Source organism: Pseudomonas sp. FP2335 (assembly GCF_030687535.1).
Lineage (GTDB): Bacteria > Pseudomonadota > Gammaproteobacteria > Pseudomonadales > Pseudomonadaceae > Aquipseudomonas.
In genome coordinates this window covers 2,482,550-2,713,235 of sequence record NZ_CP117437.1, presented here as the reverse complement: position 1 = coordinate 2,713,235, position 230,686 = coordinate 2,482,550, and the positions used below count along the sequence as shown (strand labels likewise).

General features: G+C 60.9%; 192 protein-coding genes, 3 pseudogenes and 2 riboswitches (1 of these 197 only partly in view). Of the genes and pseudogenes, 97 read left to right on the top strand and 98 right to left on the bottom strand.

What is annotated here, in order from left to right:
• Positions 1-1,123, bottom strand: partial view of a PLP-dependent aminotransferase family protein gene (locus tag PSH81_RS12030; protein ID WP_305392768.1) — the 5' portion only. The gene continues 260 nt to the left of window position 1, outside the view; the window shows 1,123 of its 1,383 coding nt (coding positions 1-1,123); the start codon lies at positions 1,121-1,123; its stop codon lies beyond the left edge, outside the window.
• Positions 1,124-1,257: 134 nt separating this feature from the next.
• Between PSH81_RS12030 and PSH81_RS12025 the strand changes: the two genes are divergently transcribed.
• From PSH81_RS12025 to PSH81_RS12010, 4 genes are read left to right on the top strand one after another with little or no spacing between them, the layout of a single operon-like run.
• A complete protein-coding gene (locus PSH81_RS12025; RefSeq protein ID WP_192301198.1) occupies positions 1,258-1,734 on the top strand; it encodes a carboxymuconolactone decarboxylase family protein in 477 nt (158 codons plus the stop codon).
• Positions 1,727-2,167: a GNAT family N-acetyltransferase gene (locus PSH81_RS12020; RefSeq protein ID WP_305392601.1), complete on the top strand. Its 441-nt coding sequence runs from the start codon at positions 1,727-1,729 to the stop codon at positions 2,165-2,167. Before PSH81_RS12025 ends, PSH81_RS12020 begins: the two co-directional genes overlap by 8 nt.
• Entirely contained in the window at positions 2,164-2,757 is a 594-nt protein-coding gene (locus tag PSH81_RS12015) for an FMN-dependent NADH-azoreductase (protein WP_305392600.1), read from the top strand. Before PSH81_RS12020 ends, PSH81_RS12015 begins: the two co-directional genes overlap by 4 nt.
• A gap of 60 nt (positions 2,758-2,817) precedes the next feature.
• The gene (locus PSH81_RS12010) at positions 2,818-3,963 is read left to right on the top strand and encodes a MalY/PatB family protein (protein ID WP_305392599.1); all 1,146 of its coding nucleotides are present in this window, start codon (positions 2,818-2,820) and stop codon (positions 3,961-3,963) included.
• A gap of 42 nt (positions 3,964-4,005) precedes the next feature.
• Here the strand turns inward: PSH81_RS12010 and PSH81_RS12005 are convergent, their stop codons facing one another.
• From PSH81_RS12005 to PSH81_RS11990, 4 genes are all read right to left on the bottom strand, one after another.
• Positions 4,006-4,221 carry a molybdopterin-binding protein gene (locus tag PSH81_RS12005; RefSeq protein ID WP_003173733.1) on the bottom strand — a complete coding sequence of 72 codons (216 nt, stop codon included), beginning with the start codon at positions 4,219-4,221 and terminating at the stop codon, positions 4,006-4,008.
• Positions 4,222-4,353: 132 nt separating this feature from the next.
• Positions 4,354-5,256: a FecR domain-containing protein gene (locus PSH81_RS12000; protein WP_305392598.1), complete on the bottom strand. Its 903-nt coding sequence runs from the start codon at positions 5,254-5,256 to the stop codon at positions 4,354-4,356.
• A complete protein-coding gene (locus PSH81_RS11995) occupies positions 5,253-5,759 on the bottom strand; it encodes a sigma-70 family RNA polymerase sigma factor (RefSeq protein ID WP_305392597.1) in 507 nt (168 codons plus the stop codon). Before PSH81_RS11995 ends, PSH81_RS12000 begins: the two co-directional genes overlap by 4 nt.
• Before the next feature lie 145 nt (positions 5,760-5,904).
• Positions 5,905-6,546, bottom strand: a complete 642-nt coding sequence (locus PSH81_RS11990) for a hypothetical protein (RefSeq protein WP_226456976.1) — start codon at positions 6,544-6,546, stop codon at positions 5,905-5,907.
• A 332-nt stretch (positions 6,547-6,878) separates the two neighbouring features.
• Between PSH81_RS11990 and PSH81_RS11985 the strand changes: the two genes are divergently transcribed.
• Together PSH81_RS11985 and PSH81_RS11980 are read left to right on the top strand one after the other, a co-directional pair.
• The gene (locus PSH81_RS11985; RefSeq protein WP_305392596.1) at positions 6,879-8,129 is read left to right on the top strand and encodes a ribonucleotide-diphosphate reductase subunit beta; all 1,251 of its coding nucleotides are present in this window, start codon (positions 6,879-6,881) and stop codon (positions 8,127-8,129) included.
• 85 nt (positions 8,130-8,214) lie between these two features.
• A complete protein-coding gene (locus tag PSH81_RS11980) occupies positions 8,215-8,703 on the top strand; it encodes a DUF1289 domain-containing protein (protein ID WP_226457092.1) in 489 nt (162 codons plus the stop codon).
• Between the two features lie 124 nt (positions 8,704-8,827).
• Here the strand turns inward: PSH81_RS11980 and mdeB are convergent, their stop codons facing one another.
• On the bottom strand, positions 8,828-11,488 hold the full coding sequence (gene mdeB / locus PSH81_RS11975) for an alpha-ketoglutarate dehydrogenase (protein WP_305392595.1): 2,661 nt from the start codon (positions 11,486-11,488) through the stop codon (positions 8,828-8,830).
• Positions 11,489-11,680: 192 nt separating this feature from the next.
• On the opposite strand from mdeB, the gene PSH81_RS11970 reads away from it, so the two are divergent.
• The 3 genes from PSH81_RS11970 (at position 11,681) to PSH81_RS11960 (ending at position 14,420) form a co-directional block, all read left to right on the top strand.
• On the top strand, positions 11,681-12,595 hold the full coding sequence (locus PSH81_RS11970; protein WP_226457166.1) for a class I SAM-dependent methyltransferase: 915 nt from the start codon (positions 11,681-11,683) through the stop codon (positions 12,593-12,595).
• Positions 12,596-12,745: 150 nt separating this feature from the next.
• Positions 12,746-13,465: a phosphatidylcholine synthase gene (pcsA, locus tag PSH81_RS11965; RefSeq protein WP_192299583.1), complete on the top strand. Its 720-nt coding sequence runs from the start codon at positions 12,746-12,748 to the stop codon at positions 13,463-13,465.
• 175 nt (positions 13,466-13,640) lie between these two features.
• Entirely contained in the window at positions 13,641-14,420 is a 780-nt protein-coding gene (locus PSH81_RS11960; protein ID WP_305392594.1) for a TSUP family transporter, read from the top strand.
• Here PSH81_RS11960 and nudC read toward each other — a convergent pair.
• Positions 14,388-15,221, bottom strand: a complete 834-nt coding sequence (nudC, locus tag PSH81_RS11955; protein WP_226457095.1) for an NAD(+) diphosphatase — start codon at positions 15,219-15,221, stop codon at positions 14,388-14,390. The two genes, PSH81_RS11960 and nudC, sit on opposite strands and share 33 nt — an antisense overlap.
• Before the next feature lie 5 nt (positions 15,222-15,226).
• On the bottom strand, positions 15,227-16,039 hold the full coding sequence (locus PSH81_RS11950; RefSeq protein ID WP_226457096.1) for a crotonase/enoyl-CoA hydratase family protein: 813 nt from the start codon (positions 16,037-16,039) through the stop codon (positions 15,227-15,229).
• A 172-nt stretch (positions 16,040-16,211) separates the two neighbouring features.
• Between PSH81_RS11950 and PSH81_RS11945 the strand changes: the two genes are divergently transcribed.
• The 3 genes from PSH81_RS11945 to PSH81_RS11935 all read left to right on the top strand — a co-directional run bounded on the left by PSH81_RS11945 (position 16,212) and on the right by PSH81_RS11935 (position 18,536).
• Positions 16,212-16,766 carry a UPF0149 family protein gene (locus PSH81_RS11945; protein ID WP_305392593.1) on the top strand — a complete coding sequence of 185 codons (555 nt, stop codon included), beginning with the start codon at positions 16,212-16,214 and terminating at the stop codon, positions 16,764-16,766.
• Between the two features lie 91 nt (positions 16,767-16,857).
• The gene (gene aroA, locus PSH81_RS11940; protein ID WP_305392592.1) at positions 16,858-18,114 is read left to right on the top strand and encodes a 3-phosphoshikimate 1-carboxyvinyltransferase; all 1,257 of its coding nucleotides are present in this window, start codon (positions 16,858-16,860) and stop codon (positions 18,112-18,114) included.
• 32 nt (positions 18,115-18,146) lie between these two features.
• The gene (locus PSH81_RS11935) at positions 18,147-18,536 is read left to right on the top strand and encodes a hypothetical protein (RefSeq protein WP_192299589.1); all 390 of its coding nucleotides are present in this window, start codon (positions 18,147-18,149) and stop codon (positions 18,534-18,536) included.
• Position 18,537: 1 nt separating this feature from the next.
• On the opposite strand, the gene PSH81_RS11930 is transcribed toward PSH81_RS11935, so the two are convergent.
• On the bottom strand, positions 18,538-19,137 hold the full coding sequence (locus tag PSH81_RS11930; protein WP_305392591.1) for an NAD(P)H-dependent oxidoreductase: 600 nt from the start codon (positions 19,135-19,137) through the stop codon (positions 18,538-18,540).
• 69 nt (positions 19,138-19,206) lie between these two features.
• On the opposite strand from PSH81_RS11930, the gene PSH81_RS11925 reads away from it, so the two are divergent.
• A complete protein-coding gene (locus tag PSH81_RS11925; protein WP_226457099.1) occupies positions 19,207-19,839 on the top strand; it encodes a TetR/AcrR family transcriptional regulator in 633 nt (210 codons plus the stop codon).
• Between the two features lie 148 nt (positions 19,840-19,987).
• Here the strand turns inward: PSH81_RS11925 and PSH81_RS11920 are convergent, their stop codons facing one another.
• Together PSH81_RS11920 and PSH81_RS11915 are read right to left on the bottom strand one after the other, a co-directional pair.
• Positions 19,988-20,665: a GNAT family N-acetyltransferase gene (locus tag PSH81_RS11920; RefSeq protein WP_226457100.1), complete on the bottom strand. Its 678-nt coding sequence runs from the start codon at positions 20,663-20,665 to the stop codon at positions 19,988-19,990.
• Between the two features lie 28 nt (positions 20,666-20,693).
• Complete coding sequence (locus PSH81_RS11915) at positions 20,694-21,587, bottom strand: LysR family transcriptional regulator (RefSeq protein ID WP_226457101.1); 894 nt, start codon at positions 21,585-21,587, stop codon at positions 20,694-20,696.
• Between the two features lie 113 nt (positions 21,588-21,700).
• On the opposite strand from PSH81_RS11915, the gene PSH81_RS11910 reads away from it, so the two are divergent.
• From PSH81_RS11910 to PSH81_RS11885, 6 genes are all read left to right on the top strand, one after another.
• A complete protein-coding gene (locus PSH81_RS11910; RefSeq protein WP_305392590.1) occupies positions 21,701-22,873 on the top strand; it encodes an MFS transporter in 1,173 nt (390 codons plus the stop codon).
• A 54-nt stretch (positions 22,874-22,927) separates the two neighbouring features.
• Positions 22,928-23,638, top strand: a complete 711-nt coding sequence (locus tag PSH81_RS11905) for a FadR/GntR family transcriptional regulator (protein WP_192299595.1) — start codon at positions 22,928-22,930, stop codon at positions 23,636-23,638.
• Positions 23,639-23,741: 103 nt separating this feature from the next.
• A complete protein-coding gene (gene lhgO / locus PSH81_RS11900; RefSeq protein WP_226457103.1) occupies positions 23,742-24,935 on the top strand; it encodes an L-2-hydroxyglutarate oxidase in 1,194 nt (397 codons plus the stop codon).
• Positions 24,936-24,993: 58 nt separating this feature from the next.
• On the top strand, positions 24,994-26,319 hold the full coding sequence (locus PSH81_RS11895) for an MFS transporter (RefSeq protein ID WP_305392589.1): 1,326 nt from the start codon (positions 24,994-24,996) through the stop codon (positions 26,317-26,319).
• An 82-nt stretch (positions 26,320-26,401) separates the two neighbouring features.
• On the top strand, positions 26,402-27,253 hold the full coding sequence (locus PSH81_RS11890; RefSeq protein ID WP_226457104.1) for a CAP domain-containing protein: 852 nt from the start codon (positions 26,402-26,404) through the stop codon (positions 27,251-27,253).
• 139 nt (positions 27,254-27,392) lie between these two features.
• Positions 27,393-29,579, top strand: coding sequence for an ATP-binding protein (locus PSH81_RS11885; protein WP_226457105.1), 2,187 nt, complete (start codon positions 27,393-27,395; stop codon positions 29,577-29,579).
• Between the two features lie 4 nt (positions 29,580-29,583).
• On the opposite strand, the gene PSH81_RS11880 is transcribed toward PSH81_RS11885, so the two are convergent.
• The 5 genes from PSH81_RS11880 to PSH81_RS11860 form a co-directional block, all read right to left on the bottom strand.
• The gene (locus tag PSH81_RS11880; RefSeq protein ID WP_226457106.1) at positions 29,584-30,750 is read right to left on the bottom strand and encodes a diguanylate cyclase; all 1,167 of its coding nucleotides are present in this window, start codon (positions 30,748-30,750) and stop codon (positions 29,584-29,586) included.
• 119 nt (positions 30,751-30,869) lie between these two features.
• Positions 30,870-34,865, bottom strand: a complete 3,996-nt coding sequence (locus PSH81_RS11875) for a hypothetical protein (RefSeq protein ID WP_305392588.1) — start codon at positions 34,863-34,865, stop codon at positions 30,870-30,872.
• Positions 34,866-35,262: 397 nt separating this feature from the next.
• Complete coding sequence (gene glgB / locus PSH81_RS11870; RefSeq protein ID WP_226457108.1) at positions 35,263-37,494, bottom strand: 1,4-alpha-glucan branching protein GlgB; 2,232 nt, start codon at positions 37,492-37,494, stop codon at positions 35,263-35,265.
• Complete coding sequence (gene treS / locus PSH81_RS11865) at positions 37,491-40,832, bottom strand: maltose alpha-D-glucosyltransferase (protein WP_305392587.1); 3,342 nt, start codon at positions 40,830-40,832, stop codon at positions 37,491-37,493. Before treS ends, glgB begins: the two co-directional genes overlap by 4 nt.
• Positions 40,833-40,929: 97 nt before the next feature.
• Entirely contained in the window at positions 40,930-42,906 is a 1,977-nt protein-coding gene (locus PSH81_RS11860) for an alpha-1,4-glucan--maltose-1-phosphate maltosyltransferase (protein WP_226457110.1), read from the bottom strand.
• 203 nt (positions 42,907-43,109) lie between these two features.
• Between PSH81_RS11860 and PSH81_RS11855 the strand changes: the two genes are divergently transcribed.
• Positions 43,110-43,286, top strand: coding sequence for a hypothetical protein (locus tag PSH81_RS11855; protein WP_305392586.1), 177 nt, complete (start codon positions 43,110-43,112; stop codon positions 43,284-43,286).
• On the opposite strand, the gene PSH81_RS11850 is transcribed toward PSH81_RS11855, so the two are convergent.
• On the bottom strand, positions 43,264-43,755 hold the full coding sequence (locus tag PSH81_RS11850; protein WP_192299605.1) for an MgtC/SapB family protein: 492 nt from the start codon (positions 43,753-43,755) through the stop codon (positions 43,264-43,266). The genes PSH81_RS11855 and PSH81_RS11850 overlap by 23 nt on opposite strands.
• Before the next feature lie 121 nt (positions 43,756-43,876).
• Between PSH81_RS11850 and PSH81_RS11845 the strand changes: the two genes are divergently transcribed.
• The 4 genes from PSH81_RS11845 (at position 43,877) to PSH81_RS11830 (ending at position 47,596) form a co-directional block, all read left to right on the top strand.
• Entirely contained in the window at positions 43,877-44,116 is a 240-nt protein-coding gene (locus tag PSH81_RS11845; RefSeq protein WP_192299606.1) for a DUF3203 family protein, read from the top strand.
• Positions 44,117-44,301: 185 nt separating this feature from the next.
• Positions 44,302-45,717, top strand: coding sequence for a cytochrome c oxidase accessory protein CcoG (gene ccoG, locus PSH81_RS11840; RefSeq protein WP_226457111.1), 1,416 nt, complete (start codon positions 44,302-44,304; stop codon positions 45,715-45,717).
• A 160-nt stretch (positions 45,718-45,877) separates the two neighbouring features.
• Positions 45,878-47,287 carry a GntR family transcriptional regulator MpaR gene (mapR, locus tag PSH81_RS11835; RefSeq protein ID WP_226457112.1) on the top strand — a complete coding sequence of 470 codons (1,410 nt, stop codon included), beginning with the start codon at positions 45,878-45,880 and terminating at the stop codon, positions 47,285-47,287.
• A 66-nt stretch (positions 47,288-47,353) separates the two neighbouring features.
• Entirely contained in the window at positions 47,354-47,596 is a 243-nt protein-coding gene (locus PSH81_RS11830; RefSeq protein WP_305392585.1) for a hypothetical protein, read from the top strand.
• Between the two features lie 7 nt (positions 47,597-47,603).
• Here PSH81_RS11830 and PSH81_RS11825 read toward each other — a convergent pair whose 3' ends face one another.
• From PSH81_RS11825 to tpx, 7 genes are all read right to left on the bottom strand, one after another.
• Positions 47,604-48,350, bottom strand: coding sequence for an SDR family oxidoreductase (locus tag PSH81_RS11825; RefSeq protein WP_192299610.1), 747 nt, complete (start codon positions 48,348-48,350; stop codon positions 47,604-47,606).
• A gap of 54 nt (positions 48,351-48,404) precedes the next feature.
• Positions 48,405-50,501 carry a bifunctional diguanylate cyclase/phosphodiesterase gene (locus tag PSH81_RS11820; protein WP_305392584.1) on the bottom strand — a complete coding sequence of 699 codons (2,097 nt, stop codon included), beginning with the start codon at positions 50,499-50,501 and terminating at the stop codon, positions 48,405-48,407.
• 408 nt (positions 50,502-50,909) lie between these two features.
• The gene (locus PSH81_RS11815) at positions 50,910-52,379 is read right to left on the bottom strand and encodes an efflux transporter outer membrane subunit (RefSeq protein ID WP_192299612.1); all 1,470 of its coding nucleotides are present in this window, start codon (positions 52,377-52,379) and stop codon (positions 50,910-50,912) included.
• On the bottom strand, positions 52,376-55,483 hold the full coding sequence (locus tag PSH81_RS11810) for an efflux RND transporter permease subunit (protein WP_226457115.1): 3,108 nt from the start codon (positions 55,481-55,483) through the stop codon (positions 52,376-52,378). Before PSH81_RS11810 ends, PSH81_RS11815 begins: the two co-directional genes overlap by 4 nt.
• Positions 55,480-58,581 (bottom strand): MdtB/MuxB family multidrug efflux RND transporter permease subunit, encoded by a 3,102-nt coding sequence (locus PSH81_RS11805; protein WP_192299614.1) that lies wholly within the window; start codon positions 58,579-58,581, stop codon positions 55,480-55,482. The genes PSH81_RS11810 and PSH81_RS11805 overlap by 4 nt, the downstream gene beginning before the upstream one ends.
• Positions 58,578-59,882, bottom strand: coding sequence for an MdtA/MuxA family multidrug efflux RND transporter periplasmic adaptor subunit (locus PSH81_RS11800; protein WP_305392583.1), 1,305 nt, complete (start codon positions 59,880-59,882; stop codon positions 58,578-58,580). The genes PSH81_RS11805 and PSH81_RS11800 overlap by 4 nt, the downstream gene beginning before the upstream one ends.
• Before the next feature lie 232 nt (positions 59,883-60,114).
• Positions 60,115-60,615, bottom strand: a complete 501-nt coding sequence (gene tpx / locus PSH81_RS11795) for a thiol peroxidase (RefSeq protein WP_305392582.1) — start codon at positions 60,613-60,615, stop codon at positions 60,115-60,117.
• Between the two features lie 156 nt (positions 60,616-60,771).
• Between tpx and PSH81_RS11790 the strand changes: the two genes are divergently transcribed.
• From PSH81_RS11790 to PSH81_RS11735, 12 genes are all read left to right on the top strand, one after another.
• On the top strand, positions 60,772-62,061 hold the full coding sequence (locus PSH81_RS11790) for a glycosyltransferase (RefSeq protein ID WP_305392581.1): 1,290 nt from the start codon (positions 60,772-60,774) through the stop codon (positions 62,059-62,061).
• A 72-nt stretch (positions 62,062-62,133) separates the two neighbouring features.
• Positions 62,134-63,039: an AraC family transcriptional regulator gene (locus PSH81_RS11785; RefSeq protein WP_305392580.1), complete on the top strand. Its 906-nt coding sequence runs from the start codon at positions 62,134-62,136 to the stop codon at positions 63,037-63,039.
• A gap of 139 nt (positions 63,040-63,178) precedes the next feature.
• Positions 63,179-69,580, top strand: a complete 6,402-nt coding sequence (locus tag PSH81_RS11780; RefSeq protein ID WP_305392579.1) for a hypothetical protein — start codon at positions 63,179-63,181, stop codon at positions 69,578-69,580.
• A 255-nt stretch (positions 69,581-69,835) separates the two neighbouring features.
• Positions 69,836-71,146 (top strand): sugar ABC transporter substrate-binding protein, encoded by a 1,311-nt coding sequence (locus PSH81_RS11775; RefSeq protein ID WP_305392578.1) that lies wholly within the window; start codon positions 69,836-69,838, stop codon positions 71,144-71,146.
• Positions 71,147-71,306: 160 nt separating this feature from the next.
• The gene (locus PSH81_RS11770; RefSeq protein WP_135288205.1) at positions 71,307-72,233 is read left to right on the top strand and encodes a carbohydrate ABC transporter permease; all 927 of its coding nucleotides are present in this window, start codon (positions 71,307-71,309) and stop codon (positions 72,231-72,233) included.
• 10 nt (positions 72,234-72,243) lie between these two features.
• Positions 72,244-73,074, top strand: a complete 831-nt coding sequence (locus PSH81_RS11765) for a carbohydrate ABC transporter permease (RefSeq protein WP_003173672.1) — start codon at positions 72,244-72,246, stop codon at positions 73,072-73,074.
• A gap of 22 nt (positions 73,075-73,096) precedes the next feature.
• Positions 73,097-74,200: an ABC transporter ATP-binding protein gene (locus PSH81_RS11760; protein WP_305392577.1), complete on the top strand. Its 1,104-nt coding sequence runs from the start codon at positions 73,097-73,099 to the stop codon at positions 74,198-74,200.
• A 16-nt stretch (positions 74,201-74,216) separates the two neighbouring features.
• Positions 74,217-75,692, top strand: a complete 1,476-nt coding sequence (locus PSH81_RS11755) for a mannitol dehydrogenase family protein (protein ID WP_305392576.1) — start codon at positions 74,217-74,219, stop codon at positions 75,690-75,692.
• 54 nt (positions 75,693-75,746) lie between these two features.
• Entirely contained in the window at positions 75,747-77,228 is a 1,482-nt protein-coding gene (gene xylB / locus PSH81_RS11750; protein ID WP_305392575.1) for a xylulokinase, read from the top strand.
• 12 nt (positions 77,229-77,240) lie between these two features.
• On the top strand, positions 77,241-78,179 hold the full coding sequence (locus PSH81_RS11745) for a carbohydrate kinase (RefSeq protein WP_305392574.1): 939 nt from the start codon (positions 77,241-77,243) through the stop codon (positions 78,177-78,179).
• Between the two features lie 171 nt (positions 78,180-78,350).
• Complete coding sequence (locus PSH81_RS11740) at positions 78,351-78,605, top strand: DUF2790 domain-containing protein (protein WP_192299624.1); 255 nt, start codon at positions 78,351-78,353, stop codon at positions 78,603-78,605.
• Positions 78,606-78,686: 81 nt separating this feature from the next.
• Positions 78,687-79,085, top strand: a complete 399-nt coding sequence (locus PSH81_RS11735) for a hypothetical protein (protein ID WP_226457125.1) — start codon at positions 78,687-78,689, stop codon at positions 79,083-79,085.
• Here the strand turns inward: PSH81_RS11735 and PSH81_RS11730 are convergent, their stop codons facing one another.
• Both PSH81_RS11730 and ilvA read right to left on the bottom strand, forming a co-directional pair.
• The gene (locus PSH81_RS11730; RefSeq protein WP_305392573.1) at positions 79,086-79,352 is read right to left on the bottom strand and encodes a DUF1652 domain-containing protein; all 267 of its coding nucleotides are present in this window, start codon (positions 79,350-79,352) and stop codon (positions 79,086-79,088) included. It lies immediately after the preceding gene.
• A gap of 258 nt (positions 79,353-79,610) precedes the next feature.
• Positions 79,611-80,579: pseudogene (gene ilvA / locus PSH81_RS11725) on the bottom strand (threonine ammonia-lyase, biosynthetic); the annotation flags it as partial.
• Between the two features lie 254 nt (positions 80,580-80,833).
• On the opposite strand from ilvA, the gene PSH81_RS11720 reads away from it, so the two are divergent.
• Together PSH81_RS11720 and map are read left to right on the top strand one after the other, a co-directional pair.
• Positions 80,834-81,034 carry a ParD-like family protein gene (locus PSH81_RS11720; RefSeq protein WP_305392572.1) on the top strand — a complete coding sequence of 67 codons (201 nt, stop codon included), beginning with the start codon at positions 80,834-80,836 and terminating at the stop codon, positions 81,032-81,034.
• Positions 81,034-81,795: a type I methionyl aminopeptidase gene (gene map, locus PSH81_RS11715; protein WP_192299629.1), complete on the top strand. Its 762-nt coding sequence runs from the start codon at positions 81,034-81,036 to the stop codon at positions 81,793-81,795. Before PSH81_RS11720 ends, map begins: the two co-directional genes overlap by 1 nt.
• Here map and sfnG read toward each other — a convergent pair.
• Positions 81,767-82,864, bottom strand: coding sequence for a dimethylsulfone monooxygenase SfnG (gene sfnG, locus PSH81_RS11710; RefSeq protein ID WP_305392571.1), 1,098 nt, complete (start codon positions 82,862-82,864; stop codon positions 81,767-81,769). The two genes, map and sfnG, sit on opposite strands and share 29 nt — an antisense overlap.
• 255 nt (positions 82,865-83,119) lie before the next feature.
• On the opposite strand from sfnG, the gene PSH81_RS11705 reads away from it, so the two are divergent.
• Positions 83,120-84,358: an acyl-CoA dehydrogenase family protein gene (locus PSH81_RS11705; protein WP_192299631.1), complete on the top strand. Its 1,239-nt coding sequence runs from the start codon at positions 83,120-83,122 to the stop codon at positions 84,356-84,358.
• 73 nt (positions 84,359-84,431) lie between these two features.
• On the opposite strand, the gene PSH81_RS11700 is transcribed toward PSH81_RS11705, so the two are convergent.
• The 3 genes from PSH81_RS11700 to PSH81_RS11690 all read right to left on the bottom strand — a co-directional run bounded on the left by PSH81_RS11700 (position 84,432) and on the right by PSH81_RS11690 (position 87,377).
• Positions 84,432-85,217, bottom strand: coding sequence for a sulfite exporter TauE/SafE family protein (locus tag PSH81_RS11700; protein WP_226457130.1), 786 nt, complete (start codon positions 85,215-85,217; stop codon positions 84,432-84,434).
• Between the two features lie 153 nt (positions 85,218-85,370).
• Positions 85,371-86,672 (bottom strand): ATP-binding protein, encoded by a 1,302-nt coding sequence (locus PSH81_RS11695; RefSeq protein ID WP_226457131.1) that lies wholly within the window; start codon positions 86,670-86,672, stop codon positions 85,371-85,373.
• A gap of 3 nt (positions 86,673-86,675) precedes the next feature.
• Complete coding sequence (locus PSH81_RS11690) at positions 86,676-87,377, bottom strand: response regulator transcription factor (RefSeq protein WP_192299634.1); 702 nt, start codon at positions 87,375-87,377, stop codon at positions 86,676-86,678.
• Between the two features lie 290 nt (positions 87,378-87,667).
• Here PSH81_RS11690 and PSH81_RS11685 point away from each other — a divergent pair, with 290 nt between their 5' ends.
• The 4 genes from PSH81_RS11685 (at position 87,668) to PSH81_RS11670 (ending at position 93,541) form a co-directional block, all read left to right on the top strand.
• Positions 87,668-88,822 (top strand): efflux RND transporter periplasmic adaptor subunit, encoded by a 1,155-nt coding sequence (locus tag PSH81_RS11685; RefSeq protein WP_305392570.1) that lies wholly within the window; start codon positions 87,668-87,670, stop codon positions 88,820-88,822.
• Positions 88,823-88,828: 6 nt separating this feature from the next.
• The gene (locus PSH81_RS11680; RefSeq protein WP_226457133.1) at positions 88,829-91,921 is read left to right on the top strand and encodes an efflux RND transporter permease subunit; all 3,093 of its coding nucleotides are present in this window, start codon (positions 88,829-88,831) and stop codon (positions 91,919-91,921) included.
• 192 nt (positions 91,922-92,113) lie between these two features.
• Positions 92,114-92,755 carry a DUF1345 domain-containing protein gene (locus tag PSH81_RS11675; protein ID WP_226457134.1) on the top strand — a complete coding sequence of 214 codons (642 nt, stop codon included), beginning with the start codon at positions 92,114-92,116 and terminating at the stop codon, positions 92,753-92,755.
• Between the two features lie 324 nt (positions 92,756-93,079).
• Entirely contained in the window at positions 93,080-93,541 is a 462-nt protein-coding gene (locus PSH81_RS11670; protein WP_226457135.1) for a hypothetical protein, read from the top strand.
• A gap of 64 nt (positions 93,542-93,605) precedes the next feature.
• Here the strand turns inward: PSH81_RS11670 and PSH81_RS11665 are convergent, their stop codons facing one another.
• The 3 genes from PSH81_RS11665 to PSH81_RS11655 all read right to left on the bottom strand — a co-directional run bounded on the left by PSH81_RS11665 (position 93,606) and on the right by PSH81_RS11655 (position 99,579).
• Entirely contained in the window at positions 93,606-95,870 is a 2,265-nt protein-coding gene (locus tag PSH81_RS11665) for an autotransporter outer membrane beta-barrel domain-containing protein (RefSeq protein ID WP_226457136.1), read from the bottom strand.
• Between the two features lie 245 nt (positions 95,871-96,115).
• Entirely contained in the window at positions 96,116-98,110 is a 1,995-nt protein-coding gene (locus PSH81_RS11660) for a hypothetical protein (RefSeq protein ID WP_305392569.1), read from the bottom strand.
• A gap of 221 nt (positions 98,111-98,331) precedes the next feature.
• Positions 98,332-99,579: a hypothetical protein gene (locus PSH81_RS11655; RefSeq protein ID WP_305392568.1), complete on the bottom strand. Its 1,248-nt coding sequence runs from the start codon at positions 99,577-99,579 to the stop codon at positions 98,332-98,334.
• A gap of 248 nt (positions 99,580-99,827) precedes the next feature.
• Here PSH81_RS11655 and PSH81_RS11650 point away from each other — a divergent pair.
• The 5 genes and pseudogenes from PSH81_RS11650 to PSH81_RS11630 form a co-directional block, all read left to right on the top strand.
• Positions 99,828-100,867 (top strand): annotated as a pseudogene (locus PSH81_RS11650) (LacI family DNA-binding transcriptional regulator); the annotation flags it as partial.
• A 44-nt stretch (positions 100,868-100,911) separates the two neighbouring features.
• The gene (locus PSH81_RS11645; protein WP_226457139.1) at positions 100,912-101,694 is read left to right on the top strand and encodes a sugar phosphate isomerase/epimerase; all 783 of its coding nucleotides are present in this window, start codon (positions 100,912-100,914) and stop codon (positions 101,692-101,694) included.
• Entirely contained in the window at positions 101,687-102,628 is a 942-nt protein-coding gene (locus PSH81_RS11640; protein ID WP_226457140.1) for a sugar kinase, read from the top strand. Before PSH81_RS11645 ends, PSH81_RS11640 begins: the two co-directional genes overlap by 8 nt.
• Before the next feature lie 45 nt (positions 102,629-102,673).
• Complete coding sequence (locus tag PSH81_RS11635) at positions 102,674-103,966, top strand: MFS transporter (protein WP_226457141.1); 1,293 nt, start codon at positions 102,674-102,676, stop codon at positions 103,964-103,966.
• Positions 103,963-104,940, top strand: a complete 978-nt coding sequence (locus PSH81_RS11630) for a D-glycerate dehydrogenase (protein WP_305392567.1) — start codon at positions 103,963-103,965, stop codon at positions 104,938-104,940. Before PSH81_RS11635 ends, PSH81_RS11630 begins: the two co-directional genes overlap by 4 nt.
• Before the next feature lie 83 nt (positions 104,941-105,023).
• Here PSH81_RS11630 and PSH81_RS11625 read toward each other — a convergent pair whose 3' ends face one another.
• Entirely contained in the window at positions 105,024-106,649 is a 1,626-nt protein-coding gene (locus PSH81_RS11625; protein WP_226457143.1) for a methyl-accepting chemotaxis protein, read from the bottom strand.
• Between the two features lie 234 nt (positions 106,650-106,883).
• On the opposite strand from PSH81_RS11625, the gene PSH81_RS11620 reads away from it, so the two are divergent.
• Both PSH81_RS11620 and PSH81_RS11615 read left to right on the top strand, forming a co-directional pair.
• A complete protein-coding gene (locus tag PSH81_RS11620; protein WP_305392566.1) occupies positions 106,884-108,311 on the top strand; it encodes a nucleobase:cation symporter-2 family protein in 1,428 nt (475 codons plus the stop codon).
• Positions 108,312-108,323: 12 nt separating this feature from the next.
• Complete coding sequence (locus PSH81_RS11615; RefSeq protein ID WP_192299650.1) at positions 108,324-108,767, top strand: LEA type 2 family protein; 444 nt, start codon at positions 108,324-108,326, stop codon at positions 108,765-108,767.
• Positions 108,768-108,914: 147 nt separating this feature from the next.
• Here the strand turns inward: PSH81_RS11615 and PSH81_RS11610 are convergent, their stop codons facing one another.
• On the bottom strand, positions 108,915-109,841 hold the full coding sequence (locus tag PSH81_RS11610) for a carbon-nitrogen hydrolase family protein (protein WP_192299651.1): 927 nt from the start codon (positions 109,839-109,841) through the stop codon (positions 108,915-108,917).
• 81 nt (positions 109,842-109,922) lie between these two features.
• On the opposite strand from PSH81_RS11610, the gene PSH81_RS11605 reads away from it, so the two are divergent.
• Entirely contained in the window at positions 109,923-110,816 is an 894-nt protein-coding gene (locus PSH81_RS11605; protein WP_192299652.1) for a LysR family transcriptional regulator, read from the top strand.
• Here PSH81_RS11605 and PSH81_RS11600 read toward each other — a convergent pair.
• Complete coding sequence (locus PSH81_RS11600; protein ID WP_003190904.1) at positions 110,809-111,063, bottom strand: hypothetical protein; 255 nt, start codon at positions 111,061-111,063, stop codon at positions 110,809-110,811. The two genes, PSH81_RS11605 and PSH81_RS11600, sit on opposite strands and share 8 nt — an antisense overlap.
• 163 nt (positions 111,064-111,226) lie before the next feature.
• Between PSH81_RS11600 and PSH81_RS11595 the strand changes: the two genes are divergently transcribed.
• Complete coding sequence (locus PSH81_RS11595; RefSeq protein WP_095015928.1) at positions 111,227-111,547, top strand: YqjD family protein; 321 nt, start codon at positions 111,227-111,229, stop codon at positions 111,545-111,547.
• Between the two features lie 34 nt (positions 111,548-111,581).
• Here PSH81_RS11595 and PSH81_RS11590 read toward each other — a convergent pair whose 3' ends face one another.
• Positions 111,582-112,619 carry an Ldh family oxidoreductase gene (locus PSH81_RS11590; RefSeq protein ID WP_192299653.1) on the bottom strand — a complete coding sequence of 346 codons (1,038 nt, stop codon included), beginning with the start codon at positions 112,617-112,619 and terminating at the stop codon, positions 111,582-111,584.
• A gap of 194 nt (positions 112,620-112,813) precedes the next feature.
• Between PSH81_RS11590 and PSH81_RS11585 the strand changes: the two genes are divergently transcribed.
• Entirely contained in the window at positions 112,814-117,958 is a 5,145-nt protein-coding gene (locus PSH81_RS11585) for a dermonecrotic toxin domain-containing protein (RefSeq protein WP_305392565.1), read from the top strand.
• A 19-nt stretch (positions 117,959-117,977) separates the two neighbouring features.
• Here the strand turns inward: PSH81_RS11585 and PSH81_RS11580 are convergent, their stop codons facing one another.
• Positions 117,978-118,247, bottom strand: a complete 270-nt coding sequence (locus tag PSH81_RS11580; protein ID WP_192299655.1) for a PepSY domain-containing protein — start codon at positions 118,245-118,247, stop codon at positions 117,978-117,980.
• 141 nt (positions 118,248-118,388) lie between these two features.
• Here PSH81_RS11580 and PSH81_RS11575 point away from each other — a divergent pair, with 141 nt between their 5' ends.
• From PSH81_RS11575 to PSH81_RS11545, 7 genes are all read left to right on the top strand, one after another.
• The gene (locus PSH81_RS11575) at positions 118,389-119,384 is read left to right on the top strand and encodes a FecR family protein (protein ID WP_305392564.1); all 996 of its coding nucleotides are present in this window, start codon (positions 118,389-118,391) and stop codon (positions 119,382-119,384) included.
• Positions 119,385-119,735: 351 nt separating this feature from the next.
• Complete coding sequence (locus PSH81_RS11570) at positions 119,736-120,170, top strand: hypothetical protein (RefSeq protein ID WP_192299770.1); 435 nt, start codon at positions 119,736-119,738, stop codon at positions 120,168-120,170.
• On the top strand, positions 120,167-120,718 hold the full coding sequence (locus tag PSH81_RS11565) for an adhesin (RefSeq protein ID WP_226457148.1): 552 nt from the start codon (positions 120,167-120,169) through the stop codon (positions 120,716-120,718). Before PSH81_RS11570 ends, PSH81_RS11565 begins: the two co-directional genes overlap by 4 nt.
• A 67-nt stretch (positions 120,719-120,785) precedes the next feature.
• The gene (locus tag PSH81_RS11560; protein ID WP_305392563.1) at positions 120,786-121,535 is read left to right on the top strand and encodes a hypothetical protein; all 750 of its coding nucleotides are present in this window, start codon (positions 120,786-120,788) and stop codon (positions 121,533-121,535) included.
• 61 nt (positions 121,536-121,596) lie between these two features.
• Positions 121,597-122,277 (top strand): C39 family peptidase, encoded by a 681-nt coding sequence (locus tag PSH81_RS11555; protein WP_226457150.1) that lies wholly within the window; start codon positions 121,597-121,599, stop codon positions 122,275-122,277.
• A 39-nt stretch (positions 122,278-122,316) separates the two neighbouring features.
• Complete coding sequence (locus PSH81_RS11550; protein ID WP_226457151.1) at positions 122,317-123,063, top strand: hypothetical protein; 747 nt, start codon at positions 122,317-122,319, stop codon at positions 123,061-123,063.
• A gap of 49 nt (positions 123,064-123,112) precedes the next feature.
• Complete coding sequence (locus PSH81_RS11545) at positions 123,113-124,417, top strand: autotransporter outer membrane beta-barrel domain-containing protein (protein ID WP_192299661.1); 1,305 nt, start codon at positions 123,113-123,115, stop codon at positions 124,415-124,417.
• Between the two features lie 64 nt (positions 124,418-124,481).
• On the opposite strand, the gene PSH81_RS11540 is transcribed toward PSH81_RS11545, so the two are convergent.
• On the bottom strand, positions 124,482-125,807 hold the full coding sequence (locus tag PSH81_RS11540; protein ID WP_305392562.1) for a sigma-54 dependent transcriptional regulator: 1,326 nt from the start codon (positions 125,805-125,807) through the stop codon (positions 124,482-124,484).
• Between the two features lie 345 nt (positions 125,808-126,152).
• On the opposite strand from PSH81_RS11540, the gene PSH81_RS11535 reads away from it, so the two are divergent.
• A complete protein-coding gene (locus tag PSH81_RS11535) occupies positions 126,153-126,413 on the top strand; it encodes a hypothetical protein (RefSeq protein ID WP_305392561.1) in 261 nt (86 codons plus the stop codon).
• Here the strand turns inward: PSH81_RS11535 and PSH81_RS11530 are convergent, their stop codons facing one another.
• The 5 genes from PSH81_RS11530 to gnd all read right to left on the bottom strand — a co-directional run bounded on the left by PSH81_RS11530 (position 126,414) and on the right by gnd (position 131,159).
• Positions 126,414-127,220, bottom strand: coding sequence for a hypothetical protein (locus PSH81_RS11530; protein WP_305392560.1), 807 nt, complete (start codon positions 127,218-127,220; stop codon positions 126,414-126,416).
• A gap of 1 nt (position 127,221) precedes the next feature.
• A complete protein-coding gene (locus tag PSH81_RS11525) occupies positions 127,222-127,635 on the bottom strand; it encodes a hypothetical protein (RefSeq protein ID WP_305392559.1) in 414 nt (137 codons plus the stop codon).
• A 193-nt stretch (positions 127,636-127,828) separates the two neighbouring features.
• Complete coding sequence (locus PSH81_RS11520; RefSeq protein WP_305392558.1) at positions 127,829-128,659, bottom strand: HAD family hydrolase; 831 nt, start codon at positions 128,657-128,659, stop codon at positions 127,829-127,831.
• Positions 128,656-130,179, bottom strand: coding sequence for a glucose-6-phosphate dehydrogenase (gene zwf / locus PSH81_RS11515; protein WP_192299665.1), 1,524 nt, complete (start codon positions 130,177-130,179; stop codon positions 128,656-128,658). The genes PSH81_RS11520 and zwf overlap by 4 nt, the downstream gene beginning before the upstream one ends.
• Positions 130,176-131,159 (bottom strand): phosphogluconate dehydrogenase (NAD(+)-dependent, decarboxylating), encoded by a 984-nt coding sequence (gene gnd, locus PSH81_RS11510; RefSeq protein ID WP_192299666.1) that lies wholly within the window; start codon positions 131,157-131,159, stop codon positions 130,176-130,178. The genes zwf and gnd overlap by 4 nt, the downstream gene beginning before the upstream one ends.
• A gap of 285 nt (positions 131,160-131,444) precedes the next feature.
• Between gnd and PSH81_RS11505 the strand changes: the two genes are divergently transcribed.
• The 4 genes from PSH81_RS11505 (at position 131,445) to PSH81_RS11490 (ending at position 136,231) form a co-directional block, all read left to right on the top strand.
• Positions 131,445-131,606 carry a DUF6026 family protein gene (locus tag PSH81_RS11505; protein WP_226457155.1) on the top strand — a complete coding sequence of 54 codons (162 nt, stop codon included), beginning with the start codon at positions 131,445-131,447 and terminating at the stop codon, positions 131,604-131,606.
• Positions 131,607-131,746: 140 nt separating this feature from the next.
• Positions 131,747-133,489 carry a phosphoethanolamine transferase CptA gene (locus tag PSH81_RS11500; protein WP_226457156.1) on the top strand — a complete coding sequence of 581 codons (1,743 nt, stop codon included), beginning with the start codon at positions 131,747-131,749 and terminating at the stop codon, positions 133,487-133,489.
• Positions 133,490-133,617: 128 nt separating this feature from the next.
• Positions 133,618-135,855, top strand: coding sequence for a TonB-dependent siderophore receptor (locus PSH81_RS11495; RefSeq protein WP_305392557.1), 2,238 nt, complete (start codon positions 133,618-133,620; stop codon positions 135,853-135,855).
• A 154-nt stretch (positions 135,856-136,009) separates the two neighbouring features.
• The gene (locus tag PSH81_RS11490) at positions 136,010-136,231 is read left to right on the top strand and encodes a hypothetical protein (RefSeq protein WP_226457158.1); all 222 of its coding nucleotides are present in this window, start codon (positions 136,010-136,012) and stop codon (positions 136,229-136,231) included.
• A 98-nt stretch (positions 136,232-136,329) separates the two neighbouring features.
• On the opposite strand, the gene PSH81_RS11485 is transcribed toward PSH81_RS11490, so the two are convergent.
• The 8 genes from PSH81_RS11485 to PSH81_RS11450 all read right to left on the bottom strand — a co-directional run bounded on the left by PSH81_RS11485 (position 136,330) and on the right by PSH81_RS11450 (position 144,598).
• Positions 136,330-136,821 (bottom strand): GNAT family N-acetyltransferase, encoded by a 492-nt coding sequence (locus PSH81_RS11485; RefSeq protein WP_226457159.1) that lies wholly within the window; start codon positions 136,819-136,821, stop codon positions 136,330-136,332.
• Positions 136,822-136,986: 165 nt separating this feature from the next.
• Positions 136,987-138,093 carry a cell division protein ZapE gene (gene zapE / locus PSH81_RS11480; protein ID WP_226457160.1) on the bottom strand — a complete coding sequence of 369 codons (1,107 nt, stop codon included), beginning with the start codon at positions 138,091-138,093 and terminating at the stop codon, positions 136,987-136,989.
• 5 nt (positions 138,094-138,098) lie between these two features.
• Positions 138,099-140,756 (bottom strand): aminopeptidase N, encoded by a 2,658-nt coding sequence (pepN, locus tag PSH81_RS11475; protein WP_226457161.1) that lies wholly within the window; start codon positions 140,754-140,756, stop codon positions 138,099-138,101.
• A gap of 13 nt (positions 140,757-140,769) precedes the next feature.
• Complete coding sequence (locus PSH81_RS11470) at positions 140,770-141,600, bottom strand: DUF2797 domain-containing protein (protein ID WP_192299674.1); 831 nt, start codon at positions 141,598-141,600, stop codon at positions 140,770-140,772.
• On the bottom strand, positions 141,597-141,857 hold the full coding sequence (locus PSH81_RS11465) for a YeaC family protein (RefSeq protein WP_065927897.1): 261 nt from the start codon (positions 141,855-141,857) through the stop codon (positions 141,597-141,599). Before PSH81_RS11465 ends, PSH81_RS11470 begins: the two co-directional genes overlap by 4 nt.
• Positions 141,858-141,870: 13 nt before the next feature.
• Positions 141,871-142,740 (bottom strand): rhomboid family intramembrane serine protease, encoded by an 870-nt coding sequence (locus PSH81_RS11460; RefSeq protein ID WP_226457163.1) that lies wholly within the window; start codon positions 142,738-142,740, stop codon positions 141,871-141,873.
• Positions 142,737-143,708 (bottom strand): metallophosphoesterase, encoded by a 972-nt coding sequence (locus PSH81_RS11455; protein ID WP_226457164.1) that lies wholly within the window; start codon positions 143,706-143,708, stop codon positions 142,737-142,739. Before PSH81_RS11455 ends, PSH81_RS11460 begins: the two co-directional genes overlap by 4 nt.
• Positions 143,708-144,598: an NAD(+) kinase gene (locus PSH81_RS11450; RefSeq protein WP_003217892.1), complete on the bottom strand. Its 891-nt coding sequence runs from the start codon at positions 144,596-144,598 to the stop codon at positions 143,708-143,710. Before PSH81_RS11450 ends, PSH81_RS11455 begins: the two co-directional genes overlap by 1 nt.
• Before the next feature lie 145 nt (positions 144,599-144,743).
• Here PSH81_RS11450 and PSH81_RS11445 point away from each other — a divergent pair, with 145 nt between their 5' ends.
• Positions 144,744-145,691 carry a DUF1853 family protein gene (locus PSH81_RS11445; protein ID WP_305392556.1) on the top strand — a complete coding sequence of 316 codons (948 nt, stop codon included), beginning with the start codon at positions 144,744-144,746 and terminating at the stop codon, positions 145,689-145,691.
• A 442-nt stretch (positions 145,692-146,133) separates the two neighbouring features.
• Here the strand turns inward: PSH81_RS11445 and PSH81_RS11440 are convergent, their stop codons facing one another.
• The 6 genes from PSH81_RS11440 to cobW form a co-directional block, all read right to left on the bottom strand.
• Positions 146,134-146,841, bottom strand: a complete 708-nt coding sequence (locus PSH81_RS11440; RefSeq protein ID WP_305392555.1) for a hypothetical protein — start codon at positions 146,839-146,841, stop codon at positions 146,134-146,136.
• Between the two features lies 1 nt (position 146,842).
• Positions 146,843-149,500, bottom strand: coding sequence for a hypothetical protein (locus PSH81_RS11435; protein WP_305392554.1), 2,658 nt, complete (start codon positions 149,498-149,500; stop codon positions 146,843-146,845).
• 287 nt (positions 149,501-149,787) lie between these two features.
• Positions 149,788-150,390, bottom strand: a complete 603-nt coding sequence (locus PSH81_RS11430) for a VWA domain-containing protein (protein ID WP_305392553.1) — start codon at positions 150,388-150,390, stop codon at positions 149,788-149,790.
• Positions 150,391-150,443: 53 nt separating this feature from the next.
• Positions 150,444-151,442 (bottom strand): ATP-binding protein, encoded by a 999-nt coding sequence (locus PSH81_RS11425; protein WP_305392552.1) that lies wholly within the window; start codon positions 151,440-151,442, stop codon positions 150,444-150,446.
• Complete coding sequence (gene cobN, locus PSH81_RS11420) at positions 151,442-155,203, bottom strand: cobaltochelatase subunit CobN (RefSeq protein ID WP_305392551.1); 3,762 nt, start codon at positions 155,201-155,203, stop codon at positions 151,442-151,444. The genes PSH81_RS11425 and cobN overlap by 1 nt, the downstream gene beginning before the upstream one ends.
• A 3-nt stretch (positions 155,204-155,206) precedes the next feature.
• Entirely contained in the window at positions 155,207-156,268 is a 1,062-nt protein-coding gene (cobW, locus tag PSH81_RS11415; RefSeq protein WP_305392550.1) for a cobalamin biosynthesis protein CobW, read from the bottom strand.
• Between the two features lie 92 nt (positions 156,269-156,360).
• Positions 156,361-156,561: riboswitch (cobalamin riboswitch) on the bottom strand.
• Between the two features lie 703 nt (positions 156,562-157,264).
• Positions 157,265-157,466: riboswitch (cobalamin riboswitch) on the top strand.
• Between the two features lie 96 nt (positions 157,467-157,562).
• On the opposite strand from cobW, the gene PSH81_RS11410 reads away from it, so the two are divergent.
• The 4 genes from PSH81_RS11410 to cobM all read left to right on the top strand — a co-directional run bounded on the left by PSH81_RS11410 (position 157,563) and on the right by cobM (position 159,667).
• Positions 157,563-157,751 carry a CbtB domain-containing protein gene (locus tag PSH81_RS11410; protein ID WP_192299684.1) on the top strand — a complete coding sequence of 63 codons (189 nt, stop codon included), beginning with the start codon at positions 157,563-157,565 and terminating at the stop codon, positions 157,749-157,751.
• Positions 157,752-157,762: 11 nt separating this feature from the next.
• Entirely contained in the window at positions 157,763-158,461 is a 699-nt protein-coding gene (locus PSH81_RS11405) for a CbtA family protein (RefSeq protein ID WP_305392549.1), read from the top strand.
• Positions 158,458-158,850, top strand: coding sequence for a cobalamin biosynthesis protein (locus PSH81_RS11400; protein WP_305392548.1), 393 nt, complete (start codon positions 158,458-158,460; stop codon positions 158,848-158,850). Before PSH81_RS11405 ends, PSH81_RS11400 begins: the two co-directional genes overlap by 4 nt.
• Positions 158,851-158,920: 70 nt before the next feature.
• A complete protein-coding gene (gene cobM / locus PSH81_RS11395) occupies positions 158,921-159,667 on the top strand; it encodes a precorrin-4 C(11)-methyltransferase (RefSeq protein ID WP_192299687.1) in 747 nt (248 codons plus the stop codon).
• A 129-nt stretch (positions 159,668-159,796) separates the two neighbouring features.
• Here the strand turns inward: cobM and nfuA are convergent, their stop codons facing one another.
• The 3 genes from nfuA to PSH81_RS11380 all read right to left on the bottom strand — a co-directional run bounded on the left by nfuA (position 159,797) and on the right by PSH81_RS11380 (position 163,844).
• The gene (gene nfuA / locus PSH81_RS11390; RefSeq protein ID WP_003190728.1) at positions 159,797-160,381 is read right to left on the bottom strand and encodes a Fe-S biogenesis protein NfuA; all 585 of its coding nucleotides are present in this window, start codon (positions 160,379-160,381) and stop codon (positions 159,797-159,799) included.
• A gap of 59 nt (positions 160,382-160,440) precedes the next feature.
• Positions 160,441-161,466 (bottom strand): acyltransferase, encoded by a 1,026-nt coding sequence (locus PSH81_RS11385; RefSeq protein WP_305392547.1) that lies wholly within the window; start codon positions 161,464-161,466, stop codon positions 160,441-160,443.
• 86 nt (positions 161,467-161,552) lie between these two features.
• Entirely contained in the window at positions 161,553-163,844 is a 2,292-nt protein-coding gene (locus PSH81_RS11380; protein ID WP_305392546.1) for a fatty acid cis/trans isomerase, read from the bottom strand.
• 167 nt (positions 163,845-164,011) lie between these two features.
• Here PSH81_RS11380 and metH point away from each other — a divergent pair, with 167 nt between their 5' ends.
• Both metH and PSH81_RS11370 read left to right on the top strand, forming a co-directional pair.
• On the top strand, positions 164,012-167,722 hold the full coding sequence (metH, locus tag PSH81_RS11375) for a methionine synthase (RefSeq protein ID WP_305392545.1): 3,711 nt from the start codon (positions 164,012-164,014) through the stop codon (positions 167,720-167,722).
• Positions 167,723-167,937: 215 nt separating this feature from the next.
• Positions 167,938-168,156: a DUF2970 domain-containing protein gene (locus PSH81_RS11370; RefSeq protein WP_192299691.1), complete on the top strand. Its 219-nt coding sequence runs from the start codon at positions 167,938-167,940 to the stop codon at positions 168,154-168,156.
• Here PSH81_RS11370 and PSH81_RS11365 read toward each other — a convergent pair.
• A complete protein-coding gene (locus PSH81_RS11365) occupies positions 168,153-169,220 on the bottom strand; it encodes an ABC transporter substrate-binding protein (RefSeq protein WP_226457225.1) in 1,068 nt (355 codons plus the stop codon). The genes PSH81_RS11370 and PSH81_RS11365 overlap by 4 nt on opposite strands.
• Before the next feature lie 423 nt (positions 169,221-169,643).
• Between PSH81_RS11365 and PSH81_RS11360 the strand changes: the two genes are divergently transcribed.
• Positions 169,644-171,302 carry a nitrite/sulfite reductase gene (locus PSH81_RS11360; RefSeq protein WP_305392544.1) on the top strand — a complete coding sequence of 553 codons (1,659 nt, stop codon included), beginning with the start codon at positions 169,644-169,646 and terminating at the stop codon, positions 171,300-171,302.
• Positions 171,286-171,780: a DUF934 domain-containing protein gene (locus PSH81_RS11355; protein WP_192299694.1), complete on the top strand. Its 495-nt coding sequence runs from the start codon at positions 171,286-171,288 to the stop codon at positions 171,778-171,780. Before PSH81_RS11360 ends, PSH81_RS11355 begins: the two co-directional genes overlap by 17 nt.
• A 41-nt stretch (positions 171,781-171,821) precedes the next feature.
• On the opposite strand, the gene PSH81_RS11350 is transcribed toward PSH81_RS11355, so the two are convergent.
• On the bottom strand, positions 171,822-172,226 hold the full coding sequence (locus PSH81_RS11350; RefSeq protein ID WP_305392543.1) for a MerR family transcriptional regulator: 405 nt from the start codon (positions 172,224-172,226) through the stop codon (positions 171,822-171,824).
• A 72-nt stretch (positions 172,227-172,298) separates the two neighbouring features.
• On the opposite strand from PSH81_RS11350, the gene PSH81_RS11345 reads away from it, so the two are divergent.
• Complete coding sequence (locus PSH81_RS11345) at positions 172,299-173,531, top strand: NADH:flavin oxidoreductase/NADH oxidase family protein (RefSeq protein WP_305392542.1); 1,233 nt, start codon at positions 172,299-172,301, stop codon at positions 173,529-173,531.
• Positions 173,532-173,608: 77 nt separating this feature from the next.
• The gene (gene poxB / locus PSH81_RS11340) at positions 173,609-175,333 is read left to right on the top strand and encodes a ubiquinone-dependent pyruvate dehydrogenase (RefSeq protein ID WP_305392541.1); all 1,725 of its coding nucleotides are present in this window, start codon (positions 173,609-173,611) and stop codon (positions 175,331-175,333) included.
• Positions 175,334-175,447: 114 nt separating this feature from the next.
• Here the strand turns inward: poxB and PSH81_RS11335 are convergent, their stop codons facing one another.
• Positions 175,448-176,005, bottom strand: a complete 558-nt coding sequence (locus tag PSH81_RS11335) for an NADPH-dependent FMN reductase (protein WP_226457222.1) — start codon at positions 176,003-176,005, stop codon at positions 175,448-175,450.
• 218 nt (positions 176,006-176,223) lie between these two features.
• On the opposite strand from PSH81_RS11335, the gene PSH81_RS11330 reads away from it, so the two are divergent.
• Complete coding sequence (locus PSH81_RS11330; protein WP_122310093.1) at positions 176,224-176,460, top strand: hypothetical protein; 237 nt, start codon at positions 176,224-176,226, stop codon at positions 176,458-176,460.
• Between the two features lie 61 nt (positions 176,461-176,521).
• Here the strand turns inward: PSH81_RS11330 and PSH81_RS11325 are convergent, their stop codons facing one another.
• Positions 176,522-176,866 carry a hypothetical protein gene (locus PSH81_RS11325; protein WP_305392540.1) on the bottom strand — a complete coding sequence of 115 codons (345 nt, stop codon included), beginning with the start codon at positions 176,864-176,866 and terminating at the stop codon, positions 176,522-176,524.
• 109 nt (positions 176,867-176,975) lie between these two features.
• On the opposite strand from PSH81_RS11325, the gene PSH81_RS11320 reads away from it, so the two are divergent.
• The gene (locus PSH81_RS11320; RefSeq protein ID WP_305392539.1) at positions 176,976-177,869 is read left to right on the top strand and encodes a LysR substrate-binding domain-containing protein; all 894 of its coding nucleotides are present in this window, start codon (positions 176,976-176,978) and stop codon (positions 177,867-177,869) included.
• Here PSH81_RS11320 and PSH81_RS11315 read toward each other — a convergent pair.
• The 5 genes from PSH81_RS11315 to PSH81_RS11295 form a co-directional block, all read right to left on the bottom strand.
• Positions 177,866-178,447, bottom strand: a complete 582-nt coding sequence (locus PSH81_RS11315) for a GNAT family N-acetyltransferase (protein WP_192299702.1) — start codon at positions 178,445-178,447, stop codon at positions 177,866-177,868. The two genes, PSH81_RS11320 and PSH81_RS11315, sit on opposite strands and share 4 nt — an antisense overlap.
• Before the next feature lie 8 nt (positions 178,448-178,455).
• Positions 178,456-180,711 (bottom strand): Orn/Lys/Arg decarboxylase N-terminal domain-containing protein, encoded by a 2,256-nt coding sequence (locus PSH81_RS11310; protein WP_305392538.1) that lies wholly within the window; start codon positions 180,709-180,711, stop codon positions 178,456-178,458.
• A gap of 220 nt (positions 180,712-180,931) precedes the next feature.
• A complete protein-coding gene (dnaQ, locus tag PSH81_RS11305; RefSeq protein WP_226457239.1) occupies positions 180,932-181,672 on the bottom strand; it encodes a DNA polymerase III subunit epsilon in 741 nt (246 codons plus the stop codon).
• A 70-nt stretch (positions 181,673-181,742) separates the two neighbouring features.
• On the bottom strand, positions 181,743-182,195 hold the full coding sequence (gene rnhA, locus PSH81_RS11300; RefSeq protein ID WP_192299704.1) for a ribonuclease HI: 453 nt from the start codon (positions 182,193-182,195) through the stop codon (positions 181,743-181,745).
• Positions 182,196-182,224: 29 nt separating this feature from the next.
• On the bottom strand, positions 182,225-182,983 hold the full coding sequence (locus PSH81_RS11295; RefSeq protein ID WP_192299705.1) for a class I SAM-dependent methyltransferase: 759 nt from the start codon (positions 182,981-182,983) through the stop codon (positions 182,225-182,227).
• A 65-nt stretch (positions 182,984-183,048) separates the two neighbouring features.
• On the opposite strand from PSH81_RS11295, the gene gloB reads away from it, so the two are divergent.
• From gloB to PSH81_RS11255, 8 genes are all read left to right on the top strand, one after another.
• Positions 183,049-183,816: a hydroxyacylglutathione hydrolase gene (gene gloB / locus PSH81_RS11290; protein ID WP_226457217.1), complete on the top strand. Its 768-nt coding sequence runs from the start codon at positions 183,049-183,051 to the stop codon at positions 183,814-183,816.
• Between the two features lie 98 nt (positions 183,817-183,914).
• The gene (locus PSH81_RS11285; protein ID WP_192299707.1) at positions 183,915-185,330 is read left to right on the top strand and encodes a lytic transglycosylase domain-containing protein; all 1,416 of its coding nucleotides are present in this window, start codon (positions 183,915-183,917) and stop codon (positions 185,328-185,330) included.
• 236 nt (positions 185,331-185,566) lie between these two features.
• On the top strand, positions 185,567-187,396 hold the full coding sequence (locus PSH81_RS11280; RefSeq protein ID WP_226457215.1) for an extracellular solute-binding protein: 1,830 nt from the start codon (positions 185,567-185,569) through the stop codon (positions 187,394-187,396).
• A complete protein-coding gene (locus tag PSH81_RS11275) occupies positions 187,393-189,225 on the top strand; it encodes an extracellular solute-binding protein (RefSeq protein WP_226457214.1) in 1,833 nt (610 codons plus the stop codon). Before PSH81_RS11280 ends, PSH81_RS11275 begins: the two co-directional genes overlap by 4 nt.
• Entirely contained in the window at positions 189,226-190,299 is a 1,074-nt protein-coding gene (locus tag PSH81_RS11270; protein WP_226457213.1) for a microcin C ABC transporter permease YejB, read from the top strand.
• 1 nt (position 190,300) lies between these two features.
• Complete coding sequence (locus tag PSH81_RS11265) at positions 190,301-191,320, top strand: ABC transporter permease (protein ID WP_192299711.1); 1,020 nt, start codon at positions 190,301-190,303, stop codon at positions 191,318-191,320.
• Position 191,321: 1 nt separating this feature from the next.
• Entirely contained in the window at positions 191,322-192,923 is a 1,602-nt protein-coding gene (locus PSH81_RS11260; protein ID WP_192299712.1) for an ABC transporter ATP-binding protein, read from the top strand.
• A gap of 359 nt (positions 192,924-193,282) precedes the next feature.
• Positions 193,283-194,158 (top strand): AraC family transcriptional regulator, encoded by an 876-nt coding sequence (locus tag PSH81_RS11255; protein ID WP_192299713.1) that lies wholly within the window; start codon positions 193,283-193,285, stop codon positions 194,156-194,158.
• Here PSH81_RS11255 and PSH81_RS11250 read toward each other — a convergent pair.
• On the bottom strand, positions 194,100-194,687 hold the full coding sequence (locus PSH81_RS11250) for a LysE family translocator (RefSeq protein WP_192299714.1): 588 nt from the start codon (positions 194,685-194,687) through the stop codon (positions 194,100-194,102). The two genes, PSH81_RS11255 and PSH81_RS11250, sit on opposite strands and share 59 nt — an antisense overlap.
• Positions 194,688-194,775: 88 nt before the next feature.
• Positions 194,776-195,210 carry a helix-turn-helix domain-containing protein gene (locus PSH81_RS11245; RefSeq protein ID WP_226457212.1) on the bottom strand — a complete coding sequence of 145 codons (435 nt, stop codon included), beginning with the start codon at positions 195,208-195,210 and terminating at the stop codon, positions 194,776-194,778.
• A 106-nt stretch (positions 195,211-195,316) separates the two neighbouring features.
• Here PSH81_RS11245 and PSH81_RS11240 point away from each other — a divergent pair, with 106 nt between their 5' ends.
• Entirely contained in the window at positions 195,317-196,015 is a 699-nt protein-coding gene (locus PSH81_RS11240; protein WP_305392537.1) for an SDR family oxidoreductase, read from the top strand.
• Positions 196,016-196,037: 22 nt separating this feature from the next.
• Here the strand turns inward: PSH81_RS11240 and PSH81_RS11235 are convergent, their stop codons facing one another.
• Together PSH81_RS11235 and PSH81_RS11230 are read right to left on the bottom strand one after the other, a co-directional pair.
• On the bottom strand, positions 196,038-196,667 hold the full coding sequence (locus PSH81_RS11235; protein ID WP_305392536.1) for a ribonuclease T2: 630 nt from the start codon (positions 196,665-196,667) through the stop codon (positions 196,038-196,040).
• A 36-nt stretch (positions 196,668-196,703) separates the two neighbouring features.
• The gene (locus PSH81_RS11230) at positions 196,704-197,684 is read right to left on the bottom strand and encodes a Gfo/Idh/MocA family protein (RefSeq protein ID WP_305392535.1); all 981 of its coding nucleotides are present in this window, start codon (positions 197,682-197,684) and stop codon (positions 196,704-196,706) included.
• Positions 197,685-197,811: 127 nt separating this feature from the next.
• Here PSH81_RS11230 and PSH81_RS11225 point away from each other — a divergent pair, with 127 nt between their 5' ends.
• The gene (locus PSH81_RS11225) at positions 197,812-198,174 is read left to right on the top strand and encodes an NUDIX hydrolase (protein ID WP_305392534.1); all 363 of its coding nucleotides are present in this window, start codon (positions 197,812-197,814) and stop codon (positions 198,172-198,174) included.
• Positions 198,175-198,177: 3 nt separating this feature from the next.
• Here PSH81_RS11225 and PSH81_RS11220 read toward each other — a convergent pair whose 3' ends face one another.
• The 4 genes from PSH81_RS11220 to PSH81_RS11205 are packed head-to-tail and all read right to left on the bottom strand — an operon-like array spanning position 198,178 to position 199,991.
• On the bottom strand, positions 198,178-198,639 hold the full coding sequence (locus tag PSH81_RS11220; RefSeq protein ID WP_192299718.1) for a periplasmic heavy metal sensor: 462 nt from the start codon (positions 198,637-198,639) through the stop codon (positions 198,178-198,180).
• A complete protein-coding gene (locus PSH81_RS11215; protein ID WP_192299719.1) occupies positions 198,636-199,067 on the bottom strand; it encodes a hypothetical protein in 432 nt (143 codons plus the stop codon). Before PSH81_RS11215 ends, PSH81_RS11220 begins: the two co-directional genes overlap by 4 nt.
• Positions 199,064-199,642 (bottom strand): RNA polymerase sigma factor, encoded by a 579-nt coding sequence (locus PSH81_RS11210; protein ID WP_226457206.1) that lies wholly within the window; start codon positions 199,640-199,642, stop codon positions 199,064-199,066. The genes PSH81_RS11215 and PSH81_RS11210 overlap by 4 nt, the downstream gene beginning before the upstream one ends.
• A 37-nt stretch (positions 199,643-199,679) precedes the next feature.
• The gene (locus PSH81_RS11205) at positions 199,680-199,991 is read right to left on the bottom strand and encodes a YXWGXW repeat-containing protein (protein ID WP_226457205.1); all 312 of its coding nucleotides are present in this window, start codon (positions 199,989-199,991) and stop codon (positions 199,680-199,682) included.
• 225 nt (positions 199,992-200,216) lie between these two features.
• On the opposite strand from PSH81_RS11205, the gene PSH81_RS11200 reads away from it, so the two are divergent.
• Positions 200,217-200,357 carry a hypothetical protein gene (locus PSH81_RS11200; RefSeq protein ID WP_226457204.1) on the top strand — a complete coding sequence of 47 codons (141 nt, stop codon included), beginning with the start codon at positions 200,217-200,219 and terminating at the stop codon, positions 200,355-200,357.
• Here PSH81_RS11200 and PSH81_RS11195 read toward each other — a convergent pair.
• Entirely contained in the window at positions 200,354-200,602 is a 249-nt protein-coding gene (locus PSH81_RS11195) for a DUF1652 domain-containing protein (protein WP_226457203.1), read from the bottom strand. The genes PSH81_RS11200 and PSH81_RS11195 overlap by 4 nt on opposite strands.
• 243 nt (positions 200,603-200,845) lie before the next feature.
• Between PSH81_RS11195 and PSH81_RS11190 the strand changes: the two genes are divergently transcribed.
• Positions 200,846-201,790, top strand: coding sequence for a sensor domain-containing diguanylate cyclase (locus PSH81_RS11190; RefSeq protein ID WP_192299723.1), 945 nt, complete (start codon positions 200,846-200,848; stop codon positions 201,788-201,790).
• Positions 201,791-202,067: 277 nt separating this feature from the next.
• On the opposite strand, the gene PSH81_RS11185 is transcribed toward PSH81_RS11190, so the two are convergent.
• Positions 202,068-202,328, bottom strand: coding sequence for a hypothetical protein (locus tag PSH81_RS11185; protein ID WP_305392533.1), 261 nt, complete (start codon positions 202,326-202,328; stop codon positions 202,068-202,070).
• A gap of 93 nt (positions 202,329-202,421) precedes the next feature.
• Positions 202,422-203,471: an AbrB family transcriptional regulator gene (locus PSH81_RS11180; protein WP_226457201.1), complete on the bottom strand. Its 1,050-nt coding sequence runs from the start codon at positions 203,469-203,471 to the stop codon at positions 202,422-202,424.
• A gap of 107 nt (positions 203,472-203,578) precedes the next feature.
• Between PSH81_RS11180 and PSH81_RS11175 the strand changes: the two genes are divergently transcribed.
• On the top strand, positions 203,579-204,478 hold the full coding sequence (locus PSH81_RS11175; protein WP_226457200.1) for a LysR family transcriptional regulator: 900 nt from the start codon (positions 203,579-203,581) through the stop codon (positions 204,476-204,478).
• Positions 204,479-204,483: 5 nt separating this feature from the next.
• Here the strand turns inward: PSH81_RS11175 and PSH81_RS11170 are convergent, their stop codons facing one another.
• The 3 genes from PSH81_RS11170 to PSH81_RS11160 form a co-directional block, all read right to left on the bottom strand.
• On the bottom strand, positions 204,484-204,813 hold the full coding sequence (locus tag PSH81_RS11170; protein ID WP_192299727.1) for a hypothetical protein: 330 nt from the start codon (positions 204,811-204,813) through the stop codon (positions 204,484-204,486).
• 80 nt (positions 204,814-204,893) lie between these two features.
• A complete protein-coding gene (locus PSH81_RS11165) occupies positions 204,894-207,392 on the bottom strand; it encodes a TonB-dependent siderophore receptor (RefSeq protein ID WP_305392532.1) in 2,499 nt (832 codons plus the stop codon).
• Between the two features lie 147 nt (positions 207,393-207,539).
• A complete protein-coding gene (locus PSH81_RS11160) occupies positions 207,540-207,977 on the bottom strand; it encodes a DUF3995 domain-containing protein (RefSeq protein ID WP_305392531.1) in 438 nt (145 codons plus the stop codon).
• Between the two features lie 93 nt (positions 207,978-208,070).
• On the opposite strand from PSH81_RS11160, the gene PSH81_RS11155 reads away from it, so the two are divergent.
• Positions 208,071-208,460 (top strand): DUF2946 domain-containing protein, encoded by a 390-nt coding sequence (locus PSH81_RS11155; protein ID WP_226457198.1) that lies wholly within the window; start codon positions 208,071-208,073, stop codon positions 208,458-208,460.
• A 95-nt stretch (positions 208,461-208,555) separates the two neighbouring features.
• The gene (locus PSH81_RS11150) at positions 208,556-210,682 is read left to right on the top strand and encodes a TonB-dependent siderophore receptor (protein WP_305392530.1); all 2,127 of its coding nucleotides are present in this window, start codon (positions 208,556-208,558) and stop codon (positions 210,680-210,682) included.
• Between the two features lie 46 nt (positions 210,683-210,728).
• Here the strand turns inward: PSH81_RS11150 and PSH81_RS11145 are convergent, their stop codons facing one another.
• Positions 210,729-211,745, bottom strand: coding sequence for an ABC transporter substrate-binding protein (locus tag PSH81_RS11145; protein WP_305392529.1), 1,017 nt, complete (start codon positions 211,743-211,745; stop codon positions 210,729-210,731).
• A gap of 131 nt (positions 211,746-211,876) precedes the next feature.
• Positions 211,877-212,326 (bottom strand): hypothetical protein, encoded by a 450-nt coding sequence (locus tag PSH81_RS11140; RefSeq protein WP_064452050.1) that lies wholly within the window; start codon positions 212,324-212,326, stop codon positions 211,877-211,879.
• 416 nt (positions 212,327-212,742) lie between these two features.
• On the opposite strand from PSH81_RS11140, the gene PSH81_RS11135 reads away from it, so the two are divergent.
• Entirely contained in the window at positions 212,743-213,012 is a 270-nt protein-coding gene (locus tag PSH81_RS11135; protein ID WP_226457195.1) for a hypothetical protein, read from the top strand.
• Between the two features lie 111 nt (positions 213,013-213,123).
• Positions 213,124-213,354 (top strand): hypothetical protein, encoded by a 231-nt coding sequence (locus PSH81_RS11130; protein WP_226457194.1) that lies wholly within the window; start codon positions 213,124-213,126, stop codon positions 213,352-213,354.
• Between the two features lie 28 nt (positions 213,355-213,382).
• Here the strand turns inward: PSH81_RS11130 and PSH81_RS11125 are convergent, their stop codons facing one another.
• The 11 genes from PSH81_RS11125 to iolC all read right to left on the bottom strand — a co-directional run bounded on the left by PSH81_RS11125 (position 213,383) and on the right by iolC (position 227,852).
• Entirely contained in the window at positions 213,383-214,603 is a 1,221-nt protein-coding gene (locus PSH81_RS11125) for a methyl-accepting chemotaxis protein (protein ID WP_370694911.1), read from the bottom strand.
• Positions 214,604-215,147: 544 nt separating this feature from the next.
• Entirely contained in the window at positions 215,148-215,552 is a 405-nt protein-coding gene (locus PSH81_RS11120) for a TraR/DksA C4-type zinc finger protein (protein ID WP_010564800.1), read from the bottom strand.
• A gap of 412 nt (positions 215,553-215,964) precedes the next feature.
• A complete protein-coding gene (locus PSH81_RS11115) occupies positions 215,965-216,987 on the bottom strand; it encodes an ABC transporter permease (RefSeq protein WP_192299736.1) in 1,023 nt (340 codons plus the stop codon).
• A 27-nt stretch (positions 216,988-217,014) separates the two neighbouring features.
• Positions 217,015-218,568 carry a sugar ABC transporter ATP-binding protein gene (locus PSH81_RS11110; protein WP_226457192.1) on the bottom strand — a complete coding sequence of 518 codons (1,554 nt, stop codon included), beginning with the start codon at positions 218,566-218,568 and terminating at the stop codon, positions 217,015-217,017.
• 56 nt (positions 218,569-218,624) lie between these two features.
• On the bottom strand, positions 218,625-219,554 hold the full coding sequence (locus tag PSH81_RS11105; protein WP_226457191.1) for a sugar ABC transporter substrate-binding protein: 930 nt from the start codon (positions 219,552-219,554) through the stop codon (positions 218,625-218,627).
• 353 nt (positions 219,555-219,907) lie between these two features.
• Entirely contained in the window at positions 219,908-220,936 is a 1,029-nt protein-coding gene (locus tag PSH81_RS11100) for a Gfo/Idh/MocA family protein (RefSeq protein WP_226457189.1), read from the bottom strand.
• 158 nt (positions 220,937-221,094) lie between these two features.
• Positions 221,095-222,105, bottom strand: a complete 1,011-nt coding sequence (locus tag PSH81_RS11095; RefSeq protein WP_192299740.1) for a Gfo/Idh/MocA family protein — start codon at positions 222,103-222,105, stop codon at positions 221,095-221,097.
• Between the two features lie 19 nt (positions 222,106-222,124).
• Positions 222,125-224,056, bottom strand: coding sequence for a 3D-(3,5/4)-trihydroxycyclohexane-1,2-dione acylhydrolase (decyclizing) (iolD, locus tag PSH81_RS11090; protein WP_305392527.1), 1,932 nt, complete (start codon positions 224,054-224,056; stop codon positions 222,125-222,127).
• A 10-nt stretch (positions 224,057-224,066) separates the two neighbouring features.
• Positions 224,067-224,855 carry a 5-deoxy-glucuronate isomerase gene (gene iolB / locus PSH81_RS11085; protein ID WP_192299742.1) on the bottom strand — a complete coding sequence of 263 codons (789 nt, stop codon included), beginning with the start codon at positions 224,853-224,855 and terminating at the stop codon, positions 224,067-224,069.
• Positions 224,852-225,745 carry a myo-inosose-2 dehydratase gene (iolE, locus tag PSH81_RS11080; RefSeq protein WP_305392526.1) on the bottom strand — a complete coding sequence of 298 codons (894 nt, stop codon included), beginning with the start codon at positions 225,743-225,745 and terminating at the stop codon, positions 224,852-224,854. Before iolE ends, iolB begins: the two co-directional genes overlap by 4 nt.
• 169 nt (positions 225,746-225,914) lie before the next feature.
• Positions 225,915-227,852 (bottom strand): 5-dehydro-2-deoxygluconokinase, encoded by a 1,938-nt coding sequence (gene iolC / locus PSH81_RS11075; protein WP_226457186.1) that lies wholly within the window; start codon positions 227,850-227,852, stop codon positions 225,915-225,917.
• Positions 227,853-228,136: 284 nt separating this feature from the next.
• Between iolC and PSH81_RS11070 the strand changes: the two genes are divergently transcribed.
• On the top strand, positions 228,137-229,033 hold the full coding sequence (locus PSH81_RS11070; RefSeq protein ID WP_192299745.1) for a MurR/RpiR family transcriptional regulator: 897 nt from the start codon (positions 228,137-228,139) through the stop codon (positions 229,031-229,033).
• A gap of 65 nt (positions 229,034-229,098) precedes the next feature.
• On the opposite strand, the gene PSH81_RS11065 is transcribed toward PSH81_RS11070, so the two are convergent.
• On the bottom strand, positions 229,099-230,013 hold the full coding sequence (locus tag PSH81_RS11065; RefSeq protein WP_305392525.1) for a hypothetical protein: 915 nt from the start codon (positions 230,011-230,013) through the stop codon (positions 229,099-229,101).
• Between the two features lie 91 nt (positions 230,014-230,104).
• Here PSH81_RS11065 and PSH81_RS11060 point away from each other — a divergent pair.
• Positions 230,105-230,404, top strand: a pseudogene (locus PSH81_RS11060) (hypothetical protein); the annotation flags it as partial.
• Between the last annotated feature and the right edge of the window lie 282 nt (positions 230,405-230,686).

Genomic DNA, 230,686 nt, shown 5'->3' with positions numbered 1-230,686 from the left:
GGACATCCGCGCAATGGGCCTGCAACGCCTGCACCAACAGCCCGCGTCGCTGCGCATACAACTGACGCATTTTCTTCAGGTGCCGGGTGAAATGCCCCTGCTCGAGAAAATCCGCCGCGGTCAGTTGCAACAGTTGCGCACAGCGTTGCTGCAACAACTGCGCACTGCGCTCAAACGCCGCCACCAAGGCGTTCGGCACCACCAGGTAACCCAGGCGCAAACCGGGGAACAACATCTTGCTGAAGCTACCGGCGTAGATCACCCGGTCGTCGTGATCCTGGCTCTTGAGCGCGGCCAGCGGTTTGCCGTGATAGCGGAATTCACTGTCGTAATCGTCCTCGACCACCCAACTGCCCTGCGCCGCTGCCCAGCCCAGCAAGGCCTTGCGCCGCGCCGGGCTCAGCGCCACGCCGAGCGGGCTCTGGTGCGCCGGCGTGACCAGCGCCAGCCGCGCCTGTGGGCTGCGCAGGATGCCCTGGCCCACATCCAGCCCATCGCGGTCCACCGGCACCGGCACCAGGTGCAAGCCTTGATGGCTCAACAACTGCCGTGCATGCACGTAACCCGGGTCTTCGAACCAGCAGCGTTGCCCGGGCATATCCAGGGCATCACAGACCAGGGTCAGGCCCGACGCATAACCGGCGCAGACAAACACCTGATCCGGCGAACACTCCACGCCCCGGTACAACGCGAGGTAGCCGGCGATGGCCACGCGCAGGGCTTGTACGCCGCGCACGTCGCCCATGGCCAGGCTGTCGGCATCGGTGCGGCGCACTTGCTGGGTGACCAGCCGGGCCCACAACTTGCGCGGGAACGCGTCCAGTGCCGGCACGCCCATTTGCAGCGGCAACGGTCCGCTGGCGACAGGCGCCGGCACGGGCGCGGGCTTTACCGCGATCTGGGGCAGCGTCGTCGCAATCACCGTACCGGCCTGCCCGCGCGCCTCAAAAAAACCTTCGCTGACCAGCAACTGATACGCCGTCTCCACCGTGCCCCGCGCCACCTTGAGTTCCTGGGCCAGCGCCCGCACCGACGGCACCCGCTCGCCGGGGCGCAATTGACCCTGGTCGATGGCCTGGCGAAAACGCCGGTAGATTTCCTGGTATTTGGGCAGTGACGACATCGCGGGCGGGCTCGGCGGGTAAACAGGGCCAAGTCTGATCATGTCCCAACCCACTTGTCCAATCATGCCCCTGTCGACTGGCCGGGCGAGCCGCGAAAATGGCGCATCTGTTCAATCACCCAAGGAACCTTCCCATGAAAGACCGTCTCGATTACGCCCAGGCCGCCCCCGCCGGTTACAAAGCCCTAGGCTCGGTGCACAGCTACGTGCATGGCTGCGGCCTGGAAAAGGAATTGATCGAACTGGTGTACCTGCGCATCTCCCAGCTCAATGGCTGCGCCTATTGCCTGGACTCCCATTCCCGCGACCTGCTCAAGCAAGGCGTGAGCCTGGAAAAAATCATGCTGGTGGCCGCCTGGCACGAAGCCTCGCCGCTGTTCAGCCCGCGTGAACGTGCCGCATTGGCCTGGGCCGAATCGGTTACTCAAGTGGCCCAGACCCACGCGCCGGACGCCGATTACGCCGCCGTCGCCGCCGTCTTCAATGACAAGGAAGTCGCCGACCTGACCCTGGCCATTGCCCTGATGAACGCGCTGAACCGCGTCGGTATCAGCTTTCGCAAGGTGCCGGCAGCGGTCAAGGCCCATCTGGAGAACCTCAGCTATGCATGAGCACGTCAACTTCGTGCCTGTGGAAAGCGACGCCGACTGCCTCGCCAGCTTTCAGGTGATGCAGCAACTGCGCCCGCACCTGACGGACGCCACCGCGTTCGTCGCGCAGATCCAGCGGCAACGGCAGAACGGCTACCATCTGCTGGCCGCCCGTGAAGACGCCAAGGTGATCGGCCTGGCCGGCTACCGGCTCAGCGAGAACACCCTCTACGGACGCTTCATCTATGTCGATGACCTGGTGGTAGATGCCAGCCTGCAGCGGCGGCGTCTGGGTGAGCAACTGCTCGAGCGGGTCCGCGAGCAAACCCGCGCCTTGGGCTATCGCTACCTGGTGCTGGACACCGGCATGCACATGGCCCTGGCCCAACGTTTCTACTTCCGCCAAGGCCTGTTGCCGCGCGGCATGCATTTTTCCCAGGATTTAAGCCAATGACCCGCGCCCTGCTGCTCAGTTTCAGCCCCCACGGCAAGTCGGCCCAGAACTTCCAACTGGCCCGCAACCTGCTCAGCGACTGGCTGCCCGACGCGCAGGTCACCGAGCGCGATTACGGCGGCCAGGCCCTGCCGCCGCTGACCCGCGAATACGCCTGCGCCCTCACTGGCGCTGACGACGGTAGTGAGGACGCGACGGCGCTGTCGGAACAATTGATCGTCGAGTTGGAAGCCTGCGACCTGCTGGTCATCTGCACCCCGGTGCACAACTTCACGGTGCCGGCGGCGCTCAAGGGCTGGATCGACCATGTGGTGCGCATCCACCGCAGCTTCACGGTGAACGAGCGGTTTGAAAAAATCGGCCTGCTCGACGACCGGCGCACCTTTGTACTGGTCAGCTCGGGCAACGCCCGCAAGGGGCATGAGCCAGACTTTTTGACGCCGTATCTGAGCGCCATCCTGTCTATCGTGGGCATCCGCAGCGTGGAGTTCGCCTACCTGGGCGCCATGGTGCGCGGTGAAGAAGCGGTCAGCCAGACCGTGGCACAGGCACATCGGCAACTGTCCGAGGCAATCAGCTCTGGTCTATAAAATTAATGGCGCTAGAATCAGCGCCATTCTTTGCGCCAGCCCCCCTGATACGAGCCGCCCATGAGCTTTGATTTCGACACGATCCACCCCCGCCACAACACCGGCAGCACCAAATGGAGCCGCTACCCGGCGGATGTGCTGCCGATGTGGATCGCCGATATGGACATCGCCGCGCCGCCCGCCGTGCTGCAAGCCCTGCGCGAACGCCTCGACCAGCAGATCCTCGGCTACAGCGTAGCCGGCCCGGATGTGCGCGAGGCCATCGTCGCCGACTTGTGGCACAAGTACGCCTGGCGCGTGCAGCCCGAAGACCTGCTGTTCCTGCCCGGCGTCGAGCCCGGCTTCAACATGGCGCTGCACGCATTCGTGCAACCGGGCCAGCCGGTGGTGCTGCAAACCCCCAACTACCGGCCGATCCGCCTGGCGCCAGGGCACTGGAACCTGCCGAAAATCGAAGTGCCATTCGAACTCGTCAACGGTGAATACCTCACGCCCCTGCCCGCCCTGCGCGATGCCTTGAGCGGCGCCGGTGCGCTGCTGCTGAGCAACCCGCACAACCCCATGGGCAAGGTGTTTCCCCGCGAAGAACTGCTGGCCGTGGCCAATGCCTGCCTGGAACAGGGCGCACTGATCATCAGTGACGAAATCCACGCCGAACTGTGCTTCGACGGCCGCCGCCACATCCCCACCGCCAGCCTCAGCCCGCAGATCGCCGAGCGCACCATCACGCTGATGTCGGCGAGCAAGGCCTACAACGTCGCGGGCCTCAAGACCTGCTTTGCGGTGATCCAGAACGCCGAGATCCGCGAGCGCTTCAACAATGCCCGCTGCGGCATGGTCGACAGCGTCAGCCCCCTGGGCCTGGAAGCCACCCGTGCCGCCTACAGCCAATGTGGCGAGTGGCTCGACGCACTCAAAGGCTACCTGCAAGCCAACCGCGACTACCTGCTCGACGCCGTGAACAGCCGCCTGCCGGGCGTAGTCATGCACGCGCCGCAAGGCACTTTCCTGGCCTGGCTTGATTGCAGCGCCCTGGGCCTGGACGACCCGCAGCGGTTTTTCCTGGAACAGGCCAAGGTCGGGTTGAGCGCCGGGATCGAGTTCGGCGATGACAGCCAGCAATTCGTGCGCCTGAACTTCGGCTGCCCACGGGCCTTGCTGGAAGAAGGTTTGCAGCGAATGGAGCATGCCCTGCGCAGTCGGTAAGCCATGTGGGAGGGGCTCGCCCCTCCCACATTTGAGTGGGATCTACAGTTTGGCGATGGACACTTCGGTGGACTTCACAAAGGCAATCACTTCACTGCCCACTTTCAATTCCAGGTCACGCACCGAGCGGGTGGTGATCACCGAAGTGACGATGCCGGACGCAGTCTGTACGTCGATTTCGGACACCACTTCGCCCAGCAGGATCTCCTTGATCACGCCCTTGAACTGGTTGCGCACGTTGATCGCTTTAATGGTCATGTCGGCTTTCCTTTTGGCTGTTGGGTCAATCCGCACGAATGCGCAGGCCCTCAAGATGCCGCAGGCGGCAAAAACCTAAAAGGAATATATAAATCTTTATTTATTCCATATGGAAATATAAGACAGTGTTTCTCAGGTGAGAGTGACCCAGTAACGCGTTCGCGCCTGCACCTTGAAGCCCAGGGTCGAGGCCAGCAGGTTGAGGATGCGGTCAGTGTCGTCCAACTGAAAACTGCCGGTGACGCGCAACCCCTCCAAACGCGGGTCCCAACGCAAGACCCCCGGGCGGTAGCGCTGCAACTCGCGCAAGAAATCCCCCAGCGCCTGATCCTGCGCAGTCAGCACACCATCACGCCAACCCAGTTGCAGCACATCAAACGCCACCCACGCGCCAAGGCCCGTGGCTTGAAGCGACGCTTGCTGGCCACCGTGCAACGTCGTCGAGTTCCCATTGAGGTCGCGCACCTGCACCGCGCCCTTGAGCACCGAGACCCGGCAGCCCGACGCCAATTGCCGCACACACACCTCGGCCTGGCTGACCGTCAGTTCGCCATACCGGGTCTGGAGCGTCATTGCACTCACGCCCGGCACGTTCAACGCCAACTCGCCTTCCACCAGCCGGATGTGCCGTGGCGCCACGTCTACGGCAGTGGCGGTATTGAGTTGCAGGCTGGCGCCGTCGCCCAGGGCCATGCGCGTGCGCTCACCCGTGGCGGTGTGCAGGTCGGAGCGCCACACGTCGATGGGCAACTGGCGGCTGATCAACCACGCGGTCGGTACCAGGGCCGCCACGCCCAAGGCACGCTTGAGCACGGCGCGCCGCCCCGGTTGCGGGCGGTCGAGGCTGGCCAGCGCCAACGCCTGGGGCAACCCGCCAAACCGCTGGCGCAGGGTCTGGGCTTTTTGCCAGGTCTGTTCGTGCTGCGGATGGCTGTCGCGCCAGTGCTGCAGGGCGAGGTGATCACGCTCGGTGGCCGCGCCGGACTCCAGCAGCGCCAACCATTGCGCGGCGGCACGGGCGACGTCGCGGTTCACAGGTCCACCAGCAAACAGTGTTCATAGGCCTGGGCCATATAGCGTTTGACCGTGCGTTCGGACACCTCCAGGCGTGCGGCGATCTCGCGATAACCCAGGCCTTCCAGCTGGCTCCAGAGAAACGCGCGGCGCACCAGCACTGGCAAGCCATCAAGCAATTCATCCAGTGCTTGCAGGGTTTCCAGCAACATCCAGCGCTGTTCCGGGGACGGCACGCAGGCTTCGGGCAAGCTGGCAAGCGCATTCAGATAGGCCTGCTCCAGGCTACGGCGCTGATGAAAATTGACCAGCAGGCGCTTGCCGACTGTCACCAGGTACGCCCGTGGCTCCTGCATCTGCGCAAGCGGCTGGGCACTGGCCAGCACGCGCAAAAACGTATCCTGGCTCAGGTCCGCCGCATCCCAGGCATTGCCCAGGCGCCGGCGCAGCCAGCTTTCCAGCCAACTGCGGTGGTCGCGGTAGAGGCTGGATAACGTCAGTTCGGGGGCGACAGCATCATTCATGGCAAGCAACCTGCAAGGCGCGATTATGTCTCAAATGAGATTCATTCTATTTAATATCGCTACTGCATACCATGATCTTTTCAACATGCCGTTTAGAGCATCGCCGCCTTCTGCCGCAGCAGGTCGATAAACAACCCCAGTCGGCTCACGCCCCGCCGACTTCCTTGATCACAAATGTCGTCGGCATGATCTTGAGCACCGAAAGCTTGAACTGGCGATTGTGTTTCCTGAATGTCCACACCGGCAGGTCTTCTCGGGTGTCGAGCGTTTCTACGTGCTCCTCGGAGTCGGGCAGCGTCAAGAAAAAATCCACCGAGGAATTCAATGGCCCCAAGGAATAGCCCCCCATCCTGATACTGACCCCGAGGCGCTCATCGGACCAGTTCCCACCTTTTGTCATGACGATATTCATCGGTGGTAACGGGCTGGGGATTGCGCTGACCTTGGCCGTCAGATCGGCCAGTTGTTGCTGTAGCTGCTGATAGTCAGCTTTCGGCACGTAGAGGCTGTTGATCCTGTCGATGGCGACGTAGTTTTTTTCAACATCGACCTTGCTCAAATAGTCCGACGATACCTTGGCAAGTGGGAGGTATGACTCGGCAAGCACGGTCCGCGAAACGTAGTTTTCCATCAGTTCCGCGGACGGGATAAAGTTGTCTGCCGCGCCGAATTTAAGGCCGAACAGTGACGCCACAGCGGTAAATCCCGCCCACAGGCCGGCCGCGACGATAATGATCAGCGGCCAGGAATAGGTGGTGGGCGTGGGTGTAGGTGCACCTTGAGTCATACGTACTGACGTCCTTTTCTAGAAACTGAGCCTTGCGTGTCACGATTGACAACGACCGCTCTGGTTCAACGGTTTGAGCGCCAATAATATCACTAGGCCACCACCCCTGGCAGGGGAATGCCCCTGCGACGATCAATACACTCTCGTTCGTTGACCCATCCCCGCACACACCATATAGTGTGCCCACAAACAGAACAGACCACTACATAGTGTGCAGCATCGGTATTTACCGACCACACTACGCGCAGTATTTCAATGCCTAGTAGCCTGCAAATCGAATATTTTTGGACGGGTTCACACGCCGTCAGAACAGACCAGGAAGGAGTATTTCAATGCTGAGTTGGGATGAAGTCGACAACGAAGACACCGGTGCAGCGGTGATCAAGGGCGCCAACGCCGGCCACGCCAGCGAAGCCAACATGGACCGCCTCGACGGTGCAGGTGCTGCCGCGGCGCTGGAAGCCCGTAACGTGACCGCCAACGACTCCGCTGCCATCGTGCGCGCCAAAGCTGCGCTGGACAAACTCGACATCGCCGAAGGCCTCGCCGAACTCGAAGGCGCCTCCGCCCGCGTCGCCGTTGACGAAAAGCGCATGATCAACTGCCGCGCCGACCTCAACCAACTCGTACCCTTCAAGTACGACTGGGCCTGGCAGAAGTACCTCGACGGCTGCGCCAACCACTGGATGCCGCAAGAGGTCAACATGACCGCCGACATCGCGCTGTGGAAAAACCCCGAAGGCCTGACCGACGACGAACGTCGCATCGTCATGCGCAACCTGGGTTTCTTCTCCACCGCCGACTCCCTGGTCGCCAACAACCTGGTGCTGGCCGTGTACCGCCTGATCACCAACCCGGAGTGCCGCCAGTACATCCTGCGCCAGGCCTTCGAAGAGGCGATCCACACCCACGCCTACCAGTACTGCATCGAATCGCTGGCCATGGATGAAGGCGAGATCTTCAACATGTACCACGAGATTCCATCGGTCGCGAAGAAAGCCGCCTGGGGCCTGAAGTACACCCGTTCAATCTCCGATCCCAAGTTCGAAACCGGCACCGTCGACACCGACAAGGAACTGCTGCGCAACCTGGTCGCGTACTACTGCGTGCTGGAAGGCATCTTCTTCTACTGCGGCTTCACCCAGATCCTGTCCATGGGCCGCCGCAACAAAATGACCGGCGTGGCCGAGCAGTTCCAGTACATCCTGCGCGACGAGTCGATGCACCTGAACTTCGGCATCGACGTGATCAACCAGATCAAAATCGAAAACCCACACCTGTGGGATGCCGAGATGAAGGAAGAAGCGACCCAGATGATCCTGCAAGGGACCCAACTGGAGATCGAATACGCCCGCGACACCATGCCCCGCGGTGTGTTGGGCATGAACGCCGCGATGATGGAGGACTACCTCAAGTTCATCGCCAACCGTCGTCTGTCGCAGATCGGCTTGAAGGAAGAATACCCAGGCACCACCAACCCGTTCCCGTGGATGAGCGAGATCATGGACTTGAAGAAAGAGAAGAACTTCTTTGAGACCCGTGTGATCGAGTACCAAACAGGCGGTGCGTTGAGCTGGGACTAAAAATGTGGGAGCGGGTTTGCTGTGGCGAGCCCGCGTCTACATTATTGGTTTTCGGTGTTCTCTGGATTTTGCAAGCAAGCGACTTATGCCCAACCAAACCATCAAGACCCCGTGCATCGGCCTGTGCTCCACCGTCTACGGGGACCTCGTCTGCCGGGGCTGCAAGCGTTATCACCACGAAGTGATCCAGTGGAACGGTTACAACGCCGAGGAAAAACAGGCGGTGTGGCTGCGTCTGGAACAGCTGCTGGTGCAGGTGATGGCCAGCAAGCTGGAAGTGTTTGATCCGCACCTGCTGCGCCAGCAACTGGAAAGCCGCAAGATCCGCTTTGTGCCGCATCAGTCGCCGTATTGCTGGGCGTACCAGTTGATTGCCCGGGGGGCGCGGGTGATTTCCCGGCTGGATGCGTATGGGCTGGTCCTGCAACCGGAGTTTCGCGAGCGCCAGCTGGCGGATCTGCGTGATGCGATTGATCGGGAGTTTTTCCTGCTGTCCGAAGCGCACTACGAGCGCTATATCGCCCCAGGGTTTCTGAAGGAAGCATTTGGGCCGGCCCTGATAGCTACCCTCTAAAGACCAGCACAAAACCCATGTGGGAGCGGGCTTGCTCGCGAAGGCGGTGCATCAGTCAGCACATGCATTGCCTGACACAGCGCTTTCGCGAGCAAGCCCGCTCCCACATTTTAATTTGCGCCTGTCAGGAGATCCAGGACGCCGCACGTTCCGTCTGCAAACCGTATTTCTCAATCGCCTGCTGACCCATCTGCGCGTCCAATGCCGTCAACGCCGCCAGCACGATGTGATATCGATCCACCTCAAAAAAGTCGCGCAACGCCGCCCGCGTATCACTGCGCCCAAATCCGTCGGTACCCAGCACGGTGTAGCGACTGTCCAGGTACGAAGCGATCATCTGCGGCACCGCCCGCACATAGTCAGAAACCGCGATGACCGGCGCGCCGTGGGGCAAGCAGGCATTCACATGGCTTACCCGCGCTGTCGCCTGGGGATGCAACCGATTCCAGCGTTCCACCTCCCGCGCGTCCCGCGCCAGTTCGCTGTAACTGGTGACGCTGAACACCTCGCTCGTCACTTGCCAATCATCGGCCAATAGCTGCGCCGCCGCCTGGGCTTCGCGCACCAGCGTGCCCGAACCCAGTAACCGCACCTGGGCGCCAACCGTGCCTTCCAGACGGTACATGCCCTTGATGATCGCTGCTTCAACCCCTTGCGGCAGGCTCGGCTGCGGGTAGTTTTCGTTCATCAGCGTCACGTAGTAGAACTCGTCCACCTCGTGCTCCAGCATCTGGCGCATGCCGTGGTCGAGGATCACCGCGAATTCCCCGGCGAACGCCGGATCGTAGGCGCGGCAATTGGGCACGGTGGCCGCCATGAGATGGCTGCTGCCGTCCTGATGCTGCAAGCCTTCACCCCCCAAGGTAGTGCGCCCGGCCGTCGCGCCGAGCAGGAAGCCACGGGCACGCTGGTCGGCGGCGGCCCAGATCAGGTCGCCGACGCGCTGGAAGCCGAACATCGAGTAATAGATGTAGAACGGCAGCATGCGCAGGCCATGCACCGAATAGCTGGTGGCCGCCGCGACCCAGGAGCTGATGGCGCTGGCTTCGCTGATGCCCTCTTCGAGGATCTGCCCGTCGGTGGCTTCGCGGTAGCTGAGGATCGAGCCGATGTCTTCCGGCTCATAACGCTGGCCGACGCTGGAGTAGATGCCGATTTGCTTGAACAGGTTGGCCATGCCGAAGGTGCGCGCCTCATCGGCGACAATCGGCACAATGCGCGGCCCCAGGGCCTTGTCCTTGAGCAGGTTGGTCAGCATGCGTACGCAGGCCATGGTGGTGGACATTTCCTTGCCGTCGGCCGCCGTGGCAAACCCGGCGTAGCCCGCCAGCGGCGGCACGCTGAGCGGCGCGGCAAGCGGGCTGCGGCTCGGCACATAACCGCCGAGCGCCTGGCGGCGCTGGTGCAGGTAGCGCATTTCCGGGCTGTCGTCGGCGGGCTTGAAGAAGCTCAGGGATTCGGTCTGCGCATCGCTCAGGGGCAGTTGAAAGCGATTGCGGAAAGCAAGCAACGCGTCGCGATCCAGCTTCTTCTGCTGGTGGGTGGTCATCTTGCCCTGCCCTGCTTCACCCATGCCAAAGCCCTTCTTGGTCTGGGCGAGGATCACCGTGGGCTTGCCTTTGACCCGGCGCGCGGCATGGTAGGCCGCATGGATCTTGACCATGTCATGGCCGCCGCGCTTGAGGCGGTCGATCTGTTCGTCGCTCATGCCTTCCACGAGTTTGGCCAGGGCTTCACTCTGACCGAAGAAGTGCTCGCGATTGAAGGCGCCGTCCTTGGCGGCGAAGGTCTGCAATTGACCGTCGACGGTTTGCGCCAAGGTGTTCACCAGCGCGCCGTCGTGGTCCTTGGCCAGCAAGGGGTCCCAATCCGAGCCCCACACCAGCTTGATCACGTTCCACCCGGCGCCGGCGAACAACGCCTCCAGTTCGTCGATGATCCGCCCGTTGCCGCGCACCGGGCCGTCAAGGCGCTGCAGGTTGCAGTTGACCACCCAGGTCAGGTTGTCCAGGCCTTCGCGCGCGGCCAGGGTCAGGGCCGACATGCTTTCCGGTTCGTCCATCTCACCGTCGCCGAACACCCCCCAGACGTGGCGGTCAGTGGTGTCCAGCAGGTTACGGTGTTGCAGGTAACTCATGAAACGCGCCTGGAAAATCGAGCTGATCGGGCCGATCCCCATGGAACCAGTGGGGAACTGCCAGAAGTCAGGCATCAGCCACGGGTGCGGGTAGCTGGACAGGCCACGTGCGCCAGCCTTGGGCCCACCGATTTCCTGGCGATAGTGGGCCAGGTCTTGCTCGCTGAGGCGCCCTTCAAGGAAGGCGCGGGCGTAGATACCGGGCGCGGAATGGGGTTGATAGAACACCAGGTCGCCGCCAAACCCGTCACGGCGAGCGCGAAAGAAATGGTTGAATCCCACTTCGAACAAATCCGCCGCACTGGCATAGCTGGCGATATGCCCGCCCAACTCGCCATACGCCTGGTTGGCGCGGACCACCATGGCCAGGGCGTTCCAGCGGACCAGCGAGGCCAGGCGTTCTTCGGTGGCCAGGTCGCCGGGAAACGCCGGCTGCTGTTCGACGCTGATGCTGTTGACGTAGGGCGTGCCGTGGCGCGGTTTCCAGTCGATGTGCGCAGCGCTGGCGTCCTGGGCCAGTTGGTCGAGGATCTGCCGGGCCCGCGCAGGACCGGCGTTGGCCACCAACGACGCCAGGGCGTCGCGCCACTCGTCCAACTCTTGCTGATCCAGGGCGGTGTGATTGACTGCGCTCGCGAAACCGTTCATGGGCATCTCCAGGCCTTTTTTTCCAGTTTATGTCGACGCCCAAGGATTTTTTGTCTGTTCTCAGGCGTAAAAATCTGAATCTTGAGCATGAATCACTGGTATTGCGATTTTCCCCAGCACGATGTGCTCAACCACCCCGGAACCTCGCCATTGTGTTTAAAATGCCGCCCGCTCAATGACTGACGTTTAATGATGAACCCAGACGCACTCGCTACCCTGCACGCCCACCTGCTCGACGCCTTGGCGACCCCACCAGACGAAACCCGGCGCCTGTTCCACGGCCGCGGGCGCTGCTGGCCGGGCCTGGAGCAACTGACGGTGGACTGGCTGCAAGGCGTGATACTGGTCGCATTGTTCAAGGAGCCGGAACCGGCCCAGTTGGAAGCCCTGAAACAGTTGCTGCGAACGCAGTTGAGTGCCTACACCGTGGCGCTGCAACACCGCTACCTGCCGCAAAGCACCACCGAATGGCTGGTGGGCAGCCCCATCGACGAGTTGACCATCACCGAAGGCGGCCTGCGTTATTTGATCGACCTGGGTAAAAAGCAGAACAGCGGGCTGTTCCTCGACATGCGCTACGGCCGCAATTGGGTGCGCGAACACGCCAAGGGCCAGCGCATCCTCAACCTGTTTGCCTACACCTGCGGCTTCTCCGTGGCCGCCATCGAAGGCGGCGCCGACCATGTGGTGAACCTGGACATGGCCCGTGGCGCCCTCAGCCGTGGCCGTGACAACCATCGCCTGAACGGTCATGACCTGAGCCAGGTCACGTTCCTGGGCCACGATCTGTTCAAGTCCTGGGCCAAGGTCACCAACAGTGGCCCCTATGACTTGGTGATCATCGATCCGCCGTCGTTCCAGAAAGGCAGTTTCCTGCTGACCAAGGACTACCAACGCGTGCTGCGCCGCCTGCCGGACTTGCTCACAGCCCAGGGTACGGTGCTGGCGTGCATGAACGACCCGGCCTTCGGCGAAGACTTCCTGATCGACGGTGTGACCCGTGAGGCACCGGGGCTGCGATTTGTCGAACGCCTGGAAAACCCGCCGGAATTTCCGGATATTGACGCGCAAAGTGGTCTCAAGGCGCTGGTGTTCCGCCAGGGTTGATGCCGAAACGGCCAGCGCTTGCTACGCTTAACTCTAACGCCGGGGTGGTGAACCTTATCCCCCCCTTCCCGGTCGATACCTGCATTCCCTGGCCAGACTCGACCGCGCTTCGCTGTCGGCTGCCCCGTTTCACCTTTTGGAGAACCGCCCGTGATAACGACCCTGCATGTAGCCAGACTCAAAGCCTGGGGCGCCCACGGCTTTACCGCCACCGGCGTGGTACTGGCTTTTCTGGCCACCCTGGCGCTGCTGGAAAATTCCCCCAAGGCCTGCCTGCTGTGGCTGGGCCTGGCGCTGGTGGTCGATGGCGTCGACGGTTCCCTGGCGCGCAGGGTCAATGTCAGCACGGTGTTGCCGAGCTTTGACGGCTCGGTGCTGGACCTGGTGATCGATTACCTCACCTACGTGTTCATCCCCGCGCTGTTTATCTACCGCTATATCGACCTGCCGGACTTTACCCACCTGTTCACCGTGTCGGTGATCCTGGTGTCGTCGTTGTTCTGCTTCTGCAACGTCAACATGAAGAGCAAGGACAACTACTTCGTCGGCTTCCCCGCCGCCTGGAACGTGGTGGCGCTGTGTGTGTACATCATCCAGCCGGATGCCTGGGTCACCTTGCTCACCGTGATCGGCCTGGCCCTGCTGACCGTGACGCCGATGAAGTTCTTGCACCCGTTCCGCGTGAAGCGGTTCATGCCGATCAATATCGCAGTGACCACCATCTGGTTGCTGTGCAGCTTCTTGATGGTGGTGGATTATCCGAACACCAACCCGTGGACGTTTGGGTTGTGGTCGCTGATGTCGGCGTACTTTCTGGGGATTTGTATCTGGCGCACGGCCTTGGAATGGTTGGATAAACGTCACGGCTGATCGCTGTTAAACATGTGGGAGCGGGCTTGCTCGCGAATGCGGTAGTTCAGTCAAAAACTTAGTGACTGACACACCGCCTTCGCGAGCAAGCCCGCTCCCACATTTGGTTCTGTGTACATCTGGCAGTAAGATGGCGGCCTTCCGCATAGCGCCTTGCCAACCATAAGCCCTGTCCATGCCCTTCGAACTCAGCGTTGACCTCACCACCCTCGCCATTCTCGCCGCCGTGGCCTTCGTCGCCGGTTTTATCGACGCCATCGCTGGCGGCGGCGGCCTGCTCACTACCCCGGCCCTGCTCACCGCGGGCATGCCACCGCATCTGGTACTGGGCACCAACAAGCTCAGTTCCACCTTCGGCTCGGCTACCGCCAGCTTTACCTTCTACCGCCGTAAGCTGTTTCACCCGCGCCAGTGGGTACACGCCATTGTCGGCACCTTCATCGGCGCACTGACCGGCGCGGTGGTCGCCCACTACCTGCCAGCCGAAACCCTGAACAAGATGCTGCCGGTGATCGTCTTCGGTTGTGGCCTGTACCTATTGTTCGGCGGCACGCCCAAGGCGCCGCTGGAAGCCGACGCACCGATAAAGAAGAAGTGGCAATCCACCCAGGGTTTCGGCCTGGGCTTCTACGACGGCGTGGCCGGCCCCGGCACCGGCGCGTTCTGGACCGTCAGCACCCTGCTGATGTACCCCGTCGACCTGGTGAAGGCCAGCGGCGTGGCGCGCAGCATGAACTTCGTCAGCAACGCGGCGGCACTCTCGGTGTTTATCTTCAACGGCACGGTGGACTGGATCGTCGGCCTGACCATGGGCATCTGCGTGATGTTCGGCGCATTCTTTGGCGCTCGCAGCGCGATCAGCGGCGGCGCCAAATTCATTCGCCCGGTGTTTATCACCGTGGTCCTGGGCCTGACCGTGCGCCTAGCCTGGCAGCACTGGTTCAGCGTGGCCTAAGCGCCGCGCCAGGTAGAGGTCGATCAGGTAGCGCGCAATCGAACGTGACGCCGGCAACGGCGGCAGGTTATGGATATTGAACCATTGCGCATCTTCGATCTCGTCGGCTTGGGGCACGATGTCGCCACCGGCGTATTCGGCATGAAAGCCCAGCATCATCGAATGGGGGAACGGCCAGCATTGGCTGCCCATGTACTGGATGTTCTTGACCTCCACCTGCACTTCCTCGCGCACCTCGCGGATCAGGCAGTCTTCGGCCGACTCACCCGGCTCGGCAAAGCCCGCCAGGGTGCTGTAGACACCACTGACGAAGCGCGGCGAGCGCGCCAGCAGGATCTCGTCGCCACGGGTCACCAGCACGATCATGCTCGGCGAAATCCGTGGGTAGCTGCGCAGGTCGCAAGCCTGGCAGAACATCGCCCGCTCCCGTGGCACCTGGGCCATGGCCTGGCCGCAACTCCCGCAAAACCGGTGTTCCCGCGCCCAGGTGCCGATCTGCGCGGCGTAGCCCAGCACTTTGTACAGCCTGTGATCACCTTGCAGCATAAAGCCGCGCAGGCCCTGCCAACTGCACCCCGGCACGTCGACGGGGGCGTTGAGTTCCAGCAGGTACACCGGCTCGCCGTCGAGGTGGCCGATGCCGTGTTCGGCAAACACCGACACATCCTGGCGCTTGAGCCATTCCCGGGGGAACAGCGGGCCATTGCTGTCATGCAAAAAGCCCTCGCGGCTGCGGGCGACGGCCCAGCCGCCAGGGGTGTCGTTGTCCAGCAGTGTGGTGGTAATCCAGCCTGGGGTCATGTCAGTCAATCCACGAATTCGGGTTTCTGCTTGCTCATATGGGCCGCGATGGCCACGCGCAGGTCGTTGGATTGCAACATAGCCGCGTTCCAGGTGGCAACGTATTCCAAGCCATCATTGACTGTATGGTCACGCATGTAGCTGATCATGGCTTTGGTGCCGGTCACCGCAATCGGCGACTTAGCGGCGATTTCACGGGCGATCTCCATCACACCGGCCAGCAGGCTTTCCTGATCGGCGTAAACGCGGTTGACCAGGCCGATGCTGCGCGCCTCTTCGGCGCCGAACTGGCGCCCAGTGTAGGCCAGCTCACGCAACATGCCGTCGCCGATAATGCGCGGCAAGCGTTGCAGGGTGCCGACGTCGGCGGCCATGCCGATGTCGATTTCCTTGATCGAAAATTGCGCGCCCTCGGCGGCGTAGCGCATGTCGCAGGCGCTGATCAGGTCGATGGCGCCGCCGATGCAGTAACCCTGGATCGCCGCCAGCACGGGTTTGCGGCAGTTGTCGACGGCGTTGAACGAGGCTTGCAGTTCGAGGATCTTGCGCCGCAGCAGACGCGCATTGCGGCCCACGTCCTTACCGAACTCGTTGGCCACCGAGGCCAGCATCATCAAGTCGATCCCCGAGGAGAAATGCTTGCCGGCACCGCTCAGTACCACGGCGCGTACCGCGTCGGTGTCTTCGATCCACTGGAAGATGTCGATGATCTCGGTCCAGAACACCGCGTTCATCGCGTTGATCTTTTCCGGGCGGTTGATCTGCACATGGGCAACATTGCCGCTGAGTTCGACAACGAAAGCTTGATATTCGGACATGGCAGTGATCCCTGACTGGCGAGTGATAAGGGCCGAACTATAACAAGGGTGCACAACGGCGCATCGGCCAAAAGCGGGACTGGGAAAACGCTGGATAAAACCCCGCACACACGCCATCCTTCGCGTTTTAAGCCGCCCCGTCCGCGGCGCTCGACGTTTGAAGGATATGCCCATGCACGCCCAACCCCTCTCCCCGGCCGAATTCGACTTTATCGAAGACACCCTGCAAAAGTACGGCGACGACCATTCGGTGCTAAACCTCGCCGAACTGGACGGTTACTTCACGGCACTGGTGTCGAGCCCGACCCAGGTGGACGTGGCCGAGTGGTTCCCGGCGATCTGGGGCGGCCAGAATCCCGCGTGGGACAACATGGACGAGGCGCAACGCTTCCTTGAACTGTGCGTCCGCCACATCAACACCCTGGCCGGGCAACTGGCGACCGATGCGACGGGCTTCAAGGCCCGCTTTGACGACACCGAACACCAAGGGCAAACGGTGACCCTCGCCGAGGAATGGTGCTTTGGTTATATCCGTGGCGCCGCCATCGGCAACTGGCCCGCGCTGCCAGCACCACAGGCCGCCGAACTGGAAAAAATCTCCTGGTGCGCCGAACAGGACAATTTCGAACTGCCAGCCGACCTGGATGTGGCAGCGCACCAGCAGCGCGTCAGCCAGATCGAACCGGCGGCGCGGGCGCTGCACGATTACTGGCTCAGCCAGCGCTAAGCCTCGACAAGCACTGCGGGTTTGGCCGATTATTCGGGTCCGCCCGTCGGCCACTCCGTACCACCTTGCCTTGCATCAGGAGCCTTGTACCTTGAGTTCGCAGAAAACCGTGACCGTTACACCGCCCAATTTCCCCCTCAATGGCAAGGTCGCGCCCCCCGGCTCCAAATCCATTACCAACCGCGCCCTGTTGCTGGCGGCCCTGGCCAAGGGCACCAGCCGCCTGAGCGGCGCGCTGAAGAGCGATGACACCCGCCATATGTCGGTGGCCCTGCGCCAGATGGGCGTGAGCATCGACGAGCCGGACGACACCACCTTTGTCGTCACCAGCTCCGGCAAGCTGCAACTGCCGACGCAACCGCTGTTCCTCGGCAATGCCGGCACCGCGATGCGCTTTCTGAGCGCCGCCGTCGCCACCGTGGAAGGCACCGTGGTGCTGACCGGCGACGACTACATGCAAAAACGCCCGATCGGCCCGCTGCTGGCGACCCTTCGCGCAAACGGCATCGCGGTCGACAGCCCGACCGGCTGCCCGCCAGTGACCGTGCACGGCGTGGGCAAGGTGCAGGCCAAGCGCTTCGAGATCGACGGCGGCCTGTCCAGCCAGTACGTCTCGGCCCTGCTGATGCTCGCCGCCTGCGGCGACGCCCCGATTGAAGTGGCGTTGACCGGCAAGGACATCGGTGCCCGTGGCTACGTCGACCTGACCCTCGATTGCATGCGGGCCTTCGGCGCCCGGATCGAAGAAGTCAACGACACCACCTGGCGCGTGGCTGCGACCGGCTACTGCGCCCACGATTACCTGATCGAACCGGACGCGTCCGCCGCCACCTACCTGTGGGCCGCCGAAGTGCTGACTGGCGGGCGCATCGACATCGGCGTCGCCGCCCAGGACTTCACCCAACCGGACGCCAAGGCCCAGGCCGTGATCGCCCAGTTCCCAAACATGCAGGCCACGGTGGTCGGCTCGCAGATGCAGGACGCGATCCCGACCCTCGCGGTACTCGCAGCGTTCAACAACACCCCGGTGCGCTTCACCGAGCTGGCCAACCTGCGCGTCAAGGAATGTGACCGCGTGCAAGCCCTGCATGACGGCCTCAATGAGATCCGCCCGGGCCTGGCGACCATCGAAGGCGACGACCTGCTCGTAGCCAGCGATCCGGCACTGGCCGGTACCTCGTGCGATGCGTTGATCGACACCCACGCCGACCACCGCATCGCCATGTGTTTTGCCCTGGCCGGGTTGAAAGTCGCGGGCATCCGCATTCAGGACCCCGACTGCGTGGCCAAGACCTATCCTGACTACTGGAAGGCCCTGGGCAGTCTTGGGGTCCAGCTCAGCGACTGAGCCGGCAGCGTCGGAATGGGGAGGCCAAGCACATGAATATTCGCCAACCCTGCCCACCCGGCGCTTGCGACTGCGACCGCGAACAACTGCTGCAAAGCCCTGGCGCCGATGTGCGCATCCTCAACCTCACGCGCCAGGAAGAGAAGAAACTAGTCGAGCGCCTTGAAGACCTCAAGAGCCTGCAAGACCTGGAGCGCATGCAGCAGCTGATGTACCAGCAATTGGGCATCCGCGTGCAGGTCGCGCCGGGGCACACCGAAGTCAGGAGCATGCGCGGGATTCAGATCGAGATCGACGCCTTGCCGGGCCTGTGCCGCAAGACCCGGCAAGCGATTCCGGCAGCGATTCGCCGGGGCCTGGAGAAGCGCCCGGAGATTGCCTACCGCCTGCTCGACGCCCACGACCTGTTTCGCGAAGGTTGAATCAACCCACCACGGTTTCCCCTTGGAACAGCCGCTGCCCGATCGCCCGGGCGGTGTTCAGGTGCGCCTGCGCGGTGCCGCTTTCCGACTCCAGCATCAGCTCAGAGGTCAGCACCTTCGCCCCGCAGTAATCAAAAATCCCATGGTCGATCTGCGTGCGCATGGCCTTGGCGTAACCGTGGCGCTCAAATGCGCTTTCATCCGCCGCACCGACGGCCAGCAAGTGCACGTGCAAGTGCCGCAGCTTTTTCACCACTGGTTTATCCGGACCGTAATCAATCGCCCAGCCGTTGACGAACACGCGGTCGATCCAGCCTTTGAGCAAGCCCGGCAGCGACCACCAGTAGATCGGAAACGCCAGTATCAGCGCATCGGCACGGTCGATACGCGCCTGTTCGGCCAGCACATCGGCAGGCGGCTCGGCGCGGCTGCGATGCACGCGCTGGTCGGCAGCGCCGTAACGTGGGTCGAAACCCTCGGCGGCGAGGTCGGCGATCTCATGGGTGTGACCGGCGGCGGTCAGCCCCGCTGCGGCTTGCACAGCGATGCTATGGGTGAGGGATTGCGGGTCGTGATGGGCAACAACGATCAGAGCGTGCATGACATTGACTCCATTTCGGTTTAGGCTGGGCTTAAGTTACCTTTGGTAAGTTACTTTTGGTATATAAGCATGTCAAGCCATGAATCCCCTGCCCCACGTCGCCGCCTGTCGCGCGAAGATCGCCTGCGCCAGCTGTTGGATGTGGCCTGGCAACTGGTGCGCGATGAAGGTACCGACGCCCTGACCCTGGGCCGCCTCGCGGAACTCGCGGGGGTGACCAAGCCGGTGGTCTACGACCACTTTGTCACCCGCGCCGGGTTGCTCGCCGCGCTGTATGAAGACTTTGATGGGCGCCAGAATCAGCTGTTTGCCGAGGCTATCGAGGCGAGCAACGCGACACTGGAGGACCGCGCGTGGGTGATTGCCTCGTCCTACGTCGATTGCGTGTTATTGCAGGGCCGCGAAATTCCAGGGGTGATCGCCGCGCTGAGCAGTTCACCCGAGCTGGAAAGCCTCAAGCGCCAGTACGAGGCGATTTTTCTGGATAAATGCCGCGACGCGCTGTCGCCGTTTGCGCCCGGCGGGTGTGTGTCCCAGGCCGGATTGCGCGCCATGCTGGGGGCGGCGGAAGCGCTGTCCCAGGCGGCGGCCAGTGCTGAAATCAGCCGGGAAGAGGCGCAGCAGGAGCTGTTGGCGACGATCATGGCGATGGTGAATCGGCGATCTGTATCGCCAGTGCCGCCGCTTTCGAAGCCTCGCTGAAGCTCGACATCTCCCACAGGGGATTGGCAGTGCCTGGACGATCTCCAGCCGAACACTCACTCTTCATCAACCGCGATCAAATGTGGGAGCGGGCTTGCCCGCGAAAGCGTTGGCTCGGGCAACACATCTCACACAGCGGCGCGCTATTTCAGCCCCGCCCCCGCAAAAACACCTGCACCTTGCGCGCCAGTTGATCAAGGTGACGGTCGCGCTGCTTCTCGGCATCGACCATCGCGCGCTTGCCGTGTTTTTGCAGCAGGTAGGTGTGAATCTGCCGCACCTCAAGCGAGCTGTAGATAGGCGCCACTTCCACCACGCCCATCAGCCCGTCGGTCGCGTAATCGCGGGTATTCATCAGCACCTGGGTGTCGCGTGCGCCGCGCACCTGGAAGCCCATGGCTTCGAAGGCCGGCACCTTTTCCACCGCGCAGGCCAGCTCGGCGTGGGGATAGCGCGCAAGCACCTCGCCCACCATGCCGCGCGCCACGCCCTGGCGTCGGCAACCCTGCCGCACTGCCATGAACGCAATGCCGCACGCCTCGGGGTCGTCCTTGACCGGCAAATACAACACAAAGCCGATCACCTTTTCCGGGTCCTGGGCATCGGTGGCCACGACCAGTTCAACCGCAATCCCCTTCGCACCGTTCAAGGCTTCCAGGTACAGGTGCACCTCAAAGCCGATGGCGTACTGGTAGATGTTGTAGAGCAAGTTGCTCGGTGGCAGTGCCACGCTGCTGATGTCGGTGAGGTTGTCCACCACCAGTTGCAGGATCTGGCCATTGATGGACTCCGGGCACGGTGTGGTGTAGCGGGTAAGGCTGAACATGCAAATTCCTGGGGTTAGGGTGCGGCGATTATACCTGTTGCTGTCCGCACACCTCACGCAAACATCCACGCAACCAGCGATGGGCCAGGTCGGCGTCCAGGCGCGGGTGCCAGAGCATGGCCACGGTAAACGTCGGCAGGCTCAATGGCAGCGCAAAGCTGTGCAAGCCTTGGCGTTGGTGCAGGGTGTAGCGCTCGGGCACGCTGGCGATCAGATCGGTGCTGCGGGCCAGGGCGATGGCGGTGGCGAAACCGGCAACGATGGTGCTGATCTGCCGGGCCAGGCCCAGGCCTTCGAGGGCAGCGTCGATCTGCCCACGGTCCTGTCCGCGACGGGAGACGTAAACATGTTGGCCTTCGGCGTAACGCTGCACGCTGACGTCGCCCTGGCTCAGTGGATGCCCACTGCGCACCACGCCAATCAAACGGTCGCGGAACAACGCCTGGGTCAGCACTTCCGGGCTGCCGGCGGGGTCGACCACGCCGGTTTCCAGGTCGACGCTGCCTTCGCGCAGCAACGCACTGTCCTTGTCGGTCTTGTTGACGAAACGCAGGCGCACGCCGGGAGCCTCGCGGGCAATCCGTGCGAGCAGCGCCGGGCCGACGTTTTCGACGAACTCCTCGCTGGTGCGCAAGGTAAAGGTGCGCTCGACAGAGGCCAAGTCCAGGCTTTGCAAGGGCCGCAGTACGGCATGGGCGTCCTGCACCAGTTGGCTGACCTGTTCGCGCAACTGCAGCGCACGCGGCGTCGGCACCAGGCCACGCCCGGCGCGCACCAGCAACGGGTCGCCGGTGGTTTCCCGCAGGCGCGCCAATGCACGGCTCATGGCGGAGGGGCTCAGGCGCAGGCGCTTGGCTGCACCGGCAACGCTGCCTTCAGCGAGCAACACGTCCAGGGTGATCAACAGATTCAGATCGGGCATCGGCGCTCCTTATCAGGCGTTAGACGCAGGTATTCAGTGCAACCCATGCGTCTTCCGCCATGTTAGGCGACGCCGTAGATTTGTAACAGTTGCGATCACTCAAGGAATTCCGGATGCAGACCTCTTCACGCGGCGCACTGTTCAGCCTGTCACTGTCCATGTTGCTGGCCTCCCTTGGCACCAGCATCGCCAATGTCGGCCTGCCCAGCCTGGCGCTGGCGTTCGAGGCGTCGTTCCAGGCAGTGCAGTGGGTTGTCATCGCGTATCTGCTGGCGATCACGGCGGTGATTGTCAGCGCCGGGCGCCTGGGGGATCGACTTGGGCGCGGGCGGCTGTTGCTGGCTGGCTTGCTGGTGTTCGCGGCGGCCTGCGGGCTTTGCGGCATGGCGCCCACCCTGCCCTGGCTGATCGCCGCGCGGGTGCTGCAAGGCTTGGGCGCCGCGGTCATGATGGCGATGACCCTGGGTATGGTCGGTGACACCGTCAGCAAGGAACGCACCGGCCGGGTGATGGGTTTGCTCGGCACGCTCTCGGCCGTCGGCACCGCCATGGGCCCCAGCCTCGGCGGTGTGTTGTTGAGCCTGTGGAACTGGCGCGCGCTGTTTGTGCTTGGCGTGCCATTGGGCCTGTTGGCGGCCGCGCTCGCCTGGCGGTATCTACCGATGAAGAAAGGGGTACGTCCAGGCGGGCCATTCTGGTCGGCACTCGGAACCCCCGGCCTGCGTTCGGGCCTGGCGCGGAGCACGCTGGTATCGGCGGTGATGATGGCGACGTTTGTGGTCGGTCCGTTCTACTTGTCCCGTGGCCTGGGGCTCGCGCCGGGCTGGATGGGCCTGGTGATGGCGGTCGGGCCGTGTGTCGCCGCCGTCACCGGCGTACCGGCGGGCCACCTCACCGACCGTTTCGGCAGCCCGCCCATGACCCTCGCCGGGCTCGGCATCATGGCCGTGGGGGCGCTGTCACTCGCGCTGGCCGCCGGGCTGCCGGCCTACTTGGGCGCGCTGGTCTTGCTAACGACGGGTTACAGCCTGTTCCAGGCCGCCAATAACACCGCAGTGATGCGCGATGTGGACGGCGCGCGCCGGGGCACGGTATCGGGGCTGCTGAACCTGTCGCGCAATATCGGCTTGATTGTCGGCGCCTCGGGCCTGGGTGCGGTGTTCGCCTGGGCCACGCCGGATGTGATCCGCGCCACCCCGCAGGCCGTGGCTTTTGGCCTGCACAGCACCTTTGGCGTGGCGGTGGGCCTGATCCTGCTGGCGGCAGGAATACGACACAAATATTGACAAGGTAAAATCGTAACGACTATTGTCTGACAACCTGATTACCAAGGTTGTCCCATGCTTGAGCTCCAGCGCCCCGACTCGCTTGTCGTGCGGGTTGTCAGCGCGATTCGCGCAGAAATCGATTCCGGCCAATTGCCGCCGGAATCGCGCATGCCTACCGAACAGCAACTGGCCGAACAACTCAACGTCAGCCGCTCGGTGGTGCGCGAAGCCATCGCCCAGCTCAAGGCCGACGGCATCATCACCGCCCGCCGGGGCCTGGGCTCGTTTATCTCGCAGACGCCTGCCGGCACGGTGTTCCGGTTCCCGCAGCCCAATGGCCGCAGCCCGGACCTGGCGCAGATGTTCGAAGTGCGCCTGTGGATCGAAACCCAAGCCGCTTCGATTGCCGCAAAGCGCCGTGACGAGGCCGACCTGCACCGCATGAAAAGTGCTTTGCAAGCCATGCAGGACAACCGCGACAACTTCGAAGCCGCCGCCATCGCCGACGTGGAATTCCACCGCGCCATCGCCGACGCCAGCAAAAACGAATACTTCGTCGCCTTCCACGACTTTCTCAGGAGCCAATTGGCCAGCGCGCGCAAAACCGCCTGGGAAAACTCCGCATCACGCTTCGCCACCGGCTCTGCCGACGCCACCCAAGAGCACCAGCAGCTCTTTCAGGCGATTGCCGATGGCGACGCCCAACGCGCCGCCGCCAGCGCTGAAGCCCACCTGCGCGCAGCGGCACGGCGTCTGAGCCTGGAGCTGCCCGAGACAAACTGATCCTTTAAGTAGCGTGTCCTGGACACGCCATTTTTTTAACAAAAACATTAGTCTGACAACCTGATAAGCAGACCGAAATGTGCAACTTTAGGTAGCCCACCCCATGATTCACGACTATTGCATTATCGGCGGCGGCATCGTCGGCCTGGCCACGGCGATGGAACTGCTCAAGCGCCAGCCCGGTGCCTCGCTGGTGATCCTGGAAAAAGAGCCCGTGCTGGCCAAACACCAGACCGGCCACAACAGCGGCGTGATCCACGCCGGCATCTACTATGCGCCGGGCAGCCTCAAGGCGGACCTGTGCAAGCGCGGCGCCGAGCAGACCAAACAGTTCTGCACTGAACACGGGATCAAGTTCGAGGTATGCGGCAAATTACTGGTGGCCTCCAGCCCCCTGGAAATGCAGCGCATGGAAGCCTTGTACGCACGCTCCCAGCTCAATGGCATGAAGGTTGAGCGCCTCGACGCCGACCAGTTGCGCCAGCGTGAACCGAACATCGTCGGCCTCGGCGGGCTGTTCCTCGACGCCACCGGCATCGTCGACTATCGCCAGGTCTGCGACACCATGGCCCGGGTGATCCGCAGCAACGGTGGCGAGATCTGCCTGGAGCGTACCGTCACCGCGATCCATGAAGACACCGACAAAGTCACCGTCAACACCCGTGGCGAAAGCTGGCAGGCCCGCCGCCTGGTGGTGTGCGCGGGCTTGCAGTCGGACCGCCTGGCGACGCTGGCCGGCATACCGATCGACCACCAGATCATCCCGTTTCGCGGTGAGTACTTCCGCCTGCCAGCGACGAAAAACAACATCGTCAACCACCTGATCTACCCGATTCCCGACCCGGAGCTGCCGTTTCTCGGCGTACACCTCACGCGCATGATCGACGGCAGCGTCACCGTCGGCCCAAATGCCGTGCTTGGCCTGGGCCGCGAGAACTACCGCAAGTTCTCGGTGAACTGGCGCGACGTGGCGCAGTACGCCAGCTTCCCCGGCTTCTGGAAAACCATCTGGCAAAACCTCGGCTCTGGCACTACCGAGATGAAGAACTCGCTGTTCAAGTCCGGCTACCTGGAGCAGTGCCGCAAGTACTGCCCATCGCTGACCCTCGACGACCTGCTGCCCTACGAGGCGGGTATCCGCGCCCAGGCGGTGATGCGCGACGGCAGCCTGGTACACGACTTCCTGTTCGCCCAGACCCCACGAATGCTCCACGTGTGCAACGCGCCTTCACCCGCCGCGACGTCCGCCATGCCCATCGGCGCGATGATCGCCGACCGCCTGTTCAAGCCCGAGTAACACCCCGTACCACGCGTCCATTTGACAATAACTACAAAGACCCAGAAGGAAGTACAGCATGACGGTAACTGCCCCGATTCCCGGCACCGAAACCCCCGAGCAAACCCGCAAGCGCCTGCGCAAGGTGGCCGCCGCGACCATCTTCGGTTCGATGCTGGAGTGGTACGACTTTTACCTGTACGCCACCATGGCGGCCATCGTGTTCTCGAAGATCTTCTTTGATAACAGCGACCCCAAGACCGCCACACTGATGGCCTTTTCCACCTTTGCCATCGGTTTTATCGCGCGCCCCTTCGGCGGGATTCTGTTCGGCTACCTCGGTGACAAGTTCGGCCGCAAGCAAGTGCTGGTGCTGACCTTCTGCCTGATGGGGGTGTGCACCACCCTGATCGGGCTGATCCCCAGCTACGCCTCCATCGGCATCTGGGCGCCGATCCTGCTGGTGTTTATCCGCATCATCCAGGGCCTGGGCGCCGGTGCCGAGCTGTCGGGCGCGGCGGTGACGTCCTACGAGCACGCCTCCCAAGGCAAACGCGGCAGCCAGGGCGCCTGGCCGGCACTGGGCCTCAACCTGGGCCTGTTGCTGTCGTCGCTGACCGTGTACCTGCTGACCATCAACGGCAACGAGTTCCTGCTGGCGGGTGGCTGGCGCATCCCGTTCGTGTGCAGCATCGTGCTGGTAGGCGTCGGCCTGTGGGTGCGCAACAGCATTCCGGAAACCCCGCAGTTCAACCAACTGAGCAAAGAAGCGACCAAGGCCAAGGCCTCGCCACTCAAGGCGCTGTTCAAGAATGACCTCAAGGGCCTGGCCGTGGTGTTTTTCGTGGCGATTGGCTACAACGCCCTGAGCTACATCTTCAAGACCTTCTCCCTGGCCTACCTGACCCAGTTCAAAGGGGTGGATGTGCACGTCACCTCGCTGTCGGTGACCATCGCCAGCCTGATCGCGATTGTCGCCGTACCCTGCTTTGGCTGGCTGTGCGACAAGTGGAGCAGCAAGACCGTGTTGATGCTCGGCGGGCTGTGCTCGCTGCTGTTCGCCTACCCGTTCCTGGCCCTGCTCAACACCGGCGAAAGCCTGATGATCTACATCGCCATCGGCGTTGGCACCGGCATTCTTGCACCCATGATGTTTGCCCCGCAGGGTTCGTTCCTGAGCCGCCAGTTCCCGACCCAGACCCGCTCCTCGGGTTTTGGCACCGGGCGCGAAATCGGTACCGCCATCGCCGGCGGGCTGGCACCACTGGGCGCGTTGTCGATGGTGGCGGCATCAGCCACCCACTCCACCGATGGCGTGGTGATCATCCTGGCGATTTCCGCGCTGCTGGTGGTGATATTCGCCCTGTGTGACCAGGGTCGCAAGCACTCCACATTCAAGAACTGAAGGAAAAAGTTCAGACCAACGGGTGCATGGACGCACCCACATCGCGCATCATGGGCACTTTACAAGCTCAAGGGTAATGTCCATGCGCGTTCTGTCATTGATGATGGGTCTCACGACGCTGGCCGCCAGTTCGGTGTTCTGCGCCAGCGCGATGGCGAATGAAGAAAGTCAGTTGATACAACAGATCAACGTCTACCGCAGCCAGCTCCAGCGCTGCGGTGACCAGGGTTCCCAGGAACTGCCACCGCTGACCAGCGATACGCGGCTGGTGTTGCCGGCCAGCAACGTCGGCGACCTGCAACAGGCCCTGGCGCGGGCGGCGTATCCGATGGTCAACGTGCAGGCCATCAGCCTGTCCGGTCCCAAGGATGCAACGTCGGCGATGAAGGCCGTGCGCGAAAGCTTCTGCCGCGTGGTGCTGGACCCGCAATTTGTCGACATCGGCGTAAGCAACAGCGGCCAGGACTGGCGCATCGTGCTCGCCCGCCCGCTGCTGTCCAGCGGCCTTGGCGACTGGCAGACCGAAGGCAAGCAACTGCTCAACCTGATCAACACCGCCCGATCCCAGGCCCGCCAATGCGGCACCCAAGCGTTTACCGCCACCACGCCGCTGAGCTGGAACGACGACCTGGCCGGCGCTGCCAACAGCCACACGCGCAACATGGCCAACGGCAACTTCTTCGACCACCTCGACCATGACGGCCGCACACCGGGCGATCGTGCCGAGTTGGCTGGGTACATTGCAAAGAACATCGGTGAAAACATCGCCGCCGGTCTCGACACCCCGCGCAAAGTGGTAGACGGCTGGCTCGCCAGCCCCGGGCATTGCGCCAACCTGATGAACCCGCAATTTCGCGAACTGGGCGCGGCGTACGCCATGGACCCGAAGAGTGATGCAGGCATCTATTGGACGGGGTTATTCGGCAGCCAATAGGGGCAATCATTTGGACCGAGCATCGAATTGCCATCACGTGGATAATAGCGCTGAACTGCCAACGGCGATTCCGGTCTGTAGCTTGTTGGCCTGACCCTCCAGGCCACTAAAAGGTTGCGGCAAACAAGGTGTTCTCCCAATGATGAATTGGCTGCAAAGCAGCAGCGACATGGCCGAGCAGGTGCGCGTGTATGACTGGGCCAGTACGCCGCTGGGCCCGCTTGAGCTATGGCCGGACGTACTCAAGACCACCGTCGCACTGTGCTTTGCCTCAAGCTTCCCCCAAGCCATCGTATGGGGGCCGTCGCTGACCATGCTCTATAACGATGCGTTTATCCCGATCCTGGGTGACAAGCCCTACGCCCTGGGTCGCCCATTCAGTGAAGTATGGAGCGAAGTCTGGCGTGATATCAGCCCCATCGCCCAGGCGGCCTTTGAAGGGCATGCGACCTACATTGAAAACTACCCGCTGGTGATCGAACGCGGCGCCGGGCCCGAGCAGGCGTATTTCACCTTTTGCTACAGCCCGATTCGTGACCCTCGCGGCGCCGTGGTCGGCATGCTCGACACCGTCACCGAAACCACCGCGACCGTGTTTCTCACCCGTCGCCTGGCCATGCTCGATGCCATCGGCAACGCCGTGGCCAATGCCACCGATGCCGAAGCCATCATGACCAGCACCACGCGCTTGCTGGCGCAGCACCTGCAAGTCACCAATTGCGCGTATGCCGACATGGACGCTGACGAGGATGGCTTCACCATTCGCGGCAATTGGGCGGCTCCAGGCTCGCCGAGCATCGTCGGGCGCTACAGCCTGGCGTCGTTCGGCGAACTGGCGGTACGCCGCCTGCGGGCCGGTGAACCGTTGGTGATCCGCGACAACCGGGTCGAATTCCCGCCAGAGGAGTCGGCCAGCTACCAAGCCCTGGGGGCTACCGCGACGGTATGTTTCCCACTGATCAAGGAAGGCCGGCTGACAGCACTGATGGCCGCCCACCACAAATCCCCGCGCACCTGGTCGCCCTACGATCTGGCGCTGGTGGGCGAAGTCACCGAGCGCTCGTGGGCGCATATCGAGCGCGTACGCGCCGATGCGGCCGTACGCGAGGGGCTGGCGGCATTTTCAGAACTCAATGCCACGCTCGAGCAACGGGTCGCCGAGCGCACCCTCGCCCTGACCCAGGCCGAAGCCGCACTGCACCAATCGCAAAAACTCGAAGCCATCGGCCAATTGACCGGCGGCGTGGCCCACGACTTCAACAACTTGCTGACCATCATTCGCTCCTCGGTGGACTTCCTGCGCCAACCGGGGCTGTCCGAAGAGCGCCGCCAGCGCTACATGGCGGCAGTGTCGGACACCGTCGAGCGCGCCAGCAAGCTCACCAGCCAACTGCTCGCCTTCGCCAGGCGCCAACCGCTGAACCCGCAGGTGTTCGACGCGTGCCAGCGGGTGGCAAACATCGGTGAGATGCTCGAAAGTCTCACGGGTGCGCGCATCCACGTGCAGGTGGAACTGCCCGCACAGCCGTGCCATGTGCGCGTCGACTCCAGCCAGTTCGAAACCGCGCTGATCAACATGGCCCTCAACGCCCGCGACGCCATGGACGGCCAAGGCACCCTGACCCTGCGCGTGTCGACTGTCAGCGCGCTACCGCGCATTCGTGGCGATGCCGGGTTGCATCAGCCGTTCGTGACGGTTTCACTGAGCGACACCGGCGCCGGTATTGGCTCGGACGTCTTCGAACGTATCTTCGAGCCGTTCTTCACCACCAAGGCCGTCGGCAAAGGCACCGGGTTGGGCCTGTCGCAAGTGTTCGGCTTCGCCAAACAATCGGGCGGCAACGTCGATGTGACCAGCACCCAGGGCCAGGGCACGCGCTTTACCCTGTACTTGCCCGCCGTGGCCGCAGAGGCGGACTCGCCTGCCCCGTCCCCCCACGAACAGGCCCCGGTCACCGACACGAGGCAGCGCCATATCCTGATCGTGGAGGACAACCTGGAAGTCGGCCGTTTCGCCAACCAGATCCTGCAAGACCTGGGCTACCAGACCACCTGGGCCACCCATGCCGAACAGGCACTCACCTTGGCAGGCCCGAATGCGATGGCGTTCGACGGGGTGTTCTCGGATGTGGTGATGCCCGGCATGACTGGCGTGGTAATGGCCAAAGTTCTGCGCCAACGGCGGCCGGACCTGCCGGTGGTGCTCACCTCCGGCTACAGTGAAGAGCTGGCCGACAGCGGCTACGAAGGCTTTGAGTTCCTCGCCAAGCCCTATTCCGCCGACCAGGTGGCACGGGTCCTGGCCAAGGCCATGCAGCGCGACTGACGCCCTACTCCGCCACTGCGACTCGGTTGCGACCCTCGGCCTTGGCGCGGTACAGCGCCTTGTCGGCCGTGTTCATCAGGCTGTGCAAGTCCTGGTCAAGGTTGCGGCTCGAGGCCACGCCCAGGCTGGCGGTCAAGCCATGCACCGGCTCGGCGGCCAGCCCGGAGATGGACTTGACCAGCTGTTCGGCGATGTCACGCGCGGTGTCCAATGAAGTGTTGGGCAGCAATACGCCAAACTCTTCGCCGCCCAACCGACCGTACACATCCGACTGGCGAAATGACGCGCTGATCACCCCGCCGATCTGGCGCAACACCTCGTCACCGGCCTGATGGCCGTAGGTGTCGTTGATGTCCTTGAAGTGGTCCATGTCCATCATCAGCGCACACAAGGGTTGCCGGTTGCGCCGGCATTGCGCGTACAGCAACTGGGCGTGCTCAAAGAAGGCGCGGCGGTTCATCAGGCCCGTGAGCTCATCGGTCTGTGCGGCGCGGGCGGAAATATTGTGGGCACGCTCCATCTGCCGGGTCAGGCGAAAGGCTTTTTCCAGGGCGTCCGAGAGTTTGCGCGTGGCGCTGACCACAAAGGTCGAAAACACCAACACCGCCGCCGCCACCCCGACTTGCATCGGTGACGGCTGGAACAGCAGCCACAAGGTACACGGCAACAACACCAGGGACATGGACATCAAGGTCATGTAGCGATATGCCGAGTAACACGACACCGCACTGACCGACATGCCCACGGTAAACAGCATCACCAGCACCTGGGACACGCGGTCATCGGTGGGCATCACTGCAAACGCGCCCAACCCCCAGATTCCGGCGGACAGCATCAGTGTCAGCCAGTAGCGCCGTTCCCAGCGATCCGGCGTGCGTTCGGCACGGGGACAGCGAAACCAGCCCATGAACAAGTGGATACGCAGCAGCGAGGACGCACTCAGCGCGACCAGCCAGATCAGGATGACCTGATGATCAAACCGATCCCAGCACAGCCAGCACAGCATGATCGCGGCGAAGAAACTGCCGAAAATCGCGGCAAATGACTGGCGAAACAGCTGGTGCAAACGATCGGTTCGCACCTGCTCTTCGATAAAGCAATCCTGGTCCTGCTCACGCTCAAGGCCATTCATGAAATCCGCCTGCTTTGACTGCCACGACAAAGGCGCCATTGTGGCATCCTGCCACCAATCTGAACAACTGAATCCAGCCAGACAGAGCCGTTGTTTGGTCCTAGACGCATGAGACATTCATCGGCGCCAAATCATTGGTTGTGATTGTCGGCCCGCCGTCAAAAAACCTGGGCCTCGCCGTTAACGGTTGCATTTATCCAACGCGGCTCCATGGGGTCACTCCACACCGAGCTAGGCGGTAGCTGGCCATCGCTGATCAGGATTCGCCGGCCTTCCTGGCTCCACTCCTGCATGCGCGCCTTGAATCGGGCGGGATAGTCCGAGGCCTTGCAGGTAATGCCTGCCCACGGATCAACAACCCAGGCATCGGCCCATTCCGGCCCGGTAAAGCCCTTGCTCCTGGAATAGCCTGGCGGGCCGCCGACAATGCCGAAAGTGTGCCCTTTGACTTGCGCGATACGCGCACTGCCACCACTGGCGTTGATGGTATCAACGGCAACCTTGGCCATCTGGTCGCAGTTCCCGGCCCCGGTCTTCAACACGATTTCGGAATAATTTGGCGCATTTGTGCGCGTGTAAAGCCAACCTACCGTCTCGGCGGCAGAGTCTGCACGAATCTTCTCACCGGGTTGTCCCGGCACTTGTTGATTGGCGGACCTGATACCCGTGGCCTGGAACTGATCGTCAACGGCCTTACTCCCCCCTTCAGCATAGAGCTGGTTTTGATCCGCTGGCTGCCGTTGGGAAAAATCTGCCGGCTTCTTGATGGGTTCGAGTCGAACCGGTTTTGCCGCCACCACCACCTTTCCTGGGTTGGGTCCAGACGCGTAAACGCTCATCAGTACTTCGCGCTGCTTCTCGGGAGTAAGACCTTTCAATACCTTGGCAAAGTGTTCGATATCCGCGTTGGACAGGGTATTCTCAGCCACAATTTTCTTGACCAGGGTTTCCATGGTAGGCAGGACAATCAACTGATTGTTTGGACTTTTCTGCGCAGCATAACCATGAAAGTCCCTGTATTGATCATGGGTTTCAATAAAATGCCGGCTGACGGGGTCACTGCTATTCAAGCGGTAAAAGTCGAGCTTGCCTGTTGGGTTGAGCTCGGCGTAGTAATGAACGCCGATATCGCCCTCGACCACCACATATTGCTGCCCGTTGTGGTCGATTTTTTGGCCTCTGACGACTCGTTGATCATTGCTCAAGTCGCTGATCGCATCCACTTTCACCACCACCGTGTCGTTGTTGAGCGAGCGCGATACACCGAAATCATCAAAACCGAAATCTGGCTCGTTGATCACCGTGCCCGACGTTTGTGGCTTGTAGGTCACAGGCTGCGTAGTCACAACCGGCAACAACTCTTGCTTACCCGCTTCATTGACTCGGTATAAACGATGCTCGTGCACCACTGTGCGCGGCCCGTTAGCCTGCGCAGGGCCAGGAATCAGCCGACGGTGGTCAAGGGCTTGGGCGTCCTGGAAGATGGGGGTTCCACCCGGTTCGATCTCCTTGGTGTAACAGAGGTCATTGAGGTCACGCTTGGACCTGCGCCCCCCGCCGCCACACGTCGTTGCGAACCCCTCCAACGGGCCGCCATGATCGGGGCCACCCAGTTTAGTCAGGCTGTCCGGTTTGCCAGGGTCATACCGAAAGACATCATCACCCACGACCACATCGGTGTGATTCTTCCTATTCAGCATCCGTACCTCATCACTGGAGATGCCCTCGGGCACTCGTACGCTTCCACCTTCTGGTAGGTTTCTGGAGGTCAAGGGTATTTTCGGGGTAACGTCATAACTCCCTTTTCCAGGCAGTTGTTTGAAGGGCGATGACCGCCGGAACTGCGCAATGCCTGCCTGGATATTGTCGATGTCCCCTTTCAGGAACTTCAGGCCTTTCCCTCCCTTGATGTTGAAGCCCGCCATTACCGGTTCAAGCGGGTTCAGGTTCTGTACCACAGAAACACCAAATTGCTTTATCAAGGGCAAGAATTTTGGCAGCAGCGCGCGCATGCTGAGCTTGCCAGCATTGGCCATCACTCGCACCGAGCCGGCGGCCAGCTTGCCGGCCGGCCCTGCGAACGTAAACAGACCGTCGACGATAAGACTGATAATGCCATCTTTGGTACGGCCCTTGACGAGGTCCTCGATCCCGCTCCAGAAAGGAATAAAGAACTGGGCCACGCCTTTTATACGCTCCCAGAAACTCTCGTCATTTTTCTTCGCTGAGCTCTCCCTGTTAGGGTCCGCGGTGGCCCACTCCCGCAGTTGGTCTTCATCGACATAAAACAATTTATCGGAAATGGACTTGGCAATGGCTGCCGAGCGTTCTGATTCCAGGGTGTTTGGCACTGCAGCCTTACCGACGCGGTCAGTGGCGGGAAAATGATCGAGCTGTTGCGGGACAACTATCGAAAAGCTCTTGGGCCGCGGGCCTTTGCCAGCCTTGTATTCGCCCCACTGCTTCTTGAACGCCTCCTTGCCGGTGTGGCTATTGCGCACAACCAGCTCTTCGGACGGTACGCCATCATTGGTGTGTTCGATGGAAATAAAGTCTTTGTCATAACTTTTTTCAGCCGGATCGTAGGCCTCCAGGACCGGCTTCAAGTCGTCGCGTCGCCGGGCTATGCCCTTGACCGGGTTGATTTCATAGTAGCTTGTTTGCCCCTCGTGTTCTGCCTTGAGAATGAACCCCGGGCGGGTCTTGGCGGCCTTTTTCTGCTCTTCTGTCTCCTTGTTTGTATCGGGCTTGACCCGCAGTGCATAGACCGTGGTTGCACCCTGTTCAATCGCGACCCGGTCCTGGGTCGGCAACTGCGATAACAGGTTGCGCAGTACTTTGTCATAACCCGACTTGGCATTAGCCAAATACCCATCAAACGCAGACTTGAAACGATCTTCGTCATAAACAGGGTACTGATAGAGGGCATCGGAGGGCTTGATCTTCTCGCCATTGAGGTGCCGGTACAACGCAAAAAACGGGCTTATCAACGACAAGAGTTCGGTCCGAGAGGTGCCCTTTTCCATTTTCTCAAAGTAGTTTTTACGCATTGGCACATCGACTGCAAGTTGCGCCGTCGCCTCTACGATACCGCTGACATGCCCATCAAAAGCTGACACTGCCTTGGCGATCTCTGCCTGCGAATACTCATCTTTTTGTTCAATCACGCCCTGCAAAGCCGCCCATTCCAGCATCGCCGGAATACGGGTCGCCGCGATAAGCGACCACTGCTGGCTTGTCGTCGCCTGTTCGCTGAGCTTGCCGGGCAGGTCCACCAACTCCTGAAAGCTCATGCTTCGCGACGAACCGGGTTCAATCGCCTCCGCCAGCGCCACACCATGCTTGAAATTGACCCACACAGCGGTTCCTTGATAGCGCATCTCCGTCGGGATATCGCGCACGGCAAAGTCTGCCGGGAACTGCGGGCGGAAAAGATAGGCGGCCAGGTTCGCGTCGGTGGAAGATATTTTATTTGCGTCGACCAGGTGTTGCCTGAACTGCGTATCGATTTCTGCGTAGCCCTTGTTGCCATGCTCGCTGGACGCCAGGTGAAACCCTGCAACATGCCCGGGTTTACGCGACTGCACAGGGTCAAGGCTCAAGGTGATGGCCTTGATCAACAACTGAACTTTCACTTGCGGGGAAGTCAGCTGCGTCAAAGGAAAGTCACTGCCGCCAAGCTTTTTCAGTAGCGCTTGAACCAGCGCTTCAGCCTTAGGTGATTTTGCGATCAGCTCCAATAGGGTAGCCGGCGAGCGCTGGGCTTTTTCGAGTGCGGACTCCGAGATGCCCTCGGTCAAATAACTCAACAAAGGCTTTTTGTGCTTGTGTTGCAGCTCACCCACTAGTGCGGATATTGAATCGTCGTTGCTGTCCTGCAACAACGCATCAGCTTTGCTTGACTCATTCCCTATGCCCAGGACAATTTCGCTGCGGGTATTTTCCAGCGCATCAATCGCCGCTTGTACTTGCGTTTGCGTGCTGGGGTTGGCCGGAACAATGCCGTAGTACTTGAGCATATTGTCAAGCCGGTTGGTGCCCGGCTGAGTCGAGCCGTTTTGCGGAATAAGCGGTGAATTCTTGTTGAGGAACAAGCTTTTCTTCTGGGCATTTGGGGGGGCTGGCTGAGCCTGAAGCTCGCGTAAAGCGCTCAACATTTCATCCAGGTCAAGCAGCTTTCCCTGTACCTGCGTAGCTGGCGAGTCGGGTGCGCGTACGGGGGCCTTCACGAGCGCAGGAGCTGACTTGACGACGGGGGCGGTTGCGAGAGTGGAGATTGGCGCCCTGAGCGCTGTCACAGGAGCGTGCACGTTGTTGGTTGAGAATGGCGTCATGGCAGAAGTTTCATTTCCGGGAGTGTTATACACAGACCGAGCGAAGAAATGAGATGTGTTGGAAGACCTACGCTCAATCGCTGACGTCCATGTGTGGACACCCCGTAGGAAATTGTTCCTACGCAATACATGACAATTTGCGTCCAGCTCCTACGGACGTGTCGCCACCGCACGCCCGCAGGTTTTTAGAAACGCCAGCCCTTCTTGGAGACGGCCGTTATTCAGGACGCAGGATCAGCACGCCAAGCGGTGGCAGGTTCAGCGTCAACGACACCGGTTGCCCATGGCGCGGCTCATCCTGAGTAAACACTTCACCACCATTGCCATAGTTCGAACCGGCATAGGTGTCGGCATCCGTGTTGATCACCTCGCTCCAGCGCCCGGCAAATGGCACACCCACCGCGTACGCTTCACGGGGTACCGGCGTGAAGTTGGCCACCACCAGCACCGGCCGGCCGTCCTTGCTCCAGCGCAGCCAGGCATAGACGCTGTTGATTGCATCGTCGCCGATCAGCCACTGGAAGCCCTGAGGCGCGTCATCCTGTTCGTGCAGCGCCGGCTCCTCGCGGTATAGGCGGTTCAAGTCGCCCACCAGTTTCTGCACGCCCTTGTGTTCGGCGTATTGCAGCAGATACCAGTCCAGTTGCTGGTCGTGGTTCCACTCGCGCCACTGGCCGAATTCACAGCCCATGAACAGCAATTTCTTACCGGGGTGCATCCACATGAATGCCAGGTAGGCGCGCAAGTTGGCAAACTTCTGCCAGCGGTCGCCGGGCATCTTGTCGATCAGCGAATGTTTGCCGTGCACCACCTCATCGTGGGAAATCGGCAGGATGAAGCGCTCGGACCAGGCATACACCAGGCCGAAACTCAGCTCGTTGTGATGATGGGCGCGGTACACCGGGTCTTGCTGGATGTAATGCAGCGAATCGTGCATCCAGCCCATGTTCCACTTGTAGTTGAAGCCCAGGCCGCCCTGTTGGGTCGGTTGGCTGACGCCGGGCCACGCGGTGGACTCCTCGGCGATCACCAGCGCGCCGGGGGCTTCCAGGGCGACAACGTCGTTCAGGTGGCGCAGGAAGTCGATGGCTTCGAGGTTCTCCCGACCACCGTGGCGGTTGGGCACCCATTCCCCGGCCTTGCGCGAATAATCGCGGTACAGCATCGAAGCCACCGCATCGACGCGCAGACCGTCCACATGGAAGTGTTTCAGCCAGTGCAGCGCCGAGGCCAGCATAAAGCCATGCACTTCGGTGCGACCAAGGTTGTAGATCAGCGTGTCCCAATCCTGGTGAAAGCCTTCCAGCGGGTTGGCGTATTCGTACAGCGCAGTGCCGTCGAATTGTGCCAGGCCGTGGCTATCCGTAGGAAAATGCGCCGGGACCCAATCCAGAATCACGCCAATATCTGCCTGGTGCAGCGCGTTGACGAAGTAGGCGAAATCTTCGGGTGAACCAAAACGTGCGCTCGGTGCAAATTGTGACAACGCCTGGTAACCCCACGAGCCGCCGAACGGGTGTTCCATGATCGGCATCAGTTCGACGTGGGTGAAGCCCAGTTGCTGCACATAGGGCACCAGGCGCTCGGCCAGTTCCCGCCAGCCATATTGGCGCGCGACTTCGCCGGCTTCGTCCAGTTCGCACTGCCAGGAGCCCACGTGCAGCTCGTAGATCGAGAGCGGCGCGGTGGTTTTGTGTTTGTCGGCCCGCGCCTGCATCCACCCATGGTCCTGCCAGTCGACCTGCAACGGCGGGGCGACTTTGGAGGCGGTGTCGGGCGGCAGCTGGGTCGCCAGCGCCATGGGGTCGGCCTTGAGCGGCAAGATCCCATGGGCACCAAGAATCTCGTATTTATAGGCCGCGCCCGGTTGCAGGCGTGGGATAAAGATCTCCCACACGCCAGACGGGTGCCGCAAACGCATCGGATGGCGCCGACCGTCCCAAATATTGAAATCTCCCACCACTGACACGCGCCGCGCATTCGGTGCCCACACGGCAAAGCGCACACCCTGCACGCCATCCACCGTGGTCACCTGGGCGCCGAGGCAACTGCCGAGGTCGCGGTGGTTGCCTTCGGCAAACAGGTACAGGTCCATTTCACCCAGCAACAATTGGGCGAAGCTGTAGGGGTCCTCGGTAATCTGCTCGCCACCGGCCCACTGGATTTTCAGCAGGTACGCCTGGCGATGCTTGAAGTGCCCGACAAACAGGCCGGGCACCTGGGTCGCGTCCAGGCTGCCGATCAGTTCGCCGCTGTCGCGCTCCAGCACTTGAACGCTCAAGGCTTCTGGCAGAAAGGCGCGGATAAACTGGCCACCGTGTTCATCATCGTGCGGGCCCAGAATCGAGAACGGGTCCGGATGTTCGGCGCGTACCAGCGCGTCGACGTCGTGGGACGCCGGCAGTGCTGTCAACTTAGGCTGCAGCGGTTCTTTATTCGTAAAGCTCATGACCTCTCCCCACCGCGTGCGGTTTTCGATACAAGCCCGCTGAGCAGACCGTGCAACCCCTGCAGGGGCACCGGCAGCCAGCTTGGGCGATTTTCCGCTTCGTAAGCCACTTCATACGCGGCCTTCTCCAGGCTGAACAACGTCAGCGCGGCGTCCTGGCCTTTGGCGTCCTGCCAGTCATGCGCCAGTGTAGACGTAGCTGACTGATAAGCCTGGATAAATGCCTGACGTGCATCAGTCAGGTAACGCTCGGTCACGCGTCGGCGCGCCAACTGCGCGGCAGGCGATTGATCCAGGCCTTGGTCATTGCGCGCCATCGCAGCCGCGTAATCAAACGAGCGCAGCACGCCGCTCACATCCTTATAGGGGCTGTGCTTGCCACGTCGTTCATGCAATGGTCGCGCCGGTTCGCCTTCAAAGTCGATCAGGTACGCATCGCCCTTCACCACCAGCACCTGGCCCAGGTGCAAATCGCCGTGGACGCGTATCCGCAGGCCACCCAGCGTGGCTTTCGCCAATGCCTGGACGTGGCTGGTGATGGCTTTTTTCTGCGCCAGCAAATCACTGACCAACGCCTGATCCGCGGGGTTCAATTGATTTTGATGCAGGTCAAGCAGGTGCAAGGCGCGCTCGATCTGCGCAGCCACATCCTTGGCCCAGGCCTGGGCCTGCCTGGCCGTGGTGAGCTCGGGGCGGAAGTCCTTGTCGCTGGTTTTGGCCCCCAACACCCCATGCATCTCGCCCAGGCGGCGGCCGAGCAACCCAGCAAACTCCTTGAGTTCGTCAAGGGCGTTGTAATGCTGTTCCTGCTCAGAGATGGCTTGGGCCAGCTCATCGCGAATCGCCCGTTCCAGGTTGTTCTGGGTCCAGGCCCACGCATCGCCCTGATTGCTCAGGTAACCCTGGGCGATCATCAACAGGTTGTCCTGCCCTGCCCCGTCACGGCGAATCACCGAGCCCAGCAGCGGCGAGATATTCGGGTAACCGGCAGCGGTCAAGTAGGCGCTCATTTCCAGTTCAGGGTGTACCCCAGAGGCAACTTTGCGAATCAGCTTGAGCACCAGGCTTTCACCCACCACCACCGAGCTGTTGGATTGCTCGGCCGACAGGTAGCGCACTGGCGCGTCGTCGCCCAATGGCAGCTTGGCCAGGTGTGGTGTGGCTTCAAAGCGCAGTTCGCCCTCGCTCGAGTTCAATAGCGTACCGGCTTGCAGCCCATGGATAACGGCACGGATAAACGGCTCAAGGCTGAACGCGTCGGTCACCAACCCCACCTGACGCGCCCGTCGCACACGGGCCAGGGCCAATTGCTGGGGCAAGGCGCTGGTGAACTGGTCCTCACCCAGAAAACCGAACGGCAACTGATAACGGCTGACCTGCCCGCCGCTGCTCACGTCAATTTCGCTGAGCAACACCGGGTGCTGCGGGTCGCCAAAGCGCACACCGTAGGCGATATGCACGCTGTCGATGCTCGCATCCTTGCCCGCGAACCAGCGGCGTTTGGGCAGCCAGGCGGGTAGCGAAGTCTGCTCCAGGGTGGCGCGGCACGCGGGTTCAAGCAGTTCTTCCAGGCGCTGTTTAAGCACCAGGGTGGTGAAGTCCGGCATGCTTTGCGCCGGTTCCACGTGCCAACTGGGCATCTGGTTTTCCGCGGCCAGCACGAACCAGTAGAAACCATAGGGCGCCAGGGTCAGCAGGAAATTCAGCTGGCCAATGGGCGGGAAGGCATTACCGCCAAGCATCTCTACCGGGACCATGCCGGCGTAGGCCGACAGATCCAACTCGGCGGCCTGGGCGCTGCGCGACACGTTGGCCACGCACAGGATGATTTCGCTGCGACCATCCTCGCCGGTGAACTCGCGGGTATAGGCGAGGATGCGGCGGTTGCTCGGCGAGAGCATCTTCAAGCTGCCCCGGCCAAACGCCTTGGACTGTTTGCGCACCGCGAGCATGCGCCGGGTCCAATTCAACAGTGAATGGGGATCTTGGGCCTGGGTTTCGACATTGACCGACTGATAACCGTATTGCGCATCCATGATCGGCGGCAGCACCAGGCTGGCCGGGTCGGCGCGGGAGAAGCCGCCATTGCGGTCGATGGACCACTGCATCGGCGTACGCACGCCGTCGCGGTCACCGAGGTAGATGTTGTCACCCATGCCGATTTCATCGCCGTAATACAGGGTCGGCGTGCCAGGCATCGACAGCAGCAGGCTGTTGAGCAGCTCGATGCGGCGGCGGTCGCGCTCCATCAGTGGCGCGAGGCGCCGACGAATGCCCAGGTTGATGCGCGCACGGCGATCGGCGGCGTAGTAGTTCCACAGGTAGTCGCGTTCCTTGTCGGTGACCATCTCCAGGGTCAGCTCATCGTGGTTGCGCAGGAAGATCGCCCACTGGCAATTGGCGGGAATCTCCGGGGTCTGGCGCAAAATATCGGTGATGGGGAAGCGATCTTCCTGGGCCAGCGCCATATACATGCGCGGCATCAGCGGAAAGTGGAAGGCCATGTGGCATTCGTCGCCGTCGTCGCCTTTTTGGTCACCGAAGTAGAGTTGTGTGTCCTCCGGCCATTGGTTGGCTTCGGCCAGCAGCATGCGGTCCGGATAATGGGCGTCGATCTCGGCGCGGATCTGTTTGAGCACCTCGTGGGTTTGCGGCAGGTTTTCGTTATTCGTGCCGTCGCGCTCGATCAAGTAGGGGATGGCGTCCAGGCGCAGGCCGTCGATGCCCAGGTCGAGCCAGAAGCGCATCACTGCGAGCACGGCCTGCATGACTTGCGGGTTGTCGAAGTTGAGGTCGGGCTGATGGGAGTAGAAGCGGTGCCAGAAGTACTGGCCGGCGACCGGGTCCCAGGTCCAGTTGGAGGTCTCGGTGTCGAGGAAGATGATGCGGGTGCCGGCGTATTTCTGGTCGTCATCGGACCACACATAGAAATCCCGCGCGGCCGAACCCGGCTTGGCCTTGCGCGCCCGCTGGAACCATGGGTGCTGGTCGGAGGTGTGGTTGATCACCAACTCGGTAATCACCCGCAGCCCGCGCTTGTGGGCCTCGGCGATAAAGCGCTTGGCGTCGGCCAGGGTGCCGTAGTCCCTGTGCACACCACGGTATTCGGCGATGTCGTAGCCGTCATCACGGCGAGGCGAAGGGTAGAACGGCAACAGCCAGAGGGTGTTGACGCCGAGGTCGGCGATGTAATCGAGTTTGGCGATCAGGCCGGCAAAATCGCCGATACCATCGTTGTTGGCGTCGAAAAACGATTTGACGTGAACTTGATAGATCACCGCATCCTTATACCAGAGCGGGTCTTGGGTAAAGGTGTTCGGGGCGGGCTTCTTCGCCATTGGAAACTCCTGAGAATACGTTCAAAACCACCTGGGGACACTCGCTCAATGTGGGAGCCGGCGTGCCTGCGCCCACATTTTTGGATCTCCAACAGGTTCAAGGGAGGGTGATACGCCAGATACCGAACGGCATCTGCGGCTCCAGCCGCATCCACTGGGTCTTGCCGTACCATGTCCAGCGGTGACCATTCATCAGGTCTTCCCCCCCAGTCTGGGCATCGTCCGGCAAGCCCAATTCCCACAGAGGCAACTCAAAATTCGCCTCCTGGGCGTTGTAGGGGTCAAGGTTCACCGCCACGAGGATAAAGTTGCTGCCATCCTCACTGCGCTTGCCGAAATACAGGATGTTGTCGTTCCACGCGTTGTAGAGCTTCAGCCCCAGGTGCGTGTGCAACGCCGGGTTTTGCCGGCGGATGCGGTTGAGCTGGGCGATCTCGGCGATGATGTTGCCGGGCGCGCTGAAGTCTCGTACGCGGATCTGGTACTTCTCCGAATCCAGGTATTCCTCTTTGCCCGGCACCGGCGCGGCTTCGCACAGTTCATAGCCCGAATACATGCCCCACAGGCCCGAGCCCATGGTGGCCAGTGCGGCGCGGATCAAAAAGCCCGGGCGCCCGGATTCGTGCAGGAACGCCGGGTTGATGTCCGGCGTATTCACAAAGAAATTCGGCCGGAAACACTCGCGCCACGGCGACTGGTTCAGTTCGGTGAAGTACTCGCTCAGTTCGGCCTTGGTGTTGCGCCAGGTGAAATAGGTGTAGCTCTGGGAGTAACCGACCTTGCCCAGGCGCGCCATCATCGCCGGGGTGGTGAAGGCTTCGGCGAGAAAGATCACCTCGGGGTGCTTGGCGCGCACATCGCTGATCAGCCATTGCCAGAACGGCAGCGGCTTGGTGTGGGGGTTGTCGACGCGAAAGGTCTTCACGCCCTCTTCCACCCACCCGACCACGATGTCGCGCAGCTCGGTCCACAGACTGGGGATCGCATCCGCCGCATAAAAGTCGACGTTGACGATGTCTTGGTATTTCTTCGGCGGGTTTTCCGCGTATTTGATCGTGCCGTCCGGGCGCCAGTTGAACCAACCCGGATGCTGCTTGAGCCACGGGTGGTCCTGGGAACACTGGATAGCGAAATCCAGGGCGATTTCCAGGCCATGCTCGGCGGCGGCCTTGACCAGCCGGCGGAAATCTTCGCGGCTGCCCAGCTGCGGGTGAATCGCCTCGTGGCCACCTTCCTCGCTGCCGATGGCGTAGGGGCTGCCGGGATCATCGGGGCCAGCCGTCAGGGCGTTGTTGCGGCCCTTGCGATGGCTGCGGCCGATGGGGTGGATCGGCGGGAAGTACAGCACGTCGAAGCCCATATCGTGGATCGTCGACAAGCGCGAGTGCACATCATTGAATGTGCCGTGACGCGCCGGGTCGTCGGTGATCGAGCGCGGGAACAGCTCGTACCAACTGGCAAACTGCGCGGCGCTGCGTTCCACATCGATCGGGTACACGGTGCTGATGCTCAAGTAGGCGCGGTGGTCGGCCTGGGTCATCAGGTGTGCACTGTCTTCGTGCAGGAACAGCGCAACCTGCTCGGTTTCCAGCAGGCCGGAGAGTTCGTGGTGCAGCAACATCAGGCGGTCGCGCAGCTCGTTGTCGCTGCGCTCGGCAGCTTGCAGCACCAGGCTGCGGCCTTCCTGCAACTCCAGGCTGACCGGCACGCCGGCCTCATGTTTCTTGCGCAGTTCGTAGCAGAAGCTGGCGAAGGTATCGATCCAGGCTTCGATGCAGTATTCGTGGGGGCCCTGGTCAACCACGGTAAACGCGCCCGCCCAGCCGTTGTTACCCACATCCGTCATCACCACGCTGTGCCAGCTTTCTTCATGCAGCGCGCGCCAGCGAATCAGCACGGCGAGTTTGTCGTGGCCGTCGGCGAACACCTTGCTGCTGACATTGACGCGCTGCCCAACCACGGCCTTGACGGCAAATTCGCCGCCGTCGATGACGGGTGTGGTGCTTTCGATTGCGATCCTGGGCAACAGCAGCGCCTGGGACAGTGGTAACAAAGCCTCTGTTTCAGCAGTCATCGAGCATCTTCCCCTTACGCCCTGTGGACGCTCTTTGCTTGATCCGGATTCCGATACGGCGGCGCTTCCCTGAGCCAGACCGACTTAGGTCCGAGCCCGGGCCCGCGGGAAAAGTTCAGATGGATGTGCCGCCATTGGGCGGGGAATCAAATCCCCCTGGCGGCTGTCCACCGATAGAGCAAAGCACAAAGGAGGCCACACCGATGAATATCCCGATCCCGGCAGAAACCCCAGACCCGAATATCGATAACCAGACCCTGCCGCCCAGTGAACCGGAGCCGATTCCTGAGCAGGAACCACCGCAGCACCAGCCGCCACCGGTCGAAGAGCCGCCGACGAGCATGCCACCGGTGATCGTCAGTCCTTGTCGAAACGTTTGACGATTTTCGGCATCACGCTGAACACCGCCAGCGCCAGCAACGTACTCAACACCGCTGTCGATTCCCGGCCCAATCCGGCCGAGACCCCGATCGCAGCGGTCATCCACAGGCCCGCCGCGGTGGTCAGCCCCTTCACGTGACCCTCTTCATCATCCTTGCCCTTGATGATCGTACCGGCGCCAAGAAAGCCGATGCCGGCTATCACGCCCTGCACCACCCGGCTCATTGCGTCCGCCTGGTTGCCGGACATCTGCGGCACCATCACAAACAGCGCCGCGCCCAACGCCACCAACATATGGGTGCGCACGCCGGCGGCCTTGCCCTTGCTCTCGCGCTCGAAGCCAAGAATGCCGCCGAGCACGGCGGCGATCAGCAAGCGCACGGTGATCTGGGTCAACTGTTTCGCATCACCGATATCGGCGAACTCGGTTTGTAAGGTTTGCCACACTTGATGCCACCAGGCGTCCATGAACAGCTTCCTTTGTCGGGATGGGTAAAGGATGGACAGCAGCGACCGCCAGTCAGTTGCCGGGAACGCTTGGCAATGCACCGGACCCTAACCTTCACCAGCCTTTGTGAAGGAGATCACCATGCCCGTGCGCATTGAAAACCAGACGTGCTATTTCAAGCTCAACACTGATGGCCAGGAACAAAGCCTGCCTGCCAGCGCGGTGACGGTCAGTACCGACATCCCCAAGGCCATGTCCTACGTGGAATTGGCCACAGGCCGGGTGTACATCACCGAACAGGAAGCCGACGCCCTGACTGTTGCCGGCGCAACCGATGGGCGTCAGCACAAGAAGGTCACCGAGCCTGGTTCGGCGATTTGATTGATCTGTATCAGCACAGCAAAAAAACCAGCTGCACCCCAGGCGGGACGGGGTGCAGCAGATTGACGCAGGGTTGCCTGCAGAGCGCATCTGATCCGCTTTTTATCGCCATACCTGAGTCTGTTATGCAAACAGTCCCACGCGCATAGTTCATCGGCCTGATGGAGGCTGATGAGCGAACGACCATGAGCGAAAGAATCCCCGTCCGAACCGTGGAAACCTTTGAGCCACTTCACCCAAAGAAGGTGAAGGCCAAATCCAGCGACAACCTGATCCACACCCGTAGTTTCACCGGCCTGTTCCGCACCTTGCGCTTGAGCGGTGCAGGCTTTCTGTTCCTGGCCTTTTTCGGCACCGTGTGGCTGAACTGGGGTGGGCGCCAGGCCGTGCTATGGGACTTGGCTGAAAGTAAATTCCATATCTTTGGCGCCACGTTCTGGCCGCAGGATTTCATCCTGTTGTCGGCGTTGCTGATCATCTGTGCCTTTGGCCTGTTTGCGATCACGGTGTTCGCCGGCCGTGTGTGGTGCGGCTACACCTGCCCGCAAAGCTCGTTCACCTGGCTGTTCATGTGGTGTGAAAAGGTCACCGAGGGCGAACGCAACCAGCGCATCAAGCTGCAAGCCGCGCCGTGGAGCCTGAACAAACTGGCGCGGCGCTCGGCCAAACACACCTTGTGGCTGGGCATCAGCGTGCTGACCGGGCTGACGTTTGTCGGTTACTTCACGCCGATCCGGCCACTGGCGGCCGAGTTGCTGACCTGGCAGATGGGCGGTGTGAGCCTGTTCTGGGTCCTGTTTTTTACCGGCGCCACCTACATCAACGCCGGCTGGCTGCGCGAAGCGGTGTGCATGCACATGTGCCCCTATGCGCGGTTCCAGAGCGTGATGTTCGACAAGGACACCCTGACCATTTCCTACGACGCCGCCCGCGGCGAGCAGCGTGGCCCACGCAAACGCGAGGTGAACCCCGCCGACGTCGGCCTCGGGGATTGCATCGACTGCCAGCTGTGCGTACAGGTCTGCCCCACCGGCATCGACATCCGCGACGGCTTGCAAATGGAATGCATCGGCTGCGCGGCGTGCATCGATGCCTGCGATTCGATCATGGAAAAAATGGGCTATGCCCCAGGACTGGTCAGCTATACCAGCGAGCATCAGTTGCAAGGTGGCAAGACCCACCTGCTGCGCCCGCGCCTGATCGGCTACAGTGCAGTGCTGCTGGTGATGATCGCGGCGTTGGTGGTGGCGTTGGTCGAACGGCCGATGGTGTCGCTGGATGTGACCAAGGACCGTGGCATGTTCCGCGAGAACGCCCAGGGCTTGATCGAAAACATCTACAGCCTCAAGGTCATCAACAAGACCCAGCAGCGTCAGGATTACCGCCTGGAGCTGGTGGACGCCGACGGCTTCCAGTTGCAGGGCAAGACCGAGATCAGCCTGGCGCCAGGGGAAATCGTCGATGTGCCGGTGTCGGTGGCGTTACTGGCAGATAAACCGGCAAGCAGCTCGCAGACCTTGCGCTTCAAGGTCACGGATGTGGATGAACCGTGGGTCTACAGTGCTGCCGACAGCCGCTTCGTAGCACCGCTGAACCGCTGAGACCTGTCCGAATAGATGCAGATCCAAATGTAGGAGCGGGCTTGCTCGCGAAGGCGGTGTATCAGTCACCTCATTGATGAACTGACCCAGCGCCTTCGCGAGCAAGCCCGCTCCCACAGTGTGTTCCGTTTACATTCTGAAGAATTTGTTTAAGGCCAAAATGAAACGCTACGAAAAATTCGCCGACGACATCGCAGAACTGATCCGCTCCGGCGTCCTCGGCCCCGGCCAGCGCGTGCCCTCGGTGCGCTATGCCAGCCAGACCTACGGCGTCAGCCCGTCCACGGTGTTCCAGGCCTATTACCTGCTGGAGCGTCGCGGCCTGATCCGCGCACGCCCGCGCTCCGGCTACTTCGTCAACACCCACGCACCCAGCCCGTTTTCCGAGCCGGTGGTGAGCGAGCAAGTGCACGAATCCACCGAGGTCGACGTGAGCGAGCTGGTGTTCTCGGTCCTCGACTCGATCAAGGACCCGAACACCGTGCCCTTCGGCTCGGCGTTCCCCAGCCCCATGCTGTTCCCGCTACCGCGCCTGGCGCGCTCCCTGGCCAGTGCCAGCCGTGAGATGGACCCGCGCTTGGTGGTCACCGACATGTCGCCGGGCAACCCGCAACTGCGCCGCCAGATTGCCCTGCGCTACATGGTCGGCGGCCTGATGCTGCCCATGGAAGAGTTGCTGATCACCAACGGCGCGCTGGAAGCCCTGAACCTGTGCCTGCAAGCCGTGACCGAACCCGGCGACCTGGTAGCCATCGAAGCCCCGGCCTTCTACGCGTGCCTGCAAGTGCTGGAGCGTCTAAAGCTCAAGGCCGTGGAAATCCCGGTGCACCCGCGGGACGGCATCGACCTCAACGCCCTGGCGCAAACCTTGGCGCGCTACCCGATCAAGGCCTGCTGGACCATGACCAGCTTCCAGAACCCCATGGGCGCCACCGTGCCCGAAGCCAAGAAACAGGCGCTGGTGGAACTGCTGCGCACTCACCAAGTGCCGCTGATCGAAGACGATGTCTACGCCGAACTGTATTACGGCCAGCACGCCCCGAAACCGGCCAAGGCCTTCGATACCGAAGGGTTGGTGATGCATTGCGGCTCGTTCGCCAAGAGCCTGGCCCCGGGTTACCGCGTTGGCTGGGTCGCAGCCGGGCGTTTCGCGCAAAAGGTCGAACGCTTGAAGCTGATGACCTCGCTGTGCCCGTCGATGCCGGCCCAGGCGGCGATTGCCGATTACCTGCAACACGGCGGGTACGACCGGCACCTGCGCAAATTGCGCTATGCCCTGGAAGAACAGCAAAGCGCCATGCTCGCCGCCATCGCCCGTTATTTCCCGGCACAGACGCGGGTCAGCCAGCCGGCCGGTGGGTATTTCCTATGGTTGGAATTGCCGGAACAGACCGACTCGTTGAAGTTGTTCCAAATGGCCCTGGCCCAAGGCATCAGCATCGCACCGGGGCCGATTTTCTCGGCGACCCAGCGCTTCAGGAACTGCATTCGCTTGAACTATGGCAGCCCATGGACGGAGGCGTCGGAGCAGGCCATGGAGACCTTGGGAAGGATCGTGCGGTCGTTTTGAATGGGAACCGAATCTGCCAGAAAGCCACAGAGGCCAAGACTTTTCCTCACGGCAATGATCGATGACTTGAGACGACAGGTGGGCGATTGGAGCGGCGCCAACCCGAACCCGCAGACCCGGGCGGACGCGGCCCATGACCTGGACAAAGTCTTGCGCTTTATCGACAACCTCGACGACCGCCAACTGAACGCCAGTCACAGCCGCAACGGCAAAATCGACGGCTACGACACGCTGGAAAACTCCGAAGCCAGCGTACTCAAGGAATTTTCCGACAAGGGTTATCCAGTGCTGCGCGAGTTTCTCACCTGACCGCTGTCTAGCGACCGCCCCCCAGATCCAGGAACGTCCCGGTCGTGTAGGAAGCCTTATCCGACAACAACCAGATAATCGCTTCCGCCACTTCGTCCGGACGCCCGCCCCGGGCCATGGGGATACCCGACTCCAACTTGCTGACCCGATCCGGGTCGCCGCTGAGCGCATGAAAATCGGTAAAGATATAACCGGGGCGCACGGCGTTGACCCGGATACCCTCCCCCGCAACTTCCTTCGACAGCCCGATGGTGAAGGTATCCAGCGCGCCCTTGGACGCGGCGTAGTCCACGTATTCTCCCGGCGCGCCCAACCGCGCCGCCACCGACGACACGTTGACGATACTGCCCCCCTGCCCGCCATGCTTGGGCGACATGCGCAGCAGCGCATGCTTGGCACACAGGATCGGCCCCAGCACGTTGGTTTTCATGACCTTGAGGATACGGAACTCGGACATCTCATCGACCCGCGACTTGTGCCCCACGGTGCCGGCGTTGTTGACCAACGCTGTAACGCGCCCCAATTCGGCATCGACGCGATTGAACAGCATGATCACTTCATCTTCGATGCTGACATCTGCCCGCACCGCGATGGCCTGTGCACCCAACGCGCGGACCTGCTCAAGCACGCGGTGGGCAGCGTCCTCGTCGGACTGGAAATTGATGCAGATGCGATAGCCCTGGCGCGCCGCCAGCAAGGCCGTCTGCGCGCCAATCCCCCGACTGCCCCCGGTGATAATGACGACTTTGTCCATGGGAGTGATCTCCTGTTTCAACCGAATGTTTAGGGTTGGGCCCAAGAATACCCGTCACACACGGTTTTTGTCAGGCGCAACGGCCGCTTCCGCGCTTTGGATATCGGCCATGAACCGCTCCGCCGGCAACGGATGGCCCAACAGGTAGCCCTGCAACGAGTTACAGCCCAGCCGCGTGAGGAAGGTTTGCTGCGCATCGGTCTCCACCCCTTCGGCGACGATGCGCAAGCCCAGAGCCTGGCCGAGGGCAACGATGGCCGAGACAATGGCGGCGTCGTCGCCGTCGTGCTCAAGGTCGCGCACAAAACCGCGGTCGATCTTCAGCTCGTTGGCCGGCAGGCGCTTGAGGTACATCAGGCTGGAATAGCCGGTGCCGAAATCATCGATGGACAGGTCCACGCCCATGTCCGAGAGCTGCTGCAACACGGTCATGCTCGCGTCCGCATCACTCATGGCGGTGGTTTCGGTGATCTCCAGGGTCAGGCTGTTGGCCGGCAACTGGTGACGTTCAAGTGCCGTGGCCACGCTGTTGACCAGCCCGGCGTGGCAGAACTGCAGCGCCGACAGGTTCACGGCGATACGCCAATCTTCATAACCCTGCACGTACCACAGGCGCATCTGGCGACAGGCTTCGTTGAGCACCCATTCGCCGATAGGAATGATCAGCCCGGTTTTTTCCGCCAGCTCGATAAACGTCGCCGGTAGCAACAGGCCTTGTTGCGGGTGTTCCCAGCGCAACAACGCTTCGGCGCCGACCGGGATGCCAGTCACCGCGTCGAACTTGGGCTGGTAATACAGACGGAACTGTTGCTGCTCGACGGCGTTGCGCAAGTCCTGCAACAACTGCAATTGCTTGCGCGCGTTGGTGTTCATCGACACGTCGAAGAAGCTGTAGCCGTTCTTGCCCATGCCTTTGGCGTGGTACATCGCGGCGTCGGCGTTCATCAGCAGTTCCTGGGGGTTGCTGCCGTTGCCGGGGTAGATTGCAATGCCCACGCTGGCGGAAATCTTCAGCTCATGCTCGGCGACCTTGAAGGCGCGGTTGACCAGGCCCACCTGGCGCTCGGCCAGGCGCAGCGCATCGTCGGGCTGGCTCAGGCGCACCAGCAATACAAATTCATCACCGCCGATGCGCGCCAGGGTGTCCTGGCTGCGCAGGTCTTCGCGCAGGCGCAGGCCGACTTCGTACAGCAATTGGTCGCCCATATGGTGGCCGAACGCATCGTTGACCGGCTTGAACCCATCCAGGTCGATAAACATCAGGGCAAAGCAGCCGCCCCTTTCGTTGACCACCTGCATCGCTTGTTGGATACGGTCGGCGAGCAACGTGCGATTGGGCAGCCCGGTCAGGGGGTCGTGCAGGGCCAAGTGGGTCAGTTCCCGGTTGGCCAGGCTCAGGGAGTCGGCCAGTACCGAGGTACGCGCTTCCAGGCGGGCATCCAGCACCGAGGTGAGCAAGGCAATCACCAGGACCGCCAGGCTGGTGACCACGACCAGGTTGTCCAGGCCCTTGCCACTGAGGCCCGACACCGCGGCGCCGCAGTAACTCTCGTCGGCAAATTGCGCCGCCGCCATGCCGGTGTAATGCATACCGACGATGGCCAGCCCCATGATCACGGCAGCGCCACCGCGCATCAGACGCACGTAAGGCGTATCGCGGCGCAGGTGGAAGGCGATCCACAACGCTGCGCCGGAGGCCACCACCGCGATCAGCAACGAGGCGCTGAAGAGTGTGGGGTCGTAGTCGATGCCGGGGGTCATGCGCATCGCGGCCATGCCGGTGTAGTGCATGCTGCTGATGCCCGCGCCCATGACCAGCGCACCCAATGTCAGTTGCCAGGCGGGCAAGCGTGACTGGTTGACCAGCCACAACGCAAAGCCGCAGGACAACACCGCGATCAGCAGCGACAGCGCAGTGATACCCACGTCGAAACCCAGGGCGAACGGCATGCGCAGCGCCAACATGCCAATAAAATGCATGGACCACACGCCCACGCCCATTGCCACGGCCCCACCGCTCATCCAATACAAGACCGCACGGCCCTTGGCGGTCGCAATGCGCCCGGCCAGGTCCAGCGCGGTATAGGACGCGAGGATCGCAACGAGCAGAGAAATCACGACCAGCGAGGGGGAATAGCTACCGATAAGCATGGGACTTCTCAAGACTGACGGGCCTTAAAAAACCCGTGCCAGGTGGCAAAGGCGGCGATTGTAGCGAGATTGATTATTGTAGAGTTGAAATATTAGCGCATGGCCATCATGGACTTTTTGACGCCAAACTACTGGCTCAAATACCCCAGAATCCGCAGACTGATCGAAACCAGATGTGGGAGATTCCATGGCTGAGGGGCAACCCCTCAACCACAGCGCCGCCTTCGTCGCCTCGCTCAGAAGACTAGCAGTGTCTGGGCGATCCAGCAGAGCACTGACGCCCCATCAACACCCATCAACTGTGGGAGCGGGCTTGCCCGCGAAGGCGCTGGATCAGCCAATGAATCCGTTGACTGACACACCGCATTCGCGAGCAAGCCCGCTCCCACACTTAGTCCATGTTTGCCGTTAGTCCTTTGCGTCAAACGCGGTTTTCCCGTCCCAACCGCCGCCCAACGCCGCAATCAATTGCACACTCGCCACCAGTTGCGTCTGCAACAGGGTCAGCACGGTGCGCTCATTGCTCAGGGCCGTCGCTTGCACCTGCACCACATCCAGGTAGGCAATCAACCCGGCCTTGTACTGGTTCTGGGTCAGGCGCAGCGACTCACGCGCGGCCTCCAGCGCCTCGTTGCTGACCACCGCCTCGTCCTCCAGCACCTTGAGCTGGACCATGTAGTTTTCCACTTCGCGGAAACCATCCAGCACGGTCTGGCGGTACTTGGCCACGGTCTCGTCATAGCTGGCGACGGTGCGGTCGACTTCCGCCGAGCGCTGGCCGCCGTCGAACAGGGTCATGGCGAGTTTGGGCCCCACCGACCAGAAGCGGTTTGGCAGGCTGATCCAGTCGGCGTAGGTGCTGCTGGAGTAACCACCGGCCAGGCTCAGGGTCAGGTCCGGATAATAGGCGGCCTTGGCCACGCCGATATTGGCGTTGGCGGCGATCACCGCGCGTTCGGCCGAGGCGATGTCCGGGCGCCGTTCCAGCAGCTGCGACGGCAGGCTCACCGGGATCTGCGGCAGCGCGGGAATATCATTGCTCACCGCCAGCTTGAAGTTGGCCGGAGCCTCGCCGATCAACACCGCGATGGCGTTTTCCAGCTGGGCGCGCTGCCAGATCAGGTCGATCAGGCTGGCCTGTGTCGACTTGAGCTGGGTTTGCGCCTGAGCCACTGCGTCCTTGCCGGACACACCGGCGCGGTATTGGTTTTCGGTCATTTGCAGGGAGCGTTGATAGGTCTCCAGGGTCGCTTGCAGCAGGCGCGTCTGTTCGTCCATGACGCGCAACTGCAGGTAGCTTTGTACCAGTTCCGACTGCTGGCTCAGGCGCATCGCCGCCAGGTCCGCCGAGCTGGCTTCGGCGCTGGCCTCGTTGGCCTCCAGGCCACGGCGCAATTTACCCCAGATGTCCGCCTCCCAACTCACACCCAATTGAGCATTGAGGGTGTCACGGATACCGCTGCTGGAACTGCTCAGGCTGGCGCTGCTGCTGCCGGTACCCTGGCTGGCGCGGGTTTTCCCGGCGCTCAGGTCAACCGTGGGGTAAAACGCGCCACGGGAACTGCGCACCAGCGCCTGGGCCTGACGAAAGCGCGCTTCGGCCTGGGCCACAGTCTGGTTGGCACTGTTCAGGCGCAGCACCAGCTCATTGAGCTGGCGGTCGCCGTACAACTCCCACCAGGCGCCACGGGCCAAGGAGTCGCTTGGGGTCGCCTGGCGCCAACCCTGGGCTTCCTTGAATTGTGCCGGCTCGACCACGTCCGGGCGTTTGTAGTCGGGACCGACGGCGCAGGCACTGAGCAACGCGCCGCAGAGCACCAGGCTCGCCACGCGGGAGCCCCGCAACAGGGCCAATCGGGCAAAGGTTGAATCGGTCATAGCGCAGTGTCCAGGGCAGCATCGGTACGCACGCCGCGCCAGGCGTTGAAGCGGTGGCGCGCGCGGTCGAGATAGAGGTAAACCACCGGGGTGGTGTAAAGGGTCAGGATCTGGCTGAACACCAGGCCGCCGATAATGGTCAGGCCCAGGGGACGGCGCATTTCCGCGCCATCGCCGGCACCCAGCAGCAGCGGCAAGGCGCCGAGGATGGCGGCCAGGGTGGTCATCAGGATCGGCCGCAAACGCAGCAGGCAGGCACTGCGAATCGATTCGAGCGGCCCCATGCGGTCATTGCGCTCCAGCTGCAACGCCAGGTCGATCATCAGGATCGCGTTCTTCTTCACCACCCCAATCAACAGGAACAGGCCCAACAGGGAGATCAGGCTGAACTCGCCTCCCGTCAGGTAGATGGCGAGCATGGCGCCGACACCTGCCGACGGCAAGGTCGAAAGAATCGTCAACGGGTGAATGTAGCTTTCATACAGAATCCCCAGCACCAGGTACACCGCCACCAGCGCGCCGAGGATCATGAACGGCTGGCCCTTCTGGGTCGCCGCAAACGCATCGGCGGTACCGGCCATCTTGGCGATCACATCTTCCGGCAAACCGACCTTGGCGATCGCCCGCTCAATGGCCGCCGTGCCCTGCTCGACCGTGACCCCGGGTGCCATGTCGAAGGCAATGTTTTCGGAAGCGAATTGGCCTTCGTGGCTGACACGGTCGTCGGCCAGGCTGTTCTCATAATGCGCGATGGTCGACAACGGCACCCGCGCCCCGCTGGAGGTGATCACCTGCATCTGGTTGAGGGTGATCGGGTCCTGGGCGTATTTCGGGTTGACCTCCATCACCACCTGATACTGGTTCAGGCTGTCGTAGATGGTGGAAATCTGCCGCTGGCTGTAGGCGTTGTTCAGCACCGCGGTGACCATATTCATATCGATACCCAGGCGCTTGGCCTGGTCGCGGTCGACCACCAGCGTGACCTGCGCCGCGCCACGCCCCTCGCGGGCGTCGATGGCGGTAAGTTCCGGCAGCTCGCGCAAGGCGCTGACCACTTTCGGATACCACAGGCGCAACGCGGCCAGGTCGCCGCTTTGCAGGATGTAGGAATACTGCGCGCTGGTCTGGTCGCGGCTGCCGCCGAACTGCAGGTCCTGGTCAGCCATCAGGAACAGGCGCCCGCCCGGCACCAACGGGACGTTCTTGCGCAGACGCTCGATCACCGCCTGGGCCGAGACCTTGCGTTCACTGATCGGCTTGAGGCGCACCAGCATCACCGCGTTATTGGTGCCGTTGTTGCCGCCGATAAAGCCCGCCACGCTGAGCACCGCCGGGTCCTTGAGCACCGCTACGCGGAAGGTCTCCATCTTCGGCTGCATCACGTTGAACGACAGCCCGTCATCGCCGCGCACAAAACCGATCAACTGCCCAGTGTCCTGTTGCGGCATGAAGGTCTTCGGCACCACCACGTACAGCGCAATGTTCACCCCCACGGTGATCAACAGGCTGAGCAGCGTCAGGCGGCGATGGCGCAACGCCCAGTCGAGGCTGGTAGCGTAGCCGGCGACCATGCGGTCATTGACCTTCTGGCTCCAGCGCTGCAACCCACTCAGCTGGCCTTTGACATGTGGCTTGAGCCAGCGCGCGCAGAGCATCGGGGTCAGGGTCAGCGACACCACCAGCGAAACGATGATCGCCGCCGACAAGGTGATGGAAAACTCGCGGAACAGGTTGGTGACGATCCCGCCCATGAACAGGATGGACAGGAACACCGCCACCAGCGACACGTTCATCGACAGCAAGGTAAAGCCGACCTCCTTGGCACCCAGGTACGCCGCCTTCATCGGCGGCACCCCCTCGTCGATATGCCGGGAAATGTTCTCCAGCACCACGATGGCATCGTCCACCACCAGCCCGGTGGCGAGGATCAGCGCCATCAGCGAGAAGTTGTTCAGCGAGAAACCGAACAGGTACATCACCGCAAAGGTGCCCACCAGCGACACCGGCACCGCCAGGGTTGGAATCAGCGAGGCGCGGAAATTGCCGAGGAACAGGTACACCACCAGGATCACCAGGGCCACGGCAATCAGCAGGGTCATTTCGGCTTCATGCAGGGTTGCGGTGATCACCGGCGAACGATCCATGGCCAGGTTCAATTTAACGCTGGACGGCAGCACCGCCTGCAACGCCGGCAACTGCGCCTTGATCTGCCTGACGGTCTCGATGATGTTGGCGCCGGACTGGCGGTTGATCACCAGCAGCACCGCCGCATCGTTGTTGAAGAAACCGCTGTTGTAGCGGTCCTCCACGCCGTCGCTGATCCTGGCCACATCGCCCAGGCGCAAGGCCGCGCCATTCTGGTAGCGGATCAGCAGCGGCTCGTAGTCCTTGGCTTTTTCCAACTGGTCGTTGGCCTGGATCTGCCAGTTGCGCTCGCTGTCTTCCAGCGAGCCCTTGGGCCGCCGCTGGTTGGCGTTGGCGATGGTGTTGCGCACATCGTCAAGGGCCACACCGTATTGATCCAGAGCCTTGGGTTCGAGTTCGATACGCACCGCGGGCAAGGAACTGCCGCCGATCTGCACTTCACCCACGCCCGGCACCTGGGACAGGCTTTGCGACAGGATGGTCGAGGCCAGGTCGTACAACTGGCCCTTCTGCAACACGTCCGAGGTCAGCGACAGCACCATGATCGGCGCCTGGGACGGGTTGATCTTCTTGTAGGTCGGCATGCTGCGCATACCGCTGGGCAGCAGGTTGCGCGAGGCGTTGATCGCGGCCTGCACTTCCCGCGCCGCGCCGTTGATGTCGCGGTCGGAGTCGAACGCGAGGATCACCCGCGTCGAACCCTGGCTGGAGCTGCTGCTCATGGTGGTGATGCCGGCAATTGCGCCGAACGAGCGCTCCAGCGGCGTCGCCACAGTGGAGGCCATCACCTCGGGACTGGCCCCGGGCAAGCTGGCCGAGACCACGATCACCGGGAAGTCGATCTGCGGCAGCGGTGACACCGGCAACAGGTTGAAGCTCACACCGCCCAGCAGCATGATCGCCAGGCTCAACAGCATGGTGGCGACGGGGCGGCGGATGAAAGGTCCGGACAGGTTCATGACTCAACCGGCTCCAGGCTTTGCGGCTCTTTGCGCCAGCGACGGCCAAGGCGGTCGAAATACAGGTAGATCACTGGTGTGGTGAACAGGGTCAATACCTGGCTCACCAACAAGCCGCCGACCATCACCAGGCCCAATGGCTGACGCAACTCTGCGCCGGAACCGGTGGCCAGCATCAACGGCACCGCGCCAAACAAGGCCGCCAGGGTGGTCATCAGGATCGGCCGGAAACGCAGCAGCGCGGCCTGATAGATCGCGGTCTGCGGGTCCAGGCCTTGATTGCGCTCAGCGTCGAGGGCGAAGTCGATCATCATGATCGCGTTCTTCTTCACGATACCGATCAGCAAAATGATGCCGATGATCGCGATCATGCCCAGGTCATTGCCACTGAGCAGCAAAGCGAGTAAAGCGCCCACCGCCGCCGACGGCAAGGTGGAAAGAATGGTGATCGGGTGGATATAGCTCTCGTAGAGCACGCCAAGCACGATGTACATGGTCACCACCGCCGCCAGGATCAGCAGCAAGGTGCTCGACAACGACGCCTCGAACGCCTGGGCCGCGCCCTGGAACTGGGTCTGCACGCCCACCGGCATGCCGATGTCCTTCTGCGTCTGGTTGATCAGTTCCACGCCTTTGCCCAGCGCGACGCCGGGGGCCAGGTTGAACGACATCATCACCGCCGGGAACTGGCCGATATGGGCAATCGCCAACTGCGCCTGGCGCTGCTCGACCCGGGCCAGGCTGGACAGGCGCACCTGGCCGCCATCGGTGGTCTTCACGTGGATCTGGTTCAGCGCGTCCGGGCCGAGGGTTTCGCCGGACTGGGCCTGCAACACCACCCGGTACTGGCTGGCCTGGGTGTAGATGGTGGAAATCTGCCGCTGGCCGAAGGCGTCATACAGCGCGTCGGTGATGGTAGAGACCGTCACGCCCAGGCGCGAGGCCGCATCGCGGTCGATCACCAGAAACACCTGCAAGCCTTTGTCCTGCAAGTCGCTGGCGACGTCAGTGAGTTCCGGCAACTGGCTCAAGGCATGCACCAGCTTGTCACTCCACAGCGCCAGCAAATCGGCGTCTGGCGACGACATGCTGAACTGGTACTGGGTACGGCTCACGCGGTCTTCGATGGTCAGGTCCTGCACCGGCTGCATGTACAGGCGGATGCCCACCAGCTTGTCGATTTGCGGTTGCAGGCGGGTGATCACCTCGGCCGCACTCAAGTCGCGCTGGCCGTGGGGCTTGAGGTTGATCAGCAGGCGACCGCTGTTGAGGGTCGCGTTGTCGCCATCCACGCCGATATAGGAAGACAGGCTTTGCACCGCCGGGTCGGCCAGGATGACCTTGGCCAACGCCTGCTGGCGCTGGCTCATGGCCGCAAAGGAAATCGACTGCGGCGCTTCGGAAATGCCCTGGATCACACCGGTGTCCTGCACCGGGAAAAAGCCCTTGGGCACCACCAGGTACAGAAACACGGTCAGGCCCAGGGTGGCGATGGCCACCAGCAGGGTCAGCGGCTGGTGCTTGAGCACCCACTGCAACTTGCGGCCGTAGGCTTCGATCATCCAATCGATCCATGCTCCGCTGGCCTTGTAGAAGCGGCCCTGTTCCTCTTCCTTGGGTTCACGCTTGAGCAGGCGCGCGCACATCATCGGCGTCAGGGTCAGGGACACCACCAGGGAAATCAGGATCGCCACCGCCAGGGTGATGGCAAATTCGCGGAACAAGCGCCCCACTACGTCGGCCATGAACAGCAACGGGATCAATACCGCGATCAGCGACAGGGTCAGGGAGATCAGGGTGAAGCCAATCTGCTTGGCGCCCTTGAGTGCCGCCGCCAGCGGGGTCTCGCCCTCTTCGATATAGCGCGAGATGTTCTCCAGCATCACGATGGCATCGTCCACCACAAACCCGGTGGCGATGGTCAGGGCCATCAACGTCAGGTTGTTGATGGAGAAACCGGCCAGGTACATCACCCCAAACGTGCCCACCAGCGACAGCGGCACGGCGATGGACGGGATGATCGTCGCGCTGAACCGACGCAGGAACAGGAAGGTCACCATCACCACCAGGGCGATGGCGATGAGCAATTCGTGTTGTACGTCAGTGACCGAGGCGCGGATGGTCTGGGTGCGGTCGGTCAGCACGAGCACATCGAGGCCGGCCGGCAGGTTGTCAGTGATGCTTGGCAGCAGCGCCTTGATGCGGTCGACCACTTCAATCACGTTGGCGCCAGGCTGGCGCTGGATATTGAGCAGCACGGCCTGGTTTTCGTTGGCCCAGGCAGCGAGGCGTTCGTTTTCGGCGCCGTCGACGATCTGTGCGACGTCCTTCAGACGCAACGGCGCGCCATTGTTGTACGCCAGGATCAACTCGGCGTATTGCTGGGGCGAGACCAACTGGTCGTTGGCGTCAAGCATCGACACGCGGGTCGGGCCGTCGAAGTTGCCCTTGGGCTGGTTGACGTTGGAGGCAGCGATCAGGGTGCGCACGTCCGACAGGTTCAAGCCGTTGGCCGCCAGGGCCTCGGGGTTGACCTTGATACGCACGGCCTGGCGCTGGCCGCCGGCAATACTGACCATGCCGACGCCACTGATCTGCGCGATTTTCTGCGCCATCCGGGTGTCGACCAGGTCGTTGAGCTTGGGCAGCAGCATGGTCTTGGAGGTGACGGCCAGGGTCAGCACCGGGGTATCCGCCGGGTTGACCTTGTTGTACACCGGCGGCGCGGGCAAGTCCTTGGGCAACAGGTTGGTAGCGGCGTTGATCGCGGCCTGCACCTGTTGCTCGGCGACGTCCATGTTGACGTCGAGGTTGAAGCGCAGAGTCAGCACCGACGCGCCACCGGAACTGGTGGACGCCATCTGCGTGAGGCCGGGCATCTGGCCGAACTGGCGCTCCAAAGGCGCGGTGACGGCACTGGTCATCACGTCCGGACTGGCGCCGGGGTACAAGGTCATCACGCGGATGGTCGGGTAATCCACCTGGGGCAGCGCCGAAACCGGCAGCAGGCGATACGCAATGATGCCGGCCAACACAATGGCCAGCATGCTCAGCGTGGTGGCGACCGGGCGAAGAATAAACAGCCGCGACAGGTTCATGAACCGACCTTTTGCGCCTTGCCGGCGGTGGTGCCGGTCTCCCCTTTCGCCGCAGGCTTGCCTTGCAGGTGTTCGGTCGCAGTGGTCAACACTTCGCTGCTGTCGTTGACCACTTCGATTTCACTGCCGTCCTTCAAGCGGTCGGTGCCTTCCAGTACCACGCGGTCACCCGCCACCAGGCCTTGCTTGATCACGGTGTTGTCGCCATCGGTGTCACCGACCACCAGCGGCTGGATCTTGACCTTCTTGTCGCCATCGAGCTTGTAGACAAAGGTGCCGTTGTTGCCGAACTGGATCGCCGCGGACGGCGCCAGCACAACGTTGTGCAGGGTGTCAGCGAGCAAGTGCACATTGACGAACTGGTTGGGAAACAGCACCTGGTCCTTGTTATCGAAACGGCCCTTGAACTTCAGGGTTCCGGTGGTGACGTCGATCTGGTTGTCGAGGCTTTGCAGCACGCCGACCGCCTGCTTCTTGACGTCGCCACGGTCCCAGGCTTCCACCGGCAGCTTGTTACCGGCGTGATAGCGGGCAAGCACCGTGTCGAGGGTGTTTTCCGGCAGGGTGAAGGCCACGTTGATCGGCTGGGTCTGGGTGATCACCGCCAGCGACGTGGTGTCGTTGGCCGCCACCAGGTTGCCCACATCCACCTGGCGCAGGCCTACACGACCACCGATAGGCGCACGGATCTTGGTGAATTCAAGGTTGAGCTTGGCGTCGTCCACCGCGCCCTGGTTGGTCTTGACCGTGCCCTGGTATTGCAGGACCAGTGCTTCGGCGGTGTCCAGGGTCTGCTTGGCGATACTGTCCTGGGCATACAGGCCGCGATAACGCTCCACATCCACCTGGGCGTTCTTCAACTGCGCCTGGTTTTGCAGCAGCGTGCCCTGGGCCTGGAGCAAGGCGTTCTGGTAGCTGCGCGGGTCGATCTCTGCCAGCAGGTCGCCGGCCTTGACCATCTGCCCTTCTTCAAAGGCGATCTTGATCAGCTCGCCGCCCACCCGGCTGCGCACATTGATGGTGTTGAGCGCCGTCACGGTCCCCAGCGCCTTGTAATACACCGGGAAATCACCGACTACCGCAGGCGCGACACGCACCGGGATAGGCCCCGTGGAACCACCAAAGCCCGGGCGCATCATCCCCGACTTGCCAGCACGCCCGGCCGGCGCCTGTGCGGCGGCGTCCTTGTGGCTGGCGGGCCAGAATTTCCAGCACAGGCCGGCGATGACCAGCAGCACGAGCAGGCCGAACAGCCAGCGGCGGGATTTACGGGGGGAGGATTGCATGGATTGATCAACCATTGGGCGCGAGAGCTTCTTCTTCGGGAGGCTGAAAGATAAGCACTGGAGCGCGTTTAGAGAAGCGCCTTTACCGGCTATTTACCTTGGGCTTACAACTTTTAACTTCTGACTTTAGTCCATCCGCTAATTCAGCTAAGCGGTTGACCCTTAAATGAAAACGGCCTGGACTAGGCCAGGCCGCAATCATGTAGCACGCGTGTTACTGCCAAGCGACAGCAATGCGCCGAAACAGTTACTTCAACACAGCCAGGGCTGCATCGTAGTTTGGCTCTTGGCCGATTTCGGCGACCAGTTCGCTGTGCAGGACGTTATCGTTTTCGTCCAGTACCACGACAGCGCGAGCGGTCAGGCCTTTCAGCGGGCCATCAGCAATCGCGACACCGTAGTCAACGGCGAACGCCGCGTCACGGAAGTCAGACAGGTTCTTCACGTTTTCCAGGCCTTCGGAACCGCAGAAGCGCGCCTGGGCGAACGGCAGGTCGGTGGAGATGCACAGGACAACGGCGTTGTTCAGCTCGTTGGCCTGGGCGTTGAACTTGCGCACCGAGGTCGCGCAGGTCGGGGTGTCGACGCTTGGGAAGATGTTCAGCACTTTGCGCTTGCCGGCAAAGGTCGCCAGGGTTGCATCCGACAGATCGCCGGCAGTCAGGTTGAAATCGGGCGCCGGGGTGCCAACTTGCGGCAATTGGCCTTCAACCTGGACAGGGTTACCACGGAGGGTGACTTGAGCCATGAACGGAATCCTTATGCTATTTGGGTTAAACGAATTCGAGAGGCCGAAGTTAACCACAAAGCGCGGTGGCTACCTACCGCCAGACACAAATTCTCATCGGTGGGGTTGTGGTTTAATTGCGCGCTTTTCGCCTGCCCTTCAAGAGAGTCGTTGTTGATGAATCAGCCCGCCACCAAAGTCCTGGTCATTGGTTATGTCTGGCCGGAGCCGCGCTCCTCGGCCGCTGGCGGACACATGATGCAAATATTGCAGAGTTTCCTTACGCAAGGCTGGGATATCACCTTCAGCAGCCCTGCCGCGCTTGGCGAACACAAGGCCGACCTGCAAATACTCGGCATCAGCGAATGCGCCATCGAACTCAATAACAGCAGCTTCGACGATTTTATCCGCGAACTGGCCCCGGACATCGTGCTGTTCGACCGCTTCATGATGGAAGAGCAATTCGGCTGGCGCGTTGAAAAACACTGCCCCGACGCCCTGCGCGTGCTGGAAACCAGCGACCTGCAAAGCCTGCGCGACGCGCGCCAGCAGCGCCTCAAGGACCACCTCAAGGCCCATCCCGACAGCGACGACTTCAGCGCCCTGTTCGCCCCGGCGCTGGAGGAAGAATTCCAGCTGATGGCCGACACCGATATCGCCAAGCGCGAGATCGCGGCGATTTACCGCTGCGACATCAGCCTGATGATCTCCGACGCGGAAATCCGCCTGCTCACCGAACACTTCAAGGTGCCGGCGGCCCTGCTGCACTGGTGCCCGTTGATGCTTGACGCACCGGCCGCGCCCTTCACCCCGTTTGAAGACCGCGCGCATTTCCTCAGCATCGGCAACTTCCGCCACGCGCCCAACTGGGACGCGGTGCTGTGGATGAAGAACAGCCTGTGGCCGCTGATCCGCCAGCAGCTGCCGGGCGCCCAACTGCACATCTACGGCGCCTACACGCCGCCCAAGGCCACCGCGCTGCACAACCCGGCGCAGGGTTTCCATGTAATGAACTGGGCCGAAGACGCGCTGCAAGTAATGGGCGCAGCACGCATCTGCCTGGCGCCGCTGCGCTTTGGCGCGGGTATCAAGGGCAAGCTGGCGGATGCAATGCTCTGCGGCACGCCGAACATCACCACGCCGATTGGCGCCGAGGCCATGGGCGACAGGCACCCCTGGCCAGGCGTGATCGCCCACAGCGCACCTGCCCTGGCCGCTGCTGCCGTGGCGCTGTATCAGGACCGCGCGCGGTGGACCGAGGCCCAGGAACAGGGGCGTCGATTGCTGGCAAGTCGCTACGACACCGCCCTCCACGCCCCGGCACTGGTGGCCTGCCTGGCGCAGTGCCGCAGCCGCCTCCAAGCCCATCGCCGCGACAACTTCACCGGCGGCATGCTGCGCCATCACGCCCATAAAAGTACCCAGTACATGTCCCAGTGGATCGAGGCGAAAAACCGCACCGTATAAACATCGGCGCTGGCAGGCTTACACGCATAGGGGCATTATTCGGGTCGCAACCAACAATAAAGCGACGGCAGCATGACCCGAGCAACGCGCATCACCGACCCTTCCTACGAGCTGATGGACGATCACAACGGTCTGTCCATCATCTATCGTCAGCACGGCTTCCCCTGCCCGCTGGTGCGCTGGCATTTCCACAAGGAATACGAGCTGCACCTGATCGTCGCCAGCTCCGGCAAGGTGTTTATCGGCGACTATATCGGCAATTTCTATCCGGAAAGCCTGTTCCTCACCGGCCCCAACCTGCCCCACAACTGGATCAGCCAGGTTGAAGAAGACGAAGTGGTGCCCAAGCGCGACATGCTGGTGAACTTCACCGATGAATTGCTGGAAAACGGCAGCCAGATCTTCGCCGAGCTCAAGAGCCTGGCGCCGCTGCTGGAACGTGCCCAATACGGCATCGAGTTCCGCTGCAAAAAGACCATCGCCCAGGCCATGGCCTTGATGCAGCGCATCGAGGCTGCCCAGGGCATGGCACGGTTGGGGCACTTTTTTATCCTGTTGGAAGTGCTCAGTGCTTGTGAGGATTACCAGTTGCTGTCTGGCGTGACCACGCCGCAACTGGCTGACGAACACAGCATCGACCGTACCAACCGCGCGGTGGACTACATCTTTGCCCACTACGCGCGCGAGTTGCCGCTGGAGGAAGTGGCGGATTACCTGGGGATGAAACCCACGTATTTCTCGCGGGTGTTCAAACAGGCCACGGGCCGCACGTTTATCGAGTTTGTCAATCGCCTGCGCATCAGCAAATCCTGCGAATTGCTGGCCGATGGCGATAAAGCCGTCACGGATGTGTGCTTTGAGTCGGGCTTCAACAACATCTCCAATTTCAACCGACGCTTCCAACAGCTCAAGGGCATGACGCCGTCCCACTACCGACGCCTGGCGGTGCAGCGGCTCACTGAGCAAAACCTGGCCTGAAACCGCAACACCGCAGCCATAGCCTTTCGGGGGTACAAAAAAGGAACTCATACACGGCCCGCCGCCACGCAATGAGGGAAGTTTCCAATACCGGTTTACGGGAAGTTCTTTCTCATATTCGCAGCTATCCAGGCCCTCTATGATCAGACTTTCGCAGTCCACTCCCGCAGTGACCACTCCACATCTTGACACGCAGCGCCCACCCGTCGAGCGCGCAACCCCCTCTGTCACCTCCAGCGTCATCGGACTTTTCAATCGGCGCACCGAACAAGATCCAACACCCTCCACCCCGTCCGTTGACGTGCCGGCCAGCACGCGTCTACATATTGAATACCTGCTCAGATTTGCCGTGGCAAAAGGGCAACCCAGCCTGGCCGAGCAGATCAAACAACGCGTAATGAGCACCCCTGACCCGCTGAGCGCCTCTGCAGTACGGGCCGACGTAGAGAAACTTCTTGACCAGCCAAGTGCGCTCAATCCGCAAAAAAGCTACGCCCAGTTGATTAAAGAAATACTGGGGGGCACAGCGCACAGTGCGCCGAACATTCGTCCTATTTCATCGCGCTCACGTCGAGACCTGCAAAACACGCCCCCCACCCAAGACTCAGGCAAAGCCCTGTTGCGCAAATTCGCCGACACCCTGGTTAACAAGAGTGATGGGGAGATGGCGATCAATACAGCCTACACCCTGATCAACGCATTGCTTAACGCTGAACAACTTGCCTCAAAAAACCAGATGTATGTGGTGCCCGTCGAGCCCGACTCCACCTTTGGCATGGCCCTGGCCGAGCTGGATGATGCGCTGCGCTCGGAACCCTTCAAGTCGTTTGCCCAAACCCATGACATCGATATTGAATCTTTGGTGTTTGACCCCGCCGGGAGCATCTATATACAGCGGGAGGACGAGGACATCGACATCCGCCATTACGATGAAAACAGTTTTATAAAAGCCACATCAGCGGTGTTCAAAGCCGTCACAAAGCTGGCGGGCCCAGGGGGTGAACGCTTCGGATTTCACGGGCGTGATCAGGCACTTCCCGAGCAGGTTGCCAACTTCTATGGCATGCAACTGCCCAGTGATTATTCCCGCGACTTCAACGGCGATACGTTGTTCAGGATTGGGCAGTTGATTCATGAAGGAACATTCCCTTCGCTGAGTAATACCAATCCGCTCTACGAGAGCCAATTTGCCCCCGTCAAGCAACGTCAACGGGACGCCAAGCAACACATCGTCGATCTGCCAGCGCAACAACTGGATCAACCTCTCGCTCGCCATGCTCCATTGACAGCGGCCCAGACAGTGCAGAGCGCAGACAAGGCGCTCGCGTGGCAGTGCAGCAAGATGCTGCTAAAACAAGTGCCAGAACTGAATGGTGGACGTGATAGAACACCGCCTATCCTCGATACCATTCCAGAATATTCAACCTTCAATCAGGTCCGCCAACAGCTCCTGAATGCACTCACAGGCCCGGCTTTCAGCGATTTTGCGCAGAAGCATGGCGTTGACCCCATGACTGCGCGCATCAACCCCAATGATGGAAGCCTGACTGCCAGCGTGAACCGGGTGCAAACCACCTTCACCGTCAACGATGTGTCGGAAGATTGGAGCAATGTCTGGGACGCGATAAAGGATGCGGTGCAACAGATGGCTGCGGGCTCCAATGCGGATGTGCACTACCCCACTGCGTCTACCGCCACACTGGAAGAGGTGATGCGTTTCTACAATGAAGAAATGCCCGCTCAACCAGACACAGAACCACAAGAAGGGAACACCCCCCGACTCACGACGTTACTAAGCCACGGTTTGGAGTTGGTTCGAAAAAGCAGTTTCAAAGCACTGGTCGACACATCATTGAACGATCCCAGGTCTGTTGCCGTACGCAAACACCAGGACACCGTGACGAAAATGCTGGCCTCTGCGCCGCTGACTCTCTCGCCGATTCAAAACCTGGCCGCCGCCATCACCGCCAACCGCCCTACGCCAGTGGAAACTGCAAATAACCGCGAAGAACTTTTGGCGCGCGCCGAAGTTGAACTCGCAACCACTGTTCATCGCGCAATGCTTGAGCTCAAAGCCAAGCCGGAGCAAGCCGCGTCAAAAATCATCCAACCGATACCGGCCAACAGCCTGTTCGGTGAATGGCAGGCCTACCTGAATAAAGCCCTGCAGGGCCGCGGTTTCCAGGAATGGGCACGTAATCAAGGGGTTGACCTCGCGACCCTGCGCTATGACCCCACCGACAACGCGCTGGTTGGCAAAGTGCAGGGAGTGGACCAGCGCTTCACTACCCGCGACTTCGCGAAACAGTATCCCGAACACTTTGATGTGCTCGAGCCCGTGCTGAGCGCGGCAAAGGCATTCGCGAACGATACGCCCCCTATCGCACTGTTTAACGCCGAATCCAGCGGCGCACCTTACCAATGGGTGGCCAACTTTTATAACCTCAGCGACCTTCCAGGCAGCCCGAAATTCGAACAACAGGTTGCGCTGATGGGCCGTACCCAACAGTTCCCCGACCACCCTGATGATCCACAAAGCGTAGTGGCCTTTGTGGGCCGGCAAAAAACCGCACTGGGTGATAGCAACAACCGGTATGGGCTGATCAACGAACTGAAAAACTGGACGCCGGACAGCGGCTCCAAGGACTTTGTGGTCGACCCGGACTCTTCTTACCCGCCTGACGGTACGACGTCGGTTGCAACCTTCATCTCGCAAAACGACTGGTACCCAGTGCGTTCAAGGTCAGACGCTGACCATTTGCTGGCCGCCTTGCAGACGCCGATGCCACAGTCCCCACCCCTGGGCAATCGCTGGGGGTTCCTGTCAACACAACTGCCGTTGAGTACCGAACAACGCAACGTACTGGTCAACGAGGTGAAAGAGGCGATAGGCCCCGACACCCTCCTCAATTACCTCGGCAACCAGGTGACCACACTCGACACCAACCCTGAACGCGCCTTGGAGCAACTGCTCACCAGCGACAAGGCACTTGATCTTGCCGAGCACCTGCAAACCCAGATGAAAGGCGCCTTGACCCCATCCAGCGCTAAACAATGGCTTTTGACCGCCTTGGTACTGGAGCTTGATCCAACGGCCGGCACTCAACACAAGACCGTTGCAGGTGCGGATTTAACGGACCCTGATAACGTCGGGCGCGGCGTTTCATCTATCCGCGACCGATTTGACCAATACCTGACCGCCCAGAAAGATATACCTGCCCACCTTGCACCCATAGCGTCATACGTGTTGCTGTCAGGGGCTGCGCCGCAGTTGTTGGTCAACGAGGTACCGAAACAAATAACGCTTGGCTCCCCAGAGTATTTCAACTTTACGGCAGCGGTAAACCTGGTCGAGTGGACTGCACCCGGCGCTAGCGCAAACATGACCTACCCGCAGGTCATGAGGCATTACAACATCCAGCCTGTTTCAGCACTGGAAACGCAGATACAAAGTTACGCACAGATGGCTCCCTTACTGGAATGGGCCTCCATCCATAACAAGATCGACAAGAACAACTACACCCTGGAACAGTTGAAAGACAGCCAGCAAAAACTCCAGACACAGATCAATAACACCACCGAAGCGGTGCGCTGGCTAAGCACGACTGAAGCGCCCAATAGACGGGATATGGCGCTTAAGGTACTAAGAGAACAGTTCGGTGCCGATATTGATTATGAAAAACGCTTTATGGTGGAAAATGAATTCGCCGGCATAATCACCGGTAATCATTACAGCCTCGTAGAGATCTATGAAGCAGGCAGGCTGGATGAAAGCTGGATACAGGAAGGCAATCATGTGGACTTCAACAGCCTGCGTGAAAAAGCCAGAGAGCCTGGCTTTCCGATTATCAACGATGAATTCGACAAGGCCATAAAAGAAGATTTCAACCTGCGCAGACAGCACACCACGACGTTGTTCGAAAACATGCTCAAAAAAATGCCTGTCGAGGAGCAAAAGAGCCTGCTCTATGGCGACGTAGAGTTTTTGAATGTTGAAGGCACCCACAGTGGCAGTGGCAGTGGCATGTTGATAACGTCGAATTACAACGGGGTCAGAAGAGATTTCGCGGTTTATCCGACATGGGGCCAGATCGTAAGAATTGCAGACATTGATCCGAATACACCACTGGGCCAAAAAGTCAGCCTCGACATTGATGCCCAGGCGTTCAAAAGCGGCGAGGAACCCAAGCAAGGGGTTAAATCAGAGGTTGTATTGCGCGTCACTGATCAACACCTGCTGAATGACAATAATGAACCTTGGCCGTTGGAAGTGACCCTTCCAGCCCACAACGAAAATGACGCGTTCTCTCCAAACTATGTGGCCGGCAGAATTTCCAAATTGGCCAAGGTCATGATCGACTCGACTTACCTGAATAAAAGCGAGTTTGTAAACCTTCACCGCAATTGGTCCAGCAATACACTCGAAACGGCCACCGAGCCCAGTGACTTCTTCAAAGCGCTGTGGCACTCCTTGCCCGGGGCCAGCACGCTCGAGGATCTCTATCATGGCCAGTTCCTCAAAGCAGCCGTAGACCTTGCCATTGATGTCGCGATCGCGATGGCCACAGAGGGCGCAGGCAATCTGTGGAGCTTGGCAAAATCTGCGGCGTCCTGGGCGGCTGCCAAGGTATCTGCGGGGTTTATCGAGAAGTTTGGCGTTAAAGAAACGGAAGCGATTGCCCTCAAGGACTTCACGGCTGCCACGACCACGCAATCGACTCGCTCCCTGAGCCGGCTACAGAATGGCCAGCTCACTGAGCAGACGGCGGATATGGCAAATGGCAGCGTGTCACTTTCCGGGGCTCAGGGCAGGGTCGAACTCACAGCCATACGCCAGGGCGGCCAGTGGTATGCCTACGACGCGAAGACCGCGGCCGCTTACGGTCCTGCGCTTGAGGGTTTTGTGTCTGACACCTCATCGATCGTGAAACAGGAAACCTTTTCCGACGGCACCCAAGCCCTGGTTACCGAAAAACCTTTGGCCGCAGACGCGTACACCATCACGCGCACCCATGGCTTCGACTTGATCAATGAGGGCAAGGTTTATCGCTACGACTCCCGCAATCCAGGCTTGCTACGCGATCTGGAGTCGGCCGATCACTACCAGCCACTGGAAGGCTTCGAAGCTTTCTGCCCGGCCCCCAGTATCGGCGGCCGCATCAAGCGCGGCGCCAACGACACGTGTTTTACCAAGGTCACCGAGGACGTATCCGGCGAGTTGAAACAGGAACTTCAGGCGCTTGAGCACGTGCGCTTGTTTCCCTCGGCACCGAAGTTCCTGCGAAAGAACCAGTTTGTGGTTTTCGAACGCCGCCGCTGGAAAATGCTCGACGCAGACACGGGGCCAAAATTGATTCCGGTGCCTGAGACCACGCCCATCACCTACAAACCAACGATCACCGGCACGCTCAAAAACGAACCCCAATTCGGCTTTTTCAGCGCACAAAGCAGTGAGGGGCTGGAGCGCGAAACACGTGTGGTCAAGCTCAACCGCATCACTGATGCCGTCGACGATAAACGTGAACTGCGTGGCGTGATCGTTAACGGCCCGGCACGCGGCAGTACCGCCAAATACCTGGTGATCGAGGCGGATACCGCCGAGTTCTACTACGCACAATTGGAGAAGGAACCCGGCAGCCAGCTGACGTTCTACAAATGCACACCTAACGAGCTGCCGATGGTGACTGCTTACCGGAATAAATTCAGCATTCGTCAAGGTGCTGCCACTTTACCGTTTGATGCCAATTTCATTGCGCTGCCGAAATTGAAATCTGCCTTTGAAGAACTGGAGCGCGCGGGCTACTTGAAAGAAGATATAGATGACTTAAAAGCACAGTGCAAAACGCTGACCGAGGAACAGCAACGCGAGGTTGTCTATCAGCTGCAGCGGGCCAAAGCGATCGATAAAGCGAATATCGCCTTGAAACCCAACCAGGTTTCCGCGCTGGCCAAACCCGCCGACTTCACCTCGTGGACCGCTGAGCAGCAAAACAAATTCTACGCACAACAAACGCAAGACAGCGTGAACCGTTCCATGAAAGCCACCGGCCTGGGACCTGCTAACCAAATGCGCTCTAGAGCGGACGAGGCCCGCACTGACGCGGCGAATATGACGATTGGCTGGTTGCGCAGGACCGTACCGCCTGGGGCGTTGAACCATTCAAACCTGATTTTGAAGTCCGGGGCTGGAAACTGTGGGGAAATGGCATTGCTATCCGGAGACATCATCGAAAAAAGCGGAGGAAAAGCACAGCAATGGTATGTGGCAGGAGGCGACCACGTGTTCACAGTTGTCGGCGGACCGGCTTCAGCAGGTAAAGCCACCGTTGATTTTTCACAGGCCGAATGGAAAGACGCCTGGATCGTCGACCCCTGGGCCGACATTTCATGCAAGGCATCCGAGTACACCGAGCTAGTGAAGAATAAAATGGCTGAGTGGGACGCAAAAGGCCTGCAAATTTACACCCGTGGTGAATGGCGTAAGCCGATGGACCCACAGTGGATCAAAGAGCTGACCACGCTTGAAAAAAAATCCTATTAAACCGTAGCGTCTCAACCTCCAAAGACCTGGCGCTGCCGCGCTATTGACGGCGCCAGGTTTTCGGTTGCAAGCCAGCTTCAAGCAGTCACCTGAACTGAAGTGCAAAAAAGTATCAGTCCCAGTGCGCCCAAGGATTTGTCACATCGCCATTTCAAGGCTGTAATCGACGCACACTCTTCCTGACTCCCTGTAGGAAGACACAACAACAATAACTGTCCTTCTGTAGCCCCCCCGGGCGCGGAAAAGGAGTGCGCGATGAAGTTCACAGCAAAAGTTCTGCTTGCCTCTACCTGCTTGACTATCAGCGCCGTCAGCCTTGGCGCGCAGACCCTGACCATTGCCACCGTCAACAACAGCGACATGATCCGCATGCAAAAGCTCTCGAAAACCTTCGAGGCCGAGCACCCGCAGATCAAGTTGAACTGGGTGGTACTCGAAGAAAACGTGCTGCGCCAACGCCTGACCACGGACATCGCCACCCAGGGCGGGCAGTTCGACGTACTGACCATCGGCATGTACGAAGCAGCACTGTGGGGCGCCAAGGGTTGGCTGGAACCGATGAAGGATCTGCCTGCATCCTACGACCTCGACGATGTGTTCCCTTCAGTGCGTGACGGTTTGTCGGTCAAGGGTTCGCTGTACGCCCTGCCGTTCTATGCCGAAAGCTCGATCACCTACTACCGCACCGACCTGTTCAAGGACGCCGGGCTGACCATGCCCGAGCATCCGACCTGGACGCAGATCGGCGACTTCGCCAGCAAACTCACCGACAAGACCAAAGAACAATATGGTTTGTGCCTGCGCGGCAAAGCCGGCTGGGGCGAGAACATGGCGCTGATCACCACCCTGGCCAACGGCTACGGCGCGCGCTGGTTCGATGAGAAATGGCAGCCGCAATTCAACGGCCCCGAGTGGAAAGACGCGCTGAACTTCTACGTCGACAACATGAAGAAATCCGGCCCGCCGGGTGCGTCCAGCAACGGTTTCAACGAAAACCTTGCACTGTTCAACAGTGGCAAGTGCGCCATCTGGGTCGACGCCAGCGTGGCCGGCTCGTTTGTTACCGACAAGACCCAGAGCAAGGTGGCTGACCACGTCGGCTTCACCTTTGCTCCCCACGAAAAAACCGATAAAGGCACCTCGTGGCTGTACTCCTGGAGCCTGGCGATTCCCACCAGCTCCAAGGCCAAGGACGCCGCCAAGGTGTTCACCAGCTGGGCGACCTCCAAGGAATATGGCGAGTTGGTGGCCAAGACCGACGGTGTGGCCAACGTACCGCCAGGCACCCGTAAATCCACCTACAGCGATGAATACATGAAGGCGGCGCCGTTTGCCAAGGTGACCCTGGAATCGCTGAAAGTTGCAGACCCAACCCAACCGACGCTCAAGCCAGTGCCCTATATCGGCATCCAGTTGGTGACCATTCCTGAGTTCCAGGCGATTGGCACCCAGGTGGGCAAGTTCTTCTCGGGGGCGTTGACCGGTCAGCAGACGGTGGATGCGGCCTTGACCGCCGCGCAGACCACCACCGAGCGCGAAATGAAGCGGGCCGGGTATCCCAAATAAAGTGGGTACACCGCGGTAAATGTGGGAGCGGGCTTGCTCGCGAATGCGTTCTTCCAGTGAATACTTCAGTGACTGACACTCCGTATTCGCGAGCAAGCCCGCTCCCACACTGACCGCGCTTCGATTCTAGTTCTGCATGTACCTGACTGGTTCTGATCCTATGAATACCAACACTGCCCAAGTGCAAACCGCCGTGCCGGACAAGCCGCGCAAAAACCGCCTGGCCAACCCCGGCTGGTTCCTTGTCAGCCCCTCGGTAGCCCTGCTGCTGCTGTGGATGATCGTGCCGCTGGGCATGACCCTGTACTTTTCGCTGATCCGCTACAACCTGCTCTACCCCGGCGAAAATCAGTTCGTCGGGCTGGAAAACTTTACCTACTTCATCACCGATTCGGGCTTCTTGCCCGGCGCCACCAACACCCTGTTGCTGGTGGGCAGCGTGCTGCTGATCAGCGTGGTGTTCGGCGTGTTGATCAGCGCCCTGCTGGAGGCCAGTGAGTTCCTCGGTCGCGGCCTGGTGCGGGTGTTGCTGATCTCGCCCTTCTTCATCATGCCCACCGTCGGTGCGCTGATCTGGAAGAACCTGATTTTCCACCCGGTGTCGGGGATTCTCGCCGCCGTGTGGAAGTTCTTCGGCGCCGAGCCGGTGGACTGGCTGGCGCACTACCCGTTGCTGTCGATCATCATCATCGTGTCGTGGCAATGGCTGCCCTTCGCCATCCTGCTGCTGATGACCGCCATGCAATCCCTCGACCAGGAACAAAAGGAAGCCGCGCGCCTGGACGGTGCCGGCGCCATCGCGATCTTCTGGCACCTGACCCTGCCCCACCTGGCCCGCCCGATTGCCGTGGTGGTGATGATCGAGACGATCTTTTTGCTCTCGGTTTTCGCCGAAATCTTCACCACCACCAACGGTGGCCCCGGCTATGCGTCAACCAACCTCGCCTACCTGATCTACAACCAGGCGCTGGTGCAGTTCGACGTGGGCATGGCCTCGGCCGGCGGCCTGATTGCCGTGGTCATCGCCAATATCGCGGCGATCATCCTGGTGCGGATGATCGGCAAAAACCTGACTGACAAGCCTTGAGGGCCGCGCCATGACGCTTCAACAATCCCGTCGCCTGCAAAGCCTGTTGCTTGGCACCCTGGCCTGGGCCATCGCAATCCTGATTTTCTTCCCGATCTTCTGGATGGTGCTGACCAGCTTCAAGACCGAAATCGACGCGTTCGCCACGCCGCCGCAGTTCATCTTCACACCGACGCTGGAGAACTACCTGCACATCAACGAGCGCAGCAATTACTTCAGCTACGCGTGGAACTCGGTGCTGATTTCCTTCAGCGCTACGGCCTTGTGCCTGCTGATCTCGGTGCCGGCGGCCTACTCCATGGCGTTCTACGAAACCCAGCGCACCAAGGGCACGCTGCTGTGGATGCTGTCCACCAAGATGCTGCCACCCGTGGGCGTGCTGATGCCGATCTACCTGTTGGCCAAGAGCTTTGGCCTGCTGGATACGCGCATTGCGCTGATCATCATCTACACCCTGATCAACCTGCCGATCGTGGTGTGGATGGTTTACACCTACTTCAAGGACATCCCCAAGGACATCCTCGAAGCCGCCCGCCTCGACGGCGCCACCCTGTGGCAGGAAATGGTCCGCGTGCTGCTGCCGATTGCCAAGGGTGGCCTGGCATCCACGGTACTGCTGTCGCTGATCCTGTGCTGGAACGAGGCGTTCTGGTCGCTGAACCTGACGTCGTCCGCGGCCGCGCCGCTGACTGCGTTGATCGCCTCCTACTCCAGCCCCGAAGGCTTGTTCTGGGCCAAATTGTCTGCCGTCTCGACCCTGGCCTGTGCGCCGATCCTGATCTTTGGCTGGATCAGCCAGAAGCAATTGGTGCGCGGCCTGTCCTTCGGCGCCGTCAAATAACAATTCCTAGCGGAGGCCCCTCATGGCCAACCTGAAAATCAAGAATCTGCAAAAAGGCTTCGAAGGTTTCTCGATCATCAAAGGCATCGACCTGGAAGTGAGCAACAAGGAATTCGTGGTCTTCGTCGGCCCCTCGGGCTGCGGCAAATCCACCCTGCTACGCCTGATCGCCGGGCTGGAAGAAGTCAGCGATGGCACCATCGAACTGGACGGGCGCGACATCACCGAAGTGACCCCGGCCAAGCGTGACCTGGCGATGGTGTTCCAGACCTATGCGCTGTACCCGCACATGAGCGTGCGCAAAAACATGTCGTTTGCCCTGGACCTGGCCGGCGTCGACAAGCAGCTGGTGGAGAGCAAGGTCAGCGAAGCCGCACGCATCCTGGAACTGGGGCCGTTGCTGGAGCGCAAGCCCAAGCAATTGTCCGGCGGCCAACGCCAGCGTGTCGCCATCGGCCGTGCGATCGTACGCAACCCGAAGATCTTCCTGTTCGATGAACCGCTGTCCAACCTCGACGCCGCGCTGCGCGTACAGATGCGCCTGGAACTGGCGCGCCTGCATAAAGAGCTGCAAGCGACGATGATCTACGTGACCCACGACCAGGTCGAAGCCATGACCCTGGCCGACAAAGTGGTGGTGCTCAACAGCGGCCGCATCGAACAGGTCGGCTCGCCACTGGAGCTCTATCACCAACCGGCCAACCTGTTTGTCGCGGGGTTCCTGGGCACGCCGAAGATGGGCTTCCTCAAGGGCAAGGTCACCCGCGTCGACAGCCAGAGTTGCGAAGTGCAACTGGACGCCGGCACCATCATCAGCCTGCCACTCAGTGCTGCCAGCCTGAGCGTCGGCAGCGCCGTGACCCTGGGTATCCGCCCGGAACACCTGGAAATCGCCACTCCCGGCCAGACCACCCTGACCGTCACCGCCGACGTCGGCGAACGCCTGGGCAGCGACACCTTCTGCCACGTCAATACGGCCAACGGCGAGCCGTTGACCATGCGGATTCGCGGGGACATGGCCAGCCAATACGGCGAAACCCTGCACCTGCACCTCGACCCGGCGCACTGTCACCTGTTCGACTCCGATGGCGTGGCCGTGGCACGTCCACTGCGCGCTGCCGCCTGATTTCGCGAGATTTGTGATGAAACTGAATAAGCAAAACCTCACCCGCTTGGCGCCAGACGTACAACTGCCGACTTACACCCATACCTCCCAGGGCATTGCCCACATCGGCGTCGGCGGTTTCCACCGGGCGCATCAGGCGTATTACACCGATGCGCTGATGAATACCGGCGAAGGCCTGGACTGGAGCATCTGCGGCGTCGGCCTGCGTGCCGAGGACCGCAAGGCCCGCGACGACCTCGCCGGCCAGGACTACCTGTTCACCCTGTATGAGCTGGGCGACAGCGACGACACCCAAGTGCGCGTGATCGGCTCCCTCAGCCACATGCTGCTGGCCGAAGACGGCGCCCAGGCGCTGATCGACAAGCTCGCCAGCCCCGAGATCCGCATCGTCTCGTTGACCATCACCGAAGGCGGCTACTGCATCGATGACAGCAACGGCGAGTTCATGGCCCACCTGCCGCAGATCAGACATGACCTGGCGCATCCCAAGGCGCCGACGACCGTGTTCGGCTTTCTCTGCGCGGCCCTGACCCAACGCCGCGCCGCCGGCATCCCGGCATTTACCGTGATGTCCTGCGATAACCTGCCGCACAACGGCGCCGTCACGCGCAAGGCGCTGCTGGCGTTCGCCGCATTGCACAACGCCGAGCTGCGTGACTGGATCGCCGCCAATGTGAGCTTCCCCAATGCCATGGTCGACCGCATCACGCCGATGACCAGCACCACCCACCGCCTGCAATTGCACGATAAACATGGCATCGACGATGCCTGGCCGGTGGTGTGCGAGCCGTTTGTGCAGTGGGTGCTGGAAGACAAGTTCGTCAACGGCCGCCCGGCCTGGGAAAAGGTCGGCGTGCAGTTCACCCATGACGTCACGCCCTACGAAGAGATGAAGATCGGCCTGCTCAACGGCAGCCACCTGGCCCTCACGTACCTGGGGTTTCTCAAGGGTTACCGGTTTGTGCACGAGACCATGAATGACCCGCTGTTTGTCGCCTACATGCGCGCCTACATGGACCTGGACGTCACGCCCAACCTGGCGCCGGTGCCCGGCATCGACCTTACGCAGTACAAGCAGACCCTGGTGGACCGCTTCTCCAACCAGGCGATTGCCGACCAGCTGGAACGCGTGTGTTCCGATGGGTCGTCGAAGTTTCCCAAGTTCACCGTGCCGACCATCAACCGCTTGATCGCCGATGGCCGCGAGACGGAACGTGCGGCGCTGGTGGTTGCCGCGTGGGCCTTGTATTTGAAGGGCGTGGATGAAAATGGCGTGAGCTACAAGATCCCGGACCCGCGTGCGCAGTTTTGCCAGGGGCTGGTGCGTGACGAGGCCTTGATCAGCCAACGGTTGTTGGGCGTGGAGGAGATTTTCGGTACGGCTATTCCCAACTCGCCTGAGTTTGTGGCAGCGTTCGAGAAGTGTTATGCGAGCCTGCGCGACAATGGCGTGACTGCAACACTGAAGCAACTCCAGAAGAAACCGAATTAAAAAATGTGGCAGCGGGTTAACACTCCAAACAATAAAACTGCTGAGCAAATCATCATGACCCAGCAAAACCTGTTCCTCGGCATCGACTGCGGCACCCAAGGCACCAAGGCCATCGTCCTCGACGCCACCAGCGGCAAAGTGCTGGGCCTCGGCGCGGCGGCCCACACCCTGATCAGCGGCGCCAATGGTCGCCGTGAACAGCACACCCAGGAGTGGCTCGACGCCTTTACCGAGGCTACCCACCGTGCCTTGCAACAGGCCGGCGTGGACGGCCAGGCCATCCTCGGCATCGGCGTTTCCGGGCAACAGCACGGCCTGGTGTTGCTCGACGAGCAGGGCCAGGTCCTGCGCCCGGCCAAGCTGTGGTGCGACACCGAAACCAGCGCGCAAAACGACCACCTGTTGCAGCACCTGGGCGGTGAAAGCGGCTCGCTGGAACGGCTCGGCGTGGCGATCGCGCCGGGCTACACCGTGTCCAAACTGCTCTGGACCCGCGAGCAACACCCCGACCTGTTCGCGCGCATCGCCCACATCCTGCTGCCCCACGACTACCTCAACTACTGGCTCACCGGGCGCGCCGTCGCGGAATATGGCGATGCATCGGGCACCGGTTATTTCAACGTGCGCAGCCGCGCATGGGATGTGGCGCTGCTCCAGCATATCGACCCCAGCGGGCGCCTGGTCAACGCGTTGCCGCAACTGATCGAGGCCGACCAGAGCGTCGGTACGATCCTGCCGCACATCGCCGAACGCCTGGGTATCAACCCCAGCGCCATCGTGTCCAGCGGCGGCGGCGACAACATGATGGGCGCCATCGGCACCGGCAATATCGCCCCTGGCGTAATCACCATGAGCCTCGGTTCTTCGGGCACGGTCTACGCCTTTGCCGATCAGCCCAACGTGAGCCCCCAGGCCTCGGTCGCGACCTTCTGTTCCTCCAGCGGCGGCTGGCTGCCGCTGATCTGCACGATGAACCTAACCAATGCCACCGGGGCGATCCGCGAGCTGTTCGAGCTTGACCTCGCCGCCTTCAACGCTCAGGTAGCCGAGGCACCGATTGGTGCCGATGGCGTGAGCATGCTGCCGTTCCTCAACGGCGAGCGCGTGCCCGCCCTGCCCCATGCCAGCGGCAGCCTGCACGGCTTGACCATGAGTAACCTGAGCCGCGCCAACCTGTGCCGCGCGGTGATCGAGGGCACCACGTTCGGCCTGCGCTACGGCCTCGACCTGCTGCGCCAGACCGGCCTGCAAAGCCAGAGCATCCGCTTGATCGGCGGTGGTTCGAAAAGCCCGTTGTGGCGGCAGATGGTCGCCGACATCATGCACACCGAGGTGATCTGTACCGAACAAAGCGAAGCCGCCGCCCTGGGCGCGGCGATCCAGGCGGCCTGGTGCCAGTCTGGCGAATCCCTGGCCAGCCTGTGCGACAGATGCGTCAGTATCGACCCGGCCAGCCGTACCGTGCCGGTAGCGGCCAATGTGAGCGCCTATCAACAGGCTTACGAGCGCTACCAGCAGCTCGTGGCAACCCTTTAAGAGCGAACGACTATGTATCTGGTGTGTGGTGAAGCGCTGTTCGATTTTTTCAGCGAGGAAGATGCCAGTGGGCAGGCGTCCAAGGTCAATTACAAGGCGATTGCCGGCGGATCACCGTTCAACGTGGCGGTGGGTTTGCGTCGGCTGGGGGTCGAGTCGGGATTGTTGGGCGGCGTGTCGAGCGACTTCCTCGGCAGGCGCCTGGTGCAGGTGCTCAGGGATGAAGGTGTGAGCGAGCAGTTCCTGGTGCAGTTTGCCGCGCCGACCACGTTGTCGATGGTCGCGGTGGGCACCGATGGTTCGCCGCAGTACAACTTCCGTGGCGAGGGCTGCGCCGACCGCCTGCTGGAGGCCCACCATCTACCGCCACTCGGCGCTGACATCCGTGGCCTGCATATCGGCTCCTACTCCCTGGTGGTGCAGCCGGTTGGTGACACTTTGCTCAGCCTGGTCCGCCGCGAAAGCGGCAAGCGCCTGATCAGCCTCGACCCCAACGTACGCCTCAACCCGCAGCCGGACATCCAGCTGTGGCGCGCACGCATCGCCGAGCTGGTGCAGCATGCGGACCTGATCAAGGTCAGCGACGAAGACCTGCACCTGCTTTACCCAGACCAGTCGCCGGAGAGCGTCCTGCAAGGCTGGCTGCAACACCGTTGCCAACTGGTATTCCTGACCCGCGGTGGCGACGGCGCCAGCGTGTTCAGCCGCCAGCACGGCCATTGGTCCGCCCCTGCGGTCAAGGTGGTGATGGCCGACACCGTCGGGGCCGGGGATACTTTCCAGGCGGCGCTGATCACTTGGCTGACCGAGCATGGGATGGACTCGGTAGAGGGCCTGCAACAGCTGTCCCGCGAGCAGATCGATAGCATGATGGGCTTTGCCATCCGGGCTGCGGCGATGACCTGCACCAAGACCGGTCCGGACCTGCCTTACCGTCATCAACTGGGCTAAATACCACGAAGATGTAGGACAAAGTCGGCGATCATGTAGGTAATCGCTTTTTAAACATGAAGCTTTTGTCAGCAACCCCCGGCATTAATCCATGGTTAATGCTTGGGGCCAACAGTGAGCTCGTCCGCCCATCAGCTCGATGGGCCAATGAACTGCTGTTGGAGAACTGTCATGAAAAGCCAATCCCTGCTGATCGCCCTTAGCCTCACGCTGGCCGCCGTGTCGGGCGTGGCACACGCCGATGCCGAACCCGTGCCGTATCGCTACGGCATGCCCATGGATGTGCAGAAAGTCATTTCGATGAACGAACCGCAGACCAGCGAATGCAAGGTGATCAAGGCCAATATCAAGTTCCTGGACAAGGCCGGCACAGAGCAATATGTGAGCTACAAAAAACTCTCCGATGCCTGCATGTCCCAGAATTGAACAGCGTGCTGACAAAGGGCGGCGTTAGCTGTGCCGACAGGTTATCCTTGCGCGCTGACCCCACGGCCGAAAGGACTCATCATGCCGCTGCGCTTTCATACGCTCGCCCTGTTTACCGCCCTGCTCTGCTTCGCCCTCGCATTGACGTGGGGCCTGCGCCCCGACTGGCTGCTGTGGTTGTGGAACGTCGAGTATTCAAGTGCCACGGGGCTGGTCTGCCGGCGTAACGCCGCGCTGTTCCTGGCCCTTGGCATCATGTTTTACCGCGTTCGTCACGCACCTGCGTCCGACACACGCCGCGCCATCACCACCGGTTTTATCTGCGGCTGCTTTGTGCTGGCCGCCTTGGGCCTGAGTGAGTGGATCAATGGCAATGCCGGCCCGGGTATCCTGCTGGCAGTGGTGACAGAAATCGTGCTGGGCCTGGCGTTTATCCAGGCCCATAGATCCTCGGTGATTCACCCTCAAACCACAGCCTGATCAGTAGCCGCGCGCTGCCACCCGTTGCAGGGTGGGTGCGTGGCTGTGCTTGAGGTCTTCGCGCAACCCGGTGATCAGGCTGCAAATGGCGCGACTGCTGTCGAGCTTGTCGGCGTTGATGCCTTTGACTTCCAAATCCACCCGGTCACGGTCGCGGTCGTCATAGACCTTGATCGTCAGCGAAGCATCTTCGGCTTTGGTGCATTCGCACCGTTTGGGCAGGAAACTCGTTTCAATGATGCTGCGAAGTTCCAATTCCGAAAGCATGGTCAACCTCTCCTTTCATGAGACTGCCAATCGATTGTTGTGAGTCCGGCAGGCACTGGCCTGCCGCGTCTTGCCGACCCTGGCAGACGTTTACAGTCAATAAGCCTACTCGGCAAAATCCGACCTTGTTGTAACCTTTCCTCATAAGCGCGCAGCACGGTTATATAAGTTGGACGGTGCCGTTTAAAACATCGTCGAACCGCCGCGATTAAACGTTTAACCCGGCGCCCCGATTCAAGCCACAGCTTGCGCAGCCACTCTTTCTGCAACATGTCGCAAACTATCGAAGTTGATATTCGCCCCGGAATTCACCGCCACCAAGGTCTGCCCACGGACGCCGCTGCGCGCGACGTACTGGCAAATGCCTGCCACGGCCAATGCCCCCGACGGTTCGGTGATCGAGCGCGTGTCGTCGTAGATCAGCTTGATGGCGCTGCACAGTTGGTCATTGCTGACGGTGATGACCTCGTCCACCCAGTCCCAGCAGATTTCAAAACCATAGGCGCCGACCTGCGCCACCGCCGTGCCGTCGGCAAAACCGTCGACACCGGGCAACACCACCCGCTCACCCGCGCGCAGGGCCGCCAGCAGGCAACTGGAACCTTCGGGCTCAACGCCGATGATGCGCACCTCGGGGCGCAGGTATTTGACGTAGGCCGCGATCCCGGCGATCAGGCCGCCACCGCCCACCGGCACGAAGATCGCGTCCAACGGACCTTGCTGCTGGCGCAGGATTTCCATGGCGACCGTGCCCTGGCCGGCAATCACATCCGGATCATCGAACGGCGAAACAAAGGTGCACCCCGACGCTTCGGCCAGTTGCAACGCATGGGCCAGGGCCAACGGGAAACTCGTGCCGTGCAGCACCGCTTCGGCCCCCCGGGAGCGTACGCCGAGCACCTTCAGTTCCGGCGTGGTGGCCGGCATCACGATACGCGCCGCGATCCCCAACTCCCGCGCCGCCAGGGCCACGCCCTGGGCATGGTTGCCCGCCGACGCAGTCACCACGCCCCGGGCCTTTTGCTCGTCACTGAGCTGCACCAGTTTGTTGTAGGCGCCGCGGATCTTGAAGGAAAACGTCGGCTGCAGGTCTTCGCGCTTGAGCAGCAGGGTATTGCCGAGCAACGCCGACAAGGCCGGCGCCGCTTGCAGGGGCGTGCGCACCGCCAGGTCGTACACCGGGGCGGCGAGGATCTTTTTCACATAGTGCTCAAGCAAGGTGCTCATGGGTGTCTCCTGGCGTTGTGTCGAAGGCCCTGGAGACGGATAAACAAAACCCGCCTCTAGGGCGGGTTTGGGTACAGCCGTGCGCTATCCCGCCAAATGAGGAATGGCGGTAATAATCATGCTCGGCTGGGTACGGAAGGCTTGATAGGTCATGCCCTGAAATTAACCGCCGACGCCGGATGAGTCAACAAAAGGTTTACTCGCAACATACGAAACGTATACGCTTTGTATATTACTCAATCACAGTGAACCCCATGGGCATCGTCAAGATCACCGACCAACTGCACGAACAACTGCGCGTGGCCAGCGCCGCGATGGGTCGCTCCATCAACGCCCAGGCCGAGTTCTGGATCAAGATCGGCCTGCTCGCCGAACTCAATCCCGACCTGCCCTACAACGCGCTGATCAACAAGTTGCTGCTGGATAAACCCGACCTGATCCGGGGGCGCAGTTGATGATCAAGACCGCCGCACAACTGGCTGTGATGCGTGAATCCGGGCGCCTGCTGGCGCAAGTGTTCGACATGCTCGACGGTTTTGTCGCCGCTGGCCGCTCCACCCTGGAGCTGGACGCCGCCGTCGAAGCCTTCATCCGCAACGACCTGCAGGCCCGCCCGGCCAGCCTCGGCCAATATGACTATCCGTTCTCGATCAACACCTCGATCAACGAAGTGGTGTGCCACGGCATGCCCAGCGCCAAAGCCGTGTTGAAGGACGGCGACATCATTAATATCGACATCACCCTGGAAAAAGGCGGCTACATCGCCGATTCCAGCAAGATGTACATGATTGGCAGCGTCGCCCCCAAGGCCCGGCGCCTGGTCGAGCAGACCTTCGAAGCGATGTGGGCCGGCATCCGCCAGGTCAAGCCTGGCGCGCGCCTGGGCGACATCGGCCACGCTATCCAGAGCCACGCCCAGGCCAATGGCTACAGCGTGGTGCGCGAATACTGCGGGCACGGCATCGGCCGGCAGATGCATGAAGAACCGCAGGTTCTGCACTTCGGCCGCCCCGGCACCGGGCTGGAACTGCGCGAAGGCATGGTGTTTACCGTGGAGCCGATGCTCAACCAGGGCGGCGCCAAGACACGCAGCCTCAAGGATGGCTGGACGGTGGTGACCAAGGACAACAGCCTGTCGGCGCAATGGGAACACACCGTGGCCGTCACGGCGGACGGCTTCGAAGTCCTTACCCTGCAAGCTCGCTCACTACATTGATCGCGGCGTTGGCTTCCAGCTCACGCACAAGCGGCAACACGCGCTTGCCGAAGTATTCGACCTCTTCCTGGAAGTGCAGGAACCCGGCGAGCACCAAATCCACCCCCACGGCCTTGAGCGCGACGATGCGTTCGGCAATCTGCTGCGGGGTGCCGATCAGGTTTGTCTTGAAGCCGTCGTTGTACTGCACCAGGTCCTCAAAGCTGGACTTGGCCCAATTGCCCTCGCCTTCCGGCGACGCCTTGCCCGCCTGCCTGGCCGCGTCGCCAAAGGCATTCACCGCTTCCGGGTCGGCCTTGTCGATGATCTCGGCGAGCACGGCGCGGGCTTCTTCTTCGGTGTCGCGGGCGATCACAAAGGCGTTCACGCCGATTTTGACCGAATGGTTATTCGCCGCCGCCTTGGCGCGGATGTCATCGACCTGGGCCTTGATGCCCTGCGGGGTGTTGCCATTGGTGAAATACCAGTCCGACACCCGCGCCGCCATGTCCCGCGCAGCCCGTGAGCTGCCGCCCTGGAACACTTCCGGCTGGCCCAATGGCTTTGGTTTGAGCGTGTAGTTGTTGAAACGGTAGAAATCGCCTTTAAAGGTGAAATCGTCCTTGGTCCAGATGCCTTTGAGCGCGCGGATAAATTCTTCGGAGCGGCGATAACGCTCATCGTGCTCCAGCCAGTGTTCGCCAATAGCCTGGAACTCGCCCTTGAACCAGCCGCTGACGATATTGACCGCGATACGGCCGTTGGTGAGCTGGTCGATGGTCGCCAGTTGCTTGGCCGCCAACGCCGGTTGCCACGGGCCGGGCAGGATCGCGGCGATCACTTTGAGGGTGGTGGTCGCGGCCAGCAGCGCATGGCTGAACGCCACGGATTCATGCTGGTTCTCCGCACCGTAGCCGGCGGTAAAGCGGATCTGGGTCAAGCCATATTCAAAGCCGGCCGCTTCCGCCAGCTGCGCCAGTTTGCGGTTGTAGTCGATGCCCCAGTGGGTGCGTTGCTCGATCTTGCTGACCACCAACCCGCCGCTGACGTTGGGCACCCAGTAGGCAAATTTCACAGGCTTCTGACTCATCGAACACTACCTCGTACAAATGGGATGTACCCAAGGCTTGAGCAGCAAGCGTGCCAGCCAGGGCAAACGCCCGTGGCAAGGGGGTTGCGGCGCTTGGCGGGCAAAACCGTCACTGCACTGGATTACGCCGGTTTGTCGATTCGCTGTTGCCAGGGCAACAGTCACGGCGGCCTTGCCCCCGCAAACACGGGCCCGCACACCCGGCACGGACTGTGCAATCGCCCTTGCATTGATCACAGCCCAGGAACCCTTGCCATGACCGAACACCACGTCATCAACCCGCTGTCCACCGGCGTCGATTACCCCACGCTGGCCGCCCGCTTCCGGCCGATCTTCGCGCGTATCGCCGCAGGCGCCGTGCAGCGCGAACAGGCCCGCACCCTGCCCCATGAGCCGATCCAATGGCTCAAGGAGGCGGGTTTCGGCGCAGTACGCGTGCCAGTGGAATACGGCGGCGGCGGCGCGTCCCTGCCGCAGCTGTTTGAACTGTTGATCGAACTGGCCGCCGCCGATTCCAACGTGCCCCAGGCCCTGCGCGGGCACTTCGCATTTGCCGAAGACCGCCTCAACGCGCCGCCGAGTGCCGGTCGCGACCTATGGTTCAAGCGTTTTGTCGACGGCGATATCGTTGGCTGCGCCTGGACCGAAATCGGCAACGTCGCCATTGGTGATGTGGTGACCCAGGTCAGCCCTGACGGCGACCAGTGGAAACTCAACGGTGAAAAGTTCTACAGCACCGGCAGCATTTTCGCCGACTGGATCGACGTGTATGCCCAGCGCAGCGACACCGGTGGCGATGTGATCGCCGCCACCCGCGCACGCCAGCCCGGCGTGGAGCACAGCGATGACTGGGACGGCTTTGGTCAGCGCACCACCGGCAGCGGCACCTCGCGGTTTACCGATGCGGTGGTAGAGGCTGAAAACGTCATCGACTTTGCCACGCGCTTCAAATACCAGACCGCGTTCTATCAGCTTGTCCTCTTAGCCAGCCTGGCCGGGATCGGCCGTGCCGCGCTGGTTGACGTGGCCGAGCAGGTGCGCAGCCGCAAGCGCATCTACAGCCATGGCAACGCGCCCCATGTCAGCGGGGATGCGCAGATCCAACAAGTGGTGGGCGAAGTCGCAGCACTGGTCTACGCCGCCGAGGCCAGCGCGTTGAAGGCCACGCTACCGGCACAACGGGCCTATGTGGCGCGGTTTGGCGGGGATGCTGCGGTGGAGCGCGAAGCCAATGTGGCGGCCGAGATTGAATCGGCGACCGCGCAGGTGGTGGTGTCGGACTTGATCCAGCGCGCCACCAGCCAATTATTCAATGCACTGGGGGCATCGGATGTCCGCCAGGGCAAGGCCCTGGATCGGCATTGGCGCAATGCGCGCACAGTGTCGTCGCACAATCCGGTGATCTACAAGGCGCGGATTGTCGGGGATTGGCAGATCAATGGAACTGAGCCGCCGTTTGTGTGGCAGATCGGCAACGGGCCGGCGAGAGCCTGAGGCCAGCCTCGGTGAAACCTGTGGGAGCCCGCTCCCACACAAGCCCGCCCCACAGGTTCAATGGCGTACGGTCTTAGAAGGCGAGTTTGTAGCCGATAGCCATCAGCATCACCGCCAGGCACGGGCGCAGTACGCCGTCCGGGAGTTTGCCGGTCATATGGCTGCCGATGTAGATCCCCGGCAGCGAACCCATCAACAGGAAGCCCAGTAAGTGCCAATCCATGTTGCCCATGCTGGCGTGGCCCAGGCCCGCGACCAGCGTCAGCGGCACGGCGTGGGCGATCTCGGTGCCGACCAGGCGCCGCGTGGCAAGGAACGGATAGAGGATAAACAACGCCACGGTGCCGAGGGCGCCAGCGCCGATGGACGTCAGTGCGACCATGGTGCCCAGGATAGCCCCGGTAACCACCGTCAACAGGTTCAGGTTGCGCGGGCTCATGTGGTAGCTGTCGCCGGCATGGCGCTGGGCGAAGGCCAACAGCTGCCTCTTGAACAGGATCGCCAGGGCGGTCAGCAGCAGCACCACGCCGAGGGCCTGCTTGATCACCGCGTTCATCGAACTGGGGTCGGTGTGCAGGCTGGCGAGGAACCACAGGGTCAGCAACACCGCGGGCACGCTGCCCAGGGTCAGCCAGCCGGTGATGGTCCAGTCGATGTTCTTGTTCTTGCCATGCACCAGCACGCCACCGGACTTGGTGATTGCCGCGTACAACAGGTCGGTGCCCACGGCAGTGGCCGGGTTGATGCCGAACCACAACAGGATCGGGGTCATCAACGAGCCCCCGCCCACACCGGTCATGCCCACGATAAAACCCACGATCAGGCCGGCAACGACGAAACCAAAATTACCCACATCCATTACAGCTACCTGCGGCCATATAAATTTCTGGCGGCAGGATAGCGATTTTTCTTATAACGACTTATATCAATATGATCTGACTTTAGATCATTTTGTGTTTTTACCCCCTGCATCCCACCGCCCTGCTGGTTCAGCCCTTGGGGGATCGTAGGGTCAAGGCACGCTGGGCAACCACAGGCGAAAGCGCGCGCCGCCCAGCGGCGAGGCCTGGGCGATCAATGTACCGCCTTGGGCCTCCATGGCGCGTCGGCTGATCGCCAACCCCAGGCCGAAACCGCCGGTGGCGCGGTCGCGGCTGCGGTCGAGGCGGTAGAACGGCTCGAAGATACGCTCACGCTGGTCCAGCGGGATGCCGATGCCATCGTCGTCGACCCAGATCTCGCAGCCGTCGGCCCCGACCTTGACCCCCACTTGAATGCGTCCATCGCAGTAGCGCGTGGCGTTGCGCAGCAGGTTTTGCAGCACGCGGGCGGTGAGACGCGGGTCGAGGTTGAAGCGTTCGACGGCGCAGTCCAGGGCCACATCGATGACGATGTCGGGATTCTCCAGTTCGTCATCGACGCTGCCGAGCACGCTGTCGATAAACTCATCGAGCACCACGTCGACCCGCTCCGGCAACTGCGCCGGGTTTTGCAGGCGGCTGTAGGAAAGCAGTTCCAGCACCAGTTCATCCAGCTCGCGGATATGCGCCACCAGGCTTTGCAGGCGTGCGCGGCTGGCCTCGGGCAAGTCATCGGACAGCGCCAGGGCCAGGCCGAAATCCAGGCGCGTGAGCGGTGTGCGCAGTTCATGGGAGACGGCGTTGAGCAAATCGCGTTGCTGGTTGAGCAGGTGCTCGATGTCATCGGCCATGGTGTCGAACACCGCCGCGAGGCTGCCGATGTTGGAGCTTGATGGAATCCGCGTACGCTCCGCCAAATTGCCCCGCCCCAGTTGTGCGGCAGTGCTTTTCAGGCGCTCCAGGTCTCGCCAGTGCGGGCGCAGCCAGACCAGCAGGCACGCCAGCAGCGCGGCGCCGATCAGCACGTTCATCGACCAATACAGCAGGTTCATGTCCAGTGGGTCGGGCGGGATGGTCAGCTTGACCACGAACTGTTGGTTGATCGGCGAACTGATGTCCTCCATCCAACCCCATTCGCCCAGGCGGATCACCGGTTTGCCGGCCGCCAGTTGTTGCTCTTCTTCTGGTGTGTAGCTGGCGTCCTGGCGCAACAGCAATTGCACTTTGAGCGGCGCGAAATCGGCGTTGAGGTGTTCAGTGACCTGGGACCAGCGCTCCACCGGCGCGCGCAGGTATTGCTTGACGATCAGCTTCTGCATGCCCCGCGACTGCTCGACGTTGTAGTCCATGTAGCGGTGTTCGAACAGTTGGATCACCAGCTTGGGAATCAGGAACGTCGCTGCGCTGTAGGTGACGATGATGATCAGGTACAGCCTGAGGAGTACACGAAACATCGCTTAGCATTCCCACTCGGAACGGCTGAACAGGTAGCCCTTGCCCCACACCGTCTTGATCTTGCGGGCTTCGCCGGCGTGGTCGTCGAACTTGCGGCGCAGCTTGGAGATAGCCACGTCCACCGAGCGGTCGGTGCCGTTGAACTCGATGCCGCGCAGGCGTTGCAGGATCTGGTCGCGGCTGAGCACTTCACCGGCATGCCGGGCCAGCACCACCAGCAGGTTGTATTCGCCGCTGGACAGCTCCACCACCTGTTCGCGCCAGGTCACGGTGCGCTCCGACAGATCGATGCACAGGTTGCCCATGATGATCTGGTCGTTGGCCACCTGCGGCTCGGACAGGCTGCTGCGGCGCAGCAAGGTGCGCACGCGGGCCAGCAGCACGCGAGGTTCGCAGGGTTTGGTGACGTAGTCGTCGGCGCCCATTTCCAGGCCCAGCACCTGATCGTGGCTGTCGTCGCGGGCGGTCAGCATCAGGATCGGCAGGCCCGCCGAGTCGGCGCGCAGCAGGCGGCACACTTGCAGGCCGTCGAGGCCGGGCAGCATCAGGTCGAGGATCACCAGGTCCGGCGGGTTCAGGCGTGCGCGTTCACGGACATGATCGCCACGGCTGAGCACACTGACGTGGTAGCCATTGCGTTCCAGGTAGCTGGCAATCAGCTCGGAAAGTGCGGCGTCGTCTTCCACCAGGAGGATGTTGGGCATGGTGTTTCCAGTAGATACGGTTAAAAGTCATACACAAATCCAATGTGGGAGCGGGCTTGCTCGCGAATGCGGTGGGCCAGCCAACTCATCAGGTGACTGACCCACCGCATTCGCGAGCAAGCCCGCTCCCACATTATTCGATCTTTGGTGTTTGCAGGATTGTGCAAGGATATACGTCCTCTGCCGACTATGGGCGGCACCTTACATTTCTTCACACACCCCCTACATAGCTTCACAGCACTCCCCCACCCGTGACCTTAGGATGCACCTCTCATTATTGGGATAAGAGCATGTCGAAGAATCTGTTTGCGCCATTTTGCCTGCTGGCCCTCACCCTGGCCCTGAGCGCGTGTGGCGACTCTGGCGCCCAAGCGCCGCAAATGCCCCTGGCCAAAGTGCGCATCGAAACCCTGGAAGCCAAGCCCCTGTCGATCAGCAGCGAGCTGAGCGGGCGCATTGCCGCGCCGCGCATCGCTGAAGTGCGCGCACGGGTCGCCGGCGTGGTGATGCAGCGGGTGTTCAAGGAAGGCCATGACGTCAAACAGGGCGACGTGCTGTTCCGTATCGACCCGGCCCCGTTCAAGGCCGACCTCGACAGTGCCCTGGCCAACTTGAGCAAGGCCGAGGCAGACGCCTTCAAGGCGCGCCTGCAGGAGCAGCGCTACAGCCAATTGGTGGAAGGCAACGCCATCAGCGGCCAGGACTACGACAACGCCCGCGCCGCCGTGCGCCAGACCAACGCCGAAGTCGCCGCCAACAAGGCCGCCGTCGAGCGCGCCAGGTTGAACCTGGGCTACGCCACCGTGACCGCGCCGATTTCCGGGCGTATCGGCCGGGCGCTGGTCACCGAAGGCGCCCTGGTGGGCCAGAACGAAGCCACGCCGCTGGCGATCATCCAGCAGTTGGACCCGATCCACGCCGACCTGACCCAATCCACCCGTGAGCTGAATGATCTGCGCCGCGCCTTCCGTGCCGGCAGCTTGAAGCAGGTTGGCCAGGACCAGGCCAAGGCCACGCTGATCCAGGACGATGGCAGCCTCTACCCGTTGCCAGGCAAGTTGCTGTTCGCCGAGATCAGCGTCGACCCCGGCACCGGCCAGATCATCCTGCGCAGCGAGTTCCCCAACCCGGACCTCGACCTGTTGCCCGGCAGCTTTGTGCGGGTGCGCCTGGAGCAGGCCGTCGACAGCCAAGGCATCAGCGTTCCGCAACGCGCCATCACCCGTGACAGCGCAGGCATCCCCATGGTGTTGCTATTGGACGCCGAGCAGACCGTCAGCCAGCAACCCGTGGAGCTGGGTGCGGTGATCAACGATCGCTGGGTGGTCAGCCACGGCCTCAAGCCCGGTGACCGCATCATCGTCGAAGGCCTGCAACACGCCCGCCCCGGGGAAAAAGTCGAGGTGGACGACAGCCCAACCTCCGGCCAGCTCGCAAAGGAATAATCCGACATGCCGCAGTTCTTTATTGACCGCCCGATCTTCGCCTGGGTGGTCGCCCTGTTCATCCTGCTCGCCGGTTTGCTGGCGATCCCGCAGTTGCCGGTGGCGCAGTACCCCAACGTCGCGCCGCCCAAGGTGGAAATCTACGCGGTGTACCCCGGCGCCTCGGCGCAGACCCTGGATCAAAGCGTGGTCAGCCTGATCGAGCAGGAGCTCAACGGCGCCGATCACCTGCTGTATTTCGAGTCCCAGAGCAGCCTCGGTTCGGCCACCATCACCGCCACCTTCCAGCCGGGCACCAACCCGGAAATGGCTCAGGTCGATGTGCAAAACCGCCTCAAAGCGGTAGAGCCGCGCTTGCCGCAAGCCGTGACCCAGCAGGGTTTGCAGGTGGAGAAAGTCTCCGCCGGCTTCCTGCTGTTGGTGACCCTCACGTCTAACGACGGCAAGCTTGATGACGTGGCGCTCAGCGATTACCTGGCGCGCAACGTGATGAACGAGCTCAAGCGCCTGGACGGTGTGGGCAAGGCCCAGCTGTACGGCGCCGAACGCGCGATGCGTATCTGGGTCGACCCGCAGAAGCTGATCGGTTTCAACCTCACGCCCGCCGATGTGAATGCGGCGATCAGCGCGCAGAACGCCCAGGTTTCAGCGGGCAGCATCGGTGATCTGCCGGGTACAAACACCCAGGAAATCACGGCTGCGATCCTGGTCAAGGGCCAGCTGTCGACACCGGCAGAATTCGCCGACATCGTGCTCAAGGCCAACCCCGACGGTTCTACCGTGCGCATCGGCGATGTGGCACGGGTGGAAATCGGCAGCCAGGAATACCAGTTCTCCACGCGCCTGAACGGCAAGCCGTCCACCGCCGTCAGCGTGCAACTGGCGCCGGGCGCCAACGCGTTGAACACCGCGACCCTGGTGCGGGCAAAGATGGATGAGCTGTCGCGCTACTTCCCGGCGAACGTGGAGTACAAGATTCCGTACGACACCTCGCCGTTCGTCAAAGTCTCGATCACCAAGGTGGTCTACACCTTGCTCGAGGCCATGGCGCTGGTGTTTGCGGTGATGTTCCTGTTCTTGCAGAACGTGCGCTACACGCTGATCCCGACACTGGTGGTGCCGATTGCGTTGATGGGCACCTTTGCCACCATGTTGCTGCTGGGGTTCTCGATCAACGTGCTGACCATGTTTGGCATGGTGCTAGCGATCGGCATCCTGGTGGACGATGCAATCGTGGTGGTGGAGAACGTCGAGCGGATCATGGTCACCGAAGGCCTGTCGCCCAAGGAAGCCACGCGTAAAGCCATGGGCCAGATCACCGGGGCCATTGTCGGCATCACCCTGGTGCTGGTGGCGGTGTTCCTGCCGATGGCGTTCATGGCCGGTTCGGTGGGGGTGATCTATCAGCAGTTCTCGCTGTCGATGGCCACCTCGATCCTGTTCTCGGCGTTCCTCGCCCTGACCTTGACGCCGGCGCTGTGCGCCACCTTGCTCAAACCGATTGCCAAGGATGAACACCACGCCAAGGGCGGCTTTTTCGGCTGGTTCAACCGGCGTTTTGAACAGCTCACCGACCGCTACGAAGGCTGGGTGGCCTATGCCCTCAAACGCAGCGGCCGCTACCTGTTGATCTATGCCGTACTACTGGTGGGCCTGGGGCTGATGTTTATGCGCCTGCCCTCCTCGTTCCTGCCGGTGGAGGACCAGGGCTACACCATCACCGACATCCAGCTGCCGCCCGGCGCGAGCAAGAACCGCACGGTGCAGGTGGCCGAGCAGATCGAAGCGCATAACACCGGCGAGCCTGGGGTGGGCGATACCACCATGATCATGGGCTTCAGTTTCTCCGGTTCGGGGCAGAACGCGGCGCTGGCGTTTACCACGCTCAAGGATTGGTCCGAGCGCGGCAGCGACGACTCCGCGGCGTCGATTGCCGACCGCGCCAACATGGCCTTCAGCGAACTTAAGGATGCGATTGCCTACGCGATCCTGCCGCCGCCGGTGGATGGGCTGGGTACGTCGAGCGGGTTCGAATTCCGCTTGCAGGACCGTGGCGGCGTCGGCCATGCGGCCTTGATGGCGGCGCGTACCGAGTTGCTGGCGGCCGCCGAGAAAAGCCCGATCCTCGCCAACGTGCGCGAAAGCGCCCTGGCCGAGGCGCCGCAGGTGCAACTGGTGGTGGACCGCAAGCAAGCCAATGCGTTGGGCGTGTCCTTTGCGGACGTGGGCAATGTGTTGTCGTCGGCGATCGGCTCGGCCTATATCAACGACTTCCCCAACCAGGGCCGCATGCAGCGCGTGGTGGTGCAGGCCGAAGGCGACCAGCGCAGCCAGGTGGCAGACGTGATGAAGATCCACGTGCGCAACAACGCCGGCAAGATGGTACCGCTGTCGGCATTTGTCGAAGCCAAGTGGACCCAAGGCCCGGCGCAGTTGACCCGGTATAACGGCTACCCGGCAATTGCGATCAGCGGTGAAGCGGCGCCAGGGCACAGTACGGGCGAAGCGATGGATGAAATCCAGCGACTGGTCAGCCAGTTACCCGCTGGCCTGGGTCAGGAATGGACCGGGCTGTCGTTGCAGGAACGTTTGTCCGGCGCCCAGGCACCGTTGCTGTTGGGCCTGTCGTTGTTGATCGTGTTCTTGTGCCTGGCGGCGCTGTATGAAAGCTGGTCGATTCCAACGTCGGTACTGCTGGTGGTGCCGCTGGGCGTGCTTGGCGCGGTGTTGGCAGTGACCTTGCGCGGCATGCCCAACGATGTGTTTTTCAAAGTGGGCTTGATCACCATCATCGGCCTGTCGGCGAAGAACGCGATTTTGATCATCGAGTTTGCCAAGGACTTGTACGACCAAGGTGAAGACTTGATCAGCGCGACATTGAAGGCCGCGCGCCTGCGTTTGCGGCCGATCATCATGACCTCGCTGGCGTTCATCCTTGGCGTGGTGCCGCTGGCGATTGCCACCGGGGCCAGCTCCGCGAGCCAGCAGGCGATTGGTACGGGGGTGATTGGCGGGATGATCACGGCGACGCTGGCGGTGGTGTTTGTGCCGGTGTTCTTTGTGGTGGTCATGAAACTCGTGAAGAAAAAGCCTCGATAGCCCCAACACCGCAGTTCCCCTTGTGGGAGCGGGCTTGTGTGGGAGCGGGCTTGCTCGCGAAGGCGGTGGGTCAGCCAATGAATGAGTTGACTGACACACCTCCTTCGCGAGCAAGCCCGCTCCCACAGGGGGTTAGTTACCGCATTCTCGTTCCTGTACAGTCTGCTCACACGCCGTCAGCTGTGAGTCCCTATGCCCTTCCTCGCCCGCACCCACCCTCGCCTCTCCGCCGCCGCCCTGCTCGGCCTTGCCGTCGGCATCCTGGTCCCCGCCGGCAGCCTCATCAGCAAAACCCTCATCGGCTGGAACGCCGGTGTCTGGACCTACCTGATACTGATGCTGTGGCTGACCATCCGCGCCAAGGCCCCGGACGTCAAACGCATCGCCGAAATCGAAGATGAAAACGCCGGGCTGGTGCTGTTCACGGTGTGCATTGCCGCTATCGCTAGCCTGGCGACCATCACTTTCGAACTGGTCGGCAGCAAGGACCTGGCCACCACCGAACGTCTGCTGCATTACGGTTTTACTGGCTTGACGGTCATGGGTTCGTGGTTGCTGATCGGGGTGATTTTCAGCGTGCATTACGCCCGCCTGTATTACACCTGGGACGGCAAGGAACCGGCGCTACGTTTTGCCGAAGGCCTGACGACGCCCAATTACTGGGACTTCCTGTACTTCTCGTTCACCATCGGCGTGGCGGTGCAAACTTCGGATGTGGGTGTGGCCACGCGGGGCATGCGCAAGGTAGTGCTGGGGCAGTCCTTGATCGGGTTTCTGTTCAACACCGCGATCCTCGGTTTCTCGATCAATATCGCGGCGGGGCTGTTTGGCTGAGTCGCACAGCGTCCCTAGCCATTAATGCACATTCGCCGCAAAAGCGGCTCGGTCTGGTTCAGCGCTGTCACTTGACACACAGTCCATTAGTACAAAAGCTGATTAAAACGTCACCACTTAGATGTATCCCTTAACAGCAGGCAGCCGCTAACACGTACTTCTGTAGCAAAGAGTCGTTGAACTCTCAGGCGCTCATACACTGTTGCATTCGTATACTGTTAGTGTTGACAGTTTACAGCGCCTACACTCTCCTATCTCATGCTTCATGACAGAGCCGCTGACACCTCTGTTACACGCACATTCATCAGCGATGGAGAAGCTATCATGTCCGCACAACAGCAAGCTTTAACGCCCGCACAACAAAAGCTGTTACGTCCAAAGCGCCTTATGGCCACCGGGCAATTCGATGCAAAGATCAATTTGTCACCCGTTATTTTTCAGACACTGACACTAAAACATGACTTCGAGCGGGCAACCTACAGCATTGACGCACGACATGCGGACAACTCCGTAACCATTAAGGAAATACATATCCAACTGCCCGACAATGTTCGCACAGGCAGCGTTATCGACTTGTCCAAGCAGGAGTTTACCGAGGTCAAAGTATGGTATGCAGTCAAGTCGCCCACGGAACATTACACGGTAACTTGCATCGCCGGAACATTGACCATCCTGAGCTTGAGTGCAGGCATCATTAAAATCAGTGGCCAGTTGAGAGGTACCACTGACACCAACCCCAGCGGTAACGCTTTCGTTTTGGATGTAGATTTCGATCTGAGCAGTTGACCCTTCTGCGGGCACAAAAAAACGCCCGTATCTTGCGATACGGGCGTTTTTCATTGACCGGCGCTTACCACATATAACGTACGCCTACGTTGGCACCCCAAGGCTGCTCGACCTTGCCGCCGCTGCTGTGTTCAAGATCGGCATGCAGTTGCAGGTTCTTCGACAGCTTCACCGCAACACCCGCACCGAACTCAGCACGCGAACCTGACAGGTCGTTGTTGAACACATTATTGTTCACCGACACCTTATTGTTGTTGGCAAACTCGTGCACCATCGCCGCGCGCAAGTAAGGCTGGACCACGCTGCCACTGTCGAGTTGAATATCACGCCCAACCGTTGCACCGGCCTTGGCCATGATTGAGCGAGTACGCTCGCCCTCGGCTTTGAGGCCATTATCCAAGTTGTAGTTGGCGCCCTGGATCACCACGGTCGACACTTGGGCATACGGCTCGACAAAGAAGCCATCATCCAGCTTGATGTTGCGACCGAACTCGGCCGACAAACCACCACCGGTGTTGTTGTACTTGCCCTTGGACGAGGTGCCGTCGCTCAAACCGACCTTGGACTCGTTGTGGAAGCGGTTGACCTTGGCAACTGCGTCGAAATACAGGCCGCTTTCATCATCCAGCCAGGTGGCATATGCCCCCAGGTAGTAGCTCTTCACGTTACCGGAAGTGCCGCGTTTGAGGTTCAGGTCGGACGAACTGTGGCCAGCCATCACACCTACCAACCACTGGCTATCGGCCAGCGGCGTGTCGGCACCCAGAGTAAAGCCCTGCTGGGTTTGGTCGTAGCCCACGCCCGTGCTCTCGGCCACTTTGTATTTATTGCCATAACCACGAATCCAAACACCCGCCTGACCTGGCTCAAATCGCAATTCACCCATACGCGTACGCAGTGAAGTGGCCTCGCCATACCACACGGTCGGTGCGGTGTTGAACAGCGCCAGCACCGAGCGAGTACCAGGGCTGATCACACGATTATTTGGGTCAAGGAACCAATCGGTGCCTTCCTTCTTCAGCCCGTAGGAATAAGCACCTACGTCGACCACGTCGCCCACCAGGGAGAAGTTGGCGTCACCACCTCCGGTGTGTACCACGCGGATCTCTTCAGGCTTCACCGGTTCTGCACCGCTGGCTGCGAGCAACAGGCTGTGGTTGCCCTTGGCCTCGCCTTCGATGTTCAGGAAATCCGTAACGCCACGGGCAAAATCAGTGCCCATGACAAAGGTGCCATTGCCTTCCAGGCTGTCCAGGTCCAATTGATAGAAGGCGTTGGTGTCGCCAAATTTCACCGTACCACCCGCCAGGCTCAAGGCGCCGACCTGGCTGTCGCCGGTCAACTCCCAGAACGACGCGTCGCCAACGTTCAGGCTGGTGACATTCTTCAGTTGGCCAGTGAGACCCGCATTGTTCTGCAGGTTCAAGTGCGCAGTGCTGCCATTCTCGACAATCACGTTGCCGTTCAAGCGACTGTGATCGACGTTCATGCTGGCCGTTGCACCACCGTTGACTTCCAGCAACGTACCGTTGCCACCGGTCAGGGTCGAGCCGTTGCGCACGTCGATCTCAACGTTCATAGCCTCGCCAGGATAACCATTGACGACAAGGGCAGAACCCGTACGACCTTCGACATGGGAGTTGTCCAGCGCCAGTTTGCCGATATCACCTTTACCGAAATCATTGCTGAATACCACGCCATTCTTGCCACCCACGATGGTACTTTGGCTGGCCGTGGCCGTCGCGCCGTCAAGCAATACGCCGTAGCTGTCGGCGCCCGTACCTTCCACCAACGTGTTCTGCTTGAAGTGCAATTCACTGTTCCCATACGCCATGGCGCCGCCAAGAAGACCACGGATGGTACTGTTATAGACCTCAGCAACACCGCCTTTTTCCGAGTTGAAATTCTGGAAAGCTTGCAGGCCAACAGTTGTGTTACTGGTGATGGTGCTGCCTTGAATAAGAGCAGAACTGTCATCCAGGCGAACGGCGCCAAACGTCGAGTGGTTGGATTCAACCGTAGCGTCATTGATCCTGACGGTGGAGCCTTGGGTTGCACGAATGTCATCGACCTGGCTGCCCGCATTGACAGTAAGTTCTGAATCGTTGACCAGGATATTACCGGCCCGTGCGCCGTTAAGCGTCAGATCGGATTTCTTATCCAATTGCCAATCATTCTTCAATTCACTGGAATCAATAACTTTTGACTCACCGACCAATTGACCGGCTTCAACAGTTGTTTGAGAGGCGGCAAACATTAAAAAAGCAACCGCAGGAAGTTTCATCATCTTGTTCAGTGGCTTGAGTTCAAAATTAACTAACGTAGACATGGTGGTTCACTCTCTGGGATAGAGCCTCTAAAACGGTATGACTCGTTCCCTAGGAATGGAGCCTTACCTGTGCGGCGCAGAGATTACGTAGTGAACGTACCCTTTGATGTAGGATTAATCTGAACAGTCAGCGCTACATATCAATTGAGCGATAGCGAAACGAGCAAAGAGCCTGAAACAGCAACGGAAAGATGCACAAAAGGGAAGCCGGGCTTCCCTTTTGTGCTATCAGTTTTCAACGCATTTCAAGGTGTGGGTACAAAGGGCTCCCGATCGCAGAAAGAGTCAGGGTTGGAGAAGCCGGTGTACACATCGGCCAATTCACCGTGACCGGTTGCTCCCGTCGATGTGATCGTGGAGTAAGTCACCTCACAAGGCCCGAACGGCACCTGTGCCAGGAAGGGTCGGTACGTCACTTCAACGTTAAAACCACTGGTCACCTGTGCGGGAGTCAATGGTGGCGTCGTAATCGAAAGCATGAATGGCCCTGCTGGCAACCCTGGGAAATCGTTAGTGATCGTGATCGTGACATCCACGGTATTGCCTGCCACCAGCCTCGGGTCCCCTGGAATGAACAACTCCCCATAGAGAACCGGTGGCGAACCGGGCATACGGGTCAGCAACGACGCACAAGACCATTCGCCCAGACCATCAAGGCGCAAGAACTGTGCAGGCGGCAATACCACCGTTACGGCGTCAATCACGTTGACTGTGGTGACACCCGATGGGTTCTCATTGGTGGTACCGGGGCCGGTAACAACGTAGCTGACAGGTTGCGGGCCGTTGCCGTGTCGGGCGACTACATCCCATGGAATGGTGAATTCAAAGTCGGTGCCGGGGGCAGTTGCTCCGATATTGAAAGGACCCACGCGTTCTTTGGTGACACCCCATAACAGATAAATGTCATTCAATGGATGAGGCAGAGCGGGAATATTCCAGAGCTCAATCCTGATGGTTACAGGCTGATCAGCGTCGGCAATCCGCAAAGTATTCAGCTCGGTGGCCGTGACCGCGCCAAACACCCGAGCCAGCTCAAGCCCCGGATTTTCGCTGCCTGGCGGAAGCGTAATCGGCAACACTGGCCCCTCTACTGACAAATCGAGGCGCACTTGTTTATCTGGAGATGGAAAAAACAGGCCATTGCGTTCGATCCGATAACGCACGCTCACCGTCTGCGGCCCCAGGGCCGCAGTGTAGGCGGCCCGGATCGCATCATTCATGTTGTCGAAGATTACGTCAAAGTCAACGAGCGGAGGGGATTGCGGGCCAAAGGGTTGCGCCTGCCATTGCCATTCGAACTGGTCCAGCCCGGTGGCAAAATTCAGGTACTCCTCAATATGCAGCTCAATGCCTGCCAGAAAATCTGGAATATCGAGCAAATCATCCGCACCGCCAATATCGTCAGGCGCAAGCGGAAGTACAGGCGCCAACGGCACGGGGTCGGCCAACAAGGAAACGGTCCGAAAATCAACAAAAGATGGACGACTGACATTCCCCGCCCGATCCGTGATGGTGTAGAAAATATAGTACAAACCGCTTAACACTATTTGCGCGGCTGACAGGAAGAAGGTGCCGCCGGTTGGCAACATCGGCACGCCGGGACCGCTTACTAAATACTCTGGTCGGGGGTCCATGACCGGGCTGAAATAAACGTTAATCATATCTCCCGCTTCATAGCGTCCTGGCTGCGGACCAAAGGTATTCGCAGGGATACCAATTTCCACACCGCCTTCACGGATCAGAAACGCATTATCGATAACCTCCCCCGGCGCCACATTGTTGAACGTCGGGACTGTCGGTTGTTCGCGCGAGGTCGCTACGGCATACGGCGCAATGGTATCGACTCCGAATGCGCCGGGGTTGGATTCGTCAAAGGCAGGTCCAGGGATCCCCCCCGCCGCGTTACGGTACTGAGTGTTTTTGAGTTCATAAAAGCCGTGTCGAAATTCAGGCACTGGCGCAGCAACAAACCGGTTGATGATGGCTGGAACTGGATTGGTGTTGATCTGGAAGGGCGCCACCAGCGTGCTCCAGGTGGGCGGCGTCGCCGTGACATCGCGAATTTCGATGCTCATCCAATCGGTTGGCCGTGAGATCCCCCCAGTGCTCAGTTCCACGGTTATCCCGACCGGCGCAACGATCGCCGGAATAAGACCAGTGGCATCATCCAGTGCTTCGGCGATCGTGGGTGCATTGATGACGAGCGGCGCAGGTGCAGAGGTATTCGGATTGCTGCTCATTTCAAACTCTCCTTGCTGTTGATGTAGATACCGCATATCTCCGCCTAAGCCGTCAGAACAGGTCCGCGCCCCGCCAGAGCATTACAACCGGCAGACCAAAACCCGGGCACGCCCCTTCCGTCCGACTGACTTTCGGCCAAACAACGCTGGTGAAAAATTCGTTACACACTCCCCCCTCGAGCGCCCAGTGCTTAAGCGCTCAAGGGGGAGAACAGCAGAGCCTAGGGTTCAGGACCATTACCGCCAAGCCAGCAGTAGATAGGATCTGGTGGTATTGGCGAGGTCGGCACAACCCGATCGAACTGCACGAACCGGGAAGCAGAACGACCCATCGGCACGCCCAATCTGGACACCGTATAGCTTGCCTCGCCGCCCGCATTTTTCTTCAAGGGTCGGATCACCCGCTCGACGTCTGTAATCCTGAAGTTGTACCCCAAGGCATCCGCAACACCGTCCCAAAAATGCGTCAAGGTCTCAACGACAGAAGGGTCCGGGTTGACATCAGGGTATTGGCCATAACCCTGGAACCGCAACGTAACCAGGTCCCCATCCTGCAGGTTTGGATCAGGTGGAATGAACACTTCGACATAAAACCAAATCGCAGGCGTAGTACTGCAGGTCATATATCGATTTGGATGCGACTCAGATTGAGGGAAACTGGGCCGCGTGTAGATTGGCGCAGGAAGATCCGTCTCTAGCCTTACTCGGGCCACCTGCGAGAACAACGGATTGACATTGCCCGCGCGGTCCATCAGACGATAGAAACAGAAGAGGAACAAAGCCCCTGGAAAACTGCGGAAAACCTCGCGGGGCACATCAACGAATATCCGGCCAGTGGCACTGCTAAGCGGGGGGGAGACAAGCGTCGGAGCACCGGTTGGCAGCAGATTCATATCAGAAAAATAAAGTAGCACTACGTCGCCCACCTCACGGTCCAGATACCCATCTGGAATTTCCATGGGCACCAGGGGATTGGCGTCCAGATAGGAGGTGGTAATCGGGTCTCTAGGATAAATGGCCGGAGGTAGCAACGCTCCGCTACCTGGTGCATCACGATCGATTCGGATGGTTACGATGCTGGAAATATCAAAACTCGGGCCGTCCGGCGTACGGTTATGCACGCGATACCGAACATCAACAATTGCGCTGCTCAACAAAAAAGCCTGCGGTATTTGCACACGCAGAGGAAAATCCGCAGGGGTCAGCGGATTTGGCAACAAAATAGGCGGTGCATCAGTAGGTCGGGCACCTCGCACAGCCCACTCGAACACCACATACTGGTCGCGGCCCGGAGTCGGTAAAAACGCCCAGGGTGTTGGAAGATCGACCTCAAGGTCCGCGAAGTAAAATCGGGCGGGTATCAAGCCATCCGACTCCGCGTCGACGAAATCCGCTGCGTCCAGAATGAGCGGCCCAGCCGGCCCCGAGGGTCCACTCGCACTTGACTGCCCAGAACCTACAGTGTTCATAAAGGCCTCCCAGAATACAAACACGCCTGACTCTCAGGCGATTCGAATAAACGTTTTACGAGGTCGATTGAACTCCATTCACCTGTCTGCAACTACTGTCAGAACTAACAGGTTCACACTCCGTTCGTCGTTTTCACCCGCCACTTCATTGGCGGGCTGGGCGAATATTTGCTTGACGATGCCTGCGGACTGGTGTTTTCTGAAACCGGTTTCAGTCGTATCCCAAATCGAATAAGAAAGGCGCAACCGTGACTTCATTTTCCGCCGCTCAGCGCAGCCGCGTGACCATGCTAGATGTGGCCCAACACGCCGGCGTTTCCAAAGCCAGTGTCTCGCGCTTCATCGGCGACGACCGCGCCCTGCTCTCCGACGCTATCGCGTTGCGTATCGAACAAGCCATCGAGCAACTCGGCTACCGCCCCAACCAGATGGCCCGTGGCCTCAAACGTGGGCGCACACGCCTGATCGGCATGCTCGTCGCCGACATCCGCAACCCCTATTCCATTGCCGTGATGCATGGCGTCGAAACCGCCTGCCGCCAGCACGGCTACAGCCTGGTGGTGTGCAACACCGACCGCGATGACGAGCAGGAGCGCCAACACCTGGCCGCGCTGCGTTCGTACAACATCGAAGGGCTGATCGTGAACACCCTCGGCCATCACCTTGACCAATTGCTGGAACTGCAACGGGAAATGCCCCTGGTGCTGGTAGACCGCAAGGTCGCGCCGTTGCACAGCGACCTGGTCGGGTTGGACAACCCGGCGGCGGTGCGCATGGCCATTGAGCACCTGCAACAACAGGGTTACCGCGATCTGTTGCTGGTGAGTGAAGCCACCGACGGCACCAGCTCGCGGCTGGAGCGACTGGAAAGCTTCAAGGCCGAGATCGCGGCCCGTCCCGACTTGAACGGCGCGGTGCTGGAACTGGACGAAAAACTGCACGCCAACCTGCAAACCTTCCTCGCCAAGCCCGGCCCCAAAGCGCTGTTTTGTGCCAACGGTGTTGCCGCGCTGGCCTGCACCCGTGCGCTCAAGCAACTAGGTTGTGACCTGTTCGGCGACGTCGGCCTGATCGCCCTGGATGACCTGGACTGGTATCCCTTGGTCGGCAACGGCATCACTGCCCTCGCCCAACCCACCGAGGCCATCGGCGCCAGCGCATTCGACTGCTTGCTCAAGCGCCTGCGCGGCGATACCGATCCCACGCGCACCCTGGGTTTCCTGCCCCAACTCATCATTCGAGGCTCGACCCGCCCCTCGTAGGAGCCGGCTTGCCGGCTCCTGCAGTTTGTTTTGTGAATAAAAATGAAACCGGTTTCAGAGGTAAACAACAATGCATAAATACCCCGTTTCCATCAGCCTCTCCAGCTACGGCGCCGACCGGGTCCGTGAGCAAGGCCAATTGAGTTTCGTCGAATTGCTCGCCTCTGCCGGTGCGCAACGCATCGAATGGCGTGAGGAATTACTGACGCACGAACACCCCGCCGAGTTGGCTCAAGCCGCGGCGCAACACGATTTGCAATCGGTGTTTTCATCGCCGCTGGAGCTGTGGGTCGCCGGCCGCGCCCAGCCCAACGCCGAACTCGCCGCCACCCTCGACCGTGCCCAGGCCTTCGGTGCGCGCTGGCTGAAAGTCTCCCTCGGCTACTTCACCGACACCAACGACCTCGAAAGCCTGCACGCCCTGCTCAGCCGCCACCCGGTGCAGTTGCTGGTGGAAAACGACCAGACCCTGCACGGCGGGCGTATCGAGCCGATGCAACGCTTTTTCACCGAAGTCGAACGCCTCGGCCTGCCGGTCAAGATGACCTTCGATATCGGCAACTGGCAGTGGCAGGACCAATCTGCCCTGACTGCCGCGCGCCTGCTCGGGCGACATGTGGATTACCTGCACTGCAAAGCGGTGGCGCGCCGCCCGGACGGCAAACTCGTGGCCCTGCCACCCGGCGCCACCGACCTGCAACTGTGGGAACAACTGCTCAAGCACATGACCCAAGGAATTGCCCGGGCAGTGGAATTCCCGCTGCAAGGCGACGACCTGATCGCGGTTACCGCACACCAGGTCGCCACCCTCGCCCTGCTGGGCCAACCTCGCGTGGAGAACGCCCATGTCTGAGATCGATATTCTGTCTTTTGGCGAAACCATGGCGATGTTTGTCGCCGAGCAGACCGGCGACCTGGCCCAAGTGGCGCAGTTTCATAAACGCATCGCCGGGGCCGACAGCAACGTCGCCATCGGTCTGTCGCGCCTGGGTTTCAAGGTGGCGTGGCTGAGTCGGGTGGGCAACGATTGCCTTGGCCGCTTTGTGGTCGATACGTTGAAACACGAAGGGCTGGATTGCCGGCACGTGGCCGTCGATCCCCTGCATCCGACCGGCTTTCAGTTCAAGTCCCGCGAAGAAGCCGGTGCCGATCCCCAGGTGGAGTATTTCCGCAAAGGCTCGGCGGCCAGTCACCTGTCGCTCGCGGCGATGAGCCCTGGCTTGCTCAACGCCCGCCATCTGCACGCCACGGGAATTCCGCCGGCGTTGTCCGAGGCCACCCGCGAGTTGTCCGTCGAGTTGATGACACAGATGCGCAAAGCCGGGCGCAGCGTGTCGTTCGACCCCAACCTGCGCCCGTCGCTGTGGCCCAACCAGCAGACGATGATCCGTGAAATCAATGCCCTCGCCGGCCTGGCCGACTGGGTCTTGCCGGGCCTGGGCGAAGGCCGCCTGCTCAGCGGTTTCGACGACCCGGCCGACATCGCCGCGTTCTACCTCGACCGGGGTGCCGAAGCCGTGGCGATCAAGCTCGGTGCGGACGGCGCCTACTACCGCACCCACCTGGACCAGGGCTTTGTCGCCGCCGTACCCGTGGAAAAAGTGGTCGACACCGTCGGCGCCGGCGATGGTTTTGCCGTCGGCATGATCAGCGCCCTGCTGGAAAACCTCAGCTTCCCCGAGGCGGTGCAGCGCGGCAACTGGATCGGCAGCCGGGCCGTACAGAGTCGCGGTGACATGGAGGGTTTGCCCACCCGTGAAGAGTTAACCGTCAAATCCGTTGCTTGACCCACAACCTGTTGCCACAACTACAACAAGCTCAGGAGCAACCCCATGGAAACCGTGAAACTCGCCACCCGCCGTTGGTGGTACATCATGCCCATCGTTTTTATCACCTACAGCCTGGCCTACCTGGACCGCGCCAACTACGGCTTCGCCGCTGCCTCCGGGATGGCCGAAGACCTGATGATCACGCCGGGCATGTCCTCGCTGCTGGGTGCATTGTTTTTCCTCGGCTACTTTTTCTTCCAGGTGCCAGGGGCGATCTATGCGCAAAAACGCAGCGTCAAAAAACTGATTTTTGTCAGCCTGATCCTCTGGGGCGGCCTGGCCACCCTGACCGGCGTGGTGTCCAACGCCTACATGCTGATCGTGATCCGCTTCACCCTCGGCGTGGTCGAAGCGGCAGTGATGCCGGCGATGCTGGTGTACCTGTGCCACTGGTTTACCCGTGCCGAACGCTCGCGGGCCAACACCTTCCTGATCCTTGGCAACCCGGTGACCATGCTGTGGATGTCGGTGGTGTCGGGCTACCTGGTGCAGCATTTCAGCTGGCGCTGGATGTTTATCATCGAAGGCCTGCCCGCCGTGTTGTGGGCATTTATCTGGTGGCGCCTGGCCGATGAGCGACCAAACGATGCGAAATGGCTGAGCGACAGCGAAAAACACAGCCTGCAAAGCGCCCTCGCCGCCGAACAGGTGGGCATCAAGGCGGTGAAGAATTACGCCGAGGCGTTCCGCTCGCCGAAGGTGATCATCCTCGCGCTGCAGTTCTTTTGCTGGAGCATTGGCGTGTACGGTTTTGTGCTGTGGCTGCCGTCAATCCTCAAAGCCGGTTTGCAGATGGACATGGTCGAGGCCGGCTGGCTGTCGGCGCTGCCTTATCTGGCAGCGGTGATTGGCATGCTCGTGGTGTCCTGGGGCTCGGACAAGCTGCAAAAACGCAAACGCTTCGTCTGGCCGCCGCTGCTGATCGCGTCCATCGCGTTCTACGCGTCCTACGTGCTCGGCGCCGAACATTTCTGGTGGTCCTACACCTTGCTAGTGATCGCCGGGGCCTGCATGTACGCGCCGTATGGGCCGTTTTTCGCCATCGTTCCGGAGATCCTGCCGGCCAACGTCGCCGGGGGCGCCATGGCGCTGATCAACAGCATGGGCGCCCTTGGTTCGTTCGGCGGTTCGTACCTGGTGGGTTACCTCAATAGCAGCACCGGCTCGCCCGGTGCCTCGTACCTGCTGATGAGCGGTGCGTTGCTGCTGTCGGTGGTGCTGACGATTTTCCTCAAGCCCGGCGCCAGCGATCGCGTGCCGGCGCCAACCCTGGATTTGAAGGTAAAGACCGCATGAAAAAGTCCGTTGTGCTGTACAAAAAACTCTCCGCACCGCTGATGGCGCGCCTGCATGAACAGGCCGAGGTCACGTTGATCGACGCCCTCGACGAACCGGGCTTGGCCAAGCTGCGCGACGCCCTGCCGACCGCCCACGGCCTGCTCGGTGCCAGCCTGCGCCTGGACGCGCAACTGCTGGACCTCGCGCCGCAACTGGAAGCGGTGGCGAGCGTGTCCGTGGGGGTCGACAACTACGACATCGACTACCTGACCGCGCGCGGCATCCTGCTCAGCAACACCCCCGACGTGCTCACCGAAACCACCGCCGACACCGGCTTCGCGCTGATCCTCGCCACCGCCCGGCGCGTGGTCGAACTGGCCGACATGGTGCGCGCCGGGCAGTGGCACAAGAACATCGGCCCGGCGCACTTTGGCAGCGACGTGCACGGCAAGACCCTGGGCATCATTGGCATGGGTCGCATCGGTGAAGCCTTGGCCCAGCGCGGGCACTTCGGCTTTGGCATGCCAGTGCTCTATCACAGCCATTCGCCCAAGCCGCTGGTGGAAGCACGGTTTGGCGCGCAGTACCGCAGCTTGCAGGACCTGTTGCAGCAAGCCGACTTTGTCTGCCTGACATTGCCGCTCACCGCTGAAACCGAAAAGCTGATCGGCGCCGAGGAGTTCGCCTTGATGGGCCCGGACACGATCTTTATCAACATCTCGCGGGGCAAGGTGGTGGACGAAGCGGCGCTGGTGCAGGCGTTGCAACAACGCACGATTCGCGCGGCGGGGTTGGATGTGTTTGAGCGTGAGCCGCTGAGTCACGACTCACCGTTGCTGCGCCTGAACAATGTGGTGGCAACCCCGCATATCGGCTCGGCGACCCATGAGACGCGGGAGGCGATGGCCAGGTGTGCAGTGGACAATCTGCTGCAGGCATTGGCGGGTGAAAAGCCAAAAAATCTGGTGAACTCAGCCGCCTGGAGACAGTAACCCCTCGCACCCTACAAAACCCATGTGGGAGCCCGCTCCCACACAAGCCCACTCCCACCTTATTGATCTCATTTCACGCCAAGTCAGATAACGAACCTGGCCACCATCCCATTCAAATCCACTGCCAGGCGCGACAGCTCATGGCTGGCCGCGCTGGTCTGGTTGGCGCCCGCTGCCGACTGGGTTGCTAGGTCGCGGATGTTCACCAGGTTGCGGTCCACCTCACGGGACACCTGCGCCTGTTCTTCCGAAGCGCTGGCGATCACCAGGTTGCGTTCGTTGATCAGGCTGATGGACTGGGTAATCTGCTCCAGCGCCACACCGGCGGCGCGGGCCATTTCCAGGGTGTTTTGCGTACGCTGGTTACTTTGCTGCATCGATTGCACCGCTTCACCTGTGCCGTTCTGGATGCCGGCGACCATCTTCTCAATTTCCTGGGTCGACTGCGCAGTGCGATGGGCCAGGGCGCGCACTTCGTCCGCCACTACGGCAAAACCGCGTCCGGCCTCACCGGCACGGGCGGCCTCGATGGCGGCATTGAGCGCCAGCAGGTTGGTCTGCTCGGCAATGGCGCGGATCACGTCGAGCACTTTGCCGATGTCCCGGCCCTGGGTCGCCAGGCCTTCGATCAATACGGCCGTGTTTTGCACGTCGTGGGTCATGGTCTGGATCGCCTCGACGGTTTCCACCACACGGTCGCGGCCTGCCCGCGCCGCCTGGTTGGACTGGCCGGATGCTTCGGACGTGGACACCGCATTACGCGCCACCTCCTCCACGGCCGCCGTCATCTCGTTGACCGCCGTAGCGGCCTGATCGATTTCGTTGTTTTGTTGTTGCAGGCCTTTGGAGGCTTCTTCGGTGACCGCGCTCAGCTCTTCAGCGGCAGACGCCAACTGCGTGGCCGAACCGGCGATGTGCTGGATGGTCTGGCGCAGGTTGGCCTGCATCGTCGCCAGGGCGCTGAGCAGCCGGGCCGGTTCGTCCTTGCCATCGTCCTCGATGGTTTTGCTGAGATTGCCGGCGGCGATGGTCTCGGCCACTTCCACAGCCTTGCGCAGCGGCGTGACGATGCTACGGGTCAATAGCCAGGCCAGCAGTACAGTGAGCAGCGCGGCGGCGACCGCGACCACAATCACCCCCATGATTGCGCCTTGGTAACTCTGCCCGGCATCCGCGTCGGCTTGCTTGGCATTCGCCGCGTTCATCGCGATGAGCTTGTTCAACTGCTCGCCCATCTGGTCGGTGCCTTCCTTGATCCGCGTGTTGATCAGGGCGCGCATTTCCTCGACCTGGCCCTGTCGCGACAAGGCCAGCATGTCGGCCTGGGCCTTGCTGTAGTTGTCCAGGGTGGTCACAAAGGTCTTGTACAGCGCGGCCTCATCTGCGCTGGCAGGCAGCGCCGCATAACCCGCCTGGGCGGTTTTTACCTTGTCGGCCAGTGCCGCCATGCGGGTTTCCGCTTCCTGCAGGCTGGCCGGCTCGCGGTTGACCAATACGCGAAATGACAGGATGCGCAAACGCAACACGTTTTCGGTGATGTTGCCCAGGTACGTCACGCTGGGCAGTTGGTTGGCGCTCATGTCCACCGAGGACTGGCGGATCTGCGTCATGCGGTTGACCGCGAACACCCCCAATAGGATCACTAACAACGCAATAAAGGCGAAACCGAGAAACGCGCGAGGGGCAATGTTCAGTTGGCGAAGTGACATAGAGGATGCTCTCAGATGGAATGTTTGCGCGCGTCCCTGCCGCGAAACGATCCGTCAGCGACAACGCGCTGCTCAGACCTTGGTCACCACTGTTGTAATTGATAGGTGGGCCTATCCACGTTATCGGCAAGCAACCGCGTTTTATGCAGGGTCTTTATAAATATTTTTTTACACTTCTGGCGTTGGGCAGTTTCTGGCATCCTGCGCCTCCATTTTCTGACCCGAGCCATCATTTTGTCTGACGCTCAAGCCCCGCGCCCCCGCTATAAATCCGACCTGATCTACGGCCTCGAAGACCGTCCGCACTTCACTGCCGCGATTTTTGCCGCACTGCAGCACGTGTTGGCGAGTTTTGTCGGGATCATCACGCCCACCCTGATTGTCGGCGGCGTACTGGGCCTGGAAAGCGAAGTGCCCTATCTCGTGAGCATGGCGTTGTTCGTGTCGGGCCTCGGCACCTTTGTGCAGGCGCGCAAGTTCGGCCCCATCGGCTCTGGCTTACTGTGCCTGCAAGGCACCAGTTTCTCGTTTATCAGCGTGATCCTCAGTGCGGGGTTCATGGTCAAGGCCCGGGGCGGCGGCACCGATGAGATTCTGTCGACAATCTTCGGCATCTGCTTTTTTGCGGCGTTTATCGAAGTGGTGCTCAGCCAGTTCATCGGCAAACTGCGCAAATTGATCACCCCGGTGGTCACCGGCACCATCATTACCTTGATGGGGTTGTCGCTGATCAAGGTGGCGGTCACCGACATGGCCGGCGGTTTTGGCGCCCCGGACCTGGGCGCCGCCGGCAACATGGGCCTGGCGGCACTGGTGCTGCTGACCATTGTGGTCCTCAACCGCTTCAGCAATCCGTTCCTGCGCCTGGGTTCCATCGTCATCGGCCTGACCCTGGGCTTCGTGGTGGCCTGGATGATGGGCCGCGTGGACCTGGCGGCGCTGCCCCAGGTGCCGTTGATCAGCGTGCCGGTGCCGTTCAAATACGGCTTCTCGTTCGACTGGGTGGCGTTTATCCCGGTGGCGGTGATCTTCCTGATTTCGCCGTTGGAAGCGGCCGGCGACCTGACGGCCAACTCGATGATTTCCCAACAGCCGGTCAAGGGCCCGCTGTACATCAAGCGCATCAAATCGGGCCTGCTGGCCGACGGTCTCAACTCGGCGATGGCCGCGACCTTCAACAGCCTGCCAATGGTGACCTTTGCCCAGAACAACGGCGTGATCCAGTTGACCGGCGTGGCCAGCCGCTACGTGGCGTACTTTATCGCCGGCCTGCTGGTGCTGTTGGGGCTGTTCCCGATGATCGGCGCGGTGCTGCAGCTGATGCCCAAGCCGGTTCTGGGCGGCGCCACCCTGATCATGTTTGGCACTGTGGCCGTGGCCGGCATCAAGATCCTCGCCGAAGCCGGGCTGCACCGCCGCAACGTGCTGATCGTGGCGATCTCCCTCGGCATGGGCCTGGGCGTCGCCGCCGTACCGGAAGTGCTGCGCGACCTGCCCAAGGCGCTGCACAACATCTTCGAATCGCCGATTACCGTGGGTGCGTTCTGTGCAATCGTGCTGAACATTTTCTTGCCGGAAGAGTTCATAGAGCTGGAAGAAGATGAATTTGATCCGGAGTCCTCTACCCTCAAGGTGATGCAAGACCCGGACGTCACTAAATAGGAGCACCTTTGTATGCGCAAGCTCATGGTTGTAACGCTAATGCTGCTGACCTTGAGCGCCTGCGCGCTGTTCCCGCACCGTGACCCGGTGACCATCAACGTGGTGGGCATCGAACCGCTGCAAAGCCAGGAGCTGGAAGTGCGGTTCTTGGTGAAGCTGCGGGTGCAGAACCCCAATGAAACGGCGATCGACTACAACGGCGTGGCCCTGGACCTGGAAGTCAATGGCCACCCGTTGGCATCGGGAGTGAGCGATCAGGCCGGAAGCATCCCACGCTTTTCCGAGACGGTGCTGAAGGTGCCGGTGAGTGTTTCGGCGTTCTCGGTGTTGCGCCAGACCCTGGGCCTGAGCCAGACCCAGAGTTTGAACAACCTGCCCTACGTGCTGCGGGGCAAGCTGGCGGGCGGGCTGTTTGGCACCATGCGCTTCGTTGACCGCGGAACCCTGGACCTGTAGTGAGCGGGCTTGCCCCGCGCTGGGCGGCGAAGCCGCCCCAAACGGTCCGCCGCGGTGTATCAGAAAGACCGAGGCGTCTGGATTTGGGGCGGCTTCGCCCCCCAGCGAGGGCAAGCCCGCTCACTACAGGTTTTCAGCGGGTGCATGTCAGTCAGTGATAAAGCGCACCCCCGGCCTGGCCCGTTCATCCACGACCAACTCGAACACGTCCGGGCGGGCATAGTGCCCCACCACGTCGTAGTCATACCGCGCACGCACCAGCTCATCGGTATCGATCTGCGCCGTGAGCAACCCCGCCTCGCCCAGCAATGGCCCTGCCAGCACATCCCCCATCGGCCCGACAATCACGCTGCCACCGGCAATCAACGGCCGCTGCGCCGGCCAGTTGGCGATCTGCACACCTAACGCCTCGGGCGATGCCTGCACCTGACACGCACTGACCACAAAGCAGCGTCCCTCATGGGCGACATGACGCATGCTGACCTGCCACATCTCACGCTCGTCCACCGTCGGTGCGCACCACACCTCCACGCCCTTGGCGTACATCGCCGTGCGCAGCAGCGGCATCATGTTTTCCCAGCACACCGCACCGCCAACACGTCCGACCGCCGTGTCGATCACGGGTAACGTCGAGCCATCGCCCTTGCCCCAGATCAGCCGCTCGGTGCCGGTGGGCATCAGCTTGCGGTGCTTGGCCACCAGACCGCCTGCCGGTTCGAAGTACAACACGGTGCAATACAGGGTATTGCCACTGCGCTCGATCACACCAAGGACCAGGCTGGCGCCGGTACGCGCCGACAAGCCCGCCAGCGCGTCAGTCTCGGCGCCGGGCACGTCGATGGCATTGGCAAAATAGCGCGCAAAGGCCTCGCGCCCCTCCGGCAGCCGGTAGCCCAATTGCGTGCCGAAGCTTTCGCCCTTGGGATAGCCACCGAGCAACGCCTCGGGCATCACCACCAGTTGCGCGCCACTGCGCTGGATCTCGTCCTCGTAACCGAGGATTTGCGCAAGGGTGTCAGCCTTGCCGCCGGGCAAAGAACCGATTTGCAAAGCAGCTACAGTCGAAACAGGCATCACGATCACTCCGGAAAATGGGGTTGCCCATTCTCCCGCCAGCCTCGATCATGAATAAAGCCCAGTTCACTGCTGAATGATATGAGCCAAATGAATATCGCCAAGGTCGATCTGAACCTACTGAAAACCTTCGAAGCCCTGTACGACGAATCCAGCGCCAGCCGTGCGGCATTGCGCCTGGGCGTCACGCAATCGGCCGTCAGCGCCGGGCTGCGGCGCTTGCGTGAGGTGTATGAGGATCAGTTATTCGTGCGCACCGGCCGCGGGTTGGCGCCGACCTTGCGCGCCAATCAACTGAAACCGCTGATCAGCGAGGCCCTGGAACGCTGCCGGCAAAGCCTGGCCATGGTCAACCCGGATAACCAGCAATATCAGGGGCGCTCGGTGGTGCTGGGTTTGTCCGATGACTTCGAAATCGCTTACGGCCGCCGGCTGATACAAGCCATCGCACAACGGGCGCCGAAACTGCGGGTGATTTTCCGTCAGACCCACAGCCAGATCGTCGCCGGCGCCCTACTCGACCGCAGCCTGGACCTGGCGATCACGGCGGGCGGCTTTGCCCAGGGCAGGCTGAGCCGCCAGGTGTTGGGAGAAGGTGATTACCGCTGCCTGCTGGACTCGGACCAGGCGGGCATCAGCCTGGACGAGTTCGTCAGCCGCGAGCATGTGCTGGTGTCATCCGGCGGGTTTATCGGGATTACCGACGAGGGCTTGGCGGCCCAGGGTTTGAGCCGCCAGGTGTGTGCGTCCACCAGCCACTTTGCCGCGCTGCCGTTTCTGCTCAAGGGCAGCCAGGCGGTAGCGACCATTCCGGGGCATGCGGCGCAGGCCATCGCGCAGATGAGCGGCCTGCGTATGCTGCCGTGCCCGCTGGCGTTGCCGCGCTACCCGGTGGAACTGGGCTGGCGCACCCAGGCACAGCTGGATCCGATGTTACTGAAAGTGCGTGAAGCGATCGTGGCGAGCTTTATTTAGCCGCTGCCATCAACTTGTTGACCTCACTGCGCACCATGTTGGAAAACTCCGGCGGCGACATGCCGTCGAGTTCGGCGCGGACCCACTCGGCCCATTTACCCTTGCGCTTGGCACGCTCGCCGAACAAGCGCGCCGCTTCGCCCTTGGCCTTGCCCAGGTTGGTTTGCCACAGGTCGTAGAGGCGCGACTTTTCATCTTCCAGCTCGGCACGTTCGGCGAGGGTCTTGTTGGCCAGATTGAAGCTCATGTTGAAATACCTGCTGCACAAATAGGCGACATCTTACACTGTAGGTCCAAATTTCCTGATTCGGATTTTGCCCAAGACCCGGCGGCGGCAAAAAAAACGCAACTTTTGCCGCCGCCCGATACTCCATTGTTCACTGTCACATTCACTCGCAAGGAGTCACACAATGGCCCGCAAAACCGCTGCCCAAGCCGTCGAAGACCAAATCAAGGACCAAGCCTTCAGCGAACTGACCGCGCTGATCGAAGAATCGGACAAACTGCTCAAAAGCAGCGCATCCCTGGTGGGCGAAGAAGGCGAAACCCTGCGCGAGCAGGTTGCCATCAAGCTCAAGCAGGCGCTGGACTCGGTGTCCAGCGTGCGTGAACGCAGCAAGCCGGTGGTCGATGCCACCGAAACCTACATCGGTGGCCACCCTTGGCAGACCGTGGCCATTTCCGCAGGCTTTGGCCTGGTGGTCGGCCTGTTGCTCGGTCGCCGCAACTGAGTACGCCGGGCTGCGCCACTGGCGCAGCCCGCTTTCACGCTTCGGCCAGCGCCTGCAACTCGTGCAATTGCTGCGCCTCGATCTCGATCCCCTGCTCCAGCGACTTCGCCCGCGTGCGATGGCGCCGATCCCCCGGCAACCGCCGCAACCCCGCCGCATGCATCTGCCGCACCAGTTCCTGGCTGCGCTCGGCGAACGCCTGGCCGCTGGTTTTGCTCGGGTCGATCACGATCAACAGTTGGCCGGTCCAGGGCGTACGTGCGCCGGGGTGATCGGACCAATCGAACTCGAAGGAAAAATTGCCGCCGGTCAACGCTGCCGCGAGCAACTCCACCATCATCGACAACGCCGAGCCCTTGTGGCCACCGAACGGCAGCAAGGCGCCGCCTTCAAGAATGGCTCTGGGGTCCTGGGTCGGCTGGCCAAGGCCATCCACGCCCATGCCCGGCGGCAGGCGTTCGCCCTTGCGTGCGGCGATCTGCACGTCGCCATGGGCGATCGCACTGGTGGCCAGGTCGAACACAATCGGCAGACCGTCGGCACGCGGCGCGGCAAAGGCGATGGGGTTGGTGCCGAACAGCGGACGGTCGGCGCCGTGGGGCACCACGCAGGTCATGCTGTTGACCACGCTCAATGCCACCAGGCCTTCTTCGGCGAACGGTTCGACGTCCGGCCACAAGGCCGCAAAGTGATGGGAGTTATGAATCGCCAGCAACGCGATCCCGGCACTGCGGGCCTTCGCCACCAGCAGTGCCCTCGCCGCTTCCAGCGCCGGCTGGGCAAACCCGTTGCCGGCGTCGACCCTGACAAACCCCGAGGCCACATCGGTAACGACGGGCTCGGCCTTGCCGTTCACCCAGCCGCTGGCCAGGGTACTGAGGTAGCCGGGGATACGGAAAATGCCGTGGCTGTGCGCGCCGTCGCGCTCGGCCATCGCGCAGTTGTGCGCCAGCACGGCCGCCACGTGGGGCGAGGTGCCATGGCGTTCGAAAATGCGTTGCAGCAGTGCCACCAGGTCGGTGAAGCGGATACGAGCATGGGAACTGCCAAGTTGCGAGGACTGCGCAGACATCTGTAGCTCCGATTTTATGATTGGAAGGGGCGACAAGACTGGAAACCCAGGCCTGGGATTAAACAACGCCGACAGCACAGGCTGTCAATCGCCGTTTGATAACCCATCGGGATTTGCAGCAGTTATCTACCGCCGTATGCCAAGCCGAGGCTCCTACCCTGCCGCTCCAGACGCTGACCGACACGGAGCAAACGATGGCGCGCGTAACCCCACCCTATTTTTTCAACGAGTTCCTGCAGCCAGTCAGGAGGAAACAGCCAACCGAGCGCGAACAAGCCCTGGGTTTGACACTCAACGACCTCGACTGGCTGCACACGCTGTACTACGCCACCGATCACGCCCGCCAGAACACCGAACTGCGCAAGTACCCCATGCAAGTGGAGAAATTGCAGGTCAGCATGAAGGACCAGCCCGCGCTCCCACTGGCTGGGGCATTCATCATGAGCCCCAGCCCCGATGGCCAGAAGGCATTGCTGTACACGCCCTATGGCGGGATTGAGGTATTCGACAGCCGCGACGAGCTACTTACAGAGTTAAACAAGCGCATCAATATACAAAGCCAACGTACTGATTTAATTATTTTTTTATCAATATCTCAGCGTGCCAGATTCACCCCAGACCAGCCCTGCACCCTGACATCTTCGATCATCGACGGCGCCGTCATGCAGGATCAGGAGCATACCCTGCAGGCCTGCCAGCATCAGAATGCGCAGGACATGCTGGCGCAATTGCGCACCACGCCAACCCTGTCATGGATGCTCGATACGCTGCTCGGCATCATGGCGCGCTCGTACTTCTCCGGCCTGGATCAGCGCGATACACGCGTCAACACACGCCACCAAGACGCTTCGCAGTGGACCAGTTCTGTCCCTTTGAGTGAGGTGTTGTTGCAGTTCTACCTCAAGCAGGCGTGGCCCGGCAGCCAAACGCGCACATTCACCAACCCACGGCATGACACTCACGCCTTCACCGCCGCGCAGCTGGCAGCCGATCAGCGGCAGTGGGAAAGCCTGATCGAACAAACCGCCGGGATTCTGTCCAAACTGCTGAGCAGCCTGTTGCTGACGTGGTGGAATGAAGACATCGGCGGCGGCCGCTCACGGCTGGGGCTGTTTGCCCAGGTGATGAGTGACAAGTTCCGCGTCGACCTGCTGCTCAAGCGCCAGAACGGCATCCTGTCGGCCGAGGAAAGCCACCAACTGCTCGCCACCTTTCTTCCGGACCAGGCTGCACGCAGCGCCTGGCACGCACACCTGAACATCGACAAGGTGAAGATCCACGCGCCTTATCAACATTACGTGGAACTGGCTGCCACGTTGTTGATCAATGACACCCACGCCTACCTGTACACCCAGTCGCGCGGGTTGCAGCTGCTCAAGGACCTCGCCGACCTCAACGATACGCTGCTCGAGATGCTCAAGGCCGCCGGGCATCAGGATGAACTGCTCAACTTTCTGTCGCTGGACGAACGCAGCGTGTACATCGGCATGGATCAAGTGCAGATCAGCGGCGTGCCGGTACTCGCAGACGTGTTCGGCGAAATGGTTCAGGACATCGCCGCCAAACAATTGAGCAACCTGGAGCACGCCCTCGCGGTATATCGACGCAGTGAAGGGGCGGTGGACCTGGCAGCGTTGCTCGACTGTGCGCTGGACCTGCGCCACATGCTCGACAGTCGCTTGCTGGCGCTGGACGCGCAGGGACGCTGGAGCGCACACCCTGTCTCCAGCGACAACGGCCGCCCTTCCACGGTGCAAGCCGAACGTGCCAAACAACAGTTGCTCACTTTGCGCGCCGCCGACGCGGCACTGGCGATGCGCCGGCGCGAGCACCCCACGTTACGCACGCTGGCGACACAGGCGTTGGACAAAGAGTTGAACGAGCGCTCGCTGGCCTTGCACGCCGATGACGTCTACGTGAACACCTACGCCACCGAAGCCCGGCAAAAGGAAGACCGCAAGCCCCTGACCTCTGTGAGCATGGTCGATCACTTTATCCAGCGCTTGAGTCATGCAGCCCCACCTGTGGAAGAGACGCCGCAGTTAGGGTTCTATGGCAAACACCGCGCCGGCTTCTCCAGCCGCTGGAACAGCTTGAACGGTACAACCTTCAATGCGGTGATCGAACAGACCCTGGCGCCGTTCAGCAATCACGACATCCGCATGCTGCCGCGCCTGTTCCTGCGAAGCCATCAAGATGCCTTGAACGACGCGCTGATGCTGGGCTTGCGCAGTGAAGCCGAGCTGCGGCTGCTGAACAAAACCCTAAGCCCGGCGAGCCAGGCGATTGTCGACACGGTGTTGCGCCCCGATAGCATGACCCGCGTCAAACGGCACGGCCTCAAGGGCTTTCTGCCGGATGCGTTTGGCTTGACCCTCAAGGTCGGCACCGACGAGCGTGCGCACGCCCTGGCCAACTGCTTTGTACTCACGGAACGCGGTGGCCTGGACCCGGACCATTCGGGGCAAGCCGTGCTCTGGACCCCGCAACTGGGACATGAAGCGTTCGTATCGGTGCAGGCCCTGCGCGACAGTCTCGCGGTGCGCCTGTCAACCGCCGATGACCGTTTGATGCTGCTGGATAACCTGCCGATCGGCCTGCGCTGGCCTCATCAAACCTTCCAGCTCGGCCCGCTGCAACGTATCGACGAACACTTCCTGGAAAATCGCCAGCAGAGCTACCTCGATTACAGCCTCAACGCCATCGACTACTGGCTCGCCGCGCCGCTGGGGCCCCGACAGTTACAGGACTGCCTGGACAACCAAATGCTGCGTGCAGCACCTTCCAACCTGGGCCGCGCCACCGACATCGCCCGTGCGATGGTTCTGCAACAAGCATTGCCCGTCTGGCTGGGCATGGCGTCAGCCCAGGAGCAACAGCGGCATGCCGAGCTGCTTGAGCAATACCGCCTCAGTGCCCCCGATGACCGGGATTACCTGCACGCCCTGCCGCCCCTGCGCGACCACGTCGCCAGCGCCTTGCGCGCCCTGCTCAACGCTCGGTTTGACGGCTTCGGGCTGGACCCGGATGACATCCTGATCCCCACGCGAGTCATGCTCAACGGCCATAGCCAGAGCCTCACCGATTTTGCCCAACGCCACCTGCCACACCTGCTGGCCGACACGCTCAAACCGTTTTCGCGCACCCGCACACCCCTGCCCCCGACCCTGGACGGTGCGGCGCTGGTGCAGTTGATTCGCCAGTTGGACATCGCCAAGACTTACCGCGCCTTGCTCGATACCCACCTGAGCGCAGACACCGAAGATGCCCGTAAGCGCAAAGCGTTGTTCTGCCAGCAGCTACCGTGGCAGCTGTTGAGCCATGCCCACGAAGAAAAACTCGAAGAACGCTTGAGTGCGACGGCCTGGAGCTTTGTGCAACAGGTCTTTGATATGCCGGATGCCATAGCACGGGCGAGTGTCAGCGGGGTGACCGCGATGATTCGGCCACTGGAACTGGTGGCCACGCCTGGCGCGACGCCGGCCAGGGCCCGGGGCATTTACCTGATCGGCCCACACACCGGGGCCTCCGGGCCCCAGGTGCTGTACGCCCCCTACTGCCCGACGCAGACATTGACAGAGTTCCCCCGCGAGGAGGACCTGCTCGACCAACTCAACCGTCCGGGACCTTTGCAGGACTGGGTAATTCGCCAACTGGACGATCCCCAGCGCGCCACCTATCGGCATTTGATGCAGGCGCACGCGCGCAGCCCTTCCAGCGATCTGGGCCTGGCCTCGTCGCCGGTGCGCGGCAACCTGCTGCCGCTGCTGTTCGATGACAACACGCAACAGCTGGCAAGAATGCTTGGCAGCCAATTTGACCCCAACGGCAAGAGTGCCTGGGACGCTGTCACCAGCCTGTTCGGCAAGGGTATACCCATGGCCCTGCAATTTATCAGCGGCAAGCTTCAGTACCCGCTTGCGGTGTGGCGCAGCTACAAGCTGTTCAAGGCGTCAGCGGAAAGCTTGCAAAACCAACGCTGGGCCGAAGGCATGAGACCCTTCATCCAGGGCGTGGCGACCCTGGCCTTACTGCGCAGTCGCCTCGACCAGCCGTTCAAGCCACGCCATCCTCCCGCCGGCCCCGCGCCCGAGATGCCGGATGAAGCCGGCCCTGGCGCAGCAACCACCCTGGAGACCCTGGACATCACCGACCCTTTGCGCACCCGATTGCGGCACTTTGAAAATGTCGATATTTCACTGATAGACCTGCAACGTCGCGCCCCGCAGCAACCGTACTCGCACCCTGTGAGCAAGCGGACCTACGTACCAGTGGCGGGCAAGGTGTACCCGGTGACGAAAGCCGGCGCGCGTTGGCGGATTGTCCTCGACGAAGAAATAGGCCCGTATGTCGAACGCAACGCACGAGGTGAATGGGTGTTCGACCTATCCCAACACCATCCACGCCTCGGCCCGACGTTGTCGCGTTACATCGGCCGCAGGCAAACCCGTTCGGCTGAGCGCGATGCCATCAATATCGAGGCCGTCGGGCTACCGGCCATCACCGCGCTCTCGCCGTGGAAGGCCCAGTGCATCAACGAAGGCCTCAACGTCGCGACGTATTACGCGGTGACCTGCAAGCGCAATATCGTGCAGTTCGCCACGGCCCCTAAACCGGGCTCGCGCGTCGGCTTGTTCCTGACCGAGATGTTCGGGGTGCTGAGCTTCAGCCCCTCGCAACTGCAAAAAATCGAGCAGCGCGTGGACGAGATACTCGATGCGCTGGTAGACCCGACCCTGACCAACCTCGACTCAGGTCGATTTGTCACCGGCACCGCACGCTGGAGCCCGCGGGACACCTACGCATTCACCCTGCCAGATGATGTGCAGAAAAAAATCTACCTGCTGGATCGCTTTTTCGACCCGCAGATGGACGTGTATGAGAACCGCTTGAAAACACCATTCAACATCTCTGCCCACGCCCGCGCGACGATCATCATGCATGAGATCTCGCACTTCAAATGCAACACCGAAGACCTGGCCTACCTGGACAGCATGCGTCCGTTCCACGACCTGATCAACGTCGGCACCCTGCACGGCCAGTTGCTGTACACCGACCTGTCGGACTTGCGCACCACCGCCTTGTCGACGCTGACGCCAGCGAGCCTGTTATTCAAGACCTGGGACAGTCTGTCGCAACGCTGGGAAGACCTGGGTCGATTTGGCGGGGTGCACGGGCGCGACCGGGTGTTCAAACTGACCGGCGCGAAGACGCTGGATGATGCGCGGCATATCTTCATGAGTGACGCGGACAAGCGTATCGATACGATCCTGGCCAATGCCGATTCGCTGACGTACCTGATCAGTCACTTGGGGCGCGAGTTGGATGAGGGGGCCTGAAACGGCCCCCTGGAGGGCGTCAGTCTTTCTGGTCGCGCAGGATATTGCCGGAGGCGCCATCGATGCGCGCTTCATAGACGGTGCCATCGGATTTGCGGCCTTTGACTTCCCAGTAGCCATTGTCATCGGCTTCGGCCGCATAGACCTCGATATAACCGGCCTTTGTCTTGGCGACTTCGATCGCCTTTTCAATCGGGATCCAGCCCGCCCCCGGCTTGTCCGCCAAGGCGGCGCCAGCGCTGAGCAGCGCGGAGGTTGCACACAGGGCGACTAAGGTTTTCTTCAGCATATTCGTTCTCCATTGTAAGAATGTCCTGAGATTTTTAGGCAGCCACAAACGAGAATAAGTTCCAATTGGCGTGCAATCACCATGATGGCAGTTCTCGGCCCATGCCTGGGAGGTTAGAATGTGGGAAATCAGGACGTTTAAATGACAGAAAAGTCTCTTTCAGAAGCCGAATATGACGCGATCACCGACGCCGCCGCGCATTGGTGCATGCGTTTGCACGCGCACGATTGCACGCCCGCCGAGCGTCAGGCTTTTGAACAGTGGCACGATGCTGATCCGCTGCACGCCTTTGAATACGCGGCCATGCTGGAGATCTGGGACGTTGCCGACCACCTGCCGCGCAACGAAGCCTTGGCAGCGGTAGTGCCGTTCAAGCCCCGCAGGCGTCTGCGCCAGTACGCGATAGCCGCGGCAATCTGCCTGGCGGCGCTGCCCGTGGCGGCGTTCACCGGCTGGGAAGCCGGCTGGCTGCCGAGTTCCTACGAACGCTTCGAGGCGTCCACCGGCTTGCGCCAAGTGACCTTGGGTGACGGCAGCCAGGTGGAGTTGAACCTGGGCACCGAGCTGGTCTTCAGCAATTACAAGGATCAGCGCCGGGTCGTCCTGAAAAAAGGCGAGGCGTTTTTCAAGGTCAGCCATGACAGCACCCATCCATTCATCGTACGCGCTGGCGAAGGTCAGGTACGCGTAACCGGCACGCAGTTCAACGTCTGGAAGTACGAAGATCAGGTGCGGGTGATGCTACTCGAAGGCTCGGTACAGATCGCCAGCGATCAGGTGCACGGCAGCGTACCGCTGACGCCGGGCATGCAGGCCAGTTATCGCCTGGGCGACGCGACACCGCAGGTCCAGGCGTTCAACGCCAATGACACGGCCCTGGCCTGGCGCCAGGGCAAGCTGGTGCTCGACAACCTGGCGTTGGCCGACGCGTTGCCGCTGATCAACCGCTACCTCAACAAGGCGGTGATGCTGGCCGATGCCAACACTGGCGCGATCCGCATCGGCGGTATCTACAACATCAATGAAGTCAACAATCTCATCCCCTCGCTGCCCAAGGTCCTGCCGGTCTACCTGACCCAGAACCAGGACGGCAATCCCGTACTCAATTCCATCCCGCGTAAAGCGCCGAAAGGCTGAGCCCTGCCTGCAGGACCGGGCGCCCTTGCGTCTGCAGTGTCCATTTTTGAAACACCTCCCTGCCCTGAACCGCCCATGCAGCGCGGATTCACGGTTTTGTCATGTGTGCTGTTACAGCGCTGATACAGCTGGGTGAAACGTTTACGGTGTGGCCGGCGGTGGGCACCTGGCGGGCAGGTGTCTCATCCGTGAAACAGCGCCGATAGCACTTTGCTGCGTGAAATACGCAAGCCATTGAATAACAACAACAATTAAAAAGCGGCACGCCTTCTGCTCTATCCCTTACAGCGCTGTTTAGGGTCAGCGCGAAGAACAAGGAATATCGCCGTGATCACATTCACTCAAGGTTCGATGAACGTTCTGCTGATCAGCTGTGTACTCAGCGTTGGTATCAGTGTTCCGAGCTATGCGGGTGACGGTGTGATCGTGACCGGCCGCGACGTCCAGGCGCACATGTATGGCCGCGCGTCCTTCGGGCCCGATCCTTATCCCAACACGGCGAATGCCAATCCCAGCAAAGACATTCTGAACGCCATGTCCGGCGAATTGACTGACCGTGACTTTGGCGGCGTCAACAGCGGCTTGGGCATCACTCGCACGGCACTGCAGCCAACCGGCAATTTCTCCGGTGTCAGTGCGACGCAGAACAGCATGTCCACCCTCGGCGCCGGCGCTTCCTCCGGCCACGGCTCGGGCAGCAGCATGGGCGGGCAGATCAGCGATTCGATCCAGCGCGGCATGGCGCCCTTGAACAATCTCGGCAACATGCTGGGGGGCAAACAATGAACCGTTCCCTGCTCCTTCTCGCGCTGCTGGGCAGTGCCTGCGCCATGGCCGACAACAGCGCCGTGATCAACAACAGCGGCACTGACTACACCGGCAATTTATCGGTCAACCAAGCGGCCGGTAATCAGCAGCAACAGGCCAACAACCGGGCGATCACGCTCGGTGGCCAGGCCAGCACACTCAATATCCAGAGAATGGATGGCAGTGTTGACCCGTCCACGAACGCCAAGGCGGCGATTCAGGGCAACTCTTTTACCAACGGCAACGGTGTACTGGGCGTCAACCAGTCGGCCGGGGCCAATAACCAACAAGTCAATGCCGTGCGGATCAGCGTAAACCCTGCCCCGCAAAGCATCGACGACAGCGTCCTGGTGCAACAGAACACCACGACGCTGGCGACCGACTCAGGGCTCACCCCCACCACTGGCAGCCGCCAGGTCGTGACAAGCGACCAGGCCTTCACCGGCAGCCGAGGAGTGATACAGGTGAACCAGAGTGCCGGGGTGGGGAACCGAGTGGCTAACACCCTGGGCATCACTATCAAGTAACTGCTTGATAGCACTAGTTAGACCGTACCAACACTTAACCAACTAATTAGAAGCAAGGAGAAACACCATGAAACCTCAAATGGCTCTGAAACCAATGGTTTTCGCTCTCGCCGCACTGATGGCAGCAGCTGCTCAAGCAGGTGGTGGTGGCTGGCACCCAGCTCCGCAACCCACTGGCGTGGTTGCCTCCGTGGTGACCGATGTGCAAAACAGCATCGGTAACAAGTTTGACGACACCAAGACCGAAAACAACGCCTCTGCCGATAACTCGGTAACCGAAAACAGCGGTAACACCGGGGTTAACGTCCAGGCTGGCAGCGGCAACCAAGCAGACAACTCTGGCGCGATCTCCAGTGCCAAAGGCGACTTTGCCACCGTGTTCGCTGTAGTCGATGTGAACCAAAACAGCGGGTTGAACAACTTCGTCAACAAAGGCACGCAAAACAACACCTCGCTGGACAACGCCGTTAACCATAACTCCGGCAACGTGGGCTACAACGGTCAGTCCGGCCAAGGCAACCAAGGCAAAAACAACCTGGCAATCACCACGGCTGATGGCAAAAACATCGCTGCAGCTGCCAACACCGAGCAAAACTCGCTCGGCAACAACTACCTGAATGCTGCCGCTACCAGCCACGGGTACGGTTGGGGCAACAAGGCTCAATACGTATCTAACAACTCCAGTGCCGACAACTCGATCAACCGCAACTCCGGCAACGTGGGTGTGAACCTGCAATCGGGTTCGGGTAACCAAGGCAGCAACAGCCTGTCTGTTGGCCAAGGTTGCAGCGTCTGCCAAAGCGGCGTGCGCTTCTGATGCAACGGGGCCTTGGAAACAAGGCCCTTTTTTATTCCAGTGTCCAACAGGTCATACGATCATGCGCCTCGCGACCCTCAGCCTCCTGATGTTGCTCACCGGCCCGGCCTGGGCAGGCAACATGGCGATTTCCGCCATGCCTGGCGGTGCAGTCATCTTCAAGAAGGTCGAGAGCATCCGTGAGCGCCGGTTCGCCAACCTGGTGGAACAGAAAACCGATTTCAGCTGCGGTGCCGCGGCACTCGCCACCATCCTGCGCCAGGGCTATTGGCTCGACGTAGACGAAGATCACGTCATCAAAGGCATGTTGGTCAACGCCGACCAGGATCTGGTCCGCACCCAGGGCTTTTCGATGCTGGACATGAAGCGCTACCTCGAAAGCATCGGCATGCGTGCGCGGGGCTACAAAATTGCACCAGAGACCCTGGTGACCGTGAAGATCCCCGTGGTGGTCCTGCTGGAAATTCGTGGCTACAAGCACTTTGTGGTGATGCAGCGGGCCGACAAGGACTGGGTCTACATCGGCGACCCGGTACTGGGCCACAAACGCTACTCACACGACGACTTCGTCAAAGGCTGGAACGGCATCGTCTTCGCCGTACTGGGCGAAGGTTACGACAAGGCCAACGTCTTGCTCGACCCGCCCCTGCCGCTGACCGCCAAGAACCAGTTGAATGAGTTCAGGCCTGTCGGCGACGCCGAGCTGATGGACTTCGGTTTCATCCAAAGCGACTTCTTTTAACGAAGCGCAATAAGGAGCAGGACGCTCCAGGAGCAAAAGATGAACACTTACCGTTGGCTGACGGTCATGTGCCTGGCAGCCTCAATGCCCGCTTATGCTTCATCGGCGTTCAAGCCTATTGAACTCAAGGATTCGGAGATGTCCGAACTTCGCGGCCGTTATGTGATGCCAGGGCGAATCATCAGCTTTGGCATTGTCATGAGCAGCACCTGGACCAACGCCATCGGTGACACCATCACCGGCAAGGCCAGCATGCAGATCGACAAAACCACCATTACCCCGCAATTTTATGTGCAAACCACTGGCTCGTCTGGCACTGGTACCAACCAGAACACCGGCACCGGCACGGTAACCGGCGGCGCTGGCCTGGGCAGCGGCCAAGGCGTGACGCAGAGCGTACGCTCGGCAGGTGATGGCAACACCGCCTACAACAACGTCGGCATCACCATCAGCGACAACGGCTTCGCCCCCGCCAACATGGCGCAATCCGGGCAAGTACTGGCGGCGGGCGGCACGGTGACAGGGGCCAGTGCAGCCGGTCAGGTGAGCGTCTCGGCCAACAATGGCGGCTTGCAGATGGCGATCCAGGCCAATCACAACCAGGGCAACAGCCTCCAGAGTATTGGTGGCGGCACTGTGCTGCAAGGCACGGTACTGACCGGCAATACCAACTTCGTCAATAACATGACCCAACTTAACGTCGTGATGAACAATAACAGCCTGAACAACCCAGCCTTGAACTGCAATCTTGAACAACTCAAAGGCCTACGCACGCTCGGTTATTGAACTACGCTGACCCTCGACACTTTAGCATTCAGAAAAGGACGGCTTTTTCATGCATCGATCGTTATCGCTACGTGCGGTGGTCTGCTTAAGTACGCTCTTGCCCGCATCCGTTTTGTATGCAGCGCCAGATGCCGATATCGAGACCCTCAAACAGGAGCTTCTGCAACTTAAACAGCGGTACGAAGTGCAACAAAAAGCCTTGGCCGTGCTCGAACAGCGCGTACGCCAAGTGGAGGATCAGCCGGCCACACCGGCACCGAGGCGCCTGGCCAAGTCCCCTGCGGACTTCCAGAAAGCCAGCGGCGCTACCGTGGCAGGCACGGGCGCGGCAGCCGCATCCGGTGGCGCGGGCGGCGGTGGCAGTTCCTATGGCCAGTCGCTCAAGGACGATTCGGCGCCCGCACAAAGTGTGAGCAACCTCTACAACGAAGCCAGTGGCTTCTTTGGCAATGGCAAGTTCAGCTTTGAAACCGGTGTCACCTATGCACGTTACGATGCGCGCCAGTTGACCCTCAACGGTTTCCTGGCGCTGGACTCGATCTTCCTCGGCAATATCAACCTGGACCGGATCAAGGCCGACAACTGGACGCTGGACCTGACCGGGCGCTACAACGTCGACAACCGTTGGCAGTTCGACATAAACGTACCTGTGGTGTACCGCGAGTCGACTTATCAGTCGGCCGGCGCCGGCAACAATGCCACCGCCACGTCGGAAGAGTCGGTGACCCGCGACCCAACCATCGGTGACGTCAACTTTGGCGTGGCCTACAAATTCCTCGACGAAACGCCCAGCCTGCCGGATGCGGTGGTGTCGTTGCGGGTCAAGGCGCCTACGGGCAAAGAGCCGTTCGGGATCAAGCTGGTCAAGTCGGCCAACAACGACAACCTGTATGTGCCGGAGAACCTGCCGACGGGTAACGGTGTCTGGTCGGTTACGCCGGGCATTTCCCTGGTCAAGACCTTCGACCCAGCCGTGTTGTTTGGCTCGTTGTCCTACACCCACAACTTCCAGGGCTCGTTTGACGACATCAGCAGTGACGTCAATCAGAAAGTCGGCGGCAAGGTCAGCCTTGGCGACAGCTTCCAGCTCGGGGTTGGCGTAGCGTTTGCGTTGAACGAGAAGATGAGTATGTCGTTCTCGGTCTCCGACCTGATCCAGCGCAAGAGCAGGCTCAAGCCCAACGGTGGAGACTGGCAGTCGGTAGTGTCCAGCGATGCCAACGCCGGCTACTTCAACGTGGGGATGACGATTGCCGCGTCGGATAACCTGACGATCGTGCCGAACCTGGCGATCGGCATGACGGATGATGCACCGGACTTTACGTTCAGCCTGAAATTCCCGTATTACTTCTGACCGCTCACGACAAAAAAAGCCCCGCAACGATAAGGGTCGTTGCGGGGCTTTTCGTTTACCCGCCCTAGCGGATCTGGTGTTTGTGCAGCAACCGGTAGAACGTCGGCCGGGAAACCCCCAGCACACGGGCGGCGACACTCAGGTTGTCGCTGTGCCGGTTGAGCACATCGCACAGCGCCTGATGTTCGGCGCGGTGCTTGTAGTCCTCCAGTGTAGCCATCGGTGAAACAATTGCCTGCTCGCTTTGCAATCCCAGATCAGCGGCTTCGATCTGGCGCCCTTCGGCCAGTACCAGGCCGCGTCGCACGCGGTTGGCCAACTCGCGCACATTGCCCGGCCATGGGTGCTGGCCCAGTGCGGCCAATGCGTTTTCGCTGAAGCTGCGCGGGCGGCGTCCGGTTTCCTGGCTGTAGAACCGGGAAAAATGGTTGGCCAGCATCGGCACATCACCGTGGCGCTCGCGCAACGGCGCGGTCACCACTTGCAGAACGTTGAGCCGGTAATACAAGTCTTCGCGGAAAGTGCCCTTCTCCACCGCCGCCTCCAGGTCGACGTGGGTCGCGGCCAAGACCCGCACATCCACGGGGATGGGCTGGCTGCCGCCGACACGTTCGATCTGTTTTTCCTGGAGAAAACGCAGCAGGTTGGCTTGCAGCTCCATCGGCAAATCACCGATCTCATCGAGAAACAGCGTGCCGCCATTCGCCGCTTCGATGCGCCCGACCTTGCGTTGATGGGCGCCGGTGAACGCACCTTTCTCGTGCCCGAACAACTCGGACTGGATCAGGTGCTCCGGGATCGCCCCGCAATTTATCGCGACAAACGGTTTGGCGTGGCGTTGGGATTGACGGTGCAGGGTCTTGGCCGCGAGCTCCTTGCCTGTGCCGCTATCGCCGCGGATCAGCACCGGAGACTCCGTGGGCGCCAGCTTGGCGAGCAATTTGCGCAACTCGCGTATGGGACGGCTGTCACCCAGCAGCTCATGTTCAGGCCCGTCCACCGGGGTGGTGGCCTGACCACGCAACCGCGCCATGCCAAACGCGCGCCCCAGCGTGACCTGCACCCGGGCCACGTCGAAAGGCAAGGTATGGAAGTCGAAAAACCATTCGCAGACAAAATCACCGACGTTTTGCAGGCGCAGCACGTCCTGGCTGAGCACGGCGATCCATTCAGTGCCGCTGCGACTGATCAGCTCCTTGACTGCCTCGGGCCGCTCCAGATGATAAGGCTGCAAACGCAGCAAGCCGACATCACACGAGCGGTCTCCGACGGCTTCCAGGGCACAGCTGTCGACCTCCCACCCGGCCGTTCGTAAACCGGGCAACAACCCATGACAATCCTCACAAGGGTCAACCACCAGCAAGCGACGTTGCACAGGTGTAACAACCATGACTATTCCTTGACGCCAAAATTGTTAAAGTTATTTAGAAACAATGGTTTGTGGCTTCTGATAGCAACAGTAGCAAGATATTGACGCACGCCTTGTACCGTTTCGCTATAAGTGTTGGCAAAAAGCCAGCTCCCAACGCCAACGGCTAAAAAGTTACCATCCCGGAAAACTTTCATTGGGCTTTCAAAACAGCCGCTTACATGACACTCATCACGAAAGTTGGATTTTTCTTACACTAACATGTGACCCGTACCCCGCCATCGTGCATCAGTACAAGTAACTCGCCGTACGGCCCGCCCAACCGACGGCACTCCACTTGATTGGGCATTTAGAGAGACGACCCACATGAACGCCCCGCTCCGCATCAACGAAGCTCTTTTGATCGCAGACCGTGCCTTCCAACCCTTTCAATGCGTGGCCTGGCATGACGGCAATGGCGCCCTCAGCCTGAGCGTCATCGACCGCACCAACACGCGTATCGGCAGCAAGCAACTGTCGTCCAGCGCCTATACCGACCCGGCGCAACTGGAAGACCTGCTGTTGCAAGCCCGCGCCGAACTCGACAAAAGTGGCTATCAGCTTCAGTCCTGGGCCATGCCGGAGTAATTACTGGTCGGCGGGGTTGACGTCCTCGCCAAAGAACACCGTTTCGGCAACTTCTCGATCAATGTTGGAACGTAAAACATTGATCAGCAGCTGGTTGTTCGAGGTGCGTTGTTTCAACTTGTGGTAGCTGGCATTTCGATCAGCATATCGAAGTAGCAGTCCTCGGGAAAAGTGGTAACCAATGTTGCGCGCACTCTGATCTTCGTAGAAAAAACGTGCAAACCAGAGTTCGCGCCCTGAGGAACGCTGCCGCACCACAAATGGGCGAATCAACGGGTCATGGCTGTCCAGTTCCACCACGTCGATCAACCACGCCTTGTACAACGTCAAAAGGCCCTCCGATGTGGGGGCCCCGTGAAGGATCATGCGATTACGGGCCAGCGACGCCTGCTCCTGAAAGCGTATGACTTCGTCATACAGGGCACTGGGTGTGTTTTTGAAAAACTCCAGTAGTTCCTGATGCTTCGGCGAGGCCGCAGGTACTTTCAGTGCATCGATCAGCAAATCTCGTTGCCGGACCATCTTGTTCGCATAGTTCAACCACTCTCTGCGCACCAGCCGTGGTGAGAACCGAGCGAATGCCTCCATCTGGAGGAGCTGGGTAAACTGGTTTCCCGCGCCGCGCCACAAGCGATTGGCTTCACCGCCGATATTCGCCAGTTGCTCATGGGCAGCAAGCTCATCCGCAGCCTTCACAAGCGGTGCAGGCACTTCCCGCCACATCGGTTCCTCCTGCGTACCTTGCTGCTTGAAAGTCCAGATACTGCGGTGGTCAAAGGGTTCAAGCACGTCGACATAGGCTTGCACTTCACCCTCCTCCACGACACTGCGACGGTTGCCTATCACCCCACAGAAAGCGCGCCGTGCCGTGGGTGCCTGATTCCATCCAATAGTTGACCAATGCCTCTTGATAGCGCTCGAGCAACTGCGGGCCACGATCATTGATCAAGGCTTCCACGTCACTGCTTTTGACCTGCAGTGGAAGCGATGAATTCGGCTGCGCACTTTGTGCCAGGAACGTCCCGTCGGAATAGTCGACGAATGTCCCGGTGGCACATCGTTCGATCAACGCATCGACCAATGTCAGGCTGTTGTGGCCGGCCAGCTTGAAGGCCTTGCCGTCAAAGATGTAGACCGGCTCCATCAGCACCGGGTGAGACGGGTTGATAACCAACCACCGATATTGATTGCCCAAGCTTTGCTGCAAGACGGCAATTGCCACTTCTTGCAGCGTGGGGCAGGCAAGAAAATGGCGCCTGATTTGTGGTATCGGCTACAGCGAGAGCCCATTGAGGGCAGAGGATGCGTGCGTGGCCACGGGACGACTCCTTGTCGTGTCGTGGCGCCCCGTCGATCAGGGCGCCAAGGGCGGCCAGCAGTATCGAGGTATAACGCAGAGGGCCTGTGGTAGCTGTCTATCGCAGGCCGGCAGACAAGATGAAACGCTCGAAGGCTTCGGCAGCGCCATCCTCGACATGACTGCCGGTGACCACGCTGGCCTGACGCTTGACGGCCTCCTCGGCCTGCCCCATGGCAATCGACAACCCGGCCACCTGGAACATCGCCGGGTCATTGCCGCCATCCCCAATCGCCGCCGTTTGCTCCAGCGGCACTCCGAGGTGGGCGGCCAGGGTCTTCAACGCCTCGCCTTTGTTGGCCAGCATCGCCGTCACGTCCAGGTACACCGGCTGTGAACGCGAGACCTGCGCCAGCCCTTGCACCCTGGGCTGCAAATGCGCTTCCAGTTCAATCAAGCGTTGCGTATCGAGGCTGGCGGCGACGATTTTGTCGATGCGGTCCAGGTACGGCTCGAAACTCTCCACTACGACCGGGCCATAACCCAAGCCATCGGTCTCGCGCTGCACCATCGGCCCTGGTAGGTCGCGGCGCAGCCAGTCACCGTCGGCAAACACCCAGGTTTCGACGTCCGGCGCGGCCGAAAACAGCGCCAGGGCAATCAGCGCCGCTTCAGCAGGCAGATGATGGGCGACAAGCACGCTGCCATCAGGACTGATCAACGTGCCGCCATTGAAGCCGGCCACCGGAATATCGATACCGAAAGTCTCGACCATAGGCAGCATGGCCTTGGGCGGACGCCCGCTGGCCAGGCTGAAAAACACCCCGGCGGCGCGCAACGCACGTACCGTATCAACGGTGCGTTGGCTGGGCCGGTGATCGGGATGCAGCAGGGTGCCGTCCAGGTCGCTGAGGATAAAGCGGATGGGATGAATCGCGGCATCACTCATCCGAGGGAGTGCCATGTGCGGCCATCACGGGCCAGCAACGCGTCTGCCGCGGCGGGGCCATCTTCGCCGGCCTTGTAGGGCTGGATGCCGTCATCCTGCTTCCAGGCATCGAGGAACGGTTGCACCGCACGCCAGCCGTTTTCGATGTTGTCGGCACGCTGGAACAAGGTCTGGTCGCCGGTCATGCAGTCGTAGATCAAGGTTTCGTAGCCTGTCGACGGCTGCACTTCAAAGAAGTCCTTGTAGGCAAAACCCAGTTGGATATTGGCCATGTCCAGGGTCGGCCCAGGTTTTTTGGCCAGCAGGTCGAACCACATGCCTTCGTTCGGCTGGATCTGGATCTTCAGGTAGGTGGGCTTGAGCTCATCCACCTCGGTGTCGCGGAACTGCGCATAAGGCGCAGGCTTGAAGCAGATGACGATTTCGGTGTCGCGCACACTCATGCGCTTGCCGGTGCGCAGGTAGAACGGCACGCCAACCCAGCGCCAGTTGTCGATCATCACCTTGAGGGCGACAAAGGTCTCGGTACTGCTGTCGGGCGCGACGTTGGCTTCTTCGCGGTAACCGGGCAGTGGCTTGCCGCCGATTGCACCGGCGGTGTATTGCCCGCGTACCGAGTTGGCTCGCGCATCCTCCAGGGACCAGGGCCGCACGGCACCAATCACCTTGGCTTTTTCACCGCGCACCGCGTCGGCACCAAACGCAGCGGGAGGTTCCATGGCCACCATCGCCAGCAACTGGAACAAGTGATTGGGCACCATGTCGCGCAAGGTGCCGGTTTTTTCGAAGAAATTGCCCCGGGTTTCAACGCCGACGGTTTCGGCGGCGGTGATTTGCACGTGGTCAATGTAATGGTTGTTCCAGAATGCCTCGAACAGCACATTGGAAAAACGGCTGATGAGGATGTTCTGTACGGTTTCCTTGCCCAGGTAATGGTCGATGCGATAGATCTGCTTCTCGCTCATCACCTTGAGCAGGCTGGCGTTCAACGCTTCGGCGGTGGCCAGGTCGGAGCCGAAGGGTTTTTCGATGACCACGCGGCGAAAGCCATCCTCGGTTTCCGACAATAGCCCCGCGCTGCCCAGGCGCTGCGCCACTTCACTGAAGAAGCGCGGCGCGGTGGCCAGGTAGAACACCGCATTGGCGGTGCCGCTGTCGGCGATCTTCTTGCCGATGTCCACGTAGGTGCTGTCGTCGAGGAAGTCACCCTCGACGTAGCTGATGTTCTTGGCCAACTGGGCCCACAACTGTGGGTCCAGGGCATTGTCGGCATTGCCCTTGACCTTGCTGGCGGCCTCGGTGCGGATGAAGTCCTCGAGCTTCTTGGCAAAGTCGGCGTCGCTGATGGCGTTGTGATCAACGCCAACAATACGCAGGCCATCGCCCAGCAACCCATCTCGACTGAGGTTGTACAGCGCCGGCATCAGCAGGCGCTTGACCAGGTCGCCATGGGCGCCAAACAGAAACAATATGGTGGGTGGAGCGGGTTCGGCCTTGGACTTCTTGCCGTTGGCGGTCATTTTTTGGACGTCTCCACATGGCCACCAAAGCCGAAGCGCATGGCGGAAAGCATTTTGTCACCGTAGGTGCTCTGCTGGCGCGAACGGAAACGGGCGAACAACGAAGTGGACAGCACCGGCACCGGCACGGCTTGTTCCATGGCCGCTTCGATGGTCCAGCGGCCTTCGCCACTGTCGGCCACGGAGCCGGAGTAGCCGTCGAGTTTCGGGTCGGTGGCCAGGGCGTCGGCGGTCAGGTCCAGCAGCCAGGACGACACCACGCTGCCACGGCGCCAGACTTCGGCGATGTCGGCGACGTTGAGGTCAAAACGTTGATCTTCTGGGAGGTTGTCCGAGTTCTTGGTCTTGAGGATGTCGAAACCTTCGGCAAACGCCTGCATCATCCCGTATTCGATGCCGTTGTGGATCATCTTGACGAAGTGCCCGGAACCCGCGGGGCCTGCGTGGATGTAGCCTTGCTCGGCGCGCGGGTCAGCGCTGTCTTTGCGGTCTTTGGTACGCGGGATGTTGCCGATGCCCGGGGCCAGGGTCTTGAAGATCGGGTCCAGGCGCTGCACGGTTTCGGTGTCGCCGCCGATCATCATGCAATAGCCGCGCTCCAGGCCCCAGACGCCGCCGGACGTGCCGACGTCAACGTAGTGCAGGCCCTTTTCCGCCAGTGCCTTGCCGCGACGCACGTCATCCTTATAGTTGGTGTTGCCGCCGTCGATGATCACATCGCCAGCCTCCAGCAGCGTGCTCAGCTCATTGATGGTGTCTTCGGTGGGCGCGCCTGCTGGCAGCATGACCCATACGGCACGCGGCTGTTGCAGCCCGGCGACCAGTTCCTTGAGGCCGCCGACGCCAGTGGCGCCCTCTTCGCTCAAGGTTTTGACAAATGCTTCGTTACGGTCGAAAACAACGGTGGTATGCCCATTGAGCATCAGGCGCCGTGCAATATTCCCGCCCATGCGGCCTAGTCCGATAATCCCCAGTTGCATGTGCTGATGCTCCTAACTACTAAAAAAATGTGTGACATAGTTTATAGCGCAATGCGCCTAATGAGGATCAGAACCGCACAGATCCATTCAGTTTCATGACAAAAAAATAGCCATCGTTTCAACATCACGGCAGCGAAAGTCACACGACCACCAAAAATAAAAAAGTTCCCTTGCTGCAAAAAAGAATTCAGACTTGCTTCCGACTGATGCCGAGAACCTCGAATCAAGCGTTCTGGCACCGCGATCCACCGGCTATTTGCGAGGCAAGCAATGAGCACAGCACAGATGACCCGCCCTCCACAGACCCTCTACGTCACTGTCCGTCGCGATGAACTGCGCCAGTTGAAGGATGAGCGCGATCAATTGCAGCAGGAAGTGCTGCGCCTGCGTTCGCACCTGCAAGGCCAGCTCAGCCAAGCCCCAGCCCCGACACTGAGCGCCTCGTAAGGTAATCCTTACAAATAACTCACAAAGTTTTCACACCCCCTTCTCGATACTCCAGCCCCCAAGGGCCACCCCATGCAAGGGTGGCTTGTGTTGCGTGCGTCCCTGCACACAGCTGAAAAATAACCGGGTTGGAGCGCTGGATGGCGATGTTCAAACGCAGCACTAAGTCTGCGAAAGGCTTTGATTGGGCTGGCCTGTGCTGGCTGTTCCTGTTTTTCTGGTACTTTTCGGGCATTACTCAACTTCTGATCCAATTGACCGGCGTTTCCGGTTTTGCGGGCTTTCGTCAGGCGTTCTTCATGAGTGCGCTGTGGCTGGCCCCGTTGTTGATATTCCCGCGCCAAACCCGTTTGCTTTCCGCCTTGATTGGCGTGGTGCTGTGGGCCTGCTCCATGGCCAGCCTGGGTTATTTCTTCATCTACCAGCAGGAATTTTCCCAAAGCGTCATCTTCATCATGTTCGAGTCGAACATCTCTGAAGCCGGCGAATATGCCACCCAGTACTTCGCCTGGTGGATCGTGCTGGCGTTCATTGCCCACACCGCCGTGGCCATATTCCTCTGGACCCGTGTACGCCCGGTCTACCTGCCACGCGGACAGGCGTTGGTGGCGGCCGCCGCTATCGTAATTGCGATTGTCGGCTACCCACTGGTCAAGCAGATCGCCCGCAGCGACACCCTGGAAGAGGCCTTCGATCGCTTCGAAGCCCGTATCGAACCGGCGGTGCCGTGGCAGATGATCGTCGCCTATCACCGCTACACCCAGCAGTTGGACAATATGCAGGGCATGCTCGACAGCGCCAGCCAGATCCCGCCGCTGCGTAATCTGAAGGACAACATGGCCGGCCAACCGTCGACCCTGGTGCTGGTAATCGGCGAGTCCACCAACCGCCAGCGCATGAGCCTCTATGGCTACCCGCGCAACACCACACCGGAACTGGACAAGCTGCGCGATCAACTGGCGGTGTTCGACAACGTCATCACCCCGCGCCCCTACACCATCGAAGCGCTGCAACAGGTCCTCACCTTCGCCGACGAAGAGAACCCGGACCTGTACCTCAAGACCCCATCCATCGTCAGCGTGATGAAGCAGGCCGGTTACAAAACCTACTGGATCACCAACCAGCAGACCATGACCAAGCGCAACACCATGCTTACCACCTTCTCCGAACAAGCTGACGAGCAGGTGTACCTGAACAACAACCGCAACCAGAACGCCCGCCAGTACGACGGCGACGTGTTGCCACCGTTCGCCAAGGCCCTGGCCGACCCGGCGGAGCGCAAGTTCATCGTGGTGCACTTGCTCGGCACCCACATGAGCTACCAGTACCGTTACCCGCCGACCTTCGACAAGTTCACCGACCGCCAGGGCGTACCTGCCGGGATCAGCGACGACCAGTTGCCGACCTACAACAGCTACGACAATGCCGTGCTGTACAACGACTTCGTGGTGTCGAGCCTGATCAAGGACTACGCCAAGACCGACCCGAACGGCTTTTTGCTGTACCTCTCGGACCATGGCGAAGACGTATTCGATTCCGCCGGCCACACCACCCTGGGGCGCAACGAAGGCAAGCCGACGGCACCGATGTACACCATTCCGTTCATGGCCTACGCCTCGCCGAAATGGCGCGAAAGCCACGACTGGAGCTTTGCCGGCGACTTGCAGCGGCCCTACAGCAGCTCGCAGTTGATCCACACCTGGGCCGACCTGGCCGGGCTGAGTTTCGACGAACTGGACCATAGCAAGAGCCTGGTCAGCGACAGCTTCAAGGCGCGCCCACAGATGATCGGCAACCCGTACATGCGCCAGCAGAAGCCGTTGATTGATTTCAGTTTGATCAAACCGAAGAAGACCGAGCCTACGGATGTGGTGGCCAAGTAAACGACCGCTCGCAACAAAAAGATAACAATCATTCTCATTCAGCCCTAAAGTTCGGGCGCTCCTTTCGTCTTTGAGCCAAGGCCTTTTCTTACCGAGAAGGCCTCAAAGACGACAAGGAGTCTTCCGCGATGTTCGCGCCTTTTACCCGTTCCATGACCTTCTCCCTCGGCCTGTTCAGTGCCGCACTGAGCCCGCACCTGCTGGCTGAAACCGACCCCGACGCCACGCCGAGCAAGGCCCTGGAGCTGGGCAGCACCAGCATCACCGCCGAAGGCCTTGGCACCACCACCGAGCACACCGGGGCCTATACGACCGGCTCGATGAGCACCGCCACCCGGCTGAACCTGTCGATCAAGGAAACCCCGCAGTCGATCTCGGTGGTGACTCGCCAGCAGATGGATGATTTCAATCTCAATACACTGACTGATGTACTGCGCCAGACCACCGGGGTTACCGTCCAGCATCTGGATTCGGACCGGGCGGGCTACTCGTCGCGTGGCTACGGCATCGATAACTTCCAGATCGACGGCATGCTCAACACCTTCGGGCGCATGAAGTCAGACGCCGACACCATCATCTACGACCGTATTGAAGTGGTGCGGGGCGCCACCGGATTGACCACCGGCGCCGGCAACCCTTCGGCCACGGTCAACATGATCCGCAAACGCCCCACCGCCCAGTGGCAAGCCAAGACCGGCGTCAGCGGTGCCAGCCATGACAACTACTACAGCTACCTGGACGTCGGCGGCCCACTGGCATTTGATGGGCGCCTGCGTGGGCGTACGGTGCTGGCGTACCGCGACAGCAAGTCGTTTCGCGACAATTACGCGCTGCAACGGGAAGTCGGCTACGGCATTCTCGAAGGCGACCTGACAGACGACACCGTGGTCGCCGTAGGCTTCGATTACCAGAACAAACATGTGCAGGGCAGCTCCTGGGGCACCCTTCCCTATTGGAACAGCGACGGCAGCAAGGCACGACTCTCGCGCTCGGCCAACCTGGCGGCAGATTGGAGCTCCTGGCCACTCAAGGACAAGACCACCTTTGCCTCCATCGACCACAAGCTGTCGGCCGACTGGCGTCTCAAAGCCGCTTATACCCATCGACAAAGCGATACCGACGGCAAGGTGTATTACGGCGGTGCGGGCTTCCCCAATCCGGATGGCAGTGGCATGACCGCCTGGACCAACCAGATGGTCGGCACTTCGAAAATGGACGTGGTCGATTTGAATCTCAACGGCACCTATGCGCTGCTGGGTCGCGAGCATGAGCTGATGGTGGGTTACGGTGAGTCCCAGCAGCGCGATGCTTCGCCCTACCAGCGCTTCACCACGCCTGACGGCTACGAAACCATCGAGGACTGGAAGCACATGGGCGCCATCGCCAAGTTCCCCGACCGCACCACCAACCTTCAGGGCGAACACTCGCGCAAGAAACAGAAGGCCGGTTACCTCGCCACGCGCCTGAGCCTGACCGACAAACTGCACGCCGTGCTGGGCAGCCGTTATGGCAGTTGGGACATCGAAAGCGTGTCGCCGGAGTACGACGCCAGCTTCAACCTGACCAAAGCCACCAAAACCAGCCAGACCCACAACGACATGTGGACCCCCTACGCGGGCCTGCTGTACGACATCACGCCGCAGTACACCGTGTACGCCAGCTACACCGACATCTTCAACCCGCAAAGCGTGCGTGATGTCAGCCGCAAATACCTTGAGCCCGTGGTCGGCAGCAACTATGAGCTCGGCATCAAGGGCAGCCTGCTCAACGAGCGCGTAAACCTGGCCGCTGCGTATTTCTGGAGCACCCAGGACAACGTCGCCGAACTGGACAACGCAGCCGAACCAGACCCAGTGACCCGCGAACAGTTCTACACATCCAGCGGCAAAGGCAGCAAGGTCCAAGGGTTCGAGGCCGAGGTATCGGGCGAAGTGCTGCCCGACTGGAACCTCACGGCGGGCTACAGCTACACGCACTCGCTCAATGGTGATAAGCAACGCAACAACACCAACGTGCCGCTGAACATGCTCAAGGTGTCGACGTCCTACCGCCTGCCGGGCGAATGGCGCGGGCTGACAGTGGGTGGCGGAGTGAACTGGCAGAGTGATTTCTACCAGTTCGCCGACCGCCCCAGCGGTGGCCGGGACGATGAGGGCTACCTGAACACCGAACGCGCCAAGATCGTCCAACAGGCCTACACCGTCGTCAACTTGATGTCGCGCTACCAGTTCGACGAGCACGTGTCGGCTTCGGTGAACGTGAATAATCTATTCGATAAAAAGTACTACGAACGCGTCGGCTTTTATAACGGCGTGTATTGGGGCGACCCACGCTCTATTACACTGGCGCTGGACTGGAAACTTTAATCCCCCTGCCCTGCGGCGCTTCGAAATTTAACAAAAACGTTAAGTTTCGACGCCGCTCAGTTAAGCCTCTCTTAATCAAGCCTGCACATAATCGGCCCCACGAGTCTGGTCCAAGCGGACCGACACCCCTCAAAACCGACTGGGAATACCGACGATGAAACTCTCTACGCTGATGCTTGCAGGCTTGATGACCCTGACCTCTGCTGCCGCTTTTGCCGAAGGCGGCGCCGAGCGTTCGAAGGAGTTCTACGCCAACTTCAAGCTCATGCAAGAGCAGTCCAATGGCAAAGCCGAGCAAACTGCGGCCAATGACGCAAAACAACCAAAGCCTGAACAAGCGGCTCAACGCGGTGACGAGCAACAACCGAAGATTTAATCAACGCGCAACTCCCTTAGCCTTCCCGCTCCTTTGGCCAAGGTAAACTTGGCGCCAGATTCAGGCGCCTTTTTTTTGCACGCTTAACAACTCACTACTTACAACGGTTTATTCCAGAACAGCATGCGGCCGTGCGCCGGATCAAACTTCGAATCGTCAAAACCAAACTTCCGATACGCCGATTGTGCGACTGCATTGCCCTCAAGTACTTCCAGGGTAATCTTGCAGCAACCACGCTGACGGGCGATTTCTTCGACCTTCTGCAGCATTTTCTGGCTAAGACCCAAGCCACGGAACTGTTGCATCACCACCACATCATGGATGTTGACCAAGGGACGGCACGCAAAGGTCGAGAACCCCTCGAAGCAGTTGACCAACCCCGCCGGCTCACCGCCGACAAATGCCAGCACGCTGAATGCGTGTGGGCGCTTGGCCAGCTCGCCAGGCAGTTGCAGCAACAGGTCGGCAGGCAAGCTGTGACCGCCCCCCATCGGGTCTTCGGCGTAATGGTTGAGTACCAGGCTGATGGCCTCGGCGTGCACGGTATTGGTGTAGCTGGCTTGCAGCACCAGAATGTCTGGAGTGTCCATTGCCTTCCTCGATCGCGACAACACGGGAATCGTCTCCCTTTGAGGCGAACGATTGTATGCGCGGCGCAGGCTATAGATGAAGGAGATTTACTACCAATACCCGACAGAAACGGCACAGGTTGTGCGCATCCACACGCACCAACAAGGCAGTGCGCGGATTTTTTCTCACATGCCAAAGCGCTGCAACTGCATCTCCTGCAAACGGCTGAGTGTGCGACGAAATGCAAATTCCAGGTAGCCTTCGGTGTAAAGACACTCCAAAGGCACCGCCGCCTCGATGAACAACGGCACCTTGCGGTCGTAGCACTCATCCACCAGCGCAATGAAACGCCGCACGCTGTCATCGTGTACCGACAGTTCGGGTAGCTCCCGATCCCCCGCCGCCACCCGCTGTGCACCGTCCTCAGTGCCACGTGCAATGCGTCCCGGACGCTTCTGCGCGCTCAGGTTGGGCACCTCGCCCACCAAGATCGCACGGTAACGATCACACAACTGCATGAAATCCATGGCCGACAGCGGTTGCTCGCATAGGTCGGCATAACGGCACCAGAGCACGGTCTCGCTGGCCTGCACTGCCATGATCGAACGATAACCGACGCTGACCGCCCCCTTGCTGACGGCTTGCCCTTCACTCAAGTGCTTGAACACCTCGGCCAAGGCCTCGGGCCGATTCACCCAATAACGTTGCAGCCCGGTGCCAGGGTGTAGACGGTGATCCTCAGCGCCGTCCACTGCCACCACCTGCATATGCTGTTTGATCGCCGCGATACCCGGCAGGAAACGCTCGCGGTTGAACCCGCCGGCGTACAACTGGTCGGGCGGCTGGTTGGATGTGCAGACCATCACCACCCCCTCGTCAAACATCACCTGGAACAGGCGACCCAGGATGATGGCGTCACCAATATCATTGACGAACAGCTCGTCAAAACACAGCACGCGCACCTCCCGGGCCAACTCTCGGGCCAGGGCTTGCAAGGGATCGTGGATACCCGTGAGCTGAAACGAGCGCTGGTGCACCCAGCCCATGAAGTGATGAAAATGCTGGCGCCGCGCCGGCACGCGCAGGCTTTGATAGAACTGGTCCATCAGCCAGGTCTTGCCACGCCCCACCGGCCCCCACAGGTAAACCCCGGCGACGTGTGAACGGCCTTGATGCAGCGCCTCGTGACACGCTTGCAAAGCCTCCACCGCCCGACGCTGGGCGTCGTCGGTGACGAAGCCCTGCTCGGCGATGGCGTGCTGATAGGCGGCCAGTGGCGAATCAAATGCCATGGGCTTTACGCAAGGCTCTTGCTGACCACCTCGAACACGTCGCTCGACAACTCACCCGAGGCGCGAATGCGCTCCAGCTCGGCCTTCATCAGCGCCTGACGTGCGCTGTCATACTTGCGCCAGCGGGTCAGCGGCGCCAATTGACGCGAAGCAATCTGCGGGTTGAACCCGTTCAACTGGATCACCAGATCCGCCAGGAAGCGATAGCCCGAGCCATCTGCCGCGTGGAAGTTGATCAGGTTCTGCCCGGCAAACGCGCCAATCAATGCACGCACCTTGTTCGGGTTCTTCAGGGTGAACGCCGGGTGCTCCATCAACGCCCGCACCCGCGCCAACCCGCCGGGCAAGGTGCTGCCGGCCTGGACGCTGAACCACTGGTCCATGACCAGCGGGTTGTCCTTGAAGTTCTCGGCAAATACCGCCAATGCCTGGGCCTTCTCGGCGTCAAACGGCGAATTGACCAACACCGCCAGTGCGGTCAGGCGCTCGGTCATGTTGTCGCTGGCGTCGAACTGCTCCAACGTCGCAGCCAACACCTCGGGCTTGCCGCTGAGCATCAGGTAGGACAACGCAATATTCTGCAAAGCACGACGGGCAAAGTGCTCGGCCGCGGCCACGTAAGGGGTCTTCTTCGACAGCTCGCGATTGGCCTGGTAACGCAGCCACAAGGCGTCATGCAGCTTGTCCGCCAATTGTTTGCGGGCAAACTCGCGGGCAGCGTGGATGGCATCGACATCCGCCACTTCGCTGATTTCCGTCAGATAGGCTTCGCCTGGCAGCGCGAGCATTTCCGCAACCATTGCCTGGTCCAGCGATTCATCGCTGAGCACCGTGCCCAGCGCGTCGACCAGGCGCTGGTCCAGCTGCAGCGGCTGACCGGCCTGATGCTGGCCGATCAGTTCCTGCAACACCTGTACCGCCAACTGCTGGCCGGCGTCCCAGCGGTTGAAGCCGTCGCTGTCGTGCTGCATCAGGAACATCAGTTGATCGCGGTTGTACGGGAAGCTCAACTTCACCGGCGCCGAGAAGCCGCGCAGCAGCGAAGGCAGCGGCTGCTCGGGGATGTCGACGAACGTGAAGGTCTGCTCGGCCTCGGTCACCGAGATCACCCGTGACGTAGCACCAGCGCTGGCTTCGCCGGCCAGACGCAAGGCGATAGCCGCGCCCTGCGCGTCCAGCAAGCCCAACGCCACGGGAATCACGAACGGCAGTTTTTCCACCTTGTCCGGGGTTTGCGGGCAGCTCTGGCGGAAGGTCAGGCTGTAGGTTTTTGCCACGGCATCGTAGGACTCGCTCACAGCCAGACGTGGGGTGCCGGCCTGGCTGTACCAGCGCTTGAACTGGGTCAGGTCGGCACCGTTGGCGTCTTCCATGGCCTTGATGAAGTCGTCGCAGGTCACGGCCTGGCCGTCATGGCGTTCGAAATACAGGTCGCTACCTTTGCGGAAGCCTTCGGCACCGAGCAAGGTATGGATCATACCGACCACTTCCGAACCCTTTTCGTACACGGTCAAGGTGTAGAAGTTGGATATCTCGATAAAGCTGTCCGGGCGCACCGCGTGAGCCATGGGGCCGGCGTCTTCAGCGAACTGGTGCGTACGCAGGTACGCCACGTCCTGAATGCGCTTGACGGTGGCCGAGTTCATGTCGGCAGAGAATTGCGAGTCACGGTAGACGGTGAACCCTTCCTTGAGCGACAGCTGGAACCAGTCGCGGCAGGTCACGCGGTTGCCCGACCAGTTGTGGAAGTATTCGTGGGCGACAATCGCCTCGACCCGCTGGTGCGCGGCATCGGTGGCGGTTTCGGCACGGGCCAGCACGGCGCTGGAGTTGAAGATGTTGAGGCCCTTGTTTTCCATGGCGCCCATGTTGAAGTCGTTGACGGCAACGATCATGAAGATGTCGAGATCGTACTCACGGCCGTAGGTTTCTTCGTCCCAGCGCATGGATTTTTTCAGGCTGGTCATGGCGTGCTGGCATTTGTCGATGTTTTCCGGCTCGACGTAGATGCGCAATGCCACTTCACGCTGGGTCATGGTGGTGAAGCTGTCTTCAACGCACCACAGGTCACCGGCTACCAGCGCAAACAGGTAGGCTGGTTTCTTGAACGGGTCTTCCCAGGTCGCCCAGTGGCGGCCGTCTTCGCCCGGGCCGCTGGCAATCGGGTTGCCGTTGGAGAGCAGCACCGGGTAGCTGTGCTGTTCGGCGATCACCGTGGTGGTGAAGGTGCTCATGACGTCAGGGCGGTCGAGGTAGTAGGTGATCTTGCGGAAGCCTTCGGCTTCGCACTGGGTGCAGAACATGCCGCCGGATTTGTACAGGCCTTCAAGGGCGGTGTTGGTTTCCGGGTGGATTTTTACCGTGGTATCGAGGGTAAACGTCTCACTTTTCGGCTGCAGCGTGAGGTGACTGTCGGTCAACTGGTAATCGGCGCCAGTCAGTTGCTGGTCCGCCAGGTTCACGCTCAACAACTCAAGTTGCTGCCCATCCAGCACCAGCGGCGGCAAGCCCGCGCCGCGCTCAGGGTTACGGCGCATTACCAGTTGCGCGTGGACCAGGCTGTGGTCCTCGAACAACTCGAAGGTCAGGTGCGTCTCGTCGATCAGGTAGTCCGGCGCCTGATAGTCCTTGAGGTAAATCATCTTCGGTTGTTCGGTGCGCATGCTTGGTGTCCTTCTACTGATGCACGGCGAGCTGGTAGGCCGTGTACTTGCGGATATTGATGACGCCGGTATCGAAGATCAGGTATTGGCCCTTGACCCCCAGCAGCGTGCCTTCGGCAATCGGGTTCTTGTCCAGATTGAAGCTGACGATCTTGGCGGGATATTGCTCCACCGGGTAGCGGATTTCTATCGGCTCGATGTCGGTAACGGGTTGGATGGCTTGTAGGCCAAAGCGTTCCTGCAAGGCGCTGATGCCTTCGGCACAGGACGTGAACAGTTCATCGCGCACTTGCTTGAGGTCCACGGACGCAGCGTCGCCTTTGAGCAATGCGCGCCAATTGGTCTTGTCGGCCACTTGGCTACGGAACACATCTTCAACGAAACCGGACTGCTGGCGGGTCGCCACGCGCATGATCGGCAGCGCCTGGCTCGCGCCCTGGTCCAACCAACGGGTCGGCAACTGAGTGGCACGGGTGATACCGACCTTGATCCCCGACGAATTCGCCAGGTACACCACATGGTCGGTCATGCAGAATTTCTCGCCCCAGGACGGTTCACGGCAGGTGCCTGCGTCGTAATGGCAACGCTCGGGGCTCATGATGCACAGGTCACACTGCGCCAGCTTGGTCATGCACGGGTAGCAATACCCCTGGCTGAAGCTGGTCTTGGTCTTGCGGCCGCAATGGCTGCAATGGATGGCGCCAAGGTATTCCAGGCGGATATGGCTGCCGATCAACGGATTGACCGGCACCTCGGCATCGCCCAGGCGAAACGCGTATTGAACGGTCGGCTCACCGAGTTGCGCCGACATTTTGCTGACTGCACCACGACCGATTTCAATCAATGGATCGCATCCGACTTGAACAGGATGTTCGGTACGGTGGTCGACTTCGACTGGCATTCCTGCGGGCCCATGTAGCCGGTGCGCTGCTCTTCCGGCAGGTTCTGGATTTCCCAGGCAATCATCGCCTGCAACGACAGCTCGCGTTGCTCGGCACTGAGCTTGCGGCCATCGGACCATTTGCCGATTTCCACGGCAAGCTTGAGGCTCGCGTAGATGTCCGGGGTGATGTTTTCGATCATTTCAGCAAAAGAGGACATGAGCTCTTCCTTATCAAATAGAAGATTTGCGGCGGTTGTACACACCACCCAGCAAACCGGTCAGGCAACCGATAACCAAGCCACCGACGTGGGCCGCGTTGGCGATTTCGCCGAAACCGATCATCGAGACCAGCCCCGACATGCACAGCACCAGCCACACCAGCATCATCACCAGCACCCCACGGGGCAGACGATACGCCGGGTTGGGCGACAGTAATTGAAAAATCCAGCAATGCCCGAGCAAGCCATACAACACGCCGGACAAACCGCCGAACAGGCTCGGACCGCCGTAAGCGTATTGCGCGTAGTTGGAGACCAGGCTGAACAACAGGGTCAGGCCGAGCAGGTTGATGCTGCCCTGGCGCACTTCGATGCGCCGGCCCAGCTCCCAGTACCACATGCCGTTCATGGCCAGGTGCAGGATGCCGAAGTGGATCAGCATCGGCGTGACCAGGCGCCACCACTGGCCCGACGCAAGGCTGTCGGCCAACGGCGTGAACTGGATGTATTCGCCCATGATGCGAAACGGCAGAAACGTCAGCCAGGCCATGGCCTGCAGGTTTTCACCAAGCAAGGTCACCGCACCCACGATAATGCTCGCCAGCAGCACCAACGCGGTCACCGGGCTGTGGCGCAGTTGCTGCACAAAGCTTGGGCGCGTCACCGGCGCCTGCTCGGGAATATCCAGTTGCTGGTCCGGGTCACCGGCAGGAAAGCGTTGATACAACACGCGCACGTCGTCACTGATGGTTTCCGGCACCCACAACACCTGCTCGCCCGCTTCCTCGCTGACGCGATGGGGCACCTGCATGCGTTGCAGCAGCTTGACGAAACCGCTCAGGTCAACGCTCAGGGGCAAGCGCAATACCGCCACGCTACTCATACAATCACCTCGGGTCGCTCAACGTCGACCCATACGAATTTACGTGGGTCCAGGCGGGTTTCCTGGTCCAGTCGATACGCCACCAACTTGCCGTACAGCACCGCGCTGTAGTCCAGGCAGGCCAGGTTCTCGCGGATCGGTGCCGGTTTGCCGCTGCGCCAGTAATGCCCGACGAACAACAATGGCTCGTCGATGCCATAGCGCAGCAGGGAATTCTTTTCGGTGGACGACAACGGCGTACGCGCCACCGGTTCGGGCAGTGCGTCGGGCTGGAACACGATGTCGCCGTAGGTTTTCGGGTCGTCTTCCCAGAATTTGGTGCGAAAGAACGAGCGCGTCAGGCCATCACCGCCGGTCAGCGTCAAGCCGTCCGGCAAGCGCATGTCGGTACCGCGCAACAGGCGATCAAAGGCGTTGCAGGCAAAGCTGCCCGGCACAGCGGCGGCCTGCAGGAAATGCTGGTCGATGCAGCCATCCGGGAACGTCGCACGCAAAGGTTGGATGAAGCCGTCATCCCAACACGCATGCACCACACGAAAGCGCCCGGCGTCGACAAACAGCGGCATGTCGTAGAACCAGCCGAGGAAGTCATGCCAGTCGCCGGGGTGCTGTTCGAATTGGGTCAGCGTCTCGTGGAGCAACCGCGCATGCCGTGGGTTGTGTTCGCGCACGAACTGCTTGCCACTGCCCGGCGGCGCCGGTGTGCTCCAGCCCAGCGCATTGAATTCATGGTTACCCATGATGCACAGCGCCTGGCCTGCTTCGGTCATGTCGTGGACGATATGCAGCGCCTCGCGAATACGCGGACCGCGGTCGATAATATCGCCCAGGAACACCGCCATCCGCGACGGGTGGCGCCAAGTGCCGCCCAGCTTGTGGTAGCCCATTTGGTCGAGCAAGTGCTCAAGGGTATGGGCGCAACCGTGCACGTCACCAATCAGGTCGTAGCTACGCGCGGGATCGAGCATCAGTCGCCTCCACCCCCCAAGCGGCTGCCCCAGCCCAACTTGGTGCGGCACACTTCGTAGTAGTTGTGGTCCAGCGGGTGGATCAACCGCAACTTCTGTGCCTTCTTGCTCACGGTGATGGTGTCACCGGGGGCGCAGGTGAAATGGTTCTGCCCGTCACACGATACCTGCGGGTAGATCTGCATGTCTTTGGACACCACGATTTTCAGCTCACTGTTGCCATCGACCACAATCGGCCGGCTGGACAACATATGAGGGTACATCGGCACGATCACAATGGCATCCAGCTTGGGATGCATGATCGGACCACCGGCGGACAGCGCGTAGGCGGTGGAGCCGGTGGGCGTGGCGACGATCAGGCCGTCAGCCTTCTGGCTGCACACGAACTGGCCGTCGATATACAGCTCGAACTCGATCATCCGCGTGGACTTGCCGGGGTGCAGCACCACGTCATTGAGGGCATCGCCCTGGCCGATGGCTTCACCATGGCGGCGCACTTCGGCTTGCAGCAGGAAGCGGTTTTCCACCAGGTAGTGGCCGTCGAGCACCTTGGCCACTTCGACTTCCAGCTCATCCGGGCGGATGTCCGTCAGGAAACCCAAGCTCCCCCGGTTGATCCCCAGCACCGGCACGTTATGCCGCGCCAACGCCCGGGCGGCGCCAAGCAGGCTACCGTCGCCCCCGACCACGATGACCATGTCACAGACTTCGCCGAGCATCTTGCGCGACGAGGTTTGCAGGCCATGGCCCGGCAGGATTTCGGCGATGGTGTCTTCGAGGATCACATGCAGGTGGCGTTCCAGCAGGAATTTTTTCAGCCGGCGGACGGTGTCCAGCACCTGGGTACTGCCCAGGCGACCGATAATGCCGATATTGCGAAACTGCTCCATGGGGCTCCTGCGGGGTGTGCGGCGTGGCGGAAAACCGCGATTATGGGCGAAAGGCCGCCCCAGGCAAAATCCTTTGTCGCCGCGAAGCCTTGATGACAATGGTTCTCAGCCACCTGCACCACGGTTAAACGGCTATGCTCGGACCATGACTGTGTTCCCGGATCTGCACAACCTGCCCCGCCAGTTGCGCCGCCCTGAGGTGCGCGACCTCGCGTGGGTGATGCTCGCACCGCCGATGCTCAGCCAGACGCCGTGGCCGCAACGCCATCCATTGGCGGGCAGCGATTGGGTGAAAGCGCCGCATTTGCTGGAAGGCTGGCTACGTCAACTCGATCAAGACAGCAGCGCACTGCAACAGTGGCTGAGTCTGTCCCGCACCCGACGCCTTGGCCTGTACTACGAGCGGTTGTGGCAGTTCGCCGTGCAGCACGCGCCCGGTGTGGAATTGCTGGCCGCCAACCTGCCGATCCGCCGTGCCGGACATACCCTCGGGGAGCTGGATATGCTGCTGCGCGACCGCGATGGCGTGCATCACCTGGAATTGGCGATCAAACTATACCTCGGCCCTCAAGCTGGCGACGGTAGAGACACCGCCTTGTGGCTGGGCCCTGGCTGCCATGATCGGCTGGACCGCAAGCTGACGCACCTGGCCCAACACCAATTACCGATTTCTGCGCGGGCGGAGAGCCGCGAAGCGCTGGCCGCTCTGGATATTCAGCAGTTCGACGCGCATTTATGGCTGGGTGGCTACTTGCTCTACCCCTGGCCCGGCGAAGCCGACGAACCCCTTGGCGCCCACCCTCAACATTTGCGCGGACGCTGGCTGCATCAGCGCGACTGGCAAGCATTCGCCAGCACCCGCCAACCCGGCCGCTGGCAACCCCTGCCCCGCCATGCCTGGCTGGCGCCAGCACATTACCCTGCGAGTGAGGTGTGGAGTGAAGCGCAGATGCAGGGGTGGCTGGAAGAACTCGACCCGATGGCGCCGGCGCAGTTGTTAGTACGGATGGTGCAAATGGACGGGGATTGGGAAGAGGCGGAGCGGTTGTTTTTGGTGGCGGATCTTTGGCCGGATGTGCCGGGGGGTGGTTAGGCACATTGCGCACCGGAGCGTCCCAGCGAGGCGTCCAAGTCGTTAGCTCCTTGCTTGTAGCTTTCGTCTTCAACTTCCTACTCTTCTCGGAGGATGTGTGGGGGACGCTACTCAAAACAGGTAGCCAGATAGCGCTCAGATCGATGCACAGTCGAACCAACCGCACAGGCTCAAATTAGATAAGAGGTTTCAGTTGCTGACTCAGAACTTCAAACTGAACAGCATCAAAATCAAACATTTTCTTTTTGAGAAACTCACGACAACTATGTGCATGGTCAATATTCGGCGGGTCGCAGGCGATCAAATTTTCGAATGAAGTTTCTGGAGAGCCAGCAGGGACCGCCCGCCCACTCAAATAAAAAATCTTTTCATCACATATTCTTTAATTGCTTATATCGCGGAGGGTTCAAGCACGCCGAGTTCGAGGGGCGCCTGAGCGATTTCAAGGACACTTCTCCACTGCTATATCTTTTAAATCCTGCTCCCCCATCCGCTGAAGCAACATAGGTTCTTCTGAACGCAGGACGTCAAGATATAGGAAGCCCGATTCATTTTTATCGAGTAAGACCGGAAAGCCAACAGCTTCACGAAAGTTGAAACATCCCGAACGACTTCGAATAATTTTTTGAGGCAATGCATTTTCCAAAGCATCAGCAGACACGTATCTATCAAAAATCTCAACCTCCCCTATCCTCCCCAACAAAAAGTCCCTGCCCTCGCCACTCTCAATTACCTCCCTAGTATCAAAAGAAAAGATTGAAGACCTCCATTCATTTGAGTAAACCTGGGCGATCTCATCATAATCGCTATTCAGAGGCTTACTTAGCCCACATACTCCGCCGGATGCCCTTACTCCATTATAAGAATTTCGCACATCAAAATACGCACAATCGACTAGTACGCCCCCCTCTTCAACTACCAATGTATAGTAATAGTCATACCTTGAACTCACATGCAGTGCAGAAGCTCCGTTAACACTTATCAACGAACGACCAAATCCATCTTTATTTCCGATTACATTTTCATATATTTTTTCACGACCATTATTGTGCAACACGATACTTCCTGGACTACTCCCCGGCAAAACCACTCCTAAAACAACATCGCACCAAGCATAGAAAAAAAGCAAAAAAACTGAATTTTTAGACATATTAAAACTCCAACGACAACCTAGAGGACTTTCGAAGAATAGCCTCAAATTTATTTGCATATGAAGCAATCAAACGCTGCTCATCAACACCATTAATAATCTTTCTGGCCGAGAGATAATCCACGCCTTGAGCATTAATATAGTGGGCCAACTTCCTACCCGTAAAAAGCCCATTGGTCATACCCACTACCATGATTGGCACAGAGTACTCAAACACTGCCGCCCTATCAGGATCCTTAACGAAGTCAAACCCCAATAAATCAGAAAACTTTCGATAATTGTTTTTCCAGGTCAAGTGCACACAGCCGCGCCCCCTATACTTATACCCATCCCCCTCCTCAGTATTTCCATTTAACTTAGCCCTTTCTCTTCCAGCAGAATCAGAAGCAAGAACCGGATCATACTTATTAAAGTAAGAAATCCCACCCACCTCAGGCCTCTCGCTGAAATACTCTCCCGTGGGAAAGTGATATGCCTCATGCCTGACAGTCGCCAGCATGTACGCTACTTCATACAAATTCGCCTTATGCTGAGCAGGTTCATAGAAGGTGTTTATAGCAATTAATACTCTTCTCAAGTTCCCTCTGGACTGCTGACTCAACGAACGTGTTCCTGATGAGAAGGTTACATGGACGTCTGCATATAGTTTCAAGAACTCGTCCACATCGATGAGTCCGCTCGCTCCCCTAAACCGGCCACCTAACCCCAGCGGATGCAAGTGATAAACCTGCCCATGCCCTGGCAGCCCAACCCCAACCGCCACTTCATCCCACCAACTCATCGCGTTGATCCGTCTCTTCTCCGCCACCCAATTCAGCTGCGGTGTCGAGCCGTTATGCCCCAATATCTCGTCCAACCCATCCCACTTACTCGGGGCATGACGCCACTCGCTTTCATAAAAGATGATCAGTTGCGCCAATGACTGCGCATGGGCCGGTAACGCCATCGCGGACTGCAACTCTTCGGCGCTCATGCTCCCATCGCGGTTGCGGTCGATGAGGTCGTAGAGCCGCGTCTTGAGCGGGCCGGTATCCGCCATGTCCGCCAAGGCGCCGTGGCGTTCGATTTGCTCTGCACTTAAACGGTTGGCCGCACGCAAGAAGGAGGCAAGGGCCTGGCGCGGCGTGTCGTAGTTGAAGATCACCTCAAAGCCATCCCATGACCAGGGACTGACCCAAGGAGTGACGCCGACTTCTTCGCAAACCCAACCGTCGAGCAGGTTACCGTCTGCGTCGTGAAGCAGGCCTTCCAGCCGATACCAGTTGCAGGCCTTGCGACCCGGCATCGCCGCCACCTGGATTTTGTTCTCGCCAGGGAGCCCGTCCAGCAAGGATTTGGGCACCCACAAATCAGCATCGCTGGGGGTGTTGGCCGCGTTCAAAGACGGTGGTTGTGTTGCACTGAAGTACGCTTGATGCGCCACCACGGCAGTGTCCTTGGCAAGTTTCAGCCAGGTTTTGCTGCTCGCCGGCAGTCGCCCCGCCCAGGCGCGGCAATCCTCGATGAAGGTTTCCACGTCATCGCCACTGAACACTTCCAGATGCAGTTTTTCTTCCGGGTAATCTGCAGCGCAGTCTTGATATAGGCCGATGTGACCGATCAAGTCGGCGGCCTTGATCGCGATGGGCGGTTGGAGGACAGCGATGCGATCCGCTACCGGCTCGCGCTCGCCTTCCAGAGAGTCGGCGTGAACATACTGGTTTACGCGCTCCAATTTACGGAAGGCACCTTCACCGCTGACGCAGACTTCCGTGCCCTGGGGCAAGCGCATAAGGACGTCGCTATTGGCACTCGCTGCGGCGCGGACATTCAGTGCACTGGCCCCGATCCGATACACGCCCTCGCCAAACGCGACCAGATATTCATAGGCCACATAACCTTGCAGGCGACCGTCGGCATCTTTCAACACGTCAGGGCCATCGGTGCCCTCCACCTTACGGTATTCCCCTTCCCCGCTGACCGTCACTTCCATGCCCCGAGGCAACAGGGCCAGGGCTTTGCCACGTCGCCTCTGGCCGAACACGCTCAGACCCTGCTGACCGGGATAATCGGGGTGGGTATCGCTTGCCGTGGCCTTGACCCGACGCGTTTGCGCCTCGGGCCAGAATCCCGGCCGTACGATGGCCGGATCCGCCTGGTACACCGCCCAGTCGCGCAAATGCATGTACAGGCTGTAGAACACCAGGCTTGGCGGGGCGTCTGGGCTGCCCTCGATTTTGGGCACCTCAAGACGGTGGCGCACTAATACGAAGTTGCGTGAAAACGGCTTTTTCACCGTCAGTTGTTCAAAGAAGTAGGTCGTGCTGGGCGAGTGCTGATCGATGCGATAAGCCACCACTTCACCATCGGCCAGGCAATGCACGCCGGATTGATCCAGAGTCCCCGCAGTGCCACCGTCGAAATGCACGCCACCGTGCCACAGGCCATTGCGTCCCACGGGGTAGTAACCTGCTGCAGCCTTGGCCATTTGGGTCAGTTGCAGAAGCGGATGAGCTTTGTCCTTGAAGGGATGGCTCCAGTTCTTCAGTGGCAACGGCGTTGGCGAAGTCGCGTCTGACTGAACAGAGCGGCTCTCTACCGCGGGGGCATCGGGCAAGTAAATCGGCGTGTGTCGAGCGGGACTGAAGAGCTCGAAAAACCAAGAAAACAAGTTGGCCATGGGGTGGTTCACTCCTGGTTTCGCAAGGGAAACAGCCAGCGAAACCCGGAGACCACGGACTTATGCTCGGTCAGTTGAGGAGGCTGAGTTTTGACCCTGGACGACGGCAGATTGAAGCTGGCGGCTCTGCCTAGGTTGAGATCAAAAAATAGTGCAGACAATACGCAGGAAATCATCCCTTCACTCCTGAGCGTGTAAAAACCCAGAGAGTAAAGAGTGGCTATCAACGATTAATGTCGGAATATTCGACTTTAAAAGAACGACCCTTCCCGGTCGCGTATCAACACCTACAAGCCATCGATATGTCGGTAATCCACATTCAGCCCCAACGCCAGGGCTTTCGCCCGCCCCAGTCTGATCGGACCACGCTCAATATCCACCAGCACTCCGGGACACTCCATCGCGGGCAACCCGTCGATAGCCTTGAGTCGCCCATCAGTAATCAGCAACAAGCGCTGTTGCTCAGCCGGATAGCGTTTACGCCGCGCCGCCAACCAATGTCCGGCCTCGGTCAGTGCGGCGAGCAGCGGCGTGCCTCCGCCAGCGCCGAGTTGGGCCAGCCAGCCCGCCAAGCCTTTGGCGGCCTTCAGACCCTGCACTTGCCACGTGGGCGCGTGCCCACTGGCCGTCAGCAATGCCATGCGCGCACGTTGGCGATAGGCGTCGTCAAACAACTGGGCCAGTAAGCCCTTGGCATCGGTCAATGCTTGATGGCGGCGGGTGGAGGCCGAGGCATCGACGATCACCAGCCACAGCTCATGGGCCGAGCGGCTGCGCAGGTGAAACAGCAAGTCCTCCCGCGATTGCGGGCGGCCGCCGAGCAGGGTGCCCGGCCAGTTGATCGAGCCGTACTGCGCGCTACGTGCCTTGCCGTGCCGGCCTTTGTCCACGCGTCCTGCCTTGGGTCGGGCATCCGCCCCCGCGTCAGGTCGAGGGCGAATGCCTAGGGCTTTTTTGGCCAGGAGGGGACTTCCCGTCGGGCGCCCGTGGGTAAGGCGGCGGCGGGCATGTCGCCCCATTGGCCTTGGCCGGGAGAGGTGTCAGAGGACTTGGGGGATTGCCCTTGATTCGGCGGGCTGGCCGGCGGAGATTGCTCTTGGCGGCGATGGCGCAAGGCAAAGTCGGCGACGGCCTCGATGTCCTCTTCGCCAATGGCGCTGGCACCACGCCAGGCCGCATGGGCCCTGGCGCCGCGCAGCCAGACCAGGTCCGCGCGCAAGCCGTCGACGCCGGCGGCGAAACAACGCTCGGTGATCTGCGCCAAAGTCTGGTCATCCAGCGCAATAGCCTCAAGCCGCGCTCGCGCCTCGGTGCAGCGCCTCTGTAGAGCGGCTTGTTGCTCGGCCCACTGCGCGCAGAACGCCGCGGGGTCAGTGTCAAAATCCAAGCGCCGACGGATGATCTGCCCGCGTTCCGTGGGCAAGGTCTGCCCGCTCAGCGCCACGTTAAAGCCGAAGCGATCAAGCAGTTGCGGGCGCAGTTCGCCCTCCTCCGGGTTCATCGTGCCGATCAGTACGAAACGCGCCGAATGGCGATGGGAAATGCCGTCACGCTCGATCAGATTGGTGCCGCTGGCAGCCACGTCCAGTAACAGATCCACCAGATGGTCGGGCAGCAGATTGACTTCGTCGACATACAGCACGCCGCCATCAGCCTTGGCCAACACCCCCGGCGAAAACTGCGCCCGCCCCTCACCCAATGCCGCGTCCAGATCCAGCGTGCCAACAAGACGCTCTTCAGTCGCGCCCAGCGGCAAGGTGACAAACTGGCCACTGACCAGCAGGTCCGCCAAGCCCCGCGCCAGGGTGGACTTGGCCATGCCACGCGGGCCTTCGATCAGCACACCGCCGATCTTCGGGTCGATGGCGGTGAGGCACAGCGCCAGTTTCAATGCGTCGGCGCCGACCACGGCGGACAGCGGGAAATGGGGGATATCAGTCATCAGCTGTCTTCTTCTATATCCAGCAACAGGTTTTCCAACGCCTCACGGTAAGCCCCCGGCTCCTGCCACATGCCGCGCTGCTGGGCTTCAAGCATGCGTTCGGCCATGTCACGCAGGGCGGCGGGGTTGTGTTGCTGCACAAAGGCGCGGGTGTCGGGGTCGAGCAAATAGGCGTCGGCAAGCAGCGCGTATTGGTGATCGTCGATCAGCGCGGTGGTGGCGTCGAAAGCGAACAGGTTGTCCACGGTCGCAGCCATTTCAAACGCACCTTTATAGCCGTGGCGTTTCACGCCTTCGATCCACTTGGGGTTGGCGGCGCGGGAGCGGATCACCCGGTTCAGCTCTTCCTTCAAGGTACGGATTTTCGGCAAGTCCGGCTGGCTGTGGTCGCCATGGTAACTGGCGGCCTTGTCGCCGCTCAGGGTTTCCACGGCAGCGAGCATGCCGCCCTGGAATTGGTAGTAGTCGTTGGAATCGAGCACGTCATGCTCGCGGTTGTCCTGGTTCTGCAATACCGCCTGTACCTGGCTCAGGCGCTGGGCAAACTGCCCACGGGCGGCGGTGCCCTCGTCGGAGCCGCCATACGCATAGCCGCCCCAGTTCAGGTAGACCTCGGCCAAGTCCTCGCGGCTTTGCCACAGGCGCCCGTCGATCGCACCCTGCACGCCCGCGCCATAGGCTCCGGGCTTGGCGCCGAAGATGCGCCAGCCGGCCTGTTTCGCCGCAGCTTCTGCGTCCAGGCCAGACGCCAGCAACGCCTCGCGCTCACTGCGCACCTTGGCCGCCAACGGGTTCAGATCGTCCGGCTCGTCCAATGCCGCCACCGCCTGCACCGCCGCATCGAACAGGCGGATCAGGTTGGCGAAGGCATCACGGAAGAACCCCGACACCCGCAGCGTGACGTCAACACGCGGGCGGTCCAGCAGGCTGATCGGCAGGATTTCAAAGTCATCCACCCGCTGGCTGCCCGTGGCCCAGACCGGGCGCACGCCCATCAGCGCCATGGCCTGGGCAATATCGTCGCCGCCGGTGCGCATGGTGGCCGTGCCCCATACCGACAAACCGAGCTGGCGCAGGTGATCGCCGTGATCCTGCAAGTGCCGCTCAAGGATCAGGTTGGCGGATTGAAAACCGATGCGCCAGGCCGTGGTGGTCGGCAGGTTGCGCACGTCCACCGTGAAAAAGTTACGCCCGGTGGGCAGTACATCCAGGCGCCCGCGACTCGGCGCACCGCTCGGCCCCGCCGGCACGAACCGACCGCTCAAGGCATCCAGCAGGCCGCGCATTTCCGCCGGACCACAGGCATCCAGGCGCGGCGCAACGACGATGCGCAGGCTTTCAATGACGGCCTTCACGCCTTCCCAGCCAGGCTCCTCCAGTTGCTCAAGCGGGCCTTCCAGAGCCTGTTCGATCAAGCGCGCCGCATAGAGCTCCAGGCGCTCGCGGGTATCGCCGGCGGTACGCCACAACTGCGGGTCGATCTTCTGCAACACCAGGGGACGACGACCGGTCCAGGGTTCGGCGAGTGCACAATCCAACGGATCGAAGCCCAACTCGAAGGCCTTGGCCAATACCCGCAGCAAACTCGACTGCGCACCGCGCCCATCACCACGGGGGATACGCAGCAGCGCGAGCAAAGTGTCGATGCGCAAACGGCCGTCAGGCGACTCGCCAAAAATGTGCAGGCCGTCGCGGATCTGTGACTCCTTCAAGTCACACAGATAAGTGTCGAGGCGCGGGAGCCAGATGGCGGCGTCAGCTTCTTTATCCAGTTCAAGCTCTTGGTCGATGCGGGTTTCGCGCACCAACTTGAGGATGTCCTTTTGCAGCTCGAGGGCGCGGCGAGGATCGAGCAGTTGCGCTTCGTAATACTCGTCCGCCAGCAGTTCCAGGTCGCGCAATGGGCCGTAGGTTTCGGCACGGGTCAGCGGCGGCATCAGGTGGTCGATGATCACCGCCTGGGTGCGGCGTTTGGCCTGGGCACCCTCGCCCGGATCGTTGACGATAAACGGGTAGATATTCGGCAACGGCCCCAGCAGCGCATCGGGCCAGCAGTTTTCCGACAGGCCAACGCCCTTGCCCGGCAGCCATTCCAGGTTGCCGTGCTTGCCCACATGGATCACGCCGTGGGCGCCATAGGTGTGACGCAGCCAGAAGTAGAACGCCAGGTAGCCATGAGGCGGCACCAGATCGGGATCGTGGTACACCGCGCTGGCGTCCACCTGATAACCCCGCGCAGGCTGGATGCCGACGAAAGTCAGGCCCAGGCGCAGGCCGGCGATCATCATGCGGCCGTCGCGGAACATCGGATCGTTATGGGGCGCGCCCCAACGCTCAATAACCGCCTGGCGATTGGCTTCGGGCAGGCGTTTGAACATCGCCTCGTAGTCGTCCAGGCCCAGGCTTTGGTGACAGGGACGCAGATCAATACTGTCGAGGTCGTTGGTGACGCCACCGAGCAGGTCATGGATCAGGGCCGTTCCATTCGGGGGCAATTCGGCGGGCAGCGGATACCCTTCGGCTTGCAGGGCACGCAGGATGTTCAGCGTCGCCGCCGGTGTGTCCAGGCCCACGCCGTTGCCGATACGGCCGTCGCGGGTCGGGTAGTTGGCGAGGATCAGCGCGATGCGTTTCTGCGCATTCGGCACCCGTGCCAATTCGACCCAACGGCGCGCCAGTTCGGCAACAAAATCCATGCGCTCGGGCGCGGCGCGGTAACACACCACATCCGACTGGCTGCGCTCACTGCGCCAGGCCAGATCCTTGAAGCTGATCGGCCGGCTGATGATGCGCCCGTCCAGCTCCGGCAAGGCAATATGCATCGCCAAGTCGCGCGGGCCCAGGCCTTGTTCACTGGCCTGCCAGCCCGGCTCGTTGTCTTGGGCGCAAATCGCCTGGATCACCGGGATATTGCGGCGAAACGGGCGCAAATGCGGCGCTTCCGGACTGGATTGGGCAAACCCGGTGGTGTTGAGGATCAGCCCCGCGCCGACCTCATCGAGCAGGTCCTCGACGACCGTCAGGCAGCCGGGCTCTTTCAAACTGGCCACCGCTATCGGCAACGGGTTCAGGCCCGCAGCCTGCAAGCGTTGGCAAAACACATCGATAAAACCGGTATTGGCCGCCTGCAAGTGAGAGCGGTAGAACAGCACCGCGGCCACCGGAAACTCGGCCTGCCAATCCGCCTGCCAGTCATTCAAGCGGGGGTTGGCTTTGTGCGGGTGATAAATCGCCGTGCGCGGCAGGGTTTGCGGCTCGGCCCAGGCATAGTCGCGCCCCAGGTAAGCGCTGGCCAGGCAGCGATAGAAATCCAGCGCATTGCCCAAGCCACCCTGGCGCAGGAAGTGCCACAGGCGATCACGTTCTTGTGCGCCAACGGTGCTCAAACCGCTGAGTTCCGGGTCGGGACGATCGTCGCCCGGCACCAGGATCAGTTGAACACCGCGTTCGGCCAGCTCCACCAGACGTTCGATACCGTAACGCCAATAGCCGATGCCACCATGCAGCGAGATCAGGATGACCTTGGCGTGGCGCAACACCTCGTCGACATACAGGTCGACCGAGGCGTGGTTCTGCACCTGCATGGGGTTGGCCAGGCGCAGGCTCGGGTAATCGTCGGGCAACTGCTGGGCCGCTTCGGCCAGCAGCGCCAGGCTGGAGTCGCCGCTGCACAGGATCACCAGTTCAGCGGGGGTTTGGCCAAGGTCGGCAATATTGTCGTCCGAGACGAAACCACCGGGCTGGGTCCTGAGCAGGTGCATGGGTTAAACGCTGAGCGCAGCGCGCAGTTGCGCTTCGAGACCCGCCGCATCGAGGTCCTGACCGATCAGTACCAGACGTGTGATGCGTGCTTCGTCGGCAGCCCAGGCGCGATCGAAGTGCTTATCGAAACGCGTGCCTACGCCCTGGATCAGCAGGCGCATCGGCTTGTTCGGGATCGCGGCGAAGCCTTTGACGCGCAGGATGCCGTGTTGCACCACCAGCTGGGTCAGGGCGTCGAGCAAAAGCGCCTCGTCGGCTTGCGGCAGGTCGATGGAAATCGAGTCGAAGGCGTCGTGGTCGTGGTCGTCTTCACCTTCGTGGTGATGATCGTGATGGCTGTGGCGAGCGTCGATATGCTCTTCGGCGCCGGCGCCCAGGCCAATCAGCACGTCCAGCGGCAGACGGCCGCTGCTGGCTTCGATGATCTTCACGGCCGGCGGCAGTTCTTCGGCGACTTCCAGGCGCACACGGGCCAGGTCTTCCGGGCTGATCAAGTCGGATTTGTTGAGGATCACCAAGTCGGCGCTGGCCAGTTGGTCGGCGAACAACTCGTGCAGCGGCGATTCGTGGTCCAGGTTCGGGTCGAGTTTGCGCTGGGCGTCGACTTGGTCCGGGAATGCGGCGAAGGTGCCGGCGGCCACGGCTGGGCTATCGACCACGGTGATCACCGCGTCAACCGTGCAGGCGCTACGGATTTCCGGCCATTGGAAGGCTTGTACCAGGGGTTTTGGCAGAGCCAGGCCGGAGGTTTCAATGAGGATATGGTCGAGGTCGCCGCGCCGGGCAACCAGCTCGCGCATCACCGGGAAGAACTCTTCCTGCACGGTGCAGCACAGGCAGCCGTTGGCCAGCTCGTAGACACGGCCGTTGGCTTCTTCTTCGGTGCAACCGATGGAGCACTGCTTGAGGATTTCACCGTCAATGCCCAACTCGCCGAATTCGTTGACGATCACGGCGATACGACGGCCCTGGGCGTTGTCGAGCATATGGCGCAGCAAGGTGGTTTTGCCCGAGCCAAGAAAGCCGGTAACGATGGTGACGGGGAGTTTGGCCAGTGTTTTCATCGGATGCCCTTGGGGGCGGGCATACGGGACGATAGGCCCTGCGACAGTGCGCAGCAGCGGATTTCGTCACCGGATCACCCCGCCCGGTTGAATTGAAAAATCGATTGCGAGGCAGGTCTCCTGGCTTGGGGCTTGCAGGTCTTGCGACCGGCGCTGGCTGCGCCTTCCCGCCTTGTCGGCAGTGGCGTGGCAGTCAACTGAACCCTTTACAGTTGCGGGGGCAGCCGCGGCTTGGACCGCGTTCCCTTCTTAGCTTCGGCCTGGGCCGAAGAACCTCGAGGGTGCAAGGCTACGCAGTGCTTGGGGGATGGTCAATGATGGGGTTGGGTTCGTGTACATATCCGTTATTTAGGTAACGGCGACTCCTTACGGCAGCTCACTTTAGGAAAGAGCCCAAAAGTAACCAAAGGGCTCTTGCCCCAACACTCGGCACCTCGCCCAGGCTCGGTGTGCCCTTAATCCGACATGGATTTGGGCGGCCTGACAGCCGGCCTGATCGAGAAAGCGGGCGGGTTCCCCTGTGGGAACTGGCTTGCCTGCGATGGCATCAACTGGGTGCGTCTGATGTACCGAGTCGCCTGCATCGCAGGCTAGCCAGATCCCACAGTCGAGGGTGAACACCATAAAAAATGCCGGTCGCCTCTAAGGCCGCCGCGCTCTGGCTTTTGATCTCACTTGCCCCGTTAAACACGCTGGCCGAACGCAGGCTTGAATCCGTGGGCAACCCGGCAGGACGCCGGGTTAGCCGTCCTGGGCCAGGGATGGCCCATGACGGCGGCCCACGGATTCAAGCCGGAGTGAGGGCACACCGAGCCTAGGCGAGGTGCCGAGTGTTGGGGCAAGAGCCCTTTGGTTACTTTGGGGCTTTTCCAAAGTGACCCGCTGTAAGAGCGGAACCATAAGCGGCCGTTACCGAAGAAACGGATATGTACACCACCACCACCACCACCACCAAAAACCACATCCCAATTGACTCCCCTCCCCCCCCCATGCTCTCCTACACATCTTGTTTCGGGTGCCCTGCAAAGGGTGAAACGGGAAACCGGTGACTCATGTACGCATGACAGTCCGGTGCTGCCCCCGCAACGGTAAGCGAGCGAAACGTCATATCCACTGTGCCCAAGGCATGGGAAGGCGACGTTTTCAGGCATTGAGCCCCTCGCAAGCCCGGAGACCGGCCCGAAAAAATCAGATAACAAACCCGCGGTGGGCGGGCGCTGTTCAGAACCCTGCGTGCCTGGCTCGCGGGGTTTTCATGCGCTCGTTTCACCCAGACACCTGAAAGGGACGCGCCATGTCGATCATCAGCAGCACCTCGCACTCCGCCAGCCGCACCTCTACCCTGAGCCAACGCCTGACCGCCGCCATCGGTGCGTCGATCCTCGGCGCGTGCCTGGTGTATTTCGCCGGTTTCTCGCATATCGAGGCGGTGCACAACGCTGCCCACGATACCCGCCACAGCGCCGCGTTCCCGTGCCATTGAGACCTGCCGACATGATCAAGCGTATTGCGCAAACCGCAGGGTTCACCGGACTTTTGGCCGCCCTGCTGCTGACCCTGCTGCAAAGTTTCTGGGTCGCCCCGCTGATTTTGCAGGCGGAAACCTTTGAAAAAGCCCCTGCCGAGGTGATGCACGAGCATACCGCCGGCACCGCTGCCCATACCCACGACGCCGAAGCCTGGGAGCCGGAAGACGGCTGGCAGCGCGTACTCTCTACCACAGGTGGCAACCTGGTAGTGGCGGTCGGTTTCGCACTGATGCTCGCCGGCCTGTACACCCTGCGCGCGCCAACCCGCACCGCCCAAGGGCTGCTATGGGGGCTGGCTGGTTACGCGACCTTCGTACTGGCACCGACCCTGGGGCTGCCGCCTGAGCTACCGGGCACGGCTGCCGCCGACCTCGCACTGCGCCAGACGTGGTGGATCGGTACCGCAGCGTCCACCGCCGCCGGTATCGCGCTGATCGTATTCGGTCGCAACTGGCTGCTCAAAGTACTGGGGGCGGCAATCCTGGTGGTTCCCCACGTGATTGGCGCACCGCAACCGGAAGTGCATTCGATGCTGGCACCAGAAGCGCTGGAAGCGCAGTTCAAGATCGCATCGCAGTTGACCAACGTGGCGTTCTGGCTGGCCCTGGGCCTGATCAGCGCCTGGCTGTTCCGCCGCAACCGTGACGATCAATACTCGGCATGACCCTGGTGGCCGGCCTGGGCTGCCAGCGGGGTTGTGATGTTCACACCCTGCTGAGCCTGTTCGACGCCGCCCTCGCCGAGGGTGGTATCGAGCGCCGGCACGTTACGGCCTTGGCGAGTATTGATCGCAAACGTGATGAACCCGGATTACTCGCCCTGGCCGCGCTGTTGAACCTGCCACTGCACTGCTTCAGCGCGGCCGGGCTAGGGGGTTATGCCGACCGCCTGAGCCACAGATCCGCTGTCGCTTTCGCCCATACCGGCTGTTACGGCATCGCCGAAAGCGCCGCCCTGGCACTGGCCGAGCACCTCACTGGCGCCCCTGCGCGCCTGCTGATCACCCGCAAAAAAACCTCCCAGGCCACCTTTGCGTTGGCTTGCGCCGACTAAAATCCCGATAATCGCCCTTCCCGATCATGAGCAATCTTCATGCTCGCCCGCTTTTCAACAGGAATTCCCCATGACCGTCTACTTCATCGGCGCAGGCCCCGGCGACCCGGAATTGATCACCGTAAAAGGCCAGCGGCTGATCCGCAGTTGCCCGGTGATCATCTACGCCGGCTCCCTGGTGCCAGCGGCGGTTTTGGAAGGTCACCAGGCAGGAATCGTCGTCAACAGCGCTGAGTTGCATCTGGAACAGATCATCGAACTGATCAAAACCGCCCACGCCAAAGGCCAGGATGTGGCACGCGTGCACTCCGGCGATCCGAGCCTGTATGGCGCGATTGGCGAGCAGATCCGCTGTTTGCGCGAGCTGGGCATCCCTTTCCAGATCATCCCTGGCGTCACCGCCGTGGCCGCCTGCGCGGCGCTACTGGAGACCGAGCTGACACTTCCGGACATCGCCCAGAGCGTCATCCTCACCCGTTATGCGGATAAGACCAGCATGCCCCCCGGCGAGGACTTCGACAGCCTGGCGCGGCACGGCACGACCATGGCGATTCACCTGGGGGTCAACCATCTGGAGAAAATCGTCGCTGAACTGCTGCCGCACTATGGCGCTGATTGCCCGATTGCGGTGGTGCACCGGGCGACGTGGCCGGATCAGGATTGGGCGGTCGGGACCTTGAGTGATATTGCCGAGAAGGTCGCAGCCAAGGGGTTTCGGCGTACCGCACTGATTGTGGTGGGCCGGGTGTTGGCCAGTGACAGTTTCAGCGAGTCGTCGCTGTACCGGGCAGGCCACGCACACCTTTACCGCCCTTGACGGAATACGGGCAAGCCCACTCCCACACCTAAACCAATTTGTTAGAAAAACAGCGTAAGGCGTTGAAAATAATGCATAAAAAAACGGCACTCACGGGGCGCCGTTTTTTCTTCGCAGTGAACACCTGACTCAGTAGTAGGCGTTTTCTTTCTGCGTGTGGTCGGTCACGTCACGTACACCTTTAAGCTCTGGAATACGCTCCAGCAGGGTGCGCTCGATACCTTCGCGCAGGGTCACGTCCGCCTGGCCGCAGCCCTGGCAACCACCACCGAACTTGAGCACCGCGATGCCGTCGTCCACGACATCGATCAGGCTGACCTGGCCGCCGTGGCTGGCCAGCCCCGGGTTGATCTCGGTCTGCAGGTAGTAGTTGATACGCTCGTTCACCGGGCTGTCAGCGTTGACATTTGGCACCTTGGCGTTGGGCGCTTTGATGGTCAATTGGCCGCCCATGCGATCGGTGGCGTAGTCGACTACGGCGTCGTCGAGGAAGGCTTCGCTGAAGGCGTCGATATACGCGGTAAAGCTTTTCAGCCCCAGCGCGGTGTCTTCAGGCTTCTCTTCACCTGGCTTGCAGTAGGCAATGCACGTCTCGGCGTACTGGGTGCCAGGCTGGGTGATAAAGACGCGGATACCGATACCTGGGGTGTTCTGCTTGGACAGCAGGTCAGCCAGGTAATCGTGGGCGGCGTCGGTAATGGTTATGGCAGTCATGGAAACTCCTCACAGGCTTGCCGGCAGTTTACGCCAAAATATTACGCAGGTACAAAGTCCTAGTATTTTTGTCGGGAAAGGATGGGCGGCTGATCAATGCCCAACCACTGCTTGAGCCTGCTGTACGCCGCTTTTTCCAGCCAGTGGTAGCTGCCAAATGAGGCGAACGCCGTCACCAGGATGCAAACGGGCAGCATCACGTAGAGATCAACGCCCGTGCGCTCGGCAAACCATCGCCCGGCGCACAGCACCATGGTGTGGAGCAAATACACCGAGTAGGAGCAATCTCCGAGCATCTTCAGGACACGCGAATGACGAAAAAAAGGCTCCAGCGTGACAAAGCAGATGACCAATATCGCGCTGGGCACCCCCCACTCCAGCGCGCGCGGAACGTCCGCGCCGTGATAAATCGCGGCCAAGGCCGCCACGATACCCAGCAACGGCAACCACGCCGGGGCTCGGCACAGGCCACGGTGATACAGCATGCCGATGACGATGCCCATCAGGAATTCGAGGACAATGTCGTTGCGGTAAAAACCGCCAAACAGGTCAAAGGCGGGGCTGATTACGCCACACACCAGGTACAGCAGTGTGGCGACTATCCACAACCGGTAGGCCCTGCGAAACCACAAGGTCAGGGCGAACAGCCCATAAAACAGCATCTCGAAGTTAAGGGTCCAGCCGACATCCACTAGCGGATAACGCCCAAAGCCGCCAGGGTGTTCAGCCGGAATAAACAGCAGCGACTGCAGCACATGGCTGGGCACCACATACGTTTCTGGAAACATCGAAGGCACCGTCATGACCAGTAACGCCATGAGCAGCGTATAGAACCAATACGCGGGAGCGATCCTGGCCACGCGCATGAGCATGAAACGCCCTGGTGTCAGTGCCTTGTCGGCTGTTGCGAGAAAAATCACCAGGCCACTGATGACAAAGAACACGTCCACGCCGATGGCACCTTTATCGGCGAACAAATAGGCCAGCGGGGTATCGACCTCAAAGTTGAAAAACACCTGGATGAAGTGATGCCCCACCACAACCCAAGCCGCCAAGGCGCGTAGTGCCTGCACTGAAACCAGCATCTTCGGGGTACCTTTTCCATTGCTGCATGGTAGATATCCGACTGCTTCAGCACCCGCCTAGAGGGATGAGCGGATCACTGACACCTTTATAGGTTTTCATAGCGATTCATGTCCAGCACGCCCTCTTCCACCGGCGTGGTTTCGCGGATGTACTGTGATAAATCGTGGAAGTACTGCCAGAACAATGGATGACTGCGACGCACACCCCAATGATCGACGATTTTTTCAAAGCGATCGGCGTCCTTGGCCCGCTCCATTTCGGCGACGAACTCAGGCACATCCTGCGCCGGAATATTGAACATGAAGTTCGGGTAGCTGCTCAGCACGCCGGGATAGATGGTCACGGTGTCCAGGCCCGGCTGGTAGCGATAGGCCTCACCCAGCAGGAACGCCACGTTACTGTGGGCACGGTTGCGCAGCATGCTATAGAACACGCGCTTGCCATTGCTGGTTTCGATGCGCAGCATCGTCGCTTCCGGCAATTGGTCGATCACCTTGAGCCCCGCCGCCGGGCGTGAGGTCAATCGGCTGAGGGCCTGCTCGGCATCCTGTAGTGCCGGATTGATGCCGTCACGCGAGCAGTAGGCGCCGTTGCAGCGGTTGATCGGGTCCGGGCTGGCGTTGAGGTCGCCGTAGCGGCTGAGCAATTGGTTGGCGAAGTCGCGTTTCGGGTCTTTGGCGTCCAGGTGCAAGCCGCTCGGCTTGTCGTCGTCAATAGCTTCGTAGTCCAGCCACAACTTGAGTTTGCCGCTGTTCTGATACCAGTCATCAAGGAAATCGTCGCGGGAGTTCGCCGGCATCAACCGCAAGAAGTTCTGCTCGGCACCGTTGCGGATCAGGTCGAAATACAGGCGTGTCTGGGCTTGGTGCGAAACGTTGCCGAACACGTCGAAGTTCACCGCCAACTGGTAATAGGTGCGCTCCAGCAACGGATAGTCGAACAACCACATCGTTTGCGGCACTTCACCGATCAAGCCCTTGTTCACCGAGGCGCTATCGAAGTGGCGGAAGATGCTCAGCAACGCGTTGTCATTACCGGCCCACAGGCTCGACCAACTCGGCGGCGGCACATCGGCATAACTGTCACGGCGCAGGGCCTCGTATTCGTTGCGCTTGTCGCGGTAGGCCAGCCACAGGCTGAGCACACTGCCGACGTCGTCGTTCTGCCCCGGCATGGCCAGCAGTGGCGTGGCCTGGCCACGATAGCGCGCATCGGTGATGTACAGGTCGTGGTCAGGGTCCTGGAACAGGGTCCAGAAGTTGTCGCGGATGACGTCCGTGGCGATTTGTCCACGGCAGACCGGCCCGCGGATAAAGGTGCGCACGAAGTACTCGGCGTTATCCAGCATGAACTGGTAACGCGCCTTGGCCGGTATGGCCTCGAACGTTTCGAACGGATTGGCGCGACGGCCCGGCCCGTAACCCGGCAAGGCATTGACCTGCCAGTCGCCGGCGTAGAACAGCGCCTTGATCCGCGCCATTTTCTCGGCACTGAACGGGCACGTGATGTGGGTCTTATGCACGATTACCCCCTGCACCGGCCACAGGCGGTAATACACGCGGGTGCCCGGGTCATCATTCGGCCGGCGAGTGGCGATCAGGTCAATCGGCTGGCCACTGGGCGTGCGCGAACGCACCCACTGGAAGAAATGCCCCGGCTCGCCGTTCTCGAAATAGATATGAGCGAGGAACAAATGCTCGAACAACCAGCGCGCCACCAGGCTCTCACGGGCGCCTGGCTGGTTGAGCAGGTTCTCCCACTGCTGCACTTGCAGGGCTTCCTTGGCACTCGGCGCCAAGCCCTGCTCATCAATCGGCGCGCCGGACGCGAGCCAGCGCTGCAGGGTCTGGTATTGCTGATCGGTCAGGCCGGTGACAGCCAATGGCATGCCTTCCTTGGGATGGGCGCCGGCATAGGCATTGAACTCGCCGGGCATGGCGCACATGTTTTCGCGGTTGAGCCCCAGCACGATCTCTTCAGGCAATTTGGCATTGGGCTGCAGCGGCGCGTTGTGGCCCAGTTCGAGCATGCGCGCCATCAACGCGGCCTGGCTGCCCTGGGCGTCCAGCACCGAATGGAAGCCTTTCTGCTGCCAAGCGGCTTTGCCAAAGGCGTCATAGAACAATCGGGTGGTCGGGGTGGCCTGGCTGCGCTCGCCGTCATACACCGGCACTTTGCTCGCCCCACGCGCCGCACCCTCGGCACTGCCCAGGTTGAGCTGGCAGGCCGAGTCGTAGCAGGCATGGCACGCCACACATTTCTCGGTGAAGATCGGCTGAACATCACGGGTATAGGAAATCGCCGGGGCGGGCCCTTGAGCCTGGGCGGTACTGGCGATCAAGGCCAGAACGGCGCTGACGATAAGACGAAGTGACATGTATCCGGTCCCGATTCAATGCGTGCGCTGAAAATTTGCCGGTGATTCTACCGGGCCACACCCCCTGCCAACATGAACGATATTCATGCAAAACCTGCACATGCTCCAAATCGGCACAGGTTTGCTATGATTCACGCCCTCCGTAATGCCTGACCTAGAGTAGTCCCATGTCCGATCGTAGCGTTCGTCTGCAAGCCCTTAATCAAGCCCTCAAGGAACGTATCCTGATCCTCGACGGCGGTATGGGCACGATGATCCAGAGCTACAAACTGGAAGAAGAAGACTACCGTGGCAAACGCTTCGCCGACTGGCCGAGCGACGTCAAGGGTAACAACGACCTATTGGTTCTCACCCGTCCGGACGTGATCGGCGGTATCGAAAAAGCCTACCTGGATGCCGGCGCCGACATCCTTGAGACCAATACCTTCAACGCCACGCGTATTTCCATGGCCGATTACGGCATGGAAGCACTGGCCTACGAGCTGAACGTAGAAGGCGCACGCCTGGCGAGAAAGATCGCCGACGCCAAGACCCTGGAAAACCCGGCCAAGCCGCGCTTCGTCGCCGGCGTGCTGGGCCCGACCAGCCGTACCTGCTCGTTGTCGCCGGACGTGAACAACCCCGGCTATCGCAACGTGACCTTTGATGAGCTGGTGGAAAACTACACCGAAGCCACCAAAGGCCTGATCGAGGGCGGCGCCGACCTGATCCTGATCGAAACCATCTTCGACACCCTCAACGCCAAAGCCGCGATCTTTGCCGTGCAAGGGGTGTACGAAGAACTGGGCCTCGAACTGCCGATCATGATTTCCGGCACTATCACCGACGCTTCCGGCCGCACCCTGTCGGGCCAGACCACCGAAGCGTTCTGGAACTCGGTGGCCCACGCCAAGCCGATCTCCGTGGGCCTCAACTGCGCCCTGGGCGCCAGCGAGCTGCGTCCGTACCTGGAAGAGTTGTCGAACAAAGCCAACACCCACGTCTCCGCGCACCCGAACGCCGGCCTGCCCAACGAGTTCGGCGAATACGACGAACTGCCGTCGCAAACCGCCAAGGTCATCGAAGAATTCGCCCAGAGTGGCTTCCTCAATATCGTTGGCGGCTGCTGCGGCACCACGCCAGGCCATATTGAGGCCATCGCCCAGGCCGTGGCCGGTTATGCGCCGCGCCCGATTCCGGACATCCCCAAGGCCTGCCGCCTGTCGGGCCTGGAACCGTTCACCATCGATCGCAGCTCGTTGTTCGTCAACGTCGGCGAACGCACGAACATCACGGGTTCGGCCAAGTTCGCCCGGCTGATCCGGGAAGACAACTACACCGAAGCCCTCGAAGTCGCCCTGCAGCAGGTAGAAGCCGGCGCCCAGGTGATCGACATCAACATGGACGAGGGCATGCTCGATTCGAAGAAGGCCATGGTGACCTTCCTCAATCTGATCGCCGGCGAGCCAGACATCTCCCGCGTGCCGATCATGATCGACTCCTCCAAGTGGGACGTGATCGAAGCCGGCCTGAAGTGCATCCAGGGCAAGGGCATCGTCAACTCCATCAGCATGAAGGAAGGCGTCGAGCAGTTCATCCACCACGCCAAGCTGTGCAAGCGCTACGGCGCCGCCGTGGTGGTGATGGCCTTCGATGAAGCCGGCCAGGCCGACACCGAAGCGCGCAAGAAGGAAATCTGCAAACGCTCCTACGACATCCTGGTGAATGAAGTCGGCTTCCCGCCGGAAGACATCATCTTCGACCCGAATATTTTTGCGGTCGCCACCGGTATCGAAGAACACAACAACTACGCCGTCGACTTCATCAACGCCTGCGCCTACATCCGCGACGAGCTGCCGTATGCGCTGACCTCCGGTGGCGTGTCCAACGTGTCGTTCTCGTTCCGTGGCAACAACCCGGTGCGCGAGGCGATCCACTCGGTGTTCCTGCTGCATGCGATTCGCAACGGCCTGACCATGGGTATCGTCAACGCCGGCCAGCTGGAGATCTACGACCAGATCCCGGCCGAGCTGCGTGACGCCGTGGAAGACGTGGTGCTCAACCGCACCCCGGACGGCACCGATGCCCTCCTCGCCATCGCCGACAAGTACAAGGGCGACGGCAGCGTAAAAGAAGCCGAGACCGAGGAGTGGCGCGGCTGGGAAGTCAACAAGCGCCTGGAGCATGCACTGGTCAAGGGCATCACCACCCACATCGTCGAAGACACCGAGGAGTCGCGCCTATCGTTCGCGCGCCCGATCGAAGTGATCGAAGGCCCGCTGATGTCCGGCATGAACATCGTCGGCGACCTGTTCGGCGCCGGTAAAATGTTCCTGCCGCAGGTGGTTAAATCCGCCCGCGTGATGAAACAGGCCGTGGCCCACTTGATCCCCTTCATCGAACTGGAAAAAGGCGACAAGCCGGAAGCCAAGGGCAAGATCCTGATGGCCACGGTGAAGGGTGACGTACATGACATCGGCAAGAACATCGTTGGTGTGGTGCTTGGTTGCAACGGCTACGACATCGTCGACCTGGGCGTGATGGTGCCGGCGGAGAAGATCCTGCAGGTGGCCAAGGAGCAGAAGTGCGACATCATCGGCCTGTCTGGCCTGATCACGCCGTCGCTGGATGAGATGGTGCACGTGGCCCGTGAGATGCAGCGCCAGGACTTCCACCTGCCGCTGATGATCGGTGGCGCGACCACCTCCAAGGCGCACACGGCGGTGAAGATCGAGCCCAAGTACAGCAACGACGCCGTGGTGTACGTCACCGACGCCTCGCGTGCGGTGGGTGTGGCCACGCAGTTGCTGTCCAAGGAGCTGAAGGCCGGTTTTGTCGAGCGCACCCGCGAAGAGTATGTGGAAGTGCGCGAACGCACCTCCAACCGCAGTGCCCGCACCGAACGCCTGAGCTACGCGGCGGCCATTGCCAAGAAGCCGCAGTTCGACTGGAGCAGCTACACCCCGGTGACGCCGACATTTACTGGCGCCAAGGTACTGGACAACATCGACCTCAACGTTCTGGCCGAGTACATCGACTGGACGCCGTTCTTTATTTCCTGGGACCTGGCAGGCAAGTTCCCGCGCATCCTGACCGATGAAGTGGTAGGCGAAGCCGCTACCACGCTGTACGCCGACGCCCGGGAAATGCTCAAGAAGCTGATCGACGAAAAACTCATCAGCGCCCGCGCGGTGTTTGGTTTCTGGCCGGCCAACCAGGTCAAGGACGATGACCTGGAGGTCTACGGCGACGACGGCCAGCCGCTGGCGACCCTGCATCACCTGCGCCAGCAGATCATCAAGACCGACGGCAAGCCGAACTTCTCCCTGGCCGATTTCGTGGCGCCAAAAGACAGCGGCGTGACCGACTACGTGGGTGGTTTTATCACCACCGCCGGCATCGGCGCCGAAGAAGTCGCCAAGGCTTACCAGGACGCGGGCGACGACTACAACTCGATCATGGTCAAGGCTCTGGCCGACCGCCTGGCCGAAGCCTGCGCCGAGTGGCTGCACCAGCAAGTGCGCAAGGACTATTGGGGTTACGCCAAGGATGAGCAACTGGACAACGAAGCACTGATCAAGGAACAGTACAGCGGCATCCGCCCTGCCCCGGGTTACCCGGCATGCCCGGATCACACCGAGAAAGGCACCTTGTTCCAATTGCTCGACCCAGAGGCACGTGAGATGGAGGCCGGCCGCAGCGGCGTGTTCCTCACCGAGCACTATGCGATGTTCCCGGCGGCGGCAGTCAGCGGCTGGTACTTCGCGCACCCGCAGGCGCAGTACTTTGCCGTGGGCAAGATCGACAAGGACCAAGTCACCAGCTACACCGCACGCAAAGGCCAGGACCTGGCCGTGACCGAGCGCTGGTTGGCGCCAAACCTGGGTTACGACAACTGATCTCCCGCCCAACTCCTGGGCACGCCCTTGTAGTGAGCGGGCTTGCCCGCGCTGGGTGGCGAAGCCGCCCCAAACCCAGGCAACTCGGTGTATCAGAAAGACCGAGGCGCCTGGATTTTGGGCGGCTTCGCCCCCCAGCGCGGGGCAAGCCCGCTCACTACATTCGCAGGATCGTCGGCTATGCTGTCCCTCACACACCTTGTGTCGAGGGATGTATGGACGATCCAGTCAACAACAAGCCTCCAACCTTCTGGCAGATGCTGCACAGCGTCATGGCGGCGGCCTTTGGCGTGCAGAGTGGCAAGAACCGCGCCCGCGACTTTACCCACGGCAAGCCCAGTCATTTTGTGCTGCTGGGTATCCTGTTCACGGCGGTGTTTGCACTGACGCTGTTTGGCATCGTCAAACTGGTACTGCTACTGGCCGGGGTTTAATGCAGCAGCAGTTGCAGGCTGAACGGGTAGCGGTAGGACTCGGGCTTGCCCTTGGCCGACAGTGCGCGAAAATTCACCGCCGGCAACGGCCCCAACAGTTGCTGGGCCTGCACGCCATCGATCAACTGGAACAGCGCGGCCTGGCGATCGCGCCCGCCGTGGGCGGCCAGATCCACGCCCTTGGCATCGTCACTGATCAAGACCAGCGCCCATCCGCCCAGGGTGAAATGCCCGGCCACCAACGTCGTCAAACGCCCGTCCAGGCGTGCCCGCAATATCTCGGGTGAACTGTTTACCGCGCTGAACAACACGTCCTTTCCCGGTACCCTCCCGCTGCCTTGCAGCGCCTGCATCGCGCCCAGCGCCATCTGATCGTTGGCCGACCACACCAGCGCCGTCTGCGGGTAGCGCTTGAACAACTGAGTGGCTTGCTCGAAAGCCCGCTCACGGTTCCACTCGCCATAAACCAACTGACGCAGGCGCACTTGCGGATACTGCGCCAATGCACGGCGCAAACCTTGTTCACGCAACTGTGCGGACGGCGTGTTCTTCGCGCCGGAAAAGGCCAGCAGGTCGAGGGTCTGGCCGGGGGCTATCGGCCCATGCTTGTGCACCAGATCGACGAGCATCATATGGCCCGCTTCTTCGTCGTTGGGCACCAGGCTGCCGATCCAGTGAGCGTCGTTGCGCTCATTGAGCATCTGCACTTGGTCGGGGGTTGGCGTGCTGTTCACGATCAACAGCTTGACCCCGCTGCCTTGGGCCATGCGCAGAATCTGTGGGGCTACATATTGCTCGTTCACCAGCATCAGATAATCGGGTCGTACGGGGCCTTGCAGCGTGTCCCTGGCCTGCGCCAGGGTGTTGCCGGAATCACGTTCGGCATAACGCACACGCAAATCCAGGCCGAGGTCCTTGGCCGCGGCCTGCATGAATTGCGTGTAGCTGACCCAGAAGGTTTCCGTCGACGTACCAGGGTTGAGAAACACCACGGACGTCGCATGGGCCGCTGCGCCATACGCAGCCCCCAGCAACCACATGCACGTAATCAGAACCTTCAGCATCGTTATCCAAGCCTTGAAGAGTGGCCGCCATGATAGTGGCAATTAACCGCTCAATCGAGGCTCAATCAACGTCGTTTATTGGTGGCTCACCCAGAATACAGCGGTGCCGACCACCAGGATTATCAGAAACAGAATGGCCCAGGCATCAACGGTACTGTCGGGCTTACGGGCTTTGGTTGGGTTGCTCATCGCATCGCCTCTTATCGGTTTTATTAGGTGACTGCATCAAGACTCGACCACAGTAAAGTTCAAGATTGCCCGCATGACAAATGTGGGTATAGCGATAACAGTTCTCATTAGTCGATTTGGTTATTTGCATATACTCAAACATCACTTTTGCGCATAAACGCAAACTGGTATCGTGCGGCGGCTCCGTTGGGAGTGCGCGGCCGTGCGCGCAGATTTGCCGAGAACAGGACCTATATGTACGTATACGACGAATACGATCAGCGCATCATCGAGGACCGCGTCAAGCAGTTCCGTGATCAGACCCGACGCTACCTAGCAGGTGAACTGAGCGAAGAAGAGTTCCGCCCTCTGCGCCTGCAAAATGGCCTTTATGTTCAGCGCTTTGCGCCGATGCTGCGGGTAGCCGTGCCTTATGGCCAACTGACCTCGCGTCAGGTGCGCATGATGGCCAAGATTGCCCGCGACTTCGACAAAGGCTACGCGCACATCAGTACGCGCCAGAACGTACAGTTCAACTGGCTGGCGCTGGAAGATGTGCCGGACATCCTGGCTGAACTGGCCACCGTGCAGATGCACGCCATTCAGACCAGCGGCAACTGCCTGCGCAACGTGACCACCGACCAATTCGCCGGCGTTGCCGCCGACGAGCTGATCGACCCGCGCCCCTGGTGTGAAATCGTCCGCCAGTGGACCACCTTCCACCCGGAATTCGCCTACCTGCCGCGTAAGTTCAAGATCGCCATCAATGGCTCGACCTCGGACCGTGCTGCCATCGAAGTACACGATATCGGCCTGGAGCCGGTGTACAACGCCGCTGGCGAGTTGGGCTTCCGTGTGCTGGTGGGTGGCGGCCTGGGCCGTACCCCGGTGGTCGGCGCGTTCATCAACGAGTTCCTGCCGTGGCAGGACCTGTTGAGCTACCTCGACGCCATCCTGCGGGTCTACAACCGCTACGGCCGTCGTGACAACAAGTACAAGGCCCGGATCAAGATCCTGGTAAAAGCGCTGACCCCTGAGGTGTTCGCCCAGAAAGTCGACGCTGAAATGGAACACCTGCGCGGCGGCCAGACCACTCTGACCGAAGCCGAAGTACATCGCGTCGCCAAGCACTTCGTCGACCCCGAGTACAAGGCCCTGACCAATCAGGACGCCGAACTCGCCGCCCTCGACGCAGAGCACCCGGGTTTCGCCCGCTGGCGTGGCCGCAACACCCTGGCGCACAAGAAGCCAGGCTACGTTGCCGTGACCCTGTCGCTCAAACCTACGGGTGTTGCGCCGGGTGACATCACCGACAAGCAACTGGACGCCGTCGCCGACCTGGCCGAGCGCTACAGCTTCGGCCAACTGCGCACCTCCCACGAGCAGAACATCATTCTCGCGGACGTTGAGCAGAGCCAACTGTTCACCCTGTGGGGCGAACTGCGCGAAGGTGGTTTTGCCACGCCGAACATCGGCCTGTTGACCGACATCATCTGCTGCCCGGGTGGCGACTTCTGCTCCCTGGCCAACGCCAAGTCGATCCCGATTGCCGAATCTATCCAGCGCCGTTTCGACGACCTGGACTACCTGTTCGACATCGGCGAGCTGGACCTGAACATCTCCGGCTGCATGAATGCCTGTGGCCACCACCACGTCGGCCACATCGGCATCCTGGGCGTGGACAAGAAAGGCGAAGAATTCTACCAAGTGTCCCTGGGTGGCAGCGCCAGCCGCGACGCGAGCCTGGGCAAGATCCTCGGCCCGTCCTTCGCCCAGGAAGCCATGCCCGAGGTGATCGGCAAGCTGATCGACGTGTACATCGAACAGCGCACCGAAGATGAGCGTTTCATCGACACCTACCAGCGCATCGGCATTGACCTGTTCAAGGAGCGCGTCTATGCAGCGAATCATTAAGAACAACGAAGTCCTCGACGAAACCTGGCACCTGCTGCCCAAGGACGCGAGCTTTGACGGCATCTCCAACTGCGACGACCTGATCGTGCCGCTGGCCCTGTGGCGCGAGCACGCTCATGCACTCAAGGCCCGCGACGGCGGCCTGGGTGTATGGTTGGACGCCGATGAAGAAGCTGAAGAAATCGGCGACGACGTGGAACACTTCCAGGTCATCGCCCTGAACTTCCCGGCCTTCACCGACGGGCGCAACTACTCCAACGCGCGCCTGCTGCGTGACCGCTATGGTTACAAAGGCGAGCTGCGTGCGATTGGCGACATCCTGCGCGATCAGTTGTTCTACCTGCACCGTTGCGGGTTCGATGCCTTCGCCTTGCGCGCCGACAAAGACCCGTACGAAGCGCTGGAAAGCCTCAAGGACTTCTCGGTGACGTACCAGGCTGCAACGGATGAACCGTTGCCACTGTTCCGTCGCCGCTGAGTTTCAGCGCATGATCAAGCCCTGGCCTGCCAGGGCTTTTTTTATCCATTGAATTGGGTCGACGCCAGCACCTGCTTCTGCCCCATGGAGCACGGCACGCCTTCAGGCTGCGCCCGAACCGCTTCGATCACACCCAATAACTGGGCCTTGCTGTGGGCCAGTTGCGCCTGCATCTGCTCAATCTGCGCCACCTTGCGCTCCAATGCCTCGATCAGCTCTTCGCGCTTGTGTTCGCCCGGCGCCGGCATCAACGCCTTGAGTTCCTGCAAGGTGAAGCCCGCCTGTTGTGCGCTCTGGATCAGTTGCAAGGTCTGCAACGCCTCGGCCGAATAACGTCGATAGCCGTTGGACTGGCGCCCCACCTGACTGATCAGGCCTTGCGCTTCATAAAAGCGGATACGTGACGCCGCCAACCCACTCTGCTTTGCCAGCTCGCCAATATTCATCACCATCACCTGCTTGACATTAAAGTTAACTTTAAGCTTAGCCTGAGGCCTCCCCCGCTCAGGAGTCAACCCATGTCACCCTTTGAAGCCCTGCAACTGCCCAATGGCCAGATCATCTCCAACCGCATCGCCAAAGCCGCGATGGAAGAGAACATGGCCGATGCGCAACAGGCCCCGTCCCGCGAATTGAAGCAACTGTACAAGGCCTGGGCCGAGGGCGAGCCCGGCTTGCTGATCACCGGCAACGTGATGATCGACCGCCGCGCCATGACCGGCCCCGGTGGCGTGGCCCTGGAAGACGAGCAGCAACTGGACAGTTTTCGCGAATGGGCCGCTGTGGCACGCGACAGGGGCGTGCAGTTCTGGATGCAACTCAGCCATCCCGGACGCCAGACCCCGGCCAACCTGCACCAGCAAGCCATGGCGCCGTCTGCGGTAGCCCTCGACCTGGGTGGATTCTCGAAGATGTTCGCCAAGCCACAGGCCATGACCGAAGACGACATCCAGGAGGTGATCAAGCGTTTTGCCACCAGCGCCCGCCTCGCCGAAAAGGCCGGGTTTACCGGGGTACAAATCCACGGCGCCCACGGCTACCTGCTGAGCCAATTTCTCTCGCCGTTGAGCAACCATCGCAACGACCGCTGGGGTGGCTCGCTGGAAAACCGTGCACGCCTGCTGCTGGAAGTGATCCACGCGGTGCGCGCCAGCGTCAGCCCGGCGTTTTGCGTGGCGCTCAAACTCAACTCGGCGGACTTCCAGCGCGGTGGTTTTGCAGAGGCCGATGCGCGCGCCGTGGTCGAAATGCTCAACCCGTTGCCCATCGACCTGCTGGAGTTGTCCGGCGGCAGCTATGAAGCGCCGGCGATGCAGGGCGAAGCGCGGGACGGGCGCACGCTGGCCCGTGAAGCGTATTTCCTGGACATGGCCACTGAATTGGCAAGTATCGCCAGGATGCCGGTAATGGTCACCGGCGGCATCCGCCGCCTGGCGATCGTGCAACAGGTGCTCGACAGCGGCATCGCCATGGCCGGCATCGCCACCGCCCTGACCCTGGAGCCGCAGTTGATCCAGCACTGGAGTGAAGGGCGCGACCCCAACCCGCAACTCGAGCCCATGGACTGGAAGCGCAAGCCTCTGGCGTCCCTGGCCATCCTTGCGGTGGTGCGTCACCAGATGCGCCGCCTCAGCCACGGTCGCGCGCCAAGCGCCAAGGTAGCGCCGTGCATGGCGCTGGTGCGTGACCAATGGTTTCTGGCCAGGCGCACTCGGCAGTACCGTGCGGCCATGGCGCAGTCTTCACAATAAAGGCGGAGCATTCGCCGTGATCGAACTGTCCCCTATTGATCAGCAGTTTTTAACCTCACTGACGATTGGAGTTTTTCATGGCGAAAATCAACCTGGCCCAGCAATTGGCGACCACGCTTGAACAGGCGGGTATCAAGCGCATCTGGGGCCTGACCGGTGACAGCCTCAATGGCCTCACCGACGCTCTGCGCACCATGGAGAGTATCGAGTGGATGCATGTGCGCCACGAGGAAGTCGCGGCCTTCGCGGCGGGTGCCGAGGCCGCTGCCACCGGCGAGTTGACGGTGTGTGCCGGCAGTTGCGGGCCCGGCAACCTGCACTTGATCAACGGCCTGTTCGACTGCCATCGCAACCACGTACCCGTGCTGGCGATCGCGGCGCAGATTCCCTCCACCGAGATTGGCCTGAACTACTTCCAGGAAACCCATCCCCAGGAACTGTTCAAGGAATGCAGCCACTTTATCGAACTGGTGACCAGCCCCGAGCAGATGCCCCACGTGCTGCATCGCGCCATGCGCTCGGCGATCCTCAATCGCGGCGTCGCGGTGGTGGTGATTCCGGGCGACGTGTCGCTGCTGGAAGTGGAAGACAAGCTCAAACCGTGGCCGGCCCTGCACGCACCGCGCACCTTGCCAGCGGAACAAGACCTGCTACGCCTCAGCGAAATCCTTCAAAGCAGTCAGAAAACCACCCTGCTGTGCGGCAGCGGTTGTGCCGGTGCCCATGATCAAGTGGTCGCCTTGGCCGACGCCCTCGGCGCTCCCGTGGTACACGCCCTGCGCGGCAAAGAGCATGTGGAATGGGACAACCCGTTCGACGTGGGCATGACCGGCCTGATCGGCTTCAGTTCCGGCTACCATGCGATGCTCGACTGCGACACCTTGATCATGCTCGGCACGGACTTCCCTTACCGTCAGTTCTACCCCACCGATGCGAAGATCATCCAGGTCGACCGCGACCCACAAGCGCTGGGGCGCCGTACCACCCTGGACCTGGGCATCTGCGCCGACGTCAGCGAAACCATCGCTGCCCTGCTGCCGCGCCTGACCCGCAAGGCCGACCGCAGCTTTCTCGAGACCTCGCTCAAGCATTACGAGAAAGCCCGCCAAGGCCTCGACGACCTGGCGCAACCGTCCAAGGCCAATCGGCCGATCCACCCACAATACGTGGCGCGCCTGCTCAGCGAATTGGCGGACGACGATGCGATCTTCACCGCCGACGTCGGCTCGCCCACCGTGTGGGCCGCGCGTTACTTGAAGATGAATGGCAAGCGTCGACTGATCGGCTCGTTCAACCACGGCTCGATGGCCAACGCCATGCCCCAGGCAATTGGCGCGCAGGCGGCGTTTCCAGGTCGGCAGGTTATTTCAATGTCCGGCGACGGTGGCTTTGCCATGCTGATGGGGGACTTCATTTCATTGGCCCAGCTGAAACTGCCGGTCAAGGTGGTGGTGTTCGACAACTCATCCCTGGGTTTTGTCGCCATGGAGATGAAAGCCGCAGGTTATCTGGATGCCGGCACCGAACTGAAAAACCCGGACTTTGCCGCCATGTCCAACGCCATGGGCATCCTGGGGATTCGCGTGGAGCAGTCAGAAGATCTGGAACCGGCACTGCGTCGCGCACTGGCCCATGATGGGCCGGTGTTGGTGGACGTGGTGACCGCGACTCAGGAACTGGTGATGCCACCGAGCATCAAGCTGGAGCAGGCCAAGGGGTTCAGCCTGTATATGCTCAAGGCGGTGATGAGTGGCCGTGGCGATGAGGTCATTGAGCTGGCACGCACGAACTGGCTGCGCTAAACCCCATGTGGGAGCGGGCTTGCTCGCGAATGCGGTGGATCAGTGAACGCATCGTTGACTGACACAGCACATTCGCGAGCAAGCCCGCTCCCACTTTCTCATCTCATTGCCAAGTCAGGCTGTTTGCTTGGCTACCCACTTGCCATAAGCGTCGATGAACGCCTGCAAGAATGGCTTGGTCTTTTCCGACAGCTTTCCGGCCTCATCAAACAAGCTTCCCGCGCCGCCCACATAGGCTTCCGGCTGCTGCATGCACGGTACATCAAGGAACACCAGGGATTGGCGCAGGTGATGGTTGGCGCCGAAACCACCGACGGCTCCTGGCGACACACTGATGATCGCACCCGGCTTGCCACTCCAGGCGCTTTGGCCGTATGGACGGGAGCCCACGTCAATCGCGTTCTTCAACGGCGCAGGCACGGAACGGTTGTATTCCGGGGTCACGAACAACACCGCGTCGGATGAACTCACCTGCTGACGGAAAGTGCTGTAGGCTGCCGGCGGTGTTGCACCGTCGATGTCCTCGTTGTAGAGCGGCAAATCGCCAATTTCGACAATCTTCAACCTGAGGTTGGCAGGGGCCAGTTCGGCCAGGGCCAGGGCGACCTTGCGGTTGATCGACTCTTTTCTCAAGCTGCCAACCAGGACGGCAATCGTGTAGACCTTGCTCATGGAGGTTTTCCCGACGTCTGAATAAAGGAGCTTGTAGTTATAGAGTCTTCGCGGCGGGTTCACCAGAAGGTTTTTGATAATCCTCCAAACGCCCCACCTTGTAGGATTCATCCGAAATCGCCAGCGAATAGTATTTTTTTAACGTAGGTAAACTACACCGCTCCATAACGGTCTACAGAACCGCAAATCGAGTGATTATCTCCAGAGGTTCTAAACAGATGGCAGCAGTACTAGTCGGACAGTTTCATGCCAGAGACGCAGAGGGACGCGTGTATTCGGTGCATGAGTTCCAGGAATCCAATCCGGCGCAGGGCGACCTGGCAGGCTCGACGCCCACCACTACCTACAAGCTGGCCATTGGCGACCGTGTAGAAAAGCTGGAGGGCGATGAGTTCAAGTTGATTCAGTCGGGCATCATTATCGTGCGCGAGTCGCAAACTACCCTCGCTTCGTAAGACCTCGCCCTGCCTACCAGCCCAGTCCTGGCCATGCATGGCGTTGGCTGGGCTGGGGTGATCAGGGGCGGCGGATCTCTGTGACTTCGATTTCCCGGCCCCCCGCTGCCTCCTTCAGCGTCACCAGCAACTTGCCCCGCTCGCCCTCCACCGCATACATCGAACGCGTGTAGCCCGCTGCGTTATTGCTGGGGTGCGCGACCACCTGCCTGACCAGCGCAATATCCAGCACCGCGCCTACCTGCTCGATCACCTGCTCCTCAGAGCGGACAAACGCTTCAAGGGCCAGGTTGTCCGGCGCGGTGTCGTCATGACTGTTGAAGAGATAAGCAGCCACGCACCCAACGGTCACCAGGACCACCAGCTGCTTGGCCGTTACCCCGAAGAATATCGAGGGTAGAGGCATATGAGACCAGACCTGTTCTTGTTGTAAGTGCCGCTAGCCGGCTTTGGTCGTTGTTGATCAGCGCAGCCATTCTATTGAATCCCCGGCGCGCTGCACATAGACTCCGGCGATGCGTTTACGTCATATCGAAGTGATTCAGGCCATCTTGCAGACCGGACACCTCGGCACGGCCGCCGAATGGTTGCAACTCTGCGTGGGCGATGTGGACGCAGCGCTCAAGGACGCCGAGCAACAGCTTGGTTTCATGTTGTTCGCCAGTGTGCGCGGACGCTTGCAGGCCACCCGGGAAACCCTGGAACTGCAAGCCGAAATCGCCCATGTATATGAAGCGCTGGAGCCGCTGCAACGCCTGGCCAGCCGCTTGAAGCACCATCACGCCCCACCCCTGCGCGCCCTGTGCACGCCACCGCTGGCCAATCAGCTGTTGCCGCAAAGCATCGCGCTGCTGCGCCGACGCTTCCAGGACACCCCGTGCAACCTGTCCAGCCAGCCGACCCGCGACATCGTCCGCAGCCTGCTGTTGCACGAGGCCGAGGTCGGCCTGAGCCTGCATAACCCCGAACACCCGCAAATCCACAGCAGCGTGCTGGCCCAGGGCAAGTTGCAATTGCTCGCGCCACACGGCTGGCTCAAGCCAAAGCAGAAGTACATCGCCCTGCAAGATCTGGCAGGCCAGTCAATGATCGGCCTGGAAGGCCAGGACCCGCTGAGCCGTCTGCTGGACGCCAAGCTGCAAGCCTTGCGCCCGCTGCCCGTGGTGCAGACCCGCGTGCAGACCTACCAGATGATGCGCAGCATGGTGGAAGCGGGAGAAGGATTGGCGATTGTCGACCCCTTCACCGCGTACGGCGCACGCGACGCGGGCCTGGATGCGTGCCCGCTGTCACCGCCCGTGATGGTCAACCTGTATGCGCTGACCCTCAAGGACGGCGTGACGTCCCCAGCACTGAACGCACTGCTGGAGATCGTCACGCAGAAGGCTGAAAGCCTGTTGGCCGGTTAAGGTTTGTCGACTTCGGTCTTGAACAGCCGATACCAGAAAATCGCCACCTCACGGGTCTGCGGATCAATGCCGCGATAGCGCAAGTGGTCGATCCCGCCCATTACGTAGCCGCAACGCTCATACAAGCGGCAAGCCCCGAGGTTGTTGTTCTGGGTTTCCAGCATCATGCCCGGCAGGTTTTTCTTGCGACTCCAGAACTGCGCCACATCCAGCAACGCCTTGGCCACCCCGTGGCGCCGCGCAGGCAAGGCCACCGCCAGCTCATCGACATGGGCAAAACCATTCCAGTTGGTGCTGACCACGATATGCCCCACCGCCCGGTCGTCGAGGTACGCCATGAAGACCGCGCTGTCGGGCGCATCGCGGAAACTGGCGAACTCCTCCGGATCGATGCCATAACACTTGCGGTACGGCAGGATACGCTCCACACGCCATTGATCGACCCGCGCGCCCATCTCGGGCACGCTGTAGCCGCTGACCTCAAAGCTGAAGTCATTGCCCCACACGTAGGCATCGAAGCCTTCGTCGGCGACCCGCACACTGAGCCCTGGATACTTCGGGTTCATTACAGCTTGCATAAACATCCTTAACCCTTGATGCAATCGACGGTGTAACAACGACCACTGCCGTCGTCTTCGTGTTGCAACCCGTGAACATCCGCGACAAAACCAGGGAAGCTGCTATCGAACGTGCGAGCAAACGCCAGGTAGTCGATGATCGACCGCGTCGACTCGGTAAAGCGCTCCCCCGGCATGATCAGCGGGATGCCCGGCGGGTAAGGCACCAGCATTACCGCTGCAATGCGTCCTGGCAAGGCGTCAATGGATACCGCTTCCACTTCACCTCTAACCAATTGGTCGTATGCGTCGGCCGGTTTCATCGCAATTTCCGGCAACACGGTGTACATGCGCTTGAGGTGTTTGGCGGTGGCGTTGCTGCGATAGCAGTTGTGCAATTGGTTGCACAGGTCGCGCAATCCCAGCCCTTGGTAGCGCGCCGTACCTTGGGCATAAACCGATGGCAGGCAACTGGCCAGGCTGATATTGGCGTCGTAGCTGCGCTTGAATTCGAGCAACTCGGTGAGCAAGGTGCTCCACTTGCCCTTGGTGATGCCCATGGAAAACAGCACGAGGAAGGAATACAACCCGGTCTTTTCCACCACCAGCCCACGCTCCCAGAGGAATTTGCTGACCACTGCAGCGGGAATCCCGCAATCGCTCAACGCGCCGCCGGCATTGAGGCCGGGCATCACCAGCGTGACTTTGATCGGGTCAAGCAAGACGTAATCTTCGGCAACATCGCCAAAGCCGTGCCAATCATCCCCGGGATGCAACAACCAATCGGCGGTTGCAACCCGATCGATGCCCGCGACGGAGGGCGGCTGCCAGATGGAAAACCACCAGTCTTCGGCGGCGATATGCTGGCGCAGGTTGGCCAGGGCGCGACGAAAACTCAGGGCCTCATCGAACATCTCTTGCAGCAACGAACGCCCGGCCGGGCCTTCCATCATGGCCGAGGCCACGTCCAGCGAAGCGATGATGCTGTACTGCGGCGAAGTGGAGATATGCATCATGAACGCTTCATTGAAACGGTCGCGGTCCAGCTGTCGTGCACCGCCGTCCTGCACATGGATCATCGACGCCTGGCTGAATGCGGCCAGCAATTTGTGCGTTGAATGGGTGGTGAACACCAGGGGGCTGCCCGGCGTGCGCGAAGTGCCCATGCCGTAGCGCCCGGCGAAAAATTCGTGGAACGCCGCATAGGCATACCAGGCTTCGTCAAAGTGCAACACCTCGACACTGTTGCCCAGTTGCTGCTTGATCAGTTCGGCGTTGTAACACAGGCCGTCGTAGGTGGAGTTGGTAACCACTGCCATCTTCACTTTCGGCGCACGGCCACGGGTCAGCGGGCTGGCATCGATCTTCGCGCGGATCGACTCCGGGCTGAACTCACTCAAGGGAATCGGGCCGATGATCCCCAGTTCGTTGCGCTCGGGACACAAGTACAGCGGGATCGCGCCGGTCATGATGATCGAATGCAGCACCGACTTGTGACAGTTGCGGTCCACCAGCACCAGATCGTCACGGCCGACCATGGAGTGCCAGACAATCTTGTTCGCGGTAGATGTGCCGTTGATCACAAAGAACGTGTGGTCGGCGCCGAAGTTACGCGCAGCGCGGGCTTCGGCTTCGGCCAGGGGGCCGGTGTGGTCCAGCAGCGAGCCCAGCTCCGGGACGGAGACCGACAAGTCCGAGCGCAGCGTGTTTTCCCCGAAGAACTGATGAAACGCCTGCCCCACCGGGCTCTTGCGATAAGCCACGCCGCCGCCATGGCCGGGAGTGTGCCAGGAATAGTTGGAGTCGGCCGTGTGCTGCACCAGCGCCTTGAAGAATGGCGGCAACAGGCCATCCAGGTAGCCACGGGCAGCGCGGGCCACTTGGCGGGCCAGAAACGGTACGGTGTCTTCAAACAGGTAGAGAATGCCGCGCAACTGGTTGAGTTCGCTCATCGCATCGGCCGGAGCGTTTTCCAGGGTGACTTGCTCGCCCAAGGCAAAGATCGGTAGGTTGGGCGCACGCAGCCGTGCCAGGCGGATCAGTTCGACCATATTTTGCAGCAGGTGAGTGTTTTCCCCGGCGCCTTCGGCGGCGATCAGCATGCACGCCAGGCCATGATGGGTAGAAGCCACCAGCCGGCCTTCGGCGTAATCCGTTGCAGAGAAAATACTGAAGCCTTCTTGTTCCAACTCCCGAGCAATGCCGCGGACCCGGTCACCGGCAACGGTATCGGCCTTGATGTCGCGGTGCACGATAAGGACAGGGAACTTCAGGTCTTTGTACATGAGTGCTTGTAGTCCTGAGGGCTATGCACTCAAGGGTAGAAGCTGGGAGCGGATGTAGCGAATGAAGATTTCGAAGCCGATATAGATCAAATGTGGGAGCGGGCTTGCTCGCGAATGCGGTGTGTCAGTTAACAACCCTGTAACTGATCCACCGCATTCGCGAGCAAGCCCGCTCCCACACAAGCCAGCTCCCACATGTTGGATGGCATTCCGCCTGGGATTACTGTTCGCTCAGTTGGGTCCACAACGCCGGCGCACCCGCCGACTTGGCAATAGCTTCCAACCGTGCGGCATGCTCGGCCAGATCCTGCTCGCTGGCGCGGATGATGGTGGTCGGTTTGCGATCCGCCGGCAGGCGGCGGATTTCCGAAGGGCGGTTGCCCGAACCTTCCGCCGAACCACTGCCATCGGACGCGTTACCGGCCAGGGACAGGCTGGTCTGCCCGCCGGTCATGGTCAGGTAGACGTCGGCAAGAATCTCGGAGTCGAGCAAGGCGCCGTGGAGTTCACGGCCGGAGTTGTCGACGCCATAACGCTTGCACAATGCATCGAGGCTGTTGCGCTGGCCCGGGTGCCGCTCACGGGCCATCATCAGGGTGTCGAGGATCGAGCAGTGCTTGGAAATATCCGCACGATCCGTCTGGCCCATGAGGGCGAATTCGTTGTTGATGAAGCCTACGTCGAACGCCGCGTTATGGATGATCAGCTGGGCGCCGTTGATGAATTCGAAGAACTCATCGGCCACTTCGGCAAAGCGCGGTTTGCCTTTGAGGAATTCGTCGGTGATGCCGTGGACGCCAATCGCGCCTTCGTCACTGTCACGGTCCGGTTGCAGGTAGACGTGGAAATGACGACCGGTGAGGCGTCGACCCATGAGTTCGACACAGCCGATTTCAATGATCCGGTGGCCGTCGGTCACCGGCATGCCGGTGGTTTCGGTATCGAGTACAACAGATCGGATGGCCATCAGGGTTCAGCTCTCAACGGTGTGGTGTGTGTCAAAGGGCACGATGTTAACACGTGAGCCGGCATCAGCCCTGCTTGTAGCCCCGCACTTCGTCCACACCCCGGTTGGCCAGTTGGTCGGCGCGTTCGTTGCCGGGGTGACCGATGTGGCCGCGCACCCATTTCCAGGTAATGTCATGGCGATTGCATTGCTCGTCGAGCAACTGCCACAAGTCGGCATTTTTTACCGGTTCCTTGGCGGCGGTCTTCCAACCGCGTTTTTTCCAGTTGACCATCCACTCGTTGATGCCTTTCATCACGTATTGCGAGTCGGTCACCAGCAGCACGTTGCAACGGCGCTTGAGCTCCTCCAGGCCACGGATGGCACCCATCAGCTCCATGCGGTTGTTGGTGGTGTTCGGTTCACCGCCCCACAGTTCCTTCTCCACGCCTTTGCACACCAGCAACGCGCCCCAGCCGCCAGGGCCCGGGTTGCCTTTGCAGGCGCCATCGGTGAAGAGTTCTACGCTATCGGTCATCGGTTGCTCGGTCTGAAATCAAAAAAGGTTTACGGTTCGCTCTGCTTGCGGTTGACCTTGGCCATCGGCATCGGCACCAGCTTGCCCATGGGCTCGCGTCGCACTTGGCGCACCGGCCGCAGGCCCACCGCGATCTTGCGCGCGACCAATAAATAGAAGCCGCCACCCGACAGTTGCCAGGTACCCGCACGGCGTTCCCAGCCGGCCAGGCGAGCCTGCCACTTGGTCGAGGCAAGCGGCGGACGATAGCACCCGAAGCGGCGTTTCTCCAGCGCGAAGCCCAGCAGGTTCAGCCAGTCGCCCACCCGTTGGGGCGAGATACAGCGCGCCTGGCGCAGCCCATCGTGGGCGAACACATGGCGCAACCCCCAACTGCTCCAGGGATTGATGCCGACAATCAACAAATGCCCACCCGGGCGCACGCTGCTCGCCGCTTCACGCAACAGGCCGTGGGGCGACAGGCAGAAATCCAGGCCATGCTGCAACACCACCACATCGGCGGCATGCTCGCTCAGCGGCCAGGCCTGCTCCTCGCAGACAATCTCCACCCCCGGCAGCGGCGCGCCCAGGCGTACATTGCGTTGCACCTGCGGCGCCGAGGGCGGAGTCTCGGCCGACGGGCCGTAATGCACCAGGTAGCCACCAAAGAACCGGCCCAACTCGTCTTCGAGCATGCGCCGTTCTTCATCCAGCAAAAATTGCCCGATCGGCCCGGACAGCCATTCGCGGGCCGCGCTGATCAGTGCCAGCCACTCAGGATCGGCCTGGGCGAACGCTTTATCAGTCATTGCATTCTCCAACTCGCCTAGACGTTCTAAGATGCACCAATGTGTTCAGCTTGGCGAATCGAAGAATGATACAGATCAGTGCCCTGCCCGCCTTCACCGATAACTACATCTGGTTGTTACAAGACTCTCGGACCCGACGCTGCGCCGTGGTCGATCCCGGCGATGCCGCGCCCGTGCTCGACTGGCTCGAACGTAACCCCGGCTGGGAGCTCAGCGACATCCTGATCACCCACCATCACCATGATCATGTCGGTGGTGTCGAGCAACTGAAAAGTGTTACAGGGGCCAAGGTCTACGGCCCGGCCAACGAAAATATCCCGGCGCGGGATGTGGCCCTCCACGATAACGACCGCATCACGGCGCTGGGTTGGGACTTCGACGTTTATGCAGTGCCCGGCCACACCCTCGGCCATATCGCCTTTTATCACCAAGGCGTACTGTTCTGTGGCGACACCCTGTTCGCCGCCGGCTGCGGGCGCCTGTTCGAAGGCACGCCGGAGCAAATGCACAGTTCTCTGGAACGCCTGGCCGCCCTGCCCGCCGATACATTGGTGTACTGCACCCACGAATACACCCAAAGCAACCTCAAGTTTGCCCAAGCGGTGGAACCGCACAACGCGGACATCGCCGAACGGGTGGAAAACGTTCGCCAACTGCGCGCTCGTGGCGAGATCACGCTGCCTTCCAACCTGGCGCTGGAAAAACGCACCAATCCTTTTTTGCGCACCGCTGAAACATCCGTTAAACAAAAAGCAGACGAACGGAACGGGCGTGACAACCGCTCTGGGGCCGAGGTGTTTGCTAGCTTGAGGGCTTGGAAAGATAAGTTCTAAGCCAACGCAATCTGATACGTAATTTCTGAATGGTTGACCGGAACCAAACGGGTTTCTAGAATCGCCCGACATTTTTGCCCGGAACTTACTTCCAGCCAATGTCGTCATCTATTCGTAAATCCAACCATTCAGACGCATTGACCCGCCTGGCTCAAGCTGTGGCGGTGGCTGTGTCCGCCACGCTGGCGGGCTGCCAATCAAGCAATTTCACCGCACAATCCACCGTGCAACCCAAGCCAAATCTTAGCGCCAAGATCAAACAGAAACCCGTCATCTGGCTTTCGGAAAAGCCGGCTCCCGAAGTGCCCCAGGATGTTTGGGAGCGTATGCGACGAGGCTTCCAACTGCAGGACGGCGTAGGCGTCAACCCGCGCATCGAGCAACAGCGCCTATGGTTCGCCAGTAACCCATCCTTCCTGGAGAGCGCCGGGGAACGCGGCAGCCTCTACATTCATTACATCGTCGAACGTCTTGAAGAACGCAACATGCCCCTGGAGCTGGCGCTGCTGCCAGTGATCGAAAGTGCCTACAACCCAATGGCCTATTCGCGCAGCGATGCGGTCGGCTTGTGGCAGTTCATCCCCTCCACCGGGCGCTACTTCAACCTGCGCCAGACCCGCGCCTACGACGGCCGCCGTGACATCACCGCCTCCACCACTGCCGCCCTGGACTATCTGACCCGTCTGCACGATATGTTCAACGGCGACTGGCTGCTGGCACTCGCCGCCTATAACGCTGGCGAAGGCACGGTGAGCCGGGCCATCGAGCGTAACGAGAAGCTTGGCCTGCCGACCGACTACTGGAACCTGCCGCTGCCCCAGGAAACCAAGGACTACGTGCCCAAGTTCCTGGCACTCTCCCAAGTGGTGCTGGCGCCCGAAGCCTACGGCGTGAACCTGAACCCGATTGCCAACCAGCCGTACTTCGAAGTGGTTGAAGTCAAGCAGAGCATGGACCTGTCCCGGGTCGCGGCGCTGGCCGAGATCGACGAAGACGAACTGTTCCAGCTCAACCCCGCACTGAAACAACGCACCACCCTGGATGGCCCGCAGCATTTGCTGGTGCCGAGTTCCAAGGCGCAGTTGCTCACCAGCACCCTTTCGACGATGAAGCCAGAAGAGTTGCTGGCGATGCGGCCGAAAAAGCAGGTGTTCGACGAAGTCGAGACCGCGCGCGTTGCTGGCCGTACCCGCAGCTACAAAGTACGCAGTGGCGACAACCTGACGCTGATCGCGAAGGCGAACAAGGTCGACGTGCATGACCTGCAGCGCTGGAACAAGCTCAATGGCCAGCAGCTCAAGGTCGGCCAGACCCTGGTGATGCAGGACACCCGCAAGCTGGTGGCCAAGGCCGACGGCAAGAAACCGGTGCAATACAAGGTCAAGAAAGGCGATTCGCTGTACATCGTCGCCAAGCGATTCAACGTCGAGATGCAACATCTCAAGCGTTGGAACCCGCGCACTGGCCAGGCGTTGAAGCCGGGGCAGATGCTGGTGGTTTCAGGCCCACGCTAAGCCCGCCTACTGACTATATGGACGCTGGCTTGTGTAGGAGCTGGCTTGCCTGCGATGGCATCACCTCGGTGCTTCAGATGTGCCGTGCCGATGCCATCGCAGGCAAGCCAGCTCTCACATATGCTTTTCACATAGATCAAGCCCTCGGCTCGCCCTACCAACAACCTTTTTCCAACCGGAACAAGCTGTTACTGTACCGATCATAAAGCCCAAGCTGCCTGGATCGGATCCCTGATTTGAAGCGTCCCCTCCTTCTACTAATAAGTCTGGCCTTGAGCTTTGCCGCGAACGCGACGATTACCGAGAGCCACGGTTACACGCAGTTCGGCGTACTCAAATACCCGGCCAAATTCACCCACTTCGATTGGGTAAACCCCGCAGCGCCGAAAGGCGGAACCTTGCGGGTCATGGCCTTTGGCACCTTCGATACGCTCAACCCCTACACGTTCAAGGGTTCCAGCCCGGTTTCAACGCCCAACTTCCTGCAATACGGCGTCAATGAGCTGAACGAACCGTTGATGGTCGGCACCGGCCAATACGCGCCCTCCGGCGATGAGCCCACCTCCAGCTATGGGCTGATTGCCCAATCGGTGGAATACAGCGAAGACCGCAGTTGGGTGGTGTTCAACCTGCGCCCGGAAGCACGCTTCCACGATGGCCACCCGATTACCGCCTATGACGTGGCATTCTCCTATCGCACTCTGTTGACCGAAGGCCATCCGCAATACCGCACCAACCTGCAAGAGGTGGCGCGGGTCGACATCCTCAACCGCCATCGCATCCGTTTCGTGTTCAAGCGCGCCGGCAATCCGCTGCTGATCCTGCGCCTGGGCGAGTTACCCGTACTGCCCCAGCATTACTGGAAAGACCGCGATTTCAAGGCCACCACCTTCGAGCCACCGCTGGGCAGCGGGCCATACCGCGTGACCAAAGTCACCCCGGGCCGGCAATTGGTGTTCGAACGGGTCAAGGATTATTGGGGCAAGGCCCTGCCGGTCAACCAGGGCTTGTATAACTACGACAAGGTCGAAGTCGAGTTCTACCGCGATAGCGATGTGGCCTTCGAAGCCTTCAAGGCCGGCGAATTCGACATCTATATCGAGCACCAGGCCAAGAACTGGGCGACCGGCTACAACTTCCCGGCGGTCAACCGTGGCGAGGTGATCAAGGCGCAGATCGCCCACCAGATCCCGACCCAGAGCCAGGGCCTGTTCATGAACACGCGGCGCCCGACCTTCAGCCAGGCCAAGGTCCGCGAAGCCCTTGGCCTGATGTTCGACTTTGAATGGACCAACCGCACGCTGTTCAGCAGCGCCTACAAGCGCACCCTGAGCTACTACCCCAACAGCGAATTCTCGGCGACGGGTGTACCGATCGGGCATGAATGGCTGCTGCTCTCGCCCTACCGCGACCAGTTGCCGCTTGACCTCTTCACCCAGCCGTTCAGCCTGCCGCAGACCGACGGGCGCGGCATCCCCCGCGACACCATGCGCCACGCCCTGGCCCTGCTCGGCGAGGCTGGCTGGAAGCTGTCCGGCCAACGCCTGCTCAACGCGGACGGGCAACCGCTGCGCTTCGAGATCCTGCTGGTCAACCCGAACCTGGAACGCATCCTGCAACCCTATGTCGAGAACCTGATCAGCATCGGCATCGACGCGCGCCTGCGCACCGTCGATCGCGCCCAGTACAAGCAGCGCCTGGATCAATTCGACTACGACATGATCCTGATCACCCTCAACCAGACCTTGAGCCCGGGCCTTGAGCAGTGGCAGTACTTCCACTCCAGCCAGGCCACGATCAAGGGCAGCAAGAACTACGCAGGCATCGCCAACCCGATTGTCGATCACCTGCTGGAACAACTGCTGGCCGCGCAGACCCGCGACGCGCAACTGGCCGCCGGCCGCGCCCTGGACCGGGTGCTGCTGTGGCAGCACTACAGCATTCCCAACTGGTATCTCAACTATCATCGCCTGGCGTACCGCAACCGGTTCGCCTTTGTCACCACGCCGCCCTACAGCCTGGGCTTGAGCGCGTGGTGGCTGAAAGCTTCGGAGAAAGCCCAATGATGTCTTTGCGACCTGCACTGTTCGCCGGCCTGCTGCTCTGCAGCGCGGCCCACGCCGCCCCGCAACATGCGTTGACGCTCTACAACGAACCGCCCAAATACCCTGCAAACTTCAAGCACACCGACTACGTCAACCCCGACGCCCCCAAGGGCGGCACCTTCCGGGAATCCAGCCTGGCCGGCTTTGACAGCTTCAACCCGTTCATCAGCAAAGGCGTGCCTGCCGACAACATCGGCCTGATCTACGACACCCTCGCCACCCAAAGCCTTGACGAACCGTTCACCGAATACGGCCTGGTCGCCGGCAAGATCGAGAAGGCCCCGGACAACAGCTGGGTGCGTTTCTACCTGCGCCCCGAAGCGCGTTTCCACGACGGCCACCCGATGCGCGCCGATGACGTGGTGTTCAGCTTCCAGACCCTGATCAAGGACGGCACCCCGCTCTATCGCACCTACTACGCCGATGTCGACGAAGTGGTCGCCGAAGACCCGCTGCGCGTGCTGTTCAAGTTCAAGCGCACCAACAACCGCGAACTGCCGCTGATCCTCGGCCAACTGCCGGTATTGCCGAAACACTGGTGGGCCACCCGCGACTTCACCAAGGGCAACCTCGAATTCCCGCTGGGCAGCGGTCCTTACAAGGTGGCCGAGGTCAAGGCCGGGCGTTCCGTACGCTACGAGCGGGTCAAGGACTACTGGGGCAAGGACCTGCCGATCAACAAGGGCCTGTACAACTTCGACCAGCGCATCACCGACTACTACCGAGACGCCACCGTCGCACTGGAAGCGCTCAAGGCCGGGCAATTCGACTACTGGGCCGAGTTCAGCGCCAAGAACTGGGCGAACGCCTATAACGTCCCGGCCGTGACCGAAGGACGCCTGATCAAGGAACAGATCCCCAACGGCAACCCCACCGGCATGCAGGGCTTCGTATTCAACGTGCGCAAGCCAATGTTCCAGGACGTGCGCGTGCGCAAGGCCATCAGCCTGTTGCTGGATTTCGAGTGGAGCAACAAGCAGCTGTTCAACGGTGCCTATACGCGCACCCGCAGCTACTTCGAAAACTCCGACATGGCCGCCACCGGCCTGCCCGGCCCGGATGAGCTGGCGATCCTGGAACCGCTGCGCGACAAGATCCCGCCGCAAGTCTTCACCGAGGCCTTCGAACCGGCCAAGACCGATGGCAGCGGCATGATCCGTGCGCAGCAGCGCGAGGCTTACCAACTGTTACAGGAAGCCGGCTGGAAGATCGTCGACGACAAGATGGTCGACACCAACGGCAAACCCGTGGTCATCGAGTTCTTGCTGGCCCAGACCGAATTCGAACGCATCCTGCTGCCGTTCAAGCGCAACCTGGCGGACTTGGGCATAGACCTGGTGATCCGCCGGGTCGACGTCTCCCAATTCGTCACCCGCCTGCGTTCGCGGGACTTCGACATGCTGGTGGGCAGTTTCCCGCAGTCTTCCTCGCCAGGTAACGAGCAGCGCGAGTTCTGGAAGTCGACCAGCGCCGACAAGCCCGGCAGCCGCAATTACATGGGCCTGAAAGATCCGGCCGTCGACCAGTTGGTGGAGCAACTGATCGATTCCGACACCCGCACCAGCCTGATCGCCCACGCCAAGTCCCTGGATCGCGTGCTGCAATTTGGCTACTACGTGATTCCCAACTGGCACATCAAGACCTTCCGCGTGGCCTACTGGAACAATCTCGGTCATCCAAAGGTTTCGCCGCTGTACGACGTCGGTATCTCCACATGGTGGAGCAAACCGAATGTGCAACCGCCCGTTCCCCCCCAGACGAGCGCCGATCCGGCGAGCGGAGGCGATTAAATGTTGGCCTATATCTTTCGCCGCCTGTTGCTGATCATCCCCACGCTGTTCGGCATCCTGCTGATCAACTTTGTCATCATCCAGGCCGCCCCCGGGGGCCCGGTGGAGCAAATGATCGCCAAGCTCGAAGGCTTTGACGGCGCCACCAGCCGCATCGCCGGTGGCGGTGCCGAAGTCGCCGTGGCCGGTTCCAGCTACCGCGGCGCCCAGGGCCTGGACCCGGCGCTGATCAAGGAAATCGAAAAGATGTACGGCTTCGACAAATCGGCGCCGGAACGTTTGTGGATCATGGTCAAGAATTACGCGCGCCTGGATTTCGGCGACAGTTTCTTCCGTGACGCCAAAGTCATCGACCTGATCAAGGAAAAGATGCCGGTGTCCATTTCCCTCGGGCTGTGGAGCACGCTGATCATGTACCTGGTGTCGATCCCCCTGGGGATCGCCAAGGCCACGCGCCACGGCAGCCACTTCGATGTGTGGACCAGCTCGGCGATCATCGTCGGCTATGCGATCCCGGCGTTCCTGTTTGCGATCCTGTTGATCGTGGTGTTTGCCGGTGGCAGTTATTTCGACTGGTTCCCGTTGCGCGGGCTGACCTCCAACAACTTCGACGAGTTGAGCTGGGGCGGCAAGATCCTCGATTATTTCTGGCACCTGGCCCTGCCGATCACTGCACTGGTGATCGGCAACTTCGCGACCATGACCCTGCTGACCAAAAACAGTTTTCTCGACGAGATCAACAAGCAGTACGTGGTCACCGCCAAGGCCAAGGGCCTGACCAACCACCGCGTGCTCTACGGCCACGTGTTCCGCAACGCGATGCTGCTGGTGATCGCCGGTTTCCCTTCGGCGTTCATCGGCATCTTCTTCACCGGCTCGCTGCTGGTGGAAGTGATCTTTTCCCTCGACGGCCTCGGCCTGATGAGCTTTGAAGCCGCGATCAACCGCGACTACCCGGTGGTGTTCGGCACGCTGTTCATCTTCACCCTGCTGGGCTTGATCGTGAAACTGATCGGCGACCTCACCTACACCCTGGTCGATCCGCGTATCGACTTCTCCAGCCGGGAGCATTGAGATGAACCTATCCCCCCTCAATCGCCGCCGGTTCGAACGATTCAAGGCCAACAAGCGTGGCTGGTGGTCGCTGTGGCTGTTCCTGATCCTGTTCGTACTGAGCCTGGGCGCGGAACTGATCGCCAACGACAAGCCGCTGGCGGTGCACTTCGACGGCGGCTGGTACTTCCCCGCGCTCAAGCGCTACCCGGAGACGACCTTTGGTGGCGAGTTCCCCCTGGAAGCCAACTACAAGAGCCCGTACATCCGGGAGCTGCTCAAGGCCAAGGACGCCTGGACCTTGTGGGCGCCGATCCCGTTCAGCTACCAGAGCATCAACTACGACCTGAAAGTGCCCGCGCCGGCGCCGCCATCCAGCGTCAACCTGCTGGGCACCGATGACCAGGGCCGCGATGTGCTGGCGCGGGTGATCTACGGCTTCCGCGTGTCGGTGCTGTTCGCCCTGACGCTGACCATCCTCAGCTCGATCATCGGCGTGATCGCCGGGGCCTTGCAGGGCTTTTACGGTGGCTGGGTCGACCTGGCCGGGCAGCGTTTCCTGGAGATCTGGTCGGGGCTGCCGGTGCTGTACCTGCTGATCATTCTCGCCAGTTTTGTGCAGCCCAACTTCTGGTGGCTGCTGGGGATCATGCTGCTGTTCTCCTGGATGAGCCTGGTGGACGTGGTACGTGCCGAGTTCCTGCGCGGGCGCAACCTTGAATACGTGCGGGCAGCCAGGGCGCTGGGCATGCAGAACGGCGCGATCATGTTCCGCCATATCCTGCCCAACGCAATGGTCTCGACCATGACCTTCATGCCGTTCATCCTCACCGGCGCCATCGGCACCCTGACTGCGCTGGACTTTCTCGGCTTCGGCTTGCCGGCCGGTTCGCCGTCCCTGGGCGAACTGGTCGCCCAGGGCAAATCCAACCTGCAAGCGCCGTGGCTGGGCATGAGTGCGTTCGCCGTGCTGGCGATTATGTTGAGTTTGCTGGTGTTTATCGGCGAGTCCGCTCGCGATGCCTTCGACCCGAGGAAATGAGATGAATCAGGACAATCTGATCGAAATCCGCGACCTCAGCGTCGAGTTCGTCACCGGCGAACACGCTCACTGCGTGGTGAACAACGTCAGCTTCGACATCAAGCGCGGCGAAACCCTGGCCCTGGTCGGCGAAAGCGGCTCCGGCAAATCGGTGACCGCCCACTCGATCCTGCGCTTGCTGCCCTACCCGCTGGCGCGGCATCCGTCTGGCACCATTGGGTATGCGGGGCAAGACCTGCTGACCCTGAAGGAAAAATCCCTGCGGCATATTCGCGGCAACCGCATCGCGATGATCTTCCAGGAGCCGATGACCTCGTTGAACCCGCTGCACTCGATCGAGAAGCAGATCAACGAAGTGCTCGGCCTGCACAAGGGCCTGCAAGGCAAGGTCGCCACCCAGCGCACCCTGGAGTTGCTCGAGCTGGTCGGCATCCCCGAACCGCACAAGCGCCTCAAGGCCCTGCCCCACGAGCTGTCCGGCGGCCAGCGCCAGCGGGTGATGATTGCCATGGCGCTGGCCAACGAGCCGGAGCTGTTGATCGCCGATGAACCGACCACTGCGCTGGATGTGACGGTGCAGTTGAAAATCCTGGAATTGCTCAAGGAGTTGCAGGCGCGCCTGGGCATGGCCTTGCTGCTGATCAGCCACGACCTCAACCTGGTACGGCGGATTGCCCACCGCGTGTGCGTGATGCAAAAGGGTTGCATCGTTGAACAGGCCGAGTGCGAAACGCTGTTCCAGTCGCCCCGGCATCCCTACACCCAGGAATTGCTGGCGGCTGAACCAAGTGGCGGACCGGCCACCAATGTGGTCGGCCCACCCCTGCTGGAAGTGAATGACCTCAAGGTGTGGTTCCCGATCAAGAAAGGCTTTCTGCGCAGCACCGTGGATTACGTCAAGGCGGTGGATGGCATCAACTTCAGCCTGCCCCAAGGGCAAACCCTGGGCATCGTTGGCGAAAGCGGCTCGGGGAAATCCACCCTTGGCCTGGCGATCCTCCGGCTGATCGCCAGCAAGGGCGGCATTCGCTTCGAAGGCCAGCAACTGGACTCACTCACCCAACAGCAGGTACGCCCGCTACGCCGGGAAATGCAGGTGGTGTTCCAGGACCCGTTCGGCAGCTTGAGCCCGCGTATGTGCGTGAGCGAGATCGTCGGTGAGGGCCTGCGCATTCACAAGATGGGCACGCCGGCCGAGCAGGAAGCGGCGATTATCGCGGCGCTCAAGGAGGTCGGGCTGGACCCGGAATCCCGGCATCGCTATCCCCACGAGTTCTCCGGCGGCCAGCGCCAACGCATCGCTATCGCCCGCGCCCTGGTGCTCAAGCCACGGTTGATCCTGCTGGACGAACCCACCTCGGCGCTGGACCGCACGGTGCAACGCCAGGTAGTGGAACTGCTGCGCAGCTTGCAGGCCAAGTACAACCTGACCTACCTGTTTATCAGCCATGATCTGGCGGTGGTGAAGGCATTGAGTCATCAGTTGATGGTGGTGAAACAAGGCCAGGTGGTGGAGCAAGGCGATGCAAAGGCAATCTTCGCCGACCCGCAACACCCCTACACCCGACAGTTGCTGGAAGCCGCCTTCCTCGTACCGGCCTGACCCGTACGGTTCAACCTTTGGCAGTTGGCTTGTGTGGGAGCGGGCTTGCCCGCGATTGCAGTGTGTCATTCGACAGATTCGGCACTGACAGGACGCCATCGCGGGCAAGCCCGCTCCCACATTTGACCGTGCCCAACCTGAACGACAGCCTCAACGGCGGCGATTCGGCACGGGTTTCTATGGCGAGCCCCGCAGCCTGCAACGGGCGACCAAATGGGACTTCTGACCTGAAGCCAATACCCCAGGGCCGACGACCTGCACCGGATGACACTCGCGCAATCTTGAAGCCTTGAACATTGCGCGATTTTGTATAACGCTGCCGGTCCGCCTATTCGGTTCTTCGCCAGGGAATGCCCGCCATGACCCCTTCCACCGCCCCGCACTTCTGGCGTGACCCTGCGCTGGCGTTTATCGAAGCGCGCACCATCGCCGACGGGCGCAAGGTCACCTACGCGCGGCACGCTCACGAGCATTTTTCCATCGGCGCGATCACCAGCGGGCGCAGCTATTACCACTACGGCACGGACACCTTCGAGATCAGCGCCGGTACGGTGGTACTGATGAACCCTGGCGATGTGCACGCGTGCAATCCGATCCGTAACGAGGCCTGGTCCTATCAGATGCTGTACATCGATACGCCCTGGCTGACCGAATTGCAGCACCAACTGGGCTTCAGCACCGACCAGGGCTACCGGCCGTTCGACATCCCCTACGTGCGCGATGAAGCGCTCTACGCTGGGCTGTTGGAGCTGTACCGGGTCCTGGTGGATACCCAGGCCGAGCACCTGCACAAGCAAAGCGCGCTGGTGGGTTTCTTCACTGAGGTGCAGCAGCGCCTGAACCCGTCCGACGCACCGTTGCGCGAGGTCAACCACAAGCTGGAGCGCGCCGCCGAGTACATCCGCGCGCACTGCACCTGCGCCTTGAAACTGGAAGACATCTGCCTGGCCGCCGAACTGTCGCCGTCCTATCTGATCCGTGCGTTCAAGCAGTATTACGGGTTGACGCCCCATGCGTTCCTGATCAACCAACGTATCCAGTTCGCCCGCACGCAACTGCGTCAGGGCGAACTGATCGCCGATGTGGCCCTGGCCGCAGGTTTCGCCGACCAGGCGCATTTCCAGCGGGCGTTCAAACAGCATTTTGCGGCGACGCCGGGGCAATACCGCGATGTGCTCAAGCCATCAGCAAATAACCCACACTGGCCACCAGCAACGCGGCCATTGAACGGTTGAACACGCGCACGCCCTGCGGGTTGCCCAGGTAGCGCCGCAAAAAGGTCCCGGCATACGCCCAGCAGGCCACCGACAGGTAGCAGATCACCAGGTACAGCGCAGCAAACAGCCACACTTGAGCGGCGTCGCCATCCGCCACAAACAACCCCATCCCTGCCACGCAGGCCAGCCAGGCCTTGGGGTTGAGCCATTGCATAATGGCGCCGTACAGCATCGACGGCGCGGTGGCGGCGTTATCGGCTTGCAGGCGGCCATCGTCGCACGCCAGTTTCCAAGCCATCCACAGCAAGAAAACCACCCCGCCCCACTGGATCAACTGGGTCAGCAACGGCCAGCGCACCAGCACTTCGTGCAAACCCAGGCCGATCAACACCAGCAACAAGGTAAACCCTGCGGCGGCGCCGAATACATGCTTCTGGCTGGCGGCAAAGCCAAAGCGCGCACCGGAGCTGAGGGCCACCACGTTGACCGGGCCCGGTGTGATGGAGGTGGCCAGGGCGAAGGCGGCCATGGAAATGATCAAGCTCATTGCAATTCCCTTTTTCTGTGACGGTGAGGATGACGTCACGGTAAAGGGCGGCACGCGCCAGGTATTGAACAAAATGCCCCTCGGGGCGTTACGGCGCAGGCGCTTGGGTGACGACGTCGTCAACACCCAGCACGCGGCCGTCCTCAGACACGATCTCGACCTTGCGCAGCGGCTTGAGCGAATGCGCATCCAGCAGCCGCGTGCCGAGCAGTTGCGGCTGAGTGTGGGCCTCACCCCATTGCGCCAGCGTCACCAGCACCGGCATCAGCGCGCGCCCCTTGTCGGTGAGTTGGTACTCGTTGCGCGCGCCGACTTCGTTGAGCTGCAACAGGCCCTGCTCAACCATCTCCTTGAGCCGGGCGGCGAGGATATTTTTTGCTACGCCCAGGTGTTTCTGGAAATCACCGAAGCGCGTCACGCCGGCAAACGCGTCGCGGATGATCAGCAGCGTCCACCAGTCGCCCACCACGTCAAGGGCACGGGCCACCGGGCAGCAGTCGCCTTCCAGGCATTTGCGTTTCATGGTCAGGCCTCCAGCCAGTTGAAAAATATGGTTGCATTATAGGACCGATAGTCGCAGGATAAAAACGGTTTCATCATTAAACCTATTTTGCAGCGTGGAGTTCAGCATGGACATTCGTGGAAAAGTGGTACTGGTCACCGGCGCCAATCGTGGCCTGGGCAAAGCGTTCGTCACCGCGTTGCTGGCAGCGGGTGCGGCCAAGGTCTACGCCGGTGCGCGTGATCCCGCCAGCGTCGACATCCCCGGCAGCACGCCGATTGCCCTCGACATCACCGATGCCGCCAGTGTGCAACGGGCTGCCGCGCAGTGCACCGATGTGAGCGTGGTGGTCAACAATGCGGGCTTTCTCAAGTACGGCTCGCTGCTGGCCGACGACAGCGTCGAAAACCTGCAACAGCATTTTGACGTGAACACCTTCGGCACCCTGCGCGTGAGCCGGGGGTTCGCACCGATCCTGGCCCGCCAGGGCGGCGGCGCGCTGATCAACGTGCTCTCGGTATTGAGCTGGCTGAGCCCACCGGGCGCCGGGGGCTATAGCACCTCAAAATCCGCCCAGTGGGGCCTGACCAACGGACTGCGCGGCGAATTGCGCGAACAGGGCACCCTGGTCATCGGCGTGCACCCCGCCTACATCGACACCGACATGGTCGCCGACGTGCAGGCCCCAAAAAGCACGCCCCAGGAAGTGGTCGCCCTCACGCTGCAAGCACTGGCCGAAGGCCGTGAAGAAGTGCTGGTCAGCGACACCAGCCACGGGGTGAAGGCGTCGCTGTCCACGGACAGCCCGGTGTATCTCAACCATTGATCAAGGGAATGTGCGGGTTGCCTTAGCGCTGCGCCGGAATGCGGATGTCGCCGTCGCGGCATTGGCTTTTAACGCTGCGCGGGCAACCGGCGAACGCCAGATCCTTGGTCAGGCACACGCGCACTTCCGAAAACACCTTGCCCTTGCAGATCACCGCCAGGCCATGGTTGCCCAGGCGCGGGTTGCTCTCGCGAAACAACGCCTCGATCTCGCGGGCCGGCAACGCCGGTGGCGTGTTGAACGGTTGCAATTGCGGCGGAATCACCACCACGCCCAGCGCCTGGTCGGTCTTGGCCAGGTAGTCCAGCGGCTCAAGCCCGGAACAGGTGCCATGCTTGGCCCATTCGTGCTTGAGCAGCGCTCGTGTGGGAAACAACGTCGCGCCCTTGTCCAATTCCTCGCGGCTCAAGCGCGACTGCGGCGCACACGACGCCGGCCAGCCGCCCCGCGCGTACTGCGGCCACAAACCATGCAACACAAAGCCGTAGCCTTTGCCCGAACACTGCTCGTTGTCCGGGTGGGTCAGGCAAAACGTCGGCGACCACGACAGCGATAACACATAAAAATCAAACTCCCCAGGCGTGCCTTGGCTACGCGCAGCCGCGCCTGCGCTTGTGGCGAGGGCCAACCACAACAGCATCCAGTATTTCATCGGTGTGCTTCCTTGAAAAAATAAACCCTATCGTGCTTACCCAGGGTGATGGGGGTTGCGTTGTAGCACCGCGTCCAGGATCCGGTCGGTTTTCAATGCCTCGATCGCCAACGATGGATGCAGCGCCTCACCACGGATATGCGCGTTCATGGCCAGCACGTGGTGCCACTGGATATGTGCGTGGCACGGCACCTCCAGGACCTCGCACGTATCCCCCTCAAGCCGCAAGGGTTGGTCATCGAACACCGAGAACTCGATACGCCCCTGACTGCCGATCAACACGACACGATCTTCACGTCGGTCCGCGACAAAATTCCAGCAGCCCATGCCCAATGCGCCCGAGGCAAAACGCCAGCTGGCGGTCACCGCATCCTCCGCGGCATAACGGCCGGCCTGGCGCGAGGTAAAACCGGCCACTTCGATGATGTCGCCAGCCAGGTACTGGAACAGGTCGAAGCCATGGCTGGCCAGGTCGGCAAAGTAGCCGCCACCGGCAATCGCCGGGTCGGTGCGCCAGTTGTCGGCGTGGGCGTCCGCAACGGCCTGCGGCTTGCACAGGGTCCAGGTGAGGTGACGCAACTCGCCGATGCGTCCTGCTTGCAGCCAATCGCGTACCTGCTGGAAACGCGGCAAGGAGCGGCGGTAGTACGACACAAACAGATGCAACCCGGCGCGCTCGAACGTGCGCTGCATCAACGCGCTCTGCTCGGCATTCATCGACATGGGCTTCTCGACGCAGCAGTGCTTGCCGGCCGCCGCCACCATAAGGCTGTATTCAAGGTGGCTGGCAGGCGGCGTGGCGATGTACACCGCGTCCACCTCGGGGTCGTCGATCAGCGCCTGGGCGTCGGTATAAAAACGCGCAATGCCGTGGCGTGTTGCATAATCGCGCACCGCCGCTTCACGGCGCCCCATCACGGCCACCAAGGCCGAACCTGGCGCTTTGTAGAAAGCGGGTCCACTCTTTAACTCAGTGACACTGCCGCAACCGATCATGCCCCACCGCACGGTGTTCATCTGTTTTCCTCGTCCGTTTTCATCAAGGGCGCAGTATCCACATACCCCGAGGCCCACGCCAGCCGCACTTAGCATGACAATTGCATTACACTTTTATGACAATCATCCACCTGCGGGGGCACAGACGATGAAAATTCGCGCAACGGTCATTTGCGAACACGAGGGGCATATCCTCTTCGTGCGCAAGGCCAGATCAAAATGGGCACTGCCTGGCGGCAAGGTCGAACGTGGCGAGCGCCCGGTCGGCGCAGCCGCGCGGGAGCTGGAAGAAGAGACCGGCTTGAACGTGGACGGGTTGCTGTACTTACAGGAACTCAAGGCCCGCGACACCCTGCATCATGTGTTCGAGGCCTCGGTAGTCAACGTCGCCGATGCAAAACCTTGTAATGAAATAGTCGATTGCCTCTGGCACGCCTATGCCGCGATGGATCAACTGGACACCACCGAGGCCACCCGCCATATCGTCAAATCCTTCTTGCGACGCCTGTAGTCTTCATTTCTGTTTGGCTTTGGCCTGCCCTCGCGAATACAGTGCTTCCACCAGTTTCTGCCGCTCGTCCTGGGGCAAATTGCCCGCGAACTCAGCCAGCGTGGCATCCACCAACGCCCGCAATGCCGCATCGGCCTCACGCGCCTTGGCCAACTCACTCACCAGCCTCTCGCGGTCCAACGTCGGCGCTTGCAGTTGCTGGATCACCCCCAGCCGTGCTTCGCGACCGGCCATGATCAACGGCTGGCTGTCGGCGCGGTTGTGCCGCAACAGTTGACGCAGCTCCCTGCGACGCTCCGGCGGCAGCTTGAACATCGCCTGGCGCAACCCATGCTGGTTGACCACGGCCTCGGCAGGTTTGGCCATGGCCATCCAATGGTAGAGGCCACCGCCCACCCCACCGAGCAAAAACACGTTGAGCAACACCGAGACCAGCAACCACGGTTTAAGCGACTTTGAGGTCATTGCTCGGCTTCCTCGGCGTTGACGGAAAACACCACTTCAGCATCGCCCTGATCGAACACGCTGGGCAGCACCTCCGAGGACAGCATCGGCAGCGGCACGCTCATCGACGCCACGAGCACGCCGGCGACGATGCCCGCGATACCCGCGCCCACCAGGCTGGCGGATGACCACCAGTTGGCGTAACGCGACAGCAATGATGCCCGTGGCGGTGCGGATCGGCGGATCTGCCGCGCCAGCGCCGGGTCGGCAGGTGCCAGTTGATGGGCATCCAACTGCCCGTCGAGCCAGCTGGCTTCACGCAACACTGCGCGGGCGTGGGCGTTGCCACTGTCGAGCAGGGCCTGGGCGGCCGTTCGTTCAGCGAGCGGCCAGCGGTGCAGGCTGGCGCCGTAGGCGTCGGCCAAGTGGGCGAATCGTTCGGGCGTCATGGTTTTTCCCTTCCTGGGCGGGCAAGCCCTGGTGTGTCGGCAAGTCTATTGCGCAACTGACGGCGAGCCCGTGACAGCAGGCTCTCCAGTGCCTCGACGCTGATGTTCATCAGCGCGGCGGCGTCGATGTTCGACAGCTCCTGGTAATACTGCAACACAATCGCTTCGCGCTGACGCTCGGGCAGCGCGGCCAACGCGGCGGCCATCTGCGTGCTGCGGTCGGCGGCTTCGAGTTGCTCCTCCGGCGACGGGGCGCTGTCGGCCAGTTCCAGCGCCTCATCCGCGTCCAGCGGGCGCTCCTTGCGCCGGCGCAAGCGGTCCCGGCACAGGTTCAGCGCTACCCGGTGCAACCACGTGTCGAACCGCGCTTCGCCCACTCGCCAGTTGGCTGCCTGGCGCCAGATCCGCAGGAAACTCTCCTGGGCCACGTCCTTGGCCTCGTCGGCATCCCCCAGGATCCGGCTGGCGAGCGCGAGCAAACGCGGGAGTTTGCGCGTCACCATTTCGTTGACGGCCGCAGGTTCGTTGTTGCCGATACGCGCCAGCAGCTCTACGTCCGGATCAGTGTCTTTCAATCGGGTAATTCTCGGTCCGCAGGCTAAGTGGCAGGTTTCAACGCATCCAACGTCCTTCACGCCAGACCCAGTTCGGCCCGCGGGATTCCCAATGCCCTGGCTGCCAACGTGCGTTGCGCATCACCGGCTGCCAGTGGCCCGGTACCCAGGCGTAGGCGCCGCGTTCCCATCGCCAGTGGCCACGGTCCCAGGCATAACCGGGGCGCCCGGCGGGAATCACCTCGACCCGCTCCACCGGCGGCGCCTGGCGAATGATGATCTCGGTCTGGGCAAACGTCGGGGTGCTGACAAACGCGGCGAACGTCAGCGGGATCAGCAAGGCATAACGCAATCGGGCCAGTGTGCTCATGGCAACTCCTTCAGGTGACGAACGAAAATGTCCGCTGCTGATGGGTTGAACGGCACGTGCTGCAGAATCCGTCGCAGGACACGCAGGTTTTTTCCGCACAGTGCGTAAGAGGAAGTATTGCCCACGGGCCGGCAACGCTGGATGAAATGTTTGAAAGGTGTGCGACGGATGTGTGCCGGTGGCGACGTTCAATAGATGACGCACCCCACACCAAGAGGAAATGCCATGTCCCGTCGCCTTTACATGCTCGTTGCCGCCCTATTGATCGCAAGCCTGAGCGGCTGCGTGATCGTGCCCGAGCACCGGCATTGCTGCTGGCGCTATTACGGCGCGGTGTCGACCACCACCGCCAGCGTCAACAGCTAACCCACCGCCGCAAAACCGCGGCGCCCGGCCTTGAGTTCAGTGCGCAGCTCACCGATAAGGTTTGAGATGGAACGGATGCTGTCCAGACCTTCGGGGGACACGCAGGTCAGCAGCAACTCGACGCGACCGGAGACCGGCTCGAACACGCTGATGCGCAGCGAGCCATCGCTATTGAGGGTGCACTCACAGGAAAGCGGTACAAAGCCTGAAGCCATGATGCGATTGAAGTCGGCGATTGAGATCATGATAAGCCCCCTTCCCTGGGTTCTACCCTGCTGTTCGATGGCGCAAGCGTAGATGAGCTTTTCGGCAGCGCCAGGCAATTGCTTCAAAGTGCCAGCCACGTCTCATATTTTCCCGCCAAGCGCTGGCGGGCCGGCGCCAGAAAGCCAGCACGTGACCTCTCGTCTGTTGCCCTGACGAAAACTTGACTCCCACCCGCGATCACCAGACGCTCTGGCTTTATGCCACTCCCCGAGCAGCCGACCATGAGCATCGATCCCCCGAGCCCGCCCGACAGCGACGTTTACAAAACCCTGCTGGAATCGACCAAGGCGATCCCTTGGCGGATCGACTGGCAGAGCATGACCTTCAGCTACATCGGTCCGCAGATCGAAACACTGCTGGGCTGGACGCCGCAAAGCTGGGTCAGTGTGGATGACTGGGTCGCGCGCATGCACCCGGACGATCGCGAGTACGTAGTGAATTTTTGCGTGTCGCAATCGCGCGCCGGCGTAGACCACGAGGCCGATTACCGTGCGCTGACGGTGAACGGCGACTATGTGTGGATCCGCGATGTGGTGCATGTGGTGCGCAAGGATGGCGAAGTGGAGGCGCTGATCGGGTTCATGTTCGACATCAGTGAGCGCAAGAAGACCGAGGAACACCTGATCCGCCTGCAAAAGCAATTGGAGGAATACTCCTTCCAGGACGGCCTCACCGGCATCGCCAACCGCCGCATGTTCGACACCGTGCTCGAACGCGAATGGACCAGCGCCCAACGCAGCCAGTTGCCGCTGTCGTTGATCATTCTCGATATCGACTTTTTCAAGCAGTACAACGACCACTACGGCCATATCAAGGGTGACGAATGCCTGCGCCAGGTGGCCAATACATTGGCGCAGGCGGCCAACCGTCCACGGGATTTCATCGCACGGATCGGCGGTGAAGAGTTTGTGTGGCTGTTGCCGGAGACCGATGCAACCTCGGCCAGGCTGGTGGCGCAACGCTGCCTGCACCTGATGCGTCAACGCCAGATCGAACACGGGTTTTCGCCGGTGTCCAGGCTGCTGACCTTGAGCCTCGGGGTTGGCACTCATATCGTCAGGCCTGCCAGTTCGATGCTGGGGTTTGTCGAGCAGGTCGACAAATTACTCTACAAGGCCAAACACAATGGACGGATGCGCGCAGAGTTCGCCGATATTGAAGTTTGACGCCGAGGTCAAATCGCGGGCAAAAAAAATCCCAAGTAGCTGATGGAAACTTGGGATTTAAAAATGCATAAACCGTGGGAGGTGAACGCCCGACTATAGTAGCGATTGTAAAAAGCTGTAACAAGACTGTTTTAATCCTTTCGTCGGATTAAAACAGTCGTAAGTCATTCAATAACCACACATTTTTTAAGGCGGCCGACATACAAATGCCACTTTTTGGTGCAAGTAAGCGTGATACTTGCGACCTATATTCCCCCTTATAAAAAATGGTTATTAACTAAGGCGCGGTGACACTCTCTGGCGCTTGTGCACCCAATTGCCTGCAACTGTCGCCCAGTTTCATAGCGTCGGTCATCGTCGCGCTGGCGACTCGCTCCATTTGCCGACAAAGCAGCAGACGCTCGGCCGCCTCGGCCCGATGGCGATCGGCGCTGGCGTTGATATGCATAAAGTAGCCGCCCAACAGCACCGCGACACACAGCACGCCGACCGCATAGTGGCGCAAGCTGTTTGGCGATGAAGGCTCTGGCTGGTACATGGCCCCGTGACGACCTGTTCTATCTGCGACGAAGCGTGCAATTGTATGCAAATAGAAACACAGCAATTGTCGTGGTTTTGTAAAGCGCCGGCCTTACACAGAGACAGGCTTTTCGTTGGCGCTTGCATGCCCCTTCAACAGCCGATACACCGGCAGGCACGCGGCCTGGATCAGCAGCATTCGGATCACCTGCATCGCCGTCACCAATGTAACCGCCAGCCCCAGCGCCTCAGCGGTCAGGCTCATCTCAGGTGCGCTGCCGGGCATCATGCCCAGGGCCAGCGACAACCATGGCATCTGCAGCCACGTGCCCAACGCCCACGCGGCGGCTGCGGTCGCAACCAGCGAGCCAATCAACAACGCTAGCACCTTGACGAGAAACCCCGGTGCGCGGCGGAAAAAATCCCGCTCGAAGGCGGCGCCCAGCGCACACCCGATCAGCAACTGGCCGACACCACTGAGCCAACCGGGCATGCTCATCGACAAATTGTTACACCCTACCCCCACCGCACAGATCAGGAACGGCCCGAATGTCCAAGGGTTGGGCAGGTTGCAGCGCTTGAAGCCGATAGCGGCCAACAGGCTCATAGCCAGCAGAAAGATCAACCAGGGCCAGATCACCGGCAATGGCGCAGCCATCACAGGATGAGCCAGGCCAAGGCTGGCCAGCGCAGGCACGGCCAGCAGGATCAGCAGCAGCCGTAGACTGTGGGCGGCGGCGATAAAGCTGGTGTCCGCCTGGCGCTGACGGCCGAGGTGAACCATCTCCGTGGAGTTGGCCGGCATCAGCGCGAAGAACGCCGTGCCGAAGGCGACGCCAGAGCGGTTCAGCAGCCACACCGAGCCCAATGCCAGCACCAGCGTCAACAGCACCGCCGTGACAATCAGCCCCAGGTGCGCCGCCACCTGCTGCATCACCGGCAGCGTGAAATAACAGCCAATCGCCACCGCGACAATCAACTGGCCCGCTTGGCGCCCATGGGGAATTTGCGCCATCCTCGCGCCGCCGCAGCGGCCGATCAGCACAGCCAGCAAAGCACCTATCACCCAGGGCAGCGGCCAGCCGAGCCACTGCGCAAAACTGCCGCCCAAGGTGCCCGCGATCAGGGTGACAAGCCAATACTGGCGAAGGTTGAAGGTCATGTTGAGATCCGGCATGGAGAAGTGTGCCGACAGGTTATAGACTCGCGCTCATCACAAAAAATATCCATTTGTGAACATCAACATCACACATTGTTATGCGAGAGCCGATGAATCTGAAAGCCCTGGAATACTGCGTCGAGATCGCCCGCCAAGGCAGTTTTACCAAGGCCGCGCAGGCGTTGCATGTGGCGCAACCGGCGCTGAGCATGGCAGTCAGCCGCCTGGAAGATGAGCTGGGGGTGGCGCTGTTCAACCGCGCCACACGGCAGATCAGTGTCACGGCGGAAGGCCAACTGTTCCTCACCCGCGCTGAAGCCTGCCTGCAAGGCTTGGCCGGGGCCCGCCGCGAGTTGCAGGACCTGACGCAATTGCACAGCGGTGAAATCCGCGTCGGCATCCCGCCGATGTACGGCATCCGGCATATCCCGGAGTTGCTGATGCAATTTCGCGCGCACTACCCCGGCATCGCCATGCATGTGGTGGAAGGCAGCGCCGATGACATCAGCGCACGCCTGGCAACGCGGGATATTGATGTAGCGTTGCTGGAGTCACGTCGCGTCGACCCGGACTGGGAGTCGGTCTTGCTGGGCAGCGATGAGATGGTGCTGTGCATGCATGAGCAGCATCCATTGGCGAGCGCGGCGTCGGTCACGGCCGAGGGTTTGCGTGGCGAGCAGTTGCTGGTGTTCGACAATACCTTCCTGCAACGGCACTTGCTCGACGCCTTTTGCGACGCTGCCCGCGTGCGCTTCAACATCGCCCTGGAAAGCAACTTCGTGCCGCTGGTCATTGCCGCCACCCGCAATGGCATGGGGGTTTCCACCCTGCTGCGCTCGGTGCAACAACAGGAACCGGGCGTGGCCGGGGTGTCGTTCGAGCCCGCGCAGTTCATGCACTTCAACCTGTGCTGGAGAGGCAGCGAATACCTGTCCCAGGCCAATCGACGGTTTATTGAAACGGCGAAGGTGTATTTCCAGGAAGACGTCAGCTCACCGCTGTCGCACTGAGCCGGTCATTTGCGCGCCACTTTGTAGCGCACGCAATCCTGATAGAAACTTTGGCGAATCGCTTCTGGCTTGAGCCGGGAGCGACTGTCGTAGGTCTGCTCGGTGATGCCCATGGCCATCATGCGCATCCACGACTTGTTGAATTTGAGGGTCTGGATTTTCTGCCGCGCCGCATACAGCGACACACCCGAGAGCTTCAACTCCTGGGCCCTGGCGGCCGTGCCCGCGCCCCAACTGCACATGTACTTGTCACCTTCACGCAGCTCCCGGGCCTGCACGGCAGCCGCGCCGCCGGCCAACGAGCAGGCGACAAGCATGATTCCAACAGTGCGCATTTGCATCCCCACCTAACCACCTGAAAATAAAAGCGATTCTGGCGAGGATTTGGTTACAGAGGGGCCATTAAATTGCCTTATCACCACTGATAAGTCGCACTCGCCTGTACCGTGCGCTGTGAGCCATACCAGCACCACGAGTAGGAATAGCACGAGGCGACGTACTCCTTATTCGCCAGGTTGGTGGCGTTGAGCGCCAGGCGCAGGTTGTCCTTGAGGTTGGCGAGGTTCGGGATGTCGTAGTGCACCGCCGCGTCGAACAAGGTGTAGCCCGGGACTTTCAGGGTGTTGGCCGTGTCGCCCCAGGACGAGCCGACATAACGCGCCCCGGCCCCGACGCCGAAGCCCTTGAGGTGGCCGTCGCGGAAGGTGTAATCCGCCCACGCCGACGCGGTATGGCGTGGCACACCGTAGGTGCTGGTGCCTTTGGCCGGTAGGGCCGGGCCTACACCGATGTCGGTGACAGGCGTGTATTGCACGGTGTTGTTGGACTGGCTGATGCGGTTATCCAGGTAGGCATATGCCGCGCTGATGTCCAGGTTATCGTTGAGGCTGGCCTTGCCTTCCAGCTCAAAGCCACGGGATTGCACTTCGCCGTCCTGGCTCTGGCAGCGGCCACTGCCACACAGGTGCGTGGGGTCCGGGTCGGTGGTCAGTACATTGGTCTGGCGCAGGTCGAAGATCGCGGCGGTGATAAAGCTGTTGCTGCCCGGCGGCTGGTATTTGATCCCGACTTCATACTGCTTGCCCTCGGTCGGTTTGAACACCGAACCGCCGTAGCCGGTACCCGACTGCGGGCTGAAGGACTCCGAATAACTGGCATAGGGTGCCAGGCCGTTGTCGAACAGGTAGACCAGGCCAATGCGGCCGGTGAACGCCTTGCTGTCCAGGGACGACTGGCTCTTGGCGCCGCTGCTCAGGGTTTTGGTAGTGCTGTCGGTACTGGCCCAGTCATAGCGGCCGCCCAGCAGCAGCACCCAGTTGTCCCACTTCATCTGCTCTTGCAGATAAACGCCGGTCTGCTCGCTGCGGGAGGTACCGTCGGTGGTGTACGCCGGGGTCGCGACCGGACGGCCATACACCGGGTCGAAAATATCCTGGGTCGGCCCGGCACCGACACGGGTCGAGCCTTGCAGGGTGTCGGTGCTGGTGTTCTGGTAATCGACGCCCATCAACAAGGTGTGTTGCAGCGGGCCAGTGTCGAATCTGGCCTGGGCCTGGTTGTCGAGGGTGTAGGCGTCCAGGTTGACGTCACTGGCGATGGTGGCGCGCTGCATGGTGCGGTAATCGCTCAGCAGGTTGTTGCTGTAGAGACTACGGTAGCGGCCCTCGCTGCGCAGGTAACGGGCGTTCTGGCGCACGGTCCACACATCGTTGAAGTGATGTTCGAAGGCGTAGCCGATGGAGTAGTACTCGCGATCGCTTTTCTCGAAGTCTTTTTCGCCGTCATAGAAATCCACATCGATCTTGCGCCCGGTGGGGCTGCGCAACACCGAGCCCCAGGCGGGCACCGAGCCGTAGGACGCGCCCTTGGGGTCCTTCTGGAAGTGCCCCAGCAGGGTCAGCGAGGTGGCGTCGTCCGGGCGCCAGGTAAAGGCCGTCGACAGCGACTGGCGACGCGTTTCGGTGTGTTCCACCTGCCCGTCGGCGTCGTCGAAAAGCCCGGCCACACGGTAGGAATACACGCCCTGATCATCAATCGGGCCGCTCAGATCGAAGGTGGTGCGCTTCTTGTTGAAGGTGCCATATTCCACGCCGACCTCATGAAACGGCGTGTCGAGCGGGCGCTTGCTGACCATGTTGATCACCCCGCTGGGTGTGCCCTGCCCGTACAGCACCGACGCCGGGCCGCGCAGCACTTCCACGCGCTCCAGGTCGAAGGCGTCCTTTTGCGGCGAAGCGTCACGGCTGGAGGGCATGCGCAAGCCGTCGAGGTAGGTGGCCGGCGAGAAACCCCGGATCGTCAACTGGTCCAGCCGCGAAGCCGTAGCGCCACGGCTCTCCGGGACCACCGCGGCGCCGTAGCGCAGGATCTGGTTGAGGCTCTCGGCGTTTTGCGCGCGCATCTGGTCTTTGGTGACGATGGAGATCGACTGCGGGGTTTCGATCACGGCGGTGTCGGTCTTGGTGCCTGACAGGCTGCGGGTGGCCACATAACCCGCCACCGGCCCCACGGGGCTCTGGGCCTGATAGCCGCCGCTGATCGTGGTGGCCTGCAACTCCACCGCCCCGCTGTTATCGGGGAGGGCCTCCAGGCGATAGCGGTCATTGGCGATCTTCAGCGCCTGCAAGCCGCTGCCAGCGAGCAATCGGGTCAGCGCCACCTCAGTGTCGTACTGCCCGCTCAACGCAGCGCTGCGTTTACCACGGGTCAAGCCCGCATCGAACGCCAGCACCAGGCCTGCCTGCTCGGCCAAGTTGTTGAGCGCCTGGCTCAAATCACTGGCGGGAATCGAGAAGCTGCGCACGCTGCTGCGGCTGTCTGCGGCAAAGGCGGACGGGGTATTCAGCAGCGGCATAGCGGCAAAAGCCATCGCCACTGACAGGGCCAGTGGGTGCAAGGGACGAGCAAGCGACATGGGAGGTCCTGGGTAATAGAGGTTCTATTAACCATGACGGGCAGCTCGGCAAATCGGGCAAGAATGAGAGGCGTTTTTATTCGCCGGGTGCTGCCGCAAGCGCTTGGATCGACTTTTTGCGTGGCCTTTCACCCCCACACAGCGCGATCACCCCCACGCAACGACCAACAACCCCAGCCCCAACACCAGACACAACGGCGAATAAACATAGGTATCCAACCTGGCAAACCGCGACCCGCCGACCTTTTTGAAAAAACCCACCAGCTCCGAGTCCCCAATCGCCCGGGCAAACATGACCAGCGCTATCGCACTGATGCCCCATTGCAACGCGCCATGGGACACCGCGGAAAAGTACAAACCGGCGCGCAGGCACACGAGCAAGGCAATCGCCACCAGGCCCATCGCTACGAGGAATGTCATCAGTGCCGACGGTATGAAAGCCGGTCGCGGCCCGCTGGCGAATTCGCCGGGCAGCTCGGGAATGGCGGCCTGGAACCCGAGTTTGCCACCCGCCGCCCAGTACAGGTGCACCATACTGATACCCGTGAAAATAGCGACGATCCATCGTGCAATGACAAAGCTCATGGCTGGCTCTCCCTGAAAATGTGCGAACAAGGATAGTCGCCCTGCGTTTTTTTGCAGGTATTTCGTCGGTGGCTGATGGTAAAGTGCCGCCCCATGAAATTCGCCCGCACCGACCGCTCGCTCATTGCCTGGATGCTCTATTGCTGCGTCCTGTTCAATGTGTTCGCCTGCAGTATCGGTCACGGGCAGATGGTCGGGATGCAACTCAACGGCATCGGCGGCCAGTTCTGCACGGTAGACCCGCGCACCCAGGCGCCCACGCCTGCCAACTCCACGGATGAGAGCCTGCCGACGCTGTCCAAGGCGTTCGGTTGCCCGCTGTGTTCCAGTGGAGGCATGGGCCCGGCGCTCAATTCCAGCCTGAATGTGGCGGTGTTGCCACAACCCCACGCGCCACCACCGGCCGTGGTACTCGCCGCTGACATCCCTGCCCGCTTTACCTGGCCCACGGCGCATCCCCGCGCGCCGCCCGCTGTTGCCTGACACCTTCGCTATCTGATCGGCACTGACCACCGCATCCCCAAGGGGTGACGGACAGTCGTGCATTGTTTTCAAGCCAAGTTTTTCAGGATTCAACCATGAAACATTTACCCCTGTTGGCGGGCCTGTTCGGCTGCCTGCCCTTCTGCGCCTGGGCCGTCGAGCTGGCACCGACCACTGTCACTGGCGAACCAAGCGCCGACCCCGGCCTGACCCTGGATCAATCCAGCGGCATGGCCTCGCGGCTCGGGCTGAGCGTCCGGGAAACTCCAGCATCGGTGGCCATCGCCAAGCGCAACGACATCGAACGCCACGGTGCCAAGACGTTCCGCGATGCGGCCAACACCCTGCCCGGCGTCAATGCCAGTGCACCGCCGGGGTTTGGCGGGTTTGTCTCTTATCGTGGATTTACCAGCAGCCAGATCACCCAGATGTTCAACGGCATCAACGTCGCCACCGGCCTGGCACGTCCGGTGGATGCCTGGATCTATGACCGCGTAGAACTGGTCGGCGGCCCCTCCTCGCTGATCAATGGCGCCGGCTCCGTGGGCGGCTCGCTCAATTACGTGACCAAGCTCGCCGGCCGTGAAGAACAGGCCGCGCAAGGCCAACTCAGCTACGGCAGCTACGACACCGCTGGCATGGCCCTGGGCCTCAACCACGCCCTGACCGAGCCAGGCAGTGAGGTGCAGCACTACGCGCGCCTGGATGTAAGCCGCAACACCAACCACAGCTACATCGACCGTGATAAACGGGACGCCTGGAGCATGGCGTTTTCCCTGCTCAGTGACCTCACGCCGGACCTGTCCCACACCCTGGCGGTGGAATACCAGGACGAACATGAGGACAGTCCCTACTGGGGCACTCCGGTGCTCAACCCCAAGGCCGGCGAGTTGAAGATCGACAAGCACAACCGCTTCAACAACTACAACGTCGCCGACGGACGTTACGAGCAACGCACGGTGTGGCTGCGCTCGATCATCGACTACCGGCTCAACGACAGCACCACGCTGAAAAACACCCTTTATCACCTCGACAGCCAGCGCGATTACCGCAACCTGGAGACCTATCAGTACAACGCCGATAACAGCGCGGTAAACCGCTCGACCGCCTATCAGGTGCGCCATCAGGGCGAGCAGCAGGGCAACCAGTTCGAGTTGCGCCACGACGCCAGCGTCTTCGGCCTTTCCACCACCTGGTCTGGCGGTTTCGAGTACAAGCTCAACAGCACCACCAACAGCCCGCTGCGCGCGGCGGGCAACAGTGCGGTCGACCCGAACAACTTCGATCCCGGGCATTTTTATGCCATCCCCGGCACCAGGCCCGGCTTCAACAAGGACAAGACCAACGAGGTCACCACCAAGGCGCTGTTCGTGGAAAACCGCCTGGGCCTCACCGACAAATTGTCGCTGCTCACCGGCCTGCGTTATGACGCCATCAACCTGGACGTGACCAACCACGGCACGCTGACTGCCACCAGTCCACGGCATTTCAAGCGCAGCTGGGAGCCGCTCACCGGGCGCGTCGGCCTGACCTACCAGTTCATCCCGTCAGCGAATGTGTACGTGCAATACAGCACCGCCGCCGAGCAGCCAAGCACCACGACCCAGGTGTTCGATGTGTCGACCGGCAAGCAATGGGAAGTGGGCAGCAAGTTCGACTATCTGGATGGACGTGGCGCGGCCACCGTTGCCGCCTACAGGATCGAACGCAAGGACTTCGCCGTCACCGACCCGCTGGACCCGACCAACAGCATCCCGGTGGGTGCGCAGTCGTCCAAAGGCATTGAGTTGGCCAGTTCAATGCGCATCACTCCACGGCTGCTCGCCGAAGGCAATTTCGCCTGGGTGGACGCCGAATACGACGAGTTCAACGAGAAGCTCGCCAGCGGTGCTGTGGTGTCACGCAAGGGCAATACGCCGACCAACGTCCCCAAGCGCGTGGGCAACCTGTGGCTGACCTACGATATTGCCGAGGACTGGCAAGGGGGTGTGGACGCGCGGTATGTCGCCGAGGTTTATGCGGATAACGCCAACACCCAGACAGTGCCAGCCTACACGTTGTTCGGCACGTTCCTGCGCTACAAGGTGGATCAGCACACCTCGGTGACGGCGCGGGTGCGCAACCTGACGAATGAGGTGTATGCCGAGTTTGCCCATGTGTCACCGGCGTATTACCTGGGGTCGCCAAGGACCTTCGAACTGGCCGTAAACACTCAGTTCTGAGCCCGGAACACAGGCCAATACGGGAGGGGCCAGCCCCCTCCCACACTTACTTCAGGCTTGCCTCGACCTTCTGCGCCACCTCTTCGGTCAACCACGCCTTCCACACCTCAGGGTGCTCCTTGAGGAACGCCTGGGCCACGTCCCGTGGAGGCGTGTGGTTTTCGCTCATTTTTGCCAGCGCCTGATTGAGTGGCCCGATGGGAAACTCGACCTTGGAGAAAAACGCGGCAATCTGCGGATGCTCTTTCTGGAACGGCGTCGACACGCCAATACTCAGCTTGGACGCCAACGACCGTGTCGGTTTCGGCTCGGGATTGTCCGCATCCGTCAGCGTCTTCCATGCCTCGGCATCAAATGGCGGTTCTTCCAACTGGATCAACTTGTAGCGCCCCATCAACGGCGTCGGCGACCAGTAGTAGAACAGCACCGGCTTGCCCCGGCGGATCGACGAAGCAATCTCGGCGTCCAGCGCCGCGCCTGAGCCACTGCGGAAGTTCACGTAGCTGTCGCTGAGCCCGTAGGCCTTGAGCTTCTGTGCGTTGACCACCTCGGACGTCCAGCCGATCGGGCTGTTTAGGAAGCGCCCCTTGCCGGGAGACTCCGGGTCCTTGAACACGTCCTTGTAGCGCGCCAGGTCCTGCACGCGCTTGAGGTCCGGTGCCAGGGGCTTGAGGCCTTTGGCGGCGTCGCCCTTGACCACGTATTCCGGCACCCACCAGCCTTCGGTGGCGCCCTTGACCGTATCACCCAGGCCCACCACCTTGCCTTCGGCCTCGGCCTTGATCCACACCGGGCTGCGACCGGCCCACTCTTCGCCGATCACCTGGATGTCGTTCTTGGCCAGTGCGGTTTCCAGGGTAATGGTGGTGCCGGGCAAGGTGTCGGTAGGCAAGTCATAGCCCTTCTCGACGATAACCCGAAGTACTTCAGTGATCAGGCTGCCGCTCTCCCAGTTCAGGTCGGCGAAATGAATCGGCGCCTGGGCCGCCGACACCGGCAATGCTGCAACTGACAGGCCCAGTGTCGCCAGCGACACGGCCAACAGCGATCTCAATCCTTTCATGCCTTCGCACCTCATGTTTAGCAGCCATAGCGGACGGCTTTGCTGCCAACGCGCGAAGCCTCTGAATAGTTAAGTCAACTCAACTGTAGTAGAGGTTCCGGGAGAAACGGATTACACATTGCGTTTACAAACTACTCGCTGGCCTTGAAGGTCACCAGCTCACCCTTGCGCCACTTGGCGGCCTTGCCGGTCACGGCCTTGAGGGTTTTGGTCAGGCCTTCCTGCAATTGTTCATTGGCGGCAAACACCAGCATGACGCTATGGCCTTCCTTGAACACGATACCCTGGCCTTCAGCCGACGAAACAAAGGCGTAATCGCCCAGGCCATATACCGTCAACTTAATGTCGCGGAACTTCAATTCAAACTTGCCGCCTTCACGGCTGGGCAGCACGGCCGCACGAAAATGGTCGCCGACCTTGAGTTCCAGGCGCGGTTTGTCATCGACAACCAATGCGGTTTCGGTATCGATTTCGGCGATGTAAATACCTTCCGGCGTTTGTTCAGTGATGTAAACAAAACGGGATTGAAACTGCTTGACCAACTTTGCGCGTAAATCACCCAGCACGAATAACGCGTGCATATCCAGATTACTGACTGCCAAGGAAACGCCCCCACATCAAAAGAAGTGCTGACCGCCACAGCGGGCAGCACAAAAATCCGGCCGTTACGGCACGATCACACAACACATTCATTGAAAAACTGAAGAAGATCCCGCTGCTGAGCCATACGGCTGGTACAGACGTACCCAATGAACCTCGGGCGAGGACACCATGTATCACAGCAGATCACAGGTTTGACGGCTCGAGAATAGAGACCGCACCGCTTCAGAGAATAACCCAAATAAAAAACGCGGTTTCCGACAGCCCACCTTAAACAAAATACCCAGGTGGGGAACCAGACATCGTTCGCCGACGACAATACTAAAACAGCAACACGGGTCAAAACCACCCGAAACGCTGCAGTTGCATCAACACAATCGATCGACAGGAGCTGACCATGCAACGACGTCAACACGATGCTACGTCTTGCCACACTCGCTCGACACTGCATGACGAGCGCCAATACTACTGCGTGCAAGGCCTATACGGGTACTCGAATTCGGTTCTTTACCAAGTTGTGCCGGCGGGGCGTAACTTCTTTCATATCCGCGAAATCACCAGCGGCCGTGTGCTGGGGTTTCGCAGCGACCATATCAAGGCCTGCCAACTGGCCAAGGAACTGGAAGCCACACTGCAACGGGGCGGCCTCGTTTCGTCACCTGGATGACTTTACCGCGCCGCCACCCACCAACAACTGCCATACTGGCCCGTCGATTGAAGTTTGCCCCTCTGCGGGTCAGGTCTCATCTGTGCAGTTACCTTGAAGGGAAGGCTATACGTGACGGAATTTGATATTGGCGAGTTTTTCATCCATGGCGATGCGAGGGAAATAGACGGAGAATTCCAGGCGGTCATCGTGATGCGCGCCAAGCCACCGCTGAAAACGGTCACCACGCATCAGGTGGAAAAGGACCGCTGGTTCAAGACTGCAGAAGCTGCCGCCGTCGCGGGCAAAGAATCCGCCCTGGCCCTCAAGACTGCCGTCGATTCAGGGGCATTGACCTCCTGAACCCCGCTCGACGGCCCCCTCCCCGCGCCTACACGCCTTCCGGCCTGTAGCCCAGCCGCAACCCACCCCAGTGCCGGCCCTTGACCATGATCGGCACTGACAAGTCATGCATCAATTCGCCGGTATCGCGGGTATACGTCTGTAGCAGCACCGCTTGCTGGTGGCTGCCACAGCGAATCCCGGTGCGGTCGTCAAACTTGCGCTTGGTGCGGTTCTGCACCGCATCCACCTGGGCATCCCCGGTCAAGGCCTGGGAAAACGCCTTGTTGTGCGTCGGCACATAGCCCTGGGGAGTGCAGGCAATAGCGAAGACCAACCCCTCGTGACGCGGCAACAACGCCTCCTGAATCCCCGGCAACACCTGATCGGTATAACCGTCAAACCGCGTGTGGTACTTACTCGGATGGGTATTCGGGATCAGCGTGTAACTACGGTCGAACAGGTCATCCAGGCTGATGCGGTTTTGCTCCACATCGGCCTCGAACTGCGCGGCAATGCGGCTGGCGCCTTCACGGGCCAGGTCGTAGACGCGCTGGTGATAGTCATCCAGCCCGACCTCGGCCAAGCGCTCACTGATGATTTCGGCCTGGCCTTCCATCTGTACGGCGGCGTCGGCCAGCTGACGGGTTTGCTGGTCACTCACGGTCAGGTCGCTGCGCATTTGTTCCACGGCATGGAACAGGCTGTCCAACTGGGCACGGTTGGTGTCGGTGCCCTGGGCGATCTCATTGACCTGCCCTTCCACATCCGACGCCAGGCTGGCGATGCTCGACAGCTGTTCACCGGCATGCTCGACCTGCTCCACACCCGTATTGAGGTCGGTCGACAGTTGGCGAATCTGCTCCACCACCTGGGCGGTGCGTTGTTGAATATCGGCGACCATCACCCCGACCTCATCGGTCGCGGTGGCGGTCCGCCCGGCCAGCCCGCGCACTTCATCGGCAACCACGGCAAACCCGCGCCCGTGCTCGCCGGCACGCGCGGCTTCAATGGCCGCGTTCAAGGCCAACAGGTTGGTCTGGCTGGCGATGGACTGAATCACCAACGTCACTCGCTGGATTTCCTCGCTGCGCTGGCTCAACGCTTCGATCAACTCGCGACTGGCGTTGGCCCGGTCGCTGAGCTGATGCATGCGCGTGATCGACTGCGCCAACACCTCACGCCCTTCGGTGCTGCGTTGATGGGCCTGGCTGGCTGCACCGAGCGCCTGACGGCTGAGCTGTGAGGTGACCTGCTCCGTGCCGATCATCACTTCGGCGCTGCTGACGATCTGCTTGGCCGCACTTAACTGCGATTGCAGGCGCGCAGCCAGTTGCTTGACCGCATAGGCCACGCCGGCGGCAGACAGCGCGTTATGGCTGGTGGTGTGGGACAGGTCACGCGTGAGCTCACCGATGGCGTCGCTGTCCGTGGAAGGTGCGACCGCAGGCGTGCGGGTTTTCAGGCGAGGCAGCCAGATCACCAGCAAGGCCAGTGGCAGGCAGAGGTATATCGACAGGCCGGCAAACGCCAGGCCCAGCAGGACCAGCACCAGGGCGGTGCTCTGCAAGAGCGGCGTCAGCCAACCGGGCAGCCCGCGCACCACCGTCTGCGGTGGTACTGCTGCGCCCATCAGAGATCCGTCTCCAGCCATCTTCGTCACCCCACTGCTTGTCATTATTGTCACTGCATTAGACGCCACTATCAGGCCATTATCCATGGGCCTTTAGTGGGGTGCGTTGCAGCAGATCAATAGACGGGGCGTAACGGGTATCGCCTGGAGGGACGCAGGCGCGCCCCCCAGCTTCAGCGCATCAGGCTTGGCGCTGGTGCTTGTCAATCTGCTCGTGGCGCTCTTGCGCTTCGATGCAGTACTTGGTGGTCGGGCTGATCAGCAGGCGCTTGAGGCCGATAGGCTCGCCGCTGTCGTCACACCAGCCAAAGGAGTCTTCCTTGATGCGTTCCAACGCGCGTTCGAGTTGCGGCAGCATGCGCTGGTCGCGGTCGATGGCGTTCACCAGCCAGGTACGTTCTTCTTCGACCGAAGCGGCGTCAGCCGGATCGGCCGGGGTGTCCAGGCTTTCAATGGCGATACGGTTCTGTTCAATGCGCTCGTGGTGTTCCACTTTCATGTCTTGCAGCAATTGCTCAAAAAAAGCGTGCTGTTCGGCATTCATGTAGTCATCCGCCGGCATGGCCAGCAACTTTTCCTTTGTCATTGATTTCTCTATAAAAAATACGTGCATTAAGGCGAATAAGGGAGCGTTCCGGCCGACCTCTGCAGGTCTCGGAAGGGCGCCGTCCATTTCAAGCGCCACCCGGCACTCAATTTACGAGGGGCGGCAGTCTAAGGCCGACTTGAGGGCGCAGCAACTGAAAAGACAGGCAATTTTTCCGAGATAACCCCTAAAAGCACCAGGACGGGCTTGGCGATTGGTTATCGGAGTGCGTTTATAGCAAGAAATTCAGTGTTGTGGAGCTATATAGAAGACAAACGGTTGGAACGGATCAGCGATAGACCCCATGTGGGAGCGGGCTTGCTCGCGAAAGCGGCGTGTCAGCCGGTACATTCTGTACTGAGACACCGCTTTCGCGAGCAAGCCCGCTCCCCCATTTAACCCCGCATCCAGGTCAGCGTTTGAGCTTGCGCTTGTTGCGGTATTGGTCGATCACCACCGCCACCACGATGATCAGCCCCTTGATGATGTCCTGGATGTACGCATCCACACCGACAAAAGTAAACCCGCTGGCCATCACGCCCAGGATCAGCGCGCCGATCACCGTGCCGGTAATGCGCCCTACCCCGCCCGCCAGGCTGGTGCCGCCGATCACGGCGGCGGCAATCGCGTCCAGTTCATAGGACATGCCCATCCCGGCCTGCCCCGTGGCCGCACGTGCCGAGGCAACCACACCGGCCAGGCCCGCCAGCAGGCCGGCGATGCTGTAGACGATGACCAGATGCCGCTTGACGTTGATCCCCGAGGTCCGCGCCGCCTGCATGTTGCCGCCGATGGCGTAGGTGTACTTGCCGTACTTGGTGTAACGCAGGGCAATATGGAAGATCACCGCAACCACCAGGAAGATGATCACCGGCATCGCACCATGGCCGATGGCCGTGTACGAGTCCGAGAGCATGCTCACCGGCTGGCCTTCGGTGTAGTAGCGCGCCAGCCCACGGGCCGACACCATCATGCCCAGGGTGGCAATGAACGGCGGGATACCGGTCACGGCGATGATGCTGCCGTTGATCGCCCCCGCCAGCAGCCCTACGCCCAGCCCCATTGCCACCGGGATCCACACCGGCAAATCCGTGAGACTTGGAAACACTGCCCGCGAAAAGTCTGAAGTTTGCGCCAAACTGGCGGCGATCATCGCCGACAGCGCCAACACCGAACCGGATGACAGATCGATACCCGTGGTAATGATCACCTGGGTCACACCAATCGCCAGCAGGCCAATGATCGACACTTGCAGGATCATCAGCACCAGGCGCTGGGAGTTCATCAGGAAGCTCTGGTCACGCACGATCCAGCCGAACAGTTCAAACACCAGGCCGATACCGATCAGCACCAGGAAGATGCTCAGCTCGGTCGGCATGCGCCGGCGTGTCTTGGTCGGCACAGTGGCCGGTTTGTTATCCGTTATTGCGTTCATAACCCATCACCTTTTTTATTCTGTACGTCAGTGGACTACGGTCATACCGGAAGCCAGCTGCATGACTTTTTCCTGGGTCGCCTCGGACCGATCCAGGGTGCCCATCAGTTCGCCCTCGTGCATCACCATCACCCGGTCGCTCATGCCCAGCACTTCGGGCAGCTCCGAGGAGATCATGATCACCGCCATGCCTTCGCTGGCGAGGAAGGAAATCAAACGGTAGATCTCGGCCTTGGCGCCCACATCGATGCCACGGGTCGGCTCATCGAGGATCAGCAAGCGTGGATTGGTCATCAACCAGCGCGCGAGCAAGGCTTTTTGCTGGTTGCCACCGGACAAGGTGTCGATGCACTGTTCAAGGGACGGGGTTTTCACCCGCAGCTTCTTGCACATGTCTTCGCACAGCGCACGCAGGGCTTTCTGCTGGATAAAACCGTTGCCGCTATAGTGCGGCAGCACGGCCATCTCCATGTTCTCCAGCACCGACAGGCACGGGAACAGGCCGCTGAGCTTGCGGTCCTCGGTCAACAGCGCAAAGCCCTTCTCGATCGCCATGTGCGGGTCGGTAATGCGCACCGCCTTGCCGTCGAGGGTGATCTGGCCGCTGCTGCTGGGGGTGATGCCAAAAATGGTTTCGGCCACATTGGTGCGGCCCGAGCCCATCAGCCCGGCGATGCCGAGGATTTCCCCGGCATGCAGGTCGAACGAAACGTCCTTGAACACGCCATCCAGGCTCAGCTCGCGCACCGACATCAGCAGCTCACCGATGGGCGTCTCGCGCACCGGGAACAACTGGCTCAGCTCACGGCCGACCATCATCGAGATCAGGCTGTCGCTGTTCATGCTGTCGGCGCGTTGCAGGCCGATGTAATGGCCGTCGCGAAACACGGCCACTTCGTCGGCGATGGCAAACACTTCGTTCATTTTGTGCGTGATGTAGACGATGCCTTTGCCCTGGGCCTTGAGGTCGGCAATGATCGAAAACAGGTGGGCCACTTCCTTGTCGGTAATGGCCGAAGTCGGTTCATCCATGATCAGGATGTCGGAGTCGTAGGACACCGCCTTGGCAATCTCGACCATCTGCCGCTCGGCGATACTCAGGTTGCCGACGTGTTCTTCCGGGTCCAGGTTGATGCGCAGGCGTGCCAGCAACTCGGCGGTGCAGCGGTGCATTTCGCGGTGGTTGACCATGTGCAGGCCGTTGAGCTGCTCGCGGCCGATCCAGATGTTCTCGGCGATGCTCATGTGCGGCATCAGGTTGAGCTCCTGGTGGATCATCGCGATCCCGGCCTTTTGTGCCGCCAGTGGGGTTTCAAACACAATCGGCTTGCCGCGCAGGCGGATTTCCCCGGCGTCGGGCTGGTAGATGCCGGCGATGATTTTCATCAGCGTCGACTTGCCCGCACCGTTCTCGCCCATCAGCGCCAGCACCGTACCCGGGCGCACTCGCAGTTGCACATCGGCCAGGGCCACGACGCCGGGAAAGCCTTTGCTGATATTGCTGATTTCCAACAGGTAGGGTTCTTCCAGTTCTACTGGCTGGATACCGGGAGGCTGCGAGAGAGTGGCTTGAGCAAGCATAGGGAGGTACTCCATCGGCAGGGCAACCGCACAGCTGCCCTGCTGGCTTATTGTTGTTATTTGAAGTCTTTGACGTTTTCGGGGGTGATCAGCTGGAACGGGATCACCACGTTCTGCTCGATAGGCTCGTTCTTAGCCATCTTGCGCGCTGTCTCAACCGACTTGTCCGCTTGGCCCTTGGCATCCTGGAAAGCCGACACAGTCATGTCACCCTTAGTGATCGCATTCAAACCATCCGGCGTGCCATCGACACCGGCGATCAGCACGCCTTTCTTACCTGCCGACTTCAGGGCCATGGAAGCACCAATCGCCATCTCGTCGTTGTTCGAAAGCACCGCCTGGAAGTCGCGCCCTTGGGTCAGCCAATCGTTGACCAGGGTCATGCCCTTGTCACGCAGCCATATCCCGGTCTGCTCCTGTTCGATCTTGATGCCAGGGTATTTGGCCAGGACTTCCTTCACTCCTTTGGTACGGTTGGAAGTGGAGTTATTCGCCAAGTCACCCAGCAGGATCACAATATTGCCTTTGCCGTCGAGCTTCTCCGCGATGTACTGCATTTGCAGCTTGCCCGCCTCGACGTCGTCGGAGGTTACCGCCGCTACGCCGGGGGCCAATGTTGCGCTGTCAGGGCGACGGTTGACGAATACCAGCGGGATTTTCGCCGCAGTGGCAGCCTTGATAATGTTCGCAGTCGAGGCTGTATCAACCGGGTTAACGATGATTGCATCGACTTTTTGGCTGATAAAGTTCTCGACCTGACTAAGTTGCTTCACCACATCGGCGCGGGCATCTTCAAACTGCAGTTGCACGCCGTCACCCTTTGGGTAGGACTTGGCTTGTTTGTCCATGTCTTCGCGCAGGTAGGTAAGAAAGGTGTCGTCGAAGGCGGACATACTCACACCTATCTTGAGATCGGCAGCCGAAGCAGCACCACTGGCCAGCAACAGCGACAGGGCTAGCGCGGTAAAACGGATCGGGGTCTTCATGAACGGTCTGTCTCCACTTTCTTGTTGGTTTTTTGGACGTTGCGTTTATCAGAGCTCGGCAGGCAGCCGGACGACGGGTGCACCTGGAATGCAGCACACCAACGCGCCTTGGTTTTCGACGCACAACACATTGAGGAAAGAGAAGTAGAACGGCCGGGCGCGGGGCAGACCGCGTGGCGTGGAGGCTGGGCGTAAAACTCGCAGTACAGCGTTGAAGATTTTCATCTGACGGTACCTGGTTGTTTTTGATCTTGTTTTTGTTGAGTCGCCGGGGTCGAGCCCAAGACGTACTTTATGCAACCTGGAAAAGACTTTATTGGAAAATAATTTCCATATCAACCTGTTTTAGAATTTTATTCTATTTTTGTTGAAACCACCTGCTGACGCCCCGCGCTAAGGCGTGCGGCGTCCAATATACGGGTGGTTTCCAGCGCGTCATAGACGTCCACCGGCAGTGCTTCCTGGCTGTCCACGGCACGTTGCAACTGGCGATAGAACTGCGTCCAGCAGCCCTTCTCCGCTGGCACCCGCTCGCGCTCCTCGCCTTGTTCGAACCAGCCCCAGCGCCGATGTTCTTCGGCGCCCCAGTGCTCGCCTTCGGTCTTCGGCGATTTGCCGGCCAACAGCGCCTCCTCCTGGCCGTCCAGCCCTTCGACGGTGTAGCAACCGAGGGTGCCACTCACGCGAAAACGCGGGGCCTGGCTGTTTTGCAGGGCACTGCCCCACAAATGGGAAATCACCCCGTTGGCATGGGTCAGGGACACAAAGAAGCCGTGATCGACGGTCGGGTGTTCGTGGCTGAACTGCAATTGCGCAAACACCCGGTCCACCGGGCCGAACAGTTGCAGCGCCTGGTCCACCAGATGGCTGCCAAGGTCACGCAACCAACCGCCGCCGCTGGCATTGCCGACGGCGTGGGGGGCGTAGCGCTCCACGCGGGATTCAAAGCGGGTAATGGTGCCCAGGGCACCGGCGTCGATCAGTTTGCGCAGGGTCAGGTAGTCCGAGTCCCAGCGTCGGTTCTGATAAACGCTGAGCTTCACCCCATGGCGCTCGGCGGCGGTGATCAGCGCCTGGGCCTGTTCGGTGTTGGCGGCGAAGGGTTTGTCGCTGACCACCGTCAGCCCGTGCTCGATGGCTTCCAGCACCAGCGCCGGGCGGCCCTTGAGGGTGGTGGAGATGACCAGGGTGTCGACGCCGGCTTCGACAATCTGGCCGATGGAGTCAAACGCCTTGAGGCCGGGATGATCACTCGCCAACTGCTGGCGGCGCTCGGGGGAGCGTGTGACGACGCCGACAAACGTGGCGCCGGGCAAGGTTGCAATCAGCGGCGCATGAAAAAAGCGCCCTCCGTGGCCGTAGCCGACTAGTCCGATTCGCATACAGACACTCCTTTTTCAAAGTGAAAGCCCAATCTAAATGTGGGAGCGGGCTTGCTCGCGAATGCGGTGTGTCAGCCAAAATTTTGTATCTGAGACACCGCATTCGCGAGCAAGCCCGCTCCCACATTTTTGACTGCATTCCACCTTTGGGGTTGGGGTTAGCCGTAGAAGTGCGGGCGATCAGGTAAGCTGACTTTCACAATCTGCTCACTGCTCTGCGCTTCGATACACGCATCCGCCGCCACAGCCGCCGCAAAGCCATCCCACGCCGACGGCCCTCCCACCTGCCCGGCACGCACGCTGTCGATAAACGCCTGCAACTCCACGTCATAGGCGCCGATAAACCGATCCTTCCAGTCCATCAGGATCGCATTGGACAACTTCGCTTCACTGCGCAGCTGCACCTGGGACGGCTCTGGCAGCTTGGCAATGCCGGTCTCCCCCACCACTTCGCACTGGATGTCGTAGCCGTATTGGCAGTTCACAAACACCTCCACGTCGATGCGCGTGCCCTTGGCGGTTTCCAGCAGCACGATCTGCGGGTCGCGCAGGTGCGCGAGGGCCTTGCTCGACTTGCGCGGGAACACCACTTGCACCGACACGTAGTCGTCGTTGAGCAACCAGCGCAACACATCCAACTCGTGGATCAGGGTGTCGGTGATCGCCATGTCGGTCTTGTAGTTCTCGCCCACTGTCGGGTTGCGGTGTGCGCAGTGCAGCATCAGCGGCTCGCCGATCTGGCCGCTGTCGATCACCGCCTTGAGTGCGCGATAGCCTTCGTCATACGGACGCATGAACCCGACTTGCACCAGGCGCTTGCCGTAGGCGACTTCGGCGTCGACGATCTTGCGGCAGCCGGCAGCGGTGACTGCCAGGGGTTTTTCGCAGAACACCGGCTTGCCGGCGGCGATGGCGGCGAGCACGAATTCCTCGTGGCTCGGGCCCCAGGACGTGACAAGCACCGCCTCGACCTGCGGCGAGTTGATCAGCGCGTGGCCGTCGGGGTACACCTCGGCGTCCAGCTTCAAATCGGCCACCACCTTGGCGGCCTGCTCGAGATTGATGTCGGTCACCGCCACCACCTGGCTGTTGAGCAGGGTCTGGCTGCAACGACGGATATGGTCCCGGCCAATGGCCCCAGTACCGATGACTCCAAGCTTCAACGACATGTAAAAACTCCTCTTGTTATTAGTACTGCCGGGCCTTCGCCAGCTGTTCATTGAGTTTCTTTGCCGCGGCATTCGTGCGTTCGCTGGTCGACACCTGCGCCACGCCGACCCGCCACCACGACAGGTAGCCGTGCACCATGGTTTTTGGCAGCACCTTGATGTCGATCAGCGTCGACACCGTTTGCGTACGCGCATCGGCCAGCGCCGCTTCAAGTTGCGCCACGGTGCTGACCTTGTAGGTCTTGCAGCCATAGGCCGCCGCGCTCATGGCAAAGTCCACCGGCACCAGGCCGCCGTCGAGCTTGCCGCTCTCGGGGTTGCGGTAGCGGAACTCGGTGCCGAAGCTGTCCATGCCATTGCCGATCTGCAAGTTGTTGATGCAACCAAAGGCCATGTTGTCCAGCAGCACCACGTTGATCTTGCGCCGCTCCTGGATCGAGGTGGCCAGCTCCGAGTGCAGCATCATGTAGGAGCCGTCGCCGACCAACGCATACACCTCCTTGCTTGGCTCGGCGAGTTTCACCCCCAGCGCGGCGTTGATCTCGTAGCCCATGCACGAATAGCCATATTCGACGTGGTAGGTGTTGACGCCCTTGCTGCGCCAGGCGCGTTGCAAGTCGCCGGGCAGGCTGCCGGCAGCGGCGACGATGATCGCGTCGTCGGCCAGGGTCTGGTTGAGTACACCGAGCACGCGGCTCTGGGTCAGGCACGAGCCGGTCAGCTCGATGAATTCACGCAGCACGGCGCGGTCGAGGTGGTCGTCGACTTCGGGCACGAAGCCGTCGCCGCTGTACTCCACCTGATGCACGCGCTCGACTTCGGCGTCGAGCTGCGCCTTGGCCTCGCGCACCTGTTCGCCCCAGCCGCTGCGGTAATCGCCCAACGCATCCGCCAAGGCTTCAAGGGCCAGTTGCGCATCGCCCAGCACTTGCACCGCGTCGAGTTTCAACACATCGCACGGGCTGATGTTGAGGTTGAGGAACTTGACATCGGCATGCTTGAACAGCGATTTGGACGAGGTGGTGAAGTCGGTATAACGCGTGCCGATGCCGATGATCAGGTCGGCCTGCGGTGCCAGCAGGTTGGCCGCCAGGCAGCCGGTTTCGCCAATGCCGCCGACGTTCAGCGGGTGGCTGGAAACCACCGCACTCTTGCCCGCCTGGGTTTCGGCAAAGGGAATCGCGAAGCGCTCGGCGAACGCCTGCAACGCAGCATTCGCGCCGGAGTACTTGACCCCGCCACCGCAGATAATCAGCGGCTTGCGCTTGCCACGGAACGCGGCCAGTGCATCGCCGATCATTGCCGCAGTGGCCGGGCGACGGTCGATACGGTGCACGCGTTTTTGCAGGAAATAGTCGGGATAGTCCCAGGCTTCGGCCTGCACATCCTGGGGCAGCGCCAGGGTCACCGCGCCGGTTTCGGCGGGGTCGGTGAGCACGCGCATGGCGTGGATCGCCGCCGTCATCAATTGCTCAGGGCGGTTGATGCGGTCCCAGTATTTGCTCACGGAACGGAACGCGTCGTTGGTGCTGATGCTCAGGTCATGGAACTGTTCGATCTGTTGCAACACCGGGTCAGGCTGGCGGCTGGCGTAGACATCGCCGGGCAACAGCAGCAGCGGGATACGGTTGGCCGTGGCAGTGGCAGCGGCGGTCAGCATATTCGCCGCGCCGGGGCCGACCGACGCGGTGCACGCGTAGATCTTGCGCCGCAGGTGCTGCTTGGCAAAACCGATGGCGGCATGGGCCATGCCCTGCTCGTTGCGGCCCTGGTGCACCACCAGGTCGCCGCTGTCCTGCTCCAGCGCCTGGCCGAGGCCCAGCACGTTGCCGTGGCCGAAAATGGTGAACACACCGGCGACAAACTTGCTCTCTACGCCATCGACTTCGATGTATTGGTTGTCCAGGAACTTCACCAGGGCCTGGGCCATGGTCAGTCGGGTTGTGGTCATGTCGCGCCCCTTAAAGGTCCAGTAGCCAGCTGTGCTGCGGGTCGTTGTGGAAATGCCAGGCGCGCTTGGGGCCGGCCATCACGTTCAGGTAATAGGACTCGTAGCCGTACGGCACGCTGACCGGGTGATACCCCTTGGGCACCACCACCAGGTCGCTGTTTTCCACGGCCATGGCCTGGTCGATGCTGCGGTCGTCGGTGTACACGCGCTGGAACACAAAGCCCTGGGGCGGGTTGATCTGGTGGTAATAGGTCTCTTCCAGAAAGCTCTGGTGCGGCAAGTCGTCGGTGTCGTGCTTGTGCGGCGGGTAGCTCGACGAATGCCCGGACGGCGTACGCACCTCCACCACCAGCAGCGAATGGGCCGGCTCGCTGTCCGGCAGGATGTCGCACACGTAGCGGGTGTTGGCGCCCTTGCCACGCACACTGCGCTTGCACTGTTCGGGGCGGATCAGGCGCGGTTCGTAACCTTCGGCACCGGGGGCGGCGCACACGGCAATCTGCACATCGCTCAACGCGGTGACCTGGGCCACGGTGCCGGGTGGCAAGTAGGCGGCGAACGGCGATTTGTCTTCAAACACCGACTGGCGATCACCGAGGTTCTGCCAGTTGAAGCCCTCGCCCTGGATATTCACCCGGCCGCTGAGCAGCACCAGGCACAGCTCCTTGTCCCCGGCACTGACCGGCAGGGTTTCGCCCAAGCTCAAGCGGTAGGCTTTGAAACCCACGTACTCCAGGCGTCCGTCTTCGAGGGCGACCATGGTTTGCCCGCGTTTGTGGCTCTTGACCAACAGGCTCATGCTTTTGTCCTCTCGGTGAGCAGCGCACGCAGGGTGTCGTAGCCCTTTTTCGCGTAGATATAGCTGGGCGCGACGGCCGGGTCCTGCTCGGCTTCGACCACCAGCCAACCTGCGTAGCGGGCGGCCAGCAGCACGTCGAGCAGCTCGCCAAACTCAATGTCGCCATCGCCGGGCACGGTAAAGGTGCCGTTGACGATGCAATCCGGGAAGCTCCACATCTGGTTGCGCGCCAGTTGCACCACCGGCTTGCGCACGTCCTTGAAGTGCACGTGGCAGACACGGTCGATGTGTTTTTTCAGGACTTCCAGCGGCTCGCCGCCCCCCATGTAGCAATGGCCCGAATCGAACAGCAGGCCGACTTCCGGGCCGGTGCGTTGCATCAGCTGGTCGATGTCTTCCGGGGATTCAACGTAAGCCCCCATATGGTGGTGGTACGCCAGGCGCACGCCCTGGGACAGGGTAAAACGCGCCAGCTCAGTGAGCTTGTCGGCGTAGTCCTGCCAGGCTTGTTCGCTGTGGAACCGCGGGCGTTCGATCAAGCGGATACGTGACCCCTGGATCGAATCGGCGACTTCGCCGTACACCAGCACCGTGGCGCCGTTTTGTTTGAGCAAATCGACGTGCCCGGCGATGGCCTCGATTTCTTCTGCCACCGAGCGCCGCGCCAGGCGGCTGGAGTACCAGCCGGAGACCAGCGCCAGGTCATACGGGCGCAGCACATCGCCGACGCCCTTGGCGTCCTTGGGGAATTTGCCGTTGAGTTCAAAACCTTCGTAGCCGATTTCCTTGCCTTCGCTCAGCGCGGTGCTCAGGGGCGTTTCACCGCCGAGGGCCGGCAGGTCGTCGTTGCTCCAGGAAATCGGGTTGATGCCAATTCGGATTGCGGGCATGGCTGCACCTTTTGTTTTTATCTAACTTAAGCCGGGTGAGATTTGCTTTATGTGGGAGCGGGCTTGCTCGCGAATGCGGTGTGCCAGATAAAGATGCTGTGACTGATACACCGCTTTGGCGAGCAAGCCCGCTCCCACATTTGATTGCATTCCACATTTGGAACTGGGTTCAGGTTCGGGCACTGCGCCAGGCGTTAATGAGCTGTTCGAACGTCGCCTGGACGCGCTGAATCAATGTCTCATCATCAATATCCCCGGCCAGCCACGCACGGCTCGGCTCCTGGAAGATCGTGCGGCCCACGGCGAAACCACGGCAGGTGCTGCTCTGGCTGGCCTGCCGGAAGCCATCGGCGAGGCATTCGGCCGACGCATTCAGCCCCAGCAACACCACCCCACGGCAATACGGGTCGCGTTCCTGGATCAGTTCGTCGAGCTGTTTCCAGTCCTCGGCCGATTGCGCCTCGATCTTCCACCACGCCGGGTAGATGCCCAGGTTGTACAAGCGCTTGAGGCTGCGATACAGCACGTCCGGGTAAGTGGACGGGTGATCCTTGGGCGGGATGACTTCCAGCAACAACTCATGGCCGCTGACCACGGACGCGTCATACACCGCCTTGAGTTGCGCTTCCTGCTCCAGGCGCAGCAGCGGTTCGTCGTCCGGGTGGTATTGCACCAGGCACTTGATGATTTGTTCCTGGGGCCAGGCGATCAGGTTGCTGCCGAGCGAACGGCCGTGTTCCAGCGCCAGGGGCCGCGAGTTCTGCACCTCCACCGGACGCGCGATCCACCAGCCGCGACCGCTGGCGGCGTTGAGCGCATCCTGGCCGAAACGTTGGTCTGCCAACAGGCCCACATCGGCGTCGACGCCCTGCTCGGCGAGCTTGCGCTCCACGCGTTCGATGGCCTGGATAAACAGTTGCTTGATCGCACTGATGCGCGTGGTGTCCTGGCCGCCGCGTTGCGCCAGGTCGACCAATTGCCAGCGGTGATCGAAAGCAAAGATGAACAACTGCTTCCAGGCCTTGCGCGGCACCGTGACGCGGTGCAGGCGTTGCAGGGTTTCGTCCTGGTCGGGACGGGTAATCGGCACCGGGCTGTTGAACAGGTATTCGAGTTCGGCCGGAGTCGGCATGGCCGGGGCGCAGGCGTGGCGCGACACCACAAGGCCGCCGCAGGCGTTGGCCAACTGGCTGCAACGTTCGTCGCTGGCGTCATTGATCCAGCCGCTGAGAAAGCCCGACATAAACGCATCGCCGGCGCCGAGGACATTGAGCACTTCAACGCGCACGCCGGGGTAGATCGCACCGTCTTCCAGGTGCGCAGGGATCGCCCCGTGGATCACCGTGCAGCCCTGCGGGCCAAGCTTGACCACCAGGGTCGCCGGGGTCAGTTCACGCACTCGGCGCAGCGCAGTGAGCAAATCTTCACTGCCGCCGGCGATCAGGAATTCTTCTTCAGTGCCGACGATCAGGTCGAACCGCGGCAGGATTTTCTGCACATGGGCGCTGACATTCTGGTCGGCAACAAACCGCGTCTCGCCATCGGCCTTGCCCGCCAGGCCCCACAGCACCGGGCGGTAGTCGATGTCGAGCACACGCTTGACGTTGTGCTTGGCCGCGTAATCCAGGGCCTGGATGCTGGCCTTGTACACACTGTCGGTGGAGAAATGCGTGCCGGTGATCAGCAAGGCTTTGCTGGAGGCGATAAAGGCTTCGTTGATGTCTTCGGCGCGCAGGGCCATGTCGGCGCAGTTTTCGCGGTAGAACACCAGGGGGAAGGTCTCGCGATCCTTGAGCCCGAGCAACACCAGCGCGGTGAGACGTTCCGGGTCGACCTTGATGCCGCTGACATCGCAACCTTCACGGGCCAGGGACTCCACGAGGAAGCGACCCATATGGTCGTCCCCGACCCGGCTCAACATCGCTGACTTGAGCCCAAGCCGTGCGGTGCCGAACGCAATATTGGCGGAGGAACCGCCGAGGTATTTGGCAAAGCTGGACACGTCCTCAAGCCGCGCACCTACTTGCTGCGCATAGAGGTCGACGCCCAGGCGCCCGAGGCAAATCAGATCCAATTGACGCCCACTGGCAAAACGAGTCTGGCCCATGCTGGCTCCTGTTATTTTTATCAGCCTGCGTTGTGCCGCCGTGGCGACGGCAAACGCTCTTGGTGGGTGCAGACTAGAACGTCCGCTGGCAGCAATCAATATTTATTCTAGAATTATTTTTAGTGGAATATTTTTTCCAATACGTCAGCATAGGGGCACGCCAGCCACCGTGCATCGTTTCAGCAGGCCACGCAGGCCGTGATGCCGGGGTATTTTTTTGCGCCTACCCTGTAGACTTGCGCCACCCATCAGCGCAACAGACGAACAAGACAGAAGGATTGCCCATGCCCGAGACCCCTTCACAAGACGCTCTCGCCAGCCCTCCGATCAATGCCGAGCGCCTGTTGCAGCTGATCACCGACGAATACGAAAGCCTGCCGCGCCAGCTCAAGCGCATCGCCAGCTACATGAGCCAGCAGAGCGACCGCATCATGGTCGACCGCATCAGCGACATCGCCCGCGAGTGCGAAGTGCACCCTTCAGCCATCGTGCGGTTTTCCCAGCGTTTTGGCTTCAGCGGGTTCAGTGAGATGCAGGCGCTGTTTCGCGAGGCCTATACCCACAAGACCACGCCGGTGCAGAACTACCAGCAGCGCATCCGCAGCATGATCGCCAACAAGTCGCAGAAAGCCAGTGGCGGCGACCTGGCGCGCGAGTGCGTCAACGCGACCTTGTCCGGCATCGAGCGCCTGGGCCTGGAACTGGACGACGCGGCCTTCGAAAAAGCCGTGGACCTGGTGGTGAATGCCGACAACATCTACGTGGTCGGCGTGCGCCGCTCGTTCGCGGTGGCCGACTACCTGGTCTACAACCTGCAGCACACCAACAAGCGCATCCACTTGATCTCGGGCCTGGGCGGCAGCTACCGCGAGCAGATGCGCAGCGTGCGCGCCAATGACCTGGTGATCGCCATCAGCTTCACGCCCTACGGCAAAGAGACCCAGCACTGCCTGCGTATCGCCCAGCACCATCAGGCCAAGACGTTGATCATCACCGACAGCAACCTGTCGCCTCTGGCCAAGCGGGCGAACGCGGTGCTGCTGGTGAATGAGGGGTCGTCATTTGCCTTCCGCTCATTGAGCGCGACGTTGTGTTTGTGCCAGGCGTTGTTTATTGCGGTGGCGTATCGCTTGGAGTTGAAGGTGGATGAGATTCATGAGCAGGTTGGGTTCGACGATTGACCCTGGCGATACTGCAGCCTGACTGCAAGAAGATATTGCACCTCCCCGCAGTCAGCGCAAGAACGTCATTTGGGATCATAGATATCGAATTGCGTCTTCATGGAAAAGCGAGTGCCGTCAGACAGCTCGAATGATGCGTCGAAACTACCCGCTGACCTATCGTTTTCTGGGCGCGAGGTAAAGCTCAGGACCCCAGATATACTTCGGGCGAAGAGTCGGTCTGCAATACGATGAATCTCGATCCGCGCCCCGCCGGGTTGCGCAAGATCAAATGTATCGCCTAGTGCATCCGTGGAGAGGAACACACCGACAAGGGTGTTATAAACCGGTAGGTCCTGATCAAATTGCCTGGCCTTTGTCCAACTGTAGGGAGGAAGGGGAATATCTGGGTCTCCCTCCAGCCGGGATATTTGCACCTCATCCGACCTGAAACTCAGGCTCGGAAAGGGCCCGCCTGAAAAGTTGCCATGCATCTGGCCCACACCTAGAACGGATGGATCGCCGAAGGGAAGACTCACGACCGACCTTGTCAAACCGGCGAGATCCAAGGTGCCGTTCTCACTCGCGATCACCTCATGATTCCACCGCCCTTTTACGCCAGTGAAACTGCCCCTCAGACGATTATTGTTGTCCAGGGCTACCGTGACGGTGCCTTCATAGAACGTATAGATCTTCAGCTCACCCAGATAAGTGGCCGAGTAATCACCTTTCACCGACGTCGAGTCTGAAAAATCATATACCCGACTCCCTCCTCCGGGAGTCAAGTCTGAGAATTCAAAGAAGAACGTGTGGGCACTAAACAGCCCTGCTGGAAACACTTGACGGCTTAGCACGGTGAACGAATTACCCGATTGCCATAAAAAATTTTGCCCGGTGGTCGAATCGAAACGGTGACTGCCCGGAGGGACTTGAAGATTTTCAACCTGAGCTTTGACAAAGCCCGAAGTTTCAAGTGATTGAGCAACGCTGGACTGGTTCATGGGATTAATCTCACTGTTCCGGAGCATTGGAGTTTCATCTCCAACCTATCAACAAGGTCCGTGCGTGCCTACTGTCAACTCTGACAGGTATGATGAGGTGTATTTCCGCGATACCGCCCATGGCTTCCTGGCCTGGGCCGTTGCCACGTTGGTGGCCGCAACGCTGATCGTCGGTTCTGTCAGCAGTGTCGTTGGCGGCAGCGTGCAGGCCGGCCAGGCGGACGCCGAGACGCGCATCGACAAGGTGTATGGCGATGCCTGTAAAGCCGTTGAGGATGCCAAGCTCAAAGCCAAGCAGGCCGAGGATACTGCTGCGAAGGTGGCTGCCTATGCCTCGCTGTGGACCTTCATTACCCTGCTGATCGGCGCGTTCATGGGCTGCATCGCTGCCTTTGGGTGCGGAGGGGGCCACGCAGCCTTGGAGTTATCACCAGTGATTCAAACGGCCATTCCCAAGTGCACGAAATCCAACGTACAACGGTTTGTTAGTTCAATGGGTAGTAAAAAATCTTCTTCTCATACCTTTCATAGTTAGCAGTATTCAGAGGTTTCCGCAGTCCCTATAGTCGAGCAGAAGTTGCGGATTTAAGTCTCTCATAAGCGAAGTGTTGATATGACACAGGCAGCCGCGAGTGAAACAAAGGGTTCAGCGCCTGAAAGGGTTGATGTCGGC

Bases quoted from the DNA above. Each gene is read 5' to 3' on its own strand.
- PSH81_RS11320 (WP_305392539.1), top strand. From the start codon at position 176,976: ATGCGTTTACGTCATATCGAAGTGATTCAGGCCATCTTGCAGACCGGA.
- PSH81_RS11140 (WP_064452050.1), bottom strand. From the start codon at position 212,326: ATGCACGCGTTATTCGTGCTGGGTGATTTACGCGCAAAGTTGGTCAAG.
- PSH81_RS11930 (WP_305392591.1), bottom strand. From the start codon at position 19,137: ATGCACGCTCTGATCGTTGTTGCCCATCACGACCCGCAATCCCTCACC.
- cobM (WP_192299687.1), top strand. From the start codon at position 158,921: ATGACCGTCTACTTCATCGGCGCAGGCCCCGGCGACCCGGAATTGATC.
- poxB (WP_305392541.1), top strand. From the start codon at position 173,609: ATGGCGAAAATCAACCTGGCCCAGCAATTGGCGACCACGCTTGAACAG.
- PSH81_RS11170 (WP_192299727.1), bottom strand. From the start codon at position 204,813: ATGCGCACTGTTGGAATCATGCTTGTCGCCTGCTCGTTGGCCGGCGGC.
- PSH81_RS11125 (WP_370694911.1), bottom strand. From the start codon at position 214,603: ATGATCGGCACGGAGCAGGTCACCTCACAGCTCAGCCGTCAGGCGCTC.
- PSH81_RS11740 (WP_192299624.1), top strand. From the start codon at position 78,351: ATGAAAAGCCAATCCCTGCTGATCGCCCTTAGCCTCACGCTGGCCGCC.
- PSH81_RS11775 (WP_305392578.1), top strand. From the start codon at position 69,836: ATGAAGTTCACAGCAAAAGTTCTGCTTGCCTCTACCTGCTTGACTATC.
- sfnG (WP_305392571.1), bottom strand. From the start codon at position 82,864: ATGAGTCAGAAGCCTGTGAAATTTGCCTACTGGGTGCCCAACGTCAGC.
- PSH81_RS11935 (WP_192299589.1), top strand. From the start codon at position 18,147: ATGAATATTCGCCAACCCTGCCCACCCGGCGCTTGCGACTGCGACCGC.
- PSH81_RS11895 (WP_305392589.1), top strand. From the start codon at position 24,994: ATGACGGTAACTGCCCCGATTCCCGGCACCGAAACCCCCGAGCAAACC.
- PSH81_RS11445 (WP_305392556.1), top strand. From the start codon at position 144,744: ATGACTGTGTTCCCGGATCTGCACAACCTGCCCCGCCAGTTGCGCCGC.
- lhgO (WP_226457103.1), top strand. From the start codon at position 23,742: ATGATTCACGACTATTGCATTATCGGCGGCGGCATCGTCGGCCTGGCC.
- PSH81_RS11820 (WP_305392584.1), bottom strand. From the start codon at position 50,501: ATGCTTATCGGTAGCTATTCCCCCTCGCTGGTCGTGATTTCTCTGCTC.
- PSH81_RS11970 (WP_226457166.1), top strand. From the start codon at position 11,681: ATGAACCCAGACGCACTCGCTACCCTGCACGCCCACCTGCTCGACGCC.
- PSH81_RS11880 (WP_226457106.1), bottom strand. From the start codon at position 30,750: ATGGCGCCTTTGTCGTGGCAGTCAAAGCAGGCGGATTTCATGAATGGC.
- PSH81_RS11815 (WP_192299612.1), bottom strand. From the start codon at position 52,379: ATGACCGATTCAACCTTTGCCCGATTGGCCCTGTTGCGGGGCTCCCGC.
- PSH81_RS11915 (WP_226457101.1), bottom strand. From the start codon at position 21,587: ATGCCCGATCTGAATCTGTTGATCACCCTGGACGTGTTGCTCGCTGAA.
- gloB (WP_226457217.1), top strand. From the start codon at position 183,049: ATGATACAGATCAGTGCCCTGCCCGCCTTCACCGATAACTACATCTGG.
- PSH81_RS11645 (WP_226457139.1), top strand. From the start codon at position 100,912: ATGCATAAATACCCCGTTTCCATCAGCCTCTCCAGCTACGGCGCCGAC.
- PSH81_RS11405 (WP_305392549.1), top strand. From the start codon at position 157,763: ATGATCAAGCGTATTGCGCAAACCGCAGGGTTCACCGGACTTTTGGCC.
- PSH81_RS11550 (WP_226457151.1), top strand. From the start codon at position 122,317: ATGAACACTTACCGTTGGCTGACGGTCATGTGCCTGGCAGCCTCAATG.
- PSH81_RS11115 (WP_192299736.1), bottom strand. From the start codon at position 216,987: ATGAACGCAATAACGGATAACAAACCGGCCACTGTGCCGACCAAGACA.
- PSH81_RS11310 (WP_305392538.1), bottom strand. From the start codon at position 180,711: ATGTACAAAGACCTGAAGTTCCCTGTCCTTATCGTGCACCGCGACATC.
- PSH81_RS11335 (WP_226457222.1), bottom strand. From the start codon at position 176,005: ATGAGCAAGGTCTACACGATTGCCGTCCTGGTTGGCAGCTTGAGAAAA.
- PSH81_RS11770 (WP_135288205.1), top strand. From the start codon at position 71,307: ATGAATACCAACACTGCCCAAGTGCAAACCGCCGTGCCGGACAAGCCG.
- PSH81_RS11165 (WP_305392532.1), bottom strand. From the start codon at position 207,392: ATGTCGCTTGCTCGTCCCTTGCACCCACTGGCCCTGTCAGTGGCGATG.
- PSH81_RS11485 (WP_226457159.1), bottom strand. From the start codon at position 136,821: ATGGACACTCCAGACATTCTGGTGCTGCAAGCCAGCTACACCAATACC.
- PSH81_RS11160 (WP_305392531.1), bottom strand. From the start codon at position 207,977: ATGAGCTTTGTCATTGCACGATGGATCGTCGCTATTTTCACGGGTATC.
- PSH81_RS11670 (WP_226457135.1), top strand. From the start codon at position 93,080: ATGTCCGCACAACAGCAAGCTTTAACGCCCGCACAACAAAAGCTGTTA.
- PSH81_RS11315 (WP_192299702.1), bottom strand. From the start codon at position 178,447: ATGCAAGCTGTAATGAACCCGAAGTATCCAGGGCTCAGTGTGCGGGTC.
- cobW (WP_305392550.1), bottom strand. From the start codon at position 156,268: ATGAAAACACTGGCCAAACTCCCCGTCACCATCGTTACCGGCTTTCTT.
- PSH81_RS11705 (WP_192299631.1), top strand. From the start codon at position 83,120: ATGACCGAACACCACGTCATCAACCCGCTGTCCACCGGCGTCGATTAC.
- PSH81_RS11225 (WP_305392534.1), top strand. From the start codon at position 197,812: ATGAAAATTCGCGCAACGGTCATTTGCGAACACGAGGGGCATATCCTC.
- PSH81_RS11570 (WP_192299770.1), top strand. From the start codon at position 119,736: ATGAACGTTCTGCTGATCAGCTGTGTACTCAGCGTTGGTATCAGTGTT.
- PSH81_RS11945 (WP_305392593.1), top strand. From the start codon at position 16,212: ATGCACGCCCAACCCCTCTCCCCGGCCGAATTCGACTTTATCGAAGAC.
- PSH81_RS11240 (WP_305392537.1), top strand. From the start codon at position 195,317: ATGGACATTCGTGGAAAAGTGGTACTGGTCACCGGCGCCAATCGTGGC.
- PSH81_RS11325 (WP_305392540.1), bottom strand. From the start codon at position 176,866: ATGCCTCTACCCTCGATATTCTTCGGGGTAACGGCCAAGCAGCTGGTG.
- PSH81_RS11150 (WP_305392530.1), top strand. From the start codon at position 208,556: ATGAAACATTTACCCCTGTTGGCGGGCCTGTTCGGCTGCCTGCCCTTC.
- PSH81_RS11265 (WP_192299711.1), top strand. From the start codon at position 190,301: ATGAACCTATCCCCCCTCAATCGCCGCCGGTTCGAACGATTCAAGGCC.
- PSH81_RS11195 (WP_226457203.1), bottom strand. From the start codon at position 200,602: ATGATCTCAATCGCCGACTTCAATCGCATCATGGCTTCAGGCTTTGTA.
- PSH81_RS11625 (WP_226457143.1), bottom strand. From the start codon at position 106,649: ATGTCACTTCGCCAACTGAACATTGCCCCTCGCGCGTTTCTCGGTTTC.
- PSH81_RS11790 (WP_305392581.1), top strand. From the start codon at position 60,772: ATGAATCAGCCCGCCACCAAAGTCCTGGTCATTGGTTATGTCTGGCCG.
- PSH81_RS11450 (WP_003217892.1), bottom strand. From the start codon at position 144,598: ATGGAGCAGTTTCGCAATATCGGCATTATCGGTCGCCTGGGCAGTACC.
- PSH81_RS11065 (WP_305392525.1), bottom strand. From the start codon at position 230,013: ATGAACCAGTCCAGCGTTGCTCAATCACTTGAAACTTCGGGCTTTGTC.
- tpx (WP_305392582.1), bottom strand. From the start codon at position 60,615: ATGGCTCAAGTCACCCTCCGTGGTAACCCTGTCCAGGTTGAAGGCCAA.
- PSH81_RS11630 (WP_305392567.1), top strand. From the start codon at position 103,963: ATGAAAAAGTCCGTTGTGCTGTACAAAAAACTCTCCGCACCGCTGATG.
- PSH81_RS11435 (WP_305392554.1), bottom strand. From the start codon at position 149,500: ATGGCCAACTTGTTTTCTTGGTTTTTCGAGCTCTTCAGTCCCGCTCGA.
- PSH81_RS11660 (WP_305392569.1), bottom strand. From the start codon at position 98,110: ATGAGCAGCAATCCGAATACCTCTGCACCTGCGCCGCTCGTCATCAAT.
- PSH81_RS11190 (WP_192299723.1), top strand. From the start codon at position 200,846: ATGAGCATCGATCCCCCGAGCCCGCCCGACAGCGACGTTTACAAAACC.
- PSH81_RS11135 (WP_226457195.1), top strand. From the start codon at position 212,743: ATGCAACGACGTCAACACGATGCTACGTCTTGCCACACTCGCTCGACA.
- PSH81_RS11380 (WP_305392546.1), bottom strand. From the start codon at position 163,844: ATGTCACTTCGTCTTATCGTCAGCGCCGTTCTGGCCTTGATCGCCAGT.
- PSH81_RS11110 (WP_226457192.1), bottom strand. From the start codon at position 218,568: ATGCTTGCTCAAGCCACTCTCTCGCAGCCTCCCGGTATCCAGCCAGTA.
- PSH81_RS11765 (WP_003173672.1), top strand. From the start codon at position 72,244: ATGACGCTTCAACAATCCCGTCGCCTGCAAAGCCTGTTGCTTGGCACC.
- PSH81_RS11220 (WP_192299718.1), bottom strand. From the start codon at position 198,639: ATGACCTCAAAGTCGCTTAAACCGTGGTTGCTGGTCTCGGTGTTGCTC.
- PSH81_RS11920 (WP_226457100.1), bottom strand. From the start codon at position 20,665: ATGTTCAGCCTTACCCGCTACACCACACCGTGCCCGGAGTCCATCAAT.
- PSH81_RS11850 (WP_192299605.1), bottom strand. From the start codon at position 43,755: ATGGACGCCTGGTGGCATCAAGTGTGGCAAACCTTACAAACCGAGTTC.
- PSH81_RS12005 (WP_003173733.1), bottom strand. From the start codon at position 4,221: ATGACCATTAAAGCGATCAACGTGCGCAACCAGTTCAAGGGCGTGATC.
- PSH81_RS11350 (WP_305392543.1), bottom strand. From the start codon at position 172,226: ATGAATATTGGCGAGCTGGCAAAGCAGAGTGGGTTGGCGGCGTCACGT.
- PSH81_RS11155 (WP_226457198.1), top strand. From the start codon at position 208,071: ATGAAATTCGCCCGCACCGACCGCTCGCTCATTGCCTGGATGCTCTAT.
- PSH81_RS11700 (WP_226457130.1), bottom strand. From the start codon at position 85,217: ATGGATGTGGGTAATTTTGGTTTCGTCGTTGCCGGCCTGATCGTGGGT.
- PSH81_RS11635 (WP_226457141.1), top strand. From the start codon at position 102,674: ATGGAAACCGTGAAACTCGCCACCCGCCGTTGGTGGTACATCATGCCC.
- PSH81_RS11560 (WP_305392563.1), top strand. From the start codon at position 120,786: ATGAAACCTCAAATGGCTCTGAAACCAATGGTTTTCGCTCTCGCCGCA.
- iolD (WP_305392527.1), bottom strand. From the start codon at position 224,056: ATGACCACAACCCGACTGACCATGGCCCAGGCCCTGGTGAAGTTCCTG.
- PSH81_RS11785 (WP_305392580.1), top strand. From the start codon at position 62,134: ATGACCCGAGCAACGCGCATCACCGACCCTTCCTACGAGCTGATGGAC.
- PSH81_RS11100 (WP_226457189.1), bottom strand. From the start codon at position 220,936: ATGCGAATCGGACTAGTCGGCTACGGCCACGGAGGGCGCTTTTTTCAT.
- PSH81_RS11995 (WP_305392597.1), bottom strand. From the start codon at position 5,759: ATGAATGATGCTGTCGCCCCCGAACTGACGTTATCCAGCCTCTACCGC.
- PSH81_RS11885 (WP_226457105.1), top strand. From the start codon at position 27,393: ATGATGAATTGGCTGCAAAGCAGCAGCGACATGGCCGAGCAGGTGCGC.
- PSH81_RS11200 (WP_226457204.1), top strand. From the start codon at position 200,217: ATGTCCCGTCGCCTTTACATGCTCGTTGCCGCCCTATTGATCGCAAGC.
- PSH81_RS11285 (WP_192299707.1), top strand. From the start codon at position 183,915: ATGTCGTCATCTATTCGTAAATCCAACCATTCAGACGCATTGACCCGC.
- nfuA (WP_003190728.1), bottom strand. From the start codon at position 160,381: ATGACTGCCATAACCATTACCGACGCCGCCCACGATTACCTGGCTGAC.
- PSH81_RS11575 (WP_305392564.1), top strand. From the start codon at position 118,389: ATGACAGAAAAGTCTCTTTCAGAAGCCGAATATGACGCGATCACCGAC.
- iolB (WP_192299742.1), bottom strand. From the start codon at position 224,855: ATGAGCCTGTTGGTCAAGAGCCACAAACGCGGGCAAACCATGGTCGCC.
- zwf (WP_192299665.1), bottom strand. From the start codon at position 130,179: ATGACCGCCAACGGCAAGAAGTCCAAGGCCGAACCCGCTCCACCCACC.
- PSH81_RS11950 (WP_226457096.1), bottom strand. From the start codon at position 16,039: ATGTCCGAATATCAAGCTTTCGTTGTCGAACTCAGCGGCAATGTTGCC.
- PSH81_RS11520 (WP_305392558.1), bottom strand. From the start codon at position 128,659: ATGAGTGATGCCGCGATTCATCCCATCCGCTTTATCCTCAGCGACCTG.
- PSH81_RS11360 (WP_305392544.1), top strand. From the start codon at position 169,644: ATGTACGTATACGACGAATACGATCAGCGCATCATCGAGGACCGCGTC.
- PSH81_RS11185 (WP_305392533.1), bottom strand. From the start codon at position 202,328: ATGTACCAGCCAGAGCCTTCATCGCCAAACAGCTTGCGCCACTATGCG.
- PSH81_RS11230 (WP_305392535.1), bottom strand. From the start codon at position 197,684: ATGAACACCGTGCGGTGGGGCATGATCGGTTGCGGCAGTGTCACTGAG.
- PSH81_RS11235 (WP_305392536.1), bottom strand. From the start codon at position 196,667: ATGAAATACTGGATGCTGTTGTGGTTGGCCCTCGCCACAAGCGCAGGC.
- map (WP_192299629.1), top strand. From the start codon at position 81,034: ATGATCAAGACCGCCGCACAACTGGCTGTGATGCGTGAATCCGGGCGC.
- PSH81_RS11355 (WP_192299694.1), top strand. From the start codon at position 171,286: ATGCAGCGAATCATTAAGAACAACGAAGTCCTCGACGAAACCTGGCAC.
- PSH81_RS11460 (WP_226457163.1), bottom strand. From the start codon at position 142,740: ATGAGTAGCGTGGCGGTATTGCGCTTGCCCCTGAGCGTTGACCTGAGC.
- PSH81_RS11535 (WP_305392561.1), top strand. From the start codon at position 126,153: ATGAACGCCCCGCTCCGCATCAACGAAGCTCTTTTGATCGCAGACCGT.
- PSH81_RS11145 (WP_305392529.1), bottom strand. From the start codon at position 211,745: ATGAAAGGATTGAGATCGCTGTTGGCCGTGTCGCTGGCGACACTGGGC.
- PSH81_RS12015 (WP_305392600.1), top strand. From the start codon at position 2,164: ATGACCCGCGCCCTGCTGCTCAGTTTCAGCCCCCACGGCAAGTCGGCC.
- PSH81_RS11215 (WP_192299719.1), bottom strand. From the start codon at position 199,067: ATGACGCCCGAACGATTCGCCCACTTGGCCGACGCCTACGGCGCCAGC.
- PSH81_RS11465 (WP_065927897.1), bottom strand. From the start codon at position 141,857: ATGTCCTCTTTTGCTGAAATGATCGAAAACATCACCCCGGACATCTAC.
- PSH81_RS11960 (WP_305392594.1), top strand. From the start codon at position 13,641: ATGCCCTTCGAACTCAGCGTTGACCTCACCACCCTCGCCATTCTCGCC.
- PSH81_RS11745 (WP_305392574.1), top strand. From the start codon at position 77,241: ATGTATCTGGTGTGTGGTGAAGCGCTGTTCGATTTTTTCAGCGAGGAA.
- PSH81_RS11425 (WP_305392552.1), bottom strand. From the start codon at position 151,442: ATGACTGATATCCCCCATTTCCCGCTGTCCGCCGTGGTCGGCGCCGAC.
- PSH81_RS11655 (WP_305392568.1), bottom strand. From the start codon at position 99,579: ATGAACACTGTAGGTTCTGGGCAGTCAAGTGCGAGTGGACCCTCGGGG.
- PSH81_RS11810 (WP_226457115.1), bottom strand. From the start codon at position 55,483: ATGAACCTGTCCGGACCTTTCATCCGCCGCCCCGTCGCCACCATGCTG.
- PSH81_RS11755 (WP_305392576.1), top strand. From the start codon at position 74,217: ATGAAACTGAATAAGCAAAACCTCACCCGCTTGGCGCCAGACGTACAA.
- PSH81_RS12010 (WP_305392599.1), top strand. From the start codon at position 2,818: ATGAGCTTTGATTTCGACACGATCCACCCCCGCCACAACACCGGCAGC.
- PSH81_RS11275 (WP_226457214.1), top strand. From the start codon at position 187,393: ATGATGTCTTTGCGACCTGCACTGTTCGCCGGCCTGCTGCTCTGCAGC.
- PSH81_RS11855 (WP_305392586.1), top strand. From the start codon at position 43,110: ATGAATATCCCGATCCCGGCAGAAACCCCAGACCCGAATATCGATAAC.
- PSH81_RS11595 (WP_095015928.1), top strand. From the start codon at position 111,227: ATGGCCCGCAAAACCGCTGCCCAAGCCGTCGAAGACCAAATCAAGGAC.
- cobN (WP_305392551.1), bottom strand. From the start codon at position 155,203: ATGCACCTGCTCAGGACCCAGCCCGGTGGTTTCGTCTCGGACGACAAT.
- PSH81_RS11730 (WP_305392573.1), bottom strand. From the start codon at position 79,352: ATGCTTTCGGAATTGGAACTTCGCAGCATCATTGAAACGAGTTTCCTG.
- PSH81_RS11490 (WP_226457158.1), top strand. From the start codon at position 136,010: ATGAAACTCTCTACGCTGATGCTTGCAGGCTTGATGACCCTGACCTCT.
- PSH81_RS11980 (WP_226457092.1), top strand. From the start codon at position 8,215: ATGCCCAACCAAACCATCAAGACCCCGTGCATCGGCCTGTGCTCCACC.
- PSH81_RS11610 (WP_192299651.1), bottom strand. From the start codon at position 109,841: ATGCCTGTTTCGACTGTAGCTGCTTTGCAAATCGGTTCTTTGCCCGGC.
- PSH81_RS12025 (WP_192301198.1), top strand. From the start codon at position 1,258: ATGAAAGACCGTCTCGATTACGCCCAGGCCGCCCCCGCCGGTTACAAA.
- mdeB (WP_305392595.1), bottom strand. From the start codon at position 11,488: ATGAACGGTTTCGCGAGCGCAGTCAATCACACCGCCCTGGATCAGCAA.
- PSH81_RS11250 (WP_192299714.1), bottom strand. From the start codon at position 194,687: ATGAGCTTGATCATTTCCATGGCCGCCTTCGCCCTGGCCACCTCCATC.
- PSH81_RS11600 (WP_003190904.1), bottom strand. From the start codon at position 111,063: ATGAGCTTCAATCTGGCCAACAAGACCCTCGCCGAACGTGCCGAGCTG.
- pepN (WP_226457161.1), bottom strand. From the start codon at position 140,756: ATGCGCACCGAACAACCGAAGATGATTTACCTCAAGGACTATCAGGCG.
- PSH81_RS11175 (WP_226457200.1), top strand. From the start codon at position 203,579: ATGAATCTGAAAGCCCTGGAATACTGCGTCGAGATCGCCCGCCAAGGC.
- PSH81_RS11990 (WP_226456976.1), bottom strand. From the start codon at position 6,546: ATGACTCAAGGTGCACCTACACCCACGCCCACCACCTATTCCTGGCCG.
- PSH81_RS11615 (WP_192299650.1), top strand. From the start codon at position 108,324: ATGCGCAAGCTCATGGTTGTAACGCTAATGCTGCTGACCTTGAGCGCC.
- PSH81_RS11565 (WP_226457148.1), top strand. From the start codon at position 120,167: ATGAACCGTTCCCTGCTCCTTCTCGCGCTGCTGGGCAGTGCCTGCGCC.
- PSH81_RS11070 (WP_192299745.1), top strand. From the start codon at position 228,137: ATGCCCGAGACCCCTTCACAAGACGCTCTCGCCAGCCCTCCGATCAAT.
- PSH81_RS11780 (WP_305392579.1), top strand. From the start codon at position 63,179: ATGATCAGACTTTCGCAGTCCACTCCCGCAGTGACCACTCCACATCTT.
- mapR (WP_226457112.1), top strand. From the start codon at position 45,878: ATGAAACGCTACGAAAAATTCGCCGACGACATCGCAGAACTGATCCGC.
- PSH81_RS11685 (WP_305392570.1), top strand. From the start codon at position 87,668: ATGTCGAAGAATCTGTTTGCGCCATTTTGCCTGCTGGCCCTCACCCTG.
- PSH81_RS11860 (WP_226457110.1), bottom strand. From the start codon at position 42,906: ATGACTGCTGAAACAGAGGCTTTGTTACCACTGTCCCAGGCGCTGCTG.
- PSH81_RS11905 (WP_192299595.1), top strand. From the start codon at position 22,928: ATGCTTGAGCTCCAGCGCCCCGACTCGCTTGTCGTGCGGGTTGTCAGC.
- PSH81_RS11605 (WP_192299652.1), top strand. From the start codon at position 109,923: ATGAGCCAAATGAATATCGCCAAGGTCGATCTGAACCTACTGAAAACC.
- PSH81_RS11825 (WP_192299610.1), bottom strand. From the start codon at position 48,350: ATGGACAAAGTCGTCATTATCACCGGGGGCAGTCGGGGGATTGGCGCG.
- PSH81_RS11890 (WP_226457104.1), top strand. From the start codon at position 26,402: ATGCGCGTTCTGTCATTGATGATGGGTCTCACGACGCTGGCCGCCAGT.
- PSH81_RS11500 (WP_226457156.1), top strand. From the start codon at position 131,747: ATGGCGATGTTCAAACGCAGCACTAAGTCTGCGAAAGGCTTTGATTGG.
- ccoG (WP_226457111.1), top strand. From the start codon at position 44,302: ATGAGCGAAAGAATCCCCGTCCGAACCGTGGAAACCTTTGAGCCACTT.
- PSH81_RS11580 (WP_192299655.1), bottom strand. From the start codon at position 118,247: ATGCTGAAGAAAACCTTAGTCGCCCTGTGTGCAACCTCCGCGCTGCTC.
- PSH81_RS11365 (WP_226457225.1), bottom strand. From the start codon at position 169,220: ATGCTGAAGGTTCTGATTACGTGCATGTGGTTGCTGGGGGCTGCGTAT.
- PSH81_RS11245 (WP_226457212.1), bottom strand. From the start codon at position 195,210: ATGAAACGCAAATGCCTGGAAGGCGACTGCTGCCCGGTGGCCCGTGCC.
- PSH81_RS11640 (WP_226457140.1), top strand. From the start codon at position 101,687: ATGTCTGAGATCGATATTCTGTCTTTTGGCGAAACCATGGCGATGTTT.
- PSH81_RS11095 (WP_192299740.1), bottom strand. From the start codon at position 222,105: ATGTCGTTGAAGCTTGGAGTCATCGGTACTGGGGCCATTGGCCGGGAC.
- iolC (WP_226457186.1), bottom strand. From the start codon at position 227,852: ATGGGCCAGACTCGTTTTGCCAGTGGGCGTCAATTGGATCTGATTTGC.
- PSH81_RS11910 (WP_305392590.1), top strand. From the start codon at position 21,701: ATGCAGACCTCTTCACGCGGCGCACTGTTCAGCCTGTCACTGTCCATG.
- PSH81_RS11370 (WP_192299691.1), top strand. From the start codon at position 167,938: ATGGACGATCCAGTCAACAACAAGCCTCCAACCTTCTGGCAGATGCTG.
- PSH81_RS11680 (WP_226457133.1), top strand. From the start codon at position 88,829: ATGCCGCAGTTCTTTATTGACCGCCCGATCTTCGCCTGGGTGGTCGCC.
- PSH81_RS11735 (WP_226457125.1), top strand. From the start codon at position 78,687: ATGCCGCTGCGCTTTCATACGCTCGCCCTGTTTACCGCCCTGCTCTGC.
- PSH81_RS11720 (WP_305392572.1), top strand. From the start codon at position 80,834: ATGGGCATCGTCAAGATCACCGACCAACTGCACGAACAACTGCGCGTG.
- PSH81_RS11385 (WP_305392547.1), bottom strand. From the start codon at position 161,466: ATGCTGGTTTCAGTGCAGGCACTACGCGCCTTGGCGGCTTGGGTTGTG.
- PSH81_RS11330 (WP_122310093.1), top strand. From the start codon at position 176,224: ATGGCAGCAGTACTAGTCGGACAGTTTCATGCCAGAGACGCAGAGGGA.
- PSH81_RS11270 (WP_226457213.1), top strand. From the start codon at position 189,226: ATGTTGGCCTATATCTTTCGCCGCCTGTTGCTGATCATCCCCACGCTG.
- PSH81_RS11540 (WP_305392562.1), bottom strand. From the start codon at position 125,807: ATGGTTGTTACACCTGTGCAACGTCGCTTGCTGGTGGTTGACCCTTGT.
- PSH81_RS11255 (WP_192299713.1), top strand. From the start codon at position 193,283: ATGACCCCTTCCACCGCCCCGCACTTCTGGCGTGACCCTGCGCTGGCG.
- PSH81_RS11295 (WP_192299705.1), bottom strand. From the start codon at position 182,983: ATGACTGATAAAGCGTTCGCCCAGGCCGATCCTGAGTGGCTGGCACTG.
- PSH81_RS11105 (WP_226457191.1), bottom strand. From the start codon at position 219,554: ATGAAGACCCCGATCCGTTTTACCGCGCTAGCCCTGTCGCTGTTGCTG.
- PSH81_RS11260 (WP_192299712.1), top strand. From the start codon at position 191,322: ATGAATCAGGACAATCTGATCGAAATCCGCGACCTCAGCGTCGAGTTC.
- PSH81_RS11455 (WP_226457164.1), bottom strand. From the start codon at position 143,708: ATGCTCGATCCCGCGCGTAGCTACGACCTGATTGGTGACGTGCACGGT.
- PSH81_RS11690 (WP_192299634.1), bottom strand. From the start codon at position 87,377: ATGCCCAACATCCTCCTGGTGGAAGACGACGCCGCACTTTCCGAGCTG.
- PSH81_RS11590 (WP_192299653.1), bottom strand. From the start codon at position 112,619: ATGTCTGCGCAGTCCTCGCAACTTGGCAGTTCCCATGCTCGTATCCGC.
- metH (WP_305392545.1), top strand. From the start codon at position 164,012: ATGTCCGATCGTAGCGTTCGTCTGCAAGCCCTTAATCAAGCCCTCAAG.
- zapE (WP_226457160.1), bottom strand. From the start codon at position 138,093: ATGGCATTTGATTCGCCACTGGCCGCCTATCAGCACGCCATCGCCGAG.
- nudC (WP_226457095.1), bottom strand. From the start codon at position 15,221: ATGACCCCAGGCTGGATTACCACCACACTGCTGGACAACGACACCCCT.
- PSH81_RS11985 (WP_305392596.1), top strand. From the start codon at position 6,879: ATGCTGAGTTGGGATGAAGTCGACAACGAAGACACCGGTGCAGCGGTG.
- PSH81_RS11120 (WP_010564800.1), bottom strand. From the start codon at position 215,552: ATGACAAAGGAAAAGTTGCTGGCCATGCCGGCGGATGACTACATGAAT.
- PSH81_RS11665 (WP_226457136.1), bottom strand. From the start codon at position 95,870: ATGTCTACGTTAGTTAATTTTGAACTCAAGCCACTGAACAAGATGATG.
- PSH81_RS11555 (WP_226457150.1), top strand. From the start codon at position 121,597: ATGCGCCTCGCGACCCTCAGCCTCCTGATGTTGCTCACCGGCCCGGCC.
- gnd (WP_192299666.1), bottom strand. From the start codon at position 131,159: ATGCAACTGGGGATTATCGGACTAGGCCGCATGGGCGGGAATATTGCA.
- PSH81_RS11505 (WP_226457155.1), top strand. From the start codon at position 131,445: ATGACCCGCCCTCCACAGACCCTCTACGTCACTGTCCGTCGCGATGAA.
- PSH81_RS11410 (WP_192299684.1), top strand. From the start codon at position 157,563: ATGTCGATCATCAGCAGCACCTCGCACTCCGCCAGCCGCACCTCTACC.
- PSH81_RS12020 (WP_305392601.1), top strand. From the start codon at position 1,727: ATGCATGAGCACGTCAACTTCGTGCCTGTGGAAAGCGACGCCGACTGC.
- PSH81_RS11400 (WP_305392548.1), top strand. From the start codon at position 158,458: ATGACCCTGGTGGCCGGCCTGGGCTGCCAGCGGGGTTGTGATGTTCAC.
- PSH81_RS11760 (WP_305392577.1), top strand. From the start codon at position 73,097: ATGGCCAACCTGAAAATCAAGAATCTGCAAAAAGGCTTCGAAGGTTTC.
- PSH81_RS11845 (WP_192299606.1), top strand. From the start codon at position 43,877: ATGCCCGTGCGCATTGAAAACCAGACGTGCTATTTCAAGCTCAACACT.
- PSH81_RS11440 (WP_305392555.1), bottom strand. From the start codon at position 146,841: ATGTCTAAAAATTCAGTTTTTTTGCTTTTTTTCTATGCTTGGTGCGAT.
- PSH81_RS11545 (WP_192299661.1), top strand. From the start codon at position 123,113: ATGCATCGATCGTTATCGCTACGTGCGGTGGTCTGCTTAAGTACGCTC.
- treS (WP_305392587.1), bottom strand. From the start codon at position 40,832: ATGGCGAAGAAGCCCGCCCCGAACACCTTTACCCAAGACCCGCTCTGG.
- glgB (WP_226457108.1), bottom strand. From the start codon at position 37,494: ATGAGCTTTACGAATAAAGAACCGCTGCAGCCTAAGTTGACAGCACTG.
- PSH81_RS11805 (WP_192299614.1), bottom strand. From the start codon at position 58,581: ATGAACCTGTCGCGGCTGTTTATTCTTCGCCCGGTCGCCACCACGCTG.
- PSH81_RS11675 (WP_226457134.1), top strand. From the start codon at position 92,114: ATGCCCTTCCTCGCCCGCACCCACCCTCGCCTCTCCGCCGCCGCCCTG.
- PSH81_RS11345 (WP_305392542.1), top strand. From the start codon at position 172,299: ATGTCACCCTTTGAAGCCCTGCAACTGCCCAATGGCCAGATCATCTCC.
- rnhA (WP_192299704.1), bottom strand. From the start codon at position 182,195: ATGACCGATAGCGTAGAACTCTTCACCGATGGCGCCTGCAAAGGCAAC.
- PSH81_RS11925 (WP_226457099.1), top strand. From the start codon at position 19,207: ATGTCAAGCCATGAATCCCCTGCCCCACGTCGCCGCCTGTCGCGCGAA.
- PSH81_RS11180 (WP_226457201.1), bottom strand. From the start codon at position 203,471: ATGACCTTCAACCTTCGCCAGTATTGGCTTGTCACCCTGATCGCGGGC.
- iolE (WP_305392526.1), bottom strand. From the start codon at position 225,745: ATGCCCGCAATCCGAATTGGCATCAACCCGATTTCCTGGAGCAACGAC.
- PSH81_RS11800 (WP_305392583.1), bottom strand. From the start codon at position 59,882: ATGGTTGATCAATCCATGCAATCCTCCCCCCGTAAATCCCGCCGCTGG.
- PSH81_RS11585 (WP_305392565.1), top strand. From the start codon at position 112,814: ATGGCGCGCGTAACCCCACCCTATTTTTTCAACGAGTTCCTGCAGCCA.
- PSH81_RS11495 (WP_305392557.1), top strand. From the start codon at position 133,618: ATGTTCGCGCCTTTTACCCGTTCCATGACCTTCTCCCTCGGCCTGTTC.
- PSH81_RS11205 (WP_226457205.1), bottom strand. From the start codon at position 199,991: ATGAGCACACTGGCCCGATTGCGTTATGCCTTGCTGATCCCGCTGACG.
- xylB (WP_305392575.1), top strand. From the start codon at position 75,747: ATGACCCAGCAAAACCTGTTCCTCGGCATCGACTGCGGCACCCAAGGC.
- PSH81_RS11695 (WP_226457131.1), bottom strand. From the start codon at position 86,672: ATGTTTCGTGTACTCCTCAGGCTGTACCTGATCATCATCGTCACCTAC.